We start from the raw sequence: 230686 nt of genomic DNA on the forward strand, positions 1-230686 counted from the left end.
CTTTCCCAAGCCGCCACCGCCGACCAGATCTTGGTGATGGACGGTGGGCGCATCGTCGAACGCGGCACCCATGACGCATTGCTGGAGCACGACGGTCGCTACGCCCGGCTCTGGCGCGCCTGGCGCGCGCACAGCTAGACCGCCCACCCGCCCCGCGGCCATTTCCCGCCCACCCCCCGACCGAGAAGAGGTTTGCCTCGTGACCGCCGAGTCGCTGGACGTCGTCGATCTGCTCGACCAGTGGAACAACCACTCGACGCCCGATCGGCGCACGACCGTGCCCGCGCTGCTCGCGGCGCGGTGGGGACAGACCCCCGACGCCGTGGCGATCGTCGACGGCACCCGGCGGCTGACGTACCGCGAGCTCGAAACCCGGGTCGCTCAGCTGGCGCGCACGCTGATCACTCGCGGCTTCAATACCGAAGACGTTGTCGCGGTGGGCCTCCCGCGGTCAGCGGAGATGGTGGTCGGCGTGCTCGCTGCCATGGTGGCCGGTACCGCGTTCGTCCCCGTCGATCCCGCGTGGCCGGCACATCGCCGGCGGCAGGTGCTGGCCGACGCCGGCGTGCGGTGCGCCCTCATCACGCCCACCGACGCAAGCGACTGGGACGTCGACACCGTCGCGGTCGATCTCGACGAGTGGCGACTGGCCACTGAGCCGGCCACCGTGCCGGAGGTGCAGATACTGCCAGGAGCGCTCGCCTACGTGATCTTCACGTCAGGATCGACGGGCACACCCAAGGGCGCGATGATCCGCCACGAGGCGATCGCCGAGCGGCTGCTCTGGCAACGCGACCATGTCCTCGGCTTCGGCCGTGACGACGCCTCGCTGTTCAAAGCCCCTCTGTCGTTCGACATTTCGGTCAACGAGATCCTGCTGCCGCTGATCAGTGGCGGCCGTGTCGTGATCGCCGCGCCGGACGCCGAGAAGGATCCGGAGTACCTGCTCGGGCTCATCGCCGCTGAGCGGGTCACGTTCGTGTACCTGGTGTCCTCAATGCTGGACACGCTGCTCGAACTCGACCGGATCGCCATCGCCGACGGCGCTCCCGGCGCGTTGGCATCGCTGCGGCACGTGTGGTGCGGCGGCGAGGTTCTGACACCCGGTCTGTTCGCCCGGTTCCGGCGCCAGCTCGACACCACGCTCTATCACGGGTACGGACCGGCCGAGGCGACCATCGGTGTCTCGCATGTGATCTATCGCGAGACCGCCGAGCGGATCGCGACCTCGATCGGGCGGCCCAACCCCCACACCCAGCTCTACGTCCTCGACGACGCGCTGCGACCGGTCCCGCCCGGTGTCGGCGGCGAGCTCTACGCCGCGGGATTCCTGCTGGGCCGCGGTTATGTCAACGCATCCGCGATGACCGCATCCCGCTTCATCGCGAACCCGTTCGATGCCGACGGGACACGCATGTACCGCACCGGAGACCTGGCGCGGTGGACCGAGGACGGCACTCTCGAATTCCTCGGCCGCGCCGACAACCAGGTCAAGATCCGCGGTCGCCGCATCGAACTCGAGGAAATCGAGGCCCACCTCGCCGACCATCCCGCGGTGCGACGCGCCGTCGTCACGGTGCACCGGCAGGGCACCGCGGACCGGCTCGTCGGATATCTGCTCGCCGCACCGGGGGTGGCGAACGACCCGACGCTGCACGACGACATCCGGCGATGGGCGCTGTCCCGGCTCCCCGAGTACATGGTGCCCACCGATTTCGTCGCGCTCGATGCGATCCCGCTGACTGCCAACGGGAAAACCGACCGTGCGGCGCTGCCGGCCCCGCCGGTACCCCAGGGCGTTCAGCAGGGGCGGGCACCCCGGAACACGCGGGAAGAGGTGCTGTGCCGGGCGTTCGCCGAGGCCCTCGAACTCGAGGAAGCTGGAATCGGCATCGACGATGACTTCTTCGGTCTCGGCGGTGACAGCATCGTCGCGATCCGTGTCGTCGGGCGGGTGCGGGCCCTGGGATTCTCGCTGCGACCCCGCGACATGTTCGCCCACCGCACCGTGGCCGCGCTCGCACCCCTTCTCGTCGACGCCGCACCGGTGCCCGCGGACCGGAAGCCGATCGACACGACCGGGCCCGTGCCGGCAACGCCGATCCTGAGGTGGCTCGACGAGATGGCCGCGACCGGCGGTGGATCGACGATGCATGGCTTCTATCAGGGCATGTCGTTGATCGCACCGCCCGATCTGGACGGACCCACGGTGCGGCGGCTGGTCGACGCGGTGGTGGCCCGCCACCCCGTGCTGTGGGCCTCGACACCGGGACCGGCTGCGGAGCTGGAGATCCCGAGCGGGCCGCCCGAGACCCCGCTTCTCACCGGCGCACTGGCCGATGGCGTCTCGGCTATGCGTGACCGCCTGGTCGAGTGCCTCGACCCCGCTGCCGGCATCGTGGTGGCGGTCGGCTGGCTCGTCGCCGACTCTGGTCGGGGTCGGCTCGTCGTGGTCGCACACCACGTCGTCGTCGACGGCATCTCGCTGCGCATTCTGGCCGACGACTTCGCCGCCGCCCACCGTCAACTCGCCGCCGGCGACGAGCCCACCCTGCCGCCGACCCGTACCGCGTTCCGGTCGTGGGCCACGCACCTCGCCGACGCCGCGGCCGAGGGTGTGTTCGACGACGATCGCGCGTACTGGCGCGATGCCGTACGCGCCGAGACACAGTGGTTGGCTGCCTCTCTCGATCCGGTCCGCGACACCGTGTCCACCGAGTCGAGCCTCACGGTCGCGCTGTCGTATGCGGCCACCGAGGCGGTGCTGTCCGCGGTACCCGAACGCATCCACGGCCATGTCAACGACGCCTTGGTGGCCGCGCTGTACCTCGCGGTGCGCGCCTGGCTCGCCGACCGTGGCGTCGACGACCCCGAGGCGCTCACGATTGAGATGGAGGGGCACGGCCGCGAGACCGGCCGAATCGGCGACATCGACCTCTCCGACACCGTCGGTTGGTTCACGACACTGTACCCGGTGGTGCTGCGCGACAACGGAACTGACTGGCGCAGCGCCCTGGCTGGCGGGCCCGCGCTCGGAGCGGCCGTGCGCACGATCAAGGACCAGCTGCGCGCCGTTCCCTCGCATGGCCTGAGCTACGGCGTGCTGCGTCACCTCCGGGGTGCCACCGACCTGGCCACCGCTCCGCAGGTGCTGTTCAACTATCTCGGCCGCTTCGACGCGGCCGACCGGCCATGGGCGTTCGACGGGGCGTTGGAAGGCCGCGACCCCGCGATGCCGTTGCCGCGGCTGCTCGAGATCAACGCCGAGGCCGCCGACACCGGAAGCGGGCCGGTGTTGCGCGCCACCTTCAGCTGGCCGGGCGCCCTCCTCGACACGGCCGACGTGCAGGCTCTTGCCGACCGGTGGATCCGGCTGCTGGAGTTGATCGCGGCGAGCGACGACGTTCGCGGGCACAGCGCTTCGGATTTCGACAAGGTCGCCCTCGGTGACCGCGACGTCGTCGAGCTCGAGCACCGCTATCCCGGTGTCCACGAGGTGCTGCCGCTGACGCCCGTGCAGCAGGGCATCTACTTCCATTCGACGTTCCGCCGGCACGCCGACCCCTACATCGTGACGCAGATCGTCGACATCCACGGTCCGCTCGACGTCGAACGCTTCCAGCGGGCCACCGACATCGTCACCGCGCGCCACCTCGCGCTGTCCGCGGCGTTCGTCACCCTGGCCGACGGCACGCCCGTCGCCGTCCACGCACCTCCTGCCGCACCCGATTTCCGCGTCGTCGACGCCACCGACGCCGCCGAGGCCGACGCTGTTGTCGAACGCTGCGCGGCCGAAGACCGGCACCACGGCTTCGACCTGACCCGCCCGCCATTGACCCGGTACACGCTGGTACGCCGCGGCGCTGAGCGGACCACGATGGTGCAGACCGTGCACCACCTGGTGGCCGACGGCTGGTCGGTGCCCGTGGTGCTCAACGACCTGCTGACCGCCTATAGCGACGATGGGTTCGATTCGCGTGCACTGTCTTTCGCCGACTTCGTTACCTGGCTCGGTGATCGTGACGCCGTCGCCGATCGCGCCGCGTGGGCGCCGGTGCTCGCCGGGATCGACGGTCCGACCCGACTGGCCGCGGCCGACGGCACCGTGGCCGACACCGCCGCCGGGTTCGGCCGCCGCGACCTTACGCTGGGTGATCGGCAATCTGTCGCGGCGGCCGCTGCCGCCGCGGGCGTGACCGTCAGCACGCTGCTGCACACGGCGTGGGCGCTAGCCGTCGGGCGGCTGACCGGGCGCACCGACGTGACGTTCGGGTCGGTGGTGTCGGGGCGCGACGGGGACGTACCCGGGATCGAACAGATGGTGGGACTGCTGGTCAACACCGTCACCGTCCGGGTGCCGTGGGCGCCTGACGAGCCGGCGCGCAGCGTCGCCGCGCGACTCGGCCGGCGCGAGGCGGAGCTACTCGGACATCATCATCTCCCCCTGACCGAGGCGCACCGCCTCTCCGGCCTCGATGAACTCTTCGACTCCCTCGTCGTCATCGAGAATCTCGGCGCCGCAGACATTTCCGTCGGTGATCTCCGGATGGGCGACATCCGGGTCGTCGAAGCCCCGCACTACGCGCTGACCGTCATGATCACCGTCCGCGATCGGCTCTCGCTCACGATCACCAACGCGCGCAGCCACATCTCCGATGCCTTCGCCGACACCGTCGCCGGCGTGTTCGCCGGCGTGCTGGCGGCGATGGCGGCCGATCTCGACGTGCCGTGTGCCCGCATCGCGATCGCCCGTCCCGCCGAGCCGGCGACCGGACTCGAGGCCGGCACCCTGACCGGCCTTCTCGAATTCGCCGCCCGCAGTTATCGCGCCGACGTCGCGCTGCAGACCGCCGACGGCACGACGACATTCGGGGATCTGCGCGAGCGCGCCGGCGCGATCGCCGCCCGCCTGGTCGACGCGGGAATACAGCGCGGTGACGTGGTGGCGCTGGGCATGTCGCGGTCAGCCGATCTCGTCGCGGGCCTGTGGGCGATCACGCTCACCGGCGCGGCCTACCTCCCCGTCGACCTCGGATACCCCGCAGCGCGTATCGCGTTCATGCTGGGCCACGCTCGGCCACGCGTCGCGCTCGTCGACGACGCCGGCCGCGAGGTCATCATCCAAGCGCTGCCCGAGCAGACCGCGCTGGTCGAGGTCGGCACTATCGGTGCGGCCCAGCAGGACATCACCCCCGCGCCTGTCGGCCCGGGCGATGCGGTATCGGTGCTGTACACCTCGGGGTCGACCGGAGAACCCAAGGCTGTGGTCGGCACCCATGGGGCGCTCGCCAATCGGCTGCGGTGGGCGCTGACCGCCTGGCCGGCGCAGCGCCGGCTGGCCAAGAGCTCGCTGTCGTTCATCGACGGCACCACCGAGTTGCTGGCGGGCCTGGCCGCCGGCGCGTGCACCGTGCTCGCCGACGACCGAGCCAGTCGCGACGGACGCGCCCTCGCGGCCCTGATCGCCGACCACGACGTCGAGCAGATGCTCGCCGTGCCATCCCTGGCCGCCGCGCTCGCCGACGAGTACCGCGACGACGTGGCCGGGGTGCGCCGGTGGATCGTCAGCGGTGAGCCGCTGACCCCGGCCGACCTCGCCGCGCTCGGTGACACCGGTGCGATCGTCGTGAACTCCTATGGATCGTCGGAGGTGACCGGCGATGTGCTCGCCGGCGAGCAGCACAACGCCACCGTCACCCTCGGCGCGACGGTCCCCGGCGCGCACATCCGCATCCTCGACCGGCACCTGGGTGACCTGCCCGCCGGAGCGATCGGCGAGATCTTCGTCAGCGGAGCGCAATTGGCGCGCGGATACCTGGACCGGCCGGCGCAGACCGCGGCCCGGTTCGTCGCCGCCCCGGGTGGCGGTCGGATGTTCCGCACCGGCGACCTGGGCGCCTGGCAGCCCGACGGCACCGTCGCCTTCGCCGGCCGCTCGGACGATCAGCTGACGGTCAACGGCCATCGTGTCGAACCCGGCGAGATCGAGACCGCGCTGCTGCGGCAGCCCGGTGTGGCCGACGCGGCGGTGGTCGGCATCGACGCCACCGTGGCGGCGGTGGTCGTGACGGCAGCGCAGGGCCCGAGCCCGGACGACCTGCGGGCGGCGCTGAGCCGCGAGCTGCCCTCCTACCTGGTTCCGGCGACGATCACCGCCGTGCCGTCGATCCCGTTGCTGCCCAACGGCAAACGTGACCACACGGCGATTCGCGCCGCGGTACGGCCGCAGCAGGCGACAGCGAATGTGGCTCCTGCCGACCATCTGCAGCAGGTGATCGCCGAGACCATTGCCGCCGTACTCGGTGCCGAAGCGGAGCTCATCGGAGCGGACACGGACTTCTTCGCCGCCGGCGGTGACAGCATCGGGGCGATCCGGCTGACGAGCAGACTGGCCCGACAGGGTGTCTCGGTCACCGCCGAGGACGTCTTCCGGGGCCGCACGGCGATCGGGATCGCCGCACTGGCAGCGGAGGTGACCGCGGCACAAAAGGATTCCGTGCCGCGGTTCGGCACGGTCCGGCTGTCGCAGGCGACACTGCAGCGGCTCACCGCGGCGGAGTCGCTCGACGACATCTGGGGCCTCTCACCGCTGCAGCACGGTGTGTACTACCAGTGCACGCTCGGTGACACCCCCGCGATCACCTATATCGCGCAGAACGTGTTCACCGTCGATCACCGTATCGACGTCGCTGCGCTGCAGGCGGCGTTCACCGCCCTGCTGGCCCGCCACCCCCAGCTGCGTGCCGGGTTCCGCAGTGTCGACCATGCCGAGCCCGACCCTGCCCCCGACGCCAGCGCGGTCGTCCAGGTCGTGCTGACCGCACCGCCGGCGTCGGTGAGCGTGGTGGATCTCGCGGACCGTGCGGCGCACGATGCCGCCACCGCGCTGCACTCCGTGATCGACGCGGACCGCACCACGCCCTTCGATCTCGGTGCCCCGCCGCTGCTGCGCCTCACCGTGGTCCGGCTCCCGGGCGGCCAGGACCGGATGCTGCTCACCTACCACTTCCTGCTGTTCGACGGCTGGTCCCGCGAACTCGTCCTGCGAGAGCTCTTCGCTCTCTACGAGTCTCGTGGCCGACACGGTGCCATCACGCCGCGTCCCGGGGTGGTCACCGACTACCTGCGCTGGCTCGATCGCACCGGCGAGACCGACGCGATCGCCGCCTGGACGGGCCTTCTCGCCGGGCTCGACGAACCCACCTCGGCAAGCGGACACCGGCCCACCGACGCACCCGTCGACACCGAACCCGGCCGCATCGTCGTCGCGGTCGACGAAGCCGTCACCGCGCGGCTCGACGACACCGCTTCGGCGCTCGGCGTCACGCTCAACGCGGTCGTCACCACCGCCGTGGCCGTCGTGACCGGGTGGTACGCCGGCACCACCGACACCGTCGTCGGAACCACCGTGGCGGGACGCCCGGGCGAGCTCGCCGGGATCGACGAGACGATCGGGTTGTTCCTCAACACGGTGCCTGTGCGCGTCGCGTTGGCACCGGCGATGACGCTGGCCGACGTGGTCACCGCGATCGCCGAGCAGCGGCTGACCATGATGGCCCACGACCACCTCGGACTGGGGCAGATCCAGCGGGCCGCCGGGCAATCCGGTGCGGCGCTGTTCGATTCGCTGGTGGTGCTGCAGAACTTCCTCGCCGACGGCACCTTCACCGATCTGGATGCCGCGCACGGCATCGTCGATGTCGACTACCACGACACCACCCACTTCCCGCTGACCTGGGTACTGACCCCGGGACGTCGCCTGACCGTGAAGCTCGAGCACCGCGTGGTCGGCGACGAGCGCGCCCGCGAGATGGTGGACACCCTGCTGGCCGCGCTCGAGGGACTGGCCGACGCTCCGGCCACGATGCTCGGCGCCGTGCGTGTACCGACTTCGCCGCAGCGCCACGCCGAGCCACGCGCCGTCGAGCCGGTCACCATCGCCGAACTGCTGACGCAGCAGGCGCGCCGGCGCCCCGACGACATCGCGCTCGTGTTCGGCGATGTAGAGCTGACCTACCGCGCGTTCGACGCAAGGGTCAACCAGCTGGCCCGCGTGCTGCGCCGACAGGGCGCGCTACCCGAAACCTGTGTCGCGCTGGCGCTTCCGCGTTCCATCGACATGGTGGTCGCGTTGTTTGCCGTACTGCGCGCCGGTGCCGCATACCTGCCGCTGGAACTCGACCTGCCGCTGGGCCGGCTGCGCACCATCATCGCCGACGCCCGCCCCACGCTGCTGCTCACCACCTCGTCGCAGCCTGAGCTGGCCGACTGCGGCGCCGAGCACGGCGCACACGTCATCGTGCTCGACGACGCGGCCACCCGCGCCGACATCGCCGCCACAGCCGCAGACCCGCTGACCGCCCCCGAGCTCGGCGACTTCGCCGGCGGGGCAGAGCGTCTGCAGCATCCGGCCTACCTGATCTACACCTCGGGGTCCACCGGCACACCCAAGGGCGTCATCACCGGGTACGCCGGGTTGACGAACATGTACTTCAACCACCGCGAGGCGATCTTCGCCCCCACCGTGGACCGCGCGGGCCGGGACCGGCTCGACGTCGCCCACACCGTCTCGTTCTCGTTCGACATGTCGTGGGAGGAGCTGTTCTGGCTCGTCGACGGACACCGCGTGCACATCTGCGACGAGGACCTGCGCCGTGACGCGCCCGCACTGGTCGACTACTGCCGCGAACACGCCATCGACGTCATCAACGTCACGCCCACCTACGCCCACCACCTGATCGATGCCGGGCTACTCGACACCCGCCCCCCGGCGCTGGTGCTGCTGGGCGGCGAGGCGGTCAGCGAACACGTCTGGTCGGTGCTGCGCGAGCATCCCACCACAACGGGCTACAACCTCTACGGCCCGACCGAATACACGATCAACACCCTCGGCGGCGGAACCGACGCCAGCCCGACCCCGACGGTCGGCAGCCCCATCTGGAACACCCGGGCCTACGTCCTGGACCAGGCGATGCGGCCGGTGCCCGACGGCACCGTCGGTGAGCTCTACATCGCCGGAACGGGATTGGCGCGCGGCTACCACCGCCGCGCCGCACTCACCGCCGCGACCATGCCGGCCGACCCGTTCGTGGCCGGCGGCCGGATGTACCGCACCGGCGACCTCGTGCGACGCCGCCCCGACAGCGGACTGCTCGACTACCTGGGCCGCGCCGACGACCAGGTGAAGATCCGTGGTTACCGCATCGAACCGGGCGAGATCGAGGCGGCTCTTGCCACATTGCCGGACGTCTCGCGCTGCGCGGTCGTGGTCCGCACCCGGGCCGGTGATCCGCCGGTGAAAAGTCTGGCGGCGTACGTGATCCCCGTCGACCGGTCGCTTGCCGCCACCGAGATGGCGGGCCGGTTGCACGCGCAGCTCTCGTCGACGCTGCCCGCATACATGGTGCCGACCCGCTACGGCGTGGTCGACGCGCTGCCGCTCACGGTCAACGGCAAATTGGATGTGTCGGCTCTACCGGAGCCCGTCGCCCCGACGCGGCAACAGACCAGGGGTCCCCGCAGCGAGCGGGAAGCTCGGCTGCTCGAGATCGTCTCGGCCGTCCTGGATCTCGACGGGATAGGACCGGACGACGACTTCTTCGCCCTCGGCGGCGACAGCATCTCGTCCATCGCGCTGTGCGGCCGGGCGCGTTCGGCAGGGCTGCACATCACCCCCCGCGACGTGTTCCGGCGCCGCACCGTCGCCGCGCTCGCCGCGCTCGCCGAGGCCGCACCGACGACAGCCGACCCCCTCGGTGGGCTCGACCTCTCGGCCACGGGCGATGTGGCGCAGACCCCGATGCTCGCGGAAACCGTTGCAGCACAGACACCGCTGACGAACTTCTACCAGTCGATGGTCTTCAGCACACCCGCCGCCCTCACCGCGACGGGTCTGCGCGACATGCTTGCCGCACTGCTCGACGGGCACGGCATGTTGCGCGCACGGCTCCGCGACGGCACCGACGGCTGGCAGCTGACCGTTCCCGAGCGGGGGCCGGACCCGGCCGCGATCCTCACCGTGGCAACCGCCGAACTCGACGCGACCACGATCGCCGCGGCGACCGTCGAGGCGGCGTCCCGGCTGTCTCCCGCCGACGGCGTGATGGTGCAGGCGCTCTGGTGGAACGCCCCGCACGGACCGGGCCAACTCTTGGTCGTGATCCACCACCTCGTCGTCGACGGTGTCTCGTGGCGGATCCTGGCCGACGACCTGCGTCGGGCCTGGACCCAGGTGGAATCCGGCACGCAGCCCCGCCTCGAGGCGGAACCCACGCCGTTCCGCACCTGGTCCGAAGCGCTGAGCAGTTGCGGCCGTTTCGGCGATCAAGCCCGGTACTGGGCGGACGTGCTGGCGACGGCGGACCCTGATCTGGGCGCACGCCCCCTTGATCCGTCAGTCGACCTGGCGGACACCGTTGCGACGCATACCTTCTCGCTGTCCCGCGACGTCAGCGCCGCCGTGTTGTCCTCAGTCCCGGCGGCATTCCACGGCAGATCCGACGACGCGCTGCTCGCGACGCTGGCGATGGCGCTGCATCACTGGCGCAGCAGCCGCGACCGCGCGGCCGGTTCGCCGACCGTCGTCAACGTCGAAGGCCACGGTCGCGAAGCTGAGTCGGTCGACCTGCCGCTGGATTTGTCCCGCACCGTCGGCTGGTTCACCTCGATCTACCCGGTCCGCCTGGACCCGGGCGAGCTGACGTGGTCCGACGTGTTGGCTGCCGGGGACCGCCTGGCCGCCGCGGTGAAAACGGTCAAGGAGCAACTGCGGACCGTGCCGGACCGCGGCATCGGCTACGGCGTGCTCCGGCACCTGAGCGCCGACCCGGATCTCGCCGCGCCGGCGCCGCAGATCCTGTTCAACTATCTGGGCCGCTTCGCCGGCGGCAGCGGACGGGACTGGGATCCCGTGCCGAGCATCGGCACGCTACGAGAAGGGGTGGACCCCGCCAATCCCGCGGTGGCGCTGGAGATCACCGCGCTGGCCGAAGAGTCGAGCGACGGCCCGACCCTCGGCATCACGCTCGCCTTCCCTCAGCAGCTTCTCGACCCCGACGCCGTCGGCGAGCTGGCCGACCTCTGGCGCGCCGCGCTGGAGGCGGTCGCGCGCTGCACCTCGCTGGCCGGCCGCACACCGTCGGACTTCCCGCTGGCGCAGCTCAGTCAGACCGATGTCGACACGCTGGAGCGCAACGGTCGGGTCGACGATGTCCTTCCGCTGCTCCCCCTGCAGCAGGGCATGTACTTCCACTCGGTGTTCGGCGGGGGTGCCGACACCTCTGGCAACACCGCCCCGGATACCTATCGCATCCAGCAGATCGCGACACTCTCGGGCCCCGTCGACCCGGATGTGCTGACGCGCGCGATCCGGCGTGTGGTGGACCGTCACCAGGCACTGCGGGCGAGTTTCACCGAACTGGAGGACGGCCGCCTGGCACAGGTGATCTGGTCTGACGTCGAGGTCGAGATCGCCACGGCCACCGGCGATCTGGCCGAGGTGGACGACATCGCCCGCCGGGAACTCGCTCGCCCCTTCGATCTCTCGCACGCACCGCTGGTGCGCTACGTCCTGGTCTCACTTGCCGAGAACGACCACCGGCTGATCCAGACGATGCACCACATCATCGCCGACGGCTGGTCCTATCCGGTGATCTTCGGCGACATCGTGGCCGCGCACAACGCCGCGCTCGGGCGGCGGGCCGGCCTCGACCCGGTGCCGGTGACGCTGCGGGACCACGTCGAATCCGTACTGGCCCGCGACCACGGCGCGGCGATCGACGCGTGGAGCGAGACCCTGCGAGGGGCCACACCCACGCTCTTACACGGCGATCGGGGCGCGACGGCAGACGGCGAGCACCGCAGCAGCACCCGCCGGTTGTCGGCCGAGCTGACCTCCGCGCTGATACGGGTCGGCCGCGACCGCGGTCTGACGATGTCGGCCATCGTGCACGGCGCCTGGGGAATCCTGCTGGGGCGACTGCTCGATCGCCGCGAGGTGGTGTTCGGGTCCACGGTCTCGGGCCGCGACGGTGACCTGGCCGGCATCGAGACCGTGGTCGGGTTGCTGATCAACACGATCCCCGTCGCGATGTCGTGGCAGCCCGACACGTCGCTCGGCGCGGCGTTGACCGATATGGCCGACCGACAGAGCGGTGTGCTGGATGCCCACCATGTCGGCTTGACCGAACTCTCCCGTCTCGCCGGTGCCCGGGAACTGTTCGACACCCTCGTCGTCGTCGAGAACTTCCCCACCATCTCGTCGCAGCATCGTCCGGAGCTGCTGTCGTTCGACGGCTTCGTCGGCACCGACGCCCCGCACTATCCGGTCGCCGTGATCGCCTACCTGGGCGAGGAGCTGGTCATCGAGATCTCCTACGACGCCACGGTCGTCGACCGCCGCCAGGCCGACCGCTACGCCGACCACCTCGAAGTGGTCCTCACCGCACTGGCCACCGACGCCGACACCACCATCGGCGCGCTGGAACTCGGGACCCCCGGTGATACCACCGTCGTGGAACCGACCGGATGGACTCTGGCACAGGCGTTTTCCGACATGGTTGCTCAGCACGGTGACGCTGTCGCGGTCACCGGGGAGAACGGGTCGCTGACCTATGCCGAACTGGATGCGCGGGCCACCCGGGTCGCGGCCACGCTGAGTGATCTCGGAGTGCGCCCCGAATCGCGGGTGGCGGTCGCCGTGCCCCGCTCACTCGATCTGATCGTCGCCCTGATCGGTGTCGTCAAGTCCGGCGGTGCGTACGTTCCACTGGATCCGGACTCCCCGGAGGCGCGGCTGCGCCACATCCTGACCGACGCGGGCCCGGTGTGCGTACTGACCGATCGGCACGACCGGGTGCCCGAGGTGGGTGTACCGGCCGTCGTCCTCGCCGACATCGCTGCGGACCCGGGTCACGACGCATCGCCCGAGGTCCACCCGGAACCGGCGCTGGCCGACCACACGGCCTATGTGATCTACACGTCCGGATCGACCGGGGTCCCCAAGGGGGTGGCGGTCAGCCACCGCAACGTCGCTGCGCTGTTCGCGGCTGCAGCGGAGCGTTTCGACTTCACCGCCGACGACGCCTGGACGATGTTCCATTCCGCGGCGTTCGACTTCTCCGTCTGGGAGATGTGGGGTGCGTTGCTGCACGGCGGACGCCTGGTACTGGTCAGCGGCGCCGACGCGCGGGACCCGGAACGCTTCCTGGGGCTGCTGGCCGCGCAGCGGGTCACCGTGCTGAACCAGACGCCGTCGGCGTTCTACCCGCTCATCGACGCCGAGGACCGCATGCGCCCCGACCTGGCGCTGCGCTACGTGATCTTCGGCGGGGAGGCGCTCGACGCGTCACGGCTCGACGGCTGGCTGCACCGCGGGCCCGCCGGGCCGCAGCTGGTCAACATGTACGGCATCACCGAGACGTGTGTGCACGTCTCCCATCGCCCCCTCACCCCCCGGGATGCCGGCGAGCGTGGGGTGATCGGCGATGCACTGCCGGGCCTCACCGCGCATCTGCTCGACGAGCAGCTGCGGCCCGTTCCCGTGGGCGTCGTGGGCGAGATCTACGTCGCGGGCGATCAGGTCGCCCGCGGCTACATCGGCAAGCCCGGGCTGACCGCGAGCCGATTCGTCGCCGACCCGCACGGAGCCGGTCGCCGGTTGTACCGCAGCGGAGACACCGCAATGGCCACCGCCACCGGCGAACTGGTGTACGTCGGCCGCTCCGACCACCAGGTGAAGATCCGCGGCTACCGCATCGAGCTCGGCGACGTGGAGACCGCGCTGGCCGCCCTGCCCGACGTCCGCAACGCCGCCGCGGCGGTGCACACCGACGAGTCGGGGCGCACCACGCTGATCGGATACCTCGTCACCACCCGGCCGCTGGCCATTGCGGAACTCAAACGCACACTGCAACAACGCATTCCGGACTACATGGTGCCGGCGGCGTTCGTCACCCTGGAGGACCTACCCTTGACGGTCAACGGCAAGCTCGACCGGGCCGCCCTGCCCGCTCCCTACGGCGCCACCACCGTCGCCGAGCCGGCGACGCGCGATGCCGCCGCGCGGATCGCCGAACTGTGCAGCGAGATCCTGCGCGTCCCCGTCGGCGTGAACGACGACTTCTTCACGATGGGTGGCGACAGCATCGTGGCCATCCAGCTCGTCAACCTCGCCCGGCGTGCCGGCATGCGCATCACGCCGCAGCAGGTGTTCGCGGCGCGCACCCCGGCCGCGCTCGCCGACGTGGCCGATGTGACCGCGGCGGATCAGCCCGCGCCGGCCGTCTCCCCGTCGACCGAACCGACCGGCGAGGTTCCTCTCCCGCCGATCGTGCTGCGGCAAGCCGAACTCGGCGGCACCATCACCCGGTTCAACCAGGCCCAGATGCTGCGCACGCCGCCCGGCCTCACCGTCGACGTGCTCGACGCAGCGCTGCGGGCCGTCGTCGAACGCCACGACGCACTCCGGATGCGCTTGCTGCGGCCGGCGCCGACGCTGTGGTCATTGGAGACGGCCGAAGCCGCGGCGGTTCCGCTGACGCGCATCGACGCATCGGCCATGACCAGCGACGAACTGGCCGAGGCGATCGCCGTCGAATCGGATGCCGCGACGGGCCGCCTCGATCCGGAAGCGCAGGCGATGCTGCAGGCGGTGTGGTTCGACCGAGGCCCTGACGCTCAGGGTCGGCTGATCCTGGTCGTCCACCACCTCGCCGTCGACGCGGTGTCCTGGCACATCCTGGTCGACGACCTCGCCGATGCGTGCCGCGACACCGGCAGTCGGGCCCTACCCGCTGTTCCGACGTCGTATCGCGCGTACGCGCGCGCCGTCACCGAGGAGGCGCAGCGCGCCTCCCGGCTCGCGGAGTTCGAGCACTGGTCGGCCACGTTGGCCCCCGGCGGGGAACTCGACCCGGAGGCACTCACCGTGGGCCTCACCGTCGGGGCGACCCGTGACCATCACGTGGTTCTCGACGTGGCCGAGACCGTACCGCTGCTCACCACCGTCCCCGAGCTGGCCAACGCCGACGTGACCGAGACGCTGCTGACCGCTTTGGCCCTCGCGGTGAACCGGTGGCGCCGGGCGGCCGGCCGGGCCACCGACGCAGACCTCGTCGTCGACATCGAACGCCATGGACGTGACCGCTGGGGCGGCGACGTCGACCTGTCCCGCACCGTCGGATGGTTCACCGCCATCTCCCCGGTGCGATTGCGATGCGACGACGCCGATCTGGTGGCGGCCCTGCGCGATGTCAAGGAAGCCGTACGGGCGAGCGCCGACGGCGGCATCGGATTCGGGCTGCTGCGCTACTGCAATCCGCGGACCGCCGGGGCGCTCGGCCGGCTACCGGCGCCGCAGCTGCTGTTCAACTACCTCGGGCGCTGGTCCGCGGGCGACGCCGACTGGCAGCCCGCACCGGAACCGCTGCGCACCGATCCCGACCCCGACCTCGGCACCCCGTACCTGCTGGAGGTCAACGCCCACTGCGACGACACCGCGGACGGCCCGATGCTGCGTGCGGTCTTCACGTACGCCGACGGGGAGTTCTCCGAGCGCGACGCCACCGACATCGCCGGACACTGGGTGAACGTTCTGCAGGAACTCGGCGCAACAGCCGGTTCCGCCGATCGCACACTGACACCGTCGGATCTACCCCTGGTCACCCTCGACCAGGATCAGATCGACACGGTCCTGGCCGCCGTGCCCGTCCCGGTCGAGACGATCTGGCCGCTCTCGCCGCTACAGCAGGGCGTGTACTTCCAGGCACGCTATTCGCCGGCCGCGGTGTACATCGTGCAGAACGTCTTCGACATGGCCGAACCCGTCGACATCGACGCACTGCGGAGTGCCTACGCGCTGGTGATGGCCCGCAATCCCGTTCTCCGGTCGGCCTTCTGGGCGGACGGCACGCCCGAACCGATCGCAGCGATCGCCGCCGATCCCCCGGTGGGCGTCGAGGTGCTCGACATCGCTGAGGCCACCGATGCGGCGGACATCGACGAGGCGCTCGACCGCATCACGCGCGCCGACCGGGAACGCACTTTCGACCTGTCGTCACCGCCGCTCGCGCGTTTCACCGTGGTACGCACCGGGCGGGCCGACCGTCTGATCTTCAGCTACCACTTCCTGCTGCTCGACGGATGGTCGCGCGAACAGCTGCTCAGAGAACTGTTCGCCGCGTATTCCGCTGCCCGCAAGGGTCAATCGGTGGATCTCCCTGAACCCACCGCGGACTTCACCGACTACCTCGCCTGGCTCGCTGGGCGGGACACAGCGGAATCCACGCGCCGATGGGCAGAGGCCCTGACCGGGCTGCCCGGTCCGTCGCTGCTCGTGCCATCAGCGGTCGGCACCGAACCGACACTCGCGCTGCGCCTGGAATTCCTGCTCTCCCCGGATCAGACCAGCGCGCTGCGCGCCAGGGCCCGGGAGTGCGGAGTCACCCTCAACGCGATCATCAGCACGGCGCTGGCGATGGTGATCAGCTATGAAACAGCCAGTGCTGATGTCGTTTTCGGGTTGACAGTGGCCGGCAGACCGACCGAGATCGACGGGATCGCCGACGTCATCGGACTGTTCCTGAACACGGTTCCCACCCGCGTGCGGCTGTCCCCCGAGCGCCGCCTGGACGACACCGTGCGCGCCGTGCAGTCCGACCGACTGGCCATGATGGACCACGAATACCTCGGACTGGGTGAGATCCAGCGCGCACTGGCAGGAACCCACGGTTTCGCTGCGGGGGCACCGCTGTTCGACAGCCTGTTCGTGCTGCAGAACTTCCTCGACGACGACACCTTCACCGACCTCGAAACCGAGCACGGCATCGTCGGTCACGACTCGGTGGACGCGTCGCACTATCCCTTGACGTGGGTCGCATCCCCGGGTCGCCGGCTGTGGGTCAAGCTCGAATACCGCCCCGACGTCGTCGGCCGCGCGCATGCGCAGCGCCTGCTCGACCGGCTGCAGCAGGTGCTGGAGTTCGTCGCGCTCGCGCGCGGCACCGATCCCCTGGGCACGATCCCGCTCGTGCTGGCCGACGAACACCGGCAACTCGCCGCGGCCGAGACCGCGACGGACCGGCCCCTTCCGGCGGCAGCGGTCACCGACCTGCTCGCCGACCGTGCGCAACAGTCACCTGAGTTGACCGCACTGGTGTGCGGAAACCGACGCGTCGACTACGCCGCCCTGCAGACGTCGATCAACCGTCTGGCCTGGCTGCTGCGGGACAACGGCGTCGGCGAGGGCGACACGGTGGCGCTGGCCATGCCGCGCTCGATCGACGCAGTCATCGCCCTGTTCGCCGTACTGCGCGCCGGTGCGGCCTATCTGCCGCTCGAACTGGACTACCCCGACGAGCGGCTACGGGTGATGCTCACCGACGCCGAGCCGGTCCACGTCCTCACCACGAGCGCAGTTGCCGAACGCATCGGGGGGTTTTCGGAGCGTCCTCAGCTGGTTCTCGACGATCCCGCTGTCGCAACGACGTTGGCGGCCGCATCCGCAGACTGGGACGGCTACACGCCGCCGCTCGACGCGCCGGCCTACCTGATCTACACCTCGGGTTCCACCGGCACCCCGAAGGGGGTCTCCACGGCGCACCGGGGCTTGACCAACATGCACCTCAACCACCGCGAGGCGATCTTCGGACCTGCGATCGAGCGTGCGGGCGGGCGCCGCATGCGGATCGCGCACACCGTGTCGTTCTCCTTCGACATGTCATGGGAAGAGTTGCTGTGGCTGATCGAAGGCCACGAGGTGCACATATGCGACGAGCAATTGCGCCGCGACGCCGTGGCTCTGGTGGCGTACTGCCAGGATCACGGGATCGATGTCGTCAACGTGACGCCGACCTACGCCTCACTGCTGTTCGAGCAAGGCCTGCTCGACCCCCCGCATCCACCCGTGCTGGTACTGCTGGGTGGCGAGGCGGTGTCGCCGAGCGTGTGGAATCGGTTGCGCGACAGCGACACCAGCTACGGCTACAACCTCTATGGACCCACCGAGTACACGATCAACACGCTGGGCGCCGGCACCGACGACAGCGCGACACCGACGGTCGGCGCACCGATCTGGAACACCCGGGTCTACGTCCTCGACGCCTGGTTGCGTCCGGTGCCCGACGAAGTGGCCGGTGAGCTGTACATCTCCGGGGCCGGTCTGGCCCACGGGTACCGGGGCCGAGCCGGGCTGACGGCCCAGCGCTTCCTCGCCAACCCGTTCCGGTCCGGCGATCGCATGTACCGGACCGGTGACGTGGTCCGTCGTCGGAGCGATGGCAACATCGACTACCTGGGACGGTCCGACGACCAGGTGAAGATCCGCGGCCACCGGGTGGAACTCGGTGAGATCGAGGCCGTGCTGCACGACCATCCCGCGGTGACGCAGGCCGCGGTGATCGCCGTGCCCGATCCGGCCGGTTCGCACCGGCTGCTGGCCTACGTCGTCGCCACCGGTGACGCCGATCTGCCGGCGCAGCTGCGCAGCCACCTGACCTCAGCGCTGCCCCAGCACATGGTGCCCGCAGCCATCGGCATGGTCGATGCGCTGCCGCTGACCGACAACGGGAAACTCGACATCCGTGCGCTGCCTGATGTCGAGATCGTCGTCGACTCCGGACGCGCGCCGCAGACACAGACCGAGCACGACCTGTGCGGCGTCTTCGCCGACGTCCTCGGGGTCGGGGTCACCGGGGTGGACGCCGACTTCTTTGCGCTGGGCGGGCATTCGTTGTCGAGTATCCGGTTGATCAGCCGGGTGCGGTCGCTGTTCGGTGTGGAGCTGTCTCTGCGTGATGTGTTCGACCACTCCACCGTGGCGGGCTTGGCCGACCTTATCGACAGCGCATCACCGTCGGAGCCGTCGCGCCCCGAGCTCGTCGCCCGCGAGCGACCGGCCGTGATCCCGGTCTCGGCCGCCCAGGAACGCATGCTCATCGTCGACCGGCTCGCCGAGACCGGAACGGTCTACAACTATCCGTTGATCGTCACGGTCGGCGAAGGCTTCGACGTCGCCGCGTTCACCGCGGCGGTCGGTGACGTGGTCGCGCGCCACGAAACCCTGCGCACGGTGTTCACCGAACACGACAGCGGATTCACCCAGACCATCCTGCCCCCCGACACCGCAACCCCCATCGAGATGCTGGACGACCGCCACGGGCCGCTCGAGGAGATCATCGCCCGCACCACCACCCACCGGTTCGACCTGACCCGACAAACACCCCTCCGCATCACGCTCATCAGCCACGCCGACGCAACCACCACCGTCGTGCTGCTGCTGCACCACATCACCACCGACGAATGGTCTGACGCACCCCTGCTGAACGATCTCGAGAACGCCTGCCTCGCCCGCCACGCCGGCCACCCACCCCAATGGGAACCGCTGCCCGTCCAGTACGCCGACTACGCCCTCTGGCAACGGGATCTGCTCGACCAGTCCGCCGACGAACACCTCCAGTTCTGGACCGACACCCTGCACGACGCCCCCGACGAACTCGCCCTGCCCACCGACCGACCCCGCCCCACCACACCCACCGGCACCGGCGGGAGGATCGCCGTGGAGCTGAGCACCGATGCCACCCTCGCTCTGCGGAACCTGGCGGCAACGCATCACGCCAGCATGCTCGCCGTGTTGCATGCCGCGGTGGCGGTTCTGTTACGCCGGCTAGGGGCGGGCACCGACATCGTGGTCGGTACGCCGGTCGCGGGCCGCGACGACGCCGCGCTCGACAACCTGGTCGGGTTGTTCGTCAACACCGTCGTGCTGCGCACCGATGTGTCGGGCGATCCCAGCTTCGCCGAGCTGCTCACCCGCATCCGCACCGACGATCTCGACGCCTTCGCCCACGCCGATCTGCCCTTCGACCGCATCGTCGAAGCTCTCAACCCACCCCGCATCGCAGGCCGCAACCCCCTGTTCAACGTCTTCATCGCCCACTACCGCAGAAGCGACGACGACACCACCGTGTTCGGGCTCCCTGCCCACTGGCCCGAATCCGCCCCCACCGCAGCCATGTTCGACATCGGCATGATGCTGACCGAACATCCCGACGACACCGCGACGCTCACCGTCGAGTACAGCGCGGACCTGTTCGACCGGGAGTCGGCGCTTGCACTCGGTCAGCGACTGAGTCGGGTCTGTGAGGCTGTCGCATCCGACGGGGGGACCCGCGTCGGCGACGTCGACATCCTGACCCCGCAGGAGCGCGAGCGCATCGTCGTCGAACGAAACGACACCAAACATGCTGTGCCGTCGGCAAGTCTGGCGGCGTTGGTGTCGGCTCAGGCAATGCGGACACCGCTTGCGACCGCCCTGTCCTTCGAGGGTGTCGAGGTGAGCTACGCCGAGCTCGACGCGTGGTCGGATCGGTTCGCCGCCCGGCTCCGTGACCGCGGCGCTGCACCAGGTGCGGTTGTGGGCATCCGCCTGCCCCGCAGTCTGGAACTCATCGTCGCTTTGATCGCCACCACCAAAACCGGCGCCGCGTTCCTGCCCCTGGACCCCGACTACCCCGCCGCGCGCCTGGACCACATGATCACCGACGCCGCACCCGCCGTCATCGTCGACGACACCGCCGACATCTCGGCCGCACAACACGATCCACAACCCGCACCCCTGCCACCAGCACACCCCGACTCCGTGGCCTACGTGCTCTACACCTCAGGCACCACCGGCACGCCAAAAGGTGTGGTCATTCCCCACACCGCCATCGTCAATCGCATCGCGTGGCTGCAGCACGCCTACCCACTCTCAGCCGAGGATCGCATGCTGGTCAAGACGCCGATCAGCTTCGACACCTCCGTCTGGGAAGTGTTCTGGCCCTTGATGGCCGGTGCCACCGCCGTGATCGCCCGCCCCGGCGGCCACCGCGACCCCCACTACCTCGCCCACACCATCACCGACCAACGCATCACCGCCATCGACTTCGTCCCCTCCATGCTCGAAGTCTTCCTCGACGAACCCACCGTCAGAAACTGCACCACCCTCACCCGCGTCACCGTCGGCGGCGAAGCCCTCACCACCGACCTCCTGCACCGCTTCCACCACCACCTCCCCCACACCCCCCTCCACAACCTCTACGGACCCACCGAAACCGCCGTCGACATCCTGGCCTGGACCTCCCACAACACCCCCCACGACGGACCCGTCGCCCTGGGCACCCCCGGGTGGAACACCACCACCTACGTCCTCGACGACCACCTCCACCCCGTCCCCGACAACACCCCCGGCGAGCTCTACCTCGCCGGACCCCAACTCGCACACGGATACCTCAACCAACCCCACACCACCGCAACACGATTCGTCGCAAACCCGTTCCAGCCCGGCCACCGCATGTACCGCACCGGCGACCTCGTCCGCTGGCGCAACACCCCGAACGGCACCCCCGTCCTCGACTACCTCGGCCGCACCGACGACCAAATCAAACTCCGCGGCATCCGCATCGAACCCACCGACATCGAAACCACCCTCACCACACACCCCACCATCACCACCACACGCGTCATCGTCCGCAACCAACGACTCATCGCCTACTACGTGCCCAACGGAGCGCCGGCGCAGGAATCACTGCACGACTTCGCCGCACGCCTTCTGCCCTCGCACATGGTGCCGACGGATTTCATTGCCATCGACGCGTTTCCCCTCACCCCGAGCGGGAAGCTCGACCGACGCGCCCTGCCCGATCCGACACCGGTCGCTGTCACAGGACGTGCTCCGATCACCGAGACCCAGCGTCAGCTGTGCGACCTCTTCGCCGCGGTTCTCGGCCGTGAAGTCGCCGACATCGATGCCGATTTCTTTGCTTCCGGCGGGCATTCGTTGTCGAGTATCCGGTTGATCAGCCGGGTGCGGTCGCTGTTCGGTGTGGAGCTGTCTCTGCGTGATGTGTTCGACCACCCCACCGTGGCGGGCTTGGCCGACCTCATCGACAGCGCGTCACCGTCGGGGCCGTCGCGCGCCGAGCTCGTCGCGCGTGAACGACCGGCCGTGATCCCGGTGTCGGCCGCCCAGGAACGCATGCTCATCGTCGATCAGCTGCCCGAAACCGGTGTCGCCTACAACTATCCGTTGGTGTTCACCGCCCCGGCCGCCTTCGACGTCGCCGCGTTCACCGCCGCGGTGGGTGACGTGGTGGCCCGCCACGAAACCCTGCGCACGGTGTTCACCGAACACGACAGCGGTTTCACCCAGACGATCCTGCCCCCCCATACCACGGCCCCCATCGAGATGCTCGACGAGGACGACGCACCTCTGGATGAGCTCATCGCGCAGGCCACCACCCACCGGTTCGACCTGACCCGACAAACACCCCTCCGCATCACGCTCATCAGCCACGCCGACGCAACCACCACCGTCGTGCTGCTGCTGCACCACATCACCACCGACGAATGGTCCGACGCCCCCCTGCTGAACGATCTCGAGAACGCCTACCTCGCCCGCCACGCCGGCCACCCACCCCGGTGGGAACCGCTGCCCGTCCAGTACGCCGATTACGCCCTGTGGCAACGGGATCTGCTCGAGCTGACCGCCGATGAGCACCTGCAGTTCTGGACCGACACCCTGCGCGACGCCCCCGACCAACTCGCCCTGCCCACCGACCGACCCCGCCCTACAACACCAACGGGCACCGGCGGTGCGGTGGAACTGGTACTCGACCCCGGCAGCGTCACAGCGTTGCGCGAGGTGGCCGCCGCAGAGCAGGTCAGCGTGCTGATGGTGCTGCACACCGCTGTCGCGCTCCTGCTGCACCGGCTAGGGGCGGGCACCGACATCGTGGTCGGCACCCCGGTCGCCGGCCGCGACGACGCCACTTTGAGTGACCTGGTCGGCTTGTTCGTCAACACCGTCGTGCTCCGCACCGACGTCTCCGGCAACCCCACCGTCGCCGACCTGCTCGGACGCACCCGCAGCGCCGATCTCGCCGCGTTCGCCCACACCGACCTGCCCTTCGACCGCATCGTAGAAACCCTCAACCCACCGCGAATCCCGGGCCGCAATCCCCTGTTCAACGTTTTCATCGCCCACCACCGCGACACCGACGACGACACCACCCTGTTCGGGCTCCCTGTCCGCTGGCACGAACACACGGCGCAGACCGCCATGTTCGATCTGGGCGTGACGCTGACCGAACAACCCGATGGCACTGCGACGATCGTCGTCGAGTACAGCGCCGACCTGTTCGACGGCGACACGGTGCACACCCTCGGCACCCGGCTGATGTCGGTGGTCGAGCAGATCGCCGGCGACCGCGACCGCCGCGCCGGTGACCTCGTCCTCGTCACGGCGGCCGAACGCCGCGCCCTCGCGACCCGCAACGACACTGCCCACCCGATTCCCGCGGCCACGCTGGGTGACCTCGTCCGCGCGCGCGTCGAGCAGGCACCCGAGGCTGTTGCGTTGTCCTTTGAGGGTGTCGAGGTGAGCTACGGCGAGCTCGACGCGTGGTCGGATCGGTTCGCCGCCCGGCTCCGTGACCGCGGCGCTGCACCAGGTGGGGTCGTGGGCATCCGCCTGCCCCGCAGTCTGGAACTCATCATCGCCCTGGTGGCCACCACCAAAACCGGCGCCGCGTTCCTGCCCCTGGATCCCGACTACCCCGCCGCGCGCCTGGACCAGATGATCACCGACGCCGCACCCGCCGTCATCGTCGACGACACCGCCGACATCTCGGCCGCACAGCGCGATTCGACACCAGGACACCTACCGCCAACCCATCCCCAGGCCGTGGCCTACGTGCTCTACACCTCAGGAACGACCGGAACGCCGAAGGGGATCGCCGTGCCGCACGCCGGCATCGTCAATCGCATCCTGTGGCTACAGCACGCCTACCCGCTCTCAGCCGAGGATCGCATGCTGGTCAAAACCCCCATCAGCTTCGACACCTCCGTCTGGGAAGTGTTCTGGCCCTTGACGGCCGGTGCCACCGCCGTGATCGCCCGACCCGGCGGCCACCGCGACCCCCACTACCTCGCCCACACCATCACCGACCAACGCATCACCGCCATCGACTTCGTCCCCTCCATGCTCGAAGTCTTCCTCGACGAACCCACCGTCAGAAACTGCACCACCCTCACCCGCGTCACCGTCGGCGGCGAAGCCCTCACCACCGACCTCCTGCACCGCTTCCACCACCACTTCCCCCACACCCCCCTCCACAACCTCTACGGACCCACCGAAACCGCCGTCGACGTCCTGGGCTGGACCTCCCACAACACCCCCCACGACGGACCCGTCGCCCTGGGCACCCCGGGGTGGAACACCACCACCTTCGTCCTCGACGACCACCTCCACCCCGTCCCCGACAACACCCCCGGCGAGCTCTACCTCGCCGGACCCCAACTCGCACACGGATACCTCAACCAACCCCACACCACCGCAGCACGATTCGTCGCCAACCCGTTCCAGCCCGGCCACCGCATGTACCGCACCGGCGACCTCGTCCGCTGGCGCAACACCCCGAACGGCACCCCCGTCCTCGACTACCTCGGCCGCACCGACGACCAAATCAAACTCCGCGGCATCCGCATCGAACCCACCGACATCGAAACCACCCTCACCACACACCCCACCATCACCACCACACGCGTCATCGTCCGCAACCAACGACTCATCGCCTACTACCTCAGCGACGCGCCCGAACCCGCCGATGCCGACACACTGCGCGCCTTCGCCGCCCGCGCCCTCCCCAGCCACATGGTGCCCGCGGCATTCATCCGGCTCGATGCGTTCCCCCTCACCCCCAGCGGCAAGCTCGACAAGAACGCACTACCCGAACCGGTTCTCTCCGCGAGCGCAGGGCGTCCCCCGAGCACCGAGCGGCAGCGTCGGCTGTGCGAGCTTTTCACCGACATCCTGGGTACGCCGGTGGACTCGGTCGACGCCGACTTCTTCGAACTGGGCGGACATTCCCTGCTGCTGGTCCGCCTGACGTCGGTCCTGCGCCGCGAGTTCGCCGGCGCTGCGGATCGCGTGTCCGTGGCCGACCTGATGGTCGCCTCCACCGTCGCCGCCGTCGACGACCTGCTGTCCGGGCACTCGGGCGGCGGAGCGCGAAGTTTTGCACCCGCGCTGCCGCTGCGGACCACCGGGACTGCGGCACCGCTGTTCTGCCTGCCGCCGGCCAGCGGCCTCGGTTGGCCCTACGCGGCGCTCAAACATGTTCTGCCGAGCGATGTCCCGCTCTATGCGCTGCAGTCTGCGCTGTTCTCGGGCGGTCAGCTGCCCGACGATCTGGCCTCGCTGGCGTCGGACTATGCCGACATCGTCGAGCAGATCGCTCCCGACGGTCCGGTCCGCCTCCTGGGGTGGTCGTTCGGTGGCGTTCTCGCGCTGTTGGCGGCGCAGGAGCTGCGGCGGCGCGGTCGGCTCATCGGCATGGTCGCCATGCTGGACTCCTACCCGGAGGTGACCGAAGCCGGCCGCGTCCACGATCGAGACGCCGTGCTGGCACGTGTGCTGGCGGAGATGGGTTTCCCTGTCGATCCCGAGGATCGCCTGACCGTCGAGCAGGCCGTCGAGCTGATGAAGGAACAGGGCGATGCCATCACCGTCCTCGACGACCGGCACGTGGCGGTGGCGATCGAGAACTACATCGCCGCAGAGCGTTTCACGGCGAACGCCGACTACGGTCACTACGACGGGAACGTCTTCTTCGTCGACGCCGCAGAAGAGGTCGATCAGTGGGGCACTGCGTCACCAGCGTGGCGTCGCTACATCGGCGGCGAGTTGACGGCGGTGTCGGTGCCGTTCCGGCATTCCGATCTGCTCGACATCGCGGCGCTCGAGGAGTACGGACCGGCACTGGTGGCGATGCTGACGCGCGGGGACGGGTCCTGACACGACGAACCCCGCCGGCATCGCGCCGGCGGGGTGTGTCGAGGTGGATGTCAGGCGTTGGCGAGGTCGGCGACCGGCCGCCCTGCCAGCGCATTGGCCAGCTGCGGGGTGAGCACGTCGAGTGCGTACAACAGTGCCTGAGGGCCGCTGTAGGTGAGCGCACCGCTGAGGTTCGACTCGAAGGTGGTGTAGAGCGTGCGCCCGTCCCGCACCACGCCCAGCCGAGCGAACGCCGGCGACGCCATCATCTGCTCCCGGGTGGCACCGTTGACGAACAAGACGTCTTTGTCGAGCAGGTCGAGCCGTTCCTCGCTGATGTCACCGTCGACGTCCTGCGTCTTCAAGCCCAGGGCGGTGAACAGCGAACGGCGAGGGTCGTTCTCGGGCAGCAGGTAATGACCGCCGCTCTCCGGGCCGAAGTCGACGACCAACGTCTTGCCGTCGAACTCCGGGTGAGCAGCGCGTGCGTCGGCGATCTTGCCCCTCACCTCGGCGACCAGTTTCTCGGCCTGGTCCTTCTTCCCGAGCGCGGTGCCGGTGGTGAGCAGCTGGACGTCCCAGGGTGTCTCCTCGTCGGGGTAGTCGCCGGACTGGATCACCGTGGGCGCAATCGACGACAACCGATCGTAGGTCTGCCGGTCGATGGTCTCGTAGATCGCGAAGATCACGTCGGGCTTCTGTGCGGCGATCGCTTCGAAGTCGATGGTGTCGGCGCCCCAGGTGGTGACACCCTTGCCGTCGGTCGCCGCCTGAACCCACGGGTAGCCGTTGTACTCGGTGAAGAACTCCCGTGTGCTGACGGGGATCACCCCGAAAGGCAGGACGAAGTCCTGATCGGTCCAGCCGACGGTCACCACCCGCTGGGGATCGGCGGGAACCTTCGTCTCGCCGAACTTGTGGGCGATCGTCACGGTCTGCGCCTGCGGCGCCTGGGTCGACGACGATCCACACCCCACCAGCGCGGCGACGAGCAGCAACGCTGCCAGTACGGTCGCGCCGGCGCGCCCTCTGTGACGCTGACGATGTTGCTGCTCGGTCACGCTGGTTTCCCCTTCGTTCGGTATGGCTGGCGCGTGCAGATTAGCTTAGGCTCGGTTAACTTTCTAGCGCCCGCCAGAGCCGATCACGCCGATCACGCCAGTGCTCCACTGTCGCCCTCGTTGGCTACCAACATCTTTGACACGACGGCCGAGGGCGACGTAGAGCTTGCACGACACTAAACATAGGCTAGCCTTATCTATCGGCCAGCGGTGACGGATGGAGGCGGCATGCTGCGCACAATGCTCGGAGGCAAGATCCACAGGGCGACGGTCACCCAGGCCGACCTGCACTACGTGGGATCGATCACGATCGATGCGGATCTGATGTCGGCGGCAGGGATTGTCGACGGCGAACAGGTGCACGTCGTCGACGTCACCTCGGGCGCGCGACTGGTCACCTACGCGATAACCGGCCACGCCGGCTCGGGAGTCATCGGAATCAACGGCGCGGCAGCACATCTGGTTTCACCCGGCAACCTGGTGATCATCATGTCCTTCGTCGGCGTGCCGCAGTCGGACCTGGCGCGTCACCGCAGCGCGGTCGTCCACGTCGACGCCGCCAACCGCATCGTCGGCTTGGGGACGGACCCGTCGGAGCCCGTTCCCGGCGCGCTCGATCAGATGGCAGGAGCATGATGACGACATTCGGCAGACACTCGGGCTCCGAGCAGGTACTCGACCTCGTGGGTGTCGGCTTCGGCCCGTCCAACCTCGCGTTGGCGATCGCCGTGCGCGAGCACAACGACACCTCGACCGCGCCGGTGACGGCCCAGTTCGTGGAGGCCAAATCGGAGTTCGGTTGGCACACCGGCATGTTGATCCCCGGTGCGACCATGCAGATCTCGTTTCTGAAAGATCTCGCCACTCAGCGCAACCCGACCAGTGAGTTCACCTTCTTGAACTACCTGACCGACCGGGGACGTCTGACCGAGTTCATCAACTACAAGACGTTCTTCCCGACGCGCGTCGAGTTCCACGACTACCTGCGCTGGGCGGCAGACAAGGTCGCGGCCCCGGTGTACTACGGCTCACGAGTCACCGGAGTGCGCGATGTCGGCGAGTACTTCGAGATCGAGGTGACGGGCGCCCATGCCGGTACGCTGCGGGCGCGCAACGTGGTGATCGCCGGTGGACTGCAACCCCAACTTCCTCCCGATGTCACCCCGTCGGCACGAAAGATCCACAACCACAACTTCCTCCACGATCTCGACCGCTTGCCGACCAGACGCCACAACCGGTTCGTCGTCGTGGGCGCCGGACAGAGCGCAGCCGAGGTGTGCGCCTACCTCCATGATCTCGACGCCGTCGAGGTGCACGGGGTTTTCGCCAAATACGGCTACAGCCCCGCGGACGACAGCCCGTTCGCCAACCGAGTCTTCGATCCGGACGCCGTCGATGACTTCTACAGCGCCAGTCCGCCCATTCGCCGTCAACTGCTCGACTACCACCGCAGCACCAACTACTCCGCGGTCGACATGCCGCTCATCGAGGATCTCTACGCCCGCGAGTACGCCGAGCGGGTCACCGGCGAACGACGGCTGTACCTGCGGGGCGCGTCCAGCGTGTGCGGAACCGACGAACACGATGACGGCATCTCCGTGGACATCCGCCACCACCCAACCGGCTCGATCCACCGAATCGATTGCGACGCAGTGATCTACGCGACGGGATTCACCCCCGCCGCACTCGGCGCCATCCTCGGCCCGCTGCACGCCGACCTGGTCTACACCGACGGGCGCCCCGCGGTGACGCGGGACTATCGGCTCGTCACCGAGCCGTCCACCGCGGGCGGACTCTACGTGCAGGGGAACACGGAGCACACCCACGGACTGACCTCGTCGCTGCTGTCGAACATCGCGATTCGTAGCGGCGAGATCCTGGCGTCGATCGGCGCGTCCCGGACAGCACCGGCCCACCGACCAACCGTGGAACTGAGCCGCCCCTAACGGTTGAGTTGCCAGATGCGGCTCGACAACGCCGTCGCGAAGGCGCACCACAGAGGGTAGGGGGCGAGCGCCGCCCCGGCCGCCGGCTGCACCGCCGCGGCACGGCGAGTCAGATCGGTGCTGCTGACGGCCAATGCCGCGGCCGCCACCGCGGCGGTGCCGAGCCGGCGCTGATTGAAGAAGATCCAGCTCCACCCGGTGTTGAGCACGAGATTGGCCGCCAGCGCACGGGTGTAGGAGCGCGCTTCGTCATGCCTGCCCTGCTCCTCGAGGGTGTCGATCGTCGACGCCGACACCACCGCGATGTCGGTGTAGAGGATCGGCCACACGATCGGGAACGCCTGAGCCGGGGGTTGAAAGGACGGCTTCTTCAGGCGCGTGTACCACGGCGATTGAGCGGGCCTGCTGGCCAGCCCGCCGACGACAGCGGTGGCGAGCGCAGCACCGGCGGTCTTGGCAAGAGTCTTCGAGGGCATCTCGGTCAATCCTTCCTGGCGGCGGCTACTGCACCCGACGCTACCGAAACCGGCGGCTGCGGCCCGTGACGATTCGGTAGCCGCCGTAGAGCACGGCCGCCGCTGCGGCGTTCACGAAATAGGCGATGTCGGCCCCGTGCCAGGCTGTCGCGATCGGCCCCTGGATCAGCGTGGTGTTCATGAAGGGCACCGCGATCAGATAGGCCAGGAGGAACACGATCAACGCGGCGGCCGCGTCGCGCCGGTTCGTGGACTCCTCGGACGGGTCGACGATGTCGCGCCCAGCCATCCGGATCCGCCAGTCGATCACCAGCACCACGACGAACGCCGGAATCCAGTAGCTGACGAGCAGGAGCACATCGGTGAAGCGTTGCGCGGTATCGGCGGCGTGGAGCCAGAGGATCAGGGCGAAGGCGAGGACGGTGACGATCACCGCGGAAACCGGTCTACGCACCCGGACCCCGACGGTCTGCAGGGCGAGCGACCCGCTGTAATCGTTCATCACCCCGGAGCCGATGGACGCGATCGCGATCACCAGCAGCGCCAGGGCGCCCAGCACGCCACCGCCCATCACCGAGCGCACCCCCACGGCGGTCTGCTCACCCACCAGCTCGGCCGCCGCGATCCCGATGCCCTGTACGAACGAGTACGCCAGCAGCAGACCCGCCGCGGTGAACGCGAACACCTTGGCCCGGGAGACGTCGGCGGGCAGGTAACGACTGAAATCGGCGGCGTAGGTCGCCCAGGACACCGCCAGGCTGAACGCGATCGTCACTTCGAGCACGAAGACCGCGATCAGGTCCGGCCCCGCCGCCGTGGCCGGTGCCACGATGTCATGGCCGCCGATCAGCTTGACGGTGAACACGACGAACGTCACGAACAGCACCACCGTCAGGACGGCTTGCAGTCGGTGGATCAACTCGTAGCCGAACACACCCACCACGCCCTGGACACCCAGCACGATCAGCACCGCGGCCCAGAACGGGATCCCGAGCAGAACCGACAACGCCTCGCCCCCGAACAACCCCACCAGGGCATCCCATGCGATCGACGAGATCCACTGCAGCGCAGCAGGAACCACCACAGTTCCGCCGAAGGCCATGCGGGCGTTGGGCAGCTGACCGGCACCGGTTCGCGGCCCCCAGGTCGACAGGTATCCGACCACCAGGGAGCCGAGGAGGGTGCCGATCAGCATCGCGAGCATGCCCAGCCAGAACCCGAGGCCCAGCGCGATCGCCAACGTGCCGGTGAAGACGGCCGTCATGTTCACCTGCGGTGCGAACCACACCGTGAAGAGGCGGCCGGGACCGCCGTAACGCTGATCGGTCGGAATGGGCGCGATGCCGTGCGTCTCCACCGACAGATCGCCGGCGCCCGTCGGTCGATGGCCGGTGAAGACCGACCCGGTCAGAGCGGCGGATCGGACCTGCGGCGAGCTTCCCTGAGCCATAGCCACATTCGATCACGGACGCCGGCCCCCCACCGGCCCCGGGTTACCGGCCCGGCCGAACGGGAGTCCATAATCGATCGAAATCGAGATGTCCTAACGATCGGAGTGGGCGTGGCACACAGCAGGCCCCGCCTCCTCGTCATCGGCCTCAGCGTCGTGGTCCTCACCGTCGCCGTGCTGCAGACCGCGGTGGTGCCGGTGCTGGGCGTGATCGCCGACCAACTCGATGCATCGACGGTCGCAGTCAGCTGGGTCGTGACCGCCAACCTCCTCGCGGCGGCAGCGGCCACACCGCTGATCGGCCGTCTCGCCGACCTGCACCGCAAGAAGCACGTGCTGTTGGCGGTGCTGGCCGTGGTCCTCGCCGGCTCCCTGCTGGCAGCGACGACGACGTCGCTGCCGCTGCTCGTGCTCGCGCGGGTCCTGCAGGCCGCCTCGTTCGCGCTGTATCCGGTCAGCATCGCGATCCTGCGCGAGGAACTGCCCGAAGCTCGCATCGGCTCTGCGATGGCCGTGCTGTCGGGGACGTTGGGGTTCGGTGGTGGTGCAGGTCTTGTCGTGGTGGGTCTGCTGATGAGCGGGGACGCCGGGTACCACCGGGTGTTCTGGCTGACGACCGGATTCACCGTGGTCGTGCTGGCGATCGTGATCGCTGTCGTGCCGAACCGGCCGCGCTCTGCGGCGGGCAGGATCGATTGGATCGGCGCGCTCGGGCTCGCGACGGGCCTGTCGGCGGTGTTGCTGTCCATCACGCAAGGCCATTCGTGGGGGTGGGCCTCGCCGCGGACCGTCGCCTGCGCGGCGGGCGGTGTGATCGTGCTCATCGGTTGGTGGAGGTGGGAGCGGCGGGTCAGCCAGCCGCTGGTGTCGACGCAGATGCTGGCGCGGCGCTCGATGCTGCTCACCAACGTGGCCACCGTGTTCGTCGGGATGGGTCTCTACTTCGCGTTCCTCGGCCTCACGCAGTTCGTCCAGATGCCGGACGGCCCCGGCGGTTACGGCTTCGGTGCGACCGTGCTGCAGGCCAGCGTCGTGTATCTCCTGCCCGGAGCCGTCACCGGCTTCGTCGTCGCCCTGGTCAGCGGTCGGTTCATCGACCGGTTCGGCGCGCGTCCGGTCCTGGTCGTGGCCGCGGTGGCCGGCATCGTCGGATTCGTCCTGCCCGCCTTCCTGCACTCGGCGCCCTGGCAGGTGATCATCGCCAGCGTGTTGGCCAATGGCTACATCAGCCTGGGCTACGGCGCCCTGCCCGCGCTGGTCGTCGGAGACAGCGCCGCCGGAGAGACCGGCGTTGCGACGGGGATGAACGCGATCGCACGCACCGTGGGCAGCTCGACCGCGGCCGCGGTGGTCGCGGTTCTGCTGGGTCGTACCGATGCGGCCGGCGTCCCGCTGGAGAGCAGCTTCGTCGCGATCTTCACCGCGGGCGCGGCCACCGCGCTGCTGGCGATGGTGCTCATCGCCGCGTCTCGCCCCCGGTCTCCGTCACCCGCAACCAATGCGCGTTACGAGACACAGGCGATGAACCACGAGTGGGGTTAGCCGAGTTCGGCGAGGTTGCACACCGAGCGCTTCACGTCGCCTTTGATCACCCGCGCGACGACGCTTCCGACCGGCGTGTTCAGCAGACCACCCGAGAGGTCGGCCACCACGCGAAACGACGAGCCACGTCCTTCGCCGCCGTCGCGGGGCTCGACCTGAAGGCTCAGCCCGATGCTGACGCCGCCCCGTCCGTTGCCCATGAGTTCGATCTCTTTGGGCTCGTCGTATCGCGTGACGCGCCAGTGGATGATGTTGCGGAATCCTTTGACCTTGATGAGCGAGGACACCTGGGTGTCGACGTCGATCTCGTCGGGCACGGGGCTCTTCCATCCGCCGAAGATGGTCAGCCACTCCTCGAAGCGGCTCAGGTCTGACGCCAGAGTCCAGGCCCGCTCGGGGCTCAGGTCCGAGGTCACGGATACGTCGACTGTGGCCATGAGCCCTCACTACCCCGCCGACTCACCCCGGTAAACGGCGACGAACGCCATACTCGCGCGGCACACTCATACAGATAGCGAAGTCCGCCGATCGAAAGCTCCCGGGTCAGGCGTGGATGCCCCGCGTCCCGTAACCCGAAATCTCGCCGATTCTCGCAACGGATGCCCGGTTCGGCGAAGGATTCCATTGTCGAAATGTAAATTCGTTGCGGAAACGGTTGCCAACGGCGACGCGATCCGCGAAGGTTTATAGCGGCCACGACGGCCGACGTTCGAGGAGGATCCCCGCTGACCGGCACACACACCACCGCTGCAGACCAGACGTCAGGGTCTGCGGGACGCGATGCGACCCGCGCCAAGAGCGGCCCCGTGATCGAGATAGACCACGTCACGAAGCGCTTCGGCGACTACGTCGCTGTCGCTGACGCCGACTTCACGATCGCGCAGGGCGAGTTCTTCTCCATGCTCGGGCCCTCCGGGTGCGGTAAGACGACCACGCTGCGAATGATCGCCGGATTCGAGACCCCGACAGAAGGCGCCATCCGCCTCGAGGGCCGCGACGTCTCGAAGACCCCGCCGAACAAGCGCAACGTCAACACCGTCTTCCAGCACTACGCGCTGTTCCCGCACATGACGGTGTGGGACAACGTCGCCTACGGACCGCGCAGCGCCAAGAAGGACAAGCAGGAAGTCCGCAAGCGCGTCGACGAACTCCTCGAGATAGTGCGGCTGACCGACTTCGCCGAACGCAAACCCGCCCAACTGTCGGGCGGGCAGCAACAGCGCGTCGCACTCGCGCGAGCACTGGTGAACTACCCGAGCGCCCTGCTGCTCGACGAGCCCCTGGGCGCCCTCGACCTCAAACTGCGCCACGCCATGCAGTTCGAGTTGAAGCGAATCCAGCGCGAAGTCGGCATCACCTTCATCTACGTCACCCACGACCAGGAAGAAGCGCTGACGATGAGTGACCGCATCGCGGTCATGAACGCCGGCAACGTCGACCAGATCGGCTCCCCGACCGAGATCTACGACCGCCCCTCGACGGTTTTCGTGGCGAGCTTCATCGGCCAGGCCAACCTGTGGTCGGGCCGCCAGACGGGCCGCGTCAACCGCGACTACGTCGAGATCGACGTCCTCGGCTCCACGCTCAAGGCTCGTCCCGGCGACACCACGATCGAACCCGGTGGCCACGCCACACTGATGGTGCGCCCGGAACGCGTACGGGTCAGCATGGACGCCCCCACCGGCGACGCCGTCGGCGTCCGCGCGACGGTGACCGATCTGACGTTCCAGGGTCCGGTGGTGCGGCTCTCGCTCGCCGCGCCCGACGAATCCACGGTGATCGCCCACGTGGGGCCCGAGCAGGATCTGCCGATGCTGCGCCCCGGCGACGAGGTCTACGTGGGATGGGCACCCGATGCGTCGCTGGTGCTGCCCGGTGCCGGCACCCCGACGACCGAAGATCTCGAGGAGATGCTCGACGACTCCTGATCGTCCCCGCGGCCCGACGCCTGCGTTTCGACCCTCCCCTCTCTGGACCCTCTCTGGACCCGACGAAAGGTACGCCTCGCCATGTCCCCCGAGTTCGATCCCCGCCTGCTTGCCCGACTGACCGCCAACCGCACCTCGCGGCGCCGATTCATCGGTGGCAGTGCGGCCGCTGCCGCCGCCCTGGGCCTGGGCTCCTCCGTGCTGGCCGCCTGCGGTGGATCCGACAGCAACACCGCCAGTTCCGGCAGTCAGGACAGCGGCCCCGCCAGTGGCACGCTGCGCATCTCGAACTGGCCGCTGTACATGGCGGACGGTTTCGTCGCGGCGTTCCAGACCGCCTCGGGCATCACGGTGGATTACAAGGAAGACTTCAACGACAACGAGCAGTGGTTCGCCAAGGTCAAAGAGCCGCTCTCGCGCAAGCAGGACATCGGAGCCGATCTGGCGGTGCCCACGACGTTCATGGCGGTGCGGTTGCACCAACTCGGCTGGCTCAACGACATCAGCGACGAAGGCGTGCCGAACAAGAAGAACATCCGGCCCGATCTCCTCGAGGCCAGTGTCGACCCGGGCCGCAAGTACAGCGCCCCCTACATGTCCGGGCTCGTCGGGTTGGCCTACAACCGCGCCGCCACCGGCCGGGACATCACGTCCATCAACGACCTCTGGGATCCGGCGTTCAAGGGCCGCGTCAGCCTGTTCTCCGATTCGCAGGATGCGCTGGGCATGATCATGCTCTCGCAAGGCAATTCGCCGGAGAACCCGTCCACCGAGACCGTGCAGAAGGCGATCGATCTGGTGCGCGAGCAAAACGACAAGGGACAGATCCGGCGCTTCACCGGAAACGACTACGCCGACGACTTGGCAGCGGGCAACATCGCTGTGGCGCAGGCGTATTCGGGTGATGTGGTGCAGCTGCAGGCCGACAATCCCGACCTGCAGTTCGTCGTTCCCGAGTCCGGGGCGACCACCTTCGTCGACACGATGGTGATCCCCTACACCACGCAGAACCAGAAGGCCGCCGAAGCCTGGATCAACTACATCTACGACCGGGCCAATTACGCCAAGCTGGTCGCATTCGTCCAGTACGTCCCGGTGCTGTCGGACATGACCGAGGAGCTCGAGAAGGTCGACCCCGCGGCGGCGAAGAACCCGTTGATCAACCCGTCCAAGGAGACGCTGGCCAAATCGAAGGGCTGGGCTCCGCTGACCGACGAGCAGACGCAGGAGTACAACACCGCCTACGCCGCCGTCACCGGCGGCTGAGCCGATGGCCGGTGTAGCCAGCAGCAGCAGGCAGCGGAGCAGGATCGCTCCGTATCTCATGGTGTTGCCCGCGCTCGTGTATCTCGCGGTGTTCTTCGTGGTGCCGTTCTTCTCCCTGGCGCGCACGTCGCTGTCGACGACCGGCGGCTCGGTGTTCATGCCGACGCTCGAGTTCGCCTGGAACTTCGGCAATTTCACCGATGCCTTCGTGCTCTACAAGAACCAGATCTTCCGGTCCTTCGGGTACGCCTTCGCGGCCACGATCCTGTGTCTGCTGCTGGCGTTCCCGCTGGCCTACGTCATCGCGTTCAAGGCAGGCCGCTACAAGAACCTGCTGCTGGGCCTGGTGATCCTGCCGTTCTTCGTGACGTTCCTGATTCGGACGATCGCGTGGAAGACGATCCTGGCCGACGAAGGCTGGGTGGTCAGCGCGCTCGGCGCGGTGGGTCTGCTGCCCGACGAAGGACGACTGCTGTCGACGAGTTGGGCGGTGATCGGTGGCCTGACCTACAACTGGATCATCTTCATGATCCTGCCGCTCTACGTCAGCCTGGAGAAGATCGACCCGCGGCTGATCGAGGCGTCGAAGGACTTGTACTCCTCGGCCGGGCGCAGCTTCGGCAAGGTCATCCTGCCGCTGTCGATGCCGGGTGTGCTGGCGGGCAGCATGCTCGTCTTCATCCCCGCAGTCGGTGACTTCATCAACGCCGACTATCTGGGCAGCACGCAGACCACGATGATCGGCAACGTCATCCAGAAACAGTTTCTCGTGGTCAAGGACTACCCGGCGGCGGCGGCACTGAGCCTCGGCCTGATGCTGCTGATCCTGGTCGGCGTATTGCTCTACACCCGGGCGCTGGGGACGGAGGACCTGGTATGACGACCCAGGCCGGCGCCGCGGTCGCCACCGCGGCGCAACAGACTCCCACCGCCAAAAAGGTGAAAGCACGGCGCAACGTCGGCGACCTACTGCTGCGCATCGCGGCCGGTCTGGTGCTGCTGTACCTGTTCCTGCCGATCTTCGTGATCATCCTGTTCTCGTTCAACAAGCCGGCGGGCAAGTTCAACTACAGCTGGGAAGGTTTCACGCTGGAGAACTGGGCGCACCCGTTCAAGTATCCGCCGCTGACCGAAGCGCTCAAGCTGAGTCTGAACGTGGCCGCGGTCTCGACGGCCGTCGCGCTGGTCCTGGGTACGCTCGTCGCGATCGCCCTGGTGCGGCAACGCTGGCGGGGCCAGGGCGCCGTCGACACGTTCCTGGTGCTGCCGCTGACCGCTCCCGAGGTCGTGATGGGCGCGGCGCTGCTGACGCTGTTCCTCGACCTGGGGTGGGCGGCAGGTTACACCACGATCCTGCTGTCGCACATCGCTTTCGAGGTCAGCTTCATCGCGATGACGGTGCGTGCCAGGGTGCGCGGCTTCGACTGGACTCTCGAGGACGCGTCGCTGGATCTGGGCGCGGGCCCTGCCCGCACGTTCTTCAAGGTGACGCTGCCGCTGATCGTGCCCGGCATCGTCGCCGCGGCGATGCTGTCGTTCGCGCTGTCGCTCGACGACTTCATCATCACCTACTTCGTCAGCGGCTCGACGGTCACCTATCCGCTGTATGTCAACGCGGCGGTCAAGGCTGCGGTGCCTCCCCAGATCAATGTGCTGGCCACCGCGATTCTGCTGATCAGTCTTGCGTTGCTGGCGCTCGGCACCCTGTTCCGGCGCAATCGCACGGAGGTCTGAGTTCAGCTCGCGTCGAGCCGCACCCGTACCGTCACGCGGCCACGCTCATCCCGCTGGGCCACCGCGTGACCGGTGCGGTCCGCACCCTCGAATGCGGCCAGCGTGATGGGCCCACCGCCGTCGGTGAAGTTGCGCCACCAGGTCTTCTGGTCGGGCGTCATCACGCGGATGACGACCTCGTCGCCGGAACGCTGGTAGTTGACCGGGGTTTCGAACGTCTGGTGCGAACGCCGCCCGGTGTAGCGGATCACCACCATGCTGCGCCGCACCATCGGACCGATCACCGGCGCGTGGATCAGACGAGCCGCACCGGCGTTGATGAAGCCCACCACGGGTGAGCCGAAGATTCCTCTGCCCATGGCTGACACGGTAATCGCTCAGCCGACCTCCAGAGGAACAGGTTGCGTGCGGGCCCCGGACCGCGCAGCGCCGGCGCCGGCGGCGACCACGAACGCGATGCCGACGACGGCCGGCGGACCCGGCACCTGGTGCAGGATCACCAGCCCGACCAGCATCGCCAATGCCGGCTCCAGGCTCATCAGGGTGCCGAAGGCCGCGGTGGTGAGGCGCCGCAGCGCCAACAACTCGAGGGCGAAGGGCACCACAGGGAGCAGGATGGCCAACCCGAGACCCAGCAGCAGGATGCCGCCATCCATTCTGGGGATCACGGCGGGCCCGACGACTGCGGTGGCGAACAACGCCGCGACCGGCATGGACACCGCCAGGCCCGCGATGCCGGCGACCTCGTCGCCCACCATCTGGGTGAGCACGATGTAGCCGGCCCAGCACACGGCGGAGCCGAGAGCGAACGCGACACCCACCTGATCGACGGTTCCGCTCCAGGGCTCGGTCAGCAGCACGACGCCGACCGCCGCGAGACCAGGCCACAGCACGCGTCCGCGGCCGCGGCCGCGAGCCACCGCGACCGACAGCGGGCCGAGGAATTCGAGCGCGCTGGCCGTCCCGAGTGGGATGCGAGCGACAGCAGCCATGAACAGCAGGGTGATCCCGGCGGTGACGACGCCGAGGATCACGCACATGAGGAAGGACCGGCGAGTGAATGCGGTCCAGCGGGGCCGCACCAGGATGAGCAGGAGCACACCGGCCCACATGAGCCGCAGCCACGCGACACCCTCGACGCCGATGTCGTCGATCAACGTCACGGCGAGCGCCAGGCCCAGCTGCACGCAGGCCATCGCGCCGACCGCCATCATGGCGCCCGTCCGTGCCCGTTCCACTGTCATTCCTGCATTGAACGGGACCTCGACCGTTGCGGTCCACGCGATATTCGCGGACACACCGTTCGGCTTCTCCGGACGGTCTGCGGCATTATCCCCAGAGCCGCATTCATCCCCAGGCGGGCTCGATGGGGCGCCGGGGCCGCCCGTCGATGTCGGAGGGGGCGGGCACTTTGTGGTCATGGCCCCGGTCAGTTCTCTCGCCATCGATGAACGGTTGTCGGTGCTGCATGAGGAGTTGGCGGAGCTGACGGGCCAACGCAACGCGATCGATGCACGAATCGTGGAGATCGCCGCGGAGATAGACCGGGATGAGCTGTGGGCCGCTGCGGGAGCTCGTTCGACGGCGAACTGGGTGGCGTGGAAGGCAGGGGTGTCGCCGTCGCGGGCGCAGGCGATCGCCGCGATCGCCCACCGTTACGACGAATTCCCCTCCTGTATCGAGGGTTTGGCGCAGGGCCGGTTCTCTGTCGATCAGGTCGGGGTGATCGCCCAACACGGCTTGCCCGGCTCGGACGAGCACTTCGCCGTCATGGCCGAGTGCGCGACTGTCACCCAGCTGCGTACGGCGCTGAAAATGCAACCCAAACCCACTCCGGAACCTCAGCCCGATCCTGACGAGGACGAACCTGCGCCCGTCGGGGAACCCGGGCCCCAGGTGTCGATCACCTCGCGCAGCGACGACCAGTACACGTATTGGCAGATCACACTCCCCCACGTCGAGAACGCGGCGTTCGAAGCCGCCCTGGGCTCCCACCGGGACGCGCTCGTGGCGGAGTGGAGTGCCGGCGATCCGGACGGGCGGAAACCGATCCCCGGCGCCGCGGCGGCGTTCCTGCGGTTGATCGACGCGAGCTGGGATGCCGAAGCTGCGGCCCGCCCGCATGGCCAACGAACCACTGTGGTCGTGCACGTCGATGTCGACACCCGCCTGAGTGCCCTGCACCTGGGACCTGTTCTGCCCGACAGTGATCGCCGTTATCTGACTTGCGACGCGACGTGCGAGGTGTGGTTTCACCGCGACGGACAGGTGATCGAAGCGAGCCGATCCACCCGCACGGTGAACCGGCGGCTGCGCCGTGCGCTGGAGCATCGCGATCGCTGCTGTGTGGTGCCCGGGTGCGGGGCCACCCGGGCCCTGCACGCCCATCACCTGGTGCACTGGGAGGACGGCGGCCCCACCGAGCTGTGGAACCTGGCGCTGGTCTGTCCCTATCACCACCGGGCTCACCACCGCGGCCTGATCACGATCACCGGCCCCGCCGACCAACTCGTCGTCACCGACGCCGCCGGCCGCGCCCTGACCTCGGCATCGCTGGCCCGGCCACCCACAGCGCCGCCCCCGCACGTCGCCCCGTGCCTCGGCGCCACGGGAGAGCGCGCGCAGTGGTGGTGGTACCAGCCCTACGAACCCCGACCACCGGGCGAACGGCGGCCGGGCGAATGACGGCGTGTCGAATCTGTCGGTACCCCCACCTAGTGTTTCCGCGTGGGGGCAGACAGAGGAGACGCAATGATCACGCTCGACAGTTCGGCACTGGCTTCGTATCTGGAGGAGGACGGCGGTCCCGTGGTCATGCTGAATCTGTTGCGCTTCAAACCCGACGGGGGCAGGGAGACCTATCTGGAGTACATCGCCCAGTTCGAAAGCACTGGCGTGCAAGCGCGATACGCCGTCGAGGTGCTTTATGCCGGAGCCGGCGGAGTCGCTCTGGCCGCCGAACCGGGCCAGGACTGGGACATGATCCTGCTCGTGCGCTACCCGAGCCGTCAGCACTTCATCGACATGATCAACGACCCCGATTACCAGCGCTTCGAGCATCTACGCGAGGACGCGTTGGTCGAGGCGGTCCTGCAGGCCACCACACCGGTCGCGTAAGCACCGGGAACCCTCGTCACGATGCGGCCCGGGCTCCGCGACCGCGCGCGAGCACGGTCGCCGGCAGCGCGGCGAGCGCGAGCAGCACTCCTGCCGCCGAGACGTACACGTGGACGCCCGTCGCCGTGCTGACCGGGGCACCGGAGACCACTGCATCAGGAATTCGTGTCGCTTCGAGAGCCTCGGCGCCCACGATGGTCACCAGCACCGAGCCCACCGCCACCACGACGGACACCAATCCTGCGACCGTGGCCTTGCTGTCTTCAGCGGCGCTTTTCATGGCCACCGTGTACCCGGCGGCCCCGATCGCACCCGCCGCCACCCCCATCAGCGCACCGCAGACTAGTGCCACAGGCAGTGCCGACACACCCACCGTCATCGCCACGGTCGCCACCGCCCCGACCGCGACGCCGCCCAGCAGCACGAATTCGGAACCGACACGAAGGGCCAGCCATCCGGCGCCCACGCCTCCGACCGCGATTCCGAGGTTCGCGACGGCGAACAGCGCGGCGACCGCCTCCCCGGAACCGAGGCCGTACCCGAGGCCTCGCTCGGCAGGAACGTAAGCGATCACACCCATCAGCTGCAGCATGGATCGGAAGGCCCCGGCTGCCAACAGCAAAACCACGAGGGTGAGCACGAGACGACGGCTCACCACTCGCAGATCGATGATCGGATCAGAGCTCCGCGACGAACGAAAACACCATGCGGCCAACGCAACGCCGCCCGCGACCACCAGCCAGACCATCTCAAGCGACAACTGGCCGGCGTCGGCGCCGACGCTGACCGAGGCCAACACAGCGCTCAGCCCGCCACCGAGAAGAAGCGCCCCGACGACATCGAGGCGAGCTCGGCTGCGTACTGACGATTCCGGGACGAGCACGCGTACGCCCAGTGCGGACACCGCCGCGAGTACTGCTGCGACGACGAAGACGCTGCGAGGACCGAAGTCGTCGATGATCGGTTTCATCACCACCGGCTCGACGATTCCCACCACCGACGAGGCGGACGTCACGATCCCCACCATGACGGTCGCCACCCGCGATGAGCACACCTTCAGCACGAGAGCCACGGACAAGAAGACGACGGCAAATGCGGCGCCCTGCAGAAAACGGCCCATCAGAAACACCCACAGGCTCGTCGCTGCGACACAGATGAGCGCTCCCCCACAAGCCAGCGCGAGGGTGAAGACCAGCACCTTGCGCCTGCCGTGTATGTCGGCAGCCCTCGCCAGCAGCGGCGACCACACGGCGCCGGCCAGCAGCGCGCTTGTGGTCAACCAGGCCGCCTCGTCGGTGTCGAAGCGATCGAGCAGCTGCGGGATGACCATCATCGGCGATCCCACGACGACATCGGCCACCACATTGGCGAGGACCAGGATCACGGCCCACCCGACGATTCGACTCATCGACAAGCGTTGCGCTGCACAGTCTCTGAGCGACAGCGCAGGTCATGGTCGGCCAGCGCGAGGCCCGTCGCCGCCGTGCGCAGCGGCGCTTGGAGCAGCCCCAGCAGACCGAGTCGCTGCAGCCACGGCACGGCCCACAGTTTCACGTTGCGGCGCAGGAGCTGGCCGCGGGTGAGGACCAGAACCGTCCCGTCGGCGCGAAGCGCCAGATCCTGATTGCTCGTCACGTAATCGCGCATGCGGCGCTCGTAAGCGGTGTAGGCGTCCTGCGACCGCTCGTGCGCGCACAGCTCACTGGCCAGCACGTAGGCACCCGCTATCGCGATACTGGTGCCCTGCCCGGACAGGAACGCCGGCGCGTACGCCGCATCTCCGACCAACGCGACTCGGCCTGAGCTCCATCGCGGCATACGTACCTGACTGACCGTGTCGAAGTAGACATCGTCTGCGTGCGCCAGCGTGTCGATGACTTCCGCTGTCCGCCAACGGTCATCGGCGAACGCCTCGCGAAGCGCTGCGATGACCGCGGCGCCGTCGCGCCGATCGACGGTTCCCGGCGCCGGGTGCATGAACGCCGCGAACGCCCGGGCGGGCGTGCCGTCGGCTTGCCGTTCGACGACCACGATACGTCCGGGATGCGAGTAGAGGTAACCGGTCCCGGGGGCGAACATGCCGGGCGGAAGATCCCAGATCGCCGCGTAGGGCCCGAGGTGACGCAGATAGCGTTCCTCGGGACCGAACGCGAGCGCGCGCACGTTCGAATGGATACCGTCCGCACCGATCACCACGTCGACGACCTCCGGTGGACGACGCTCGTAGGCCACTTCCAGCCCTCCGTCGCACTCGCGCAACCCCGTGATCGATTCGGAGAACACGTAATCGACGCGATCGGCCGTCGCACGGTGCAACACAGCGCTGAGGTCACCCCGTGGCAGTTCGACGTCGCCGTCGCCCAACGAGCTCAGCAGGCCGCCGTAGTCGAGCGTGCACAACCGCCGGCCTCGTGGGCTCAGCAAGGTCAGCGGCACGTGCCGATAGCGATGCTCCACGAGCTCCGGATGAAGGCCCATGCGGGTGATCACCTCGACAGCCGTGCCGCGCACGTCGACCGGATAACCGCTGAGGCGCAACCGATCTGCGCGTTCCACGACGGTCACTTGCCAGCCGGCCTCGGCCAACCAGAACGCCAGGACGGGCCCGGCGATGCTCGCACCGGAAATCACAGCTCTACGTGTCATGGATGCCCCACAAAGGTCGAGTGAAATAAGCTACGTTGCTGTTGCTTAATCCAGACATTAGCGGGATGCGTTAAGCTACGCAAGTGTCCTCTAAAGCTGCATCACTGCACCGGCGGCGCGGCGCCGAACTGGACGCCGCGATCCTGGACGCGGGCTGGGAACAGTTGCTCGAGGCGGGCTACACAGGCTTCACCATCGACGCGGTGGCCGCCCGAGCGGCCGCGGCGCGATCGGTGTTGTACCGCCGATGGCCGACGCGCCTGGAACTCCTGGAAGCGGTGATCCGCCGCCGCGGCGAGGTCGACGTGATCCCCGTTCCGGATACCGGGACACTGCGCGGTGACGTCGTGGCGGTGCTCACCGAGTTCAGCGACCGTCGCGCGCGCACAATGGGACTGTTCGCCGCATTGTTCGGCGCGTACTACGACGAGGCGGGCGGCTCACCGGCCACGCTGCGTGCGCTCTTCGTACCCGACGGACCGAGCATCATGGCGCAGATCGCCGAAAGAGCAGTCGCCCGAGGAGAATTGGCGGCCATGCCGGCGCCGCGCATTCTCAACCTGCCCGCCGACCTGCTCCGCCACGAACTGTTCATGACCATGACAGCGGTACCGCAGGACACCATCACCGAGATCGTCGACGACGTCTTCCTGCCGCTGGTGGCCCGGCGGTGAGCTGACTCAGCTGGTCGCCTGCGCGGGCTCGTACGAGCAGATCGCGTCCACCTTCTCGGCCGATGCGCTCTGCGGGTCGAACTCGTAGCCCAGCCAGTCCTTGGCCAGGCGGCGCGCCAGTTCGAGACCGATCACTCGCTGCCCGAAGCACAGCACCTGCGCGTTGTTCGACAGCACGGACCGCTCGACCGAGAAGCTGTCGTGCGCGGTCACCGCGCGGATACCGGGGACCTTGTTGGCGCTGATCGCGACCCCGAGGCCGGTACCGCAGACCAGCAGCGCCCGATCGGCCTTCCCGTCGGCGATCATGCGCGCTGCCGCGACCGCGACGTGCGGATAGGCCGTGCTCTCGTCTGCACCCACCCCCACATCGGTGACCTCGGCGACCCGGTCGTCGGCCTGAAGATCACTCTTGAGCGCTTCCTTGTAGTCGAAGCCGGCGTCGTCGGAGCCGACGACGATACGGAGACCTGCCATTGCTGGTCACTTCCCTTTCGCTGTTGTGCGAGTCGAAATCGTGGCGGCGACGGTGCGCAAGCACATCGCCAGAGACGTCGCGCCCGCATCGGGGGTACCCACGCTGCGCTCGGCCAACGGACGGGCCCGCCCCACCTTGGGTCGCATGTCGACCGTGGCCTGCGCCGCCTCGGCTGCGACCTCGGCCGCTTCGCCCCACGCCTGTTGCCACGGTGTCCCGTCGGTGAGCCGACGCTCGAAGTCGTCGACGAAGGGCAGCAGCGCGTCGAGCATCGTCTTGTCTCCCGGTGCAGCGCCCCCGAGCGACACCAACGCGTCGTACCCGTCTCGCATTCCGCCGGCGACGGTCTCGCCGTCGGGCCGGCCGGTGTCGCCGAGTCGGGCGCCGAGCGCCGACAGCAGCGCACCCCACAGCACACCCGAGGTGCCACCGGCCTTGGCCGCCCACTCTCTTCCTGCCTCGGCGAGCACCGAACCCTGACCACCGCCGGCATCGACCGCCCGCTGCGCTGCCGAGCAGGCCGCGGACGAGCCCTTCACCATGCCGCGGCCGTGATCGCCGTCGCCGGCGACGGCGTCGATGCGGCCCAGCTCGTCCTCGGCCCCGGCGAGCATGTCGGCCATCGCCGCGAGGGCATCCAGTACGACTCGCGCGCCGCGGCGGCCCTCGTCGTCGGCGAGTTCATCCAGTGCCGGCCCTGCCGATTCGGCCTCGAGTTCCTCGGCGCTGCGACGTTCCCCGGTGCTCGCCGTGTCTGTCGGCGCACCCTTGCGGTAGGCGGGCGTGTCGGCAGGGGCGGTCCAGTACCGTTCCAGCTCCTCGTCGAGCCACATCACGGTCAGCGAGCAGCCGGCCATGTCGAGGCTCGTGACCAGTTCGCCCACCTCGGGTTCGACGATCTCGAAGCCGCGGTCACGCAGGAGCCGGGCGACCGTCCCCCATACGACGAACAACTCTTCGTACTTGGTGCGGCCCAGGCCGTTCAGGATCACCGCGAGCCGGGTCGACGTGGCATCGGGACGGTCGGCCAGCACACCGTCGACGAGGGTCTCGGCCAGCGCTTCCGCGGTCGGCATCGGTTCGTCGGCCACGCCCGGCTCTCCGTGGATGCCCAGCCCGACACCCATCGTGCCCTCGGGCACCGTGAACAGCGGATGGTCGGCGCCGGGCATCGTGCAGCCGTCGAAGGCGACCCCCAGCGTGCGGGTCGCGGCGTTCGCAGCCTCGGCGACGCGGACCACACCGGCCAGATCGAGACCCTCCTCGGCCGCGGCACTGGCGCACTTGAAGACGGTGAAATCACCGGCGATGCCACGCCTTTTCGCTTCCTCGCCGCGTGGCGCGCTGGCGATGTCGTCGGTGACGGCGAAGTACTCGGCCTCGATGCCTTCGCCCCGCAGCTGCGTCACCGCGAGGCCGAAGTTCATGACGTCTCCGGCGTAGTTACCGGTGGTCAGCAGTACGCCGGCATCGCCATGGGCGGCCCGTGCCACCGACGCCGCCTCCTCCGCCGATGGCGAGGTGAAGATGTTGCCCACGACGGCACCGTCGGCGAAACCGACACCGACCGTTCCACAGAACGCCGGATAGTGCCCCGATCCGCCGCCGATGACGACGGCGACCTTGCCCGGCCGGGTCCGGTGTGCGCGCACCACACCACCGGGTACGCCGGCGACGTAGCGGGAATTGGCATCGAGGAACCCGACGAGCATGTCCTCGGTGAATCTGGCAGGGTCGTTGTAGAGCTTCGTCATCGCAGTCGCTCCCCGGTCTCGGCGTCGAACAGGTAGACCCGCTCGGCCGGCGCGGTCACCGAGACCCGCTGCTCGGGTTCGTGGCTCTGTTCGGCCGGGGTCTGCACCACGATACCGTCCTCGATGCCCGCCACCGTGGTGGTCGCGAGCCCGAACTCCAGCAGGTGCTCGAAGTAGGCGACGGTCGCCGCGAGCCCCTCGCCGCCCCGTTCGGTCAGGGCGCAGTCCTGCGGACGGATGCCGACCGTGACCGCGGTGCCGTCACCGACCGTCGTCGCTGATGTCGCCAGAGTTCCTGCGCCCGAACCGATCTCGACGTGGACACGGCCGTCGCGGGTTCGCGCGACGCCCGGTAGCACGTTGATCGCGGGCTCACCGACGAAGCCGGCGACGAAGAGATTGGCCGGATCGTCGAACACCTCGTCGGGCGTGCCGAACTGCTGCACCACGCCGCCGTCCATCACGGCCAGCCGATCCGCCAGCGACAACGCCTCCACCTGGTCATGGGTGACCACGATCGTCGTGTAGCCGAATTCGCGCTGCAGCACCTTGAGTTCACGGCGCACCCGGTTGCGCGCAGAGGCATCGAGGTGGCTCAGCGGCTCGTCCAGAAGCAGCACCGGAGGGTTGCGCACCAGTGCGCGGGCCAACGCGACGCGCTGCTTCTGCCCGCTGGACAGGCTGGCCGGCCGCAGCGCGAGCAAATCGTTCATCTCGAGCCGATCGCTGATCGAGGCGACCATCTTCTCGGCCCCCTTGACCTTGCGCGCCTTCAGTCCGTACAGCAGGTTGTCGCGCACCGACAGCGGCGGATACAGCGCGTAACTCTCGAAGCCCACGCCGATTCCGCGCTTGGCGGCGGGCAGCTGCGAGATCTCGCGCTCACCGATCTTGATGGAACCGCTGGTGACCGTTTCCAATCCGGCGATCATGCGCAGTGTGGTGGTCTTGCCACACCCCGACGGGCCGAGCAGCGCCACCAGCTCTCCCGGCCGGATGTCGAGGTTGATGCCCTTGACCGCGGTCACCGCATCACGGCCGCGCGACGAATAGGTCTTCACCAGGTCGCGCAGAGTCAGGCTCTGCGCGCTCTGCTGGGTCGTGTTGTCGGTCGCGACGCTCACTGCACTGCCTCCAGGGTCTGGTCACTGAACCGGCTGGTGTCCCCGTCGCCCGGGGTGAACACGTGCACGTCGGACTCGGCGATGCGCATCGTGACCTCGTCCCCCTCTCCGACCCCGTGGCGACCCGAGGTCAACGCGATCAGCTGCGCTCCGCCCACATCGACGGTCAGCTCGATGTTGCGGCCGAGCCGCTCGGCGAGCAGCACCCGCCCCCGCAGCGATCCCTCTCGGCTCGTCACGTGGATGTCGCAGGGGCGCAGCCCCACTCGCACGCGGGTTCCTCGGTCGCATCGCACGTCCGGCGGAATCGGCACGTCGAGGGAACCGTCACCCAATCGGATGCGGCCGTCGTCGACGACACCGTCGAGCAGGTTGATCTCAGGCTGACCGAGAGCGCGCGCGACGAATGTATCGGCGGGCCTGCGCCAGATCTCCTCAGGGGTACCGATCTGCATGAGCCGGCCGTCGCGCATCACCGCGATCCGGTCGCCCAGCGCCAGGGCCTCCTGGTAGTCGTGCGTGACGTAGATCGTCGTGGTGTTCGACATCGCGCCGAGCTGCTTCAGCTCGGCACGCATGGCCGCACGCAGTTTCGCGTCCAGGTGGCTCAGCGGCTCGTCGAGCAGGTAGACGTCGGCCGGACGGACCAGCACGCGACCGAGCGCCACGCGTTGGCGCTGACCGTTCGACAGCTCCCGGGGCAGCCGGTTCTTCAGGTGGTCGATACCGAGCGTCGTGGTGACCTGGTCAATGCGCTTGGCGCGCTCGGATTCCGTGTACTTGCCGGTGCGACCGGACTTCAGCGGCGAGGCCAGGTTCTCGGCGACGGTCTTCTGCGGGTACAGGGCGTAGCTCTCGAACGCCATCGCGACGTTGCGGTGGTACGGCTCCACCGCGGTCATGTCCACCCCGCCGATCGACACCGAACCGGAGTCGACGTCGACGAGGCCGGCGATCGACTTCAACGTGGTCGTCTTGCCCGCGCCGCTGGGGCCCAGGATCACGAAGAACTCGCCGTCGGCGATGTCGAGCGAGATGCCGTCGACCGCGCGGACGTCCTTGCCGTAGGTCTTGCAGATGTCAGTGATCTTGACCGTGGCCATCAGGCTTTCACCGCCCCGAATGACAGGCCTCGCACCAGGTATCGCTGGATCGTGAGCGCGAGGACGAGTGGTGGCAGCGCGGCGATCAACGCCGCGGCGGCCGTGAGGTTGTAGTACGCCTGGCCGCCGCCCCCGAGGAACTTGGTGATGGCGACGGTGACCGTGCCGGCGTTGCTGTCGGCCAGGATCAACGGGAACACGTAGTTGTTCCAGGCGAAGATGAACGCGAGCAGCGCCGCGGCGGCGATACCGGGACGCACGATGGGCAGCGCGACCATCAGGAACGCGCGGCGACGGGTGTAGCCGTCGAGCAGAGCGGCCTGTTCGAGATCTTCGGGCAGGTCCTGGAAGTAGGAGCGCAGAATCCACACGACCAGCGGCATGGTGACCAACTGAAGCACCCAGATCATCCCGACCTTGGTGTCGAACAGGCCGATCTGGTTGTAGATCACGAACAGCGGCACGATCACCATCAGCTCCGGCGCGAACCGGAAGGACAGCATCTGGAACATCAGGTCATTGCTGCCGCGGTACTGCCAGCGACCGGCCGCGTAGGCAGCCGGGATGCCGATGACCAGCGAGACGATAACCGCGCCACCGCAATTGAGCAGGCTGGTCAACAGCGAGGCCTTGAAGTCGACGCTGGTCATCTGCGTGCCCTTCTCGGACACCACGGTGGCGAAGTTCGACCACGTCGGACTGAACGAGAAGTAGGTGGTGGTCTGCTGTTCGGCGTTCTTGAGGGCCAGCATCAGCATCCAGAAGATCGGGAACAGCGAGAAGATGAACCAGATGACCAGACCGACGTCGGCGGCGACGGCACCGATCGACCAGCGCCGCTGACCGGGCTGCAGTTCGGCTCGAGACAGGTTGAGGGCCATGCTGTTACGACTCCGCTCCGGCAGCGCGGCGCTGCGCCTTTCCGAGCACGCTCACCAGGTAGCGCGCGGTGATGAACACGATGATCCACAGCAGCAGCATGTAGGTGCTGCCGCGGGAGTAGTCCAGGTTGATGATCGAGTCCTCGAAGGCGCCGATCTGCAACGTGCGGGTGGCGACGCCGGGGCCGCCCGCGGTCAGCACGAAGATGTGGTCGAAGACCTTGAGGTTGTCCATGAACCGGAAGATCACCGCGACCAGGATGTAGGGCCACAGCATCGGCAGCATCAGCTTGCGGAACATGTAGAACCAGCTCGCACCGTCGACGTCGGAGGCCTCGAACGGCTCCTTCGGCAGCGAGCGGATACCGGCGAGCACGAGGATCGCCACGAACGGGGTGAAGATCCACACGTCGACCAGGATCACCGAGAACAGTGCATTGCTCGCCGACAGCCAGTCGAACGTGTTACCGAGGCCGAGAACGTGATTGAGGATGCCGAACTGCGGGTTGAACATCAGCTTCCAGATGACGCCGGCGATCACCGGCGCGATCATCAGCGGCAGGATCAGCACCTTCTCGAAGATCTTGCCGATGATGCTGGACCTGTTGAGCAGCAGCGCCAGCCCCACCCCGAGCACCGTCTCGACCGCCGTGGCGGCGATCGCGAAGATCGCGGTGACCTTGACGCTCTGCCAGAACACCCGGTCACCGAGCACCGAGGCGAAGTTGTCGAACCACACGAAGTGCGGATTCGGGTTCACCGCAGCGTAGTTCAGGAACGCGTAGTACGCGCCGACGAAGAACGGGTAGAGGATGCCGATGACGATCACCAGGGCGGGGATCGACAGGAGATAGGGTCGCAGCTTGCGCCGCCATGTCGGCACCTCGGGCAGCGACCGCCCGTCGCCGGCCGAGTCAGGGCGCGGCGACGCCGCAGGCGCCGTGGATGTCTGAGTCGTCATCGATGCCAGAGCTCCTAGAGGTTGACCTTGGACGTGTTGGTCTTGGCGAGGCTGCGCAACCGGGACGCGGCGTCCTCACCGCCATAGATGTCCTGCAGCGCCACCGCCCAGTTCTGCGTGGTGTCGAAGAACTTTTTCTGCGGGGTGAACTGGATCTTGGACTGGCCGATCACCGTCTCGAACGCCTCGAGATAGCCGAACTGATCCGCCGCGACCCGCTTGAAGGTGGTGTCGAACACCGACTTTCGCACCGGATCGGCGTAGGTGCCACCCTCGACGGCCTTGTTCATCGACTCCTTGCCAGGGGCCCACTGGATAAACAACCACGCCGGGAGCTTGTTGCGCGAGTTGGCGCTCATCGCCCAGCTCCACGTCCACAGGTTGGTCTTGTAGTTGCCGTCCGGGCCCGCCGGTCCGGCATACCATGCGATGTTGCCGGCCTCTTTGCTCGCTCCCGGCTTGTTCTTCGGGTACGTGGCACTGTCGGCGTCGTAGACCATCATGGCTTTCCCGTCCCCGAGATCGCCGGTGGCGTTGGGATAGTCGTAGGTGGTCCATGACGTCGGCCCCGCCTCGTGCTGCATCTGAATCCACTTCTTGGTGAAGTCGATCGCCTTGTCGCTGTCCATCTCGGCGATGAGCTCCGAGCCGTTCCAGGTGTAGTCGACAGCACCTTCGCGGGTGTACTGCGTCATGAAGCCGGGGTGGATGGTCGCCCAGGACTTGGAGCCTCGCGTGGAGATGCCGTACCGGTTCTGCGAACGGTCGGTCAGGTCGACGGCCAGCTGGATGAAGTCATCCAGGTTGTCGGGTAGCCGCGTGATGCCCTTCTCGTCGAACACCCGCTTGTTGTAGGCGACGACGTTGTTCTCGAATCCCCACGGGATGGCCCACTGCCCGCCCGTCCCCAACGGCTGGCCCAACTCGAAGTCCCAGCGCGTCGAGGTGCGCAGCCCCTCGAAGATGTCCTCGAAGTCGTACTCGGCGTTGGTGGCCGCACTGTTGGTCAGCCACGGGTTGAGATCCTCGATCCATCCCGGTGGACCGTACTGCCAGATGAAGTACGCACCGAGCATGAACGCGTCGTGCTTGCCGGAGCCGCCGGCCAGTTCGGTGTTCAACTTGGTGAAGTAGTCCGCCTCGGGCACCAGGTCGACGTTGACATTGATGCCGGTCAACTCGGTGAACTCTTTGAGCAGAGGTTGGTAGGACAGCTGGTACGGGTGTGGGGTCTGCAGGATGTTGATGGTCGACCCGGCTGCCTTGCGCCAGTCGAAGCCACCGGTCACCGCGCTCGCGCCGTTGGGCAGGCTCGCCTTGCCGCCGACACCGCACGAACTCAGCACCGGCACACTGGCGGCGGCGGCACCGGCCACACCGAGCGCCGCGAGCATCTTCCGTCGCGAGAACTGCTGGCCCATGGGAGAATTCGAGAACACGCTCATCAATGGTCCTTGTCTCAGGCGGGGATCAGGGAGACCTTGACCGATTCCTTGCCGCTGGCCACGAGCTCGAGGCCCTTCTGGAACTCGGTCAGCGGGAGCTGATGGGTGCAGATCTGATCCATGGGCAGGGTGCCGGATTCGATCATCCTGATCGCCGCGGGCCAGCAGTACGGGCCCAGATGGGCGCCGAGGACGTCGAGTTCCTTGTCGTCGCTGATGATGCTCCAGTCGACGGTCACGTCACTGCCGAAGACGCCGTATTCGACGTAGCGGCCGAGCTTGCGTAACAGGTTGAGCCCCTGCGGGACTGCCGAGGGATGCCCGGTGCCCTCCAGGTACACGTCGGCGCCGTAACCGTCGGTCAGCTCCTTGACGATCGCCACGGCGTCCTGCTCGGCGATGTTGATCGTGATGTCGGCGCCGCAGAGTTTGGCCAGCTCGAGCTTCTCGGGCGCCATGTCGAGGGCGATGACGTGCATGGGGTTCTTCGCGCGGGCGCCGGCGACCATGCCCAACCCGATGGGGCCGCACCCGGCGACGACCACGACGTCTTCGAACAGGATCTGTGCGCGCTCGACCGCGTGCAGGGAGCACGACAGCGGTTCGGCGAAGGCGGCGTGGTGCGGTGCGACGTCGTCAGACACTTTGTGCACCAGCGCTTCTGCCGGGTAGACCATGTAGCTGGCCATTGCGCCCGGGGTGCGCCGCTTGAAGCCGTACAGATCGTGGGGCTGGCACATGTGGTACTGGCCGCGCTTGCAGAACCGGCACTCCCAGCAGGGCACGATCTGCTCGGAGACGACCCGGTCGCCCACGGCGATCCCCCACCGGGACGCGGCTTCGTCGTCGAGATCGACCACGCGGCCGACGAATTCGTGACCGGGGATCACCATGGTCTCGGCCCAGGCGGGCCGGTTCTCGTCGCCCCAGAACTTTGCCGCGCCGTGGTAGCACTTCAGATCGCTGGCGCAGATTCCGACCGCTTCGACTTTGACGAGCGCTTCACCGGGACCGCGCCGGGGAACCGCCACCTCCTCCAACCGATAGTCGTTGGGCCCGTGGCAGACCACCGCCTGCATCTTTTCGGGGATCTTGTGATCGGACACCGTTTGAGCTGACAACGCAGGTTCCTCCCTCTGTGTTCGGAGTCACAGTAGCGAAGGCGTGCACATCTGTCCAGAACATCTGTTCAGTGAACTTCTTTCCAGAGCAGGCGTTCGGTGTCATACTTTGCCCATGCCCAGGCCGTCCGCGCCCGCCACCGCGTCGGCGAAGTCGGATGGTGGCGCGCCCGAGGCCGAGAGCAGCCATTTCCCGGCCACGCTGCTCTACACCGCGGCGCGGCTCTACTACGAGGACGAGGCCACGCAGGCGGAGATCGCCGAGAAGCTGGGTACCAGCCGAGCGACCGTGAGCAGGCTTCTCGCCGAGGCGAAACGCCAGGGCATCGTCCGTATCGAGGTGGTGGCACCAGCCGACGCCCCGCCCACCGAGCTCGCCGATCGGGTGGCCCGTGCGCTGAATCTGAACAGCGTCTACCTGTCCCCGCCCCTGCCCGCGCCCGGTCCGGGCCGCAGCGTGGTCGACATCATGGGCCGGGAGCTCGCGCCGGCGACGGCTCGGGCGCTTTCCGAAGCGGGTTTGCTGCCGGGCGACGTGCTGTTGGTGTCGTCCGGCCGCACGGTCTACGAGTTGGCCCAGCACGAGCTCACCTCGCTGCCCGGCGTGGTGGTGACGCCCACGGTCGGCGGCAACGACCAACCGTACGAGTGGTACCAGACCAACGAGATCACCCGGCTGGTCGCCAACCGCGTCGGCGGGCGCGCCAATTACCTGTTCGCACCCGCACTTCCCGGGCCCGCGCTCTACGACTCCCTGCTCGAGGATCCGAGCATCCAACGCGTGGTGCACCAGTGGCCGCACGCCCGGTGCGCACTGATGGGTGTCGGCGCCCCGCCGCTGACCCGCTCCGACATCCCCCAGTTCGTGCCCACCGGCTCGTCGTCGCTGCGCGCCGCCGTCGGCGACGTCTGCTCGCGGTTCTACGACCGCAACGGCGCACCCGTCGACTTCGACGGTGCGGAACGGCTCATCGCGCTGGAATTGGAGACACTTCGCCACATCCCGGTCACCATTGCGGTGGCGATCGGCAAGGACAAGGTCGACTCCATCACCGCCGGCGCCCGCGGTGGCTACTTCAACCGCTTGGTCACCGATCCCGGGACCGCCGAGGCGCTGCTCGAGGCCACCGATGACCCCGCCGATGGAGACGTAGCACAGGAGGTTTCGTGACGAGCACCGCTGAGCAGAGATACGCCGGGGTGATGCGGCTGCACGGCAAACGCGCGCTTATCACCGGCGCCACCAAGGGCATCGGCGCCGACATCGCCCGTGCGTTCGCCGCTGCCGGCGCCCACCTGGTGCTCAGCGGGCGCGACGAGACCGAACTCGCCCAGGCCCGGCGCTCGCTCGGTGATGAGTACGGCGTCGAGGTACAGGCGGTGGTCGCCGACCTCGCCGCCCCGGACGGCCCGACGGCGTTGAGCGCGAGGGCATCCGAGGCTTTCGGCGGTCTCGACATCCTGGTCAACAACGCCGGCATCTCGCTGCCCGAATCGGTCGTCGCCACCACCGCCGAGAACTTCGACGCGACGATGGCGGTGAACCTGCGCGCTCCGGCGCTGCTGGCCGCCCGGATCGGGGCGCTGATGGTCGACCAGGGCACCGGAGGAGCCATCGTCACCGTCGCCTCCGCGGCAGCGCTGGCCCCACTGCCGGAGCACTACGCCTACTGCGCCTCCAAGGCCGGTCTGGTGATGGCGACCAAGGTGCTCGCCCGCGAACTCGGACCGCACGGCATCCGCGCGAACTCCGTCTGCCCCACGGTGGTACTGACCGAGATGGGTCAGCGGGTATGGGGTGAGGAAGCCAAGGCCGCGCCGATGATCGCTCGAATCCCGTTGGGCCGCTTCGCTGTTCCACACGAGGTATCCGACGCGGTGGTGTGGCTGTGCTCGGACGCCGCCAGCATGATCAACGGCGTCGACCTCCCCGTCGACGGTGGCTACACGATGGGCTGACGCGGCTCAGCCGGCGTCGGCGTCTGCGGCGAGCCGGTGCACCTGCTGCCGCGTGGCGGGATACAGCTGCGCCCAGGTGGCGAAGAGCTCCTCGTAGCGGGCCTGGTTGCGCGGATCGGGCGTGATCTCGCGCTCGATGGTGGCCCAGTCGGTGTCGGGGGGAACGAGCCCCACGCCGATGCCGGCCAGCAGTGCGTCGCCGTAGCTGGCTCCGATGGCCTGCTCGGGTACCAGCTGCGAGCGGCCGGTGACATCGCTGATCGCCTGCGCCCACACCGGGCTCTTCAGCCCGCCCCCCACCGCTACGGTGCGGCTGGCCTCGTGTGCGTCGTCGAACCGGTCGAGTATCTGCCGGATGCCGAACGCGATGCCCTCGTAGGCCGCCCGGAACATGTGTCCGCGCCCGTGGCGCAGAGTGAGTCCGGCGAGCACGCCACGGGCGTTCGGATCGAACACCGGAGTGCGCTCTCCGGCCAGGTACGGCAGCATCAACAGGCCTTCACTGCCCGCGGGTACGGCCATCGCCTCGGCCGTCAGTTGCTCGAAAGATGGCTTGCCCGTGACCGATTGCAGCCAGTTGATCAGCGTGCCCGCAGTCGAGGTGCCTGCCGCGAGTGCCAGCGTGCGCGGGTCGACGCCCGCGGTGGTCCAAAGCGCGGGATCGCTGTGATACTCGTCGATGACCTGGACGAGGAACATCGTCGACCCGTACATCAGCATCTGATCGCCGGGGCGGCGCACCCCGACCGAGAAGGCCTCCGAGTACGCGTCGACGGTGCCCGCGGCGACGGGAACCCCCACCGGCAGACCGGTCTCGCGGGCGGCCGCGGCGCTCACCTGTCCGACAACGTCGCTCGGCCACACCAGCGACGGCAGCGGGAGCGGTCCGCAGATGCGCTCGGCCCATTCCCGGTTCCAGTCGAAATCCCGGGTGGCGTAGAGCGGGTCGCACTGGCTCGCGGTGTGGTGGTCCATCACGTACTCCCCGGTGAGCTTCGCTGCGATGTAGGAGTTGGAGCCGTACCAGCCGGCCGCGGCGTCGAACACGCGCGGTTCGTGGTGGCGCACCCATTCGATCTTGGGGCCGACGGCTTGACTGGACAGCAGCGTCCCGGCCCGTTCGAGGATCTTCGCCTCACCTAATTCCGCTGTGAGAGAGTTGATTTCGGCGTGCGCGCGGGTGTCGATGCCGTACAGGATGGCCGGTCGCAGCGGGCGCAGATCGGCATCGCAGAGGACCAGGCACGGTCCGACCCCGCTGACGCACACACCGGCCAGCGTCGCGCCCGCGGGTTGGCGGGTCATCAGCGCGGTGCTGATGGCGCACACCTCGTGCCACCACACCTTCTCGGCGTCGACTTCGGCCCACCCCGGCCGCGGAAGATCCATGCCGTGGCTGATGGTCTCGGTGGCGAGCACGGTGCCCGAGCTGTCGACGAGAACTCCCTTGGTGCTTCCGGTTCCCATGTCGATGCCGAGCAGCGTGTCCACGAGCCAACCCTACGTGGGAGAGGACAATCACCGGCGTGGACTTCCGCCGACTGCAGCTTCTGCTCGCGCTGTCGCGCCTCGGTTCGATGCGGGCCGTGGCAGACGAGTACCACCTCACCACGTCGACGGTGTCTGCGCAGATCGCCGCGCTCAGCCGGGAAACGGGGGCGCAGCTGATCGAGCCGCAGGGCCGACGGGTGCGTCTGACCCCGGCGGGCCGCCGACTGGCCGATCATGCGGTGACCATCCTCGCCGCGGTGGACCGGGCACTCCTGGACCTCGACGCCGATGCCGATCCGGCCGGCACCGTCCGCGTCGGCGGGTTCGCCACCGGCATCCGGGTCTCGCTGCTCCCGATCGCCGCGCACTTGCGCGAGCGCATGCCGCAGGTGGACTTCATCATCAGCGAGTACGAGCCCGTGGAAGCGTTTCGGCTGTTGACCGCCGACGATCTGGATCTGGCACTGACCTATGACTACAACCTGGCCCCGGCTTCCCCGGGAGCGCTGCTGGAAGCGGTGCCGCTCTGGTCCATCCGGTGGGGCCTCGGGGCGCCGACCGCCACCGCCCGCAGCATGCCCGCGCTGCGCGACTACGCCGACCACGCGTGGATCGTCAACTCCCGCAACACCGCCGACGAGGATGCGGTGCGCACGCTGGCGTCTCTGTCCGGCTTCACCCCGCGCATCGCCCACCAGATCGACAGCCTCGACCTCGTCGAGGAACTCATCACCGCCGGCTACGGGGTGGGACTGTTGCCGATCGAGCGGCCCACCGCCGCGGGAGTCACCGTGCTGCCCCTGACCGATCCCGACGTGGTGCTCACCGCCTACGCCGTCACCCGGGTCGGCCGCGCCGACTGGCCGCCGCTGCGGGCGGTGCTGGACGCGGTGCGACCGCCACCGGGTGCGGCGCTGCCGCGACCGATGTGGCCGCGCCCGGAGGCCGCGCGGCCCACCTGAGCGTCAGCGCAATGTCAGCCGCTCGGCCGTTCTATAGCGATCAAGCACCTCCGGCGTGGGATCCGCCTCGTGCACGGTGGTGTCCGCCAGGGACCACTGCGGCGGATTCTCTCCGCCCGCGAGCGACCAGGCCGCCTGCCGCGCGGCGCCGATCGCGACGTACTCGGCAGGCGCCGGGACATGGACGGGCGCCCCGAGAACCGCCGGCGCCACCTGCCTGACCGCCGCGGAGCGGGCTCCGCCACCGATCAAGATGATGCGGTCGACCGCGACGCCGTGTGCCCGGATCTTGTCGATGCAGTACGCCATGGAGGCCAGCAGACCCTCGACAGAGGCGCGGGCGATGTTGGCGGCGGTGAAGTTTCGCGTGGTGATTCCGTGCAACGCGCCCGCGGCGTCGGGCAGGTTGGGTGAGCGCTCCCCGTCCAGGTACGGCACCAGCGTCAAGCCCTCGGCGCCGACCGCGGCGCTGAGCGCGAGCCGGTCGAACTCGTCGAAGTCGACACCGAGCATGCGAGCCACCGCGGCGAGCACGGGCGCTCCGTTCAGCGTGCAGACGAGGGGCAGTTGCCGACCTGTTGCATCGGCGAATCCCGCGACGATGCCCTCAGGGTCATGGGGCGCCGTCGCACCGACCGCGCTGACCACGCCGGAGGTACCCAGAGACACCACACAGTCGCCCGGTCCGGCACCAAGGCCGAGCGCCGCCGCGGCGTTGTCGCCCGCTCCGGCACCCAGCAGCGCGCCGTGGGCGGTCTGCAACGCCGAGCCGGCGGGGGCGACGACGGTCGGCAGGGCGGGATGACGCCCCCGCAGCGCCAACTCGAGCAACTCGGCGTCGTAGGAATCCGTGGCCGCCGAGAAGTATCCGGTGCCGCTGGCGTCGCTGCGATCCGTGGTCAGCTCGCCGATGTCCGAGGAACCGGACAGCCGCCAGGTCAACCAGTCATGGGGCAGGCAGACCGCAGCGGTGGCGTCGGCGTGCGCCGGTTCGTGGTCGGCCAGCCACCGCAACTTGGTGGCGGTGATGGCCGCGACCGGCACGACACCTGTGCGGCTCGCCCACTCGTCGGGACCACCGAGTTCGTCGACCAGGTCGGCCGCCGCGCCGGCCGAGCGGGTGTCGTTCCACAGCAACGCGTCCCGGACCACGTCGCCGGTGTCGTCGAGGCACACCATGCCGTGCTGCTGCGCGCCCACCGAGACCGCAGCGACGTCGTCGATACCGCCCAGCTCGTCGATGCTCGCCTGCAGCGCTTGCCACCAGTACGCCGGCGCCACCTCGGTGCCGCCCGGGTGGGGACTGGCCGCCGACCGCACGGTCTGGCCGGTCTCGGCATCACAGATCAGTACTTTGCACGACTGGGTGGAGGAGTCGATTCCCGCGACGAGTGGCACGCCTGCGAAGCTACCCCGACGGGACGCCCGGTCGGGTTTGGTCGCCGAACCGCGTGGGAACATGTCCCCCATGTTGATCCGTCGCGTCGCGCGCCCCATGCTGTCCGCCGTGTTCATCTCTCGCGGGATCGAGGCCCTGCGGAGCCCGAAACCCGCAGCCCAGTCCACCCAGAACACGCTTGACGGGCTCAGCAAGCTGCCCGATCCGGTCAGCACCAATCTGCCGTCGGACGCCGAGACGGTGGCCCGGATCAACGCGGCCGTCCAGATCGGCGGCGGCCTGCTGCTGGCGACCGGCAAGCTTCCGCGGTTCGCGTCGGCAGCACTGGCGCTGACCGTCGTGCCGGGATCCCTGAGCGGGCACAATTTCTGGAACCAGACCGATCCTGCGCGCAAGGCCGACGAGCGGCGCGCGTTCGTGACCGACATCAGCCTCATCGGCGGCCTCATCATCGCCGCGGTCGACACCGAGGGGAAGCCGTCGCTGGGCTGGCGCGGCCGTCGCGCGGCACGCAAGGCCGCCGAGGCCGTCACCGCGGCACTCCCGGTCGGCGCGGCCGCGGGCGGCTCGCTGGCCGACAGCGAGTTCGCCGACAAGGTGGGACACGGTCTGCATGTGGGCGCGGAGCGCGGGCGCGAACTCGCGCACATCGCCCGGGAACGCGGCGGAGAGCTGGCGGAGGTCGCGCGGGAGCGCGGCGGTGAGCTCGCCGAGGTGGCTCGCGAACGTGGCGGCGAGCTGGCCGACGTCGCGCGCGAACGCGGTGGTGAGTGGGCGGTGCTGGCCCGGCAACGCGGTGAAGAGATCGCCGACGCCGCCCGTGACCGCGCGCCGGATCTCGCGGACGCCGCTCGCGAACGGGCCCAGCGCTCCGCGGACATCGCGCGTGGGCGGGCCGCAGAACTGGCCGACACCGCAAGCTCCGAAGTCAAGAAGCGCCGCAAGCAGCTGCGCTGACCCCACATCCGAGCGCCAGCCCCCGCGAAGCCCTTTCGCGGGGGCTGACTGCTGGGTACGGTGGGCTCGCAGCCAGCCGCCGTGAGAAGGAGCTCCTCCGATGACCAGCGACTATCCCCCGCGATCCGGCCAGTACGGCTACCCGGGGTCCTATCCGCCGCCCGGCGGCGGCGGCCAGCCCGGTGGCCTCGGAATGCGCTTCGCGGCCCGATTGATCGACGGCCTGATCGTCGGCATCGTGGGCAGCATCATCGTTTTCGCGATCGGCGCGTCGTCGAACATCTGGATCACCGGGCTCTTCACCGGCGCGATGAGCTTCATCTACTACGTGGCGTTCGAGGTGACCCAGGGCTGGACCCCGGGCAAGAAGTTGCTCGGGCTCAGCGTGCGCGGCCCCGGCGGGGCGCCCAAACCGACCGCTACGCAGTCGGCGATCCGTAACTCGTGGACGCTGCTCCCGATCATCCCGTTCATCGGCGGCCTACTCGGGGTGGTGGCGATCGTCGTCATCGCGGTGACGATCAACGGCAGCCCCACCAAGCAGGGCAAGCACGACGAGCTCGCCGGCGGGACCCAGGTGCAGAAGGCCTGAGGCCCCCGCCGGGGATCAGATGACGACCCCCAGCAGCAGTACCAGGATGAGGCCCGTCACCGACAGCACCGTCTCCATCACCGACCAGCTCTTGATGGTCTGCCCGACGCTCATCCCGAAGAACTCCTTGATGAGCCAGAAGCCGGCGTCGTTGACATGGGAGAAGAACAGCGACCCGGCACCCACGGCGAGCACCACCAGCGACACCTCGCCGGTGCTCAGGCCATCCACCAGGCCGAGCATCAGCGACGACGCCGTGATGGTGGCAACGGTCGCAGAACCGGTGGCCAACCGGATCAGCACGGCGATCACCCAGGCCAGCAGGATGACCGACATGTTGGCGCCGCGCGCCCAGTCGGCGAGCAGAGTGCCGATGCCGCTGTCGACGAGCACCTGCTTGAAGCCGCCGCCGGCGGCGACGATCAGGATGATCCCGGCGACCGGCGGCAACGAGGACTCGACACACGTGACGATCTGATCGCGCGTCATCCCTGCTCCCCGACCCAGCGTGAAGATGCCGACGATGACGGCGATCAACAGGGCCACGAGCGGACGACCCAGGATGTCGAACGTCTGGCGGATCAGGTTCGCGTCGTCGTCGATGAAGATGTCGGCCAGCGACTTACCCATCATCAGCGCCACCGGAAGCAGCACGCTGAACAGCGTGATCCCGAACCGCGGCCGGGACCGCTGGTCGACGGTCTGGGTGGCCAGCGAACTGCCCCCCGAGGTGGGTAGCGCGCCGCCGGAATCGGCGTCGGAAACTGCACTGTCGCGCCGCCGCGCGCCGGTGTCGCTGTCGAACCGGTCGGGGATGTCGATGACGACCCAGCGTCCGGCCAGCTTGCCGAACAGGGGACCCGCGACGATGACGGTGGGGATCGCGACGGCGACGCCGAGAGCCAGCGTGACACCCAGATCGGCGCCGAGCAGATCGATCGCCGTGAGCGGGCCGGGGTGCGGGGGCACGAGCCCGTGCATCGCCGAAAGACCTGCCAGAGCGGGGATTCCGATGGTGATCAGGGACTGCCCTGAACGCTTGGCGACGAGGTAGATGACAGGCATCAACAGCACCAGGCCGATCTCGAAGAACATCGGGAGCCCGATGATCGCACCCACCAGTGCCATCGCCCATGGTAGCGCCCGGGGCGAGGACCGCCCCACGATCGTGTCCACGATCTCGTCGGCGCCCCCGGAATCGGCCAGCAGTTTGGCGAACATCGCGCCCAGGGCGATCAGGATGCCGACGCCTGCGGCGGTGCTGCCGAAGCCGTCGGAGAAGGAGTCGAGCACGTCGCCGACGTTCTCCCCCGCCACGATGCCGACCGTCAGCGCGCCGAAGATCAGCGCGAGGAACGGGTGCAGCTTCGCCACGGTGATCAGCACGACGATCAGCGCGATACCGGCCAGCGCGGCCAGCACCAGTTGCCAGCCCGATGCCACCGGTTCGGGTAGCTCTGTGTCCGCCGCGAGGACGGTGAGCATTGACGAGTCCATCACTTCTCCTGTTCGATCGCCGAAGATGTTGTGGTGCAGTAGGTGTCGATGATCGCGTCGATGCTCTGATCGACGTCGATGGTGGTGCCCGGCTCGTCGGCGTCCAGCGGCTCGAGCGTCGCGAACTGCGAGGCCAGAAGTGAGGCCGGCATGAAGTGGCCCGGCCGGCTCGCCTGCCTGCGGGCGATGACGTCCGGGGTACCGCTGAGATGGAGGAACTGCACATCGGGGCAATGGGTGCGCAGTTGATCGCGGTAGCTGCGCTTGAGCGCCGAGCAACTCATCACGCCACCGGTCTCGCAGCGCTGCGCCAGCCAGACGCCAATGGCTTCGAGCCAGGGATGCCGGTCATCGTCGTCGAGGGGATGACCCGCGGTCATCTTCGCGATGTTCTCGGCGGGATGGAAGTCGTCTGCGTCGGCGAACGGCACCCGCAACCGTTGTGCCAGAGCGGCACCGACAGTCGATTTCCCCGAGCCCGATACGCCCATGACCACGACGGGTGACGCCACCTGATCCTCCTACCCTGCTGTGCCTGCCGTCACACACAATGCCTCAATAGGCATACGATTGCAAGACAATCACGGATTTGCATCTGCTTAATCGACATCAGCCCAGCGTATGACAGGATGATTGCGTGACCGAGACGCCGTCCGCAGCCCTGCACGGCAGCGTGCTGAGCGCCTTGGGCACGGCGATCGTGGCCGGCACACATGCTCCGGGCGACGTGTTGACCCTCGACGGCGTGTGCGTGCGGTACCGGGTGTCACGCAGCGTCGCCCGCGAGGCCATCCGCGTTCTCGAGTCCATGGGCATGGTCGCCTCACGGCGCCGCGTGGGCATCACGATCCAACCGGCCGCGACCTGGAACGTCTTCGATCCCCGACTGATCCGGTGGCGCCTCGACTCCGACGATCGCGCGAGGCAGCTCACCTCGCTGTCCGAACTGCGGCGCGGCTTCGAACCGGCAGCCGCCGCGCTGGCCGCGCAGCGCGCCGATCCGCACCAGTGCCGCATCATGGCCGCCGCGGTCTCCGACATGGTCGTACACGGACGCTCCGGTGATCTCGAGTCATACCTGTTGGCCGACAAGGTCTTTCATCGAACCCTGCTGGAGGCCAGCGGTAACGAGATGTTCCGCGCCCTCTACGACGTCGTCGCCGAGGTGCTCGCCGGGCGCACCCATCACGGCATGATGCCCGCGACGCCCAACCCGGCGGCCATCGCGTTGCACGACGAGGTGGCCCGTGCGGTCCGCCTGCGCGACTCCGACGCCGCCGAGAACGCGATGCGGGCGATCATCGACGAGGCGGCCTCCGCGGTCGCCGCCGACGACTGACGTCAGCGCCGCGGCGCGTAGGTGTAGTCGATCCGGGTGCCGTCGACGGCGGTCACTGTCACCGTCAGCTCGGCGCGCTCCGTGCCGGAGACCACCGTGCAGTCGACGGAATTGCCCACCCGGCCCTCCAGGTTGCCACCGCAGACCGCGGAGTCCGGCCGCCGATTCACCCGGCCGGTGAGCTCGTCGAGCAAGGAGGTCTCGAGCTCGGCCTTGGTCAGCAGCGGAACCAGGTCGAACGTCATCGTCAACCCGGTGACGCCGGTGACCGTCGCCGTGCGGCGCACCGGCGGACCACCGACGGACACGTCGCACTGCGCCGATGCCCCCGTGCGGCCGGGCAGCCCCGACAGGCACGCGACCGCATCCGTCGGGCTCGACACCAGCCGCGCCACGGCGCGTTCGAGTTGGGGTCGCGACAGTGCAGGGATCATCTCGTAGAGGATCGAGGCACCGTCGATGTCGGTGACGGTCACGATCGGCTCGAAGCTGTTCGTCGGGCTCAGTACGACGTCACACCGGGCGGACTGCCCGACTTCCCCGACCAGCGGGTCTTTGCAGATGACAGATTCCGGTGTCTCCCCCGCCTTCGCGAGCCGGTCTGCGATGTCGGACTGCAGATCCTCGGGCGCCACGGCAGGGATCGCGTCAGAGCTCACCGGGGAACTGCACGCCAGAAGGGCGCCACAGCCGACAGCCAGCCCGGCGAACCCCCTGATCAGCTTGGCCATCTGCTTGCCCGTCACCCTCGACCCACGGTGGTGGGGACGTTAGCAGACCGGCCACCGCGGGGTGATTGACTGCGAGGGTGGACAACCGCTCTGGCCGCCCGACCACGCTGGCCCGCCGCTTCTTCGACCGGATCGAACCGGTACATGCCGTCACCTACTTCGCGCCCGAGGCCCGGGCAGCCCTCGACGATCTCGGCTATCGCGGGTTCTGGATGGGCTACTTCGCCGCCCGGTCCGCGCCGCTGGGCATCGTGCCGGCCGAGGTCGTCACCGCGGCGTTCTACAACTTCGCCGCGGACAGGGTCGCCAAGACCCTGCCCGCCGCGTGGGACATGGCACCCCCTGCCGAGGCCCTGCGGGCCCGCGAGAGGGGGGCGGTGGCTGCGCTGCGCCGGTGCGGTGTCACCGAGATCCAGGCGCGCTCCGCGGCCGACCTGGCCGCCCGCGCAGCGGCCGGCGGTCAGATCGAGGGTCGGGTGCTCTACGCCGCCAACCGAGCGGTGGCCTGGCCGGACGAACCGGTGGCCCGGCTCTGGCACGCGGCCACCCTGCTCCGCGAACACCGTGGCGACGGCCACGTCGCCGTGCTCACCGCCGAGGGACTGTCCGGCCGCGAGTGCAATGTGCTGCACGCTGCCGCCGGCCGGGTGCCCGAGGAGATGATCAAACGCAGCCGCGACTACGACGACGCGCAGTGGGCCGCGCACCGCGACGCGTTGCGCCGGCGCGGAGTGCTCGACGCCGACGGTGCCATCACCGACCAGGGCCGCGCGCTCAAGCAGCACATCGAGGACCGGACCGACGCGCTCGCGCTGGCCGCCCTCGACGTCCTCGACGACGACGAGGTCGAGGCGTTGTTCGGTGCCCTCACACCGATCACGCGCGCCGTGATCGCGGCCGGCGACGTCCCGGCCGGGACGCCGATGGGACTGAGCCGCGACGACCTCGACGACGACAGCGCCCATCTCGGGTGACCGCTCAGCGCGGGCCGTACATGATGAGCGCGACGCCCAGCAGGGCCACCAGCGCGCCGCACACATCCCATCGATCCGGCCGAAAACCGTCCATCGCCATCCCCCACAGCAGCGAGCCGGCGATGAACACGCCGCCGTAGGCGGCGAGCACCCGGCCGAAGTGTGCGTCGGGCTGGAACGCGGCGACGAATCCGTATGCGCCCAGCGCGATCACGCCGGCCCCCATCCACGCCCAGCCGCGATGCTCACGCACTCCCTGCCACACCAGCCAGGCTCCGCCGATCTCGAGAACCGCCGCGAGCACGAACAAAGCGGCGGATTTGGCGACCACGAGGCTCAGTGGTGCGCGCTGGTGCTCGAGGTGTGACACGCCTGCGGCGGGGTGTCGACGACGTCGAGTGCGGGATTGCGGTCGAAGAAGCCGAAGGGTTTGAGCCAGAACGACACGATGTCGGCCGGCATCACCGGCCAGTCCTCGGGCCGGGTGATGTGGTGGATGCCGAACACGTACCAGAGCACCACATCGGTGTTCTCGATGGGTCGATCGGCCGCGGTCCAGTGCGTCAACCCGGTGTCGCGGACCGACTGGTTCACGAATTCGCCTGCAGGCCAACGCTCATCGGGTCGATTCGGGGTGACCCACAGGGTGTGGGCGATGACCCCGGCGCGCTGCAGCACCGGCGAGGCGGGATCGAACATCGGTGGAATGGCGCCGGTGGGGACCAGCTTGTAGGCGGGGTGGGCGCCGATACCGGTGACCACGTTGGGGTTGACCACTTTCCAGGCGCGCTGCGTGGCGAAATCGACATCCTGGCGGGCCTCGGCCTCCGTGCGCAGTGGCACGTTGCGCGTCACCAGAGACAAGCCGTACGGATTGTCCGGGCCGATCGGCTCGGCGGCGGACTCACTCATGACGACCGTGTTGTCCGTGCCGTCGACGTCCATGTCGAGACGCGCCACCAGAAAATGTTGATGGAACGGCGCATAGGTGCGTTCGTCGACGATCGTGCCGTTCGGACTGGGGGCGCCCGGGGGCAGGGGCGTGGTCACCATGATGCCGGTCGCGCGGACTTCGCACTCGATGCTGCCGTCCTGGTAGAGGCGCCAGTACACGAGGTACTCGTAGTTGGCGACGGTGACGTGGAACGACAGCGTGAGTCGGCGCATGCGGCGCACCTCGGCACCGATGTCGTGGTCCACGTGCTTCCACAGCACGGCGTTGTCCTCTTCGTGTAGGCAGATCGCGTTGGTGATCCGATACGGCTCGCCGGCACTGTCGTGCAGCACGGCATCGAGATAGCGGATCTCCCCCAGACAGTCGCAGCCGAGCTCCAGAGACGTCGTCATGAAGCCGAGGCCCCACTCCCCGATGTCGAAAGCGGTGCGCCGGTAGTGGTCCGGTGACGGGTCGCGGTAGGGCACCACCATCTCCGCGAACGACATCCGGTGAGCGATCGACCGGTCGCGGTCGCCATCGCGGTACCGGACGGTGTGCAGCGTCATGCCCTCGCGGTGGTTGAAACCCACTCGCAGCGACCAGTTCTGCCACGTCACCAGGTTGCCGTCGATCGAGAACGACGGTCCTTCGGGCTGGGTGATGTGCAACGGCTTGAGCTGTTCCCTGCGGCTGCGACCCAGCACGCCGTCGGGGATGTGACGGGGCACGTACTCCCCCATGACCTCCGGTGGTGTCGCGCCGCCGGCCGGTGAGAACGGTCCCACGTCTTCGACGCGCAACAGCTCCATTGCATTGAGGTCGATCACGCAGTGCAGACCACTGAGCATCCGCGCATACGGGTTGGCACCCGGTGCGCCCTTGACCCAGCTGTCCGACCAGCCGATGCGCCGGTCGCGGAACTCGGGCGGCGCGACTGCCTCACCGTAGGTCCAGGTGTCGAAAAACACGAGGTCGATGTCGGTGATTCCACGACCGCGCAGCGCGGCGATGACATCGGGATGGCTGCGCAGAAGTCGGTCGCACTCGGTGAATTCGTCCACGGTGAAGTTGGCCTGAACGCCGGGGACGTGTTCGAAGGACTCCACGCGATCGTCGGTCAGCGAGACCACGCTCTTGTAGGTGGCGTTCGTGCTGCGGTCGAAGCACACCACCGACGCGCGCCGCGTGGGTCGCGTTCCGCCCGCGTCGAAGTCGGCGAGCTCGGCCTTCGACGGCTCGATCAGCTCGATCGAGGCGAACCGCCAGCCCCTGCGCTCCCCCGGCTCACCCGCGGGCGTCGTCCGGACATCGCGGTCGCGTCGCAGCACCGTGGCGACCGCGCGGAACTCGGCCTCGTCGAGTGGATCGAGCGGATGGGCAGTGGATGGGGGCGGCGCATCAGACACCCGTTAACGCAACCACACACCGCAGCGGCGAGCACGCGATTACGCGAACTCGAACGTCTTCCACACCTCACGCCGTTCCGCGTGCGGATCGTGCTCGACCCGGCGGCGCCTGTCGAGCACCATCACCGCCCGTTCGTCGTGGTCGTACTGCGGCCAGTCCTCGCCGGGCATTCCGTCGACCGCGAAGGTCAGCCAACGCCTCTGGATGTCGTCGCTCACTTTGCCGGCAGCGCGCGAATCGAGTCCGGCCGCCAGCAGCTTGCCGTATCGGGACCGGTAGACGTCGAACACCGCGAGCAACTCCATCGCGTGCGTGGCGCCCAGCCCCGTCAGATGCAGCGCCCGCGTCGCGTAGTCGTATCGGTACACATACGTCGGGGCGTGTCGGCTGTGCGCTTCGGCGATCTGCCACATCGCGGAGGCGAAGATGAAATCGCCGCCGAGCCGAACACAGGCCGCCGGCTTCGGGTACTCGGGGTAGGCAGCCAGAATGCGTTCGCGCACACCGGGTTCCGCCTGAGAGAGCAGGCGTTCGATGGCCGGCTCGGTGGTCGGCAACAGTTTGAGGAAGCGGGTGAACAGCCGGCCTTCGTCGGCGTTCGTCCCCACGATCAGCGGGACGCGGTGCGCGCTACCGTCGGCCATCGCGTCGGCGGGGTTGGTCGGCAGGTACTCGGTACCGTAGGTGGGTCCGATCGCGAAGGCGCCCAACATCTCACGCTGCCCCTCGACGATGAGTTGCTCCAACGCCGTCACCAGATCCGCCGGCCGGGTGCGTATCAGCACCTCGGCGGCGTCGGACCCCGTTGCCCCGAGGGAGCGCGCGAACCGCTCTGCGTACTGCTCGGCGATATCGGCGCCGCGGGTCATGCCGCTGCTGGGACTCTGCGCGATCGCACGGGCGAACAAGCCCGCAGCGTCCGGGGTGGCCAGCAGCGTCGCGACCGCGTGGGCGCCTGCGCTCTCCCCGAAGATCGTCACGTTGTCCGGGTCGCCACCGAACGCGGCGACGTTGTCGCGGACCCAGCGCAACGCCATCACCAGATCCCGCAGGAAGAGGTTGTCGTCGATCGGGTGCTCGGGGGTCGACAGCGACGACAACTCCAGACAGCCCAGCGCCCCGAGGCGGTAGTTCACCGACACATAGACGCATCCGCGCCGCGCCAGCGCGGCACCGTCGTAGATGGGCGTCGCCGAGCTGCCGAGCAGGTAGCCGCCACCGTGGATGAACACCATCACCGGCAGTGTCCCGCTCTGGGGTCCGGTGTGCGGCTCGGCCGGCGCCACCACGTTGAGCGTCAGGCAGTCCTCGCTCATCGGCTGGTACTTGCCCGGCCGCAGCAGGGTGTACATGCGCTGCTGCGGTGCGCAGGCGCCGAACCCGTGACAGTGCCGCACGCCGGACCACGGCTGAACCGCAACGGGTGCGCGGAACCGCAGCGGGCCCACGGGCGGCTTGGCGTAGGGGATCGACCGCCAGCGGTGAACGCCGTCGCGGGTGAACCCTTCGACGACGCCGGATGCGGTTCTGACCCGCACGGTGTGCTCGTGCATCTTCCCGACGGTAGCGAACATGCGCCCGGCACGCCGCGCCGACCGTGTCGTGTCGGACGGCTAGCCTGGCGTCATGCGCATGGCCGGCCTGCTCGCGGTGGCGACCCTGGTGGCCGGCTGCGCATCGTCGACCGGCGGCCGGCCGGAGTCGGCAGCACCCGAACCGCCCCGGCCCACGGCCACGACCAGCACCGCCGCCGCGCCGTCGACCACCCAGGCCGCGGCTGCGCCGAGCCAGAGCGCCACGATCGACCAGGTGATCGCGTTCGTCGAAGAGGCCGCTGCGGCGGACGCCGCCACCTTCCATGTCGCGTTCCGCGACGGTGTCACCACCCGCCTGGGCGACGACATCGCCTTCACCGCTCCGTCGGGGGCACCGTCGGGCAACACCCAGTGCATGACCACCGCGGACGGCTTGACGTGTCTGCTGGACCTGACCGCCCCACCGCCGCCTCCCGCGGACGCCGAGGGGATGTGGAAGGCGGGCTGGGTGGTGTTCCCGGGTGCTGACCTGCGCGTCGGCGCGCTGCGCGGTGATCCGGGGCCGTTCATCGCCGGATCAGGGGCGGAACTGCCGACCGGTCGCGCGCTGAGCATCGGCGATACGCGCTGCCGTAGCGCCGACGCAGGCCTGTTCTGCGTGAACTATGCGCACCGGTCCGCCGTGCGGATCAGCGCGGACGGTGTGGTGCCGTTCGGCTGCCTGCAGCCCGTGGCGCCACCACCGGGCGTCGGGGCCGCGTACCGCTGCTGACCACTCACAGGTGCTGCTGCCGCGCCTTCTCGCGAACCCTGCCGGGGTACGCCTGGGTCATGCCGACGGCCCCGACGATCACCACCACCGGAATGACCGCCTTGGTGAGATGCACAGTCGCCGGCGCGGTGGCGGCGAGGTAGCCCAGCACTGCGATCAACGCGAACACCAGCGCCCACATCAGGGTCAGGACCTGATTGGTGCGGCGGAACGCCATCTGCTCCCAGTCCTGCCGGAGCGCCGACGCCGGCGCGTACTGGGCGGTGAAGGGTTCGAACGCCAGGGAGCCCAGCGACATCACCGCGAGCACTCCGCTGGACAGGGTGGTGGCGTAGGTGTCCATCCAGTCGCGATCCTGGGCACCGACGACCAGGCCGACCACGGTCACGCCGGCAAAGAACACGACGGTGACGATGTCGAGCATCCGCACCCCGGCGACGCCGGCCGACACGCCGAGGATCAGAGTGGCGAGCACCGCGCAGACGGCGCCGAACAGCCACGTGCTCGGGCCGTCGGCCACCACCCAGTAGATGATCCACGGGACGAACCCGACGAACGGGCTGCGCTCGAACCATTCGTCCATCGAAGTGTCGGGCGCAGCTCAGCGCCACCCGTCGGCCGCGCGCGCGGCCCGCATCACCGCGTCACACAACTCGCGCAGTTCACTCGGCTCGGCGCCCTCCTCGAGGGCGGTCGCCATGTCCTCGGCGGCGCAGCGCACCTGATACACCCTGTCGGACAGCACCGACGCCTCCTCGGCGCTCAGCACGACCGCGTCTTCGGCCACCGCGGACCCCTTGACCAGGGCACGCTGTTCATAGGCCCGCTGCCGGCAGGACTGCCTGCAGTACTGGCGCCGTCTCCCCAGCCCCGCGTCGGCCACTTCGCGGCCACACCACCGACACATCTGAGGACGTGTACGGGATCTGCGAGGAGGAGCCAGCCGGTCCGGGGAGGCGGTCACGCGCCGACTCTAAACCGAGGAATACTCGGATCCCGGTATCATCGAGGGCCGAGTCGGGAACTCCGTTGATCAGATCTGCGTTGAATACCCCGGACCACATGCGCTGAAGAGGAGTTGACGATGGCTGATCGCGTCTTGAGGGGCAGCCGCCTCGGAGCTGTGAGCTACGAGACTGACCGCAATCACGACCTGGCGCCGCGTCAGGTCGCCCGCTACCGCACCGACAACGGCGAGGAATTCGACGTTCCGTTCGCCGACGATGCCGAGATCCCCGGTACCTGGCTGTGCCGCAACGGCATGGAGGGCACGCTCATCGAAGGTGATGTGCCCGAGCCCAAGAAGGTCAAGCCGCCCCGCACCCACTGGGACATGCTGCTGGAGCGCCGCTCGGTCGAAGAGCTCGAGGAACTGCTCAAGGAGCGCCTCGACATCATCAAGACCCGCCGCAGGGGCTGATCAGCGGGCGGTGCCCCGGGCCCGGTCCAACCGGGCCCGGATGCCCCACTGTGCGACTTTGAGGATGGCTTCGCGGATTGTCGAGCCGTCCATCTTCGAGACCCCGTGCTCGCGTTCGGTGAACGTGATCGGCACTTCGACGACTGTGAACCCGGCGTTGATCGAACGCCAGGTCAGGTCTACCTGGAACCCGTAGCCCTTCGAATCGACGGCAGCCAGGTCGATCTTCTCGAGCACCTCACGTCGGTACGCGCGGTAGCCCGCGGTGATGTCGTGGATGTCCACCCCCAGCAGGATGCGCGAATATCCGTTGGCCGTCTTGGACAGAACCATCCGGCGGCGCGGCCAGTTCCGCACCTCCCCACCGTCGACGTAGCGCGAGCCGATCGCAAGATCCGCGCCGCGATCGACGGCGTCGAGCAGCCGGTACAGCTGCTCGGGGGCATGGCTGCCGTCGGCGTCCATCTCCACCAGCACGGTGTACTGCCTGCTCAGCCCCCACGCGAAACCGGCGAGGTACGCCGCGCCGAGACCGTCTTTGGAGGTGCGGTGCATGACGTGGACGCGGTCGGGATCGGACAGCGCGAGTTCGTCGGCCAGCGCGCCGGTGCCGTCGGGGCTACCGTCGTCGACGACCAACACGTGCACCTGCGGCGCAGCCTCGGTCACCCGGCCGATGATCTTGAGCAGGTTGTCGCGCTCGTTGTAGGTCGGGATGATCACGAGGGTGCGTGCGCTGGGCTTCGCCGCGGCTTCCGGGCCGACTTCCTGGCCACCGGGGCTGCCGGGGACGCTCATGTGGCTCCTTTGCCGTTCTCGGACGTCGACCGCCGACGCCTCAATCTTGCTGGCACGAAGAATCCATTGTGCAGCATGGCCGCCACGATCCCCGCACCGCCGATGGCCACCAGCACCGCCTCGACGTAGGGACCGAACCGGGTCGCCGGGGTCAGCGACGTCCGCAGCCGGATCTGTTGATCCAGGTAGGCAGGCTCGAAGAACTGCGTACGCGCCAGCTCGCGACCTGCCGGGGAGATCACCGCGCTGATCCCGACGGTCCCGGAGACGACGACGTAGCGATCGTGCTCGACCGCTCGCAACCGGGCGAACGCGAGTTGCTGTTCGCTCATAGCCTCGTCGAAGGTCGCGTTGTTGCTGGGGACGGCGAGCAGCTGGGCGCCACTGCGGACGGCTTCGCGGGCGGCGCGGTCGAAGATCACTTCCCAGCACGTGGTGACACCGACGGGGATGCCCGCGGCCCGCACCACGCCGTCACCGTGGCCGGGCACGAAGTAGCCGGCCCGGTCGGCATACGACGAGAGCTTGCTGAAGAAGCCGCGCCACGGCAGATACTCGCCGAACGGCTGGATGATCTGCTTGTCGTGGCGGTCGGCGGGCCCGGTGTCGGGGTCCCAGACGATCACCGAGTTCGTCGACACCGGGTTGTCACGGCGGTAGCCGGGAGCGGCGAGCACGCCGCCCACGAGGATCGGCGCCCGAATCGCTGCAGCGGCCGCGGAGATCTCCTTGGCGGCGTCGGCGTTGGCCAAAGGATCGATGTCCGAGGAGTTCTCCGGCCAGACCACCACCATCGGCTGCGGTGCCCGGCCCGCCCGCACGTCGTCGGCGAGGCGCAGCGTCTCCTTGACGTGGTTGTCGAGCACCGCACGCCGCTGGGCGTTGAACTCCAGCCCCAGCCGCGGCACGTTGCCCTGCACGACGGCGACGGTGACCGGCGGTTCGTCGCCGACGCCGGCACCGGACTTGCGCACATGCGGCCAGGCCAGCGCGGCGGTCAGCAGCACGATGGCCACGCACAGTCCCGGCAACACCACGGCCGGCGGTGCCGCGGCGCGTGCGGCGCGATCGCTGCGCCACCACCTGATCACCTCGATCGTCATCGCCGCGACACCGAAGCCGACCAGCACGACACCGAAAGAGACCAGCGGGGCCCCGCCGAAGTAGGCCAGCGGCAACGCCGGACTCTGGGTTTGCGAGTAGCCGACGACACCCCACGGGAATCCGCCGAACGGCACCGTCGATTTCAGCCACTCCTGCGCCGACCACAGGCCGGCGAACCACAGCGGCCAGCCGGGCACCCTGCGAACGAGGACCGCGACGAGCCCGAACAGCGCCGGGAACAGCGCCTCGACGGCACTGAGCGCGAGCCACGGCACCGGGCCCACGAGTCCACTGATCCAGGGCAGCAGAGGGATGTAGAACGCGAGCCCGAACAGCAGCCCGTAACCGAATCCGCCCTTGATCGTCGTCGACCGCGTGGTCAGCACCCAGCCCAGCGCGGCGAAGGAGGCGATGGCGGCGAACCACCAGCCGAACGGCGGGAAACTCAGGCACAGCATCAGCCCACCCAGTAGGGCGGCCGTCAACTGCGGCAGCCGGTCCACCACGGCCCGACCGATCCGCTGTCGTCGCGACAGGGGCTGGGCGGTGACGGGTTCGGCTTCGGGTTCGCGTTCGGTGGCCTCAGCCATGGAGGATCGCGCCTCGATGCACCGTCTGCCGGCACCGCGGGGCATCACCGTCCAGACGGGGCAGCACCGGGACTCGAGAGCGAGGGTCGGTCGACCAGCGCTGCACCGCATCGGCGGGGGCGCTGACGTCGAACTCGTCGGCGTCCCACACCGCGTAGGAGGCGGGCGCACCCGGCACGAGCGTGCCCGTCACACCGTCGCGGACACCGCCGGCGCGCCAGGCTCCCCGGGTGGCGGCCGCGAAAGCGGCGCGGGCCGACACGGCGCTGCCTGCGCTGCGATGCGAGGTCGCCGCGCGCACCGCAGACCACGGATCCATGTCGGTCACCGGGGCATCGGAACCGAAGGCAAGGGGCACGCCTTGGGATGCTAACAGCGCGAAATTGTTCATCCCCGACGCGCGCGTCGGTCCGACACGCTGGGCATACATGCCGCGCGGACCGCCCCACAGCGCGTCGAACACAGGCTGCATGCTCGCGATCACACCCCAGCGGCCGAGCAGGGCGGCCTGCTCCTCGGTGACCATCTCGAGGTGTTCGAGGCGGTGCCCGCAACGGGCGACGGCCACGCTGCCGAGCTCGTCGACAACGAAACCCAGCGCGTCGACGACCGCGGTGACCGCGGCATCGCCGATGACGTGAAAGCCGGCGGTGATGCCTGCCTCGGTGCAGGCCATCAGGTGCGCGACGATCGCGTCACCGCTGAGATAGGCGGAGCCGTGCGGCGTCGCGCACCCTGGCGCCGCGTCGGCGTACGGCTCGTGCAGCCACGCCGTGCGCGAGCCGAGGGCCCCGTCGACGAACAGGTCACCGGCCAGTCCCTGCGCGCCCGTCTCGGCGATCAGTGCGCGGGCTGCGTCGGCCGAGCCGACCGCCTCACCCCAGTAGCCGACGACGTCCACGACGTGCTCCACCGCGCGCAGTTCCCGCCAATCCTCGAGACCGCCGATCTCGGGCCCGGCACATTCGTGGACGGCGACGACGCCACGCGACGCCGCGAGGTCGAGGGCGGCCCGGCGGGCGTCGCGGCGCTGCGCGGCGGTCAGGTGGTCGCGGGCGACGCGGCGCACCCGGTGGTGATCGTCGGCCGTCAACGGCCCACGGCCCGACACGCCCGCAGCGTCCTGCAGCGCCGTCGAGGCGACCGCGGAATGCACGTCCACCCGGGCCAGATAGGCCATCCGGCCCGGTCCCACGGCGGCGTCGACGTCCTCGACGGTCGGAGGGGCCTGTTCCGGCCAGCCCGATTCGTCCCATCCGTGCGCCCACAGCACCCCGTCGGGATGCGCGCGGGCATGCGCGGCGACCAGGTCCATGCAGTGGTGAAGCGAGGTCGCCGCCCGCAGGTCGAGGCCGGTCAGACTCAGGCCGGTGGCCGTGACGTGAACATGGCTGTCGACGAAGGCCGGTGCGACGAACCCGCCGGCGAGGTCGACGATCTCCGCGTCCGGGAACTGCGCCCGGCCGACGGCGTCACTGCCCAGCCAGGCGATCACCCCGTTTCGGACCGCCATGGCGGTCGCGTCGGGCATGGCAGGGCTGTGGATGCGCCCACCCAGCAGGAGACGGGTGGCGTTCACTCCGGCAGACGACGCGGTTCGGCCTGGGGTTCGGGGGTGGCGGCGGGAGCGTCGACGACATCGATGACCTCGCCGTCGATGTAGTCGCCTCGAGACGGTGGGTGCGCGAACCGCCGTGCGCCGAACCCCGAGGCCGTGCCCGCGCCGACGATCAGCGGCGCCCGCCGGGCGGCCATCGCGGTGACGACGGGACGCGCGACTGCGCGGGTGGGGGGAAGCAACAGAAGTGCGCCGACGACGGAACTGGCCAGCCCGGGAATCACGACGAGCACCGTACCGAGCGCCATCAGAGCGCTGTCGGTGACCACCCCGGCGGCATTGTCCGCGGTGAGCCCGGATTGCAGACGGCGCAGGTGGCGGCGCAGCTGGGACCCGGCCAGCGCGAGGCCGAGCAGGAACGTGCCCGCGACCGCCAGCAAGGTCGCGCCGAAACCGATCGTCGCGGTCAGCGCGACCAGTACGGCCATCTCGACCACCACGTAGAGCGCGAAGAGCCTCATCGCCATGCCCGGTCAACGTCCGGGGCGCGCGTTCGGTTCCTAGCTGCCGGCAGGTGGGGCGGTCACCTCGATGGCGGCGTGCACCTTGTCGATACCGCCGCGCAGGATCGCCTGGGGGATGAAGTACCAGGCGTGGTTCCAGTAGCGCTTGATGATGAGGGTGAACACCCGGCGCGTCTCGGATTTGGGCAGCATCCGGGCGACACCCTCGACGGGCTCACCTTTGACCTTGCCGAGCACGCCGCACTTCTGGATCGTCACGCGCGGAGTGTTGTTGATCCGCTTGGTCTTCCACGACCCGTCGTCGGTGATGATCAGCAGCTTGTCCCCGTCAGGAACACCCCACACCGGGGTGTGCTTCGGTTTGCCGTCCTTGGTGAAGGTGGTCAGCAGGAGGTACTTCTCGCGGTAGACGTCGGCGAAGGTGGGTGCCATCGGTCAGCTCGCCGCCAGCTCGATGGTGACGTTCTTGTCCATGCCGCCGCGCAGCTTGGAGAAGACGTTGAACACCTTGCCGATCAGGCCGTACCGCTTGCCCAGCGCGTCGTAGGTCGCGGCGTTGGCGGACTTGTCGAGGATCCGCGCAGTGACTTCCACCGCCTCGCCCTTGGGCTTGCCGCCTCGGTCACACGGGGCGATGGTCACCCGGGAGGTGTTGCGGATGCGCTTGACCTTCCACGACTTCTCCTGGGTGATGGCGATCAGCTTGTCCCCCGCCGGCGCCGCCCAGATCGCGGTCGGCTTCGGCCTACCGTCCTTGGTGAACGTCGTGAGCAGGATGTACTCGGACTTGGCGACCTCGGCGAACGTCACGGGCATGGCACAAATGTAGCGGGATCAGCCCTCGAGATCGCCCTCGGTCTCCAGCAGCACCTGCCGGAGACCGTCGAGGGTCGCCTGCTCAGGAGCAGCCCACATGCCACGCCCGGCCGCCTCCAGCAGGCGTTCGGCCATCCCGTGCAACGCCCACGGGTTGGACTCGTTCATGAACTTGCGGTTCTCGTCATCGAGGACGTAGCTCGCCGACAGCTGTTCGTACATCCAGTCCGCCATCACACCCGCGGTGGCGTCGTAGCCGAACAGATAGTCCACCGTCGCGGCCATCTCGAACGCACCCTTGTACCCGTGTCGGCGCATCGCGGTCATCCAGCGCGGATTGACGACGCGGGCCCGGAACACGCGGGTGGTCTCCTCCGACAGGGTGCGGGTGCGTACCGCGTCCGGTCGGGTGTTGTCTCCGATGTAGGCCGCCGGCGCGGTACCGGTCAGCGCGCGCACCGTCGCGACCATGCCGCCGTGATACTGGAAGTAGTCGTCGGAGTCGGCGATGTCGTGCTCACGGGTGTCGGTGTTCTTCGCGGCCACGGCGATCCGGCGGTAGGCCCGGTTCATGTCGTCGGTGGCCGGGGCGCCGTCGAGGCCCCGACCGTAGGCGAAGCCGCCCCACGCGGTGTAGACGGCGGCCAGGTCGGCATCGTCGCGCCAGTTGCGACTGTCGATGAGCTGGAGCAGGCCGGCGCCGTAGGTTCCCGGCTTGGAGCCGAAAATCCTTGTCGTCGCTCGTCGTTCGTCACCGTGCTCGGCGAGGTCACCCTGCGCGTGCGCACGCACGAGATTGTCCTCGTCGGACTCGTCGAGACCGGCGACGAGTCGTACCGCGTCGTCGAGCATCGCGACCACATGCGGGAAGGCATCCCGGAAGAACCCGGAGATCCGCACGGTCACGTCGATGCGGGGCCGGCCCAGCTCGGCCAGCGGGATGGCCTCGAGATCGACCACCCGGCGCGACGCCTCGTCCCAGATGGGACGGACCCCGAGCAACGCGAGCACCTCGGCGATGTCGTCACCGGCGGTGCGCATGGCCGACGTGCCCCACACCGAGAGGCCCACCGATTCCGGCCAGCGTCCGTGATCGGCCCGGTACCGCTCGAGGAGCGAATCCGCCATCGCGACACCGGTTTCCCAGGCCAGCCGGGACGGCACCGCCTTCGGATCCACCGAATAGAAGTTGCGTCCGGTCGGCAACACGTTGACCAGTCCGCGCAAGGGTGATCCCGACGGGCCCGACGGGATGAAGTGGCCGTCGAGCGCCCGCAGCACCTGGTCGATCTCCCCGGCGGTCTGCCTCAGCCGCGGCACCACCTCCACGGCCGCGAACCGCAGGATCGCCGCGACCGCGGAGTCGTCGGTCAGAGAGTCGACGACATCGGCGTTCCAGCCACTGTCCTGCAGGGCCGCAACGAGTTCCCGCGCCCTGGTTTCGGCCTCGTCGACTGCCGCGCGGTCGTCATGGCCGTCCTCGGCCAGCCCGAGAGCCTGGCGCAGCCCGGGCACGGTCTGCTCGCCGCCGAAGAGCTGCCGTGCCCGCAGGATCGCCAACACCAGGTCGAGTTCGCTCTCGTCTGCAGGTCGTTGGCCGAGGATGTGCAGACCGTCGCGGATCTGCACGTCCTTGATCTCGCACAGCCATCCGTCGACGTGCAGCAGCATGTCGTCGAAGGAGTCCTCGTCGGGGCGGTCCTCGAGCCCTAGATCGTGGTCCATCTTGGCCGCCCGCATCAGCGTCCAGATCTGCTGACGGATCGCCGGGAGCTTGCCCGGGTCGAGCGCGGAGATCGTGGAGTGCTCGTCGAGGAGCTGTTCCAGACGGGCGATGTCACCGTAGGTCTCGGCACGCGCCATCGGCGGGATCAGGTGGTCGATCAGCGTCGCGTGGGCTCGTCGCTTGGCCTGGGTGCCCTCCCCGGGGTCGTTCACGAGGAAGGGGTAGACGAGCGGGAGGTCTCCCAGCGCGGCGTCGGTGCCGCACGATGACGACATGCCCAGCGTCTTGCCCGGCAGCCACTCGAGATTGCCGTGCTTGCCGAGGTGCACGACGACGTCCGCGCGAAAACTGTTGCCGAACGCCCCGTCCAGCCAGCGGTAGGCGGCCAGGTAGTGGTGACTGGGCGGTAGGTCCGGGTCGTGGTAGATGGCCACCGGGTTCTCGCCGAACCCGCGGGGCGGCTGCACCATTATCACGACATTGCCGGATTGCATTGCGGCGATGACTATTTCACCGTCGGGGTCGCGGCTGCGGTCGACGAACAACTCTCCCGGTGGCGGGCCCCAGTGTTCGACCACCGCGTCGGCGAGCTCGCGGGGCAGCGTGGCGAACCAGGCCCGGTAGTCCTTCGCCGACACCCGGATCGGGTTGCCGGCCAGCTGCGTCTCGGTCAACCAGTCGGGGTCCTGGCCGCCGCGTTCGATCAGCGCGTGGATCAGCGCGTCCCCGTCGCCTGCGTCGAGGCCAGGAACCTCGCCGATGTCGTAGCCCGCCTCGCGCATCGCACCCAGCAACGCGATCGCGCTCGCCGGAGTGTCCAGACCGACTGCGTTGCCGATGCGGGCATGCTTGGTCGGGTAGGCGGAGAACACCAGGCCGACCCGTTTCTCGGCGGGACCGATCGATCGCAGCCGAGCGTGGCGCACGGCCAAACCCGCTACCCTGGCGCACCTTTCGGGATCGGCGACATAGGTGATGAGCCCCTCGTCGTCGATTTCCTTGAACGAGAACGGAACCGTGATGATCCGGCCGTCGAATTCGGGAACGGCGACCTGGGTGGCCACGTCGAGCGGCGACATCCCGTCGTCGTTGGCGTCCCACTGGGCGCGCGACGACGTCAGGCACAGGCCCTGCAGGATCGGGACGTCAAGGGCGGCAAGGTGAGCCACGTTCCAGGTGTCGTCGGCCCCGCCTGCCGTCACCGCCGCCGGAGTCGCGCCACCGGCCGCGAGCACGGTGGTGATCATGGCGTCGGCGGTGCCGAGCAGTTCGATGAGTTCGGGCTCCGGGGTGCGCAGCGAGGCGCAGAACACCGGAAGCGGCACTCCCCCGGCGGAGTCGATGGCCTCACACAGCGCCTCGATGTAGGCGGTGTTGCCCGCCAGCTGCTGCGCCCGATAGAACAGCACCGCGACGACGGGCCCGTCGGTTCGGCCGGCGGGACGCTCCAGAACACCCCAGGCCGGCGTGCTCGCAGGCTCGGCGAAGCCGACGCCCGTCATCAGCAACGTATCGGACAGGAAGGCGTGCAGGTTCGCGAGATTGTCGACGCCGCCCTGCGCCAGATACACGTGCGCCTGCAGTGCGACCCCGGCCGGCGTGGTCGAACGGTTCATCAGGTCGGCGTCGGGCGCCTGCTCGCCGCTGACCACCACGGTCGGCACCCCGCTGGAGACCACCGCGTCGATACCGTCCTCCCACGCGCGGTAACCGCCGAGGATCCGCACCACCGCGACGTCGGCGGCGGCCAGCAGCTCCTCGAGCTCACCGTCGACCAGCCGCGACGGATTGGCCCACCGGTAGCGCGCACCCGAGGCGCGGGCGGTGATCAGATCGGTGTCCGAGGTGGACAGCAGCAGAACGGTCGTCACCCCCCATTCGTACCGGACGGGGGAGAGCTCCGTGACCTCGGCGTCGCCGACGGAACCGAATGAGGGACTTACCGGCCGTCGAGCGTCAGCGGTTCCAGCGGCCGTACCAGGTCTGCCGGTAGGGCGTTCCCGCGGCGATGATGAGCCCGGCGACCACGATGGCGAATCCGATGAGTGCGAACATCGTCGTTCCTTTCCCGCGACCCCGTCGATCACGGGGCGCTCTGAGGCCAGACGGTACCGCCGGTACCGGGTTCTGCGCGGAAATGGTGCGGGACAGAACTATGCCCGGAATTTTGTGACCGTTGTCACACCGTGCTCAGTCCACGGTCACGAAGCCCCGCGACACCATCCAGTCGCGCGCGACCACGCTGGGATCGCGGCCCTCCACGTCGACCTGCTTGTTCAGATCGGTGATCACCTCGTTGGTGATCGCCGCGGTGACCGGCGCGGTCACGTCCGCGATCTCGGGATGGGCCTCGAAGAAGCTGCGCTTCATCGTCACCGACGGGTTGTAGTGCGCGAAGAACTGCTTGTCGTCGACCAGCACGGTGAGGTCCAGCGCGGCGATCCGCCCGTCGGTGGTGAAGACCTCGCCGAAATCGCACTGCGTGCCCTCGGCGGTGGCCTGGTAGATGATGCCGACCTGCAGGATCGGCGTGATCGCCCGGGCCGGGTCGAAGCCGTACGCCGTTGCCATGCCGGGGAATCCGTCTTGACGGGCGCGGAACTCGGTGTCGACGCACGTGCGCGCCGCAGCCGGGTCACGCTTGACCAGTGCGGCGTAATCGGACAGTGTGCGCACGCCGGTGCGCTCCACGGTGCGGGCGCTGGCAGCCAGCGCATAGGTGTCGTCCATCGGCCCGGGCTCCAGCCACACCATGTCGTTGCGGGCGAGATCCTCGTCACGCACCGCCTCGTACTGCTCACGCGTGTCGGGCAGCGGCTTCTCGTGGCCGAGGTAGTTGATCCACGCGTTGCCGGTGAACTCGTAGGCGACGTCGACCTGGCCGGACAGCTGCGCGCCGCGAGTACTGCGACTGCCCACGATGCCGGTCAGATCGCGCACCTGCGCACCTGCCGCCGCGAGGGTGTACTCGAGGATGTAGCCCAGGATGACCTGCTCGGTGTACTCCTTGGAGCCGACCGTGATCTCGACGCCCTCCAGACCGGGCGTCGGCTGGATCGAACCCGGCTCCACCTTCAGCGGTACCGCGCTGCCCGACCCCAGCCCACAACCGGTCGTCACCAGCAGGACCACGGCGGCGAGCGCGGCCAACCGCCCGCGGCCGTTCACCGCAGACCCTTGGGGCCGACGAAGAACTCGGCGAGCCCGCCGAGCCAGTCCACCAGCAGCGCAAGGCACACCGCCAGCACGCTGCCCAGAATCAGCGTCACGTTGTCCTGCAGCTTGTAACCGGTGTCGATGAGGATGCCGAGGCCGCCGGCGTTGACCAGAAACGACAGGGTGGCCGTGCCGACGGCCAGGACCAGCGAGGTCCGCAGCCCGGCCAGGATGAACGGCACCGCCAGCGGGAGTTCGACGCGTGCCAGCAGCGCGGTACGCGACATCCCTTGTCCGAGGCCGGCGTCGATCATGGAACGGTCCACCCGGTCGATACCCAGGATCGTGCTCGACAGCACCGGCAGCAGCGAATACAGCGCGATCGGCAGCACGCCGATCCAGAAGCCGGTGCGGGCGGTCAGCAGGAACAGCAGCACCAGCAGACCGATCGCGGGAGCCGCCTGACCCACATTGGCGATACCGATGACCAACGGCCGCAACAGTTTCGCGCCCGGCCGCGTGACCAGGACACCGAGCGGGACGCCGATCAGCACGACGATCGCGGTGACCGCTGCGGTGATCAGCAGGTGCTGCCAGATCAGCGTCGCGACGTTGCCGGGGTTGATGTTCTCCTGCTGAGTGGCGGTCAGTTCGCGATTGAAGGCCCATAACACCACGGTCGCTGCGACGATGATGACCAGCACGGGCTGGACGAACAGCCGCAACCGCTCCGCGGCGGTGCGCGCCGGTGCGCCGGTCGGCGCGCTCTGGGCGGTGTCGGCCGAGGTCACGAGGGGCCGTCCGCCTCGTTCTCGGTGTCCGCGCTGTCCTCCGCGTCGCGACGAAGCCGGGTGATGGTGTCGATCAGCGTGTCGAGGGTGACGACTCCCTCGTATCGGCCACCGGGTCCCGTCACCACCGCCGACGCGTGCTGCTCGGCCAGGATGGCCTCCAGAGCGTCTTCCAGCGTCGCCTGGGTGCTGACCACGTCCAGGTGTTCTGCGACGTCGGAGAGTGATTCCGCATGCCTGAGCCGGTCGGCACGCACCCAGCTGACCGGACGCTCGCGACCGTCGAGAACCACCGCCCAGTCGCACTCGCTGCCCGCGAGCGTCGCGCGCACCTGGTCGATCGTGTCGTCGTGGTGCACGGAGGGACGCGATTCCAGGGCGACGTCTCCGACACGCAGCAGTCCGAGCTGCCGCAGGGACGCCCCGGAGCCGACGAAGCCGGCCACGGTCTCGTCCGCGGGATTGGCGAGGATGTTCTGCGGGGTGTCGTACTGCAGCACCGCGGACTGCGGGCCCAACACCGCGATGCGGTCGCCGAGTTTGACCGCCTCCCCGAAATCGTGGGTGACGAACACGATCGTCTTGTGCAAGTCGTCTTGCAGGCGCAGCAACTCGTCCTGCAGCGTGCTGCGCGTGATCGGGTCCACCGCGCCGAACGGTTCATCCATCAACAGCACCGGAGGGTCGGCCGCCAGAGCGCGCGCGACACCCACCCGCTGCTGCTGCCCGCCGGACAACTGGCGTGGATAGCGATCGGCGTACTGGCCGGGTTCGAGATCGACCATGTCGAGCAGTTCGTCGACCCGGTCGTCGATGCGCTGACGATCCCACTTGAGCAGGCCCGGAACCAGCCCGACGTTCTGCCGAATCGTCATGTGCGGGAACAAGCCGGCCTGCTGGATCGCATATCCGATCGACCGGCGCAACTCCGTCGGCTTGATCGACAGCGCGTCGTCGTCGCCGATCAGGATCCGTCCGGATGTCGGCTCGCTGAGCCGGTTGATCATGCGCATCGTGGTCGTCTTGCCGCATCCCGAGGGACCGACGAACACGACGATCTCGCCGGCCGGGATGTCGAGTGAGACGTCGTCGACGGCGGGTTCGTCGGCGCCGGGATAGACCTTGGAGACGTGGTCCAGCTCGATCCGAACCCCGGTGACATCGGTTGTCATCGAACACCTTTCGACGTGGTCAGGCGCCCGACGAGGACCAGCAGGGCGTCGAGCGCGAGTGCGAGGATCACGATGAGCAGCGTCGCCGTCAGCGCCATCGGCAGTGCGGTGGGGCTGCCGACGCGGGCCAGCCCCGCAAAGATCAGGTTGCCGAGCCCCGGGCCCTTCACATACGCCGCGATGGCGAGCACGCCCATCGACATCTGGGTGCTCAACCGCATGGCCGACACGATCGCCGGCCACACGAGCCGCAATTCGACGCGCGTCAGTGTGCCCAGCCGGCTCATCCCGATGCCGCGTGCCGCGTCGGTCAGCGCGGGGTCGACGGCGTTGAGGCCGACGATCGTGTTGCGGATGATCGGCAGCAGCGAGTACAGCACCAGGGCGGCCACGCTGGGAATGACGCCCAGTCCGAACAGCGGGATCAGCAGACCGAGCAGAGCGAACGCCGGGACGGTGAGGATGACGCTCGATGTCGCCGTCGCGAGATTTGCCGCCAGGCCGTTGCGGTAGGTCAGCACCCCTATCGCCACGCCGATGACTGTCGCGATGAGCACGCTCTGCACGACGGCGCTGACGTGCTGATACGAGTCGAACATCAGCTGCTCGTAATGCGTGGACACGTACCCCCACACCGTCGTGTTGGAGGTCACCGTTTCACACCCACCGCTCTCTCGATTGCACGCGCCTTTGCTGGCGCGCAACGCGTCCGTTGGGGGTCGCGTTACCCGATCTCGATGGCGGTCAAACGGCACGGGTTGAACTCCCGGTGAATCGAACCCTGGGCGAGCGGCCGGGTCAGGGAGCAGAGTCGCGCGAGAAGACGCGAGGAGGCAGGTCGATGGTTCATGTGGTCAAACTGGGCGCGGTGATCGGCGCACGCATCGAGGGCGTGGACCTGTCCCGCGGCGTCGACGCCGCCACGGCCGCGCACATCAACGATGCCCTCCTCGAACACAAGGTGATCTTCTTCCGGAACCAGCACGATCTCGACGACGACGGCCAGCTGGCGTTCGCACGCGCCCTGGGGACCCCCACCACCGCGCATCCGACCGTGACATCGCGGGGCACCACCGTGCTGCCGATCGACTCGCGCTACGACAAGGCCAACAGCTGGCACACCGACGTCACGTTCGTCGATCGCATCCCCAAGGCGTCACTGCTGCGCGCCGTCACGCTGCCGCCCTACGGCGGGAGCACCACCTGGGCGTCGACCGAGGCAGCGTACGACCGGCTCCCCGAGCCACTGCGCGCACTCGCCGAGAATCTGTGGGCCGTGCACACCAACACCTACGACTACGCCCGCGACATCGACGGCCGGCGAGAAGCGCTGGCCGACACCGAACGTCAGTATCGCGAGGAATTCGTCTCCGACTACTACGAAACCGAACACCCGGTGATCCGGATTCACCCCGAGACCGGGCGACGGGTCCTGCTGCTGGGGAACTTCGTCGCGGGCTTCGTCGGCCTCGGACGCGCCGAATCAGCGGCGTTGTTCGACCTGTTCCAAGCGCGCGTCACCAAGCTGGAGCACACCGTGCGGTGGAACTGGGAGCCCGGCGATGTCGCGGTCTGGGACAACCGTGCCACTCAGCACTACGCCGTCGCCGACTACGACAACCAATTCAGACGGCTCAGCAGGGTGACGCTGGCCGGTGACGTCCCCGTCGACGTGCACGGGCGGCGCAGCCGCGTCATCGCCGGCGACGCATCCGGGTACTCCGACATCGTCGAGCCGGTGCGGCTGGCCAGCTGAGCAGTTCAGAGTCGATCCATCATCCGCGCCATCATCGCGTCCTCGATGAAACTGGGCCGACGGGTGTGGTTGCGCTGCGGACGCGGCCGGCGTCGGGTGGAGAACACGGCGCGCCACCGGGATCGGCGCTGCGAGATACGCACCGCCGGCGCGGCGAGAGCTGCCGCCGACGACAGCAACACCTCGCGTTCGGTGATGAGCACCTCAGGCTCGGCCAGCACGCCGGCCTCACGGTCGGGCTCACGGATGTGGGCGTCAAGGGCCAGTTCGGTCACGGTGGTTCACTCCTGGAATCCTGCGAGTCCGCCGCGCGGCCCCGTCATGAACGAAAGCTAGGTCCCGCGCCGATCATGATCACGGGTAGCGGAGTACTCGAATCCGGCCGTCGGCGAGGCGGATCCCACCTGCACGCGGCGCGGCGACTACCTGGCGCCGCGTACCGTGGTCGGATGGCCAGGACCCGGGACACCGACGCCTGTCCCGGCGCGCTGCAGACCCACCGGGCCGCCGACGGCGACCTCGCTCGCGTCCGGCTGCCGGCAGGCATGCTGAGCGCCGCGCAGATGGAGGCGATCGCCACTGCGGCGCTCGATCTCGCCGCGCCGGCCCTGGAGCTCACCTCCCGGGGCAACATCCAGATCCGCGGTATCCGCGACGCTGAGGAGCTCGCCCGGCGCCTCACCGGAGCCGGCCTCTTGCCGGCGCCGAACCGGGAGAAGATCCGCAACATCGTCGCGTCGCCGCTGTCCGGACGCCAGGGCGGCGTGCTCGATGTCCGCGCGCTGGTCGAGGCGCTCGACGCGGCACTGCAGACCGACCCCGCGCTGGCCGACCTGCCGGGGCGCTTTCTGTTCGGCATCGACGACGGCCGCGGCGACATCGCCGGCCTCGGCGCCGATGCCGCGGTGTGTGCCGTCGACGGGGACACCGTGGCGCTCGTGCTGTCCGGCGCCGACACCGGCGTGCGGGTGCCTGCAGGTGAGGCTGTCGAGAGTCTGCTGGCCGTCGCCCGCCGGTTCGTCGAGGTGCGCGGAAAGGCCTGGCGGATCAAGGAATTGACTGCACCCGAGGTCGTCCTCGGCGCCCTGACACCGACGGCGCCGGCCGGCCGGACGTGGCCCGTCCGCACCCGGCCCCCGGTCGGCTGGCTCCCCCAGGACGACGGCCGGATCGCACTCGGCGCGGCCGTGCCGCTCGGCGTGCTCGACGCCGAGCGGGCCCGCTATCTGGCCGCGGTGGACGCACCCCTGATCATCACCCCCTGGCGATCGGTGGTGATCGCCGATCTCGACGACGGGGTCGCCGACGCGGCGCTGCGGGTGCTCGCCCCGCTGGGTTTCGTGTTCGACGAGAACTCGCCGTGGCTGTCCGTGTCGGCGTGCACCGGACGTCCGGGCTGCACCCACGCGCTGGCCGACGTGCGCGCCGACGCCGCCGCTTCCCTCGACGACGCCGCTTATTTCGACGACGCCGCTTTCGAGGACCGAGACCCGGCACGGCACCGGCACTTCGTCGGCTGCGACCGCGCGTGCGGCAGCCCCGCCGATGCGGACGTGCTGATCGCGACCGGAGACGGCTACCGGCCGCGGCCGGCCCACCCGTAGGGTGATCGCGTGCTCGACTACATCCGCGATGCCGGGGAGATCTACCGGCAGTCGTTCGCGACGATCCGTGCCGAGTCCGATCTGTCCGGGTTCCCCTCCGACGTCGCGCGGGTCGTGGTGCGGCTGATCCACACCTGCGGTCAGACCGACGTGCCCGACCATGTCGCCTACACCCCCGACGTCGTCGTCCGTGCCTACGAGGCGCTGGCTGGCGGCGCCCCGATCCTGTGCGACTCGTCCATGGTGGCCGCAGGCATCACCCGCTCCCGGCTGCCCGCCGACAACGAGGTGGTCTCGCTGGTCGCCGACGAGCGGGCACCGGCGTTCGCGGCGCAGCACGCGACCACCCGCTCGGCGGCGGCAATCGACCTGTGGGCCGACCGGCTGCCCGGCGCGGTGATGGCCATCGGCAACGCGCCCACCGCCCTGTTCCGGCTCCTCGAACTCGTCGACGGGGGCATCGCGCCGCCGGCGGCGGTGCTCGGCGGCCCGGTCGGCTTCGTCGGGTCCGCGCAGTCGAAGCAGGAGCTCATCGACGATCCTCGAGGCATGTCCTATCTGGTGGTGACCGGCCGCCGCGGCGGAAGCGCGATGGCCGCCGCCGCGGTCAACGCGATAGCGACGACCATCGAATGAGCGAACGATGAGTGAGCGCGGCACACTCTGGGGAGTCGGCCTGGGACCGGGCGACCCCGAACTGGTCACGATCAAGGCAGCACGGGTCATCGGCGCCGCCGACGTGGTGGCCTACCACAGCGCCCGGCACGGCCGCAGCATCGCGCGCGGCATCGCCGAGCCGTACCTACGGGCCGGGCAGATCGAGGAACACCTCGTCTATCCGGTCACCACCGAGACCTCCGAGCACCCCGGCGGCTATGCGGGGGCGATGGAGGACTTCTACCGCGAGGCGGCCGCCCGCATCGCCGCACACCTCGACGCCGGGCGTGACGTCGTGCTGCTGGCCGAGGGCGACCCGCTGTTCTACAGCTCGTACATGCACATGCACACGCGGCTCACGCAGCGCTTCGACGCCGTGATCGTGCCGGGGGTCACGTCGGTCAGCGCCGCATCGGCGGCGGTGTCGACACCGCTGGTCCAGGGCGACCAGGTGCTGACCATCCTTCCCGGCACGATGCCGACCGCCGAGCTCGAACGCCGCCTCGCCGACACCGACGCGGCCATCATCATGAAGCTCGGACGCTCGTATCCCGCTGTGCGCCAAGCACTCTCGGCTGCCGGCCGACTCCAGGACACCTACTACGTGGAGCGGGCCAGCACCTCGCGACAACGCGTGCTCCCGGCCGCCGACGTCGAGGACGGGTCGGTGCCCTATTTCGCTCTGACCATGCTTCCCGGGCCGATGCAGGACCCGGATTCGCCCAGCGCCGCCGCCGCATCGGTCACCGGGTCCGTCACGGTCGTCGGGCTGGGGCCCGGCGACGCGGCGTGGATGACCCCGCAGAGCCGGCGCGAGCTCGCCGCCGCCACCGACCTCATCGGCTACGGGCCCTACCTGGACCGCGTCGGGGTGCGCGACGGCCAGCGCCGGCATCCGAGCGACAACACCGACGAGCCGGCCCGCGCCCGCCTGGCCTGCTCGCTGGCCGAACAGGGCCGCTCGGTGGCCGTGGTGTCCTCCGGAGACCCCGGGGTGTTCGCGATGGCCACCGCGGTGCTCGAAGAGGCCAAGCAGTGGCCCGGCGTCGACGTACGGGTGATCCCGGCGATGACGGCCGCGCAGGCGGTGGCCAGCCGGGTCGGGGCCCCACTCGGACACGATTACGCAGTGATCTCGTTGTCGGACCGACTGAAGCCATGGGACGTCATCGCGGCGCGGCTGGAGGCGGCCGCTCGTTCCGACATGGTGCTGGCCATCTACAACCCGGCATCGAAGACGCGCACCTGGCAGGTCGGCGCGATGCGCGACCTGATGCTGGAACATCGCGACGCCGGCACACCAGTGGTCATCGGCCGCGACGTCGCCGGGCCGACCGAGACGGTGCGGGTCGTGCGCCTGGCCGATCTCGATCCCGCCGATGTCGACATGCGGTGCCTGCTGATCGTGGGATCGTCACAGACGCAGTGGTATTCGGCCGAACCGGGCACCGACCGGGTGTTCACCCCGCGGCAGTATCCCTCGCACTGACGAGAAAGGCACGCCCGTGACCATCCCGCGCACGCCGGCCGACATCACCGCGACGTGGTTGAGCTCGGTGCTGGGCACCGCCGTCAGCGAGACCGTGGTGACCCCGATCGGTACCGGACAGACCGGCGCCACCTACCGGGTGACCGCCACCTACGCCGGTCCGGCGACTCCGCCGGCGACATTCGCGGTCAAGCTGCCCGCGCAGGACGACGCCGTACGCGAGCGGGTGGCGCTGGGTTACAAGTCGGAGGTCGAGTTCTACGCCGCGGTCAGCGCCCATGTCGACGTCCCGGTACCGGCCTGTCTGCACAGCGACATCTCGTCGGATGGAACGGATTTCGTCCTCATTCTGGCCGACATGGCGCCAGCCGTTCAGGGGGACCAGCTCGCCGGGTGCACGGCGGAGGAAGCGGCGCTGGCCGTCGATGCGCTCGCGGGTCTGCACGGCCCGAGCTGGTGTCAGCGGCGCTGGTATGACCTGAGCTCGATCATCATGCCCAAGCCGGGCGACGACGCCGCGGCCGCCGGTATGGGCGAGGTGTCGGCGATGGCCGCCACCATCACCCTGGACCGCCTCGGCGAGAGGATCAGCGATACGGACCGCGAGACGCTCGCGACGTCGATGAGCCTGGTGACGCCGTGGTTGTCGGCGGAGCCGGGCCGGTTCGCCCTGCTGCACGGCGACTACCGGCTCGACAACCTGCTGTTCGACCCGCACCGCACACAGGTCACCGTGGTGGACTGGCAGACCGTCGGGCTCGGACTGCCCGCGCGCGACCTCGCGTACTTCACCGCGACCAGCCTGGCACCGGGCACCCGCGCGCAGGTCGAACGCGACCTGGTGACTCGCTACCACACCGCGCTGTGCCGGTACGGCATCACCGACTATGACCTCGAAACCTGTTGGCAGGACTATCGTCTGGGCGCGCTGCAAGCACCGTTCCTGACGGCGCTGGGGTTCGCGTTCTCCACCTCCACCGACCGGGGTGACGAGATGATCCTGGCCATGCTGAGCCGGGGCTGCCGGGCGGTGCGTGAACTCGGCACGATCGAGCTGATCAGGTCGTACGAGGTCTCGTCACCGACCACTGCGTGACCGGCATCGCCGGGCGCCAGCCCGTGAACGCACCGACGGCTTCGCCGCGGTAGTGCTGATACTTCGACAGCACTCCCCCGTGCCGCGAATACCAGTGCACGAGAACCGCTTCCGATTCGGCCGTCACGACGTTGGCGACGAGCCGACAGCCGGCGGGCAACCGCTCCCAACATGCCTCGAGGAGGCCGGGCGCGGTGACGCCGCCGCCGACGAAGATCGCCGCGGGCGTCGGCGCCTGCGTCAGCGACTCGGGGGCGCCACCGCGGACGTCCAGCGCCACACCGAATGTTCGAGCATTGTCGGCGATCCGGCGGCGCCGCTCGTCATCGCGCTCGAAGGCCACTGCGCTACAGCCTGATCCGGTGCGACACCACTCGATCGCGATGCTGCCGGAGCCCGCTCCGACATCCCAGAGCAGCTCTCCCGGCCGCGGCGCCAGCGCCGCCAGCGTGACCGCGCGCATCGACTGCTTGGTGAGCTGCCCGTCGTGGGAGAACAGATCGTCGGGCAGCACCGCGGACACCCGCTCGTCCGGCAGATAGCGCACCGCGACGACGTTGAGGTCGTCGACGTCACCCGGTGGGCGCGCAGCCCATTCCCGTGCCGTCGACGACCGGCGCAGCTCCCGCGGGCCGCCGAGTTGCTCGAGGATCGTCACCTCCGAATCGCCGCGGCCCGTCGCGGCCAGCAGCCGCGCCAACTCGACGGGGCTCGTCCGGTCCCGGGACAACACCACGGCCTGGCCCCCGCGCCGGATCGCGCTGACCGGTTCGGCGGTGACCAGGCTGATCACCTCGGTGTCCTGTACCGACCACCCGACCCGGGAGCACGCCAGCGTCACCGAGGACACGTGGGGCAGCACCGCGACCCGGTCCGCGCCGTGCGCACGGATCAGTGTGCTGCCGATGCCGTGCAGCAGGGGGTCACCGCTGGCGATCACGTGGACGTCGCCGTCCACCCCGTCGAGCAGCGTGTCGATCGCGGGCAGCAGCGGGCTCGGCCATGGCCGCCGGGCCGCGCGCACACTGTCATCGAGCAGCGCCAACTGACGCTGCGAGCCGTGAATGACGGTGGCCCTTGTTAATTCGGCACGCGCCGGCGGCGCGAGGCCGGCCATCCCGTCGGCGCCGATCCCGACGACGACGATCATCTGGGCAACCTCCGCCACACCGGCCGCGGGGTGACGCGAAACGCTGCCGCGAGCGCGACGAGCGTGGCAGGGACCCACACCACGCTGCGACCTCGCCGCAGTGCCGCCACGGTCGCGTCGGCGACCTGCGCGGGGGTGCTGGACAGCGGCGCGGGCGTCATGCCCTCGGTCATCCGGCCGATCACGAAACCCGGCCGCACCAGCAGCAGTCGCACCCCGGTGCCGTGCAGCGCGTCGGTCAACCCGCTGCAGAATGCGTCGAGCCCGGCCTTGGCCGAGCCGTACACGTAGTTCGCCCGCCGCGCCCGCACCCCGGCGACCGACGAGAACGCGACCAGAGTCCCGCGGCCCGCATCCCGCATCGTCTCCGCGAGGACCGTGAGCAGGCTGACCTGTGCGACATAGTCGGTGTGCACGATCGCAGCGGCATGTGCGGCATCACGCTCGGCCCTGGCCTGATCCCCGAGGATGCCGAACGCCAGTACGGCGGTGCCGATCGCCCCGTGACGCGCCACGATGTCGGCGACGAGTCCGCGGTGCGAGCCGAGGTCGTCGGCGTCGAAGTCGCATGTGTGCACCGCGCGGGCGCCCGCGCCGAGCAGCGTCGCGGTCTCGGCCTCGAGATCGTCGGGTCGGCGCGCGGCCAGCACGACGGTCGCGCCGCGGGCCAGTCGCCGCGCCACCTCGACGCCGATCTCGCTGCGGCCGCCGAACACCACGACCAGATCGGTGTCTGCCGCCTCGGCCCGCTCAGCCGTGTCATTCATGGCTGCGATTATGTCCTGCGCTAGCGTGGACGCCGATGGGCAAGGCAACCACGCGGCTGACAGGCGATGCGATCGCATTCCTGACCGAGCGGCATCTGGCGATGCTGACGACGCTGCGGTCCGACAACTCTCCCCACGTGGTCGCCGTCGGATTCACCTTCGACCCGGCCACCCACATCGCCCGCGTGATCACCACCGGGGGCTCGCAGAAGGCCGTCAACGCCGAGCAGCGCGGCGTCGCGGTGCTCAGCCAGGTCGACGGCGCGCGCTGGCTCTCGCTGGAGGGCTCGTCCACGGTGTACACCGAGTCCGACAAGGTGCGCGACGCCGAACGACGTTATGCGCAGCGCTATCGCACGCCGCGGCCGAACCCCAAGCGGGTGGTGATCGAGGTCCGGGTCCAGCGGGTGCTCGGCTCCTCGGGCCTGCTCGACCGGGGCGACGACTAGCTGCCCACCGGCACGACGACCAGGTCGTGCGGTCGGTTGTTGACCGACACCGCGCCGTCGGCGGTGACGATCACGATGTCCTCGATGCGCGCCCCCCACTCACCCGGGAAGTAGATGCCGGGCTCGATGGAGAAGGCCATTCCCTCCTGCAGCGGCAGGTCGTTGCCGGCGACGATGTAGGGCTCCTCATGCACCGACAGGCCGATGCCGTGCCCGGTGCGGTGCACGAAGTACTCGGCCAGCCCCTCGGCGGCCAGGACGTCGCGGGCTGCGGCGTCGACCTGTTCGGCGGTGACCCCGGGGCGGACGGCGGCCACCGCCGCCTGCTGGGCCCGCTGCAGCACCGCGTAGCGGCGGGCCACCTCGGGGTCGGGCTCGCCGAGGCTGTACGTGCGGGTGGAGTCGGAGTTGTAGCCCGGCTCGTAGGGCCCGCCGATGTCGACGACCACGACGTCGCCGACCTGCAGCTCGCGGTCCGAGCATTCGTGGTGCGGATCGGCCCCGTGCGGGCCGGAGCCGACGATGACGAACGCCGCCTCTGAATGCCCCTCGGCGACAATGGCTTCGGCGATGTCAGCGGCGACGTCGGCTTCGGTGCGGCCGGGTACGAGGAAGTCCGGTACCCGGGCGTGCACCCGGTCGATCGCGGCTCCGGCCTTGCCGAGCGCGTCGGCCTCGCTGGCGTCCTTGACCATGCGCAGGGTGCGCAGGACCTCGGTGGCGAGCACCGGCATCTCGCCGAGCAGCCCGGCCAGCGGCAGCAGGTGCAGTGCGGGCATCGCGTCGGTCACCGCGACGCTCACCGGGCCCCCGCCGAGCGCGTCGGCGACCAGCGCATAGGGGTCCTCGCCGTCGACCCAGTCCCGCACCGTCACGTCGAGTTCGGGCACCGCTGATTCCTTCAGCGCCGCCAGCTCCATCCGCGGCACCACGATCGTGGCAGGGCCGTCGGCGGGCAGCACCAGGGCAGTCAGCCGCTCAAAGGTCTGCGCCCGGGAGCCCACCAGGTAGCGCAGGTCGTAGCCGGGGGTGATGACGAGGCCGGCCAGCCCGGCGTCCGCGGCGGCGCGCGCCGCGGCGGCCAGGCGGTGGGCGTACACGTCGGTGCTGAAACGGGACTGTGCGCTCATGCCCACCAGGCTAGTGCCCGCGTTCCTTCGCGCGACCAGACGCGAACTCGAGCGACACGCCGGGCAGAACACTCGAGTTCGCGTCTGGTCGCCGGAGAAACGCGCCTGGCAGGATGGCGGCGTGACTGCTCCCCTGGTGCTCCTCGACGGCGCGAGCATGTGGTTCCGCTCGTATTTCGGTGTGCCGTCGTCGATCACCGCACCCGACGGCCGCCCCGTCAACGCAGTGCGAGGGTTCCTCGACGCGGTGGCCACCGTGATCACCCGCGAGCAGCCACACCGCCTGGTCGTGTGCCGTGACGACGACTGGCGCCCGCAGTGGCGCGTCGACCTGGTGCCGTCGTACAAGGCCCATCGGGTGGTGCAGGAGAACCCCGGCGACGAGCCCGATGTCGAGGAGGTACCCGACGAGTTGACCCCGCAGGTCGACATGATCATGGAGATCCTCGATGCGTTCGGTATCGCGACGGCGGGCGCCCCCGAGCACGAGGCCGACGACGTGCTGGGCACGCTGGCGAGCCGGGAGACCCGGGACCCGGTCGTCGTCGTCAGCGGGGACCGCGACCTGCTGCAGGTCGTGCGCGACGAGCCCACCCCCGTTCGGGTGCTCTACCTGGGCCGCGGCCTGGCGAAGGCCACCAAGTACGGCCCGGGCGAGGTGGCCGAGAACTACGGTGTGCCGATCGACCGCGCCGGACCGGCCTACGCCGAGCTCGCGCTGTTGCGTGGCGACCCGTCCGACGGACTGCCCGGTGTGGCAGGCATCGGCGAGAAGACCGCCTCGACGCTGCTGACCACATACGGGTCGCTGTCCGAGGTGCGCGCCGCAATCGATGACCCGGGCTCGACACTCGCCAAGGCGCAGCGCACCAAGCTGCGTGCGGCTACCGACTACCTGGCTGCCGCCGAGCCCGTGGTGCGCGTCGCGACCGACGCGCCCGTCACGTTCTCCACGCCCGACGACACACTGCCGCTGGCCGCCGCACACCCGCGCACGGTCGCAGAACTCGCCCAACGCTACGGCGTGTCGTCCTCGGTCGGCCGCCTGCAGAAGGCGCTCGACGGGCTGCCCTGACCTACTTGGGCCGGCCCACCTCGTAGGTGCCCTTGTCGTCCTGGAAGGTGACCGTCACCTGGCGCTTGGTGCCGTCGATGCTGACTTCGCAGTTGAAGGTGTCGCCCTTCTTCACCGTGGGGCTGACGCCGTTGTTGCATTTGACGTTGCTGACGTTCTTCGCGCCGTACCCGTTGGTCTGATCGGTCAGGATCTGCTGCACACCGGTCTGTGCGGCGTTGACGTCGAGTTTGGTGGTCACGAAGAAACCCGGCTTCCAGAACCCGAGGACCAGCACGACCGCGACGATGATCGCGGCGACCACACCCACGATGGTGCCGATGACGGCCATCGACTTCTTCGAGCCCTCGTCGGAGCCCGGGGCCTGGTAGTTCGGGTACTGGCCGTACTGACCGGGTTGGCCCGGCTGGCCGTACTGACCGGGTTGACCCGGCTGGCCGTACTGCCCGTACTGCGGCTGCTGACCGTAGGCGCCCGGCGGCCCGTACTGCCCCGGCGGCGGATAACCGGCGGGATTGGCCCCGTACTGCTCGGTCGGCGGGTACTGCTGCGGCGGATAGGTGGGCGGCGCCGTGGGCGGCTGGTACTGCGGGTACTGCTGCGGCGTGTAGGCCGGCGGCTGCCAGGACTGCTGGTCCGGCGCCTGCGGCTGCTGCGACCCTGACGGTGGCTGCCAACCCTGGTTGGCAGCCGACTCGTTCGACGGCTGCTGCTCCGCGCCAGACTCAGGCTGTTGACCCGGCCACTGCTGGTTCGGATCAGATCCCTGCGGTCCGCTCATTTCTCTCCTCGGTCGTGCGCGGCTGTGGCGGTGTAGCTGGCCACACACTACCCGGCATCAACGGCGACGATGCCGCGTCGAACGTCGTCGATGGCGCGTTTCGCGGTCGCCCGCAATGCCTGTGACGGCGCAGTGGTGCGGACCTGATCAGCCAGATCGAGCACCTGACGGCACCATCGCACGAAATCGCCTGCGGGCATCGTGACTCCGGTGCCGGGATCACTGGCGGCCAGCGCCGAGGCGAGATCTCCCGTGCTGGCCCAGCGGTACATGGCGGCGACGAAACCGTCGTCGGGTTCGCGGCTGGGGGCGAGTCGATGCCGCTGCTCGTCGGATCGCAGCTCGGTCCACAGCCGGCGGGTGCGGTTGAGTGCGCGCCGCAGCCGGCCCGTCGGCACGTCGGATCCGTCGGTCGGCCCGTGCGCGTCCCGACGCGATTCGTAGAGCACCGACGACAGGGCGGCGGCGAGTTCCGCGGCGTCGAGGTCCTCCCACACGCCGGTGCGCAGGCATTCGGCGACGAGCAGGTCGGATTCGCTGTAGATGCGGGCCAGCAGGCGGCCGTCGGCGGTGACCGACCGGGTGTCGCCGTCGCCCGCGATGTAACCGCGCTCGGTGAGCAGCACCACGATCCGGTCGAAGGTGTTCGCCAGCGAGTTCGTCGCGGCCGCGATCTTGCGCCGCAACGCCTCGTTGTCGCGCTCCATCTTCAGGTAGCGCTCGGCCAGGCGCACCTTCTCCTCGCGGTCGGGCAGCTGATGGGCCCGGTGGGCCCGCATCCGCTCTCTGAGCGTGGCCAGCTCGGGATCGACGTCGGGTTCGGCGGCCGGACCGCCGCGGCGCGTGCGGACCGACGGGACGTCGAGCCCCGCGGCGGCAGAGGTCAACGCCGATGCGAGATCGCGGCGGGCCCGCGGATTGCGGTGCTCGACGCGTTTGGGAAGGTTCATGCGACCCATCGGGCCGATCGCCCCCGAGTAGTCGGCTGAGGAGATCCGGCCCGCCCAGCGGCCCTCGGTCAGGACCAGCGGGCGCGGATCGTCGTCGTCCCGGGCCGGCTCGAGCACGACGGCCAGCCCGCCACGCCGGCCATGGGTGATCGTGATGATGTCGCCGCGACGCAGCGAGGTCAGCGCGTCGTTGGCGGCTTGCCGGCGCTGCAGCCGGGATGCGCGTGACTGCGCCCGTTCGCGTTCCCCGATCTGCGCCCGCAGCCGCGCGTAGTCGAGGATCGGCGCTCCCCTCCCGCCGAAGTCGGCGGCGAGCTGATCGAGCATCTTCTCCGCCCGTTCGGCCCCGCGCACCAACCCCACCACCGACCGGTCGGCCTGATATTGCGCGAACGACCGCTCGAGCAGCTGATGCGCCTGCTCGGGACCCATCCGGTGCACCAGGTTGATGGTCATGTTGTACGTCGGCGCGAACGAGCTGCGCAGCGGGAACGTGCGCGTCGACGCCAACCCGGCCACTTCGGCAGGGTCGACGTCGGGGTTCCACAGCACCACCGCGTGGCCTTCGACGTCGATGCCGCGCCGGCCTGCCCGACCGGTCAGCTGCGTGTACTCGCCCGGCGTGAGCGGGAGGTGTTGTTCGCCGTTGAACTTCACCAACCGCTCCAGAACCACGGTGCGCGCGGGCATGTTGATGCCGAGCGCCAGTGTCTCCGTGGCGAACACAGCCTTGACCAAACCCGCGGTGAACAGTTCTTCGACGGTGTGCCGGAACACCGGCAGCATGCCCGCGTGATGGGCGGCCAGGCCGCGCAGCAGTCCTTCGCGCCACTCGTGGAAATCCAGGACGATCAGGTCGGAGTCGTTGAGGTCGGCGGTGCGGCGGTCGACGATCTCGGCGATCCGCGCCCGCTCGGAGTCGGTGGTCAGCCGCAGGGACGACCGCAGGCACTGCTTGACCGCCGCATCGCAGCCGGCCCGGGAGAAGATGAACGTGATCGCGGGCAGCAGGTTGCGCTGTTCGAGCACGGTGATCACGTCGGCGCGCCCGGGCGTCCGGTAGATGGTGGGTCGTCCGCCCCGATCTCCTCGGCCTCCGCGGCCCCGGCGCTGCCAGTCGGCGAGGCGGTCGGCTTCGCGGCGATGGGAGATGTGCCGCAACAACTCCGGGTCGACCAGCACGTCGCGGCCGGCGCGCGCAGGCCCCGAGGTCCGGTAGTCGAACAGGTCCATCAGACGTTTGCCGACCATGACGTGCTGCCACAGCGGCACGGGCCGGTGCTCGTCGACGACCACGGTCGTGTCACCGCGCACGGTCTGGATCCAGCCGCCGAATTCCTCGGCGTTGCTCACCGTCGCCGACAGGCTGACCAACCGGACGTCGTCGGGCAGGTGCAGGATCACCTCTTCCCACACGGCGCCGCGCATCCGGTCGGCGAGGAAGTGCACCTCGTCCATGACGACGTGCGAAAGACCGTGCAGAGCGGGCGAATCCGCGTAGAGCATGTTGCGCAGCACCTCGGTGGTCATCACGACCACGTCGGCGTCGCCGTTGATGTTCTGGTCGCCGGTGAGCAGGCCGATGCGCTCGGGGCCGTAGCGGCGCACCAGATCGTTGTGTTTCTGGTTGCTCAGGGCCTTGATCGGTGTGGTGTAGAAGCACTTTCGGCCCGCCGCGAGCGCCAGGTGGACGGCGAATTCGCCGACGACGGTCTTGCCCGCGCCGGTGGGCGCACACACCAGGACCCCGTGGCCGTGGGCCAGCGCGTCGCACGCCCGCCGCTGGAATCCGTCCAGCGCGAACGGGAGCAGTTCGGTGAACGCGGCGACCGAGTCAGCGGTCACCTCAGGTTGCATCGTCGTCGATCGACAGCCGCGACGGCGCGGGCACCGGTGATGGCGCCTCCACCGGTTCCGCCGAGCCGATCGGGGCGGCTTCGTCGTCGCTGATGGTGTCGAGGGCACGACGCGCCTTGCGGCGGTCGTTGATGCGGGCGATCTGGATCGCCACTTCCAGCAGGACGGTCAGTGCCAGCGCCAACGCCAGCATCGAGAACGGGTCAGAGCCGGGAGTGGCGAACGCCGCGAACACGAACAGGCCCATGATCAGCCCGCGCCGCCACGCCTGCAGCCGCACGTAGGTGAGCACGCCGACCAGATTGAGCATCACGATCAGCAGCGGGAACTCGAAGCTGATCCCGAACACGAGCAGCAGGTTGATCAGGAAGCCGAAGTACTGGTCGCCGGACAGAGCCGTCACCTGGACGTCACTGCCGACCGTCAGCAGAAAACCCAGCGCCTTGGACAGCACCACATAGGCCAGCACGGCACCGGTCACGAACAGCCCCGCGCCGATGGTGACGAAGGCGACCGCGAACCGGCGTTCCCGGCTGTAGAGGCCCGGGGTGATGAACCCCCACAGCTGATAGAGCCAGACGGGGCACGCCATCACCAGGCCCGCGGTCAGACCGACCTTGAGCCGCAGCATGAACTGGTCGAACGGCGCTGTGGCGAGGAGCCGGCATTCCCCGTCGGGGGCGATCGAGGCACGCGCCGAGTCCGGCAGTGAACAGTAGGGCCCGCGCAACCAGTCACCGAGGCTGGGCAGTCCGAAGGCGCCATGGCTGTACCAGACGAAGCCGAGGATGGTGGTGAGCAGCACCGCGAGGGCCGAGATGAGCAGCCGGGTGCGCAACTCGGTGAGGTGCTCGACCAACGACATGGTGCCGTCGGGGTTGACCCGCGATCGGCGCCGGCGGGGATCGAGCTTCTTGAAGAGTCCTGGGATCTGCACGACGAAGTGGCCTACCTGTTCGCGGGCACTCCGATCACGACGCGGTCAGCTCCCGCGTCGTGTCGAGGTGACGGTTCAGGCGGGGCGCTTGTCCGACGACGGTTCAGTGTGCCCGACGGGCCGCTCGGCGTCCGACACCCGCTCCGAGGAGATCTGGGTCGGCTGGTCCGACTTGCCGTCGGCCTGCATCTCCTTGATCTCCGACTTGAAGATGCGCATCGACTTGCCCAGTGAGCGCGCTGCGTCCGGCAGCTTCTTGGCACCGAAGAGCAGTACGAACACGGCGATGACGATGACCCAGTGCCAGGGTTGTAGACCACCCAATTTGGTTACCTCCAGACGTCGCGGCCGAGTCTACCCGCCGTCCGGGCCCACCCGATAGGCGTCCAGCGCCGCGACCGCCGCCCGTCGCACCCGTTCGGCCAGCTGGTGCGGCTCGAGAACCCGCACCGCAGAGCCGAAACCGAGCACGAACCGGGCCATCCAGTCGTCCGAGGCGTAGGTCATCGCGGCGTCGCACGATCCGTCGGGGTACTCCTGCAGCACGCGCAGCGGGTAGTAGTCGAACATCCACGACGCCGACCGGTCCACGCGCAGCGTCGCGGTCGGCAGCGACGGGTCCGCAGTGTCCGGGTCGAACAGCGATGTGTCGGGGCCGGCCTGCACCGCAGGCGGCGGCGGAGCGGACGGTTCGTCGAGCACCCGGGCGTCGACGATCCGGTCGAAGCGGAACAGCCGGACCGCCTCGGCGGTGCGGCACCACGCCTCGAGGTAGCTGTGGTCGGCGACGAGCACCACGCGGATCGGATCGACGACCCTGCTGGTGAGCATGTCGTGGGAAGCCGAGTAGTACTCGATGGCCAGGGCCCGGTCGCTGCGTACCGCGGTGCGCACCGCCGCAGCGGCCTCGCTCTCCGCCGGCGCCGGCTCGTCGACCGCGGCGCCGTCGGCCGAGGCACTACCCGCCGCGGACTCGATCTTGGCGATCGCGCTGCGGGCGGCCTCCGGATCGACCATCCCCGGCACGTCGACCAGGGCGCGAAGGGCCACCAGGATGCCGGTGGCCTCGGGCGAGGTGAGCCGCAGCGGGTGGTCGATACCCGCGGTGAAGGTGACCTCGATGGTGTCCCCGGAGAACTCGAAGTCGATCAGGTCGCCGGGCCCGTAGCCGGGCAGGCCGCACATCCACAGCTGATTGAGGTCGTCGCGCAGCTGTTTGACGCTCACCCCCAGGTCGGCGGCCGCCTCGTCATAGGTGATCTTCGGGTTGGCCTGGAAGTACGGCACCATGTTCAGCAGCCGCACCAGCCGGGTGCTCAGCGCGGTCATGCCTTCACCTGCTCGACGCCGGCCTGTGCCTGCAGACGCGCCACGACGTCGTCGCGCAGCGAGGCCGGCTCCAGCACCACCGCGTCGGCGCCGTAGCTCGCGATCTCGCGGGCCAGCCGGTCGAACATCCCGATGTCGAGCGTGATCTCCTGCCCCAGCCGCCCGCCGAGCGTCTTCGCGCCCACGACCGTGGCCTGGCGGCGCAGCGCGGTCGCCCGCCCGTCGGCGACCCAGACGCGGGCCTGCCCGGCGCCGGGCCAGTCCCCCACCACGCGCGCCACGATCTCGCGCAGATTGACATCCGCGGGCCGGACCACTGCGCCGGGTTCGCCGATCGGCGTCACGTCTGCGCCGATGCGGGAGAGCCGGAAGGTGCGCACGGCGTCGCGGTCGCGGTCGTGCCCCACCAGATACCAGCGGCCCCGGTCGGTGACCACACCCCACGGCTCCACGGTGCGCGTGGTGTAGGGCTCGCTGCGGGACGGCCGGTGCGGGAACTGCACCGCTCGGCCGGAATCGATGGCGGACAACAGGATTCCCAGCACGTCCTCGGAGCCGCGCAGCCCGGGCAGCGCCGCCGTCGACGTGATCGTGACGTCGCCGTCGGGTGCGTCGACATCCACGCCGGCGGCGCGCAGCTTCAGCAGTGCGCTCTGCGTCGCGGTGATCAGTTCGGGCGACTCCCACAGCTGGGTGGCCACCGCGACGGCGGCGGCCTCGTCCGCCGTCAGCTCGACGGCGGGCAGCGCGTACGCCTCACGGTTGATCCGGTACCCCTCGGTGGGGTCGGTGGACGACACCCGGCCCGTCTCCAGCGGGATGCCGAGGTCACGCAGTTCGTTCTTGTCGCGCTCGAACATGCGCGAGAACGCCTCGTCACTGGACCCGTCGGAGTAGCCGTAGACGGTGTCCCGGATCCGGTCGGCGGTGATGAACGTGCGCGTCGAGAGCAGCGCGATGACGAGGTTCATCAACCGTTCGACTTTGGAGATCCCCACGGCGTAGAGCTTAGGACGAATCGACGGTGGGCTCGGACGGCTGTCACGGCGCGCCATGGCAGCATGGGCCGATGAGCAGCCGCTGGCAGTCCTCCGACCGACCTCGCGGCGCCGACTACGACGCGCGGTGGGCGCAGCTGGCAGAGGCCGGTGAGAGCGTGCACGGCGAAGCGGACCTGGTGGAATCGCTGCTGCGCGCCTCGGGTGGCACCCGGGTCCTGGACGCCGGCTGCGGCACCGGGCGGGTCGCGATCGAGCTCGCCGGGCGTGGCTTCTCCGTCGTCGGTGTCGACGCCGATCCCGCGATGCTGGCGGTCGCGCGGGACAAGGCCCCCGATCTGCGGTGGGTGCAGGCCGATCTCGTCGACACCGCGACGGTGGTTGCCGGCGAGTTCGACGTAGCGGTGCTGGCGGGCAACGTGATGATCTTCCTCGACCAGGGCACCGAACCGACGGTCGTCTCGCAGCTCACGAGCCGGCTCACCTCCGGCGGCCTGCTCGTGGCGGGCTTCCAGCTGCTCGACGGCAGGCTCTCGCTGCAGCGGTACGACGACATCGCGGCGTCAGCGGGCCTGACGCTCCTGCACCGCTGGGCGACGTGGGAGCGGGCGCCGTTCGACGACGGCGACTACGCGGTCTCGGTGCACCAACTCACCGGGTCATCAACTACATCGACGCGATGAGCCGTTTGACCCGCTCGTCCACCGACCGGAACGGGTCCTTGCACAGCACCGTGCGCTGGGCCTGATCGTTGAGCTTGAGGTGCACCCAGTCGACCGTGAAGTCGCGACCGGCTTCCTGTGCGGCACTGATGAATTCGCCGCGCAGCTTGGCCCGGGTGGTCTGCGGCGGGGTGTTGACCGCGGCCTCGATCTCCTCGTCGGTGGTGATCCGAGTGGCCAGGCCCTTGCGCTGCAGCAGGTCGAAGACGCCGCGGCCCCGCTTGATGTCGTGGTAGGCGAGATCGAGCTGGCTGATCTTGGCGTCGGACAGATCCATGTTGTAGCGATCCTGGTAGCGCTGGAACAGCTTGCGCTTGATCACCCAGTCGATCTCGGTGTCGACCTTGGCGAAGTCCTGGCTCTCGACCGCGTCGAGCTGGCGCCCCCACAGATCGACGACCTGCTCGATCTGGGTGTTGGGTTCGCGGGTCTGCAGATACTCGACGGCGCGTGCGTAGTACTCGCGCTGGATGTCCAAGGCGCTGGCCTGCCTGCCCCCGGCCAGCCGCACGGGCCGGCGGCCGGTCAGGTCGTGGCTGACCTCGCGGATCGCCCGAATGGGGTTGTCCAGCGAGAAGTCCCGGAACGCGACGCCGGCCTCGATCATCTCCAGCACCAGCGACGCCGAGCCCACCTTGAGCATCGTGGTGGCCTCGCACATGTTGGAGTCGCCGACGATGACGTGCAGGCGCCGGTACTTCTCGGCGTCGGCGTGCGGCTCGTCGCGGGTGTTGATGATCGGGCGCGAGCGGGTGGTGGCGCTCGAGACGCCCTCCCAGATGTGCTCGGCGCGCTGCGACAGGCAGAACGTCGCCGCCTTGGGCGTCTGCAGCACCTTGCCGGCGCCGCAGATCAGCTGGCGGGTGACGAGGAACGGCAGCAGCACGTCGGAGATCCGCGAGAACTCGCCGGCACGGACGATCAGATAATTTTCGTGGCAGCCGTAGGAGTTGCCCGCCGAGTCGGTGTTGTTCTTGAACAGGTAGATGTCCCCGCCGATGCCCTCGTCGGCCAGGCGTTGCTCGGCGTCGATGAGCAGATCCTCGAGCACCCGCTCGCCGGCGCGGTCGTGGGTGACGAGCTGGGTGAGGTTGTCACATTCGGCGGTCGCGTATTCGGGATGGCTGCCCACGTCCAGATACAGGCGTGCGCCATTGCGGAGGAAGACGTTGCTGCTGCGGCCCCACGACACCACCCGCCGGAACAGGTAGCGGGCGACCTCGTCCGGGCTGAGCCGGCGATGCCCGTGAAAGGTGCAGGTCACGCCGAATTCGGTCTCGATGCCCATGATCCGTCGCTGCACCTCATCGAGACTACAAGCTGGTCGCCGCATGCGTGGGCGCCCACGCCCAAGACGCCTGTGGATAACCCCCGGTGCGGCGGCGTTCGGATGCCAGCATGAGCCATGGGGGAAATCACGCGGGTCGATGTCGAGCGCCTGATCCAGCTGGCCGATCGCATCGCCGGGATCGCCGACGACATCGAGGAGCTCCGGTGCCCCGTCCTCGATGCCGCCGCCCTGCCCGGTTCGGCCGTCGCCGCCGTGACGGCCACCCCGGCGCTCGCCGACGAGTTCGACGACATGGTCGCCGGGCTGCGGGGGTGGGCGCTGGCCGCGCGCCGGTCGGCCGAGGCATTCGAGCGGGCAGACCGGGACGCCGCCGACCGGGTGGGCGGGTGACGCCGCTGACGGTGCCGCAGGCGCAGACGTGGCGGCCCGAGGCGCTGGCCGACCTCGCCCAGCGCTGGGATGCGACCGCGCGTCGCCTCGACGACGCCGCCGATGACGTCGCAGCACTGACCGAGGCAGGCCGCGAGTACTGGACGGGCCGCTCGGCCGACGCTGCCGCGGACCGCGCGCGCGAGCTCGCCGCGAGGGCCGCCGCCCGGTCGCGGGCGATGATCGCGGCGTCGGTGGCTGCCGGCGATGGCGGCAGCCAGATCGCCACGGTCAGAGGCGATCTGCTCGACATCGTGGACACGGCCCGACGCGACGGCTTCGTCGTCGCCGACGACGGATCGGTGACCCACACCGGCGTCGCCGACCCGACACTGGTCCTGCTGGCCGGCGGCAACGCTGCAGCGGCCGCCGAGATGCTCGAGGTGCGCGCGGCCCATCTGCAGGCGGAGATCATCGCGGGCCTTCGGCGGCTGGGCACCGCCGACGAGGACGCCGCCGCCGACATCACGGCGGCGATGAAGCCCGAGGCCGCGGGCGGCCCGGCGGCGAACGTGCCCGTCGGCGCGGTGAATGAGTGGCCGCGGATGGGGCAGGACGCGATCGCGGCGCAGATCGCGGCGATGACCGCCGAGCAGCGCGACCGACTGGCCGCCGAGTTCCCCCGCGAGGTGGGCAACACCGACGGCGTGCCCTGGTCGCTGCGGATCGCCGCGAACCGGGTCAACATCGCCGAGGCGATCCTCGCCGAATCGGGCGACGACGACGGTTCCCGGCGCCGGCTCACCCTCTACCGGGATCTGCTCGCCGAGGTCGACGATCCGAACCATGCCGGTGATCGCATCCGGCGACAGATCATCGGCTTCGACCCCGCCCGCGCGTCGCTGATCGAACTGCACGGCGACCTGACCTCGGCGCGCAGCGTCGCCGTGCTGGTGCCCGGGGTCAACACCACGATCGAGGGCTCGGCGGCCAACACCGCGACGGCCCGCCGATTCGTGACGGGCTCAGGTGGGGAGGCCGCCGTGATCACCTACCTCGGTGGCCCGTTCCCCCAGGTGCACAACCCGCTGGCCGTGCTGCTCGACGCGGCCGACCCGGACAAGGCGCTGGCCATGGCACCGCGCCTGGTCGCGTTCACCGAGGACGTCGACCGATCGGTCGCCCCCGGTGTGCCCGTGACGGTCATCGGACATTCCTACGGCGGCTCGATCGTCGGCACGGCCGAGACGATGGGCATGACGTCGGACCGCACCCTGTTCCTGGCCGCGGCCGGCGCCGGGGTCGGGGTCGACGACCCGTCCGATTGGCACAACCGCAACCCCGACGTCGTGCGGTTCTCGATGACAGCACCGGGCGACTTCATCGAGGCGGTGCAGGGCATTCCGGGCGGTCCGCACGGCGCGGACCCCGACGAGATGCCCGGGGTGATCCCGCTGGCCGCCGGCCGGTACGACGACGGCAGCCCGGTGGCGGGCTTCGGCGCCCACAGCGGCATGCTGAACCGGCCCTCGGATGCATGGCGCACCATCCTCGCGGTCATCACCGGAGACTGAGCTGGAGGAATCAGGACAAGATCACTCCTGTTGCACCACGGGCGATGACGATCACCCATCCCCCGGTCTTGTGGACTCCGCAGCGTGTCCTGGTCACGAGATCAGCAGCAGAACTGCCCCACGGCGCCGAGATCATCAGCCGGTGCGAGGCCGCCGGTGTGGCCACCATCGAACTGCTCGCCGGCGATCGGCTGCCTTCGCTGCGCGGCGACGACGACCGGTCCACCTACTCATCGGCCAAACAGACGTTGGCGGTCGTCGTGGCACCGCCGTCGAAACGCCTCATGCAGCCGATCCCACCCAGTGCGGACTGGCGCATGGACCTGGCGCAAGGGTGTCCCGGGCACTGCCAGTACTGCTATCTCGCCGGCTCCCTGAGCGGACCGCCGATCACGCGGGTGTACGCCAACCTGCCCGACATCCTGGCCGGTATGGACGAGCACGTGGGCCGCGGCACCGTCACGTCGGTCTCGGCGCGCGCCGAGGAAGGAACCACGTTCGAGGCGTCCTGCTACACCGATCCCCTGGCGCTCGAACACCTGACCGGCTCGCTGTCGGCGGCCATCAGCCACGTCGGCACCCATGACTGGGCCGCACCGGTGGGCCTGCGCTTCACCACCAAGTACGACAACGTCGCCCCGCTGCTCGATCTGCCCCACCGGGGGCGCACCAGGGTGCGGGTGTCGGTCAACGCCCAGGAGGTCGCGGGCCGCTTCGAGGGCGGGACGGCAAGGCTCCCACGGCGGGTGGCGGCGCTGGCCCAGCTCGCCACCGCGGGCTATCCGGTGGGCCTCACGATCGCGCCGATCATGCCGATCCCGGACTGGCGCAACTCCTACGGGGCGCTGATGCGGTCGGTGGCGGACGCGACCGCCGAGATCGCCGATCTGGATCTGACCGTCGAGTGCATCACCCACCGGTTCACCGCGGCCAGCAAGGACGTGCTGACGTCGTGGTATCCCCGCACCAAGCTGGAGATGGACGAATCCGTGCGCACCCGCAAGTACGGCAAGTTCGGCGCGGCCAAGTACGTCTACCCGAAAGAGACCATGGCAGAACTGCATTCATGGTTCGACAGCGAGCTCGCCACGACCTTGCCGTCTGCGCGCGCGCTCTACTGGACCTGACCCGCTACCGGCCCGACAACCCGACGGTGCCGACACGGCGTCGCACGGCGGCGATCTCGCGCAGGCCGTCACCGAGTTGACTGCGATCCAGCGGCGATAGTTCCGAGGACGCGACGATGTCTCCGGGCGCGTGGCCGGCGCTGATCTGTTGGACCTGATGTGCCATTCGCATGCGCTGCAGCATCGTGAACACCTCGGTCAGCGTGCCGGCGTCCCGGTCGGTCAGCGCGCCGGCCTGCGCGGCCGCGGCGAGCCGGGTGGGCGTCGCCGCCGACGTCACCCCCGCCACCAGACCGCCCCAGCGTGCAAGGTTCACGATCGGGGTCACCGCGTGGTTCTTGAGGTCGAACGTGCCTCCGCGCCGCGACAACACGTCGCGCAGCGAGCGGGTACGCATCCGGCCAGACAGCGCGTCGAGCAACTGCAGGCGCAACGCCTCCGGGTACTGCTCGCGGATGCGGTGGTAGGCCGACGGCACCGTGTGCAACCCCGGATCACCCCAGACGACGCGGCCGTCGATCAGCAGCGAGGAGAACATCAACCCCCGCCCCTGCAGCGGTTCGGTCAGCCAGCCCTGCGCGGCGGTGCGCCACTCCGATTCGGAGCGTGAGAATTTCGGCTTGTCGCCGGTGGCGCCGTTGCGATCGGTCGGCAGACCTGCCTGCGCGAGCAGCTCGTGGACGTCGGCGGCGATCTGCCGGAACCGGCCGGCGTCCGCCCCGAGGCCGTCGCGCCACGACACCGCGCTGTCGACGTCCGAGGACGGCATCGCTTCGCGGCGCGCGACACTACCCAGCGTGAGCCAGGCGAAGCCGTCCGGCGGCGGATCGTCCGCGTGCGCCACAACGATTTCCACGGCGCGACGCACGAGGCTGTCCACGACGACCGACAGGATCGCGCTCGTGGCCACCGCCTTGGTGCCGTTGCGGAACAGATCGACAGCGGTACCGGTGACCTGCCGGCCCACCTCGCGCAGCGTGGCGGCGTCGTCGGCCTGCGCGATCGAGCGGCGAAGCAGGAAACTCTGGCGCGCCGACGCCGCCAGCAGGTCGGCGTCTTCGAGGACGCCGAGCACCTCCCCTCGCGGCGTCAGCACAGGCATGTGCCGGAGCCCGCACTCCAGCATCTCCATCAGTACGCTGTCGGCCGTCAGATCCGCGGTGACGGTGCGCGCAGGTGCGCTCATCACCGACGCGATGGGCACGTCGACGGACCGGCCCGCCGCCACCACCCGGGTCCGCAGATCGCGGTCGGTGAAAATCCCCAGACCCCCGTCAGGCAACCGGATCAGCGCGTAGGACACGTGGTGCTCGGTCATCTCGGTCACCACATCGCGCACCGTCTCGTCCGGTGCGACCAGCAGGACCTCGCCGTGGACCAACTCCGACACCGGCCGGGCGTCGGTGGCCGGCGCGATGGTCGCCCGCTCGGCAGCGCGGTTCCATCCCGACGCGGCGAGAAATGCCAGCCCGGTCGGCTTGGCGAACTGCTGCTGCACCAGGGTGCCGGGCAGCCTGATCAACGTGCTGGGTGTGGACGTCCTCGCCTGGAAGTCCATTCCGGCACCGCTGAGCAGAGGCAGGTAGCCGAAGATGCCGCCCGGTCCGACGACATCGATCAACGCGCCGTCCCCACTGCCACGCAGCGTGACGAGCCCGTCGCGCACCATCCACACGGCGTCGGGTACGCGGGAGGCGTAGTCGGCCACGACGACGTCGGCCGGAAACGCCTCGATCGCAGCGCCCTGCGCCAGCGCTCTCAGCTCGTCGTCGGTCGCCGCCTGGAACGGGGTGTGCTCGGCCAGGAACCGGGGCAGCCCCGCGTGCTCAGCCGGCTCGGATGAGGTCGGCACACTTCTCCGCCATCGTCATCACCGTGATGTTCGGGTTCACCGCAGGCAGTTTCGGCATCGCCGACGCGTCCACCACGCGCAGGCCCGTGACGCCCTTGACTCTCAGCGCAGGGTCGAGCACCGCCATCGGATCCGACGCCGCACCCATCCGCGCGGTCGCGGCCGGGTGGTAGACGGTGTTGTGGCACTGATGGATGTAGTCGAGCAGCTCGTCGTCGGTCGTCGCGTCGGGCCCGGGCGCGAGCTCTCGCGCCACCCAGGGCGCCAGCGGCGACTGTTCGGCGATCCGGCGGGCCAGCTTCACCCCGGCGAGCATGATCCGGTCGTCGTAGCCGTCCGGATCGGTGAAGTAGCGAGGGTCGACGCGGGGACGGTCGCGGAAATCGCGGGTGCTCAGTCGGACCGTGCCCCGCGAGTGGCCCTGAGTCACGTTGGGCGTCAAGCAGAACCCGTTGTCGGTGGTCGGGTAGCCGCGGCGCAGCGTGTTCATGTCGAACGGCACGCTGCCGTAGTGCATCATCAGGTCGGGTTGGCGCACGCCCTCGTCGATCGTGGTGAACAGCCCGATCTCCCACCACTGCGTCGAGGTGGTCACCATCGGCTGGGCGGCCTCCCAGAACACCAGGCCCTCGACGTGGTCGTCGAGGTTGGCGCCCACTCCCGGCGAGTCGACGCGGACGTCGATGCCGATCTCGCGCAGATGCGCCGTCGGCCCGATCCCGGAGAGCATCAACAACTTCGGGGTGTCGATGGCGCCGGCGGTGACGATCACCTCACGGCGGGCCGCGACGGTGTCGTAGCCGGTCAGATCCGGCCGCTGGTAGCGCACCCCGGTCGCCCGTAGCGCGTCGTCGAACAAGATCTCCGACACCCAGGTGTCGGTCCGGACCTCCAGGTTCGTGCGCGTGCCCAGAATGGGGTGCAGGAACGCGTGCGAGGTGGAGTTCCGGATGCCGTCATCACCGGCGTTGATCTGGAACCAGCCGGCGCCGTTGCGCACCGTCTCGCCCCGGTTGAACGACACCGTGGGCAGCCCGACCATCGCCGCGGCCTCGAGAACCGCTGCGCCGCAGGGATCGTCGGGTGGAACGTCGCGCAGCGTCACCGTCTGGGTGAGCCGGTCGACCAGTGGGAGCACCTCGGCCGCGCTCCAGCCCGTCGCCCCCAGCGCGGCCCACTCGTCGAGCGCCTCGGCCGGCGGATGGAAGGCGATGCACGAGTTGTGCGAGGAACACCCGCCGAGCACCCTGGCGCGGGCGTGCCGCATGAAGGAGTTGCCCCGCTCCTGGGGTTCGACCGGGTAGTCCCAGTCGTACCCGGAGTCCAGCAGGTGCATCCACTCCGAGAGCACCAGGATCTTGTCGTCGCCGACGTCCGACGGTCCCGCCTCGATCAGACACACGGTGACAGCGGGGTCCTCGGACAACCGGGCGGCGAGCACACAGCCCGCGGTGCCACCCCCGGCGATGACATAGTCGAACACGCCCGTCTCAGCCATCGGCGCGCGCCTCCGCCACGCTCTCGGCGGCGTGGGACTTCAGCGTGCCGATGTGGTTGCGCCCCTTGAGCGCGTACCACAACAGACCCGAGCCGACGATCACACCGATGTAGACGAACGCACCCCAGGTGTTGTACCAGGGGTCGCCGTACACGGCCACGCGTGGCCACGCCAGGTTGAGTGCCATGCTCGCCCCCCACAGGACCGCGAAGATGTTCACGGGCAGGCCCCACTTGCCCATCGTGAAGTAGCCGCCCTCTTTCAGATCGGCAGGCGGCCACTGCCCCTGGAAGCGCTTCTTCAGCATCGGGGCGGTGACCATCAGGTACGCCAGGTAGATCATGATGATCGCGATCGAGGTCAGCACGGTGAAGATCTTGGGCTGACTGATGTTGATCGCCAGGATGATCGCGGCGATGACGCCGATCGTCACGGCCGGCACGATCGGGGTCTGCGTCTTCGGGTTCACCGTGGCCAGCTTCTCCCCGAACGGCAACGCGTTGTCCCGCGCCATCGCGAACGACAGCCGGATCGCCGCGGTGTGCACGGCCAGGGTGCACACCGTCACCGCCACCACGATGCAGACGAGGAACACCTTGCCCAGCGGGCCCCACATCACCTGCTCGACGATGTACTGCAGGCCGCCGCTGCTCTCGCCGATCTGGGGGTCGTTCAGGTCCGGGGCGGACATCACCGCGAACACCAGGATGCCGCCGCCGATCACGAATGAGGCGAGGATCGCGCGGAAGATGGCCTTGGGCGCGGTCTTTCGCGGTTCCACGGTCTCCTCTCCCAGTGAGCTCGCGGTGTCGAAGCCGTACATCACGTAGAGCGAGGCCAGCGACGCGATGAAGAAGGCGCCGAGGTAGCCGAAGCTCTCCCCCGCGCCGTAACCGTTGGTGGAGAAGAAGACGTCGGGCCCGCGCTTGACGTTGATCGCGAGGATGATCACGATCAGCACGGCCGCGATCAGCTCGATGAACACCCCGGCGCTGTTGATCATCGACATCAGCCTGACGCCGAGTGCATTGACAAGCGTGGTGAACACGATGAGCACGGTGCCGAGAACGACGGCGTTGGTGGCGAAGTCGTAGGTGCCGGTGCCGTCGCCGATGATCTGGAATCCGCTCCACAGCCGCGGCAGGTTCAGTTGATACGCGAGCACCACTGCGGAGATCGTGACGATGGATGCGGTCAGCATCAGCCATCCCGACGTCCAGCCGACCAGCCGGCTTCCGAGCTTTTTGCTCCAGTTGTAGACCGAGCCCGCGACGGGGTACTTCGCCGCCAGCTCCATGAAGCACAGCGCGACGGCCATCTGGCCGACGAACACCATCGGCCAGGACCACAGGTACGCGGGCCCGCCCGTACCGAACCCGAAGTAGAACAGCTGGAACGTCCCGGTCAGGATCGAGATGTAGCTGACACCCGCCGCGAAGCTGGCGAACTTCCCGATGCTGCGGTCCAGGGACTCCTTGTAGCCGAAGTCCTCCATGCCGCTGTCGGGGTGAGGCTGTTTGATCACCATGAGAGTGCCCTTCTGCTAGCGGACGGGGTTCGTGAACCAGCCCGCGGGGGCGGGCGCCGTGTTGTGCCAGATGTGTTTGAGCTCTTGGTATTCGGCCAGCCCGGTGGGTCCGAGTTCGCGTCCGTTACCGGAGGCTCCGAACCCGCCCCACTCCGCGCCGGCGGTGTAGTAGCCGAAGTCGTTGAGCCACACGGTGCCGTGCCGCAGCGCGCGTACCACGCGTTCGCCCCGAGCCGAATCCGACGTGCGGACACCGGCGGCCAGCCCGTACCGCGTGTCGTTGCCCAGCGCGATCGCCTCGTCCTCGCCTGTGAAGCGCTCCACGGTCAGGATCGGCCCGAACGTCTCCTCGGCGACGATGCGCATGGACCGGTCGCAGCGGTCGAAGATCGTCGGCAGATAGAAGAACCCGTTCGCCAGGGCGGGGTCGGTGGGCCGCGACCCGCCGCACACCAGCTTCGCTCCTTCTGAGATTCCCAGCGCCACATAGCTTTCGACCTTGGCGCGATGCTGTTCGGAGACCAGGGGCCCGGTCTCACTGGCGGGGTCGAGCCCGTTGCCGACGCGAATCGTGGCCGCTCGTTCGGCTAGCGCGGCGACGAAGTCGTCGGCGATGGACTCCTCGAGGATCACCCGGGTGCCCGCCGAACACACCTGTCCGGAGTGCAGGAACACCCCGGTGAGGACGTGGTCGACGGCGGCGTCCCAGTCCCCGCTGTCGCGGACGTCGGCGAACACGATGTGGGGGTTCTTACCGCCGAGTTCGAGGGCCACCTTGGTGACGTGCGCGGCGGCGGTCGCGGCGATGGTGCGCCCGGTCGACAGGCCGCCGGTGAACGAGATGAAGTCGACGTCCGGATTGTCGGTGAGTGCGGCGCCCAACGTTGCACCGCTACCCTGAACCAGGTTCACCACACCCGGCGGCACGCCCGCCTCGTCGAGCAGATGGACGAACGCGATGGTGCTCAACGGGGTGACTTCGCTGGGTTTGGCGACCATGGTGCAGCCGGCCGCCAACGCCGGAGCCACCTTCCACGACATCTGCAGCAGCGGATAGTTCCACGGCGCGATGAGCACGCACACGCCGATCGGTTCGGCGACCACCCGACTGATCACCGTCGGGTCCCCGACGTCGACGAGCGTACCGGTCTCGACACCGATCAACCGCGCGTAATACCGGAACACCGAGGTGACGTCGTCGATGTCGATGCGACTCTCCGCCAACGTCTTTCCGGTGTCACGTGTCTCCAGCAGCGCGAGGTCTTCTTTGTCGCGCTGCAACAGTTCCGCGACCCGGTGCAGCAGCTCGGACCGCTCGGATGCCGGAGTGGCACGCCAGGATCCGTCGTCGAAAGTGGCGCGGGCCGCCGCAACGGCGGCCACCGCGTCGTCAGGGGTGGCTTCGTCGACCACCGCGGCGACACTGCCGTCGGCGGGGTCGACGATGTCGCGGGTGCCGCCGTCGGAGGCGTGCCGCCATGCACCACCGATACAGAGGTCGGGTTGACCGTCCATGCCGCTGCGGCCTCCTCGCCTGGTGTCTCGACGTCGCCAGCGGGGACACTACCCAGTCAGGACACCATGCGCGCGGAGAACGGGAAGGAGGTCAGCCTCCGGTGCTGTCGGCAGCCGCCGTATCCGTGGCGGGCAGAAGCGCCTCGAGCGCGGCGCCGGTGATGCGGCGGAACGCCCGCCGCGGTCGGTTGGCGTCGAGCACGGCGACCTCGAGGGTGCTCGGGCCCAGTGTGCGCGGCTCGCTGCCGTTGCCGCCGGCGCCCAGCGCGGTCACCGCGATGGACACGGCCTCGCCCAGGCTCAGGTTCTCCTGGTACGACTCGGTCAGCGCTGTCGAGATCGGCTCGGTCGTCCCGCCCATCACCACGAAATGCGGCTCGTCGGCGATCGATCCGTCATAGGTGATCCGATACAGCTCCGGCGGTTTGGTCTCGCCGTAGTGGGCCACCTCGGCCACGCACAGCTCCACCTCGTACGGTTTGGCCTGCTCGGTGAAGATGGTCCCGAGAGTCTGGGCGTAGACGTTGGCCAGCTGGCGGCCGGTGACGTCGCGCCGCGAGTAGGCATAGCCCTGGGTGTCGGCGAAGCGGATACCGCCACTGCGCAGATTGTTGAACTCGTTGAAACGGCCCACGGCGGCGAAGCCGACGCGGTCGTAGAGTTCGCTGACCTTCTGCAGTGAGCGCGACGGATTCTCCGCGACGAACAGCACGCCGTCGGCGTAGGCCAGCGCGATCACACTGCGGCCCCGGGCGATGCCTTTGCGGGCGAGCTCGGAACGCTCGCGCATCGCCTGCTCGGGCGAGATGAAATACGGGAAGCTCACAGCTCGTCACCCCGGACAGGTTCAGCGTCGGGCCCGAAAGTGTCTGCCCGCGAACGGTTGTCGATGATCTCCCGGGCCACCCCGGCGATCTGCTGCTCGGTCACCTCGACCGCGCCGTCTGCCGTGATGACGACTGCGGTCGGGAAGATGCCCCGTACCAGATCGGGGCCACCGGTGGCCGAATCGTCGTCGGCGGCGTCGTAGAGCGCCTCGATCGCCACGCGCAGCGCCGAGTCGGCGTCGCGCACCTGGGAGTAGAGCTTCTTCATCGACGACTTGGCGAAGATCGACCCCGAGCCGACGGACTGGTAGCCCTCCTCTTCGAGGTTGTGGCCGCCCGCGGCGTCGAAGGACACGATGCGCCCGGCCGCCTCGGGGTTCGGATCGTCGAGGTCGTAGCCGGCCAGCAGCGGCAGCGCGATGAAGCCCTGCAACGCGGCCCCCAGATTGCCACGCACCATGGTGGCCAGCCGGTTCACTTTGCCCGGGAACGTCAGCGCGACACCTTCGAGCTTCTCGTAGTGTTCGAGCTCGACGGCGTAGAGGCGGGCGAACTCGACGGCGATGGCCGCGGTGCCCGCGATGCCGGTGACGGTGTAGTCGTCGGTGATGTACACCTTCTGCACGTCACGGCTGGCGATCATGTTGCCCTGGGTGGCGCGACGGTCTCCGGCCATCACCACACCGCCGGGGAACTTCAACGCCACGATCGTGGTGCCGTGCGGCACCACGTCGGTCGGCAGGGCGGCCGGCACCTGACCACCCGAGCCACCCGCGCCCGGGAGCAGATGCGGCGCCTGGTGACGCAGGAAGTCGGAGAACGACGACGGGTTCACGCCACCGTGCGACAGGCCTGCGGGCAAGGCGTCAAAGGCTCCTGGTACGGGGTGGGCAGAGGTCTGATCGCGATGCGGCCAGGTCACTGTCCACCCTTCTGCACATATGCACGCACGAAGTCTTCTGCGTTCTCTTCCAGGACGTCGTCGATCTCGTCGAGCAGATCGTCGGTCTCCTCGGTCAGCTTCTCGCGGCGCTCCTGGCCGGCAGCCGTGCTGCCGGTGAGGTCGTCGTCCTCGCCGCCTCCGCCGCCGCGCTTGGTCTGCTCCTGCGCCATCGCTGCCTCCTGCGTCTCTGTTCGGACAGTGCCGCCACCCTGGGATGTCGGTGTCCGCCGTTCCCCCACACTACCGGTCAGCCGCCATATTGCCGGGGATAGCCCGGTCAGGTGGTGAGTTGTTCGACCAGCTCGACCGCGCTGTCCACCGAGTCCAGAAGCGCACCGACATGGGATTTGCTGCCCCGCAGCGGTTCGAGTGTCGGGATGCGCACAAGCGAGTCGCCGCCGAGATCGAAGATCACCGAATCCCAGCTGGCCGCGGCGATATCGGCGCCGAACCGGCGCAGGCACTCTCCGCGGAAGTACGCCCGGGTGTCGGTGGGCGGGTTGTCCACGGCGTCGAGCACCTGCTGCTCGGTGACCAACCGCTGCATCGAGCCGCGCGCCACGAGCCGGTTGTACAGGCCCTTGTCCAGCCGCACATCCGAGTACTGCAGATCGACCAGGTGCAGGCGCGGAGCGTTCCAGCTCAGGTTCTCCCGGCTGCGGAAGCCCTCGAGCAGACGCAGCTTCGCCGGCCAGTCGAGCAGGTCGGCGCACTCCATCGGGTCGCGCTCGAGCAGGTCCAGCACATGGGCCCACGTCTCGAGGACGTGGTTGGCCCGCGGGTCGGGGTCCTTGCTGTCCACCAGCTTCGCCACCCGGTCGAGGTAGATCCGCTGCAGCGCAAGGCCGGTGAGTTCACGGCCGTCGACCAGCGCCACCGTCGCGCGCAGCGACGGATCCCGGGACAGCACGTGCACGGCGTGCACCGGCCGGGCCAGCGCGAGGTCGCTGAGGTCGATGCCGACGTGCGCCCCCTCCTCGATGACGTCGAGCACCAGAGAGGTGGCGCCGACCTTGAGGTAGGTGGACGTCTCGGCCAGGTTCGCGTCGCCGATGATGACGTGCAGACGACGGTATTTGTCGGCGTCGGCGTGCGGCTCGTCGCGGGTGTTGATGATGCCGCGTTTGAGCGTCGTCTCGAGGCCCACCTCGACCTCGATGTAATCCGAGCGCTGAGACAGCTGAAAGCCCGGCTCGTCGCCCGACGGACCGATACCGACCCGGCCGCTGCCGGTGACCACCTGACGGGACACCAGGAACGGGGTCAGACCGGCGATGACGGCCGAGAACGGCGTCTGCCGCGACATCAGGTAGTTCTCGTGCGTGCCGTACGACGCGCCCTTGCCGTCCACGTTGTTCTTGTAGAGCTGCAGTTTCGCCGCCCCGGGCACGCTCGCGACGTGCCGAGCCGCGGCTTCCATGACCCGCTCGCCGGCCTTGTCCCAGATGACGGCGTCCATCGGGTCGGTGACCTCGGGAGCGGAGTACTCGGGATGGGCGTGGTCGACGTACAGCCGGGCGCCGTTGGTCAGGATCATGTTCGCCGCGCCGACCTCGTCGGCGTCGACGATGGGGGGCGGCCCCGACGAGCGGCTCAGATCGAAACCCCGGGCATCGCGCAGCGGCGATTCCACCTCGTAATCCCAGCGCGTGCGCTTGGCTCGTTGCAGACCGGCGGCCGCGGCATAGGCGAGCACCGCCTGGGTGGACGTCAAGATCGGATTCGCGGTCGGATCGGACGGCGAGGAGATGCCGTACTCGACCTCCGTTCCGATGATCCGTTGCATGCCGTCCAGCCTAGAGGTGCCCGCCGACCGCCCCGCAGCTGCCCGGTCCGCAAATCCGTCGGTGAGCTGGGCGGCGTGGTGAGATGAGAGCGATCATGATCACCCGTTCCGGCGCCGCCGACCTGCGCTCGGCCGCAGAAGAGTGGTTCCTGCGCCGAGGCCTGCCCGCCGTGCTGCGGCCGGGCACGCTGGTTCGTGGGGTGTGGTCCCGGTCGGCCCCCGCACTGGCCGCGTTCGCGGTGAGCATGGCGTTCTCGATCGTGATCGTCGCGGTGACCGGAAAGCACACGATCGACATCGACGGCACCCCCACCCGCACGGAATGGTTCGTCCTGGTGATCGTGGTGTTGGTGGCGCCGACGGCGGTCACCGTGGGCCGCATGGTGTCGCGGATCGCCCACCGCCGGCGGCGGGAAACGGTCTCGGCGGCCGCTGTCGGGGTGGCGGGCCTGTCCGCTGTCTTCGGCGGCCCGAGTGCGCGAATCGTCGTCGACATCGTGGCCGAAGGCGTGGTGATCGCGGTGATCCTGCTGGCCACCGCGACGGGACTGGGGTCGGTGCTGGGCTGGGCCGCGAGCGTGACGCTGCGCAACCTCGCATCGGTGGGCAGCCTGCTGCTGCGGGCGCTGCCGGTGATGTTGTTGACCGTGCTGGTGTTCTTCAACGGCCCGGTGTGGACGATGGCCTCGACGGTGAGCCGGCCCAGATTGTGGCTGGCCCTGCTGTTCCTGTTCGCCATTGCGGCGTCGTTTCTGGTGTCCAGCACCCTCGGCCTGGTCCGCCCCATCCTGACTCCGGAGGCCAAGCGGCCCGAGCATGCCCAGATGCTCGTCGGCACCCCGTTCGAGGCGATGCCCGATCGACCCCGGCGGGTTCCGTTGTCGCGGCCGGAACGGGTGAATGTCGTGTTCGTGCTCGCCCTGTCGCAGATCATCCAGGTGCTGACGGTGGCCGTGGTGACCGGCGCGCTGTTCGGCGTTCTCGGCCTGATCCTCATCAGCCCCGAGCTGCTGGACGCCCTGACCGGCGGCAGTCCGCGCGACGGGCAACTGCTCGGCATGACCCTGCCGATCCCCGCGGCTCTGATCCAACTCACGATGTTCCTGACCGCCCTGACGTTCATGTACCTGTCCGCGCGCGCGGTCACCGACAAGGAGTACCGCCGGCAGTTCGTCGACCCGTCGATCGAGGATCTGTTGCTCACGCTGGTCGCCCGCGATCGCTACCGCACGGCGACGGTGGCGGGCACGTCGGCGCAGGACGGATCCCGGTGAGCGGATCGGCGGTCGAGGCACGCACGATCCACGAGTGGTTCCTGCACCGCGGACTGCCGCTGGTGCTCACCCGGCGGGTTCGGTCCCGGGCGCTGATCGCCCGCGCCGCGCCGGCGGTGGCGGGGGTCGGCGCGCTGACAGCGACAGTCCTGTTGCTGGCCGAATGGACCGGCGGGAACCCCGACGTCGCGGTCTTGCTGCGGCTGGCCGTCATCGCCGTCGTGTTGGCGGCGACGCCGTTCGCGCTGGAGGTCCTGCACCAGCGGTCCACCACCGCGGCGCGGATGGGCCGCCGGACCACCGCCCTGGCGGTGATGGGTGTCGCCGTCCTCGTGATGCCGGTCATGGTGTCCGGCTGGTCGGCCGCGGCGCTGGCAGAGGTGCCGGCTTTCGTGGCGGTGACGCTGCTGACCATATGGCTGACCTACATCGGCCTGGGCTCGATCACGCTGTGGGCCTTCCGGTTCGCGTGGGAGCAGGTGGGGGCTCTCGGCACGTTGATGAGCCGGGCGCTGCCGCTGCTGATGCTCACCGTGGTGGTCTACTTCACCGGCGAACTGTGGCAGCTGTCGGCCCGCATGACCCGCGAAAGGCTCTGGCAGACCATCGGTTTCCTCGCTGCGGTGGCTCTGGTGTTCATGGTGACCACGATCCGTGACGAGGTCGGCGCGCTGCGTCAGGACAGGACCCGGCAGTCCGATCCCGCGGCGCTGCTCGCCGACACCCCACTGGCCGGTCTTCCCGCCGGCGCGGCGACACCGCTGTCGCGGGCCGAGCAGGTCAACGTCGTCGCGGTCATGGTGATCGCTCAGGCGATCCAGGTGGTGCTGTTCACCACCGGCCTGTTCGTGTTCTTCGTCGCCCTGGGCTTCGTCGCCGTCCCCTCCGACGTGCTCGTGCTGTGGTCGGGCGAACAGAGTTGTCCCGTCGGCGTACCGCCCTGCGACGGAACGTGGTTCGGCATCCACGTGCCCGTACCGCAGACCGTGGTGCACATGTCGCTGTTCGTCGCCGTGCTCTCCGGCCTGTACTTCACCGTCAGCACCAGCGTCGACCCGCTCTACCGTCAGCGCTTCTTCGAACCACTGATCTCCGACGTCGCGGTCAGCCTGGCCGGCCGCGACACCTACCTGGCGATGCAACGAGAGGAGTCGAACCCGTGACGAACACCGGATTGCGGGGCAAGCGCTATGGCGAGGTGCTGCTGGTCAGTGCCGGACCGGACGGTCCGCAGGCGACCGTCTACAACACCTACCCACTCAACGACTGTCCCCCCGAGCTGTGGAACACGCTCGACGCCGCAGCGATCGCCACCGAGCACGGGGCGCTCGCCGCTCTGCTCAACGGGCCGCGCTACTGGTTGATGGACGCCATCGAGAAGGACATGGGTCCGGATCGCGAGATCGTCACCTTCGGCGGTCTCGACATGTATCGCCAGGCCACCGTCACGCTGTCGTCGATGAATCCGGCGCCCTACGTGCCCAATACGGTCGCGCGTCACGCTGTGTTCGTCTTCGACGCCGGCGCACCGGTGTTCGAGCTCACCGACGCCGACGGCAGGACATGGGTGATGCAGACGTGGAGTCAGATCGTCGACCCGGCGCTGAGCTTCGACGACCTGCCCGCACTGGCGGAGCGACTGACACTTCCCGAAGGCTGGACCTTCCGCACCCGCACACCGGAGACCGAGCTGCGCGTCGACACCAGCAGTCAGGCCGCCCAGGTGCTCCAGGACGACCTGACCAACAGCTACTCGCTGGTGTCGCGCGGTTAGAGGTACTGCCCGAGGTTGCTCTCGGTGTCGATGGCCCGGCTGGCACTCGACGACTTCCCGGTGACCAGCGTGCGGATGTAGACGATCCGCTCGCCCTTCTTGCCCGAGATACGGGCCCAGTCATCGGGATTCGTCGTGTTCGGCAGATCCTCGTTCTCGGCGAATTCGTCGACGATCGAGTCCAGCAGGTGCTGAATGCGCAGACCCGGCTGGCCGGTCTCCAGCACGGACTTGATCGCGTTCTTCTTCGCCCGGTCCACCACGTTCTGGATCATCGCCCCGGAGTTGAAGTCCTTGAAGTACATGACTTCCTTGTCGCCGTTGGCGTAGGTGACCTCGAGGAACCGGTTGTCGTCGATCTCGGCGTACATCCGCTCGACGACCTTCTCGATCATCGCCTTGATGGTCAGCCTGCGGTCGCCGGTGAACTCGGCGAGGTCGTCGGCGTGGATCGGCAGGTCCTCGGTGAGGTACTTGCTGAAGATGTCCTGCGCCGCCTCGGCATCGGGCCGCTCGATCTTGATCTTGACGTCCAGGCGGCCGGGCCGCAGGATCGCCGGGTCGATCATGTCCTCGCGGTTGGAGGCACCGATCACGATGACGTTCTCCAAGCCCTCGACACCGTCGATCTCGCTGAGCAGCTGCGGCACCACAGTGGTTTCCACATCGGAGCTCACACCGGTACCGCGGGTGCGGAAGATCGAATCCATCTCGTCGAAGAACACGATCACCGGCGTCCCCTCGGACGCTTTCTCGCGTGCCCGCTGGAAGATCAACCGGATGTGCCGCTCGGTCTCGCCGACGAACTTGTTGAGCAGCTCGGGGCCCTTGATGTTGAGGAAGTACGACTTCGCCTCGCGCGAGTCCTCACCGCGCAGCTCGGCCATCTTCTTGGCCAGCGAGTTGGCCACCGCCTTGGCGATCAGCGTCTTACCGCACCCGGGCGGCCCGTAGAGCAGCACACCCTTGGGCGGCCGCAACGCGTATTCGCGGTACAGGTCCTTGTGCAGGAACGGCAGCTCGACCGCGTCGCGGATCTGCTCGATCTGCCGGGTGAGACCGCCGATGTCGCCGTAGCTGACGTCCGGCACCTCCTCGAGCACGAGGTCTTCGACCTCGGCCTTGGGGATGCGCTCGAAGGCGTATCCCGCCTTGGTGTCGACCAGCAGCGAGTCCCCCGGCCGGAGCTTGCGCGGCTGATCGTCGCCGAGGCTCGGATCCTCGACCTCGGGCAGGTGCTCGGCGGCGACGAGCGGCTCGGCCAGCCACACGATGCGCTCTTCGTCGGCATGGCCGACGACGAGGGCGCGGTGACCGTCGGACAGGATCTCGCGCAGGGTGCTGATCTCACCCACGGACTCGTAGTGCCCGGCCTCGACCACGGTGAGCGCCTCGTTCAGGCGAACCGTCTGCCCCTTCTTGAGCACCTTGGTGTCGATGTTCGGCGAGCACGTCAGGCGCATCTTGCGGCCGGAGGTGAACACGTCGACGGTGTCGTCGTCCTGGACCCCCAGCAGAACGCCGTAGCCGCTGGGCGGCTGACCGAGCCGGTCGACCTCCTCGCGCAGCGCCAGCAACTGCTGGCGGGCCTCTTTGAGCGTGTCCATCAGTTTGGCGTTGCGGGCCGCCAGAGAATCGATGCGAGCCTCCAGCTGGTGGACGTCGCGTGCGGCACGCGCGCCGCTCTGCGCGCCCACCGCGCCGTCCAGTTGTTCACGCAGGATCGCCGCTTCCCGACGGAGCTGCTCCAACTCGGCAGCGTCCTCGGCGGACAGCCTTCTCTCGGGGGATGTTCCGGAACGCTCGGACTCACTCATACTGAGCTCCTTCCCCACACCGGGAGTTGGTGCGGTAACAACTTCAACGCTACCGGCGATTCAGCCATTGTGTGTGCTCTAGGAATTCGACACACCAGCAACACTGTTAGCCTCTTTACATCAGTTTGTCCGAACGGAAGGACCGTCGTGACCCTCAAATCCCTCTTTACCAGCGTGACCGCTGGGACCGCAGCAGCCGCACTCGCGGGCGCGGCGGCCGTGGGTGTGACCTCGATTGCAGTCGGCGCCGGTGTGGCGGCCGCCGATCCGATCGTGGTCAATGCGCCGCAGGCGCCGGCGCCCGAACTCGCCGGTCCGCTGCAGCAGACCGTCAACGTCCTCGGCTCGGGTGGGTCGTTCGCCGGCAAGCAGGCCTACGTGCAGGACCTGGGCCGCATCGGTGGAATCGGCGTCTCCGCGAAGTACAACAGCGCGGTGCAGAAGGGCTACCTGCCGCTGACCGCGACCGTCGCCGACGTCGACGTCGACGGCAACGTCGCGACGGCCAACGTCACCGCGACGCTGCCGACCGGTGAGAGCCGGACGATGCCGCTGAGCTTCGTGCAGGGCCCCAGCCCGACCGGCTGGCAGCTCTCGCAGTCGTCGCTGTTCACCCTCGCCGGAATGCTCGGCTGATCGAGGCCCGAATCTCGAGCCGACGGTGATCCTTACCGATCGATGACGCCGGTGCGTCTCCCTCTTCACCGCGGCGCCGCCACGATTGTGGCGGCGTTCGCGTTGGGTGGGTGCGCGCCGGCGCCGTCGCCTCCGGCGGCGACGACCGTCGAGACGTCGCCCACCCCGTCGGCGGGCATCCCGGCTCCCGCGCCGCCCGCACCGGGCGGGCCACCGCTGCCGCAGCCCTCTGCACTGACCGACGTCCTGGCCCGGTTGTCCGATCCCGCCGTGCCGGGTGAGCAGAAGATCTCGCTGATCGAAAACGGCACCCCGAGCGAGGCCGCCGGCCTGGATCGGTTTGCGGCCGCGCTGCGCGACAACGGCGCGCTGCCGCTGGCGTTCGAGGCGCGTGACCTCGGCTGGACCCAGAACGGTTCCGGCGATGTCGTCGCGACCGTGACGATCACACTGGCCAACCCGCCGGGCTCGCAGTTCACCTATCCCATGCAGTTCGCGCCCCAGGCAGGCTCGTGGCAGCTGACCCGCCAGACCGCCGACCAGCTCCTGGCACTCGATGCACCCGCGACGACCGCTGCTCCCCCGCCGCCACCACCACCGTCTCCCGCGCCACCACCGGCACCGCCGTCGCCGCCGCGGTGAGCATGTGGATCGGCTGGTTGGAGTTCGACCTCCTCCTCGGTGACGTGCATTCGCTCAAGCAGAAGCGCTCGGTGGTGCGGCCCCTGATCGCCGAGTTGGCCCGCCGGTTCGCGGTGTCGGCCGCCGAGACAGGGTCGCAGGATCTGCACCGACGGGCCGGCATCGGAGTCGCCGTCGTGTCCGGCGACCGCGCCCACGTGGTGGCGGTGCTCGACGCCGCGGAACGTCTGGTGGCGGCGCGTCCGGAGGTCGAGCTGCTCTCGGCCCGGCGGAGCATGCGGCGCAGTGACGACGACTGAGCGCTAGACGGTCGGACGCTTCTTGCGCAGCGGAACGGGCGCGATCGCGCCGGGTGCGAGCTTGCGCGCGCTGATCAGGAACGCGGTGTGGCCGCGCATCGTGTGCTCGGGCCGGACGGCCAGACCCACGACGTGCCAGCCGCGCTGCATGCTCTCCCAGGCGCGCGGTTCGGTCCAGCACTGCTGTTCGCGCAGCGCCTCGACCGTTTTGGACAGCTGCGTGACGGTGGCGACGTAGATCATCAGCACCCCACCCGCGACGAGCACCTCGGCGACGCGGCCGAGCACCTCCCACGGCGCGAGCATGTCCAGCACCACCCGGTCGACCTCCGGCCCGGGGTAGTCGACCAGGTCGGCGGTGACCAACTCCCAATTGTCCGGCGGCGCACCGAAGAACGTCGTCACGTTGCGCAGCGCGTGCTCGGCGTGATCCTCCCGCAGCTCGTAGGAGGTCACCCGGCCTTCGGGGCCGACCGCACGCAGCAGCGAACACGTCAGCGCGCCGGAACCCGCACCCGCCTCGAGCACCCGCGCGCCGGGAAAGATGTCGCCCTCGTGCACGATCTGTGCCGCGTCCTTGGGGTAGACCACCTGGGCACCGCGCGGCATCGACATCACGTAGTCGACGAGCAGCGGGCGCAGCACCAGGAACTGGTCGCCGTTGGTCGATTTGATGACGCTGCCCTCGGGCAGCCCGACCACCTCGTCGAGCGAGATGATGCCGCGGTGGGTGTGGAACTCCCCGCCCGGCTTGAGCACCATCGTGTAGCGCCTGCCCTTGGCGTCGGTGAGCTGCACGCGGTCACCCACGTCGAACGGACCGGTTCTGCGCACAGCTGATCAGACTGCCAGCCCCGGCGGCACCGGCCACGGCCGGGTTACCCCGATCTGTCGGCGGCCGGTTCTAGGGTGGGCATCGTGGATGAGCAGCCTGAGCGGGAGATGCGCCGGCCCGCGTTGTCCCCGTCGCGGGCCAGCGATTTCAAGCAGTGCCCGCTGCTGTACCGCTTCCGGGCGATCGATCGTCTGCCCGAGCCGTCGTCGACCGCGCAGGTGCGCGGATCCCTGGTGCATGCCGCGCTGGAGCAGCTGTACCTGCTGCCGGCCGCCGATCGGGTCCCGGAGGCGGCGCTCACGCTCGCGGCCCCGGCGTGGGAGCGTGTGCTCGCCGACAAACCCGCCCTGGCCGAGGACATCAGTCCCGAGATGCGCGGCGTCCTGCTCGAGGAGGCCAGGACCCTGCTGGCGGGCTACTACCGACTGGAGGACCCGACCCGGTTCGATCCGCAGGCGTGCGAACAGCGTGTCGAGGTCGAACTCGCCGACGGCACGTTGCTGCGCGGCTTCATCGACCGCATCGACGTCGCACCCACCGGTGAGATGCGGGTGGTCGACTACAAGACCGGGAAGGCGCCGCCCGCGGCGCGGGCGCTGGCCGAGTTCAAGGCGATGTTCCAGATGAAGTTCTACGCGGTGGCGCTCCTGCGTTCTCGTGGCGTCCAGCCGACCCGATTGCGGCTCATCTATCTCGCCGACAGCCAGGTGCTCGACTACAGCCCCGAACTCGACGAGCTCCTGCGGTTCGAGAAGACGTTGATGGCCATCTGGACGGCGATCCAATCCGCCGGCGCCACAGGCGATTTCCGGCCCAATCCGTCGCGACTGTGTGACTGGTGCGCCTACCAGTCACTCTGCCCGGCGTTCGGTGGCACACCGCCGCCCTATCCGGGCTGGCCGCAGGTGCCCGATGACGGCGATCCCGACGCGGTGCTGCACGCCCCCGGGGCCGCGGCGTGATCGACTGTCTGTTCCGCTCGCGTGGCGACGACGGCGGGTTCGACGTGTTCGACTCCACCGACGGCACCCGCAGCAACTGGGACCCGCATATCCAGCACGGCTCGCCACCGCTGGCGCTGCTGACCAGGGCCGTCGAGCGCCTCGCCGACGGCACCGGCATGCGGATCGGTCGGTTGAGCTTGGACATCCTCGGCGCGATCCCGGTGGCGCCGGTGAAGGTGAGAGCCTGGGTGGACCGCCCGGGTGCCCGGATCGCACTGATGGTCGCCGAGATGGTGGTCGACCGCCCCGACGGCACCACCCGCACGGTCGCGCGATTGACCGCCTGGCTGCTGGCGACCAGCGACACCGCCGACGCCGCGGTCGACCGCTATCCGCCGATGGTCGAGGGCGAGACGGCCGGCGCGACGCACGCATGGGAGGGCGCCACCGGCTATCTGGAGACGGTGAGCTGGCGCAGGCAGCGCACCGCGCCCGACGCCGCATTCGAGGCGTGGCTGACTCCGCTTGTGCCGCTCGTGGATTCGGAGCCGACCACCCCGCTGCAACGGCTGGCGATGGTGGTCGACTCGGCGAACGGCACGGGTGCGGTGCTCGATCCCGCGCAGTTCGTGTTCATGAACACCGACACCGTCGTGCACCTGCATCGGCTGCCCGCCGGCCACGATTTCGGGCTGCGCGCGCGGGCGTCGATCGGCCCCGACGGCATCGGCGTGACCACCGCCGAGATCTTCGACCACGCCGGATTCGTGGGGACCTGCGCGCAGACGCTGTTCGTGCAACGCCGGCCGTGAGGCGCCCGCGGGAATAACAGTGATCTGCGGCACTGTTGGGGCTGACCATGAAGGCTTTCTCGGACGAAGAGCGGCAGGAGTTTCTCACCGATCTGCACGTCGGCGTGCTGTCGGTGGCGACGTCGGACGGCCGGCCACCGACGAGCGTCCCGATCTGGTACGACTACGTCGACAGTCTGATCCGTATCAACACCGGATCGTCGTCGCGCAAAGCGCGCCTCATCCGCGAGGCCGGCGCCCTCACGCTGGTGGTCCAGCGTGAGGAGCCGCCGTACCAGTACGTGACCGTCGAGGGCACCGTCGTCGACACCCTCGAGCCGGCACCGCGGGACATCGCGGAGGCCATCGCGATCCGCTACCTCGGCGAGGAGGGCGGAAAGGCCTTCGTCGCCTCGATGGAGGACAGCCCGAGCCTGGTGTTCCTGGTGCGCCCGGACCGGTGGATCACCGCGGACTTCTCCGACGAACTCTAGGCAGACCGTCTAGGCAGAGGCCGCCAGCGCTTTGGCGTCCTCGTCGGCGAAGGTGTCCTCGAGCTGCAGCGGCGAGTAGTCGAGGTCGATTTCGCCCAGCGGGCGGCCGCGCGCGCTGCTGATCGTGCCGAAGCGGCGCATCCCCTTGTCGGCGGCGTAGGCCTGGAACTCGTCCTTCTGCAGGCCGAACGGGACCTCGTCGTAGAGGTCGTAGGCGTCGTCGGTGTTCTTCAGCGCCAGCGGGATCAGCTCGTTCATCCGGCTCTCGAACACCGCCCAGTTGCTGTCGTCGGCCGCGACGTGCCGCCGGCAGGTGAACGTGCCCCATGCCATGTGCCGTCGCTCGTCGTCGCCGATCCTGCGCACGAGTTCCTGCATCCCGGGCAGGATGTTGTTGTCCACGCAAATGCGGTGCCACGCATAGTATCCCGTCAGCGCCATCATGCCCTCGATGACGTGGTTGTAGGTCACCGACGCACGCACCTGAGCGGCCGGCGACGGGTCGGTGACCAATGCGTCGAGGGAGGCGGGCAGTTCCTCGTAGAAGATGGTCCGGTAGGTCGGCAGGTCGTCGAGGAAGACCTGCATGTCGTCGGTGACCCCGACCGCGTCGAGCCAGAGCCGGAACACCTGTGTGTGCTTGGCCTCCTCGAACGCGAACTGGGTCAGATACATCTCGTCGCCGAGGCGGCCCTCCGCACGCATCGCGGCCATGAACGGCTGGATGTCCTGGGTGACCGCTTCCTCGCCGGCGATGAACTGGGCGCACAGCCGGGTGGCCCATTCGCGCTCCAGGTCGGTCAGCGCCTCCCAGTCCGCGCGGTCGCGGGAGAAGTCGATGTCGGCGGGATTCCAGAATTTCGCGTTGCCGCCGGCAAAGAGCTTGAGCGGCAGGCTGTCCCAGTTGAGGCCGCCCGCGGCCAGCGAATCCGAACGGGTCCTAGGTGTGTGGGCCATGTGCGTGTTCTCCTTCGTGCGTTGCGATGGGCTGAGGTTCGGTGGTGGATGCGAAAGCGGTGCTCGATCCAAAAGCGGTGGCGAGCACCGCGACGTAGCGGCGCACGACCAGGGCCGGCTGGTCCGGTGAGATTTCGTCGAGACCGAGGAGCGGATCCATGCCGCGCACATAGGGGGCGAGCGCCAGATGGGGCAGCAGCATGAGCAGCAGCGACAGCAGCGCGTCGACGTCGGCGTCGGGACGCAGGTCCCCGCGTTGCCGCGCGTCCTGCACGAGCGGGCGCAGCACCTCCAGGTAGTGGCGGTGCACGACCGCGCGGATGCTGACCCGGGCATCGGTGTCGACCTCGAAGCTGGCCGCCGCGTGCAGTGCCCGCTCGCGAGGATGCTCGGCGAAGTAGGCCACCCACACGTCGAGCAGGTCGGTGAGGAAGGTGAAGAACGGCCGCGTCGGGTCCAGTTCCCGAATCTGGTCTTCCATGTACGTCCGCACGCGCTGGCTGCCGACGTCGGTGATGTAGGCGTACAGATCCCGCTTGTCGGCGAAGTACTGGAAGAGGCTGCCCTTGGCCACGCCCGCGCGGCGTGCGATGACGTTGAGGCTGCCGCCGGAGAAGCCGTGCGCGGCGAACTCGGATTCGGCCGCGGCCACCACCGCGGCGCGGCGTTCACCGCCGAGACGGGACCAGGTGACCGTGGGCATCGCGCCTCCCCAGGCTTGATATGACCACTGGTCATATTACTGTGACTCAAGCCACAGTCAAGGGGCGCTCACTCCAAGGGGTGCAAATCCTGCAGCAGCGTGGGCACCAGCTCGCTGACCGTCGGGTGGATGTGCATGGTGCGCGATATCGCGGTGTAGGGCAGCTTCGCGGTCATCACGTCGAGGACGTCCTGGATCACCTCGTCGCCGCCGACGCCGAGGATCGCCGCGCCGAGGATCTGCTCGGTCTCCGCGTCGACGACCACCTTCATGAAACCCTGCGTCTCGCCCTTCTCGACGGCGCGTCCCACCCGTGTCATCGGTCGCTTGCCGACCAGGGCCTTGCGTCCCGAACGGCGCACCTCGTCGACGGTCATGCCGGCGCGACCCAGCGGCGGATCGATGTAGAGGGCGTAGGTCGTGACGCGATCGCTGACGCGGCGCGGGTCGTCGTCGAGGAGGTTGGCGGCGACGATCTCGAAGTCGTTGTACGACGTGTGGGTGAAGGCGCCGCGGCCGTTGCAGTCCCCCATCGCCCAGATGTGGGCGACGTTGGTCCGCAATTGATCGTCGACGGTGATGTAGCCACGCTTGTCGGTCACGACACCGGCCGCCTCCAGCCCGAGATCGTCGGTGTTGGGCCGGCGCCCCACCGCGACGAGCAGGTGCGATCCGGCGATCGGATCGGCGCCGGAGCGTGGAGTGACGGTGAACCCGTTCTCCCGCTTGGCAAATGAGATGCCGTCGGCGCCGGTGACCACCCTGATGCCCTCGCCTTCGAGGATCTCCTGGATGGCCGCGGAGACGTCCTCGTCCTCTCGGGACGTCAGCCGCGGCCCCTTCTCGATGACGGTCACCTCGGCGCCGAAGCGCCGGTACATCTGAGCGAATTCCAGCGCGATGTAGCTGCCGCCGATGACCACCAGGTGCTCGGGCACCACGTCGAGGTCGAGGATGCCGACGTTTGTGAGGTAGTCGATGCCGGCGAGTCCCGGCATGTCCGGCGCGACCGCACGGCCGCCGACGTTGAGGAAGATGCGGTCGGCTTCCAGCACCTGGTCGCCGACGCGCAGGGTGTGCGAATCCTCGAAGCGCGCGTGCCCCCGGATCAAGGTGGCGTTCTCCATACCGTCGAGCCAGGACTCGAGGCCTTCCCGGTCGCCGATGCTGATCCGGTCCTTGCGGGCCTTGACCGCGGCCATGTCGACGGTCACGTCCCCGGTTCCGATCCCGAAATCGGCACTGCGCCGGGCGATGTGGGCCGCGTGTGCGCTGGCGACGAGTGTCTTGGTCGGAATGCAGCCGGTGTTGACGCAGGTGCCGCCGACCAGCTTGCGTTCGATCACTGCGACCTTCTGGCCCGCTGCGGTGAGTCGGCCCGCCAGCGGCGGACCCGCCTGCCCCGCGCCGACGATGACCGCGTCGAATTTCTGCGCCATGGCGCTACACCAGGCTCACGAGGAAGACGACGAGCACTCCGCCGGCGACGGCGATCGCGTCCTCACCGAACGCGCCGGGACGGTCATTGCCGCCGCGGGCCGCGGCGACCCGGCTGCGCAGCTCCGCGCCGGCCAGGGTGCCGAGGACGGCGCCGATCATGCCGGCCCCCGTCCCGATGAAGGTGTGGAAGGAGGCGCTGCCGATGACCGCACCGGCGAACCCGCCGGTGAGCAGACGAGCGATGAACTGGGGCGGCACTTTTCGGCTCGGCGTCTTGGGCAGCTGGTCGGTGACCAGTTCGACCACCAGCAGGATCGTCAACAGCGTCACGGTGAGCGGGAGGGCCATCCAGTCAGACCACTTGCCGTCGACGTCTATCCAGCCGAGCATGGCGCCCCACGCGACGACGGCCGGGGCCGTCATGGCCCGTAAGCCCGCGATCACCCCGATCAGCAGCGCGAACACCAGAACAAGGACCTGCGTCATCTCCGACCTCCGTGGTTGGACACCGCGACGCTAACACGCTAGAAGCGACAGAACCGGATGTCCGATGCCAGGATGGCCTTGGCGCCGATGGCGGCGAGTTCGTCCATGATCGCGTTGACGTCCCGGCGCGGCACCAGGGCCCGCACCGCCACCCAGGCGGGATCGGCCAGCGGTGCGATGGTGGGCGATTCCAGGCCCGGCGTCACCTCGGTGGCACGCTCGAGAACGGAACGGGGACAGTCGTAGTCGAGCATCAGGTACTGCTGGCCGAACACCACGCCCTGCACCCGCGCCGCCAACTGGTCCCGCGCCGGATTCGGCGCGGAGTCGTCGCGCTCGATGAGGATCGCCTCCGAATCGCAGAGGGATTCGCCGAACGCGACCAGATTGTGCAGCCCGAGGGTGCGTCCTGATCCGACGATGTCGGCGATGACATCGGCCACCCCGAGCTGGATGGAGATCTCGACGGCTCCGTCGAGTCGGATCACGGTGGCTTCGATGCCCTTGTCGGCCAGATCTTTTCGGACCAGATGGGGGTAGGCCGTCGCAATGCGTTTACCCGCCAGGTCGGACACCGCCCAGTCGCGGCCGGCGGGCGCGGCGTAGCGGAACGTGGAGGCGCCGAAGCCGAGCGCGAGCCGCTCGCGGACCGGGGCGTCGGCGTCGGCGGCCAGGTCACGGCCGGTGATGCCGAGGTCGAGCTGCCCGGAACCCACGTAGATCGCGATGTCCTTGGGCCGCAGGAAGAAGAACTCGACGTTGTTGGCCGGGTCGACGACGGTGAGGTCCTTGGGATCGGTGCGGCGGCGGTAGCCGGCCTCGGAGAGTATCTCCGACGCCGACTCGCTCAGCGCACCTTTGTTGGGAACGGCGACGCGCAGCATGTCACAGCTTCCCGTACACGTCGTCGAGGGTGAGACCACGCGAGAGCATCAGCACCTGCGTCCAGTAGAGGAGCTGGCTGATCTCCTCGGCCAACGCGTCGTCGCTCTCGTGCTCGGCGGCCAACCACACCTCGCCGGCTTCCTCGAGGATCTTCTTACCGATGCCGTGCACCCCGGAGTCCAGCGCGGCGACGGTGCCGCTGCCTGCGGGCCGCGTACGGGCCCGCTCGCTGAGCTCGGCGAACAGGGCGTCGAAGGTCTTCACGTTGGGCGATTCTGTCACGTCGGGCTCGAAATGCCGCGATCGGCTGGTCCCGAACAGTGCCAAGCCCTAGCCGGCGGCGGTCTTGTCCTCGCGCAGGATCTCGCCGTGCATGTCCTCCAGCGACACGCCCTTGGTCTCCATCACCCAGCGCCACACGAACAGCCCCGACAGCACTGCGCAGAGGCCGTAGAAGCCGTAAGCCAGGCCGAGGTGCTCGCGCAGACCGGGGAACGTCACGGTGATCAACCAGTTGGCGGCCCACTGACCGGCCGCGGCCAGGCCGAGCGCGGCGGCGCGGATGCGGTTGGGGAACATCTCGCCGAGCAGCACCCACACCACCGGGCCCCAGGACATACCGAACGCGACGACGAACAGGTTGGCGGCGATCAGCGCGATGATGCCCGATGCTCCGGGCAGACTCGGGTTGCCGTCCGGACCGACGGTGGCGTTGCCGAAGATCACCGCCATCGTGATCAGCGTGACCGCCATCCCCGTCGAGCCGATCAGCAGCAGCGGCTTGCGCCCGATCTTGTCGATCAGCGCGATCGCGATCAGCGTGGTGAGCACGTTGATCACCGAGGTGATCACGGTGTAGATCGCGGACTCATCGGCACTGAACCCGACCGCCTGCCACAGCACGTTGCTGTAGTAGAAGATCACGTTGATGCCGACGAACTGCTGGAAGATCGACAGTCCCAGGCCCACCCAGACGATGCCGTAGATGCCGCCGGTCGGCTTCTTCATGTCCCGCCACGACGGCTTGTCCTCCCGTTCCAGGGTCTCCTGGATGCGAGAGATCGTGATGCCGAGGTTCTTCTGCCCGAGCAGGCGCGTCAAGACCCGGCGCGCCTCCGGGATTTGATGGGTCGCAACCAGATACCGCGGCGATTCGGGAATCGTGAAGGCGAGTACGCCGTACAGCACCGCAGGCACCGCCATCGCCAGGAACATCCACCGCCACGCGTCAAGGCCCAGCCAGAGCGGCTCGTTGGGACCGCCCGCGAGCCACTGCAACAGATAGTTGACCGCGAACGAGGCGAAGATGCCCGACACGATGGCCAGCTGCTGCAGCGAGCCGAGCCGTCCGCGAATGCCCGGTGGTGAGGTCTCGGCGATGTAGGCCGGCGCGATCACCGAGGCGACTCCCACGCCGATGCCGCCGACGATGCGGAACAACACCACCGTCCACACCTCGTGCGCGAAGCCGGTACCGAAGGCGCTGATGAGAAACAGCACGGCCGCGATCTTCATCACGGCGATGCGGCCGATCTTGTCGGCGATCCGGCCCGCGGTCATCGCTCCCGCGGCCGCACCGAGCAGCGCCGAGGCCACCGCGAAGCCCAGCTCGGCGTTGCCGATACCGAAGTCTTCCTGGATGGAGTCCACCGCGCCGTTGATGACCGCGCTGTCGTACCCGAACAACAACCCGCCGAGCGCGGCGACCGACGCGATGCGTACCGCTGTTTTCCCCGAGGAGAAGTCCTCGCCCTCGGCGAAGATCTCGGGGCCTTCCCCGACTGGACCACCCTGACCGGCCATCAGACACCCTTCCGCGTCACTGCGTGATACCCGTCACATTCAATCACTCGTGACCGGCGGTCGGGTGCATTCCCACAAGTGCGGGGGTTTATGCGCTGCGCAGCTCGCGATCGATCTCGACGAAGATCCGCCGCAGATCAGCGGCACCGAGGCCGTTCAACGAATCGGCGTGCCGGCGGCGGATCCCGCCGGGAACGGGGACGTCGTTGGGTACCACCAACACTGCGCAACCGGCTTTCTCCGCCGCCGCGGCGCCGGTCACCGAATCCTCGACCGCCAGGCACTCGGAGGGACGCAGCTCCAACAGCTCGGCTGCACGTAGGTACGGGTCGGGTTCGGGCTTTCCGCTGCGCACCTCGTCTGCGCAGACGGTCACCGAAAAGTAGTGCCGGCCAATGCTGTTCAACGCACGTTCGGTCAGCGCGCGCTGAGTGTTGGTCACCAGTGCCATGGGAACGTCAGCCGCGGCAAGAGAATCGAGCATCTCGCGGGCGCCGTCGCACCACGGCAGCCCTCGATCGAAGAGCTCACCGGTGTAGCTGTGCAACCAGCGGATCGAGTCGGCCATCGCCGCCGCATCGGGCTCAAGGCCCAACTCCGCGTACACCGTGACCATCGTCTCGTGCGCCGACGCGCCGACCAGCGCAGTTCGCGTCTGGCGGCTCATCTCGCCGCCGAACGATTCGTAGAGAGCCGACAGCGAGATGTCCCAGAGCTTTTCGGAGTCGACGAGTGTGCCGTCCATGTCCCACAGCACTGCTTGCACCCCGCGATTGTGTCACGGGTGCAGGCCCACGAGCCAATCTGCGACCCGCACCGAGGCGACGATCACACCGGCCGCAGCCAACACGCGGACTACGGAGTTTCCAGGGTCCGCACCCCCGTCCCCGCGTGCCAGCCTCATGATGCCACCTCACCGGACCAGGAATCGGAGACCGAGATGACCGCCACCCGCATCGTCGTGATCGGCGGCGGTTACGCCGGCGTGCTCGCCGCGAACCGGCTCAGCCGACGAGACGACATCCACGTCACGCTGGTCAATCCGCGGCCGATGTTCGTCGAACGCATTCGCCTGCACCAGCTGGTGGCGGGAAACCATTCCGCGGTAGCCGATTTCACATCGATACTCGCGCCGTCGGTCCGGCTGGTCATCGACACGGCCGAGCGGGTCGACGCCACCGCACACCAGGTCGACCTGGCTTCGGGGGGCTCCCTGGCCTATGACTACCTCGTCTACGCCGTCGGGAGCACCGCACCCGTGCCGGCGGCGGTGTCCGGCGCCGACCGGTTCGCCTACCCGCTCGGTGAATGGGAGCCCGCCCAGCGGCTGACCGCACGGCTGGCCGAGGTGCCGCCGGAGGCCCCGATCGTCGTCGTCGGCGGCGGCCTCACCGGCATCGAAGCAGCCGGCGAACTGGCCGAGGCCGGCCGGCACGTCACCCTGGTCACCGACGTCGTCGGGCCGTCCCTGGCCCGGGGCGGACGCCGATCGGTCACCTCGCGCCTGAGGCGGCTCGGCGTCATGGTCGTCGACGACACCACGGTCGCAGCCGTCGAGAGCGACCGCGTGGTCCTGCGCGACGGCCGGCATCTCCTGAGCGCCGCGACGGTGTGGACGGCCGGGTTCGGGGTGCCGGAGCTGGCCGCTGACAGCGGGCTGCGTACCGACCGGCTCGGCCGATTGCTGACCGACGAGACACTCACCTACGTCGACGACCCCTCGATCGTCGCTGCCGGCGACGCGGCCTGCCCGTCCGGCATGCCGCTGCGTATGAGCTGCCAGCTGGCCATGCCGCTGGCCGCCGATGCCGCGGACACGCTGATCGCCCGGCTCGACGGTGCCGCGCCGCGCACCATCAACCCGGCCTCGGTCGGACAGTGCATCAGTGTGGGCCGCCGCGCCGGCACCATCCAGATGTCCCGGTTCAGCGACGTCGCAGTGCCGCTGTACCTCGGTGGTCGCCTGGCCGCGACGATCAAGGAGGCGGTGTGCGCCGGCACCGTGTCGTTCCTGGCGAAGGAGGCGCGCCGGCCGGGGAGCTACTTCTGGCCCCGAGGTGGCGGGCGCAGCCGCACGATCGCGCGCGCAGCGAGCGAGACACGGGCCCTGCGGTGAGCGACCCTGCCGCGCTCCTCGACGAGGTGCGCGACCTGTTCCTGTTCGAGCACCTGACGGACGCACAGCTCGAGATGCTCTGCCGCGGGGGGCGTATCGGCACCCTGCCGGCGGGTCCGGTGTGCGTCGAGGGCACACCCGCCACCTGTCTCTACGTGCTCCTCGACGGTGAGGTGGTGCTATCCCGGTTCTGCGCAGGAGTGGATGTCGAGACGCACCGCAGCACCCAGCGCGGTGTGTTCTTCGGAGCGTGGTCGGCCCATCTTCCCGACGTCGACCAGTCCTACGAGGTCTCGGCGCGGCTGACGCGCCCGTCCCGGCTGCTGGTGCTCGGCGCGGAGGTGTTCGCACAGTTCATCAGCACGCAGTTCCCCATGGCCATTCACCTCTTCGCAGGCCAACGGGTCCGTCGTGATCGGGAGGAGCGGATTCTCGCGCACCGGGAACGGTTGCTCGCCCTGCGCACGTTGACCGCGGGGCTGACCCACCAACTCAACAATCCGGCGGCCGCCGTGATCCGCGCGGCCGCGAACCTACACGACGACGTCGCCGCGATGCGGCGCGAATTCGCCCGTCTGGCGCAGACCCGGCCGAACGCGGACACAGTGGCGGCACTGACCGCGCTACAGGACGACGTGGTGCACACCGCGTCCCGGCCGGACCGTCCGACCGCCACGGCGCTGGGCGTCGCGGACAGCGAGGACGCCGTCGCTGCCTGGCTCGACGACCACGGCGTCACCGACAGCTGGGACCGCGCCGCCACGTTCGTCGAGGCCGGACTCGACGTCGACTGGTTGTCCGATGTGCGGGCCCGGTTGGCGGGCGCCGACGACGGGCTCGGCCACGCGGTGGCCTGGTTGCAGTCGATCGTCGCGGTCGAACTGCGGATCCGGGAGATCACCGAGGCCGGCCGACGCATCGCCGCGCTCCTCGACGGCGCGAAGACCTACTCGCAACTCGACCGCGGCCCCTACCAGTGCATCGACGTACACGAGATGCTGCGCAACACCATGCTGATGTTCGGCGACCGTATCGCGATGGCGGGCAAGGGCGCAGCCATCACCCTGGTCAAGGACCTCGATCACAGTATCCCCGAGATATGTTGCTATCCCGCTGATCTCAACCAGGTGTGGACCACCATCGTCGACAATGCCATCGATGCGATGAATGGCAGCGGAACCCTCACGGTACGCACCCGCGCCGAGGGCGCGGACAGGATTCGCGTGGAGATCAGCGACGACGGGCCGGGCATCCCGGCCGAAATCATCGGGCGGGTCTTCGACCCGTTCTTCACCACCAAACCCGTCGGCTCCGGGTCGGGGCTCGGGCTGGATCTGGCCTGGGACATCGTCGTGAACCAGCACCGCGGCCACATCGAGGTGCAGTCGGCGCCCGGAGACACCCGCGTCACCGTGTGCCTTCCGCGGTATGCCCCTGCACCCTGACACCCGCCACCACGGATTCGAATCAGAAACCGACGACAACGACAAGAGGCCAGCATGTCCGACCAGGCATCCGATGAGATCCAGAGACTCATGACCGCGATGACGGTCGTGCAGTCCGTCACGCCGCCGCACGTCCCGCAGGACGCCGAGGCGATGACCGCGATCATCGAGTGGGGTCCCGGCGACAGGGGCGCACCGCCGCACCGCCACCCCGGCGGCCCCTGCTTCGGGTACGTCCTCGAGGGTGAGATGTGGTTCGAACTCGAGGGCGAGGCACCGCGCGTCATCACGGCCGGAGAGGCGTTCTGGGAGCCCGGGGGTGACGTCATCCACTACTCGGACGGCAACCACCGCGACGACGTGCCGCTGCGCTTCCTGGTCACGATGCTGTGCCGGCCCGGCGTCGACATGTTCGTGCTGGTCGACGATGCCGAACTCGAGGCCCGCAGGGACCGCCGCGTGCCTGCGGCCGGACAGGAGGCACCATGACCGACTCCCACCTCGACTCCCCGCTCGACCAGATCATCCGTCGCCGGCATTCGACACGAATGTTCCTGCGCGACAAGCCTGTTCCACAGGAGTTGCTGAACGAGGCATTGACCCTGGCGATGCGCGCGCCGTCGAACTCCAACGTGCAGCCATGGCGGCTGTTCCTGGCCACCGGCTCCCGGCGCGACCGCCTCGCCGCCGCGCTCGCGGCCGCGGTGCGGCAGAGCCGGCCGCCCACGATGGGCATACCCGACTCCCACAACCATCTGCGCCGCCAGCTCGGCGCCCTCGTCTACGGCGCGATGGGCGTCGCGCGAGAGGATGCGGAGGGGCGCTGGAACGCGCAGTTGCGCAACTGGGACTTCTTCCGGGCACCCGTCGCCGGAATCGTCTGCATGCACCGAGACCTCGGGATGCCCGACGCCCTCGGCGTCGGCATGTTCCTGCAGACCCTGCTGCTGGCGCTCACCGACCGCGGACTGGACTCCTGCGTGCAGGTCTCCACCGCGCTCTACCCCGACGTGGCCCGCGAGGTCCTCGACATCCCCGAGGAGCTGGCCGTCCTGTGCGGCATCTGCATCGGCTACGGCGACCCGACGTTCGCGGCCAACTTCCTCGACATCCCCCGCAACGCGGTGACCGACAACGTCGTCCTCTACGAGGATTGACGCGGCAGCGGGTGGTCGGGGTCCAGCGCCGGGAGCCCGTCGATGCTGCTCCCGTTGTCGCCGGCGATGCGCCGCGCGAACTTCTGCTCGCTCACCGTCGCGTGGTAGTCGTCGAGAACCGGCCGCTCCCCCACGAGATCGTAGTACGACACCGCGAACCCGCACGCGTCCGCGATGCGCTCGACGTCGATGACGACAGAGGCCCGAACTCCCGGATGCTGCACATCGAAACACGCAGCGACGCGGTCGAACTCGGCATCGTCCGGGCGCACGACCCGGCCCGTTCCGTAGAGCCGCAGGATGCGGGACTGCCGGGTGAACGAACAGAACATCACGGTGATGCGACCGTTGTCCCGCAGGTGGGCGATCGTCTCCGCGCCGCTGCCGAACAGGTCGAGGTACGCCACGGTGTGGTCGTCGAGCACCGTGAACGTGTCGCGATACCCCTTGGGCGACAGGTTGATCCGGCCACCGTCGGACGGCGCCGTGGCCACGAAGAACATCGCCTGGGCGGCGATGAACTCGCGCAGCGACTCGTCGAGTCGGTCGAACACCTTCGCCACCTGATCAGTCCTCCGGGTTGTACCCCAGATTCGGGGCGAGCCAGCGTTCGGCCTCGGGGAGCGTCCAGCCCTTGCGCCGGGCGTAGTCGGCGACCTGATCCTGGGCCAGCCGCCCGATCACGAAGTACTGCGACTGCGGATGCGAGAAGTACCAGCCGCTGACGGCGGCGCCGGGCCACATCGCCATCGACTCGGTCAGCTCGATGCCGGTCCGCTTGGTGACGTCCAGCAGATCGAACAGCGTCACCTTCTCGGTGTGCTCCGGGCACGCCGGATATCCTGGCGCAGGCCGGATTCCGACGTACTTCTCGCCGATCAGCTCCTGGTTGTCCAGATGCTCGTCGGGTTGATAGCCCCAGAACTCCTTGCGGACCCGCTCATGCATCCGTTCGGCGAACGCTTCGGCCAGCCTGTCGGCGAGCGACTCCAGCAGGATCGCGCTGTAGTCGTCGTTGGCTTTCTTGAACTCGGCGATCTTGTCGCCGCTACCGAGCCCGGCGGTGACGGCGAACGCGCCGATGTGGTCGGCCAATCCCGTGTCCTTCGGCGCGATGAAGTCACCGAGCGATCGGTTCGGCACGCCATCGCGGTGCTCGCCCTGCTGGCGCAGGTTGCGCAGCGTGGTCAGCACCTCGTCACGGCTCTCGTCGGTGTAGACCTCGACGTCGTCTCCCACGGCGTTGGCCGGGAAGAAGCCGATGACGCCGTTGGCCGTCAGCCACTTCTCCTTGATCGCGGTGTCGAGCATCTCCTGGGCGTCGTCGTAGAGCTTGCGGGCCGCCTCACCGGAGGCCGGATTGTTCAGGATGTCGGGGAATCGGCCCTTCATCTCCCAGGCGTTGAAGAACGGCTGCCAGTCGATGTACTCGCGCAGCTCGGCCAGGTCGTAATTGCTGAAGTCCCTGATTCCCGCACCGATTGCCGGTACCGGCGGCGTGTACCCGTCCCAGTCGATCGGCGTGCGGTTGGCCCGCGCCTTCTCCAGCGTCAGCATCGGCCGCTCGTTCTTCTGCGCGTGCCGCTCCCGCAGTGAGGCGTAGTCCTTCTCGGTCGCTTCCAGCAACGCCGGGCGCTGCTTGTCGTCGAGCAGCGCAGCGGCCACCGGCACCGAGCGGGACGCGTCCTTGACCCAGACGACCGGCCCGCTTCGCCGCGGCGAGATCTTCACGGCGGTGTGGGCGCGCGAGGTGGTCGCACCGCCGATCAGCAGCGGAATCTCGAGCCCCTCACGCTCCATCTCGACGGCGAAGTTCGACATCTCGTCCAGCGACGGGGTGATGAGCCCGGACAGCCCGATGATGTCGGCATCGTGCTCCTTGGCCGCGTCGAGGATCTTCTGCGCGGGCACCATCACGCCGAGGTCGATGACCTCGTAGTTGTTGCACTGCAGGACGACTCCGACGATGTTCTTGCCGATGTCGTGGACGTCACCCTTGACCGTCGCCATGATGATCGTGCCGTTGGTGTCCTTGCTCTTGGTCGCCGAGGCTTCTTTCTCCGCCTCGATGAACGGCAGCAGGTAGGCGACGGCCTTCTTCATCACGCGCGCCGACTTCACCACCTGGGGCAGGAACATCTTGCCCGAGCCGAACAGGTCGCCGACGACGTTCATGCCGTCCATCAGCGGACCCTCGATGACCTCGATCGGCCGGCCGCCCGCCGCATCGATCTCGGCCCGCAGTTCCTCGGTGTCGTCGTCGACGTGGGCGTCGATGCCTTTGACCAGCGCGTGCGTGATGCGCTCGCGCACGGGCAGCGAGCGCCACTCGGCAGCGCTCGCCTCTTCGGTCTTGTCGTTCTTGTTGAACCGCTCGGCGATCTCCAGCAGCCGTTCCGCGGCGTCCTCGCGCCGATTCAGCACGACGTCTTCGATGCGGTCGCGCAACTCGGGATCGATCGAGTCATACGGCACCAGCGCCCCGGCGTTGACGATGCCCATGTCCAGGCCGGCCTTGATGGCGTGGAACAGGAACACCGCGTGGATGGCCTCGCGGACCGGGTTGTTGCCGCGGAACGAGAACGACACGTTCGAGATGCCGCCGGAGATGTGCACACCCGGCAGGTTCTCCTTGATCCAGGCGCACGCCTCGATGAAGTCGATGCCGTAGGTGGCGTGCTCCTCGATGCCGGTGGCCAGCGCGAAGCAGTTCGGGTCGAAGATGATGTCCTCGGCGGGGAAGCCGACCTCCTCGGTCAGGATTCGGTAGGCCCGGCCGCAGATCTCCTTGCGGCGCTCCAGGTTGTCGGCCTGGCCCTGCTCGTCGAACGCCATCACGACCACGGCGGCGCCGTACTTGCGGCACAGCTGCGCTTCACGGACGAACTTCTCCTCGCCCTCCTTGAGCGAGATCGAGTTCACGATCGGCTTGCCCTGCACGTTCTTCAGGCCCGCCTCGATGACCTCCCACTTGGAGGAGTCGATCATCACCGGCACGCGGCTGATGTCGGGTTCGGCCGCGATCAACTTGGTGAAGCGATCCATCGCGGCGACGCCGTCGATCATGCCCTCGTCCATGTTGATGTCGATGACCTGCGCCCCGACCTCGACCTGCTGCAGCGCCACCGACAGCGCGCTGTCGTAGTCCTCGGCCTTGATCAGGTTGCGGAACCGGGCCGACCCGGTGATGTTGGTGCGCTCACCGATGTTGACGAACAGCGAGTCTTCGGTGATGTTCAGCGGCTCCAGGCCCGACAGGCGGGTCGCGACGGGGATCTCCGGTAGCGCCCGAGGCGGCTTGCCGTCGACCACCTTGGCGATCTCGGCGATGTGCGGAGGTGCCGTGCCGCAGCAGCCGCCGACCAGGTTGACCAGGCCGGCCTCGGCGAACTCGGCGATGTAGGAGGCCTGCCGCTCGGGCGATTCGTCGTATTCGCCGAACGCGTTGGGCAGACCGGCATTCGGATAGCAGGAGACGAAGGTGTCGGCGATGCGGGCCACCTCGGTGATGTAGGGCCGCATCTCGGGTGCACCCAACGCGCAGTTCAGACCCACCGCGAGCGGCCTGGCGTGCCGGATCGCGTTCCAGAACGCCTCGGTGACCTGACCCGAGAGAGTGCGGCCGGACGCGTCGGTGATGGTGCCGGAGATGATCAACGGCCAGCGGCGGCCCCGCTCCTCGAACAGCGTCTCCACGGCGAACACCGCGGCCTTGGCGTTCAGCGAGTCGAAGATCGTCTCGATGATGAGCAGGTCCGAACCACCGTCGACCAGCCCGTTCGCCGCCTCGAGGTACGCGGCGACCAGCTGGTCGTAGGAGACGTTGCGGGCGCCGGGGTCGTTCACGTCCGGCGAGATCGACGCGGTCCGCGTCGTCGGTCCGATCGCGCCGGCGACGTAGCGGGGCTTGTCGGGCGTGCTGTATTCGTCGGCGGCCTTGCGGGCCAGCGCGGCGCCGGCGTAGTTCAGTTCATAGGCGAAATCGGCCATGTCGTAGTCGGCGAGCGAGACCGCGTTCGCGTTGAACGTGTTGGTCTCCAGGATGTCGGCGCCCGCGTCGAGATACTCGCGGTGGATGCCCTCGATGATCTGCGGCTGCGTCAGACTGAGCAGGTCGTTGTTGCCCTGCAGCGCCGTCGGCCATTCGGTGAACCGATCGCCGCGGTAGCCCTCTTCGTCGGGCCGGTCACGCTGGATCGCCGTGCCCATCGCACCGTCGATCACCAGGATGCGTTCGCGCAGCGCGACCCGCAGTTCTTCGGTGCAATCCGGGCGGACGTTCGGCGTGAAGTCAGTTGCTGTAGCAGCAGTCACGTGCACTCCTTCCATGACGGAAGGCGTCCTTGACTCTGCCGAGCGTGGCGGATACCGGCGGAAACGACCGGTACCCGTTGCAACGCCTCTCGACGTGGATGAGTCTACGTCGAGAGCACAACCGACTTCAGGACGCCTGGCGGTGGTGGCTTGCAGGGATCAACCCGCGTGCTGTCGAGCCTATTTCGCAGAACGCCGCCGGTACTGCACCGGGGGGCGGGTCGATGCCCGTCATCTGGCCCCCGGAGGGCTTAGGCTGGATTGGTGACCCACCCGGATTTCGGCGGTCCCAAGCGACCTGACCTACCCGACCTGCGCGACACCATCGTCGTCGCGGCGTTCGAGGGCTGGAACGACGCGGGTGACGCGGCCAGCGATGCCGTCGAGCATCTCGACGCGATCTGGGAGGCCGACACGATCGTCGAGATCGACGACGAGTCCTACTACGACTACCAGGTCAACCGGCCGGTGATCCGGCAGATCGACGGCGTGACCCGCGAGTTGGTGTGGCCCTCGATGCGGATCTCGCACTGCCGACCGCCGGGTGCCGACCGCGACATCGTGCTGATGCACGGTGTGGAACCGAACATGCGGTGGCGCACGTTCTGCGCGGAACTGCTGGCGATCGCCGACAAACTCAATGTGCAGACCGTGGTCATCCTCGGCGCGCTGCTCGCCGACACCCCGCACACCCGCCCGGTGCCGGTGTCGGGTGCGGCCTACTCCTCGGATTCGGCGAAGACGTTCGGCCTCGAGGAGACCCGCTACGAGGGACCGACCGGGATCGCCGGCGTGTTCCAGGACGCCTGTGTCCAGGCCGGCATCCCGGCGGTGACGTTCTGGGCGGCCGTGCCGCATTACGTGTCGCAGCCGCCCAACCCGAAGGCGACCGTGGCGCTGCTGCGCCGCGTCGAGGACGTCCTCGACATCGAGGTGCCGTTGGCCGACCTTCCGGCCCAAGCCGAGGAGTGGGAGCAGGCGGTCAGCGAGATGACCGCCGAGGATGACGAGATCGCCGAGTACGTGCAGTCGCTCGAGGAGCGCGGCGATGCCGAGGTCGACATGAACGAGGCGCTGGGCAAGATCGACGGTGACGCGTTGGCCGCGGAGTTCGAGCGCTACCTGCGCAGGCGCGGCCGGTAGCGCCTACCGGAATCGCGCCAGGTACTCCGCCCAGTCCCAGGTGCTCAGGAACGTCCGGCCGGCCCGTGCGCCGTCGCCGTAGAGGGCCGACTTCGCAGACTCCGACAGGTCGAAATCCAGCACACCGACGTCTTGGGTGTCGATGCGGATGGTTCGGGCACTGACCCACGGCTGATCCAGGTAGGCCTGGTCGCGACCGACCAGGGTCGTGGTGATCACCTGTTCGAGCAGGGTCGGGCCGCCGAACAGATGCACCGGCCGCAACGCGGGGATGACCTGCTCGTTGTCCGCAGGGAGCGTGGGCAGCAGCGTCACCCCGAACGTCGGCCACCGCGGCGGTTGCCCGTCGGTGCGGTCGAGCGAATCGATCGGGAAGTTCGACAGCAGCCCACCGTCGACCAGCGTCGACCTGCGGCCGTCCGCGGCGGTCAGCGTCGCGGGGCGGAAGAAGAACGGAATGGCCGTCGAGGCACGCACCGCATCGGCCACCGGCTGCCGGTCGGGGTCCAGGCCGTAGACCCGTCGGTAGTCCCACGGCAGCCGCACCAGCTGGCCCCGCGTGACGTCGGCGACGGTGACCACCAACCGATAGCGCTGTTCGGGTGGCAGCTGCGGATCGTCGATCGCCAGGTCGGCGAACGTCTCGACGCCGAAGCGGGCCAGTTGCTCACCCACCCAGCGGTGCAGCGCGTCGCCGCGGTAGATCCCGTCGCCGCTGAGCACGCCGGCCACCGGACCCAGCACCGGGATGCGTTCGATCGGCCCCGGGTCCAGGAACCGCCGGTAGTCGATGCTGATCGCGAGGTCGGCGAGCAACGCCGAGGACAGCTCGCCGCGCTGCGCGGCCGCGGCCACCAGGGAACCGACCAGCGCACCGGCCGAGGTACCCGACACCCGCTGCGGTGTGTAACCCGCCTCGACCAGTGCCGCCACGGCCCCGGCCAACGCGATCCCCTTGACTCCGCCACCGGAGAGGACCAGATCGGCCTGCGTCACCGGGGCTTCTCCACGGCCTGGGTGCGGGCCCCCATCGATCGACCGAGAGCCGCGACCTGGGCGTCCATTCGGGGCAGCAGGTCGGGGACGAAACGGAGTACCGGCGCCTCCCCGACCGGGGTCGACAGCAGCGGCTTGAGCAGCCGCAACACCCCGACCCAGCGCGGGCAGTCGATGTGACGTCTGCGGCCCTCGATGCCGGCGGCGAACGCTTCGCCGCACGCTTCGACCGAGGTCGTCTTGTTCAACGGGTAGGGCAGCTTGCTCACCAACTCGCTGAAGGTGGACAAGTCGGCCTTGGTGTCCTGCACCATCGGGGTGTCGATCCACGACATGTGCGCCGATCCGACGGCGACCCCGCGATGGGCCACCTCGAGGCGCAGCGCGTTGGCGAAGTGCTCGACGGCCGCCTTGGAGGCGTTGTAGGCCGCCAGCCCCGGCGCCGCCGCATATGCAGCCAGGGAGGACACGATCAGCACGTAGCCGCGACGGTCCGCGACGGCGGGCATCGTCGCTCTCACGGTGTGGAACACCCCGGTGACGTTGACATCCATCAGCGTGCGGAAGGCGTCCGGGTCGACCTGCAGCACCGACCCGTACGACGCGATACCTGCGTTGGCGACGACGATGTCGATACCGCCGAAGCGCTCGACCGCACGCGCCGCAGCCGCCTCCATCGCCGGGAGATCGCGCACGTCAACGAGCTCGGTGCTCACGCGCCTGGCACCCAGTTCCTCGGCCATCTCCCCGAGCGGGGTCTCGTCGAGATCGGTGAGCACGAGGTTCGCGCCGCGGGCGTGCAGCCGGCGCGCAACCTCCGCACCGACGCCCCGCGCGCCTCCGGTGATGAATGCGGTCTTGCCTGCCACGGATGCCATAGCGGCAACCTACTGCACAGGGTTCAAAGTTCGATGCCCAGCAGCGCGTCGATCGCGGTGGCGACCGTGCTCCCTGCGGCGGCGTCGTGGCCACCGTAGGACAACGCGTCGGTGGCCCAACCATCCAGCGCCGCAAGGGCTTTGGGGGTGTCGAGATCGTCGGCGAGGTACTGCCGGACCCGGGCGACGACGTCCGCGGCGTCCGGCGCCCCGGCCAGCGCGGTGGCGCTGCGCCACCGATGCAGGCGCTGCTGCGCCTCCTGAAGAACCGCGGGACTCCAGTACCGGTCCTCCCGGTAGTGGCCCGCGAACAATCCGAGCCGGATCGCGGCGGGCTCGACGCCGTCGCGGCGTAGCTGGGACACCAGAACCAGGTTGCCGCGGCTCTTGCTCATCTTGTGTCCGTCCCAGCCGATCATGCCGGCGTGCACGTAGTGACGCGCGAATCTCCGCTCGTCCGTGACACATTCGGCGTGGGCGGCGGAGAACTCGTGATGAGGGAAGATCAGATCGCTTCCGCCGCCCTGGATGTCGAGTCCGGTGCCGATCCGGCTCAGTGCGATCGCTGCGCATTCGACGTGCCAGCCCGGCCGGCCCGGTCCGAACGGCGCCGGCCAGCTGGGCTCCCCGGGACGCTGCGCCCGCCACAGCAGGGCGTCGAGCGGATCGGCCTTGCCCGGCCGGTCGGGGTCGCCGCCCCGCTCGGCGAACAGCGTCAGCATGGTGTCGCGGTCATAGCCCGACTCATAGCCGAACTGCACGGTGGCGTCGGCACGGAAGTAGACGTCGGGGTACTGCGCGTCGTCCACCACGTAGGCCGCACCCGAGGCCAGCAGCTTCTCGGTGACCTCGACGACCTCGCTGACGGCTTCGGTGGCGGCCACGTACTCGCGCGGCGGCACCACGCGCATCGCGGCCATGTCCTCGCGGAACAGGTCGATCTCCCGGTCGGCGAGCTCGCGCCAGCCGATGCCGTCCCGCTGCGCGCGTTCGAACAGCGGATCGTCCACGTCGGTGATGTTCTGCACGTAGTGCACGTCGTGTCCGCTGTCCAGCCAGACGCGGTGCACCAGGTCGAACGTCAGGTAGGTGGCCGCGTGGCCCAGATGCGTGGCGTCATACGGGGTGATCCCGCAGACGTACATGCTCGCGGTGGCACCGGCGCTGACCGGCCGCACCTGACGGTCGGCGCTGTCGTAGAGCCGCAACTGCGGGCCCCGACCTGCGAGCACCGGAACACTCGGCGCCGACCACGATTTCATGGCATCGACTCTAGACATCAGGGTCTGCGACAACGCCGCGGGCCGATTCATTCCCCGCCACCGTCAACGTCGGGGCACCGACCGGATGACCTCGAGCAGCGGAGCGGCCACTTCGGGACGGCACATCAGCAGGTCGGGCAGATACGGGTCCCGCCGGTTGTAGATCAGCGGGGACCCGTCGATCCGGGTGGCGTGCAGGCCCGCGGCCCACAGCACGCCGGCGGGTGCCGCGGAGTCCCATTCCCACTGACCGCCCGCATGGATGTAGGCGTCGACGTCGCCGCGCACCACCGCCATCGCCTTTGCGCCTGCCGAACCGATGCGCACCAGCTGGATGTCGAGCTCGTCGCGCATGCGCCACAGCACCGCCGGAGGCCGGCTGGCACTGGCGGTGATGCGGATGGGGCCGTCGGCGCGGGGCGGCGGCGGCGTGACCGTGTCGGTGCGGTACACCTCGCCGCGTGCGGGCAGCGCGACCGCGGCATCGGTGATCGCTCCCCCGCTCTCGTGGGTGCGCTGCCACAGCGCGATGTGCACGGCCCAGTCCGCCCGGCCGGGCATCGAGTACTCGTGCGTGCCGTCGACGGGGTCGACGATCCACACCCGGTCGGCATGGACGCGGGAGACGTCGTCGACGGCCTCCTCGGAGAGCACGGCGTCGCCTGGGCGGGCGCGGTGCAGCCGATCCAGGATCAGCGTGTTGGCGCGCATGTCGCCGGCGTCGCCGAGCTCATAGGGGTCGTAGAACCCGTATTGCGTGCGCATCGACAGCAGCAGCTCGCCGGCCTCGGCGGCCACGGTCGCAGCCAGCGCTGCGTCGGTCGATTCCACGGGATCAGGAGAGCCCATCAGAACGCCGGCCATGGGATCGGCCGGCGCCGATCGGGTGTCGGCATCACCGGATCACGCAGCAGCGCAGCCACTCTGGCGCGCAGCGCGGCGACCTCCCGCGGGGTGATGTGGCAACACAGCTCAGCGCCGAGGTCGCCCCGCAAGGAGTCACCGAGCGCCTCGATGTCGGTCAGCGTCTGATCGTCGACGGGCTTGCCCGCCCACCCCCACAGCACCGTGCGCAACTTGTCCTCGGTGTGCAGCGTGACGCCGTGGTCGACGCCGTACACCCGACCGTCGACACCGCTCAGGACGTGCCCGCCCTTGCGGTCGGCGTTGTTGATCACAACGTCGAACACCGCGAGGCGGCGCAGCCGGTCGTCGTCGGCGTGCACCAGCGTCACCTCGTCGCCGGCATAGTCGTAGGCCTGCAGGATCGGCAGGAAGCCCGGCGGCACCTTGCCCGCAGGCACGAGGTCGATCAGATCGGGACCGGTCGGCTCGGCGGTCTCGTCGCCGTCGTCACCGATCCCGTCACCGGGTTGGTCCACCCAGCGCTGCACCATGCCGGGGCCGGCGGGTCCGTCGCGAACGATGGTGTGGGGCACCAGGTTCCACCCCAACGCCGCGGAGATCAGGTAGGACGCCGCCTCCCGGCCGGCCAGCGTGCCGTCGGGGAAGTCCCACAGTGGAGCCTCTCCGCGCACCGGCTTGTAGACACAGTGGACGACCTCGCCGGCCAGTGTCGCCTCGCACAGAAAGGTCGCGTTGCTCGCGGAGCGGATGCGTCCGAGGACACTCAGTTCGCCGCGTTCGAGGACCTCAGAGATCGTCGTCATCGTCGGACTCGGCCAGCGCGCCGCGCCGGTAGCCGTTGGTGCGGACGCAGATGTGGCCTTCGGGGTCCAAAGGTTCGTCGCACAGCGGGCACGGGGGTCGGCCGGCCGAGATGACCCGGTTCGACCGGGTGGCGAACTGACGCGCGGACTCGGGGGTCAGGAAAACCCGCACCGCGTCGGGTCCGTCCTCCGCATCGTCGAGGACCACCGACGCGTCGAACTCCGTGTCGGAGACCGCGAGCAGCTCCACGACGACCGTCTGCGCCTCCGAATCCCAGCCCAGTCCCATCGTCCCGACTCGGAACTCCGCGTCGACCGGCGTCACCAGCGGGCTCAGATCGTCGACCTCACCGGTGTCGGGTGGGACCGGAGTCCCGAAGCGGCGGTTGATCTCGAGCAGAAGCGCCGCGATCCGTTCGGCCAGCACGGCCACCTGCTGCTTTTCCAAGATCACCGAGATGACGCGGGTGTCGTGCACCGCCTGCAGGTAGAACGTCCGGTTTCCGGGCTCCCCGACGGTCCCGGCCACGAAGCGGTCGGGCGTGCGGAAGACATGGATTTCACGGGACATGACAGGGTCCAAAATACCGTGCGCGGCTCATCCGGCTGAACCGCCGACCACGGCGTCACCACTGGGGACCTCGCCGGTCTTCTCTGCACCGGCGTCCTCCGCCGCCGGCGGGGCCGTCAGCGCGGAGTTCAACGCAGCACCGGTGTGATTGACGTGGATCACGAACGGTCGCACCGCGGTGTAGCGGATCACGCTGACCGACGCCGGATCGGCGTTGATGCGCTGGAAGCTGTCCAGGTGCGTGCCGAGCGCATCGGCCAGCACGGATTTGATGACATCTCCATGGGTGCAGGCGAGCCACAGCACGTCGGCGCCGTGCTCGGCGGCCAGCCGGCGGTCGTGGTCGCGCACGGCGGCCACCGATCGCGCCTGCACCGCCGCGAGGCCCTCCCCGTCGGGAAACACCGCGGCACTGGGTTGTTGCTGCACGACGGCCCACAGCGGCTCCTTGACGAGCTCGCCGATCGAGCGTCCGGTCCAGGACCCGTAGTCGACCTCGACGATCCGCTCGTCGACGACCGGCGCGAGGCCCAGTGCGGCGGCCAGCGGCTCGACGGTGCGTTCGCACCGCAGCAGCGGCGAGCGCACGATCGCCCGGATCGGCAGCGAGCCGAGCCGCTCGACCAACGCCTCGGCCTGTTCGCGGCCGCGGTCGTCGAGGTCCACGCCCTCGGACCGGCCGGCGAGCGTGTGAGCGGTGTTCGACGTCGAGCGCCCGTGCCGCAGGAGGAGAACGGTCATGTCGCCGCGACCACCCCGGTGCCGAGCAGGATCAGCACCACCGTGCCCAGCACCACGCGGTAGCCGACGAACCAGTACATGCTGTGACGGACCAGGAATCGCAGGAACCAGGCCACCGCCGCGAAGCCGACGACGAACGCGATGACGACGGACACCAGCAGCTGCGACCCAGTGGCGCTCATGCCCTCGCTCACCGGCGCGAAGGCGTCGGGCAGCGAGAACAACCCGGAGGCGAACACCGCGGGGATCGCGAGCAGGAACCCGAAACGCGCAGCGAGTTCGCGGTCCATCCCGAGGAACAAGCCGGCGCTGATCGTGGCACCCGAGCGGGATACCCCCGGAACCAGCGCCAGACACTGCGCGAAGCCGACGATGACACTGTCGCGCCACGTGAGCTGCTCCACCCGGCGGGCCTGGCGGCCGTAGTACTCCGCCGCGGCGATCACGACGGAGAACACGATCAGCGCGGTCGCCACGAGCCACAGGTTGCGTGCGCCGGTGCGGATCTGATCCTTGAACAGCAGGCCGACGACGCCGATGGGAAGGGTGCCGATGATCACCCACCAGCCGAGCCAGTAGTCAGCCGTGCGGTGCGCCGCGACGAAGAGGCCGTTGAACCAGGCCTTGAGGATGCGTCCGATATCCCGGGCGAAGTAGAGCAGCACCGCCGCCTCGGTACCGAGCTGGCTCACCGCGGTGAACGACGCACCGGCATCGTCGTCGAAGAACACCCGGGACGCGATGGCCAGATGTCCCGACGACGACACCGGCAGGAATTCGGTCAGGCCCTGCAGGACCGAGAGGACAACGACCTGAAGCCACGACATGGCGGGGACGTCAGTCACGTCGACGACCGTACCGTGGGGCGGTGTCAGCGTCCGTTCCGCGCCACCGGATGCGCAGCGGCGACGGCATCGCGCACGGCTGCCGCCATGCTCCGCTCGTCGGTCAGATCGATGTCGGTGAGCTTGCGGGTGGCCACGGCCACGATGTCCTCGTGCTGCGGGACCAACCCCCGTAGCCGGGGCCGGTAGATCTCGACCACCAGCTCATGGCGTTCGATGTAGAACGAGAAGCTTCGCCCGTCCCCCACCTGGCCGAAGCCGCTGGCATGTACACCGGTGATGATGTCCTCGAGCACGAACCCGTGAAGGCTCGCGCTGCGGTCCATGGCCAGCGTCATGGTATGTACCATACGCCCGCCGGGCCGTTCGCACGGACTGGATAGGGCCGAAAGTCCTCTCCGGACGCAAATTTCTCGACGCCTACACTGGCAGTTCGATCAAGTTCTGAACGCACGACGGAGAGCTACCCAGTGCAGCGCGGTTCAAACCGACTTTCTCAGCCGTTTCGTCACGGATTGGTGACGCTGGCAATCCTGCTGGTAGCAGCGTGTTCCTCGGACAAGGCGGCCACGCCCCCGCCGACCATCTCACCGGCGCACGCCGCTGACTCGCCGCCGGTCACTGGTACGCCTGCGGGAAGCGTTCGCCCGTCCCCCGCCGGGGTGTTCGCGGCGGTCGTCGATCCGTCCACCCGCGCGCTCGTGTTTCTCAGCGCCGAGGGGCCGGACCGCGCGACGCTGACGATCATGGACCCGGATGGCGCTGCGACCGCGGTCCCCCTCGCCGGCGGCGCCACCGCGCTGACAGCCGACGGCCCCGGTCGCGTGGCGGTCGCGATGCGCGGCGGGTACGCCGTGGTCGACGTCGCGACGCGGGCCGTCTCCCGGATGCCGGTGACCGGGCACGAAGACGCGGAGTTCACCGCGATCGCGCGGCGCAGCGACGGGCGGGTGGTGCTCGGCGATGCCGGCGGCACGGTCTACACGCTGTCCGCGGACGACCAGGTCGCCGCGTCGTTGAAGATCTTCGCCCGGGTCGACGGCATCGTCACCCAGGGCGACACCGCGGTGGTGCTCGACCGCGGACAGACATCGGTGACGAGCCTCGACACCGAGGGCACCAGCGCTGATCTGGCGCTGCGCGCCGGCGACGGCGCCACCACGATCGCCGCCGACCCCAATGGTCGGGTCCTGGTCGCCGACACCCGGGGCGGTGAACTGCTCGTCTACGGGGTGAATCCGCTGATGTTGCGTCAGCGCTACCCCGTCCCGGACGCGCCCTACGGGCTGACCGCGTCGGGCGCCGGGAAGAAAACAGGACTCGCCTGGGTTGCCCAGACGGCGACCAACACGGTCGTTGGTTACGATCTGGCGACCGGCATCCCCGTCGAGAAGGTGCGATATCGAACCGTGCGGCAACCGAACACGCTGGCATTCGACGATGGGTCGGACACCCTGTACGTGGTGTCCGGCGCGGGCGACGGTGTCCAGGTGATCCCGAAAGCGACGCCATGAGCGCCGGCTCGCGAGGACGAATGCCCGCGGCGTGGAGCCAAGCGGTCGCCGACGATCCCGGTGAGTACGAGTGGATTCCGCTGCGTCTGCCACCCGACGTGACGCGGGTGAGCGCGTCGGTGCGGCTGTCGATCGAGGCCGAATATCGCGGCTGGGAACTGACCCGCGTGCGGCTCTACACCGACGGCAGCCGACGGGTGTTGCTGCGCCGCAAGAAGCGTGGTGACTCCACGCAGGAACCCGGTCAGCCGGCGCTGTGATGTATGCAGCACTGCGGCGCGCCATGTTCCTGGTGCCGCCCGAGCGGATCCACCACGTCGTGTTCGCCGCTCTCCGCGGCGCCACCACTCCCCGGTTTACACGAGAAGCGTTGGCACGCAAGTACTCTCAGTACGACCCCGCGCTGGCCACCACCGTCTTCGGAGTGCGGTTCCCGGCGCCGCTGGGGCTGGCCGCCGGTTTCGACAAGGACGGACTGGGCGCGAACACGTGGGGCGCGCTGGGATTCGGGCACGCCGAGGTCGGCACCGTGACGCCGCGACCGCAGCCGGGCAACCCCGCGCCGAGACTGTTCCGGCTGCCGGACGATCGGGCGCTGCTCAACCGGATGGGTTTCAACAACCACGGCGCATCCGCGTTGGTGCGCACGCTGGCGCGGTCCAGTCCGGCGGTGCCCATCGGGGTCAACATCGGCAAGAACAAGACCACATCGCCGGAGAAGGCGGTCGACGACTACGCCGACTGCGCGCGGCTGCTCGGACCGCTGTGCAGCTATCTGGTGGTCAACGTCAGCTCACCGAACACTCCTGGGCTGCGCGATCTGCAGTCGGTCGAATCCCTGCGCCCGATTCTCAACGGGGTCGTCGCCGCCACGTCGGCGCCGGTGCTGGTCAAGATCGCACCCGATCTGGCGGACGACGATGTCGACGCCGTCGCCGACCTGGCGGTGGACTGCGGGCTGGCCGGGATCGTCGCCACCAACACCACGATTTCGCGCGACGGGCTGCGCACGCCCGGGGTTGCGGAGTTGGGCGCCGGCGGGGTGAGCGGACCGCCGGTGGCGCGCCGCTCCCTGGAGGTGCTGCGGCGGCTGCACCGGCGGGTCGGCGATTCTCTGGTGCTGATCAGCGTGGGCGGGATCGAGACCGCCGACGATGCGTGGGAACGCATCACCGCCGGCGCGTCCCTGCTGCAGGGGTACACCGGCTTCGTCTACGGTGGCGGCTCCTGGGCCAGATCCGTCAACGAGAGTGTCGCAGAACGCTTGCGGGCCAACGGTTTCACCAGTCTTAGCGAGGCCGTCGGCTCGGCGTGCGATTAGCCCTTGATTTCGTAGGTCCCCGTGATCAGCGCGCGGGCGATCGCGTGACTGAACAGATTGAAGCCCAGGTAGGCCGGTGTGGCATCGGCGGGCACGTCGAGCTTCTCCACATCGACGGCGTGCACGGCGACGATGTAGCGGTGCGGTCCGTGTCCCGGCGGCGGGGCGGCGCCGATGAAGCGCTTGAGCCCGGCGTCGTTGGACAGTGTGACCGCGTCGCCGGGGAAGCCCTGGCTGCTGCCGTCGCCGACACCGGCCGGCAACTCGGTGACCGTGGCCGGCAGGTTGAACACCGCCCAGTGCCAGAACCCCGAACCTGTCGGCGCGTCGGGGTCGTAGACGGTGACCGCGAAGCTGCGGGTCTCTTCCGGGAAGCCCGACCAGCTCAGCTGCGGCGACACGTCCTCACCACCGGCGCCCATGATCCCGCTGACCTGCTCGTTCCCCCAGGCGTCGCCGTCCTCGAATGACTGCGAGGTCACCGTGAATGTGGGCAGGTCGGGGAGGAAGGAATACGGGTCGTAGTCGAACGCCATGGCGAGACAGTCCTTTCAGTCGGTGGTCAGCTGTGCAGGAGAAAGTGTTCGAGCACCTGCGCGCCGAAGGTCAACGCGTCCACGGGTACCCGTTCGTCGACGCCGTGGAACAACGCCGCGAAGTCCAGCTCGGGCGGGAGCCGCAACGGCGCGAACCCGAAACAGCGGATGCCCAGCCGGGCGAAGTGCTTGGCGTCGGTGCCGCCGGAGAGCATGTAGGGCACGGTGCGCGCGTCGGGGTCGGTGGCCAGGATGGCCGCGTTCATCGCCTCGAGCAGCTCACCGTCGAAAGGTGTTTCATACGAGGGTAGTTCGGTGACCCACTCGCGTTTGACGTCGGGACCGATGATCTCGTCGACCTCTTTCTCGAACGCGGCGAGCCGCCCCGGCAACACGCGACAGTCGACCATGGCCTCCGCCGTGGCGGGGATGACGTTGGCCTTATAGCCCGCTTTGAGCATCGTCGGGTTGGCGGTGTCACGCAGCGTGGCGCCGACGATGCGCGCGATGCCGCCGAGCTTGGCGACCGCGCCCTCGATGTCGGGTGACGTGGCGTCGAAGGTGTAGCCGGTCTCCTCGCTGACCGCGGCGAGGAACTGCTCCACCGATTCGGTCAGCACGATCGGGAACTGGTGACGGCCGAGTTTCGCGACGGCCTCGGCGACGGCGGTGACGGCGTTGTCCTCGTGAACCATCGAGCCGTGCCCGGCGCGGCCGCGGGCGGTCAGCCGCATCCACATCATGGCCTTCTCGGCGGTCTCGATGAGGTAGAGGCGCCGGTCACCGCCGTCGCGGCGGGGCACGGTGAGCGAGAAGCCGCCGACCTCGCCGACGGCCTCGGTGACGCCGTCGAACAGGTCGGGGCGATTCTCGACGAGCCACTTGCAGCCGTAATTGCCGCCGGCCTCTTCGTCGGAGACGAACGCGAACACCAGGTCGCGGGGCGGGGTGATGCCGGCACGCTTGAAGTGGCGGGCGACCGCGATGATCATCCCGCACATGTCCTTCATGTCGACCGCGCCACGGCCCCACACGTAGCCGTCCTCGACGGCGCCGGAGAAGGGGTGCACGCTCCAGTCGGACGCCTCGGCGGGGACGACGTCGAGGTGGCCGTGCAGCATCAGGGCACCTCGCGACCGGTCGGCACCCTCCAGGCGGGCGAACACATTGGCTCGGCCAGGTGCGCCGGCCTCGACGTATTCGCAGGTGTAGCCCACTTCTTCGAGCTGAGCGGCGACCCAGCGGGCGCAGTCGGCCTCGCCCTTGGTGGTGGCGAGCTCACCGGTGTTGGAGGTGTCGAAGCGGATCAGGGAACTGACGAGATCGACGACCTCATCGCTGGGAGTCAGGGGACCGCTCACGCCCCCTTTCCTACCACCCGCTCCCGGTTTGGGTCCGAGCCCACCGATCCGTTAACCTAAGCTGCCTTCGAACTGGTCCGAGTGGCGGAATGGCAGACGCGCTAGCTTGAGGTGCTAGTGCCCTATTAACGGGCGTGGGGGTTCAAGTCCCCCCTCGGACACGTCCGGCGACACGACTTAAGTCGGCAGTCGCCGTGACTCGCTGAAGATGCGGGTCGTAGTCGAGGCGCAGGCCCAGGCTTGCGTATACCTGAGCGCGTTCCGCCCCGGTTGCCTCACCAAGCACTGCTGACAGCCCGCCCAATTCCTCAACCAACTCGCTGATTTGTGCGGCAGTCATGACGCGAGGTCGCTCCGCTTGCTCAAGACGGACCTTCAGCTCGTCGCGCTCGGCGGTGCGGCGGCGCAATGCAACAGTCAAATCCTCAACGGCCACACCAGACTCCACGGCGGTAACCAGAGCAGCAACCTTCGCATTCGCCTCGCTGAGCTGGCGCTGCAAGGCCGCGTAGCCAGCCCCTGCTACCGGGTCCGCGTCTTGCCCGCGTGCCAAGTCGGCCGGATCGGCCAGGGTGGCGATCCATTCGTCAAGTCGCGCAGTCACCTCATCTTCACGGAGGTAGACGGTGCGCGGGTGATCACTCAGGTCCGCGGGTACCGAACGCGACTTACCGAGCTCACAACGGTAGAGGATGCGTGTTGTTCGCTTCCCGACGCGGGCAGCGCCCTGCATCCGCCGTCCACATGCGGCACAGAACAGCAGCCCACGCAGTGCATATGGCACTGTTGACTCTCTGCTGCAAACAAGACCGGGACCCCGCCGCGCCTGCATCCGAAGACGGACAGCCTGCGCTAGTTCGTCACGGATCAGCGCTTCATGCGTGCGGCGTTCTGGTGCGATCCAGTCGGCCTCATCACGCCACCGCATACGAGTCTCATACCCCGCAGCGACATCATCGGGGTTGACCAGAACCTCGTATTTCTCCTGCTTGCCCCAAACACGGATACCGCGGTACGCCGGGTTGTCGAGTATCGCGCGGATCGCCGAATGGGACCATCCTCGTGGGTCACGATGCCGATTCCGTGCCGGGTCGTACTGGCTCGGTGACGGTACACCATCGTCGGTGAGCAGTTGCGCGATATAGCGCAGGCCCGCTCCGTCGGCGTACATGCGGTAGATCCGCTCGACGACCGAAGATGTCGCGGGGTCGGGTTCGAGGCGGTGAAGCCGCTGCCCAAGATTGGCCTTGGCAGGGTTTGGATGCGGGCCGGCATCGACGAGCCGGTAACCGTAGGGTGGTCGACCACCGAGATATCTGGCGGTGTCCTGCGCGAGTGCTGACATCGCCGTACGGACGCGCATTTGGATTCGAGCGCGCTCTCCCTTGCTCATGCCGCCGAACAGAGTCATCACCAGGTCGTGTGCCTCGGAGCCGGGATCGACCGCTCCGCCGACCTCGGGTACCCACAGGCCAACTCCGTAGTGCGTGAGGACAGGGAAGGTGAGCGCGAACTGCGGCCCGTAGAACGCACGGGCGGGTTCCCCAATCACTACGGCATCAAAGCTACGGTCCCGACAAGCGACATCAGCAAGCAGACGTGACGCCTCTGGCCTGCGCTTCCACGGCAGTGAACGGCTCTGTCCCACATCGAAGTAGTCGGCGGCGATGAATCCGCCGTGCGGAGTGATCAGGTCCATGGCACGCCGCTTCTGCCAGCTGCGGCTCGCCTCCGGGTCTTGAGCGTCCTCCGTGCTCACTCGGCCATAGAAGGCGAACCTCAGGCTCACGCCACTCCCCTCCCTGATCCAAGCATCCGGTCCCGCACAGCCATTATCACGTGTACCAGCGCGCGGTTGGCCTCGGACGGAAGTCGATATTGGTTGGGCACAACAATTTCAACACCCCCCTCTGACACCGTCGGCGCATCGGGACGAGCGTCACACCCGGAGCGAGCACGTGCTGCTCGGGACCTGTCAGCCATCGCTTCCCCCTGGCGGATCCCATTGTTGATTGCGGGCTTGGCCACGGACTTCGATCAGTCCGATGCGGCGGGTGTGGATGTGTTGGACGGCCGCGGAGTAGATGAGGGTCCGGTCGCCGAGGCTGGTGGGGCCGGCACGATCGAATTCCCATGCCACCAGATCATCGCCATCGGTGGAGTCGAGGCCGAGATCATGTTGGTGCGCAGTGCTTTTTAAACGTTGTTCACGGGTCCAGGCCGCGCGACGTTCGCGCAGCGCGGTCATCGTGGTGGAATAGCGGCGGGATTTGCTGGTGATGTGGCCCCGGTAGCCCAGGGTGTGCAGCCACCGACCGACACCGGCCAGTCCCTTATCGGCGAGTTGGCTGATGGCGGTCAGGATCGCCCGAACGTGGTCGCAGACATCGAGGTCAGCGATGGCCTCGGTGGAGATGCGTCGCGCGCTGATCCCGACGTCAGCTAAGGATTTGGTGACGTATTTCGCGAGGTAGCGAGCTACGCGGCGGCCTGGAAGAACCCCGCCGTGTGGTGAATCCTCCTGCACAGCAGAGCCGTCCGTGCCGGCGTGCCGGTTGTCGATGGGTTGGGTGTCGACTTGTGTGCCGAACCTGATCACCCGTGTCGCTGTATTTGAGGATGAGTCGGTGACCGTCACGGCCACGGTTCGAACGGCCTGTTGGATGATGGTGGCCAGTTCGGTTGCCGCAAGGGGCGCATGCCAGTCATGACCGCCAGAGTCATCGCTGTCGGGCGGGTCGAGGCGGATCAGGGCATGAATGTGCGGGATGAGCCGGGCTTGCAGTTCGACGACTTTGATGAAGCTGACCTGCACCGCATCCGGGTCGGCGCCCGAAGCGCGTAGCTCTCGGCGCAGTGTGCGTCGCAGGGTGATGGTGAAGCGTCGCCACAGTTCGGGCAGGTGCCATGTGAACAGGACATGCCCGGTGTAGTCGTAGCAGTCCGCGCAGATCGGCTGTCCCGCATAGATATCACCTTCGCCGTGGGTTGTGCTGCACCACAGTGGTTTTCCATGCGGGCAACGGCGGTAGCCGCCAGTGTGGTGGTGGTCGCGACACACACGCTGCTTCTTGTCGCCTGCACGCGCGGCGGCGTGAACAGGCCCGTAGCTAGGTGCGGTGAGGGTGACGAACACCTGCGGACGATCGGCCACTGCTGCGGGGATGTTGTGGTGGCCGCCGGCGGTGCCAGCGTGCACGAGCTGCCACGTGTCGCGGGCGTACAGGTCTGAGCACGATGGGCATACCTGAGCGCGGCGGTTGTTGCACCGTGTCCACACCACCCGATCGCGGCCTATCTCGTCGGTACCTCTGAGTTGGATGGGGTGGGCGCAGAAGCCAACAGATTCCGCGCGCCGCCACCACGATTCGAACCCCGTCGAGGACGCGCGGCGCACCATCTGATCCACCACCGCATTGGTGTCGATCGAGCCGGGAACCCCGGGCAACACCAGCGTGGGGGCTGTCGTTGCAGTAGTCACCGTTGACCCCGGGCGGTGTCGGTGCGCCCGCTGTTGGACTGGTTGGTTCGGGTCGCGGCACGAGGTGGCCGGAATCGTGCTGCCAGAGTGGCGATGTCGTGGTCGGCGACGTGAAATGCCCGTACCCGCACCGGTTGGGCCGTGCCATCGATCATCATGTAGCCCACACCGGGAGTGGTGTCGGGGATGTGATCGCAGTCGGCCCCCGCGTCGCGGGCGCCCTGGCCCAAAACCATGGTGGTTTGGGTGGCTTCGGTCAACCGCAACCCGATTCGCACGGTAAACAGCTGCCGCACCGGCAGGGTGTCTTTGGCCGGATCTTGCACCGCTGCCACCACCGAAATGCCGACGGCCCGGCCTTGGGAGAGCAGCAGGCCCAACAGCTGTTCAATTTCGCTGCGCACCTTGCGGTCGGTCACATACGCAGTCAGCGCGGCGATCTCATCGATCACCACCACGAATAACGGCTCAGTCGGAGTCGGGGTGTGCATGCGCGTCTTGCCCCGTAACCGATTGGCGCGGGCGTGCATCACCTCCACTAGTTGCCGCAGCAGGTACAGGGTGGTGCCAGTGGCGTCGTGGGTGAACACCGTGAACATGGGTGCTCCGGCGCCCAGTTCCATGCCGCCTTTCGGGTCGATGACGCAGAGCCGCACTTGTCCGGTTTTCACGGCGGGGGCGAGGCCAGCGATCAGTGACCACAACACTGAACCTTTCCCCGCGCCGGTCGCGCCAGCCACGAGCAGGTGGTGGCCAAGCAGAGGTAGGTGCCACCAGTGGCGGGTTTCGGTGATCCCGACCCGCACCGACCCCACATCCACCGCAGTCGCCGTCGTGGGCATGGGCAGGGCAATCGGGTCGGCCAGCACGTCGCCGCGCATCAGGGTGATGCGTAGCTCTCCGGGCGCGGTCGCGCGGATGGCGATCCGGTCGGCACGCCAGGCGGCGGCTAGCGCCTCCGATTGCTTGTGCCAATCAGCCAGGGAGTGGCCGGTGACCACTCGCAGCGCCAGGACGTCGGTCGTCTTGCCGATGCGCACCGACTGCAAGGTCGGCACCAAGGTGCGTTCGCCAAGTGTGGCGGTCAGGCCGTGCAGGGTGCACACCGATTGCCAGGTGCGGGTGTAGCGCGACCAGGTCAACCAGCGCCGCCGCACCGGCTCGGTGACCCATCCGTGAAACGATCGCGGGTCCAGCCACGCCCAGCCCGCATAAGCGGCAGCGAAAGCAATACCGATGATCAGACCCGCGCGTGAGCCATGGGTAATGGCCATCGCCACGCTGGCGATGATCGGGATGCTGATGGCCGGGAACAGGACCGCCCACCACAGCAGATACCCGGCCGCTTTGAACAGTGAGAGGATGAGGTCGGTGATCCAGTCGTCGTCGTTGGATTGAGAGTTCTTGCTGTTTTTGTAGTTTGATGCCATGACAGGCGTCCCTCTGGTGAGTGAATGGTCGATAGCAGCTCACGTGCTGGGGCGCGACACCCACGAGCGCCGCGCCCCAGCAAATGGGGTTATTTCTGCGCGCGGGACGCTTGATCGCTCGGCGCAGCCGCGGGGTTGGTGGGGGTGATGGCGTCGGCACGGAACGCCACGCCGCTGCGATCACCTTGAGCCCAAGGGATAGCAACCAGACCCGCGACTGAAACAGGTTGGGTGACTGTCACTTTCGGATCCCCGGCGACGGTGACGTTGAGCACTTCACCACCGGTGTCATCCAACGCCAACAGCTGCGCGGCATACAGTGGCACGCCGGTGGCGGTGTCCACTTTTGGGCTGCCGGTCTCGAAGTTCAGCCGCGGCTCGGCCGCTCGGGTGACGATGAACCGTGTGCCTGATGTGTCGATCCTTAAACGCATTGTCCCGCTGTTCCTTTCGTGATCTGTTTGCGCCCGTTGCGGCGCTGGGCTCAGTTCACGTGGACATCGCGGACGTAGCGAGGGACGTTGGCAGGCATTGCCGACACTGCCGCAGACATTTCGGACACGACAGGGACATGCCCGTGGGCATCGGACGGGCATCACCGCCGCGGGGCGGCGGCAGTCGCATGGCAAACTAGGAACCACGCGCTGAGGATGGACAGGGATGACACGGAAAGATGTGCGCTGAGACGATGGGCGATCAGGACGGCGACGCCGAGGCCGCCACGATCCCCAACGATCGCCTCACCCAACGGCTGCACGCCAAGGGACTCTCCCCACAGAGGTTCGCCACTGCGGTGGGCGTGGATATCAAGACGGTGCGCCGCTGGCTGGCCAACATCGACTACAACGTCCGCGAGGACAACGCCCGCCGCGCCGCTAAGCTGCTTGGCTGCACACCGCACAACCTGTGGCCCAACCAGTATCCTGCCCCTACCGCGAGCGCGCTGGCGACGACGTCGCTGGGTGGTCCGTTCACCGCGACGCTGTATGCCAGCCGCACCCAGTTACCGATCACTGCATGGCAGCAGCATTTCGCCGGCGCCACCACCGGCATCGACATCCTCGTCCTGGCGGCGACGTTCCTGTTCGACACCCTCGACGGATTCCTCGACACCCTGCTCGACGCCGCCGCCCGCGGCGTTGCGGTGCGGTTTCTCGTCGGTGACCCCGACACGCCCACCATGATCCTGCGCGGCGAGGAGGAAGGCATCGGCGAAGCCGTCATAGCCCGCTGCCGCACCTCCGTGGAACTACTCGCCCCGCATGCCGGCACACCAGGCCTGGACATTCGCACCCACGACACGATGCTGTACACGTCGATCTTTCGGGTGGATGACGCCATGATCGTCAACTTCCACATCTACGGCTCACCCGGGCGCAACAACCCGGTGCTGGCGCTGTCGCGCCACCACGAACCCCGGCTCTGGGCCACTCTCGAACAGGCCTTTACCCAGGTCTGGGACCACGCCACACCCCTGACCGCGAAAGGCTGACCCTCGATGCGCATCGACTACTACAACGACCCCAACGCTCCGGCACCTAACAGTGTCGTCCCGTCGGCTTCGGCCATCGTCACCGACGAACACGGTCGTATCCTGCTGATCAAACGCCGCGACAATACGCTGTGGGCGCTACCGGGCGGCGGACACGACATCGGCGAAACCATCGCAGACACCGCCGTGCGCGAGATCAAAGAGGAGACCGGTCTCGACGTCGAAGTCACCGGCCTGGTCGGTGTCTACACCAACCCTCACCACGTCGTCGCGTTCACCGACGGTGAAGTCCGCCAACAATTTTCCCTGTGCTTCACCGCCACCGTGCTCGGCGGTGAGCTGGCCATCGACCACGAAAGCACCGACATCGCCTGGACTGCCCCCGACGACATCCCCAACCTGGACATGCATCCGTCGATGCGTCTGCGAATCGAGCACTACCTGCAGCACCGCGACCGCCCCTACCTCGGCTGACCTACGGCTGCTACAGCCAATGGCGTACCCGCCGCACCGCCGCCAGCAGATCCTCGCGGCCCGCACCGACCGCTCGATGCACCGGATCCTCGGGCCCATAGCGCGCCAACACGTCACCCAGTCGATCCTGCGGCGATATCGGCGACCCGTCGGGTCCGGTCGTTAGATCACAATAGTTCAACGCATCCAGAACATCGCTGGGCGGCTCGCCGAACTCCGATAAACCCGACAGGCCCCGCTCGGAGGCTTCCACGCGCGCTCCGGTATGAAACGCCACCAAGGAGGCGACCATCTCCCCAAAGCCGGCCGATCGGACAAACTCCGCGCCATCGAGCGGATGAAACCCACTTTGGCGCACCGATGGTGCGTAGCCGATATCGTGCAGCCACGCCGCCGCCACCAGACAGTCCGCTGTCTGCGCATTGAAACGCCGAGTCAGCCGCTCGGCAGTCGTCGCGACACCCCGCACATGCGCCAGCCGCCGAGGCTGCCCCGCCAGCCGTGCCTCGGCCTCTCGCCGTGCACGCTGCGCCAGCATCCCGCTCACAACCGCCATCCTACGAGTCCCATCGCCATGGCGCGGACCCGCAACTGATGCTCAGCGGAGCCCGGGCCGCCATAGCCCGCGAGGAACCGGCGGCTACCTGCGGGCTTCGCTACGCTCCCTCTGCTCCCGTCCGCTGGCGCTCCCGTCCGCGCCGCTCGCTACGCTTCGCCCTCCGTCCGCCGCCACACAAGCTTGCACACGACGACGAGCGCTGTACATCTCAACGGCCACGGCATCCTGGCACCACGACAAGCCAGGACTCCTCGCTCCTCGCCGCATCGAGACGCCGCGGGCAGCAGGCGCGACCAACGCCCGCCTGACCGCCGCTGGCCTGCGATGTGAGAACTTTCTTTACTGCTATCAAGTCGATGGCGGCACGTTGCCACCAGCTCGACACCGCAGCCGCCCGACTCGAACGCCACGTCGACACCATCACCGCCACCGCCGCACCCGAGCTACAGCGTCGGGCCCGACACCGCTGCCACGCTGCTGACCGCCCTCGGCGACAACCCCGCTCGGATCAGCAGCGACGCCGCTTTCGCCAAACTGTGCGGGGTCAGCCCACTGGAAGCCTCCAGCGGCAAAACGATCCGCCACCGGCTCAATTGGGGAGGCAATCGCGACGCCAACCGTGCCCTGCACGTCATCCTGGTGGTGCGCATGCGCCGTCACCAGCCCACCCGCGACTACTTCGTTCACCGCCTGGCCGAAGGCAAAACCAAGAACGAGATCATGCGCTGCATCAAGCGTTACATCGCCCGCGAGATCTACCATGCCCTCCGCCAACCCAGCAGAAGAACCAACGAACTCATTGCCTGAAGATAGGAGCATCTGGTATCAACTCCCGAAGGGCACCCGATCCGCAATGTCCACCCATTTCGTGGCGATATGGCACCTCTGTAGATGCCATCAATCCTCCTCCCAGGTGAGTAATGTGCAGGTGGCTAATCGTTCAGGGTCATAGGGAACGCGAGATGATTTCCTTCATCACCTCATTTGTGCCGGCGTAGATTTTCTGCACGCGCTGGTCCACCCACAATCTCGAGATGGGATACTCGGTCATGTACCCATATCCGCCGTGGAGCTGCAAACAGTCATCGAGCACCTTCATCGCTCGCTCAGTGGTCCACCATTTCGCCATGGCGACGGTCTGGACGTCGAGTTGGCCCGCGAGGTGTAGGTCGATGCAGTAGTCCAAAAATACTCGTGCGATGCGCGTTTCGGTTGCAGCTTCGGCCAAGATGAATTTCGTGTTCTGAAAGCCGAAGACGGGCCGTCCGAACGCTTCCCGCTCACGGGTGTATTTGAGTGTCTGCTCCACGGCAAGTTCCATCGCCGCGACCGCCCCAACCGCGACGATGAGCCGCTCTTGAGGTAGCTGCGTCATCAGCTGAATGAAACCCTGACCCTCGGTCTCGCCCAGGAGGTGCGAGCGGGGAACTCTTACGTCGTCGAAGAACAACTCGGAGGTGTCTTGTCCGCGTTGGCCGATTTTGTCGAGGACCTTGCCGCGCCGGAATCCGGGTCGATCGGCTTCGGCGACGATCAGCGAGATGCCGGCGGCGCCCTGACTTGGATCTGTCTTGGCGACGACGATGATCAGGTCGGCTTGCTGACCGTTGGTGATGAAGGTCTTTGCGCCGGTGATCACGTACTCGTCACCGTCAAGAATTGCTTTGGTCTTGACACTCTGCAGATCAGAACCGGTCCCTGGCTCCGTCATGGCGATAGCACCGATCATTTCGCCTGAGGCCATCTTGGGCAGCCACTGCCTCCGTAGTTCTTCGGCCGCGTACTGGAGGATGTAGTGCGCGACGATTCCGCTGTGCAGCCCTGCGCCCCATGAGCTGTCCCCGACTCGGGCTTGCTCTTCGAGTACGACGGCTTCGTGCGCGAATGTGCCGCCTCCCCCGCCGTATTCTTCGGGTATGGACATGCAGAGCAGGCCTAGTTCGCCGGCTTTGTGCCACAATTCTCGGTCAACTTGGTGCTGGTCTGCGAAACGTTGCGCATGTGGTGCCAATTCGGTCGAGAAGAACTTCGCGGCAAGGTCACGAAGCTCGAGCAATTCGGCGCTCATCCAGGGAGAAATTGATGCTGTCACAGGATTCCCTCTCGGCTGTTCAATATCAATGGGTTTGATTTCTTAGGACGTTTCGATCTGATACTCGCCGGCGGAGTGACGCGCGCGTATGGCCTTCTTGTCGTATTTTCCGACGCTTGTTCGAGGAATCTCAGACACGAAGCTCCACCGCTTCGGGATCCACCACTTGGCGACCTTGTCCAACAGAAACGCGCGCAGTCGGTCGATGTCGACCTCGGCTCCACGGTGAACCACGACCAGGGCGAGCGGTCTTTCCTGCCATTTGTCGTCGGGAACTGCCACCACCGCAGCCTCGTAGATCGCCGGGTGACCAATCAGCGTGTTTTCCAGCTCGACTGAGGAGATCCATTCTCCACCTGACTTGATGACGTCCTTCCCACGATCGGTCAGCGTGAGATACCCGTCCGGGTCGATCCGGCCGACGTCGCCGGTGCGCAGCCACCCTCCGTCGAACTTGTCCGGATCATCGTCGCCGAAGTAGGCGCCGGTGATCCACGGGCCTCGCGCCTGTATTTCACCCGCTGATCGACCGTCCCACGGCACTGTCTTCTTGTGGTCGTCACGCAACCGGATCTCGACACCGCACATCGGCCGACCCTGGCTTTCGCGCATCTCCCACGCACGGGTCTCGCCTACTCCGTGCGCTGCGCGTGCGACGGTAGCCAGCGGCGAGGTTTCGGTCATGCCCCATGCCTGCACGATAGGCACGTTGTACTTGTCTTCGAATGCCCGCATCAGCGAGACGGGGACTGCCGATCCGCCGCAGGCAACCAGCCGAAGTGAGGAGATGTCCCGGGCGGGATTCGATTCCAGGTATCGATCGACATCGTTCCAGATCGTCGGCACTGCACCGGCGATAGTCGGCTGAGTCTCTTCGATGATCGACACCAGCGGCGCGGCTTGCAGATGGCGATCGGGTAATACCAAGTCCGCACCAGACATCAACGCCGCGTAGATCAGTCCCCACGCATTGGCGTGAAACATCGGGACAATGGCCAGGATACGGTCGGCCTCGCTCACTGCCAGGGCGTTCGACGTGCAGGCGGTCAGTGCATGTAGGTAGGTCGAACGGTGGCTGTAGACAACACCTTTGGGATTTCCAGTAGTCCCGCTGGTGTAGCACATGGCCGCGGCGGAACGCTCATCGATCTCGGGCCAATCGAAAGTCTCCGGTTGCTGCGCCAGGATCTCCTCGTAACGCAACACCGTCTTCCCGCATCGCTGCAGCGGAGCGAGGTCGCCGCCCCCGGTGGCGATGACCGTATGCACCGACTCCATCGCTGGTAGCGCACTAGCCAACAATGGCGCAACCGACGCATCCACCAGGATGATCTGATCGCTGGCATGGTTGGCGATGTACGCGAGTTGCTCTGGAGCCAAACGAATGTTGAGGGTGTGCAGCACCGCGCCCATGGAGGGAACCGCGCAGTAGGCCTCGAGATGTTCTTGGTTACTCCACTGAAAAGTGGCCACCCGTTGATCTGCCGTTATTCCGAGCCCGCGCAACGCATTGGCAAGTCGGCCCGCTCGCCCCAGGACGCTACGGTAGGACATACTTCGGTATCCAATTCCGTCGGGGGTGATCACCTCGCTGTTTCCGTGAATGGAGGCGGCATGGCGGACAATTGCCGAGATTGTGAGCTGGACGTCTTGCATCGTGCTGTGCATTACGCATCGGCCCTTCAGGCGAACAGGTCTGGATGGCGACTCGCATCGCCTATGAGCGTCCCGTAGTGGGTTCTGAGCGCTTGCAGGATCTCTGCCAGCGGTAGATCGTCGAAGGCGCCTCGATCCCTCAGATATTCCATGTGTTGTGTGCCGTCACCGGCGAACCCGTGCAGCAGGGCGTCTGTGCGCCCGTCGAAATCAATTGGCGGGACGCCGAACCGTGCGCATAGCTCGCGATTGAACGCCGGAGTTGCCTTGACCCAGACACCGCAGAGATGCATGAGGCTGTATCCGTGGTAGACGAAGACGTCGGTACCGCCCATCCGCTCACGCAATGTCTCGGTCTGAAGGTGGTTTCGGACATCGGCGAACCCCAGCCGCGCTGGGATGCCTGCTGCTCGGCAGGCCGCCGTCAAGAGCACCGCCTTCGGGACGCAGTAAGCGCGGTCTGCAGTTGCGATGGTGCTGGCGCGATACGCATGCGGGTCATCGGTCACGGTGTAGGGGTCATACCAAATCGAGTCGCGGACCGCAGTGAAGATGGCTATGGCCTTCATGGTGTCGTCGACCGCGCCGCGGGTCGCCGATGCAACGAAGTCGCGTACCGATTCATGTTGCCAATCGAGGAACTCCGTGGGCTCCAGGTAAGGCGAGTTCTCACCGCTCATCGGTGCCGCAACGTCACAGGCAGTCCGTCCACGGGAATGGGCAGCGAGGTGTTGTCCCAACGCACGTGATAGTCGTTTGGGACCGTCCAAGCGTAGGTACGCAACATCTGGTGCAGGATTGCCTTCACCTCGAGTGTGCCGAACTGCATCCCAATGCATTTGTGCGCCCCCCCGCCGAACGGCACCCAGGCGAATCGGTGCTGTTGGTCCTCGCGCCGGGGCTCATCGAAGCGCGACGGATCGAAACGGTCCGGGTCGCTCCATATTCTGCGGTCGAAGTGATTTACGGCGGGTGTGATTGCGCACAAGGTTTCACGGGGGATGTGATAGCCGTCGATGGCGACATCACGGACGGTCTTGCGCATCACCAGCGGAACGGGCGCCAGCAGACGCAGAGCTTCTTTGAGGATCAGATCGAGGACCGCCATCCGCTCCAGTTCGTCGATATCTGGCGAATCGTGACCGAAGGACCGCGCCTCCGCCGCTGCCTTCTCCTGCCACTCAGGATGTTTAGCGAGGAAGTAGGTGACAGCAGTGGTGGTGATCGTGGAGGTGTCATGGGCGGCCATCATGAGAAAGATCATGTGGTTGATCACATCCTCGTCGGAGAACCGTTCACCGTCTTCTGTGGTCGCCTGGCAGAGGGCGGCGAATAGATCGTCGGTCTCGCCTGCACGCGCGGCCGGCAGGTGTCGGGAGAAGTAGTCCTCCAACACGCGCCGCCCATGCACGCCGGCGCGGAACCTGGTGCCCGGGAGTGGAACTCGCACAAAGGAACTCGCCGCGCGAACAGTGGACACGAACGCCTCGTTGACAGCAGCGCTCTCGTCCTTGCCGCGGCCACCCATGAAGACATCCGTGGCAATATCGAGGGTGAGATTCTTCAACAACGGGTAGATCCGGACCGACGGACCGGTCGGCCACGCGGGCACGGCTGCGCGAACGCACGGGGCCACCTGCCCGACATATCCGGTCAGGCGAGGACGCGTGAACGCCTCCTGCATGATGCGCCGGTGCATCAAATGTTCGTCGAAGCTCATGAGCATCAACCCGCGATGGAAGAAAGCATCGATCAGGAAGGACCAGCCATCTTGAGAAAAGGCCTTGGCTTCGCTTGTGAACGCCTCACGCGTTGCGTCTGGACCGGCGATGACCACCATTTTGGTACCGAATGCGCCCATCCACGACACCGAGCCCAAACGTTCGTAACGCTCCCGACTGAATTCTGAACCAAATCGGATGTAGTCGACAGTGTGCCCCAGCAACGGGAGTCCAGCGTCCCCTAGGACGGCTCTCAGCCCAGATCCGGCGGGGGCCGGCGCAAGTTCCCGGACTCTCCAGTCCCGACTCCACTGTCGCCATTTGTCATCGACGACGCGGGGGGCGGGCGCCAACAGGACAGACGTCAACCGCTCCTTGGGGTGACGCGTGATTGCGAGAAGCTGATTAGCCACGATGCCTCCTGGGCGCTCTGCTGCACGGATATCTGGTAGTAGTTTACATAGATGTGCTGAATGTCAATATTCGAACAGTTAACAGTGAAATGTTAGACACCGCCTGCGACCCGGATCATCTGCGCAGCCTCGCGCGGTTCTCACTCGGGCCGTCTAACTGAAGGCGTTCAACGTGCCTGAATAGATAATCGTGACTGCGTGGTTTGCGGGTGAGGATCCGGTAGGCAAATGTAGGCCCAGGCCAGTTCGTCGGGATCGCGCCACTCGAGGTCGTGTACCAGCTCGCGCAAAGCGCCCACACCGACCTTCGCAGCCGCCGGCTCAATCGTGTGTTGTAGCTTTGCTCGATGTCTGGCCTGACGTCGACCGTACGCCCTGGGTCACTCGCCAAAATCTTGATGAGGGCACCGACATAGCGGACCTGAGACTCGATCATGTAAATGATCGACCCGGAACCGACATTCGTGTTCGGGCCATAGAGGAGAAAGAGATTCGGGAACATCGGGACTGTAATGCCCAGGTATGCGTGCGCCTGCGTCCCCCACACCTCGTCCAGAGTCACTCCGCCCCAGCCGCGAACACGCATCGGGGCGAGGAAGTCGGTAGCGCGGAAACCTGTTCCGTAAATGACGACATCCGCGCGATGGAGTACGCCATCGTCGGTCACGACTCCCTTGTCGCAAAGCTTCGCAACCGCGTTGGTCACCAACGAGACTTCACCGTTGGCAATCGCGGGGTAGTAATCATTCGAGAACAACACCCGCTTGCACCCCGGCGCATCTGATGGCGTGAGTTGCCGGCGCAGCATTGGATCGGCAACCTGCCGATGGAGGTGGTAGCGGGCGACCGCGCCGAGAATGCGTGACAAGGGCTTCGCGTCGACCAACGTCACTGCGAGCACTTCAAAAATCAGCCATACCGCGAAACGCTCAAGACGCAGCCACAGCGGCAGAACCTTAATCAGCTGTTGGTGAAGACGTCCGTACCTGCTGTCCCACTTCGGCAAAATCCAAGGCGCCGTGCGCTGATACAGCGTTACGCGCTGTGCCTCGTGTGCGATCCGTGGCACAAACTGTATCGCGCTTGCGCCTGTCCCGATGACGGCTACTTCCTTGCCGCGCAGCGATACCGAATGGTCCCAACGCGCCGAATGAAAACGCGGCCCCTCGAAGGTGTCTTCGCCGGCAATATTCGGCGTATGAGGTCGCGAGAGCTGCCCCACGGCCGAAATCACGACATCGCACCAGATCGTCTCGCTGGATCCGGTCACCAAACGCCAACGGCCGGCCTGTTCATCGAAGGTCATCTCGACGACTTCGGTCCGCGTGCGCAGCTGCAGGTCCATTCCGTCGGCCAGGACGAGTCGGCGAAGATATTGGAGTATCTCGGGCTGTTCTGCATAACGTCTCGACCAACGAGTGTTGGGCTTGTCCGAGAGTGAGTACAACGCTGACGGCACGTCGCAAGCCGCTCCTGGATAGGTGTTGTCGCGCCAGACGCCGCCGATGTCTGCAGCCTGTTCCACCATGGTGAAGTTGGTGAATCCGTCTCTCTTCAGCTGATGGGCCATGGCGATACCCGCGACGCCGGCCCCGATGATCACTATCGACGGATCGTGTCCTCGGGGATCCCTCGCAAAGCCGCCTGTCATGAGACAGCTAAGAAGCAGTTGATGGCGCGGTGGCAGTGGAGCATCCACGGTCCCAACACTTTCACCGGTGGGCCGAAGCTTTCAGGAAGTTTCCAGCGCGGTGGATCGCCTCACGAGCCTCGGGCAGGATTCGGAACATGGCTTGGAACACGTGGATCTGTCCCCGGTACACCTGTATCTCAACGCTTGATCCGGCCGATCGGAGACGGTCGGCAAGATGCCTCGAGTCATCGATCAACATTTCTCTTCCGCCTACCTGAATCAGGATCGGTGGCATGGACCTGAGGTCTGCGTCGAGCACGCTGAGTCGCTCATTGCGGTGATCTGCACCAGCCACGTACAGGTCAAGAGCGCGGGCCGCGGACCGAGCAGAGGCGAAAGGATCACGGCGGCGAAGTTCGCGTGCCCTCGCGAGTTCACATGTCAGATCCAGGACCGGAGACATGAGAAGCATCGAATCCGGCAGCGGCAGTCCGTCACTACGTGCGCCAAGGGCGGTGGCCATCGTGAGCTGGCCGCCCGCCGAGTCCCCGGCCACCGCAACACCGCGTTCGCCGGAAGCCGATGGCTGCCCGGTGACGAGCCAGCGGTATGCGTTCAGTGCATCGTCGGCGGCAGCGGGAAAGGGATAGCGTGGAGCTAGCCGATACCTCACGGCAAAGATGGGCCGACCGCTCGCGGAGGCAAGTTCACCGAGCAGGCCGCGGTGGGTAGCCGGTGAGCACATGGAGTAGGCGCCGCCATGAATGTAGAGCAACGGAACCGCGTGTGGATCGACCGCAGGAGAAGTGATCCAATCCCCGCGTATCTGATTCCCGGCGAACTCGGTATCTATTGTGCGAACCGCCACGCTTCGGCGGGGCCGCGATCCCACAAGCGCCATCCGGAGTACGCGATCCATCACCGCGAGGCCGTGGGCGCTCGACGGGATGAGTTGCGACAGCGGACGCAGTGTGTTTCGCGAAGTCATTGCCACGAAATGACTTGCAAGACTGGGGCGCCGGTCCGCCGCATCAGTGTTGGTCACCGTGCGCCAACGGATTCTGCGCGACGTTCAAATCGGTAATCGGAGAGCCGGAAGGTGCGGCTACGCCAGTAAGTCTCCAGGGTAGTTGACGGACGCAACGGAACATCGCCGTGTTTGTCGAAATAGTAACTGTTGGCATTGGAACAGCTCGGCTGCCAGAAAACCTGTCGATGTCGGCGGCTAATCATGTCACCGAAGTAGCGGTCGTTCGCCTGCTGTCTGACCTCTACGTGATCAGCCTTCAGCGTGCGCGCACGACGAAGACAGCGGACGATATGCCGACTTTGCGCCTCGATGAGTGTGAAGTACGAGGAGCCGTTGTAACCATAGGGGCCGAAGATATTGAAGTGATTCGGGAACCCTGGGACGCTCACACCCTCGAAGGCTTGGAGGCGGTGCTCATCCCACCAAGCAGACTGCTCCACTCCACCGCGTCCCTTCAGCACATAAGTCGGCATATTGCCCGACTCCATCACTTTGAACCCGGTGGCCAAGACCATGACATCGATCGGATAATTCTTGCCATCTTCAGTGTGAACCGAGGCATGGTCGACATGGGTGATGCCGCTGGTCTCGAGCGAAACATTGCGACGGTTGTACGTCGCGAGATAGGAATTGTGGAAACTCGGTCGCTTACAACCCAACGAATAGCGAGGAATGAGTTGGTCTCGAGTCACCGGATCATCGACCGCCCGACGCATATAGCGTTTCGCCGCCTCTTCCATGAGATCCGACACAGGGATCAACGAGTGAAAATGAGCTGCGATGGGAAATGTGAACTCGACGAACACCTGACTCGCAGTGCGCGTCATCAGCTGTGCCCCCGGCACCAACCGCATCACTGTCGCGGCCCAGCTCGGTATGGAGAAATCCGGCTTCGGCAAGCAGTAAATCGGCGTTCGCTGGAATACCGTCAGACTTGATGCGATCTTCGCGACTTCGGGAATCAGCTGCACCGCAGATGCCCCAGTCCCGATCACCGCCACCCGCTTACCGGTGAGATCTTTCGTATGGTCCCATCTGGCCGTATGCAGCGTCACGCCGGCGAAGTCGCGCACTCCTGGAATATCAGGCCACTTCGGCCGACTGAGGACGCCAGAGCAATTTATCACAAAACGCGCGGTCAGATTCTGACCAGAGGAGCAGCTCAGCCGCCATAGTGCTGCGCATTCGTCGAAACAAGCCTCGTCCACAGTCGTGTTGAACCGGATGTAATTTTGGAGTCCGTATTTTTCTACGCACCGCTCTGCATAAGCCTTCAGCTCATTCCCGTGAGCATAAGTTCGTGACCAGGATGTTCGCATCTCATAAGAGAACTGGTAACTATAGGACGGAATATCGACCGCTATTCCCGGATACGTATTCCAGTGCCATGTACCGCCGACGCCATCGGCTTCATCGACTACCAGAAAATCCGTAAATCCGGCCTTCAACAGGCTGATCGCTGTACCAATCCCAGAAAACCCGGCTCCGACTATTGCAATTTCGTAGTGCTGCCCAGACTCAGAACCCATTACTTCCTCACGTGCGCTTCGATGTCCAACCTATATCCGCTGCTTCGGTTCAGCGTGTTTGTGTCAACTTCAGGTCAGCATCGTCACGCCGAGTGATCTCGTAATCGCGCATATCCAGACGGGACAGTTCCCTAATGAACTGAGTCGCAAAGCCGGGATACATCGTGCCGTTATAGCCATCCTCCGTCAAATACCAGCTGTTGCAACCCGAGTTCCATGTGGTGCGCCGTAACCGCCGCTGAATATTGGAGTGGTACGCGTTTTGGCTATTCTCTTTCACATCCAGGGTATGGACTCCGTTGCCTTGGTCGCGCAAGAGCTCGATTGCTTTTACGATGTAATCGATTGCCGCCTCCATATATAGAAGAGCGGAGTTGTGGCCAGGACCGGAATTAGGCCCGAAAGTGAAGAACAAATTCGGATAGCCGGCCACACTCACGCTCTTGTAGGCAAATCTCCCCTCAGACCACTCGTCTTCGAGTTTTCGCCCGTCGCGCCCCCGGATCGGAAATGGCGTACCGCGTTTACACACATCGAAGCCTGTCGCGAATACTATGCAGTCCACCTCATGCTCGATGCCGTCGGCGGTTCGAATTCCGTTCGGAGCCAGTGTGGCGATCGGCCAGCTGACGAGTTTGCAGTTATCGGCCTGGAGCGCAGGGTAATAGTCGCTAGTCATAAGCATGCGTTTGCACCCAGGTCTGAACTGCGGCGTTAGTTGACGTCTCAACCAGGTGTCCTTCACCTGCCGACGCAGATTCGCCTTTGCGACCGCTTGGATGACAGATGTTGCAGCGGTATCCCAAACCATGCCCACGGCCATGACCTCATGCGCCCAAAACCACGCACCTCGTAGGGCCTGTTCGGTTGCCGGCGTGCGCTTGAAAGTCGAACGCGCCCAGGCCGGATGCCGGAAATTGACCCTCGGTAGCACCCAACCGGGCGTCCTCTGAAACACCTTGACCGACGCCGCCAACCCGACTAATTCGGGGATGATCTGCACAGCGCTCGCCCCGGTCCCGATAACCGCCACCCTCTTACCGCTCATGTCATAGGAGTGGTCCCACCGAGCACTGTGAATCTTTTTCCCCTCGTACGACTCGATGCCACGAATATCCGGGAAACTGGCGTCAGCAAGTGGTCCGCTAGCCATCACGACTGAACGGCCCCGATACCGCCTGCCGCCGGTCGTGTCGACAACCCACTCTCCGGCATCCTCGTCGAATTCCAGTGCACTCACGTCCGCACCGAAATGAATGAACCTCCCAAGATCGTATTTCGCGACAATCGCGTCGATATAGGCGAGGATCTCTGCGCTCCCCGAGTATGCGCGAGTCCAGCCTGGGTTCGGCTCGAACGAGTAGGAGTACAGCAATGACGGAATGTCGCAGGCGGCGCCGGGGTAAGTGTTGTCACGCCAGGTGCCCCCGACGCGATGTGATCGCTCCAAGATGACAAAGTCGTTAACGCCCGCTTGAAGCATTCTCATCGCCGTACCGATACCCGCGAAGCCGGCGCCGACGATCAAAGTCGTTACCGTGTCCGTCATTTAGCGACCGGTTCATAGGTCAGTTCATCCGTCCATGAAGGCGGTCGCCCGAGTACTTGCACGGGGAAGATGTCGATCGCATTGCCTAAGCGCTGGGAAACGAAGTGAAGGGGTTGGGACCGCTTGATCGAGGAGGACATGTGGGCCTTCAAGATGTGATATCCAGGCACCCTCCGCGTGTGCTCACTGCGGTCCCCGACATTGCCATATCGCGTCACCGCGTTGTACAGCTTCTCTTCGGATAGCCCCATCGCGTTGAGATTCATCAACATGCGCGTGAGAAGCGGTATATACAGCAACGCGCCAGTGAGAATACGGGGGTCCATCACAGCGCCGACCGTTTGGATTGCATGGATTCGCATGGGACTGGCGCCGAGGTCATTCAGGACTTGAAAACCTACTGCAAGGTGCCGCGATTCGTCGCTGTTGACCTTATTGAATACTTCCCCGCAAATTGGGTCGTCGACCTCATCAAGGAGAAATTTCAGCAGGGCCCCGTCCAGCGCGGTCTCCAGTGCGGGAATCGCGGCGCCGATGACAGTCAGAGGAAGAGCCTCAGCGTACCGATCTAGCCACTCGATCACGAGACGGATGTTCTTATTCGGTACAGGCTTTTCGCCTTCCTCGATCATGCCCCAGCGACGCATCAGAGCAAGTTCGGCGTTGGCGTGACGCTGCTCCTCGGCGTGAAAGTAACGGTAAATGTCTCCGAGCGCTTCGAAGGGCGCCTTCGGGGCCATCGCAGCAAAGGCGCGCGCTCCGACATGCTCAATCCACACCACGTCGGACATGAATTGCTTGAGTTTGGGACGCTGTTCGTCGGTGATCAACTCCGCACCAGGGGCGCCCCAATCGATATCGGCGAGAGCCCATTGCTTGTTCTTGATCGTCTCGAGCATGTCGCTATATGCGAACGCCATTTCACTGCTCCCTCTGTTCGGCTGGATCGTTCCATGAGGCCACGCGCTCCACCAGCCCCAACGCCCGCGTAAACTGACCGGGTAAAGCTCTTTTCAGTTGCCACAAAATTTTCGCGTCCAGTTGGGGCACTACATAGATTTGTCCGCGATCGTGCGCGTTCAAGGTCGTTCGAGCCACTTGATCCGGCGAAATGCCGGTCCACCTCACCAGGTTGGTCGCGAGTTTCGCCGCCGACTCCTCAATCTGAGGATTTTTGGCGATGTTCGTCTTGACGAAGGTGGGGCAAAGCACTGTGACATTGACGTTAGTACCGCTCAGTTCGGCCGCCAAGGTCTCGGACAGAGCGAGCACTCCGGCCTTACTCACGTTGTATGCCCCCATTCGGGGCGCCGAGCCGAAACTCGCGGCGGACGCCACATTGATCACTCCGCCACGGCCGTTGCTCCGGAGCCGGGGAACGAAAGTCTCGCACCCGTAGATAACACCCCAAAGGTTGACAGAAATCGCAGCGTTCCAGTCCTCGACCGACGTAGCGCCGATGCGATTGCCGCCCGCACCGATTCCGGCGTTGTTGATCACCAGGCTCGCCGCCTTGCCAAACCAGTCTTCACTGGCATCAGCGAGGTTACGGACCTGCTCAAGGTCGGTGACGTCGCATACGACGTCGAAACCCTCGCCGCCGGCCTGCCTCACCAACTCGGCCGACTCTTTCGCAGTGATGGGGTCTTTGTCCGCACACACAACACGTCCACCTCGGCGTGCAAGCTCAACGGCGAACGCGCGGCCGATACCGCTCCCTGCGCCTGTGACTACTGCGTGGGCGCGGTGGGTTCTACCTGGTGAACTACCGAACGGCAAGAACCTCATCTGCTTGCCTTTCGGATCGCGACACTGATTTCCGGTGCGGGAGACCATTGATTTGGGGGCATCAGCCACCATTGGTGTCGCATGCCACCAGTTTGGTCGTGAGCCCGACGTTTTGTCAAGATGTTTGATGTGCGGTCGAGAAACACGCGCTGGGGTGGTCGGACCGGTGCTGAGCGTCGAGCAGAGCGACGGCAGCAATTGATCGAGGCTGCGACCGAGATTTGGAGTGAGAGCGGTTGGGCCGCAGTGACTATGCGCGGCGTGTGCGCCCGGACAGGGCTCAACGATCGATACTTCTACGAGGACTTCAAGACGCGCGAGGATCTTCTCGTCGCAGCGTGGGATGGCGTTCGCAATGACATGCTCGGCGAGGTTTCCGCGCTCTTCGACGAGCGTGTGGATCGGCCGCCGATCGAAACCATCACCGCGGCGATCGCCATCGTGGTCGACCGGATCGCACGCGATCCTGGCCGGGCGCACATCCTCCTCGCTCAGCATGTAGGTAGCTCACCGCTGCAAGATCGCCGCGCTGTGGCGCTGCAGGACGCAACGCAGTTGGTCGTCGAGGCAAGCCGGCCACATCTCAGAGAAGACGCCGACGAGACGGCCCTTCGTATGGACACTTTGGTTGCGGTGGGGGGGTTCGTCGAAGTCATCACGGCCTGGCACTCCGGTTTGCTCGCGGTGACCGAAAAGGAAGTGGTCGCGCACACGAGCCGACTGGCTGAAACCTTGGCTCAACGCTACGTCGTCAGCGGCTGAGGCTTAACCTTTCCGTGAGTTTCGAGGCCGACTGCACTTGTCTGTATGACTGTCGCCTTGACCCGCCACCGGGCATCCAATCCGTGACGACAGGCGCGCTGTCGCTTGTTTGGAGGAACGACGCAGAAACAGTGTCTTTCTGCGTCGCCCTCCTCACGCACTTTTGCTACCCCGGCTGAGCGATGACCTTCTGTGAGCCGTCTTGGTCGAACAGTTCCTTGCTCCATCGCTCCAGGACCGCGGTGCTGTCCCAATCATCAGGGTGGAAGCCGGGGCGGTTGTACGAACGGAATCGCTGCAGCGCATCGGCGGTGAACATCGGGGTGCGACTGAAGCGACGTAGGCTACGCACCAACGTGACCGGGTTATACGAGGCCTTGTCAGAGGCCATCGACAGCGCAGTCTGCAGAATGAGTTCGCCGAACAGAATTGCAGAGGCGATCCGCATGCCCCGTACGCGGGTGCGCTCGGTGCCTCCAATCAGCCGATAGGCGTCGAAGGCGACGGCTTTGTGCTCCGACTCCTCGAACGCATGCCACAGCAGAATCGGTCGAACCTCTGTCTGTCCGATGAGCTTCTGCGCGTCATCGCTGGTGAGAATGATTTCAGCGAGCGTCGCGGTGTAGTGCTCCAATGCAGAGGTCATCGACAGCCGCATTTCTGGCGAAAAGCGCCGCTCCAATCGCTTGATCAGGCGTGCGACGTGGCGGTCGATCCGCGCGGTCGGATAACCCATGGCCTGGAGCCGTTCGTTGAGGAGCCGATGCTGGTGTCGGTGTGTGGCCTCTTGCCCGATGAAACCCTTGACCGCTGTCAGCAATTGGGGATCGTCGATGGAACTCTGGAAATACTTGACCGAGCGGATGAAGAAGTCTTCCCCTTCCGGGAAGGTCGCAGAAAGCACCGAGATGAAATGGCTCATCACCAGGTCGCCATCCACGAAGTGTCGCCGCTTCGTGGAGGTGGGCATGGGGAAACGAACGCGCCGGGGTTTTGGCAATACACGGCTCTTGGTCGAGGCTCGATCTTCCGGCATCTTGACGGGGTCCTTCCTCCGTTGCGTGATCTGACTTTAGGCCTTGTCACATGAGACTGCCAGAATGTAGGGCATGAGTCCAGCACGTGTTTATGGCGGGCTGTCCGCAACTCAACGCGATGCGCAGCGCCGCGCACTGCTGATTGACGCCGCGGTCGCGCTCATGGGCAAGCAGGGAGCCGCCGCGTGCACCGTGACCGCTGTGTGTACGGAGTCAGGAGTGACGAGCCGGTACTTCTACCAGCAGTTTCGCGACAGAGACGCGCTCCTGCGTGCGATGTTCACCAAGATCTCCACCACCTTCCAAGCCGTGATCACCAAGGCGATACCGGATGACACCGTTGCTCCTCAAGAACTCGCTTACGCTCCGATAAAGGCCCTGGTTCAGATGATCGAGAACGATCCCAGCATGGCCCGCATATTGTTTGTCGAATCGGGCGCTGAACCCCTGCTTCGGCAGCTGCGAAGCGAACTGATGTCCGAATTTGCGGAGCTCGTCCTCAGAGAGGCCCGCCTGCATCTCGATATACCCAGCGAGGTGATTCAGGTCGCAGATCTCGCCGCTACCTACGGTGTCGGGGGCCTGTTCGAGATTCTCCGTCGCTGGATAGACGGACAACTAAACCTATCGACCGAAGTGCTTATCGAGCATTGTGCGGGTTTTCTCGGCAGTCTTGGCCTGTATACCCTCGGCCAGAAACCTGACCCGGCCGCTTCGCACATCCAGGTCGATATCAACTCCCCGGCGGGCCACAACAGATGAGACCGGCGGTATTTTCGCCGACACGCTGCGGCGTCACGCTACCGAAGGCTGGTACACCACGATGTGGTCGAGTACGCGTTTGCTTAGCAAACCCCCTGTCGGCCCCGGTTCAATCCTGAGCAGCCTGCGCCGGTTGAAAAATGAGCAGATTTACGGGTTGAGTCATCCTTCCCAGGGTGGTCGCGCAGTGCAGCGTATTGACGACGCCTTCTGTATGGAGCTAGTGAAGTGATCCAGCGTGACGACGACGAATAACCCGGACGCGGACGCGACCAGCTGGCCGGTGGCTTCCTCGCGCAATTCTGTCCGCACTTCGAGTTTCCGGCCGGTTCTGGACACGAGCTCCGCGCTGACCTCGTAGGGAACCCCCAGCAATACCGGCGCGAAGAACTCGGTGTCGAGCTTACGGGTGACGGCCATCTCACCGACGACGTAGAGCAGCATGCCCACCGTGTCGTCAAGAACCGTCATGACTGCGCCGCCGTGTGCGATCCCGGGTGCGCCGCGATGTCGGCCGTCGAAGATATGCCTGGCGCCCACCCCGTCGCCACGCCGACGCGCTCGCAGGCGATGACCGTGCGGATTGTCTGTGCCGCAACCAAGGCACCACGGATGGTGCGCATCGAGGTAGTCGCCGTCGGCGGCGATAACACGATTCTGAAAGTTATGCCACCACGCGATGGCCGAATCTTCTTCCGCTTGCTCGTCGATGACGAAATCCTCCTAAATAGGACCACGCAGTGCATGGACCACCATGCGACTGAAGAACTGCGCCGACGTCGGCTGGGCTGATCGCCCGAAGAGTATGTAAAGGACTCGTTAGCCCGCCGAGATCATCGCTGCGGTACACCTTCCAGTTCCGTCACTATCAGCCATTTGGTCCTGCCCCGCAATACGCCCTCGACGCTGTCGCCGCATAGCTCGCCCGATAATGCTCGGGGTCGTCGTCGGTGCTATAGGGGTCATACCAAATCCTGTCCCCCACAGCGGTGACGGTCAACCTCGCCTTCTGCACAAGGGTCACGAACGTCACCGACCGCGTTCTGGGCGAAGCGCTGAACATCGTCATGCTGCCAATCGAGAAACCAGTAGTCTTCAGGAAACTCGATTGATTTGAAGTGCCACTCACGGATAGCCTTTCAGATGAGCTTCGATGCCGGTATCGACAGTGCCAACGGATCGACTGGCCGTTTCGAGGGCTTCGACGAGGCGCGTTTCGGCGTCCGGGATCGTCGCGGCGACTTTGGCCGCAGCTAGACTACGACTCCGTAGCGATGTGCCGGCATCCGTGGCTGCGGCCGCAAGCGTAGACCACGCTTTGGAAGCATGTCGGGCCGCGGCAGCCGCTTCGGCAGTGGCGGCGTCATCTAGGAGATCGGCGATGTTCTGGCAACCGTCTGCCTGCAGCGTACGAAAGAGCCCGCCGCCGGTACCGGCTTTCTCGATGAACGCCCCGAGCCCGAACAATGCCGCGGTCAGGGCATCGTCATCGAACAGCGTTGGCCAATGCCCTACGTCATCGGCGAAGTCCTGCACACCCTTCAAACCGGAAGATTCGACTTCAGCTGCCTCGATGCGCAGTAGCGGCGCACCTACGGCACCGCCGCGCATGAACGCTGCGCTCGCGGCGAGTGCAGCGGCCGCGATCGGCCCAAGGTCTGGCACTCGCTCTGGCCAGTCGACGTGATATGTGGTGTGCCGGGTAGGTGTGGGAAACCCGACCGAGGACCGCGCCCGGCGTAGGTCGTCGTAGGCCACCGTCTGGGTTGTCTCGCGGTCATTATCGACCACATAGGCGACCCGTTGTTCGTCATCGTATCCGGTGATGACAATGTCGTGACGGCTCATGTGCAATCGGACGCGCAGGTAAGGAAGTTCGCCGATGTCAGCCCAGACCATGACGGGTCGACCTTTGTCGATTTCGTCGGTCACAAATGCCCATCCCACGTCCGGGTCATCGGTCGATCGCACGACGAACTTTGCGCCAACCCGGGAGAGGTAATCCTGTTCCAGGTCGCTTCCTCGTCCTACCAGGTACACCTGGGGGAACAACTGCGTAGAGCGGACGTACGAGAAGTCCAAGGCTCCGCCGAGGGTGAAGACCAATCCTTCACTGAGTGCTTCTGTCCCCCATCCGAGTTGGGCCCATTCAGTAAGGTCACGAAGCGCACCGGAACCACAGTGCCCTCCCCTCCTATGGGGATAGGGAATTTGAATCCTCGTCATCGCCGCTTCCTTCCTTGTCAGTAGCACTGTTGAGACTCGTCAAAAGCTACGTTTCATCACGGCTTCCCGGCTGACAGTAGGTGCCAACACCAACACGCGTGACCGCAGCCAACCTCAGCCGCGCATCTCGACCGCCTATGGCGATGGGGCACATTGACTTTCGATCGCTAGTCCTGCATCAACACGTCAACGGTAAGAGCCACAGACGCGCAGCACTCAACCGTTGTACTCAGCTCGCTTGCTCCCGTGGTCGCGCTCCCGCGCTTCGGCTGCTTTATCAGAATCGGATGAGTCCTCGGATGTTGCGGCCCGATCGCATATCCGCGTAGCCTTCGTTGATCTGATCGAGGGTGTACTCACGGGTGATCAGCTCATCCAGCTTGAGGTGTCCGGCGTTGTAGAGCTCGACGAGCCGCGGGATGTCGTGGGCGGCGTTCGACGAACCGTACAGAGCGCCGCGGATCTGCTTTTCATACAGCGTCAATTCCAGCAGTGAACCCGACATCGAGGTGTCTTCGGGGTGCCCGATCGCGGTAACGACCACACGGCCGCGTTTACCGACCAAGGACAGCGCCTCGCCGATGTAGGACCCTTCGGCGACATCGGTGGTCAAGACGCAGACATCGGCGAGTTTGCCGCGGGTGATGTCACTGATCAGTGACCAGGCCTCGTCGATCGTGGCAACGGCATGCGTCGCACCGAAACCGCCGGCTTGTTCACGCTTGAACGCCACCGGATCGACAGCCACGATGTTCAACGCGCCCGCGATGCGGGCACCCTGAATCGCATTCATGCCGATGCCACCGGCTCCGATCACTACCACGGTATCCCCGGCACGCACCTCACCGGTGCGCACCGCCGACCCGTACCCGGTCGTCACACCACACCCGATCAACGCCGCCTTGTCCAGCGGTGTCCCCTGGTCGATTTTGACCAGAGACGCCTTGGGGACCACGGTGTATTCCGAGAACGTGCCCAGCAGGCACATCTGGCCGACGTCCTCACCCCGGGCATGGAAACGGTAAGTGCCGTCGATCTGGGGTCCCATCATGAGCGCGGCACCCAAGTCGCACATGTTCCCCATCCCCCGCGCGCAATAGGAACAGTGCCCACACGACGGCAGGAACGTCAGGATCACCGAATCGCCCTCGGCGACGTTCTCGACACCCGCACCCACTTCGACCACGGTGCCGGCACCCTCGTGGCCACCGACGACGGGCAGCGGAATGGGCAGGTCGCCGGTCACGAGGTGTTCGTCGGAATGGCACAACCCGGTCGCGGTCAGCTGGACGAGCACTTCATCGGGGCCGGGAGGATCCAACTCGATGTCCTCGACTTCCCACTTTTCTCCTAGGCCCCACAGCACTGCAGCACGTGTCTTCATGTGTGTCTCCTTAACGTCAGTGTTTCGGTCGCAGTGGATTGATGATTCACGCCAGCGTCTCGATGATGAGGTCACCGTCGCCGAACTGGCGGCGCAGCTTCTTCTTGTCGAACTTGCCAGTGGAAGTCAGCGGAATGTCGGTGACGAACGCCCACCGTTCCGGTAGCCACCACTTGGCCACCCGCGCACGCAGAAATTCGGTCAGCTCCGCCGCGGTGGCGGTGCGGTCGGCAGCCAGGACGACCACCGCCAGCGGCCGTTCCTGCCACTTGTCGTCGGGCACTCCAATCACCGTGGCGGTGCGCACCGCAGGGTGAGCGGCCAACTCGTTCTCCAATTCCACCGAGGAGATCCATTCGCCCCCGGACTTGATGACATCCTTGGAGCGGTCGGTCAGCGCGATGAACGCGTCCGCGCTGATCGTCCCGACGTCCCCGGTACGCAACCACCCGTCCGGCGACGCCGCCGGACTGTCATTCTCGTAATACGACTGAGTGATCCACGGGCCGCGGACTTGAATCTCCCCCACCGATTTTCCGTCCCACGGTTGTTCTGCACCGCTGTCATCGACGATGCGGGCCTGCACACCGGCCACCACCCGGCCTTGGGTTGCGCGCAGGTGAAGCGACCTCTCCGGGGTATCAGAACTCCGCGGCAGAGCGACCGAGGCCAGCGGGGAAGTCTCAGTCATCCCCCAAGCCTGCACAATGCGGATGCCCAGCTCGTCATAGGCGGTCATCAACGACCGCGGAACCGCCGAACCACCGCAGGCCACCATCTTCAGCGAACTCACGTCATGGCCGGGATTGTCGCGCAGGTAGTGCAGAACATCGGTCCAGATCGTCGGCACCGCCCCCGCCATCGTCGGTCGCACCGCCTCGATCATCTCCACTAGAGGCCCCGCCTGCAGGAAACGGTCAGGCAGCAGAAGCTGCGCGCCGGCCATCATCGCCGCATACGGCAACCCCCACGCGTTGGCGTGGAACATCGGAACGATCGCCAACACCGTGTCGTCATGACCGATGCCCAAGGCATTCGAGGTGCACGCCGCCTGCGAGTGCAACCACGTCGAACGATGGCTGTAGACAACACCTTTCGGGTGCCCGGTGGTACCGCTCGTATAGCACATCGCTGCGGCCGACTGCTCGTCGACGTCGGGCCAGTCGAACGTACTCGACTGGGCGGCCACCACATCGTCGTACCGTAGGACGTCCTTTCCGCACCCCTCGACCGCGGCAAGATCGCCGGTTCCGGTCACTAGCACCGTGCGCACCGAGGTCATCGACGGCAACGCCGCCGCCAAAAGGGCCAGCACCGTACTGTCGACGATGATCACCCGATCCTCGGCATGATTGGCGATCCACGTCAGCTGTTCCGGCGGCAGCCGCAGGTTCAACGTATGCAGCACCGCGCCCATCGACGGCACCGCCGCGTAACAGTCCAGATGCTCCTGGTTGCTCCACTGTAACGTCGCGACACGCTCATCTCCACGGATGCCGATCTGGCGCAGAGCATTTGCCAACCGTGCCGCACGCTCACCCACCTCGCGATAGGACACCCCAGAGATCTGCCGGGGTCCGCGCGCAGTCAGCACCTCGCGATCGCCATGAACTGCCGAAGCATGGGCCACGATCGCGGGCACAGTCAACGCAACGTCCTGCATCGTGCTCCTCATCGCACACCCGCCCTACAGCCCGCGGTGAGGCGAGGGTCACGCATCGATGAGGTCCTGCCGATTCTGGCTCTCCAGCATCAACCGGTACTCGGGGAACAGGTTCTTGGCCTGCGGGATCAACTTGATCAACTTCGGCACCGGACCTTTCGCACGTACCGTTCCCTTGGCCATCGCCATCGTCAAGTTCACCTTCCCCAACCAGAACTTGTTCCCCGTGTCTGCCGACATGAACAACTCCACGTTGGGCACCGCGGTACTGGCCGCTCCGGTCTCCACCACCTTGTTCGGCATGTCCACCGTCACAACCGCATCCGGATCTGTGTAATGCACCCGCAACACCACACCCGAATTCGCGAGCTTGTCCGCCAGACCTTCCTTCTCCAAACCCCGCCGAAAGATCCCGCCCAGGAAGGCATAGACCTCGTCCTCGTCCCTAAATACCGCCACCGTCAACCTCAACTAACCTCATTGTCAGAACAGAACAGAACAGAACAGGCACCGACTTCTGACGCTGCTCCTCCGGATAGAATCGTCATGCTCGTTGGGAAACCCCACTAGGTCCTGATGCGCTGCGCCAAGGCGACCGCCGGGCAGCCGCTAGCGTTCCTTTGCCAGCGGGGCTGGATGGCAATTGTCACTGAAGTACCTCTCCAAGACACGCGTCGCATCCGCCGTCGTCGTTCCCACCGCCTACGCACCGCCGGCACCTCAGTCCGAGCCGGCGAGCACCAGTTCGGCCCGTTCGACGGCGACTTGCTGCGTGATGACCCGCTTGCTGAACATGAAGTCGCGGGGACGGTTGATGCAGTCGGCGGCAATGAGCTCGCCGGCACGGAGGTAGAAGCAGGTGAAGTCGCGGTCCCGGGTCGGGTCGCCGCTGAGGACGACCTCGTCGTACCCGGTGTTGAGACCGGCGATCTGGAGCTTGAGGTCGTATTGATCTGACCAGAACCATGGAAGGGCCGCAATCTTCTTGGACTTCCCACAGACGGTCGCGGCGGCGACCTTGGCCTGCTCGGCCGCGCTCGGCACGGACTCCAGGCGGATGCGACGGCCGTAACGGGCCATGTCGTGGCTGGCGCAGTCCCCGGCGGCCACGATGTCGGGGTCGCTAGTCCGGGCCCGATCGTCGATCACGACGCCGTTGTCGACGACCAGGCCCGCGGTGGCGGCGAGCTCGGTGTTCGGCTCCACGCCGATGCCGACAATGACGAGGTCGGCGGGAATTGATTCGCCACTGGCCAGGATTACTTCGCGGACCCTGCCGTCGCCGGACAGAGCCTCGACCAGCGTGCCCGTCCGGATGTTGACGCCCTCCTCCCGGTGGATCCGGTCGAAGAACTCCGATACCTCCGGGGCGGTGACCCGTTCAAGGACGCGCCCGGTCGCCTCGAGCAGGGTGACCTCCAGACCCAGTGCACGCAACGAGGCGGCTGTCTCCAGTCCGATGTAGCCGCCGCCCACGATCACCGCCCGACGCCCGGGGCCGGCGGCCTCTCGGATCATCTCGCCGTCCGCGGCGGTGCGTAGGTAGAAGACTCCGGCCAGGTCCGCTCCCGGGGTGGGGAGCCGACGAGGCCGGGCGCCAGTGCACAGCGCGAGCTTGTCGTAGGGCAGTGCGTCGCCGGTACTCAGCACGACATGACCAGCCGAGCGGTCGATCGCCGCCACCGTCGCATCCAGGAGTCGGATCCGCTGCTTGGCGTAGAAATCCGAGTTGCGGATCGCGAGTTCGGCCAGTTCGCATTTGTCGGCCAGGTACGACTTGGACAGCGGGGGCCGCTGGTAGGGCAACGCCGACTCATCGCCGACGAGGACGATCTCGCCGTCCCACCCTTCTCGGCGAAGACTGGCGGCGAGCTGGGTGCCCGCGTGGCTGGCCCCCGCGATGACCGCTCGCTGCACGGTCATGCGCCACCTTTCGGGATGAGGCGGACCATCAGCTTACTGATCCCCCTCACGAAGTTGGACTGCACGTACTCGGGCTCACCGACGACCTCGATGTTCTCGAACCGCGGAAGCAGCTCCTCCCACAGGATCCGCAACTGCATCTCGGCCAGCCGGTTACCCATACAGCGGTGCACGCCGAAACCGAAGGAGATGTGGTTACGGGCGTTGGCCCGGTCGATAATCAGGTCATCGGGCCGATCGAACACGCGCTCGTCGCGGTTGCCCGAGGCGTACCACATCAGGACCTTATCGCCCTTGCGGATGAACTGCCCGTTGAGCACAGTGTCGGCCTTGGCGATCCGGCGCATATGCGCGAGCGGGGTTTGCCACCGGATGATCTCCGAGACCATGTTGGGGATCAGCTCGGGGTTCGCCTTCAGCTTCTCAAACTGGTCAGGGAACTCGTTCAGCGCCAGAACACCACCGCTCATGGAATTGCGGGTCGTATCGTTGCCACCCACGATCAGCAATACCAAGTTGCCCAAGAACTCCATCGGGCGATCGATCAGGTCCTTGGTGCTCTCGTCGCTCTGCAACATGGTGATCAGATCGAAGCCGGGCAGCTCTCCGGCAGCTTTCCGGGCTGCCTTGTCCCGCCAGTGAGCGCTGAGACCTCTAGCCATATCGACCATGCCGCGAAATATCTCGTCGTTGTCCGAGGGCCCACCGTTGGCTTGCTCCATGGAGGTGGCGAGATCGGACCATTGGACGAGCTTGCGCCGCTGCTCGTACGGGAAGTCCAGCAGCGTGGCCAGCATGCGCGCGGTTAGCTCGATCGAGACGTGCTGCACCCAGTTGAACGGTTCGCCAAGCGGCAGAGCGTCGAGCACGTCTACCACCCGCTCGCGGATGAGGCCCTCCATCTCACGCAGGTTCTTCGGTGCGACCACACCCTGGACAGCCTGCCGTTGCCGGTCGTGTTTCGGGGGGTCCATCGCGATGAACATCGCAATGTCGAGGAAGCGCGGCGGGCTCCCGATGACGATGAACGGCTCGGAGGAGAAGACCTCGTGGTTCTTGTCGACGGCCACGATGTCGGCATGCCGCGTCACCGACCAGAACGGGCCGAACGCGCTGTGGGCCTGATAGTGCACGGGAGCCTCGTTGCGTAGGCGCTCGTAATAGGACTTCCAGCGACCCTGACGATAGAGGAAAGGATTGCTAAGGTCGATGTCGGTCAGTTCAACCTCGTCAGCCGGCGGGATCGGTCGCTCGATGAAGATTTTTTCACCGTTGGTGCCGGTGACCCAGCGCCGCGTTCTGTCGTAGAGGTGGGCGCCCTGGATTATTCGGTCCATCGGAATTGTTGCCTGAGCCTTGGCAGTGACTGCCTCGCGAATATTGCTCACGTCTCACCTCTCTTTCGTCATCACAGTTGGAACTCGGGCAGATGGACGATCAAACCGTCCCACGCCTCAGAGACCTGCATCTGGCAGGACAGCCGGGAGGTCGGCTGACGCTCGGGGTTCATCGCGAGCATCTCCTCTTCATTGGCCCCGGAGAGGCCGACCCGATCGGACCATTGCGGATCGACGATCACATGGCAGGTGCCGCACGCGGCTTCGCCTCCGCAGTCGCCGTCGATGCCGGGCACCGCATTGTTGGTCGCGACCCGCATCAGTGACTGACCTTCCTCGAGAGGCGCCTCATACTTCTCGCCGCCGTGGGAGACAAATGTGACAACTGCCATAGCCAGGCTCCTTGCGTGTCCTCAGTTACTTGACACAAGTCTTGCGCCAGATGAGCGCTGCGGCTATGTTCGCCGGAGTCAGAAACTTGTGATTTCGGCTCAAAGGGGCCATGGTCAGTGAACCCCAATGACGCGGGTGTGCCCCCACTCGCATTCGTGCAAATGCTCGAGAGCCCGGCGTTTGACCCAGACGCCGTCGCGCGGCTTCGCAACATCATGGCTCGCGAAGGAACCGACGAGGCGACGCTGATTCAGCGTGATGTCCAGGCCCCGTTACGGTGGTTTCGTGAGGCGTACCCCGGTCTAGACATCGATCAGGCAACGCTGCTCGGATTTGCGTTAGCCGAACAGGCACAGTTGACGTCCTTCGGCCCGCTGAGTGTTCCGCTGGTCAGCGCGGGCTCAGTGGCCGAGATCGTAGAGCTGCTGACTTATCTGCCGTTGATCACGACGGCTGTCAAAGCACAGTTTCATCCAGATGACCAAGGCCTCACCGTCGGGCTCTGGGGACACACCAGCGATCGGGCCCTGGACTGCCTCGCCGTCACGTACGCCGGGTTGGCGTTGTTGCGACTGCTGGACATGCTCGTCCGTGCGGCGCCGACCCTCACACTCCACTTGAGTTGGCCAGCGCCCGCCGCCTTGAAAGATCGCGAGGACGACCTTACCGCCGGGCGCCTGTTCTTCGACGCTCCGATGTCCTTCCTCCATGTTCCCGCGGACACGCTCAACGAGGTGTGCCGGTTCTCCGATCCCGTCGCATACCGACTCGCCATCGTCGATCTGCAGCGAACTCTCGACCAGCGGAGCGAAACCACGTCGTTCTCGGAGAAGGTGAGACGGCTGCTGCAGAAGGAGCCCGGACGCCGAAGTAAACATTGGTTCGCACATGAGCTGTCAATGTCCACCAGCACACTCAAGCGGCGCCTCTCCGAAGAGGAGACCACCTTTCGCGAGTTGCGCCAAGCATTCCTGCGCGAGCGCGCGATGCTGCAGCTACTCGACCGATCCCTATCGGTGAGTGAGATAGCCACGGATCTCGGATACAGCGACCTCGCCAACTTCTCACACGCCTTCAAGCGATGGACCGGCCGCTCTCCGAGCGAGTTCCGGCTCTCACCACATTGAGCTGTCCCGGCGGGTCCGGAGATCCGACCTTTGCGGCGTCTTTCTGCAGCGTCGCCTCTCCCCGGGTGTTCGATGGAGGCCCGAGCCTGCGCGCCGGGCAGCAGATTCACCCGGTCACACAAGCCGGCCAGATGCTCGGCCAGCACCGAATCCAATTGGCGGGCATGACCGAAAGTGAACTCCCGCAACAGCGTTCCCATCGTTGACGGGGGATACACCCGGCGGAAAAAGGGATTTATGCCGCCAGCGCGGACCAGGTCGACATCATCGATGTAATCCGCGCCCGCTTACATGCTCGCGATCAGGGTGGCCAGTTTCGGAGCCGGATTGGCCGACCTCGACTTGACCCTGGGAGCTGCGATGTGAATCTTGTTGGCCAACAACTCCGATAGGCCTGCCTGCTCAGCCAGCGCCATCACCGGCACCAGGCCCGCGCACGACACCAGATATCCTCATCGAACACATCGGACCGCGGGGTGAACGTGTGGGACACTCGCGCCGGAAGTGCCGTTCTCGAACTGGACCGATTGTTGCCTGAACAATATCAATCTTCCCAGCTCAGAACGCACTTTCCTTATCCCGACACCCCGACAAACAGTCCATTGTCAGTGGATCGAGGCCAAGACCGCTCAAGTCACAGCTATCTATAGCCAACGCCGAGGTAGCGGAGCGCCACCCGCGAGATCCGCGCACCCGTGGTGGCGATGTCCGCGGAGGGAAGAACGACGTGACTCACGGTGAGCCGCACCAGAACGTCTGCGACCTCCTCGACGTCTTCGGAGTCGAGATCGGCGAAGTGGTCGTGAAACCACGCGACCAAAGCCGCGGAGGAGAGCTGGAGCAGGGACGCCGATGTCGGCAGGAGAGGAAGAACGCCCGTCGTCGGCGCACCGGCGCGATCATCCCCTGAGTGGTTGGACGTCAGCACCGACTTCAGGAGCGGACTGGCTTCTGCTTCACGCAGGGTGAACCGCACCGCTGCGGTGATGCCGCCCTGAACGTCGCCGGTGTGTTCGGCGAGAATGGCGTGGATACCCTCCAGGAAGCGCTGACCCTCGGCCACCACGAGCGCGTCACCAAGTCCCTGCTTATCGCCGAACTCCTTGTATAGCGTCGGTCGGGAGACGCCGACAAGTTCGGCGACCTCACTCACTCGGACTTGTTCCCAGCCCTTCTCAATGGTGAGTTCCCGTGTCGCCCTCAAGACCTGCTCGCGGATATGTCGGCGAAACGACATCCGCGCCGAATCAGTTGGCATACGAGCAGAATAGGTGGCGAACTGGGATCTCCCGCGCAGCCCGACGACTGGCGTCAAACGGTACGGTCGAGAAAGTCGACGACCGCCGTCGAGAATGCGTCGTTGTTGTCGCCAGCAACCATGTGGCCCGCGCCTGACACGTCAACGGTTTGCGCGTGGGGAACCAAGGTGAGGAAATCCTTCACTGTCTCTTCGGAGACTATGTCCGACAGCAGGCCGCGGACCAGCAGCGCCGGCGCGGACACCTGTCGCGCGCCATCGACAAGGAATGCGCTCATCATCTCGAACTCCTCTGCGCCGTCGTCTGAATCACTCTGCAGGAACTGAAAATTCGACGTCGCAAACGCCGGATCCCATCGCCAGGCCCAGCGACCGTCTCCACGTCGGCGGAGGACTTTTTGAAGGCCGTCGACGTTTTCGGGGCGAGGGCGGTGCGGGTTGTAGGCGGCGATCACGTCAGCGGCCGACTCTAGGCTGTCGAAACCTTCGGGATGGGCCGACATGAACGATAGGACTCGGCGGGCGCCGTGCATCTGCATTCGCGGAGTGATGTCAACCAGGACGACGGCCTGCCATAGCTCCGATGGGGCGAGCAAGTGCGTGCCGAGGATGGTCAAACCGCCCAACGATGCCCCGATCGCGGCAACTGGGCGGGCGGAGCCGGCGTACGCGCGCACGGCCAACAGGTCGGACCCCAGCCGTTCGATGTCATAGCGTCCGTCTGGATCCCAGTCGCTGTCACCATGTCCCCTTGCGTCGTAGGCGGCAACGGTGTAGCCCCGCTGATGCAATCGTTGGGCGGTGACATCCCAGGCGTGCCGGCTCTGACCACCGCCGTGAAGGAGCAACACGACCGCCCGCGGTCCGTCACAGCGGTAGAAGTCGACCGCCAGCGAGAGCCCATCCACCGTGGGCACGCGCTCGACGACAGGAGCGGACAAATCATGTGCTCTGTTTGCAGACATCAAGAGATGGCCTTCGGTGCGACGACGGTGACGGTGCCCTGCGCCGCACACACCGCTCTGCCGTCGTTGCAGATGTCGATACGTGCCACACCGCTGGTTCTGCCCAGCGAGATGATCTCAGCCGTGGCTACACAGGTTCCGCTGGAAACTGGACGAAGCAAATTCAGTTTGAACTCCGTCGTCGCGACCCAGGATCCCATCGGAATCACGGGATAAAACACCACTCCAAGGCAATGGTCGACCATGGCCGACAAGCAGCCGCCATGCAAGTTGCCGAAAGGCGTCTTCAGGTCGTCGCGTGCGTCCATCTCCGCGACGAGCCGTCCAGCAGTGAAGTCAGTGTGCCGGAAGCCGAGGTAACCGGCCAACCCGCCCGTGGTTTCTGCTGCGCTCTGCAGTTGTTCAGCGACCTGCTGGTTGAACGTGGTGAACTGCACAGACATGTCCGGCCTCCTACCTCAGCTGTGGTTGAGACATTACGCCTTGTCTGTCACATCGGTCGACAATGGTCGCTCGCCAGGATTGCGGGAAGGAGAAACCTTGAAAGAAATGTCCGGAGCCCGTCACGACTGCGCTCCCGCGGTCCTCGAACAGTCAGCAGGCTCAGTATCGTGCGGAGAACCCACTCGGCGGCGTCGTCGACGGAGACGCCCGGTTCTACGTAACTCCAGTGTCTCCTGAAGATGGGACGGAGAAACTCGGTGACGAGTTCGAAGAGTGACGTCGAGGTCCCCGCCGCGAGGCCAACGCCGGCGAGTTCCTCGTCGCTGCCGAACAACAATCCGATGATCTCTTCGCGGCGCGCGGCCTCAACTGTGTATTCCACGAAATCGACGAGAGCGGAGCCCAGATCGGTGTGCTCCGCGATCCGGGGGTTGATGCGATCGAGATAGCGCTCGGCGGCGCGAATGATGACGCCCGACATCACCGCCTCCCGATTAGGGAAGTAGCGATACACCGTTGCCCTGGAGACACCCGCTGTTCTGCCGATGTCCTCCATGGTCGTGCCTACCACGCCGCAACTCTCTAGGCACCGCTCGGCAGCATCTAGCAATCGGTCGCGAGCGGAACCACGATCTGACGGCGCGGCGGCACCCCATCGCACCAACTTCGTCGACACAACAGCCAGTATGCCGCGGGCGCACACCATTGTGGCTTGACTGCAGATATGACACCATCGCATTCGTGTCTCACAACAGCCCGTGGCCCTGAGCGAGTGATCGATTGTCGGTAGAAGCGCGTACTCCGGTGGTGGTCGGCGTAGGCGAAGTAACCCATCGCGGGGACGACGTCGTCACCGGCCTCGGTTGGTATTCGACGAAACATTCGGTCGGTGTGTGGTCGGCCACCCCTCCACCAACCGGGTGGCGACTGATCGACACGGCAGACGAACAAGCTCAGATCGATTCATCGCGGCTGGCCGTCGCAGGCGTCGACGAGGCGACCGGTCGCGCGACAGTGGACGGGTACACGGTCGAATACGACCGAGACGGGCGACCTCGATGGACACCGATCATCGCGCACCTGTCCGACGGGCGAAGAGTCGTCGCACGCAGCGACGATCCGCAGATTGCCGAGGCGATGGCGGGCGAGATGTACGTTGGCAGAACGGTTTGCCTCCGAAACACAGGGTCGTCCACGGGATTCGAGCTTCCATGATCGCCGAGGCCATGGTGTTGACCGGACCGCGGAATCTGGAGCGGCGCCAGATGACCATCCCCGACGTCGGTGACCGCGGTGCGATCCTGCGAGTTGAAGCATGTGGTCTATGCGGTACAGATCACGAACAATTCACCGGACACCTGCCTGCCGGCTTCTCATTCGTTCCAGGTCACGAAATCGTCGGCATCGTCGAACATGTCGGCAATGCGGCCAGCGAACGCTTGTGCGTCCAGGCCGGCCAGCGCGTGGCCGTCGAGGTGTTCCGGTCCTGCCGAGACTGCCCGGAGTGTCGCCGCGGCGAATACCGGCGATGTGCGGTGAACGGCATCGCCACCATGTTCGGGTTCGTCGACGTGGAGATCGGCGCCGGGTTATGGGGCGGATACGCCACCCATGTGGAGCTTCCGTGGGACGCGATGCTACTCCCGATTGCCGAAGACATGGACCCCGTTCTCGCCACGTTGTTCAACCCTCTCGGGGCCGGTATCCAATGGGGGAAAACTCTTCCCGACACCAAGGCGGGGGGTATCGTAGCGATACTGGGACCGGGCATCCGCGGGATCTGCGCGGCGGTGGCGGCGAAAGAGGCGGGAGCCGCTTTCGTCGCGATGACCGGCATCGGTCCACGCGACGATCAGCGACTGGCCATAGCCAGATCATTCGGTGTCGACCTGCCCATCGACGTATCGCAGGACGATGCAGTGACAGCGCTCCAGCGTGAGACAGGCGGACAGCTTGCCGACGTGGTCGTCGATGTCACCGCCAAAGCACCCTCCGCGTTCGCCGACGCCGTCGCCCTTGCCAGGCCTGGCGGCACGGTCGTGGTTGCCGGCACCCGCGGCGGAGGCGGCGCGCCCGGCTTTGAACCAGACACGCTGGTGTATAAGGAATTACACATCTCCGGTGCACTCGGCGTGGAGTATCCCGCCTACCGGGCAGCCCTCGAGATTCTGGCCACGCGCCGCTGGCCGTTCGACCGGATCACAAGAGAATCAACCGGATTCGCTGGTCTCGCGCCGCTGCTCAGTTCGCTTGCAGATGAAAATGCCAAATCGAGTGCGGCCCTGCACAACGTCTTCGTGCCCACGCCCTCACAGCATGCGGAGCTTCAACAGAGAAAGGTCACGTGACGAGGACGGAACGCGTACCGATGCTCGACCTTGAGCAGGCCCGGCTGCGGGCTGCCGAGTGTGGGCTGCCCGAAGAGATGGCAGAACTGTCAGTATTTCGCGTGGCACTTCACCAGCCGAGCCTCGCAGTGGCCCTGTACGGAATGCTCGAGGCGCTGCTATTTAACGGTGTGCTCGACGCCCGGCTACGCGAATTGATCATCATGCGCATCGGCTGGGTAACGGGGTCGGTATATGAGTGGACACAGCATTGGCGAATCGCGACGCTGCTCGGTGTGGCTTCGGATGACCTTCTGGCGGTGCGTGACTGGCAAAGTTCCAATCGTCTGGGCCATGCCGAGCGTGCAGTCCTGGCGGCGACCGATGATGTGGTACGTGACGGGGTCATTGCCGAGGAAAACTGGGCCGCGTGCCACAAGGCATTCAATGGCGATCACGCGGTTTTGGTCGAACTTGTCGGAGCGATCGCCAATTGGCGGCTCTTTTCGATCCTGCTTCGATCCTTGAATATTCCGCTTGAGTCGGGTACCGACTCCTGGCCGCCCGATGGGCGAGCCCCTCGACGTGACGATTGAGTAAAAACCGGTTGTTCAGCAATCGCACCCAAGTTGAAGCTCGGTTACCCCTTATGTTCCTAGTCAGTTGTGGGCTATTGAATTTCAAACGGGTAGTTGTGATTTCGGTCTCATAGCCACGGTCTCGGGGTAATGCCACCAACTAAACATGTGGAGCCAACTGTTCTGGGACGCCTACACCAGCCGTGATGCCTCAGATCAAGATGCCCGCGAAATCTGATCCATGCCTCAGGTAAGAATGCCCGCGAAACGGCGTTGGGTCAGGAGGCCTTGATCCGGATGCCTTTGCGGGTGTCGGGTAGGGCGGTGGGGATGCTGGCGAGGTAGAGCTGTTCGGTTTTCTCCTTGGCCAGCTGGAGAAGTCGGTTCTGCAGGTCGGCGATCTGGCGTCCCATCGCGGCCGGGTTCAGGCTGTCGCGGTAGGTCAGGAGCTCCGATTCTTGGGCTGGTGAGAGGACGCCGGCCGCCAGTAGCCGGTCCAGTGGGGTCTTGGGCTGGTCGTAGAGACGGCGGCGCCGGCCGTCACCGCTGCTGGCGTAGCCGATGGGTTTGATGGTGGGGGTCAGGTAGTTGAGCCGGTCGTTGACCAGAGGCCAGAGCCGGTTGAGCACCGCACGTTCCTCGTCGGTGTCGTAGCGGTAGTAGAACCCGTACTTGCGGACGAGATGGTTGTTCTTGGACTCGATGGTGGCCTGGTCGTTCTTCTTGTACGGCCGGGAGCGGGTGAAGAAGATCTCCATCTGCCCGGCCCATTTGATGACGGCTTTGTTGAGGAACTCGGTGCCGTTGTCGAAGTCCAAACCAGTTACCTCATACGGTATTTCATGCACACCTGCTTTCAGGGCGGCCAGGATGTGGGTGTGGGCGTTGTTGCGCACGGTCCGCGTGAAAGTCCAGCCGGTGTGCACATCGGTGAGGTTGAGGGTGCGGGCGAACTCGCCCTTCAACGTCGGCCCGCAGTGCGCGACGGTGTCTCCTTCGAAAAAGCCTGGCGCAGCTTCGATTTCGTCGGTGGCCTTGCGAATCTTGACCGACGAGCGCAACAGCGGCGAGGGCTTGGTGGTGGACTTGCCCTTGATCTGGTCTTTGGCTTTCACCGGCGCCAGATAGCGGTCGATTGACGCCGCGCTCATCGCCAACAGCTCCTCGCGCACCGTCGGGCTGTAACGGTCACGGCCAAAGACCAACTCGCCGTGGCGCTCCAACCCGTCGAGCTGCAGGGCCATCGAAGCAGCCAGGTACTTGCCGCACTGCCCACCCGAGGCGGCCCAGACCTTCTGCAGCACCTTACGGGTGTCATAGCTGTACTTCGGCGAGCGCGGTTTGCGCGGCCGTTTTGCGACACTGCGGCCCGCACCCGGCGGGCGCCTGGCCGCTACCGTGAGCCGCCGGCGGGCGTTATCACGCGACCAGCCGGTCACCTCGACCACCTGATCCAGAATCCGGCCCCGGTCCTTCTTCGAAGCCCTCACATACGCCTTGGCGTACCTGGCGGTGACCTCGGCACGAGACGCCATCGACAACCCACTTCCCATGCTCCACGACGATCACCATTTCGCGGGCATTCTTACGTGAGGCACCGAGGGCGTTTCGCGGGCACTTTTCGTGAGTCAAGCCGCCAGCTGAAGCACGCTCCGTCATACGAATACGATCCAAGGCATGTCGAGGTTCTTCGCGACTCAGGCCAACTGTTACTACTGGGAGAGTCGTTCAATCGGGTCGCTGGCAACAGAACGCCAATGAAGGCGATCGCCAGCAGTCACCGCACACAGCACCTCAAGCAGAGAATTCAAGAGCCCGCTGCTGCAAGCTAGACCCGGCGTCCGACACCGAGGCGCTGCCGCCTCCATGCAGCTGACCACGAACGCCAGCTGCGCCGAAGTCCCACCGGGGACGGCAAACACCTTCCGCCGCAACACCTTCGGATGCAGCTTGGACGGAAGGCCACCAGCCACCATGATATCGACCGTCTCGGCGTCGCCAGCACCGCGGACGAATCGGTGTACCGGCCCGTTGCCACCTCGCCTCCGGCTTGCGCAGGTCAATCTCTCAGGTCGTCGTTGCCACACTCAGGAGTGACATGTACAAATCACGGTTCAGCGAGTGTACAGTTCACGGTGTGGAGGTATCCGTGACCGAGTTGCGCGCGCACCTTAGCGATTGGCTCGATCGAGTTCGGGCTGGTGGTGAGGTCGTCATCACCGACCGCGGGATTCCGGTCGCGCGACTCGCTGCGCTGGACAGCGCAGGCACCTTGGAGCGTCTCACGGCCGAAGGCGTGATTGGCAGGGCCACCGCGCAGCGGCCCGTCGCTGCGGGACGGTCCCGGCCCAGGCCGCGGCGGCCGGTGTCTGACCAGGTCAGCGACCAGCGGCGCTGACCGGTGCCGCTCGTCTACTTCGACGCCAGCGCCCTCGTCAAACTTCTCACCACCGAGACAGGGAGCTCGCTGGCGTCCGCGCTATGGGACGGCTGCGACGCCGCATTGTCCAGCCGTCTGGCCTACCCCGAAGTCCGCGCCGCACTCGCTGCAGCAGCCCGCAATCACGACCTAACTGAATCCGAGCTCGCCGCTGCCGAGCGTGACTGGGAGGACTTCTGGGCCGCCACCCGCCCAGTCGAACTCACCGCGACAATTGAACAGCACGCCGGCCGCCTCGCCCGCGCCCATGCCTTGCGCGGAGCCGACGCTGTCCATCTGGCCAGCGCGTTGGCAGTCGGCGACCCCGGCCTGATCGTCGCCGTTTGGGACCGACGCCTGCACGCCGGAGCCCAAGCCGCCGGGTGCCGACTCGCCCCCGCCCAACTCGACCGCTAATCCGACCGCTCGACGTCAGAGGTGGGTCGACCCCGGCATGGATGACGATCAGGTACCGATTCGCCAGGTCAGAACCCGTGTCGTAAGTGGCCAAGTCCCCCCTCGGACACTCTTCAACTCTCGCCGATGCACGATCGGTCGATGAGCACCGCGCCGCAAGGCAGCCGCGGTCGCGATCGAGGACCGGGGGCATCAGTGAGTGTGACCCACGGCGGCTTCACGAGTGATCGCGCTCGCAATGACTTTCTGACGCTCTACGAGCGATTGCGGGCGCTCGGGCCGGCACCCGCCGCCGCGCACGACCTACCCACGGACTTCGGGATGGTCCGGGCTTACCGGTACGGACCCGAGCGTGGCGTGCCCGTCGTCCTGGTCCATGGGTTCTTCATGACCTCGGCGATGTGGTGGGCTCAGACGAGTGATCTGGCAACGGATTTCACCGTGTACACACTGGACATGCCAGGGCAGCCCGGTGCGAGTATGCAGACCGCGAAGATGGGCGGGCCGGCCGAGGCGGCGCGCTGCCTCGATGCCGTCTTGGCGGGCCTGGATCTGCGCGGGGCGCATCTGGTCGGCCACTCCTACGGGGGCTGGCTGGCCACGCACACAGCGGCACTGCGACCCGAGCGCGTGGTGTCGCTGACATTGATCGACCCGGCGCACACGGTGGTTCGCCTGTCAGGAAAGTTCTGGCGAAGCCTCGCCGTCCTGTTGGCGCGTCCCCACTCCACCCGCGCGGAACGCGCCGCGTCCTGGATAACGGGGCATCCCCCGGCGGGTAGCGATATCGATGTGCTGAGGGCGGTGTTCCTCGCCGGATTCGATGCCTTCGCGTTGCCGGTGAACACGCCTCCACTGCGCTTCCCCGTGGACCGAATGCTCCGGTCGGTCGGCGTTCCGACCCAGGTCCTGTTGGCGGGTAGATCAATCCACAACGCCGACAGAGCGATTCGGCATATCCAGGACGTCGCACCGCACTGGCGGGTTCGCCTGTGGCCCGACGCCACGCACGCCTTGCCCGCCGAGAAACCCGGAGAAGTCAACGCGTGCATTCGCCAGTTCGCGCGCACGTCAGCGGCCGGAGACGGCGAACTCTGAACTCCGGCGGTCACGCCACTTCGTCGTCGGGTGGTGCGGGTCCGCCGGGGCGGTCTCCGTCGGGTGGGCGGAGGAGTCGTTCGGGGGTGTGGTGGGTGTTGACTCTTGCCTGGCCGGTGTCGAGGTTCGGGGGTGGGGTCCATTCGACGTCGTGGCGGTCGTTCATCGTGGTGGTCCAGCCACCGTCTTTCACCGCGCGGTTGTCGGGTGGGCAGGCCAGGCCGAGGTCGTCGATGTTGGTGAGCCCGCCGTCGGCCCAATCCTGGGTGACGTGGTGGACCTGGCAGCCGTACGCGCCGACGGGGCAGCCGGGCTTGGTGCAGCCCCCGTCGCGGGCGATCAGCATGACCCGCTGCGCCGCCGAGGCCACTCGTCGTGTGCGGAACAGGTCCAGCGCGGAGCCGGTGGCCCGGTCGAACACCGCCAAATAGTGCGAGGCGTGCGCCCCCATGCGGATCACGTCCTTGATGGGCAGCCGGGTACCGCCACCCGTCGTCCCGATCCCGGCGCGCGATTCCAAATCCTGCAGCGTGGTCCGCACAATGACGGTCACCGGTAACCCGTTCAATTGGCCCAGCTCCCCGCTCATCAGGGCGATCCGCCCAACCGCGACCAGCGCGTCGTGCTGGCGTTGAGCCAGGCTGCGGTGATCACTGTCGATCTGCGCCTGCGTCGGTGTCCCCGACGTGCAGGGTTCGGGGTCGTCGGGGTTGCACATGCCCGGGGCGGCGTATTTGGCGAAGATCGCCTCCCACACCGCCGCCGCTTCTGGGGTCAGGTCGGCCCGCCACGCGGTCATCCCGTCGCGACCCTGCCGCCCTTCGTCAGCGAGCGTTTCCGGGTGCGTTCGATGTCGTCGGGTTCGGGGCCGTCCTGATCGAGCAGAAACAGCTCCAGATCCGCTGCATCGCGAGTCTCTTTCGGCCCGGCCCCAGTGGCGATACGCACCACATCGGCTTCGAACTGCTCCCGAGTTGTCACGTCGACGAAGCCGGGCAGCTTGTCGACGACCTTGCGGATCACCTCGACATGCTCCGGGGTGATCCGCCCCTGCTCCTGCGCGGCCGCGGTCGCCGGCAACGCCGGCGGTAACGGCGTCCCGGTGATCGACTGCCGGGGAGCCAGCAGCGCCGCTTCTGTCAGCCGGCGGTGCGCTTCGGAGCCGCTGATCCGGTATCGGATCGCCAGCACGTCGCGCCAGTTCTTGGCGCCCATCTTCTGCGGGGTGGTCTCGACCTGCAGCCGCGCCAGGGCGCGATGCCCGGCGGCCGGCAATCGGCAGGACGCGGATTGCAGCTCATCGAGCAGCTCGACGACCTCGGCGGCGGTGGACAGGTCCAGATCGGCGGCGAGCACGGCATCGACACCGGCCCGTAACTGCGCCACCGCCTCCGCCACACCCACCGACATACTTCGAACATACATTCGACCACCGACAAATTCGGCCCACCGTGATTGACGGCCGTGACGAGTTCAAGCGGACGACGGAGGTGGCAGATGGTCGGCGTCGATGAGTTTGCGGGCGATGTCGCGGAGCGGGGTGTTGGTCTCTTGCGAGAGTCGCTTGAGCAGTTGGAACGCTGCGACCGCGTCGATGCCGAAGCGCTCCATCACGATCCCCTTGGCTTGGCCGATCGTGTCTCGGGTATCGATGGCACGCCGCAACTGCTCGGTCTCGGCTACCAAAGCCTGTTCCCGCTTGCCACGACGCGTGTTTTCCGCCGTGTTGACCGCTGTCAGTGCGTGCAGCAGCTCGGCCACCGGACACGTGTCGCCGGCGTCGATGGCCCGGGCCATCAACGAAAGCGCACCCCCGACATCGGCGACCTCCTCCACCTGATGAAATACGCCCAGCAACTCGCCGTGATCGATGATCGGCGAATTGGTCGGGCTCCACACCTTCGGCAGAAAACCGTCGGCCACGGCGGGGTCCGGAATGTCGTAGCGCTGAATCCACATGTCGTGCTTGCGACCCGTGCGCATCGCGGTCTCCAGCGACGCCGCGAGATTAGCGGTGCCGGTGGCTTGAGGGTCGCTGGGATCATCCGGAAAGGCGTCGAACATGAACTGCTCGACGAGTTCATCGCTCTCGCGCAGCGTGGCACCCGCGTACGCCGACGTCACCGCCCGGATTCGCAGCTGGGTGTCGAGCACCAACACCGGCCGGGTGGGGAACTGTTCGCCGACCTTCCTGCCGATTGCATCGAATGCCTGCTGATTGCGCATCCCGAAAGCTCTCACGTCTAGTCGTGTGCGTCCACCTGCTCGAACGCCCCACCCTCCAAAAATTCGTTCCAGGCTACGGCGTCGTCACCGAACAGGCCAGACGGCCACCCGAACTTCTCGACGTAGCGTCCCGAAACGCTCAGTACACGTCGCGCACGTAGCGCTTGTCCCCCACCAGCTCCCGCTTGTACGCGTGCGCGGCCTCGTCGTTCATGCCGCCGTGCGTCCGGATGATCGTGGTCAACGCATCATCGACATCGCGCGCCATCCTGGCGGCGTCCCCACAGACGTAGAAGTGCGCACCGTCTTCGAGCCAGCGCCAGACATCCGCGCCGTAGTCGAGCATCTTGTGCTGCACGTAGACGCGCGTCGACTGATCGCGTGAGAACGCCAGATCCAACCGGTTCAGAAATCCGTCGGACACCATGGCCTGCAGGTCTTCTCGATAGTAGAAGTTCTGCGCTCGGTGCTGATCACCGAAGAACAACCAATTGCGGCCGGCGTGTCCGAGAGCTCGTCGCTCCTGAAGGAACGCACGGAACGGTGCGACGCCCGTGCCCGGGCCGACCATGATCATCGGCGTGCGCGGGTCGGCCGGCGGCCGGAAATGCGGCGACCGCTGCAGGAAGACCGGCACCGCTGTCCCGTCGGCCAGATCGGCCAGGTGAGTCGATCCCACGCCACCGCGCACGTCTCCACCAGGACTGCGGTACCGCACCACCGACACGGTCAGCTGCACCTCGTGCGGACTGACCAGCGGGCTGGAGGAAATCGAGTACTGCCGCGGCGTCAACCGCACCAGCACCTCCTGCCACACCTCGAGGTCAGCACGCACCCTGAACTCGGCCACCAGATCGAGGCCGTTGCGATTCGCTCGCCACCGATCCCACTCCCGCCGGTTCGCGTGCATCCGTCGCACAGAGGCCCCGTCCCGGCCATGCTCCGCGACGAAGGCGACAAGATCGGGCGTCACCGTGCACACGTCGTAACGAGTCACCAGAGCGTCACGCAGCGGCATCGCCACGCCGTCGACCACGACGTCTTCGGTGCCGGCGAATCCGGTGGCCTGCAGCCACATCTCGACGGTGGCATCCGAATTCCGCACGTAGACGCCGAGCGAATCCCCCGCAGCGTAGGAGACGTCGTGCGCGCTGATGTCGAACCCGAACTGTCGCACCTCTTTTGCCGCACCCGGTGGCGTCAGCGCCACGTTGCGGCACAGCGGTGCTTCAATCGGATTCGCCCGCGTGAACGCCATCGGTTGGGACGATGTCCGCGTGTCGGTCGGCGCCGCGCCGGTCAGATTCTCGGCCACCGCGTCGGCCCACCGGGCCATCGGCGCCTCGTCGTGAACTTCGCAGTCGGCGCGCTCGAGCATCCTGGTGGCGCCCAGCGCGGTCAGTCGTGCGTCAAGCGCTTTCGCATGACCGCAGAAGTTGCCGTATGAGCGATCGCCCAACCCCAGTACCGAATAGCGCATCCCGCTCAGTGCGGGGGCATCCGTGGCCGTCAAACGCTCCCAGAACGTCGCTCCATTGTCAGGTGGGCCCCCATCGCCGAACGTGCTGGTGACGATCACCACCTCACTCGCGTCGGCCAGCTCCGCCATGTCGATGTCGTCCATGGCCGACAGCCGTGCCCCGCCGAGCCGGCGGCTGACCCGGGCCGCGAACTCCTCGGCGTTCCCGGTCTGGGACGCCCACAGCACCAGCGGTCCATCCGGCGAGCGCGTATCGGACGCACGGGAGTAGCGGCCGGCCAGCATGCCCTCGACGAACCACCGCGTCTGCTTGCTCAGCGGCGCGTCGGCCGGCAGCACAGGGACGCCCGGTCGACCCTGCTCGACGCCGGCGAAAAAGCCTTGCAGATAGAACTTCTCGTGTTCTGCAACGCCCGGCGCGGGGACTGGGGCCAACCGGACGGCACAGACCTTGAACTCCGGCTGCAAGGACGCGGGGTCGACGGCGTCGTTGGTCAGCGCATTGACGGTGAGATCCGTTCCGTGCTCGTCGTTCCAGTGGAACGGCACCCAGGTGCACCCCGGTCTGACCCGATCGGTGACGACGGCGGGCAGCACCGCCCGGCCACGCCGGGACACCACCTCGACCGCGCTCCCATTCGCGATCTGCGTGGCCTCGGCGTCGTCGGGATGGATTTCGATGAACGGTTTCGGATTCAGCTTGTTGAGTTTGGCGACCCTGCCGGTCTTGGTCATCGTGTGCCACTGATGTTGCAGCCGCCCGGTGTTCAGGACCGCGGGATAGTCGCGGTCGGGCCGTTCCGCGGCGTCGACGTGTGGCCGCGCATGGAACACAGCACGGCGCGATGGGGTGGGGAACGCCAGGCGCGGGCGACGACCGTTGGCGTCGACGTACAGGGGTTGCGAGACACCGTCGTTGACGTAGCGAATCGGGTTGCGGTCGGGCGATCCGGCGGCGTCGCCCTCGGGCGGGCATGGCCACTGCACCGGGGCGTCGCGCAGGCGCTCGTAGGTGATGCCGCGCAGGTCGTAGCCGGTGTCCGGGTTGGTGAACCGGCGAATCTCGTCGAAGATCTCCTCGCTGGACTTGAAATCGAAATCGTCGCCGAACCCGAGGTGGCGAGCCACCCCGCAGATCAGCTCCCAGTCCGGCCGGGACTCCCCCAGCGGCGGAATCGACTGAGCCAACAGCGTCATCGTCCGCTCGGAGTTGACCATCACCGCATCCGCCTCGGCCCACAGCGTCGCGGGCAGCATGATGTCGGCATGGCGGGTGGTGGCCGTGTCGGCATACGCATCCTGCACGATCACCAACTCGGCAGCCTGCAGCCCCTCCAGAACCGTCGCACGATTGGCCACGCTGGCAACGGGATTGGTGCAGATGATCCAGATCGCCTTGATCTGCCCGTCGGCCAGCCTTCGGAACGTCTCGATGGTTCCCGGCCCGACATCGGCGCGAATGGTGCCGGGCTCGAGCCCCCACTGCTCCTCGACGAATGCGCGGTCCTGCGCGGCGAGCACGGCCCGCTGGCCCGGCAGACCGGGCCCCATGTAGCCCATTTCGCGCCCGCCCATCGCGTTGGGTTGTCCGGTCAGCGACATCGGCCCGCTGCCCGGCCGGCAGATCGCGCCGGTGGCCAGGTGCAGGTTGCAGATCGCGGTGGTGCTGGCGGTGCCGTGGGTGCTCTGGTTCAGACCCATGGTCCAGCAGGTCATCCACTCCCCCGCCTCGGCGATCATCGTTGCCGCGGTGCGAATGTCGGCTTCGGAAAGGCCGGTGATCTCCGCGACGCGATCGGGCGGGTAGTCGGCGAGCAAGGCCGGCATCGCCTCCCAGCCCTCGGTGTGCTCGGCGATGAACTGTTCGTCGATGGCGCCGTCTGCGACGAGCAGGTGCAGGATGCCGTTGAGCAGGGCGAGATCGGTGCCCGGCCGGATCTGTAAATACAGATCAGCCCGGTCCGCGGTGGTGGTGCGGCGCGGATCGACCACGATGAGCTTCGCGCCGGCCTTGAGGCGGTCGGCCATCCGCAGGAACAGGATCGGATGACAGTCGGCCATGTTCGAGCCGATCACGAAGAACAAGTCGGTGCAATCGAAGTCGCTGTACGACCCCGGTGGCCCGTCGGCGCCCAACGACTGCTTGTAGCCGACACCGGCACTGACCATGCACAACCGCGAGTTTGACTCCAGGTGAATCGTACGCAGGAAGCCCTTGGCGAGTTTGGTTGCCACGTACTGTGATTCGATCGACATCTGCCCGGACACATAGATCGCCACCGCATCGGGGCCGTGCTCGTCGACGATCGCCCGCAATCGACGACCCGCCTCGGCAAGCGCGTCGTCGACGTCGACCGCCACCGGGTCCGCCCCGCGCGAGGGGCGCAGCAACCCCGTCGTCAGGCGACCGTCGGTGGCGGCCATCAATTCGGCATGCGTCGCCCCTTTGGTACACAGCCGGCCGGCGTTGGTGGGGTGCAGGGTGTCACCGGACACCGTCGCGATCACCGGCGCACCGGTCGCCGAGTCGGGTCGGGTCTGGACCGAGATCCCGCATCCGACACCGCAGTACGAACATGCGGTACGGGTCAGGTGGCTCGAGGTCACACGCCGACCTCACCCAACCGGGTGCTCTTCCGGATGTAGAAGAACCACGTCACGATCAGCAGCACGATGAAGAACCCGACGTAGAACTGCAATGCGGGCTGGATGGTGCCGAACGAGGATTTCGACCAGGCGTAGGCCAGCGGCACGATGAACCCGCCGAATGCCCCGACCGAGGAGATGATGCCGAGGGCTCCGGCGGCCTGGCGCCGCATGTGCACCATGGTCTCCGGTGAACCACCAGCGTCTTGCCCCTTGATCAGGAAGATCTTGGAGATCATCCGGTAGGTCGAGCCGTTGCCGATGCCGGTCGCCACGAACAAGAACATGAAGGCGATGAAGAACACCGGGAGGTTGACCGCGCGGACCGACCACAGGGCCGCGGCCGCGCCGACGGCCAGCATCACGAAACTCAGAGCGGTGATGCGCGCGCCGCCGATCCGGTCGGAGAGTTTCCCGCCGAGAGGACGGGCGATCGAACCGATGCCGGCGCCGAGGAATGCCCACGTCAGCGCGATGTCACCGCGGCCGAACACCGCCTTGAGCAGCGTCGGAAATGCGGCCGAGTAGCCGATGAACGAGCCGAAGGTGCCGATGTAGAGCAGCGACATGATCCAGGTGTCCGCGTGGCGAAGCGACTGGAACACCGGTTTCACGTCGGCCTTCGCCTCGGTCAGGTTGTTCATGAACAGGAAGGCACACACCGCCGCGGCCAATGCCAACGGCACGTAGAACAGCCCAGCCCGCGACAGTGCGACGCCGCCACCGGCCACCACGACGATCGGGATGATCTTCTGCGCCACCGCGACACCGATGTTGCCGCCGGCGGCGTTGAGGCCCAGCGCCCAGCCCTTCTCCCGCTCCGGATAGAAGAACGAGATGTTGGCCATGGAGGACGCGAAGTTTCCGCCACCGAATCCCGCAGTGGCCGCGATCAGGCACAGCGCCACAAAGGGGATGTCGGGATTGCTCACCGCCCACGCCATCAGCAGGCACGGGATCAGCAGCAGCATCGCCGAGATGACTGTCCAGTTGCGGCCACCGAACACCGGAACGGCGAAGGTGTAGGGGATGCGCAACAGAGCGCCGACGCCGCTGGGCACCGCCACCAGCCACAGGGCCTGCGACGTCGTCAGCGCGAAGCCGGACGCCGCGGCGGCACCTCCGGGTCCTGCCGTCATCTGCACCACGACGATGCTCCACAGCAGCCATACCGAGAACCCGATGTGCTCGGCGAAGATCGAGAAGATCAGGTTGCGCCGGGCGACCGGTTTACCCACGGTGGACCAGAATTCGGGCTCCTCCGGTCGCCAGTCGTCGATCCAGTGCCTGCCGCGCCGCGGCGGCGCCGGCGGGGCGACGGCCACAGCCTGCGCGGAGTCGCTGTCGGTGACGGTCATGGTTTCTCCTACCGGGGGAAGGGGCGGTTGGGGTTGAACCGAGTGAACTGCCGCGCGATTCCACACCCGTTGCACCTCGATGACGCGGCGGAAAACTCGCCCTCACATCCGTACTGAGCTCACCGTGAGGCCGTCGTCGAGTGAGCGGGGGTATCCACAGGCGCAGCGTCACCGAAACCGGGCGGAAACACGGTGCTTCTAGCTTCGCAGCATGTCCGACGGAAGCAGTCCGCAATTCCTGCAAGGCACTTTCACCTTCACCGGCAATGGCTATGACGCGCCCTTGCCGGTGAACGCCTCGCTCAGATATCAGGTGCCCGCCGGCGCCGTCGCCCAACCGGTGTACTTCCGGGGCGGCAATTCGAGCGACGAGATGATCAGCGTGGTGCTCTACCGGGACGGCGTTCCGATGCGGTACTTCCCGATCGCCGCGAAGGGCGCCACCCATGTGGCGCTGCGGGTGGTCGAAGATCTGCTCGCCGACACCGTGCTGGAGATCTGCGTGGCCGCCCCCGACGGGCTGGCCGGCACGATCGTCGTCGATCTCGGCCTGGTCGAGGTGTAGAGGATGGCGCAGCGGCTCGTCGTCGTCGGCAACGGCATGGCCGGCATTCGCGCGCTCGAGGAGATCCTCGCCCGCGGCGGTGGTGAACAGTTCCAGATCACCGTCTTCGGTGACGAACCCTACGGCAACTACAACCGCATCCTGCTGTCGAACGTGCTGGCCGGGGCGGAAGATCCGACCGACATCTACCTCAACACGCTGGACTGGTACGCCGACAACGACATCGAGTTGCGTGCTGGGGTGCGCGTCGTGCGACTGGACACCTTCGCCCATCTCGTGCACGCCGATGACGGAACCACCCTGCACTACGACAAACTCATCCTCGCGACCGGCAGCCGCTCGTTCTTCCCACCGATGGCCGGGCTGTGGGCCGACGACAAGACGTTGGCCGACGGCGTGTTCGGGTTCCGCACCCTCGACGACACCGCGGCGATGATCGCCGAAGCGGCGCACCGCACCAAAGCGGTCGTCGTCGGCGGCGGCCTGCTCGGTTTGGAAGCCGCACGAGGACTCCAGAAACGCGGCCTCACCGTGGATGTCGTGCACGCCGGTCCCACGCTGATGAACGCTCAGCTCGACGACCCCGCCGGGGCGATCCTGCGGGCGTCGGTGGAATCGCTGGGCATCGGAGTACACACCGAGAAGCGCACCAGCGAGGTCCTGGTGGCCGACGGCAGCCTGACCGGTATCCGGTTCGCCGACGGTTCCCAGTTGGACTGCGACATGCTCGTGATCGCTGCCGGTATCCGGCCGAATGTCGGTCTGGCCCAACGGGCCGGGCTCACGGTCGAACGCGCCGTCGTCACCGACGATCACATGCGGTCGGTGGACGACGACGACGTCTACGTCGTCGGTGAGTGCGCGCAACATCGCGGGCAGGTCTACGGTCTGGTCGCGCCGCTGTGGGAGCAGGCGCGGGTACTGGCCGACCATCTCACCGGTGCGGACGTCACGGCCGCCTACCACGGATCCCGGGTGGCGACGAAGCTCAAGGTCGCCGGCGTCGACGTCGCCGCGATGGGCGTCAAGGCACCCGAACATCCCGACGACGAGTTCGTGCAGTACAGCGAGCCCAAACACGGCGTCTACAAGACGGTGGTGATCCGCGACGGCAAGCTGGTGGGCGCCACGCTCGTCGGTGACGTCTCGAAGGTCTCGTTCCTGACGCAGGCCTTCGACAGTGGGCTGCCGCTCCCCGATGAGCGGGTGGCGTTGATGTTCGACATCGGCACGCCCGACGTCGGCGTTGGGATCGCCGAGCTGGCCGATGACGCGCAAGTCTGCAACTGCAACGGTGTGTCCAAGGGGGCGCTCGTGGCGTGCGTGCGCGACGGCGAGAGTTCGGTCGCGGGCGTGATGGCGAAGACGAAGGCCGGCAAGGGATGTGGCTCCTGCAAGGAGCTGGTCTGTCAGGTCGTGGAGTGGGCCGCCGGTGGCGCCGTCACCGAGGACCCGTCGGCATCCTGGTATGTGCCCTCGCTGCCGTATGACAAGCCGACGCTGATGCACCACATCCGCGAGCTCCGATTGCATTCGGTGTCCTCGGTGTTCGCCGCACTCGCGCCCGACGGCAAGCCCGACGCCGGCTCGAAGATGGCGTTGGCGTCTCTGTTGGACATGATGTGGGCCGACGAATTCGTCGACGAGCGCGACGCCCGGTTCATCAACGATCGGGTGCACGCCAACATCCAGCGCGACGGCACGTTCTCGGTGGTGCCGCAGATGAAGGGCGGGGTGACCAGCGCAGCGCAACTCCGCAAGATCGCCGATGTCGCCGAGAAGTACGACATCCCGATGATCAAGTGCACGGGCGGGCAGCGCATCGACCTGCTCGGGGTGCGTAAGGAGGATCTACCGGCGGTGTGGGCCGATCTGGACATGCCGTCGGGTTACGCCTACGGCAAGAGCTTCCGAACCGTGAAGACCTGTGTGGGCAGTGACTTCTGCCGGTACGGCGTGGGCGATTCGACGGCACTGGGCATCGCGATCGAGGAGCGGTACCAGGGGCTGGCGAGCCCGGCGAAGATGAAGCTGGCCGTCACGGGGTGCCCGCGCAACTGCGCGGAGGCGCTGTGCAAGGACCTCGGGGTGGTCGCGGTGGACGGCGGCCGCTGGGAGATCTATGTCGGCGGGGCGGCCGGGGCGCACATCCGCAAGGGCGACCTGCTGGCGACGGTGGACTCCGCCGACGAGGTGATGACGCTGACGGGCCGGTTCCTGCAGTACTACCGGGAGAACGCGAACTGGCTGGAGCGCACATATAAGTGGGTGCCGCGGTTGGGTATCGACCACATCCGCGCGGTGGTCGTCGAGGACAGCGACGGGTCGGCCGCGGGGCTGGACGAGCGGATGCAGAAGTCGGTGGACGCGTACCGGGATCCGTGGAGTGACGGGCGAGAACCGCAGACCGAGGGTCAATTTCGCACGGCACTGCCGCTGTTACCGCTGCCCCAGGTACCAGTGCGATGACTGTGGAGGTCGGCAGGCTCGACGAGATCCCGGTCGGCGAAGGACGCACGTTCGCGGTCGACGGACGCCAGGTGGCGGTCTTCCGGCTGCGCGACGACTCGCTGCGCGCACTCGACGCCGTGTGTCCGCACCGCGGCGGGCCACTGGCCGACGGACTCACCGACGACTGCGTCGTGGTGTGCCCCCTGCACGGGTACGCCTACGACTTGTCCACGGGCGCCGAGACGTCCGGGACAGATCTCGCGGTCCGCAGCTACCCGGTGCAGGTGTCCGACGGCGCCATCCGGGTCACGCTGTAGCGCCCTACCACAGAGGTCCGACACGAATCGCGCTGCGACACTGCCTTATCCACAGAGTCGGCGTTATCCACAGATGGTCGCGGACGCTGTGGCGAGGTGCAGCGGTACCCGAATAGATTCGACGGTATGTTCGATCGGTTCGTCAGCAGCGCCGCCACCGCGGGTGAGCGGGTGCGGGCGTACGCGCGGATGGAGAACGCCGCTTGCGCGGCGCGGTTGTCGGCGATGGCCGATCTGCTGGAGCAGGCCTACGCCGCGTCGGGGTCGGCCGAACGGGAGCAGTGGCGTTGCGACAATTGGTCCTCGGTGTGTGCGCAGATCGGCGCGGCGCAGATGCTCACCGGCGGAATGGTCAACGCGCTGCTGACCAACGCGGTCATCCTGCGGGATCGCCTCCCCGAGGTCGCTGCGGTCTTCGCCGAGGGGCTGATCACTTACCTGCTGGTGCGCACCGTCTGCGATCGGACCTCGCTGGTGCAGGACCCTGCCGCGCTGCGGACGATCGACGCCGAGTTGGCCGAGCAGCTACGGCACTGGGGTGCGAAGTCATTGAGCCAGACCGAGGCCGACATCGACACCCTCGTGCTGCGCCACGACCCGTACGCGGTACGCCGAGCCGAGGATGCGGCGCGCACGACGGGCGTCACCGTGCACACCGATGGCACCACTGGAGTCGCTCATGTCGACGCGACCGTCACCGCCACCGACGGCGAGGCATTCGACCGGCGCGCCGACCTGCTGGCCCGCACGGTGTGCGAGCGTGATCCACGCACGCTGGATCAGCGCCGCGCGGCAGCGCTGGGAGCGATGGGTTTCGGCTGGGACCGGTTGCCCTGCATGTGCGAGCAGCCGGATTGCGACGCCGCCGCCAGACCGCCTGTCGGCGGGGTCGTCATCCACGTCATCGCCCGTGAGGACGCCGTCGCAGGCTCCGACAACGCAGCGACAGCTGATCGTGCGTCGAACGAGAAGACCGATTGCGCCCCGACGCCCCCAGCAGGCGACCTCACCGCGCAGCGTCGCGCTCTGGCGGGCAGAGGACCGAGGCTGCTGTCGAAACCGTTGCGCGACTACGCCCTCCCCGAGCTCATCAGCGATCTGAACGCGGATGCCGGGGAGTTCGGTTCGGCGTCGCCGGGGATCGTCATCGGGGGTCCGGTACTGCCCGCGGCCGTCGTCGCTCACCTCGCGATGAACGCCACGATCGCGAGGTTGACACATCCGGGCAAGGCTCCACCGGAACCCCGGTACCGACCCTCGAAAGCACTGGCCGACTTCGTCCGATCTCGAGACGTGACCTGCCGCCACCCGGGTTGCACCCGACCGATCGACGACCTCGACCACACGATCCCCTACCCCTGGGGTCCGACGTGCGCGTCGAACCTCGCCGGCTACTGCCGACACCACCACCTGTTGAAGACCTTCTGGCCGGGCTGGGCGACCGTGCAGTGTCCCGACGGGACGATCGTGGTCACCGACCCGGACGGCCAGACTTCGACGAGCTACCCGGGGAGCCGAATGCTGTTTCCCGAGTTGTCCGAGTCCACCGCACCGGTAAGCGGGTGCGGCACCCCACCGCCGAAATCCAGCACAGGCCTCACCATGCCGAAGCGGCGGATCACCCGTGCGGCGGCGCATCGCCAGCGCGTCGACGCAGAGCGACAGCGCAATGCGCCGTGGGCGGAACAGCATCTGCGCGAGTCGATTCCACCGTTCTGAGTCAGTCCTCGGCGGGTTTGACCGCCAGTACCGGCTTGGGGCATTCCAGGATCAGCTTCTGCGCGACGCTGCCGAGCAGCAGCTTGCCAACCGGGCTGCGGTGACGGATGCCCACGACCAGCAGCTGCGCGTCGTCGCGATCCATCGCCGACAAGAGTTCATCCGCGGCGTCGACACCCACCGGCTGCGTCAGTTCAAAGGCCACTCCGCAGTCCTTCAACCACGCTTCGACGTCGTGCACCTGCGCTTCCCCGGCGAACCTCGAATCCACATAGGAATCACCGGATGTCGCATTGATGACGTACAGGTCGGTGTCGCGCAGCTTCGCCTCGGAAATGCCGTGTTCGAGCGCGGCCTGGCCGAACCGGTCAGCGGTGTATCCGACAACGATGGTCACAGCTGGCCCGCCTTTTCCTTCTGATCCTTATCGTCCTCGACCACGAGCAGGGCCTCCTCGCTACGGTGCATCAACCGCAGCACCAGCGGCGCCAGCAGCAGCAACGCCATCAGGACATAGGTGACAATCGCGACCGGCTCGGTGAACAGGTTGCCCCAGTCACCGCCGCCGAGCTGAAGGCTCTGCCGCAGTTGACGTTCGATGCGTGGCCCGAGAATGACGCCGATGATCAACGGGAGCACGGGAAGTCCGAATCGCCGCATCATCAGACCCATCAACCCGAACACCAAAAGCAGAATCAGGTCCAGCGGTTGCAGGTTCACCGAGAACGCGCCGAGCGTGGCGAAGAACAGGATGCCGGCATACAGGTACGGCCGCGGCGTGCGCAGCAGCTTGGCCCACAGCGGCGCCAGCGGCAGGTTCAGCACCAGCAGCAGGAAATTGCCGATGAACAGGCTCGCGATCAACGTCCAGATCAGCAGCGGCTCCTTCTCGAACAGCGTCGGCCCCGGCTGGATGCCATAGGACACGAACGCCGTCAGGATCACCGCGGCGGTGGCATTGGTCGGTAGGCCGAGTGAGAGCATCGGCACCAATGTCCCTGCCGCCGAGGCATTGTTGGCCGCTTCGGGTCCGGCGACGCCTTCGATGGCTCCCTTGCCGAACTCCTCGGGATGTTTGGAGAGCTTCTTCTCGGTGATGTAGCTCAAGAAGGTCGGCAGCTCGGCGCCACCGGCGGGCAACGCACCGAACGGGAACCCGAACGCGGCACCGCGCAGCCACGGCTTCCACGAACGTCCCCAGTCCTGCTTGCTCATCCAGGGCCGCCCCACGGGGATCACATCCGCCGGACGGCGGCGCAGATGCGCGGCCACCCACAATGCCTCCCCGATCGCGAACACGGCCACCGCGATCACGACGATGTCGATTCCGTCGGCGAGCAGCGGGATGCCGAACGTGGCGCGCGGCTGGCCGGTCAGCGAGTCGATGCCCACGATGCCGATCGCCAGGCCCAGCAGAAGCGAGATCAACCCGCGCATCTTCGACGAGCCGAGCACCGCGGTGACCGCGACCAGCGCGAACAGCATGATCGCCAGGTACGACGGCGCGCCGAGCGTGACGGCGAAGCGGGAGATGGTGGGCGCGAACGCGGCCAGCAGCGCGGTACCGATCGACCCCGCGACGAACGATCCGATCGCTGCCGTGGCGAGGGCTTGCGCCGCCCGCCCCGCTTTCGCCATCTTGTTGCCCTCGATCGCCGTGATCACCGACGACGACTCGCCCGGGGTGTTCAACAGGATCGAGGTGGTGGACCCGCCGTACATGCCGCCGTAGAAGATGCCGGCGAACATGATGAACGCCGCGCTGGGGCTGACGTTGTAAGTGATCGGCAGGAGCAGCGCCACGGTCATGGCGGGCCCGATGCCCGGAAGCACGCCGACCGCGGTGCCCAGCAGCACGCCGATCACGGCGTACAGCAGGTTCATCGGAGTGGCGGCCTCGGCGAAGCCCTGGAGCAGCCAGTCGAAGTTTCCCATTTACAGAATCCCATCCAGAATGCCTGCGGGCAGCGGGATTCCGAGCCCGGAGTAAAACCCGTAGAACGTGCCGACGGCCAACACGGCACCGATCGCGACGTTGCGCACGTAATGCTTGCTGCCGAGCACGGTGGCGCACCCGGCGAAGAACAGCGCACCGGCGATCGCCCAACCCAGCGGCTCCACCAGCACGATCAGCAGGATGAAGAGCCCGACCAGCAGGCCGACGGTGCGCCAGTCACTGGGCATGTCGGGATCGATGTCCTCACCTGCATCGGCCTCGCCGCGGGAGCCGCGGGGAATCGCGACGGCCAGCACCACCGCCATCAGCAGCAACCCGATGCCGATGGCGATCGGGAACAACCGGGGCCCCACGGGATCCACCTCGGCGTAACCGCCGGGCATCGTCACCCCGTCGAAGACCAGGAAGGCTCCGACGATCACCATCACCACGCAGACGACGTACTGCGCGTAGTCCGGACGAGCCGGCGCCGAAGTGTCCTGTTTCTCGCTCATACCAGCCCCAGATCCGTCAACGTGGTCTCCACCCGGCGATCCTGCTCTTCGAGAAAGTCCTCGAACGGCGCTCCGGTCATGAAGGCGTCGGTCCACCCGTTCTTCACCAGCGCTTCCTTCCAGGCATCGGTCGCGTGCATTTCCTCCAGCACCTTGATCAGTGCGTCGCGGTCCTCATCCGAAATCCCCGGCGGTGCAAGCACTCCGCGCCAGTTGGTGAACGTCAGGTCGATTCCCGCCTCCTGCAGGGTGGGTGCGTCGACACCGTCGACCCGCTCATCGCCCGAGACCGCGAGCACCCGGACCTGACCGGATTCGATCTGGTCGACGTACTCACCGAGGCCCGAGGTGCCCGCGGCGATCTTGTTGCCGAGCAATGCCGTCAGCAGGTCGCCACCGCCGTCGTAGGACACGTAGTTGACCTTGGTCGGGTCCACACCCGCCGCCTTGGCGGTCTCCATCGGGAACAGGTGATCGGGACCGCCCGGATTCGAGCCACCGCCGACGGTGATCTTGGCCGGGTCCGCCTTCCACGCCGCGATGAAGTCGGCCAGCGTCTTGAACGGCGACGAGGCCGGCACCAGGATGCCCTCCTGCTCCTCCACCATCTTCGCCAGCGCGGTGGCGCTGGAGGCACGGGCCTTCGAACCGTTGGTGAACGTCGCCCCCACCACACCCAGACCCATCATCATCATCAGGTCGCCGTTGCCTTTTTCGTTGATCAGCCGAGCCATCGCGACAGTGCCGCCGGCGCCGATCACGTTGAAGACCTCGACGCGGCCGGTGATCTTCTCGTCTTCCATGATCTTGACCGCAGTGCGGGCGGTCAGGTCGTAACCGCCACCCGGGCTGTTCGGCACCATCATGCGTAACCGGTGCAGCCCGGTGTCCTCGCCACGAGTCACACCGCACGCCGTGAACAGCAGCGCGGCAATCACGGCGAGGACGATGCCGGCGACCGGCGTACGCCGGCCCGATGCGAACATGTCGTCCTCCGTCAGTCGATTGTGATGCTCAGCAATACTGGACCCCGGCAGTGATTCAGGTCACGCATAAGAACGCAAAGGAAATTCTGGTCATTAAGAACATCCCGCTCGCCCGCAGCCTCGCCGCGCAGTTCCTGGCGTTTCAGCTGATGGTGGTCGCGGTCGTGCTGATCGCCGTGGGGGCGGTTTCGGTGGCGCAGTCGACCAGCGAGTTCCGGGAGGCACGGGGGACACGGATGATCGCGGTGGCCGAGAACATGGCCTCCACCCCGATCGTGCGGGAACGCATCGAACGCGCACCCGCCGATCCCTTCGCCGGCCGCATCCTGGCCCCGGAGGTCGACCGGGCGGTCGCGCTGTCGGGCGCGACCCTCGCCGAGATCCTCGCCCCGGACGGCACGGTGTGGGTGTCCTCGGATCCGTCGCGGGTCGGTGCCCGGGTGGACCTCGGGCCCAGCCGCGCCGACGAGGGGCGGGCCTGGTACGGCGATGCGGACGTCGACGGCAGGCACAGTCTCATCGGCCAGGTGCCGATCCTCTCCGCCGACGGGGACGTACTCGCCATCGCGTCGGTCAGCGAGGGTTATCCGTCGGTATGGGACCTGCTGTCGGGCGCAGGCGAGGGGCTGCTGATCTACCTGGGCCTCGGGGCTGCACTCGGCCTCATCGCCTCCTACCTGCTGTCCCGCCGGATCAAGCGGCACACGCGAGGTCTGGAAGTGGCGGAGATCGCCAGCCTCGCAGATCACCGAGAGGCGTTGCTGCACAGCATTCGAGAAGGCGTGATCGCGGTCAACACCGACGGGGAGATCACCGTGCTCAACGACGGCGCACAGGAGTTGCTCGGAGTCGGCGCCGACGCGGTCGGCAAGCGGGTCGATCGGGTGGGGATCGACCCCGCGGTGGTGGCGCTGCTGATTCCGGGCGAGTCGGCCGAGGACACGGTGATCGCAACCAGGACACGGTTGCTCGCACTGAGCCGTCGTGCCGCCACCAGCGGCGGCGAACGCATCGGTACGGTGACCACGATGCGCGACAGCACCGAACTCGCTGCACTGCAGGGCCAGTTGTCGTCGCACAAGAGCGTCACCGACACCCTGCGGGCGCAGACACACGAATTCGCCAACCAGCTGCACACCATCTCGGGCCTGGTGCAGCTCGGCGAGTACGACGCGGTGCGTGACCTGGTCGGCACGTTGACGCGGCGCCGCGCCGAAATCAGTGACGCCGTGACACAACGCATCTCGGACCCGGCAGTGGCCGCACTGTTGATCGCCAAGACCTCGCTGGCTGCGGAGAGCGGCGTCGCGCTCGAGCTGACACCCGAGTCGCACCTGGCGCCATTGGAGCCCGCGCTGGCCACCGACGTGATCACCCTGCTGGGCAATCTGATCGACAACGCCGTCGACGTATCGGGCGGAGCGCCCCGACCCGTGGTGACGGTGGAGATCGACGACAGCGACGGACTGGAGATCATCGTGGCTGACACCGGACCCGGAGTGCCCGAACACCTTCGGGAGGCCATCTTCGCGCGCGGAGTGACGTCGAAACCGGAGGTACCGGGCGGGCGTGGTATCGGGTTGGCTCTGGTGCGACTGGTCACCGCCGCGCACGGGGGCACCGTCGGTGTCCGCAACGTCGCCGACGGCGGCGCCGAGTTCACCGTGCGGCTGCAGGCGGTGCGCACCGATGCGTGACGTGCTCGTCGTCGACGACGACTTCATGGTCGCCGAGATCCATCGCCGATTCGTGGACCGGGTGGACGGATTCCGCGTCGTCGGGGTGGCGCGGACGGGCGGCGAGGCTCTACGCGCAGCGGGCGAACTCCGCCCCGATCTGATCCTGCTCGACGTCTACCTGCCGGACATGACCGGACTCGACGTCCTGCAGCGGTTGCGGGCCGACGGCGACAGGGTGGGGGTCATCATGATCACCGCGGCGCGTGAACTCGACACTGTCAGCGGTGCGCTGGACGGCGGCGCGGCCGACTACTTGATCAAGCCCTTCGAATTCGACCAGTTGCAGACCAAGCTGGTGGCCTTCGCGGCACGGGCCGACGCGCTGGAGTCCGCAAGCGGTGTGGACCAGTCGCTGATCGACTCGCTGTTCGGCGGCCCGACGGTGACACCCGCCGCCAAGGTGCTGCCGAAGGGACTCGGCGCCGAGACCGGGGAGCTGGTGTTGGCCGCGGTGCGCGATGCCGGCGAGGTGTCGGCCGCCGAATGCGCTGAGCTGGTGGGCATCTCACGCGTCAGCGCACGACGCTACCTCGAGCACTACCTGAGTACCGGCACGGTGGAACTGCGTCTGCAGTACGGCGTGGGGCGCCCGGAGCGACGGTACCGGCTGGTGCGGTAGAGCTCACAGCACCGCGCGGTCGGTCACGACGCCGACCCCGACGCCATCGCCGATCAAGGCACCGGTCGGGCTCGACAACGTCACCAGAAAGTTCTCCGTGCCTTCGAGGAGGGTATCGCCGAACACCACGACGGTCACCGTCTTGATGGTCTCCCCCGGCTGAAAAGTCACCAGACCTGTGGCGGCGCCGTAGTCGTCGCCGGCCCGGGCCGTTCCGTCGGAGGTGGCGTAGCGCACGGTCACCGGCTGCGTCGACGGCGCGGTGAGCGACACCGTGAAGCGAGCGAGCACCCCGGGCCTGCCCTCGGCGAAATCGAACTGGATGGCGGACAAATAGGCCATTTTGGCGTCGTTGACCGTCTTCCAGTCATCGGCCAGCACGCCGCCGGTGTCGCTGGAATTCGGGTTCCAGGACCAGAAGGTCCAGGACATGTCCTGCGTTCCTGCCGGGATGTCGATGGTGCCGTCGTTGTCGAAATCGCCCGACAGATAGGACGTGATGGCCTCGTACCAGATGACGTCCTTCGGATCGGTGAGCCGAGTGCCGAACTCGCCCAGATACACCGGGGCGATGTTCTGCTCGTAGAGGTAGCCCCACATCTGGTCGAACTTGTCCGGCAGTGCCGCGCCGAAGTTCGGCGCCGTGAACCACGGCTGGTTGTAGACCGAGTTGGGGTAATCGTGCGGCGAGTACACGACCCGGTCAGCCACGTTCAGCACGATCGGGCGGTCTTTCACGCCCATCAAATTGCCACCCCACCAATAGGATTGACCTTGATAAGTGGCCACGCCCTCGACGAAGATCAGCCACTTCGGGTTCACGGCCAAGATCGCGTTACCCGCCCGCTCGGCGGCTGCGGCCCAGTCGTTGGCGCCGCCGCCACCCCAGGTGCCGTTGTAGGGCTCGTTGTGCAGATCGGCACCGATCACCGTCGGGTTGCCCGCGTAGCGCTGGGCCAGCATCTGCCAGTCGGCGATCCAGGACGCCTCGGAGTACTGGCTGTTGTACCAGAGCCCGTTCTCACTGGTGCCCGCGCCGGCTGTGCTGCGGTGGTGGTCGAGGATCACCCGCATCCCGATGTCCCCGGCATAGGCGACGATCTTGTCCATCACCTGTAGCGATGTCAGACCGGCGAGATCGGGGTTCTTGGCGAGGTCGATTCCCGTTGGGGCCGCGGTGCTGTGCAGCATCGCGCTGGAGTACGGCAGCCTGATGGTGTTGAAGCCCAGATCTGCCATCTGGTCCATCATGTCCTTGTAGTTGCGCGTCCACAGGCCGTGTGGCGCACGGATGTCACTCTCGAAACCGAACCAGTTGACCCCGGCGATCTGCACCGACGTGCCCGCCGCATCGACGATCTGGTTGCCGGAGGTCGAGAAGTACCCGGTGCCCACGGCGCCGCCGGGGGCGCCCTCGGTGACCGCGGCGTCGGAGATGCTCAGCGAAACCGGAGGCGGGGCGGCGACGTCGTCATTGGCGATGGTGCCGACCGCGGTGCCGTCGGCGATCGTGGCACCGCCCGGGTTGGACAGGGTGAGGGTGAAGGTCTCGTTCGGTTCGATCGCCGTGTCGCCGAGGACGGACACTCGAATCTGTTGGGTGAGCACGCCGGGAGCGAAGGTCACCGTTCCCGATGAGGCGGTGTAGTCGGCGCCCGCGGTCGCGGTGCCGTTCGACGTGGAATAGCCGACGGTGACCGGACCGGCCGATGCCTTCGACAGAGTCACCACGAACGTCATCGACGTTGTGCCGCTGTTGGTTTCCGTCACCGCCGCGTCGGCCACCGAGAGGGCCGGTGGCTGCGCGGTGGCCTGCCCGTTGACGGCGAGGTTGGCCACGGTTGCCGCGGCCCCGCCCGGGGAGGCTTGGAAGCCGAAGCTGACCGTCTTGCCCGCTGCGACGGTCGGATTCCACGTCGCGTTGCGAACCACGTAGTGATCACCGGTATGGCTGACGATCTCGGCGTTCCAGATGTTGCTGATCTGCGCCGGGGTGTCGAACTCGACCGTCCAGCCGGCCAGGCCGGACGGGCCCGCTGTCACCGTGACGGCCCCTGTGAACCCCGACCCCCAGTTGTCGGTGACGGCGAAGGACGCCGAGGAGTTGCCCGACCCCGGTGTGGCGACATCGTCATTGGTGATGGTGCCGATCGCCGAGCCGTCGGCGATCGTGGCCCCGGTGGGGTTCGACAAGGTGAGCGTGAACGTCTCGTTCTGTTCGACCGTGGTGTCGCCGATGACCGGGACGCTGATCTGCTGACTGGTCACCCCCGCGGCGAAGGTCAGGGTGCCGGAGCGCGCCGTGAAGTCCGTTCCTGCGGTGGCGGTTCCCTGGGCCGTCGCGTAGGAGACGGTGACCGGTGTGGTCGAGGGCTTGTCGAGAGTGACCGTGAAGACGAGATTCTTGGTGCCGCTGTTGGACTCGACGACAGCTGCGTCGGCGACCGACAGCCTGGGCGGTACCGCGGTCGGATTCTGACCGATGGGGGTGCCGTTGACGACGAAATTCGTCGCGGTGGCCGAGCTGCCGCCCGGCGAGGCCTGGAAACCGAATTCCACGGTCTGGCCCGCCCCGACCTTGGCGTTGTAGGCGGCGTTGCGCACCACATAGTGATCGCCCACCCGGCTGACGATCTCAGCGTTCCAGATGTTGCCGATCCGCGCCGGTGAGTCGAATTCAACTGTCCAGCCGGTCAATCCGGCGGAGCCGGCTGACACCGACACCGTGGCGGTGAAACCGGAGCCCCAGTCGTCGTTGACGGTGTACGTCACCGAGGTGTTGCCGCTGGGCGTTCCCGTGGTGGCGTCATCATCGGTGATCGTGCCGATCGCGGTACCGTCAGCGATCGTGGCCCCGGTCGCGTTCGACAACGTTACGGTGAAGGTCTCGGCCGATTCGGCGGCGGTGTCACCGACGACGTCGACGTGCACGGTCTGGGACGTCACGCCGGGCGCGAACTCGATGATGCCCGTCGTGCCGGTGTAGTCGGCACCGGCGACCGCGGTGCCGTTCGACGTCGCGTACCGCACCGTCACCGTCTGGGTGGACGGCTTGTCCAACGTGACCACGAACAGGAAGTGCGAGTGGTCGCCGTTGCCTTCGGTCAGTGTCATGTCGGCGATCGAGATCGCCGGCGGTGGACCGGAGATGGGGTTGACCGTCCCGAAGTCGTCGAACACTGCGCTGAAGCCACCGGCCGGCGTGTTCGTGCCCGAGGCGTTCGTCGTCGCTTGTCCGAGACTGCCGGGGTAGTCACGGTTGAGCGACCACATGGACAGCATGCCGAGGCCATTGACACGGGCGAAGTTCTCCAACGTCTGCGCGTCGGCGACGGTGAACACCTCGGTCAGCACATCGTTGACACCGATCATCGGCGTGACACCCAGCTGGTTCCAGCCGAAGCTCTGCCCGTAGGTCGAGAACAACGCGGTCAACTGCGCGTGGGTGGACTGCGCGGCCGCAACGGCCCACGCCCCCATTGTCTTTGCGTTCGGCCCGCTGGTGGGCGCGGCCGACTCACCGTAGTCCATTGCCATGATGTTCACGCCGTCGAGCTTGACCCCCGCGGCGAGAGCGGTCCGCACGACGTTCACGCCGTCGGCGGTCAGTCCGGTGGGCAAGACCGGAAGGGTGTACCAGATCTCGAGATCCGGCATGCGTTGCTGCAGCAGCTTCAGCGCCTGGGCGTTGAGCAGGATCGACGCGGGATCGGCCACTGCCGCGCCCTCGATGTCGAAGTCGATGCGGTTGAGGCGATAGGTGGTGACGATGCCGGCGTACGCGTCGGCCAGCGCCGCAGCGCTCAGTCCGCGGGCGGCGTACCACTGCGCCAGGCTCGTACCGGACGCCCCGCCGAGCGAGATCATCACGTCGCCGCCGGCAGCCTGCAGCGCCGCGATCGACTGGTTGATCGCGGTGGCCTGCTCGAGCGTCGAATCGGGGGTCAGCGCCGACAGGCCGGCCCAGCCCGGCTTGCCGTCCGGCGTCGCCTGCAGGAAGCCCAATGTGAACAGTGAGACGCCGCACTGCTGGGCCAGCGCCACCAGGTTGGGTACCGGCCAGGCGCCCATGTCGACGTAGGCCGCGAAAAACGCCTCGCCCCACAGGGCGTCGCCGGGGTTGCCGGAATTGAGGCCGCCGGTCCCCGGCGTGACGCCCGCGTCGTCGTCGGTGATCGTGCCGACCGCTGTGCCGTCACCGATCGTCGCGCCGGTGGGGTTCGACAACGTCACGGTGAACGCCTCGGTGGACTCGTGGAGGCTGTCGCCCACGATGTCGACGTGCACCATCTGCGTCGTCACGCCCGGCGCGAACGTCACGGTGCCCGCCGTCGCGACGAAATCTGTTCCGGCAGTGGCGGTGCCATTCCCGGTGGTGTAGCGCACCGTCACCGTGTCGGTCGAGGCCTTGTCCAGGGTCACCACGAACATGAAGTGGCTGTGCTCGCCGTTGCCCTCCACGACGGTCAGGTCCGCGATCGAGACCGCGGGCGGCGTCGCGGGGGCCTGGTCGACGTCGTCGTTACCGATGGTGCCGATCCCGGTGCCGTCGGCGATCGTGGCGTTGACCGGGGCCGAGAGGATCAGCGTGAACTGCTCGTCGAGTTCGACGAGCGTGTCACCGTTGACGGTGACCAGCACCGTCTTGGACGTTTCTCCCGGCGCGAAGACGAGCGTGCCGACCGCGGGGACGTAGTCGTTGCCCGCGGCGGTCGCAGTGCCGTTACTCGTCGTGTAGCCGACCGACACCGTGTCGGTCGTGGCTTTCGACAGCGAGACGGTGAACGCCAGAGCGCTGGTGCCTGCCTGCCCTTCGGCGGCGGCGGCGTCGCTGACCGACAGCGCCGGCCGCGGGGCCGTGGGTGCCGCTTGATAGATCAGGTTCTGCCACTTGGCCAGTGCGCCGCTGTCGAGGGCGATGATGTTGCTCGGCGTGAGGTCGCCGAGGGCGACGCCGGCCAGCGTGTAGCTCTGGTTGTTGGCGGTGATGGCGATCCGCGTGGAGCCGTTGACCTGTGACACGTCGAACTCGGGTGCCTTGAACCAGCCGAAGTCCAGCCGGTCCACGGCGGGGTCGAATTCGAGCACGGTGTGTGCACCGTAGTTCCACGCGATCTTCGTGGTGGTCCCGGTCTGCCCGGCCGGCGGCTGGCCGTTGCCGGCGGCCGTGGGCCACACAGTGGTTCCCGCCACCGGGACGCCCTGCGGCCGGATCTGGGCATCCGGAACCGTTCCGATGCCGAGTTGGAGGTGCAGGCGGTCCTCCCGGACCTGGGCGCTGTGGAAGACGAAGTTGCGCGCCGTGAGCTGGCTAGTGGTGACGCCTTGCAGGATCAGCGCCTGTCCCGTGCCGGCATTGGAGATGACCACACCCTCGGGGGTGTCGCGCATGTACACCTGTTCCCGCGTGCCGTAGTAGCGGAAATCGACCACGTCGCTGGCCGGATCGAACGTCACGCGGTCGATCTGGCCGACCTCGTGGGAGCGGGCGTAGACGGTGTGGGGCTGGGCCGCCACGCCGTGCTCCCACGCCAACGCACCCGAGAGATCCTGTCGCAGATGGTCGTTGACGATCGGGGCGAAGCTGTCGACGGTGAGCTGGCCTAGCGAGACGCCCCGGATGACGGCGGTCTCCCCGGACCACGGGTTGCGGAAGCCGACTCCGTCGGGGGTGTCGACGACGATGAAGTTGTGCACGGAGACGTCGCCGAGGTCGAGTTTGTCCCTGGCGGGGTCGAATCCGACGATGTCCGGCCCTGCCGTCGTGACGGGATGCACCGAACCGGTGGCGCTCGCCGTCGCGGCCACGGTGGCCGCCCCCGCGTCGGCACCGTTGAGCCTCACCGTCACCGGCACCCGGGTACCGCGTGCGGAAAGCCCGGCGTCGGCGCGCCGGACCCTGACCACGAACGAGTCACGCCCGCCGATGCCGCTCAGGCGCGACCCGGCGATGTAAGTGAAGTGTCCGGTGTCGTCGACCGCCACCTCACCGCGGCGCGGTTGGCGAATCACTCTGTACGACAGTCTTTCTGCATCAGGATCGACGGCATTCAACGCGCCGGTGACGATGCCCGGTTCGAGCGGCTCGGACATGGTGGGGACCGCGGTGGGCCGGTGACCGACGGACCTCTTACCGGTCTCACGCCGCAGCGTCCCGAGAACCGCGGTGACGCCCTCGAACGACGGCAGCGGCGCCGGGTCGTCATCTGGCGCGGAGGGCCCGATGACGCGGACCGACATCGATTGATCCTCACGGTCGAGTCGACTCCGCCGAGTCGGGCGGCTGTGCTTGGAAGTCCGCGGCTTCTCGTCGGCCCCGAACCGCTTCTGCCTTGTGACCTGTGACCGCACGGACGGGCCGGCGTCCGCCGTGGCGCCCGCAGCGGGGCCCTCGTCGGCGGGATCGGCTGCCGCGATGGCGGGCACCGCCATCCCGATGCCCAGCGCTACAGCTAACCCACCGACTCGGCCAACATATCGTGCGTAACCCATCAGCAACTCACCTCGACGTCGTAGAGAGAATTTCGCACGAGCGCTGGCACGAAATCCACCGAACCGCAAAACGAAATTAACGAGTGTGAAAAGCACTACAACACGCACATCGACGCCGCGTCAAGATCGTTCGGTGAACTCGCCGATGTCGGATGTATCGAAATCTTAAGCAAATCTGACAAAAGCGGCCTGTGTGCTGAATACACAGTTCACGGCTCAGGAGTCGACAACGTCGCAAACTCCGATGCCAATCGAACAGACAGCATGGCGGCGCGGGGTTCCGTCGTCGCTGTGCCACCCAGGCATCCCGCGGGCCGACGAGCAGAAGATGGACAGCGCAATGTCGAAATCGTGTACACCGCTGGCTGTGACATGGCAGCCAGCAAATTACATTTCCTTGACCCGTTGTAGATCAGCTAACTTTCGGACTCAGACGAGCCCCGTGGATGCTCGACCTGCGCCGCGGTCGGAGATAATGGCCGGCGTGGCACCCACGGTTCTGTTCCTGCGTAACGAGCACATGGCCACCGAGGCACTGCTCGGTGAGGCGTTCGCCGAGGCGGGATTCGATGTCGAGCACTTCCAGGTGGTCCCACCCGAGCAGGTGGACTCCCCCGCCGTCGACGTCACGTTCCCCGACCCGACCCACTACGACGTGATCGTGCCGCTCGGCGCGCGGTGGCCGGTCTACGATCCGGCACTGCGCGACACCTGGGTCGGCGCGGAGATGGCGCTGCTGCGGAATGCCGCCGACGCCGGTGTCGCGCTGTTGGGCGTGTGCTTCGGCGGTCAATTGCTGGCCCAGACATTCGGCGGCACGGTGGCGCGTTCGCCGCGCCCGGAGATCGGTTGGTACGACGTCCTCAGCGACCGCTCCGACATCGTGCCCGGCGGGCAATGGTTCCAGTGGCATTTCGACCGATGGACGCTGCCCCCCGGCGCGACCGAACTCGCCAGGACCCCTAACGCTTCGCAGGCGTTCCTCCTCGGCCGCGCCCTCGGTCTACAGTTCCATCCCGAGATCGACACCGAGCTGCTGCGGGCGTGGCTGGCCGACGACCGCGACGGCGACGTCGCGGCGGCAGGCCTCGATCACGAACAATTGCTCACTCGCACAGCCGATCTCGCCGCTGACGTCGCACCACGAATCCGGGCGTTGGTGTCCGGCTTCGTCACTCACGTGGTGGGAAGCTCGCGCCCCAGCTGATGGGCCAACACCTCGGCGACGCGGCTGTGCCGGAACGGATGCCCGGCAGCCAGGAGTTTCGCCGGCAACACGCGCTGGCTCGCCTCGGCGAGTTCACGGGCGCCCTGCGCGCCCAGCAGCACCCGGGGACCCAGGCTCGGAACCGGCAGTAACGCCGGCCGATGCAGCACGCGCGCAAGCTCTTTGGTGTACTCCGTGTTGCGCACCGGCTCGGGTGCCACCGCGTTGACCGGGCCGTGCAGCTCCGTATCGTAGAGCGCACGGTGGTAGACGTCGACGAGATCGTCCAAGCCGATCCAGGACAGCCACTGCGTGCCGTCGCCGACCCGCCCGCCCAGGCCCGCCGCGAACAGCGGACGCAGAAGCTTCAGCGTGCCACCCGCCGCGGCCTGTACGATCCCGGTGCGTACGAGGACAACCCGCAACCCCGCGTCCGCGGCGGGCACAGTCGCGGCCTCCCAGTCGGTGACCACCTCGGCCAGGAAACCGTCGCCGCGAGAACCATCCTCGGTCAACGTGACATCGCCCCGGTCGTAGCCGTAGTAGCCGATCGCCGACGCGCAGATGAACGCCGACGGACCGTCCTCCGTCGCGGCGGCCACCGCCGCGAGCCGACGGGTCGGCTCGATTCGGCTGTCGCGGATGGCTTTTCGGTGCGCATCGGTGAAGCGACCGGCGATCGATTCGCCGGCGAGGTGGATGACGGCGTCGACGCCGCGCAGCAGATCCGCGGCGGGGGCGGCCGGGTCCCAGTGGCGCTCGTCGGCGCTCTCGGCAGGTCGCCGCACGAGTCGGATCACCCGGTGCTTGCCGGTGGTCAGGAACGCGCACAGCGCGGCGCCGACCAGTCCGGAAGAACCGGTGACGGCAACGGTGAGGCGCTGGGTGCCCGCCAGTTCGGCGCGCTGATGCGCCGCCAGATCGCCGATGAGCTGCCGGTGCCGGTAGGCGAACATCGGTCGCAGCAACGCTGCCGGCACCGCCGCCTCGACCCGGTCGTGGATGCGGGTGCCGGGATCGGCGTCGTCGAACGTATGGGTGTGCCGCCAGCGCCCGGCCAGACGGGGCGGCCAGGACGTCGGACCGTCCGACGACAACTCGTCGACGAAACGGTGGCCCTCGACGTAGGCGTCGGGCTGGTGGCGCGCAACCCAGCGCAGCCCGCCCGGCAGACCGAGCACCGCCACCCCGTCGGCCAGCGACTGCGCCTCGGACACCACGGTCATCGGTTGCCACGGGGGCACCAGCCGCCGCATGGCGCCCGGTCGCGTATGCCACTCCCACACGTCACGCAGCGGGTGCTCCACCACGCTGTCGTAGTCGATGCCCATGACCCTCCCTGCCTCGTCGTCGATCAGTCATTCGTCACCGTCGCGGGCCCGGATTGCCCGCTCGACTGCGCAACGGGATACCCGAGCGCGATACTCTTCGCATCGAGGTGTGACTTGACTACTCCCGAGACCCGTTCCGCGCCACCCTTTCGCGACCGTCGCGAGGCCGGCGAGGTGCTCGCGCGGAGTCTCGCCCGTTACCGCGACCGTCCTGACACCACGGTGCTCGGACTCGCCCGGGGCGGGGTACCGGTCGGTCGGGAAGTCGCAGCCGTGCTGCATGCGCCGCTGGATGTGTGCGTAGTACGCAAGCTCGGCAGCCCGCAGCAACCCGAACTCGCCGTGGGTGCAGTGGCAACCGGCGGCCCCGCCGTGCTGAACGAGGACCTGATCGGCAGCCTCGGACTGAGCGACCCCCAGGTGCGCGAGGTCATGCACCGCGAGACGGCCGAAGTGCACCGCCGCGAACGCGCGTATCGCGGGGACCGCGCGCCGCTCGAGCTCACCGGCCGCACCGTGATCCTCGTCGACGACGGCATTGCGACCGGAGCCAGCATGGTGGCCGCGGTCCGCTGGGTGCGACGCGCCGGCGCGGTGCGTGTGATCGTGGCGGCGCCGGTCGGGCCGCGGTCAACGTGCCGTGCCCTGACCTCCGAGGCCGACGACGTGGTGTGCTCCCTGACGCCCGCCGATTTCCGCGCCGTGGGGCAGGTCTACGCCGACTTCCATCAGATGACCGATGACGAGGTCCGCGAGGCGCTGACCACAGCCCCGACGTGAGTTGTTCGGGGACAACGCGATTCAGCTCTTGGCCGGGTCCTCGTCGGATCGCTCGGCGGCTGGGACGGGCTCATCGGCGGGATAGTCCTCGGCCTCGGATGCGATGGGGGCCTCGTCGGGATAGTCCTCCACCGCAGGCTCACCGCCCGCGTCGTCGACCCGGTCGTCCTCGGTGGCGGCCTCGTCGGCGGCGCTCTTCGAGCGATCACGTAGCGCGTCGACGATCAGCAGGATCACGCCGATCACGCTGGCCGCGATGCAGACCCAGGCGATCAGAGCGTTGCTGGTGACGACCGCGAGCACCAGGGCTGCGAGGCCGATGACGGCGAGTACGAGCGCGACGATGAGCATGGGGTGAGGCTAGTTGTTACCCCGATTGAACTGGTTGAATCCGCCGTCGCTGTTCGCACCGGAATCGACCGGGGCGGCCGAACCACGCTGGCCGAGCTCCTCGAGCTGCGATTCCAGGTAGGTCTTCAGACGGGTGCGGTATTCACGTTCGAAGGTGCGCAGTTGCTCCAACCGGCCCTCGAGCACGGTGCGCTGCTGGTTGATCGTGCCCATGATCTCGGAGTGCTTGCGCTCGGCGTCGGCCTGCAGGGCGTCGGCCTTCTCCTGGGCCTGCCGCAGCTGCGCCTCCGAGCGGCTCTGCGCATCGGCGAGCATCGCGTCGGCGCGCTGACGCGCCTCGGTGACGGTGGTCTCCGCGGTCTGCCGGGCCTCGGCGACCATCGCGTCGGCTTGCGCGCGCGCATCGGAGAGCATCTTCTCGGATTCGGCCTTCGCGCCGTCCGTCAGGCGGTCCGCGGTGTCCTGTGCCAGGCTGAGAATCTTCGCCGCCCGTAGGTGCTGATCCTCGGAGGCAGGAGCAGACTGCTGCGCGGCGGGCGCCTCGTACACGGGTTGCGGAGCCGGCTCCGGCTCCGGCTCGGGCTCCGGCTCCGGCTCGTACACCGGCAGCGTCTGGGTCGGCTGGGCGGCCGAGGCGGCCCCGCCGGAACGCGCGGAGGCGAGTTCGGAGTCGAGCTCCGACACCCGCTGACGCAGGTCGGAGTTCTCTTCGATCAGGCGGGACAGCTCGTTCTCGACGAGATCGAGGAACGCGTCGACCTCGTCCTCGTTGTAGCCGCGCTTGCCGATGGGTGGCTTGCTGAATGCAACGTTGTGCACGTCGGCAGGAGTGAGCGGCATCGTCTGCCCCCTTGAGTCTGGATCGTCAAAACGATCTCACAGTGTAAAGCCTGACTTGAAGGTAACTGGCGTCCATCCTGTCACACCAGACCCTGCGGTTGCAGTCGAGGGCGATAATTACATCGAATCTCCACCTGCATCGCGCCGCACATCTTGCCCGCAGCCGGGCCAGACTCCACAAACGCCCTGCTCCGGGCGGTGTCAGACCGCCGCGTCGAACGCCAGCCGCATGCCGATGAACGCGAGCAGCAACAGCACCATGATCGACAGGTCGAAGCGCACCGCACCGATGGTCAGTTGCGGGATGATGCGCCGCAACAGCCTCACCGGCGGATCGGTCAGCGTCATGATGACCTCGAGCACCACCACGGTCGCCCCGCGGGGATGCCAGTCCCGGCTGAACGAACGGATGAACTCGACCACGACCCGGGCGATCAGCAGCAGCCAGAACACGAACAGCGCGAAACCCAGGATTTCGAAGAAGAGCCCCACCGGAAGGTGACCTCACTCCCAACAGTTGTGACGGGGAAGCCGGCGCGAGAACCGCACCGGCGACGCCAGCCTACCTGTGCAAAGTGATGCTCGACCGCCCGCACTACTGGTACGCGTAGAACCCCGCCTCGGCGATGCGGCGGCGCTGCTCGGCGGTGACGTCCACGTCGGCCGGCGACAGGAGGAACACCTTGGTGGCCACCTTGTCGAACGAGCCGCGCAGCGCGAACGCCAGCCCGGCGGCGAAGTCGACCAGCCGCTTGGCGTCGGCGTTGTCCATCGACACCAGATCCATGATTACCGGGGTGCCGTCGCGGAACCGCTCGCCGATCGTGCGGGCTTCGCTGTAATCCTTGGGCCGCAGCGTGGTGATCTTGGCCAGCGGGCTGCCCGCTTCGAACAACTCGGCCATACCCCGCGGGTCCATCGCCAGCGCACCCCGGGTCGATCCGCGCATCGCACCGAAACGCGGTGGTGTGCGGTCGAATTCGCGCGGTGACCGCATGCGGGGCTCGAACCGGCCGTCATCGAAGCCGGCAGGCATCCCACCCCGGTAGGCGGCGGGCTCGTCGTACTCGCGGCGGCGACCCTCGGGCAGGTCGTCGTACCCGCGCGAGTAGCCCTCGTCGTCGAAGCGATCCTCCCGGGGACGGCGGTAGCTGCGGGCGGGGCCGCGCTCGTCGTCCTCGTAGTAGTCGTCCTCGTAGTCGTCCATGGGGGCCATACCGAAGTAGGCCTTGACCTTGTGCAGTGTGCTCATTGTGAGGACCCCTCGTGCGGTGATGACCTATGGCCGGGCTTTGTTGTCTGTGATGAAGGTGTGACTCGTGTGACTTCTGGTGGTGACGTTAGCGGGCGGGCGCCCAACAGCGCGGTACCGACACGCATACACGTCGATCCGTGTCGCACGGCCGCTTCGAGGTCGCCGGACATGCCCGCGGACAGCTCGAGCGGCCGTCCACACCACTGCTGCACCCGCTCGCGTTCCCGTGCCAGTCGCGCGAACGCAGCATCGGCGTCGGCGTCCAGCGGCGGAATTGCCATGAGACCGGCGAGCGTCAGTGCGGACGCCTCCTCGACCGCGGCGCACAGCGCGTCGAGCCGCTCCGGTGCGTCGACATCGACACCGCCCCGGCTCTCGTCGCCGTCGAGGCTGACCTGCACGAACACCTGCAGCGGTGCGCTGCGCACCGCAGTCTGCAGCGCCTCTTCTGCAGAGCGAGCAAGCGCAGCAACAACTTTCGGACTGTCCACGGAGTGCGCCGCATAGGCCCAGGTGCCGATCGAGCGGGCCTTGTTGCGCTGGATGCGCCCGATCATGTGCCAGCGGACGTCCCCCGCGAGCTCCGAGAGCTCGGCGACCTTGCGGGTGGCTTCCTGATCGCGCGATTCGCCGAACGACCGGCAGCCCAGGCGATACAGCGCAGCGATGTCGGAAGCCGGGAAGAACTTGGTCACCGGCAGCAGCTCGATCTCGTCGGCGGCGCGGCCCGCCGCCTCGGCCGCCTGCGCGAGCCGCTCGCGCAGCCGCGCGAGGTTGTCGCCCAATTCCTGCTCACGTTCGGCGGTCACGATGCCGGCTCCAGCCAGATCAGTGACGCCAGCCGACCTGTCGGCGCGCCCCGGCGGTGGCTGAACAGGTTCGGATCGGCGTAGGTGCAGCGGGGGTCGACATCGATGGCCGTGATCCCGAGCGAACGAAGCTGCGTGGCGATCCCGGCACGCAGGTCCAGCCCCGGCGTACCGCGTGGGGTGCGGCTGCGGCTCCCTGGCAGCAGACGTTCCACCTCGTCGGCCATCTCGGCGGGCACCTCGTAGTTCGGTCCGCTGACGGCCGGGCCCAGCAGCACCGAGATGTCGGCCACCTGCGCCCCGGCGTCGACCATGGCTTCCACCGCCCGCGGCACGATGCCCCCGGCGGCGCCCACGCGGCCGGCGTGCACGGCCGCGATCACTCCGCGCCGCGCATCGGCCATCAACGCCGGCACACAGTCGGCGGTCACCACCGCGAGCCCCAGCGACGGCGTCGTCGTCACCAGGCCGTCGGTGTCATCGATGGTCTGACCGCCGTGATCCACCACCGCCACGCGGGTGCTGTGCGTCTGGTTCATCCACACCACACCGTCGGCACCCAGGCCGGTCGCCGTGGCGAGCCGACGTCGGTTCGCCGCCACCGCAGCGGGATCGTCGCCGACGTGATCACCCAGGTTGAACGTCGCGAAGGGAGGTTTGGACACCCCACCGGCACGGGTGGTGGTGACACGGCGCACACGGAACATCACGTGCGACGAGTATGCCGCGTCAGTGACGCATGAACGGCGGCACGTCGACGTCGTCGTCGGAGATGCCATCATCACCGCCGCCGATGCGCACCGTGGCTCCGTTGGTGTGCGCGGCGGGCACGCTCGCCGGATCGGCCGACTCGAACAGCGACGAGCCCACCCGGCCCGCCTTGCCCGGGGCGATGGACTGCGCCGAGGCCGCGGCGGGAGCCTCGCCCGTCACGGGCTTGCGGCCCGGTCCGGCGGCGTCGAAGCCCGCGGCGATCACCGTCACGCGCACCTCGTCACCGAGGGAGTCGTCGATCACGGTGCCGAAGATGATGTTGGCGTCGGGATGGGCGGCGTCCTGCACCAGCGAGGCGGCCTCGTTGATCTCGAACAGGCCCAGATCGCTACCACCGGCGACGGACAGCAGCACGCCCTGGGCGCCTTCCATCGAGGCCTCCAGCAGCGGCGAGTTGATGGCGATCTCGGCGGCCTTGAGCGCGCGGCCGTCGCCGCGGGCCGAGCCGATGCCCATCAGCGCGGTGCCCGCAGAGCTCATCACGCCCTTCACGTCGGCGAAGTCGACGTTGATCAGGCCCGGAGTGGTGATCAGGTCGGTGATGCCCTGCACACCGTTGAGGAGGACCTCGTCGGCGCTGCGGAACGCGTCCATCAGCGACACCGCGGCGTCACCCATCTGCAGCAGCCGGTCGTTGGGGATCACGATCAGCGTGTCGCAGCTCTCGCGCAGCGACTGGATGCCGTTCTCGGCCTGGTTGCTGCGCCGCTTGCCCTCGAAGGAGAACGGGCGCGTCACCACGCCGACGGTCAGTGCGCCGAGCTTGCGGGCGATCGAGGCCACCACCGGGGCGCCGCCGGTGCCGGTGCCGCCACCCTCGCCCGCGGTGACGAACACCATGTCGGCGCCGCGCAGCAGCTCCTCGATGTCGTCCTTGGCGTCCTCGGCGGCCTTACGGCCGACCTCGGGGTCCGCCCCCGCGCCCAGGCCGCGCGTCGAATCGCGCCCGACGTCGAGTTTGACGTCGGCATCGCTCATCAACAGCGCCTGTGCGTCTGTGTTGATCGCAATGAACTCGACGCCTTTGAGACCCTGCTCGATCATCCGGTTGACGGCGTTGACGCCGCCGCCGCCGATGCCGACCACCTTGATCACTGCGAGGTAGTTATGCGGGGGGGTCATCGCATCGCCCTTTCCTGCCCTGGTTGCCTGTCCTGACACGGATAACCGCTGCGACAAACCCTCAATCTCAACTAGAGGCTTAGAGTTATGTCAAGTTCTTCCGTACATGCAGAACGGTAGGGCCGGGTCACGCACATGCCGGGCAGGCGCGCCGCGTGTCGGAACGAATTTTCGCCGGTTACTTGACCGTCGGCAGATCGGGAGACGACACGTCGTACGTCTTCCCCGGCTGGGTGAGCAACGCGCCGAGCTTGAGCGCCTTCTCCTCGGTGCGATCGGTGGTCCCCCACACCACGGTGCGACCGTCGATCAACGTCAGCGTGATCGCCGCGACCGACGGCGCCGACACCCGGCCCACCTGCGACGCCACCTCCGGACGCAGCGACGTCACCACCTCGAGCGCGGCCTTGGTGGCCGGATCGTCGGGCCCGGGATTCTCCACGTCCAGATACGGGATGCCCGGCGGCGGCGGTCCGGTCGCGAAGTCGACGCCGTCCTTGTCGAACAGATGCACCCCGTCGGGATAGTCGCGGACGACGACGGGCACCCGCTCGACCACGGTGATCCGCAGCGTCGACGGATACTCCCGCTGCACGCGCACGCTCGCGACCCGGCGGATGCCGGCGATCCTCTCGGCCACCGCATCGGTGTCGACCTGGAGCAGCGGCTCTCCGGGCGGCACCCCCGCGACCGCCACCACCTCGTCCTGCGTCACCGCGCCCAGCCCGACCACCACGACGGTGCGCGCCGACATGATCGGCGTGAAATAC

Annotated in this window: 193 protein-coding genes, 1 tRNA gene and 5 pseudogenes (2 of these 199 only partly in view); 71 read left to right on the forward strand and 128 right to left on the reverse strand. The window is 67.5% G+C overall.

The window, feature by feature from the left end:
• Positions 1 to 138, forward strand: the end of a protein-coding gene (locus ACXYX3_RS14595; protein WP_458608014.1) for an ABC transporter ATP-binding protein. Its footprint begins 1635 nt before the window's first position; 138 of the gene's 1773 nt are visible here — the last part of the coding sequence; its start codon lies off the left edge, out of view; it ends in the stop codon at positions 136 to 138.
• 91 nt (positions 139 to 229) lie between these two features.
• Positions 230 to 25831 (forward strand): annotated as a pseudogene (locus ACXYX3_RS14600) (non-ribosomal peptide synthetase); the annotation flags it as partial.
• Positions 25832 to 25881: 50 nt separating this feature from the next.
• On the opposite strand, the gene ACXYX3_RS14605 reads toward ACXYX3_RS14600, so the two are convergent.
• The gene (locus ACXYX3_RS14605) at positions 25882 to 26871 is read right to left on the reverse strand and encodes an ABC transporter substrate-binding protein (protein ID WP_458608015.1); all 990 of its coding nucleotides are present in this window, start codon (positions 26869 to 26871) and stop codon (positions 25882 to 25884) included.
• 228 nt (positions 26872 to 27099) lie between these two features.
• Between ACXYX3_RS14605 and panD the strand changes: the two genes are divergently transcribed.
• The gene (gene panD, locus ACXYX3_RS14610; RefSeq protein ID WP_458608016.1) at positions 27100 to 27507 is read left to right on the forward strand and encodes an aspartate 1-decarboxylase; all 408 of its coding nucleotides are present in this window, start codon (positions 27100 to 27102) and stop codon (positions 27505 to 27507) included.
• Positions 27504 to 28817 (forward strand): lysine N(6)-hydroxylase/L-ornithine N(5)-oxygenase family protein, encoded by a 1314-nt coding sequence (locus ACXYX3_RS14615; RefSeq protein WP_458608017.1) that lies wholly within the window; start codon positions 27504 to 27506, stop codon positions 28815 to 28817. The genes panD and ACXYX3_RS14615 overlap by 4 nt, the downstream gene beginning before the upstream one ends.
• Here the strand turns inward: ACXYX3_RS14615 and ACXYX3_RS14620 are convergent.
• A complete protein-coding gene (locus ACXYX3_RS14620) occupies positions 28814 to 29293 on the reverse strand; it encodes a TspO/MBR family protein (protein ID WP_458608018.1) in 480 nt (159 codons plus the stop codon). The two genes, ACXYX3_RS14615 and ACXYX3_RS14620, sit on opposite strands and share 4 nt — an antisense overlap.
• Positions 29294 to 29333: 40 nt before the next feature.
• Entirely contained in the window at positions 29334 to 30743 is a 1410-nt protein-coding gene (locus tag ACXYX3_RS14625; protein ID WP_458608019.1) for a purine-cytosine permease family protein, read from the reverse strand.
• A 111-nt stretch (positions 30744 to 30854) separates the two neighbouring features.
• On the opposite strand from ACXYX3_RS14625, the gene ACXYX3_RS14630 reads away from it, so the two are divergent.
• Positions 30855 to 32285 carry an MFS transporter gene (locus ACXYX3_RS14630; RefSeq protein WP_458608020.1) on the forward strand — a complete coding sequence of 477 codons (1431 nt, stop codon included), beginning with the start codon at positions 30855 to 30857 and terminating at the stop codon, positions 32283 to 32285.
• Here the strand turns inward: ACXYX3_RS14630 and ACXYX3_RS14635 are convergent.
• Positions 32282 to 32722, reverse strand: a complete 441-nt coding sequence (locus ACXYX3_RS14635) for a type II toxin-antitoxin system Rv0910 family toxin (protein ID WP_241206166.1) — start codon at positions 32720 to 32722, stop codon at positions 32282 to 32284. The two genes, ACXYX3_RS14630 and ACXYX3_RS14635, sit on opposite strands and share 4 nt — an antisense overlap.
• 369 nt (positions 32723 to 33091) lie before the next feature.
• Here ACXYX3_RS14635 and ACXYX3_RS14640 point away from each other — a divergent pair, with 369 nt between their 5' ends.
• The 4 genes from ACXYX3_RS14640 (at position 33092) to ACXYX3_RS14655 (ending at position 37213) form a co-directional block, all read left to right on the forward strand.
• Positions 33092 to 34213 carry an ABC transporter ATP-binding protein gene (locus ACXYX3_RS14640; protein ID WP_458608021.1) on the forward strand — a complete coding sequence of 374 codons (1122 nt, stop codon included), beginning with the start codon at positions 33092 to 33094 and terminating at the stop codon, positions 34211 to 34213.
• A gap of 81 nt (positions 34214 to 34294) precedes the next feature.
• The gene (locus ACXYX3_RS14645; protein WP_458608022.1) at positions 34295 to 35479 is read left to right on the forward strand and encodes a polyamine ABC transporter substrate-binding protein; all 1185 of its coding nucleotides are present in this window, start codon (positions 34295 to 34297) and stop codon (positions 35477 to 35479) included.
• A gap of 4 nt (positions 35480 to 35483) precedes the next feature.
• Positions 35484 to 36359, forward strand: a complete 876-nt coding sequence (locus tag ACXYX3_RS14650; RefSeq protein WP_458608023.1) for an ABC transporter permease — start codon at positions 35484 to 35486, stop codon at positions 36357 to 36359.
• On the forward strand, positions 36356 to 37213 hold the full coding sequence (locus ACXYX3_RS14655; RefSeq protein ID WP_458608024.1) for an ABC transporter permease: 858 nt from the start codon (positions 36356 to 36358) through the stop codon (positions 37211 to 37213). The genes ACXYX3_RS14650 and ACXYX3_RS14655 overlap by 4 nt, the downstream gene beginning before the upstream one ends.
• A gap of 2 nt (positions 37214 to 37215) precedes the next feature.
• Here the strand turns inward: ACXYX3_RS14655 and ACXYX3_RS14660 are convergent, their stop codons facing one another.
• A complete protein-coding gene (locus ACXYX3_RS14660) occupies positions 37216 to 37572 on the reverse strand; it encodes a hypothetical protein (RefSeq protein WP_458608025.1) in 357 nt (118 codons plus the stop codon).
• Positions 37573 to 37590: 18 nt separating this feature from the next.
• Positions 37591 to 38457, reverse strand: a complete 867-nt coding sequence (locus tag ACXYX3_RS14665) for an EamA family transporter (RefSeq protein WP_241206160.1) — start codon at positions 38455 to 38457, stop codon at positions 37591 to 37593.
• Between the two features lie 175 nt (positions 38458 to 38632).
• On the opposite strand from ACXYX3_RS14665, the gene ACXYX3_RS14670 reads away from it, so the two are divergent.
• Both ACXYX3_RS14670 and ACXYX3_RS14675 read left to right on the forward strand, forming a co-directional pair.
• On the forward strand, positions 38633 to 39898 hold the full coding sequence (locus ACXYX3_RS14670; protein WP_458608026.1) for an HNH endonuclease signature motif containing protein: 1266 nt from the start codon (positions 38633 to 38635) through the stop codon (positions 39896 to 39898).
• Between the two features lie 66 nt (positions 39899 to 39964).
• Positions 39965 to 40330 (forward strand): DUF1330 domain-containing protein, encoded by a 366-nt coding sequence (locus ACXYX3_RS14675; RefSeq protein ID WP_458608027.1) that lies wholly within the window; start codon positions 39965 to 39967, stop codon positions 40328 to 40330.
• A 16-nt stretch (positions 40331 to 40346) separates the two neighbouring features.
• Here ACXYX3_RS14675 and ACXYX3_RS14680 read toward each other — a convergent pair whose 3' ends face one another.
• Both ACXYX3_RS14680 and ACXYX3_RS14685 read right to left on the reverse strand, forming a co-directional pair.
• The gene (locus ACXYX3_RS14680) at positions 40347 to 41738 is read right to left on the reverse strand and encodes an MFS transporter (protein ID WP_458608028.1); all 1392 of its coding nucleotides are present in this window, start codon (positions 41736 to 41738) and stop codon (positions 40347 to 40349) included.
• On the reverse strand, positions 41735 to 42976 hold the full coding sequence (locus tag ACXYX3_RS14685) for an FAD-dependent monooxygenase (protein WP_458608029.1): 1242 nt from the start codon (positions 42974 to 42976) through the stop codon (positions 41735 to 41737). The genes ACXYX3_RS14680 and ACXYX3_RS14685 overlap by 4 nt, the downstream gene beginning before the upstream one ends.
• A gap of 83 nt (positions 42977 to 43059) precedes the next feature.
• Here ACXYX3_RS14685 and ACXYX3_RS14690 point away from each other — a divergent pair, with 83 nt between their 5' ends.
• Complete coding sequence (locus tag ACXYX3_RS14690) at positions 43060 to 43650, forward strand: TetR-like C-terminal domain-containing protein (protein WP_458608030.1); 591 nt, start codon at positions 43060 to 43062, stop codon at positions 43648 to 43650.
• Between the two features lie 6 nt (positions 43651 to 43656).
• On the opposite strand, the gene ACXYX3_RS14695 is transcribed toward ACXYX3_RS14690, so the two are convergent.
• From ACXYX3_RS14695 to eltD, 8 genes are all read right to left on the reverse strand, one after another.
• A complete protein-coding gene (locus ACXYX3_RS14695; RefSeq protein ID WP_241206154.1) occupies positions 43657 to 44127 on the reverse strand; it encodes a ribose-5-phosphate isomerase in 471 nt (156 codons plus the stop codon).
• A 6-nt stretch (positions 44128 to 44133) separates the two neighbouring features.
• Positions 44134 to 45882 (reverse strand): D-erythrulose 4-kinase, encoded by a 1749-nt coding sequence (gene derK, locus ACXYX3_RS14700; protein ID WP_458608031.1) that lies wholly within the window; start codon positions 45880 to 45882, stop codon positions 44134 to 44136.
• Complete coding sequence (locus ACXYX3_RS14705) at positions 45879 to 47006, reverse strand: ABC transporter ATP-binding protein (protein ID WP_241206152.1); 1128 nt, start codon at positions 47004 to 47006, stop codon at positions 45879 to 45881. Before ACXYX3_RS14705 ends, derK begins: the two co-directional genes overlap by 4 nt.
• Entirely contained in the window at positions 47003 to 48109 is a 1107-nt protein-coding gene (locus ACXYX3_RS14710) for an ABC transporter ATP-binding protein (RefSeq protein WP_241206151.1), read from the reverse strand. Before ACXYX3_RS14710 ends, ACXYX3_RS14705 begins: the two co-directional genes overlap by 4 nt.
• Positions 48109 to 48990 carry a carbohydrate ABC transporter permease gene (locus tag ACXYX3_RS14715; RefSeq protein WP_241206150.1) on the reverse strand — a complete coding sequence of 294 codons (882 nt, stop codon included), beginning with the start codon at positions 48988 to 48990 and terminating at the stop codon, positions 48109 to 48111. The genes ACXYX3_RS14710 and ACXYX3_RS14715 overlap by 1 nt, the downstream gene beginning before the upstream one ends.
• A gap of 4 nt (positions 48991 to 48994) precedes the next feature.
• Entirely contained in the window at positions 48995 to 49951 is a 957-nt protein-coding gene (locus ACXYX3_RS14720) for a carbohydrate ABC transporter permease (protein ID WP_241206149.1), read from the reverse strand.
• A 14-nt stretch (positions 49952 to 49965) separates the two neighbouring features.
• Positions 49966 to 51345, reverse strand: a complete 1380-nt coding sequence (locus ACXYX3_RS14725) for an extracellular solute-binding protein (RefSeq protein ID WP_458612094.1) — start codon at positions 51343 to 51345, stop codon at positions 49966 to 49968.
• Positions 51346 to 51410: 65 nt separating this feature from the next.
• On the reverse strand, positions 51411 to 52475 hold the full coding sequence (eltD, locus tag ACXYX3_RS14730; protein ID WP_458612095.1) for an erythritol/L-threitol dehyrogenase: 1065 nt from the start codon (positions 52473 to 52475) through the stop codon (positions 51411 to 51413).
• Positions 52476 to 52632: 157 nt separating this feature from the next.
• Here eltD and ACXYX3_RS14735 point away from each other — a divergent pair, with 157 nt between their 5' ends.
• Positions 52633 to 53688, forward strand: coding sequence for a sugar-binding transcriptional regulator (locus tag ACXYX3_RS14735; protein ID WP_458608032.1), 1056 nt, complete (start codon positions 52633 to 52635; stop codon positions 53686 to 53688).
• Between the two features lie 32 nt (positions 53689 to 53720).
• Positions 53721 to 54476, forward strand: a complete 756-nt coding sequence (locus ACXYX3_RS14740) for an SDR family NAD(P)-dependent oxidoreductase (RefSeq protein WP_255730663.1) — start codon at positions 53721 to 53723, stop codon at positions 54474 to 54476.
• A 6-nt stretch (positions 54477 to 54482) separates the two neighbouring features.
• On the opposite strand, the gene ACXYX3_RS14745 is transcribed toward ACXYX3_RS14740, so the two are convergent.
• Complete coding sequence (locus tag ACXYX3_RS14745) at positions 54483 to 55967, reverse strand: FGGY-family carbohydrate kinase (RefSeq protein WP_458608033.1); 1485 nt, start codon at positions 55965 to 55967, stop codon at positions 54483 to 54485.
• 35 nt (positions 55968 to 56002) lie between these two features.
• Between ACXYX3_RS14745 and ACXYX3_RS14750 the strand changes: the two genes are divergently transcribed.
• On the forward strand, positions 56003 to 56929 hold the full coding sequence (locus ACXYX3_RS14750) for a LysR family transcriptional regulator (protein ID WP_458608034.1): 927 nt from the start codon (positions 56003 to 56005) through the stop codon (positions 56927 to 56929).
• 3 nt (positions 56930 to 56932) lie between these two features.
• Here ACXYX3_RS14750 and xylB read toward each other — a convergent pair whose 3' ends face one another.
• On the reverse strand, positions 56933 to 58327 hold the full coding sequence (gene xylB, locus ACXYX3_RS14755; protein WP_458608035.1) for a xylulokinase: 1395 nt from the start codon (positions 58325 to 58327) through the stop codon (positions 56933 to 56935).
• 70 nt (positions 58328 to 58397) lie between these two features.
• Here xylB and ACXYX3_RS14760 point away from each other — a divergent pair, with 70 nt between their 5' ends.
• Positions 58398 to 59285, forward strand: coding sequence for a DoxX family protein (locus ACXYX3_RS14760; protein ID WP_241206142.1), 888 nt, complete (start codon positions 58398 to 58400; stop codon positions 59283 to 59285).
• A gap of 100 nt (positions 59286 to 59385) precedes the next feature.
• Entirely contained in the window at positions 59386 to 59877 is a 492-nt protein-coding gene (locus ACXYX3_RS14765; RefSeq protein ID WP_458608036.1) for an RDD family protein, read from the forward strand.
• A 15-nt stretch (positions 59878 to 59892) separates the two neighbouring features.
• Here the strand turns inward: ACXYX3_RS14765 and ACXYX3_RS14770 are convergent, their stop codons facing one another.
• Positions 59893 to 61374: a GntP family permease gene (locus ACXYX3_RS14770; protein ID WP_458608037.1), complete on the reverse strand. Its 1482-nt coding sequence runs from the start codon at positions 61372 to 61374 to the stop codon at positions 59893 to 59895.
• Positions 61374 to 61886, reverse strand: a complete 513-nt coding sequence (locus tag ACXYX3_RS14775; protein ID WP_458608038.1) for a gluconokinase — start codon at positions 61884 to 61886, stop codon at positions 61374 to 61376. The genes ACXYX3_RS14770 and ACXYX3_RS14775 overlap by 1 nt, the downstream gene beginning before the upstream one ends.
• A 125-nt stretch (positions 61887 to 62011) precedes the next feature.
• Between ACXYX3_RS14775 and ACXYX3_RS14780 the strand changes: the two genes are divergently transcribed.
• Positions 62012 to 62713 (forward strand): FadR/GntR family transcriptional regulator, encoded by a 702-nt coding sequence (locus ACXYX3_RS14780; protein ID WP_241206138.1) that lies wholly within the window; start codon positions 62012 to 62014, stop codon positions 62711 to 62713.
• A 2-nt stretch (positions 62714 to 62715) separates the two neighbouring features.
• Here ACXYX3_RS14780 and ACXYX3_RS14785 read toward each other — a convergent pair whose 3' ends face one another.
• The gene (locus tag ACXYX3_RS14785) at positions 62716 to 63459 is read right to left on the reverse strand and encodes a DUF4333 domain-containing protein (protein WP_458608039.1); all 744 of its coding nucleotides are present in this window, start codon (positions 63457 to 63459) and stop codon (positions 62716 to 62718) included.
• A 62-nt stretch (positions 63460 to 63521) separates the two neighbouring features.
• On the opposite strand from ACXYX3_RS14785, the gene ACXYX3_RS14790 reads away from it, so the two are divergent.
• The gene (locus tag ACXYX3_RS14790; RefSeq protein ID WP_458608040.1) at positions 63522 to 64418 is read left to right on the forward strand and encodes an SCO6745 family protein; all 897 of its coding nucleotides are present in this window, start codon (positions 63522 to 63524) and stop codon (positions 64416 to 64418) included.
• A gap of 4 nt (positions 64419 to 64422) precedes the next feature.
• Here the strand turns inward: ACXYX3_RS14790 and ACXYX3_RS14795 are convergent, their stop codons facing one another.
• From ACXYX3_RS14795 to ACXYX3_RS14805, 3 genes are read right to left on the reverse strand one after another with little or no spacing between them, the layout of a single operon-like run.
• Entirely contained in the window at positions 64423 to 64749 is a 327-nt protein-coding gene (locus ACXYX3_RS14795; RefSeq protein WP_458608041.1) for a YnfA family protein, read from the reverse strand.
• 5 nt (positions 64750 to 64754) lie between these two features.
• Positions 64755 to 66761: a primary-amine oxidase gene (locus ACXYX3_RS14800; protein ID WP_458608042.1), complete on the reverse strand. Its 2007-nt coding sequence runs from the start codon at positions 66759 to 66761 to the stop codon at positions 64755 to 64757.
• A gap of 39 nt (positions 66762 to 66800) precedes the next feature.
• A complete protein-coding gene (locus ACXYX3_RS14805) occupies positions 66801 to 68315 on the reverse strand; it encodes a carboxylesterase/lipase family protein (protein WP_458608043.1) in 1515 nt (504 codons plus the stop codon).
• A 73-nt stretch (positions 68316 to 68388) separates the two neighbouring features.
• Between ACXYX3_RS14805 and ACXYX3_RS14810 the strand changes: the two genes are divergently transcribed.
• A complete protein-coding gene (locus ACXYX3_RS14810) occupies positions 68389 to 69069 on the forward strand; it encodes a hypothetical protein (RefSeq protein ID WP_458608044.1) in 681 nt (226 codons plus the stop codon).
• A gap of 4 nt (positions 69070 to 69073) precedes the next feature.
• Here ACXYX3_RS14810 and ACXYX3_RS14815 read toward each other — a convergent pair whose 3' ends face one another.
• Together ACXYX3_RS14815 and ACXYX3_RS14820 are read right to left on the reverse strand one after the other, a co-directional pair.
• Positions 69074 to 69652, reverse strand: a complete 579-nt coding sequence (locus ACXYX3_RS14815; protein WP_458608045.1) for a hypothetical protein — start codon at positions 69650 to 69652, stop codon at positions 69074 to 69076.
• 18 nt (positions 69653 to 69670) lie between these two features.
• Positions 69671 to 69976 carry a hypothetical protein gene (locus ACXYX3_RS14820; RefSeq protein WP_458612096.1) on the reverse strand — a complete coding sequence of 102 codons (306 nt, stop codon included), beginning with the start codon at positions 69974 to 69976 and terminating at the stop codon, positions 69671 to 69673.
• Between the two features lie 177 nt (positions 69977 to 70153).
• On the opposite strand from ACXYX3_RS14820, the gene rbpA reads away from it, so the two are divergent.
• A complete protein-coding gene (gene rbpA, locus ACXYX3_RS14825; RefSeq protein ID WP_046365694.1) occupies positions 70154 to 70489 on the forward strand; it encodes an RNA polymerase-binding protein RbpA in 336 nt (111 codons plus the stop codon).
• Here rbpA and ACXYX3_RS14830 read toward each other — a convergent pair whose 3' ends face one another.
• The 11 genes from ACXYX3_RS14830 to ACXYX3_RS14880 all read right to left on the reverse strand — a co-directional run bounded on the left by ACXYX3_RS14830 (position 70490) and on the right by ACXYX3_RS14880 (position 83323).
• On the reverse strand, positions 70490 to 71287 hold the full coding sequence (locus ACXYX3_RS14830) for a polyprenol monophosphomannose synthase (RefSeq protein ID WP_458608046.1): 798 nt from the start codon (positions 71285 to 71287) through the stop codon (positions 70490 to 70492).
• Entirely contained in the window at positions 71284 to 72981 is a 1698-nt protein-coding gene (lnt, locus tag ACXYX3_RS14835) for an apolipoprotein N-acyltransferase (protein ID WP_458608047.1), read from the reverse strand. The genes ACXYX3_RS14830 and lnt overlap by 4 nt, the downstream gene beginning before the upstream one ends.
• The gene (locus ACXYX3_RS14840) at positions 72974 to 74512 is read right to left on the reverse strand and encodes an amidohydrolase (protein WP_458612097.1); all 1539 of its coding nucleotides are present in this window, start codon (positions 74510 to 74512) and stop codon (positions 72974 to 72976) included. The genes lnt and ACXYX3_RS14840 overlap by 8 nt, the downstream gene beginning before the upstream one ends.
• 44 nt (positions 74513 to 74556) lie before the next feature.
• Positions 74557 to 75066, reverse strand: coding sequence for an FxsA family protein (locus ACXYX3_RS14845; protein WP_458608048.1), 510 nt, complete (start codon positions 75064 to 75066; stop codon positions 74557 to 74559).
• Between the two features lie 33 nt (positions 75067 to 75099).
• Positions 75100 to 75495, reverse strand: coding sequence for a PPOX class F420-dependent oxidoreductase (locus ACXYX3_RS14850; RefSeq protein ID WP_458608049.1), 396 nt, complete (start codon positions 75493 to 75495; stop codon positions 75100 to 75102).
• A gap of 3 nt (positions 75496 to 75498) precedes the next feature.
• Complete coding sequence (locus tag ACXYX3_RS14855) at positions 75499 to 75879, reverse strand: PPOX class F420-dependent oxidoreductase (protein WP_458608050.1); 381 nt, start codon at positions 75877 to 75879, stop codon at positions 75499 to 75501.
• A gap of 18 nt (positions 75880 to 75897) precedes the next feature.
• Positions 75898 to 79476 (reverse strand): cobaltochelatase subunit CobN, encoded by a 3579-nt coding sequence (gene cobN / locus ACXYX3_RS14860; protein ID WP_458608051.1) that lies wholly within the window; start codon positions 79474 to 79476, stop codon positions 75898 to 75900.
• A gap of 319 nt (positions 79477 to 79795) precedes the next feature.
• Positions 79796 to 80773: a glycine betaine ABC transporter substrate-binding protein gene (locus ACXYX3_RS14865; protein ID WP_241206124.1), complete on the reverse strand. Its 978-nt coding sequence runs from the start codon at positions 80771 to 80773 to the stop codon at positions 79796 to 79798.
• Positions 80770 to 81552: an ABC transporter permease gene (locus tag ACXYX3_RS14870; protein ID WP_458608052.1), complete on the reverse strand. Its 783-nt coding sequence runs from the start codon at positions 81550 to 81552 to the stop codon at positions 80770 to 80772. Before ACXYX3_RS14870 ends, ACXYX3_RS14865 begins: the two co-directional genes overlap by 4 nt.
• Positions 81549 to 82724 (reverse strand): ABC transporter ATP-binding protein, encoded by a 1176-nt coding sequence (locus ACXYX3_RS14875; RefSeq protein WP_458608053.1) that lies wholly within the window; start codon positions 82722 to 82724, stop codon positions 81549 to 81551. The genes ACXYX3_RS14870 and ACXYX3_RS14875 overlap by 4 nt, the downstream gene beginning before the upstream one ends.
• Positions 82721 to 83323: an ABC transporter permease gene (locus tag ACXYX3_RS14880; RefSeq protein WP_241206177.1), complete on the reverse strand. Its 603-nt coding sequence runs from the start codon at positions 83321 to 83323 to the stop codon at positions 82721 to 82723. The genes ACXYX3_RS14875 and ACXYX3_RS14880 overlap by 4 nt, the downstream gene beginning before the upstream one ends.
• A 242-nt stretch (positions 83324 to 83565) precedes the next feature.
• Between ACXYX3_RS14880 and ACXYX3_RS14885 the strand changes: the two genes are divergently transcribed.
• Complete coding sequence (locus tag ACXYX3_RS14885) at positions 83566 to 84480, forward strand: TauD/TfdA dioxygenase family protein (RefSeq protein WP_458608054.1); 915 nt, start codon at positions 83566 to 83568, stop codon at positions 84478 to 84480.
• Positions 84481 to 84485: 5 nt separating this feature from the next.
• Here ACXYX3_RS14885 and ACXYX3_RS14890 read toward each other — a convergent pair whose 3' ends face one another.
• Positions 84486 to 84755 (reverse strand): hypothetical protein, encoded by a 270-nt coding sequence (locus tag ACXYX3_RS14890; RefSeq protein WP_458608055.1) that lies wholly within the window; start codon positions 84753 to 84755, stop codon positions 84486 to 84488.
• Positions 84756 to 84929: 174 nt separating this feature from the next.
• Here ACXYX3_RS14890 and cobG point away from each other — a divergent pair, with 174 nt between their 5' ends.
• The 4 genes from cobG to ACXYX3_RS14910 are packed head-to-tail and all read left to right on the forward strand — an operon-like array spanning position 84930 to position 89326.
• Positions 84930 to 86084: a precorrin-3B synthase gene (gene cobG, locus ACXYX3_RS14895; RefSeq protein WP_458608056.1), complete on the forward strand. Its 1155-nt coding sequence runs from the start codon at positions 84930 to 84932 to the stop codon at positions 86082 to 86084.
• 9 nt (positions 86085 to 86093) lie between these two features.
• The gene (locus ACXYX3_RS14900; RefSeq protein ID WP_458608057.1) at positions 86094 to 86720 is read left to right on the forward strand and encodes a precorrin-8X methylmutase; all 627 of its coding nucleotides are present in this window, start codon (positions 86094 to 86096) and stop codon (positions 86718 to 86720) included.
• 7 nt (positions 86721 to 86727) lie between these two features.
• Entirely contained in the window at positions 86728 to 88230 is a 1503-nt protein-coding gene (locus tag ACXYX3_RS14905) for a precorrin-2 C(20)-methyltransferase (RefSeq protein WP_458608058.1), read from the forward strand.
• Between the two features lie 16 nt (positions 88231 to 88246).
• Positions 88247 to 89326, forward strand: a complete 1080-nt coding sequence (locus tag ACXYX3_RS14910) for a phosphotransferase family protein (RefSeq protein WP_458608059.1) — start codon at positions 88247 to 88249, stop codon at positions 89324 to 89326.
• On the opposite strand, the gene cbiE is transcribed toward ACXYX3_RS14910, so the two are convergent.
• Together cbiE and ACXYX3_RS14920 are read right to left on the reverse strand one after the other, a co-directional pair.
• On the reverse strand, positions 89289 to 90476 hold the full coding sequence (gene cbiE, locus ACXYX3_RS14915; protein WP_458608060.1) for a precorrin-6y C5,15-methyltransferase (decarboxylating) subunit CbiE: 1188 nt from the start codon (positions 90474 to 90476) through the stop codon (positions 89289 to 89291). The two genes, ACXYX3_RS14910 and cbiE, sit on opposite strands and share 38 nt — an antisense overlap.
• Entirely contained in the window at positions 90473 to 91243 is a 771-nt protein-coding gene (locus tag ACXYX3_RS14920) for an SDR family NAD(P)-dependent oxidoreductase (protein ID WP_458608061.1), read from the reverse strand. The genes cbiE and ACXYX3_RS14920 overlap by 4 nt, the downstream gene beginning before the upstream one ends.
• Before the next feature lie 35 nt (positions 91244 to 91278).
• Between ACXYX3_RS14920 and ACXYX3_RS14925 the strand changes: the two genes are divergently transcribed.
• Positions 91279 to 91692, forward strand: coding sequence for a PPOX class F420-dependent oxidoreductase (locus ACXYX3_RS14925; protein WP_458608062.1), 414 nt, complete (start codon positions 91279 to 91281; stop codon positions 91690 to 91692).
• On the opposite strand, the gene ACXYX3_RS14930 is transcribed toward ACXYX3_RS14925, so the two are convergent.
• Positions 91689 to 92822 (reverse strand): M24 family metallopeptidase, encoded by a 1134-nt coding sequence (locus ACXYX3_RS14930; RefSeq protein WP_458608063.1) that lies wholly within the window; start codon positions 92820 to 92822, stop codon positions 91689 to 91691. The genes ACXYX3_RS14925 and ACXYX3_RS14930 overlap by 4 nt on opposite strands.
• 121 nt (positions 92823 to 92943) lie before the next feature.
• On the opposite strand from ACXYX3_RS14930, the gene ACXYX3_RS14935 reads away from it, so the two are divergent.
• A complete protein-coding gene (locus ACXYX3_RS14935) occupies positions 92944 to 93897 on the forward strand; it encodes a 5'-3' exonuclease (protein ID WP_458608064.1) in 954 nt (317 codons plus the stop codon).
• 1 nt (position 93898) lies between these two features.
• On the opposite strand, the gene ACXYX3_RS14940 is transcribed toward ACXYX3_RS14935, so the two are convergent.
• The 6 genes from ACXYX3_RS14940 to ACXYX3_RS14965 all read right to left on the reverse strand — a co-directional run bounded on the left by ACXYX3_RS14940 (position 93899) and on the right by ACXYX3_RS14965 (position 100749).
• The gene (locus ACXYX3_RS14940) at positions 93899 to 94678 is read right to left on the reverse strand and encodes a DUF4333 domain-containing protein (RefSeq protein ID WP_241206110.1); all 780 of its coding nucleotides are present in this window, start codon (positions 94676 to 94678) and stop codon (positions 93899 to 93901) included.
• Positions 94679 to 94725: 47 nt separating this feature from the next.
• Positions 94726 to 97485 carry a DEAD/DEAH box helicase gene (locus tag ACXYX3_RS14945; protein ID WP_458608065.1) on the reverse strand — a complete coding sequence of 920 codons (2760 nt, stop codon included), beginning with the start codon at positions 97483 to 97485 and terminating at the stop codon, positions 94726 to 94728.
• The gene (tatC, locus tag ACXYX3_RS14950; protein ID WP_241206108.1) at positions 97475 to 98422 is read right to left on the reverse strand and encodes a twin-arginine translocase subunit TatC; all 948 of its coding nucleotides are present in this window, start codon (positions 98420 to 98422) and stop codon (positions 97475 to 97477) included. Before tatC ends, ACXYX3_RS14945 begins: the two co-directional genes overlap by 11 nt.
• A 75-nt stretch (positions 98423 to 98497) precedes the next feature.
• A complete protein-coding gene (gene tatA, locus ACXYX3_RS14955; protein WP_241206107.1) occupies positions 98498 to 98746 on the reverse strand; it encodes a Sec-independent protein translocase subunit TatA in 249 nt (82 codons plus the stop codon).
• Positions 98747 to 98776: 30 nt separating this feature from the next.
• Positions 98777 to 99751, reverse strand: coding sequence for a helix-turn-helix transcriptional regulator (locus ACXYX3_RS14960; RefSeq protein WP_458608066.1), 975 nt, complete (start codon positions 99749 to 99751; stop codon positions 98777 to 98779).
• Positions 99748 to 100749: a helix-turn-helix transcriptional regulator gene (locus ACXYX3_RS14965; protein ID WP_241206105.1), complete on the reverse strand. Its 1002-nt coding sequence runs from the start codon at positions 100747 to 100749 to the stop codon at positions 99748 to 99750. The genes ACXYX3_RS14960 and ACXYX3_RS14965 overlap by 4 nt, the downstream gene beginning before the upstream one ends.
• A gap of 71 nt (positions 100750 to 100820) precedes the next feature.
• On the opposite strand from ACXYX3_RS14965, the gene ACXYX3_RS14970 reads away from it, so the two are divergent.
• A complete protein-coding gene (locus ACXYX3_RS14970) occupies positions 100821 to 101432 on the forward strand; it encodes a class I SAM-dependent DNA methyltransferase (protein ID WP_458608067.1) in 612 nt (203 codons plus the stop codon).
• Here the strand turns inward: ACXYX3_RS14970 and pafA are convergent.
• Positions 101416 to 102774, reverse strand: coding sequence for a Pup--protein ligase (gene pafA, locus ACXYX3_RS14975; protein ID WP_458608068.1), 1359 nt, complete (start codon positions 102772 to 102774; stop codon positions 101416 to 101418). The genes ACXYX3_RS14970 and pafA overlap by 17 nt on opposite strands.
• A gap of 102 nt (positions 102775 to 102876) precedes the next feature.
• Here pafA and ACXYX3_RS14980 point away from each other — a divergent pair, with 102 nt between their 5' ends.
• The 3 genes from ACXYX3_RS14980 to ACXYX3_RS14990 are packed head-to-tail and all read left to right on the forward strand — an operon-like array spanning position 102877 to position 105832.
• The gene (locus ACXYX3_RS14980) at positions 102877 to 103152 is read left to right on the forward strand and encodes a DUF7162 family protein (protein WP_458608069.1); all 276 of its coding nucleotides are present in this window, start codon (positions 102877 to 102879) and stop codon (positions 103150 to 103152) included.
• Complete coding sequence (locus ACXYX3_RS14985) at positions 103149 to 104705, forward strand: alpha/beta hydrolase (RefSeq protein ID WP_458608070.1); 1557 nt, start codon at positions 103149 to 103151, stop codon at positions 104703 to 104705. Before ACXYX3_RS14980 ends, ACXYX3_RS14985 begins: the two co-directional genes overlap by 4 nt.
• A 44-nt stretch (positions 104706 to 104749) precedes the next feature.
• Positions 104750 to 105832 (forward strand): spore photoproduct lyase family protein, encoded by a 1083-nt coding sequence (locus ACXYX3_RS14990; protein ID WP_458608071.1) that lies wholly within the window; start codon positions 104750 to 104752, stop codon positions 105830 to 105832.
• 4 nt (positions 105833 to 105836) lie between these two features.
• On the opposite strand, the gene ACXYX3_RS14995 is transcribed toward ACXYX3_RS14990, so the two are convergent.
• The 8 genes from ACXYX3_RS14995 to dop form a co-directional block, all read right to left on the reverse strand.
• Positions 105837 to 107684 (reverse strand): putative nucleotidyltransferase substrate binding domain-containing protein, encoded by a 1848-nt coding sequence (locus ACXYX3_RS14995; protein ID WP_458608072.1) that lies wholly within the window; start codon positions 107682 to 107684, stop codon positions 105837 to 105839.
• On the reverse strand, positions 107659 to 109182 hold the full coding sequence (locus ACXYX3_RS15000; RefSeq protein ID WP_458608073.1) for a GMC family oxidoreductase: 1524 nt from the start codon (positions 109180 to 109182) through the stop codon (positions 107659 to 107661). Before ACXYX3_RS15000 ends, ACXYX3_RS14995 begins: the two co-directional genes overlap by 26 nt.
• Positions 109175 to 110710, reverse strand: a complete 1536-nt coding sequence (locus tag ACXYX3_RS15005; protein ID WP_458608074.1) for an APC family permease — start codon at positions 110708 to 110710, stop codon at positions 109175 to 109177. The genes ACXYX3_RS15000 and ACXYX3_RS15005 overlap by 8 nt, the downstream gene beginning before the upstream one ends.
• Before the next feature lie 15 nt (positions 110711 to 110725).
• Positions 110726 to 112225, reverse strand: coding sequence for an aldehyde dehydrogenase family protein (locus ACXYX3_RS15010; protein ID WP_458608075.1), 1500 nt, complete (start codon positions 112223 to 112225; stop codon positions 110726 to 110728).
• 91 nt (positions 112226 to 112316) lie between these two features.
• Positions 112317 to 113051 (reverse strand): proteasome subunit alpha, encoded by a 735-nt coding sequence (prcA, locus tag ACXYX3_RS15015; RefSeq protein ID WP_458608076.1) that lies wholly within the window; start codon positions 113049 to 113051, stop codon positions 112317 to 112319.
• Positions 113048 to 113974 carry a proteasome subunit beta gene (gene prcB / locus ACXYX3_RS15020; protein WP_458608077.1) on the reverse strand — a complete coding sequence of 309 codons (927 nt, stop codon included), beginning with the start codon at positions 113972 to 113974 and terminating at the stop codon, positions 113048 to 113050. The genes prcA and prcB overlap by 4 nt, the downstream gene beginning before the upstream one ends.
• Positions 113971 to 114165, reverse strand: a complete 195-nt coding sequence (locus tag ACXYX3_RS15025; protein WP_046365221.1) for a ubiquitin-like protein Pup — start codon at positions 114163 to 114165, stop codon at positions 113971 to 113973. The genes prcB and ACXYX3_RS15025 overlap by 4 nt, the downstream gene beginning before the upstream one ends.
• Positions 114166 to 114272: 107 nt before the next feature.
• Positions 114273 to 115781, reverse strand: a complete 1509-nt coding sequence (dop, locus tag ACXYX3_RS15030) for a depupylase/deamidase Dop (RefSeq protein WP_458608078.1) — start codon at positions 115779 to 115781, stop codon at positions 114273 to 114275.
• A gap of 95 nt (positions 115782 to 115876) precedes the next feature.
• Between dop and ACXYX3_RS15035 the strand changes: the two genes are divergently transcribed.
• From ACXYX3_RS15035 to ACXYX3_RS15045, 3 genes are read left to right on the forward strand one after another with little or no spacing between them, the layout of a single operon-like run.
• Complete coding sequence (locus ACXYX3_RS15035) at positions 115877 to 117055, forward strand: hypothetical protein (protein ID WP_458608079.1); 1179 nt, start codon at positions 115877 to 115879, stop codon at positions 117053 to 117055.
• On the forward strand, positions 117046 to 118218 hold the full coding sequence (locus ACXYX3_RS15040; protein ID WP_458612098.1) for a hypothetical protein: 1173 nt from the start codon (positions 117046 to 117048) through the stop codon (positions 118216 to 118218). The genes ACXYX3_RS15035 and ACXYX3_RS15040 overlap by 10 nt, the downstream gene beginning before the upstream one ends.
• Positions 118215 to 118829: a hypothetical protein gene (locus tag ACXYX3_RS15045; RefSeq protein ID WP_458608080.1), complete on the forward strand. Its 615-nt coding sequence runs from the start codon at positions 118215 to 118217 to the stop codon at positions 118827 to 118829. The genes ACXYX3_RS15040 and ACXYX3_RS15045 overlap by 4 nt, the downstream gene beginning before the upstream one ends.
• On the opposite strand, the gene arc is transcribed toward ACXYX3_RS15045, so the two are convergent.
• A complete protein-coding gene (arc, locus tag ACXYX3_RS15050; RefSeq protein WP_241206089.1) occupies positions 118826 to 120646 on the reverse strand; it encodes a proteasome ATPase in 1821 nt (606 codons plus the stop codon). The genes ACXYX3_RS15045 and arc overlap by 4 nt on opposite strands.
• A 147-nt stretch (positions 120647 to 120793) precedes the next feature.
• On the opposite strand from arc, the gene ACXYX3_RS15055 reads away from it, so the two are divergent.
• Genes ACXYX3_RS15055 through ACXYX3_RS15065 form a run of 3 tightly spaced genes read left to right on the forward strand, consistent with a single transcriptional unit; the run spans position 120794 to position 122223 of the window.
• On the forward strand, positions 120794 to 121282 hold the full coding sequence (locus tag ACXYX3_RS15055) for an MTB12 family secreted protein (RefSeq protein ID WP_458608081.1): 489 nt from the start codon (positions 120794 to 120796) through the stop codon (positions 121280 to 121282).
• Positions 121283 to 121333: 51 nt separating this feature from the next.
• Positions 121334 to 121924: a lipoprotein LppK gene (gene lppK / locus ACXYX3_RS15060; protein ID WP_472853169.1), complete on the forward strand. Its 591-nt coding sequence runs from the start codon at positions 121334 to 121336 to the stop codon at positions 121922 to 121924.
• A gap of 2 nt (positions 121925 to 121926) precedes the next feature.
• Complete coding sequence (locus tag ACXYX3_RS15065) at positions 121927 to 122223, forward strand: DUF503 domain-containing protein (RefSeq protein ID WP_458612099.1); 297 nt, start codon at positions 121927 to 121929, stop codon at positions 122221 to 122223.
• A gap of 3 nt (positions 122224 to 122226) precedes the next feature.
• On the opposite strand, the gene ACXYX3_RS15070 is transcribed toward ACXYX3_RS15065, so the two are convergent.
• Positions 122227 to 123057 carry a tRNA (adenine-N1)-methyltransferase gene (locus tag ACXYX3_RS15070; protein WP_241206086.1) on the reverse strand — a complete coding sequence of 277 codons (831 nt, stop codon included), beginning with the start codon at positions 123055 to 123057 and terminating at the stop codon, positions 122227 to 122229.
• A gap of 108 nt (positions 123058 to 123165) precedes the next feature.
• On the opposite strand from ACXYX3_RS15070, the gene ACXYX3_RS15075 reads away from it, so the two are divergent.
• Genes ACXYX3_RS15075 through ACXYX3_RS15085 form a run of 3 tightly spaced genes read left to right on the forward strand, consistent with a single transcriptional unit; the run spans position 123166 to position 125287 of the window.
• A complete protein-coding gene (locus ACXYX3_RS15075) occupies positions 123166 to 124020 on the forward strand; it encodes a RecB family exonuclease (RefSeq protein WP_458612100.1) in 855 nt (284 codons plus the stop codon).
• Positions 124017 to 124814: a thioesterase family protein gene (locus ACXYX3_RS15080; protein WP_458608083.1), complete on the forward strand. Its 798-nt coding sequence runs from the start codon at positions 124017 to 124019 to the stop codon at positions 124812 to 124814. The genes ACXYX3_RS15075 and ACXYX3_RS15080 overlap by 4 nt, the downstream gene beginning before the upstream one ends.
• A gap of 47 nt (positions 124815 to 124861) precedes the next feature.
• Positions 124862 to 125287 (forward strand): pyridoxamine 5'-phosphate oxidase family protein, encoded by a 426-nt coding sequence (locus ACXYX3_RS15085; RefSeq protein ID WP_458608084.1) that lies wholly within the window; start codon positions 124862 to 124864, stop codon positions 125285 to 125287.
• 9 nt (positions 125288 to 125296) lie between these two features.
• Here ACXYX3_RS15085 and ACXYX3_RS15090 read toward each other — a convergent pair whose 3' ends face one another.
• The 9 genes from ACXYX3_RS15090 to ACXYX3_RS15130 all read right to left on the reverse strand — a co-directional run bounded on the left by ACXYX3_RS15090 (position 125297) and on the right by ACXYX3_RS15130 (position 132465).
• Positions 125297 to 126244 (reverse strand): R2-like ligand-binding oxidase, encoded by a 948-nt coding sequence (locus ACXYX3_RS15090; RefSeq protein WP_458608085.1) that lies wholly within the window; start codon positions 126242 to 126244, stop codon positions 125297 to 125299.
• Complete coding sequence (locus ACXYX3_RS15095) at positions 126228 to 126947, reverse strand: TetR/AcrR family transcriptional regulator (protein ID WP_458608086.1); 720 nt, start codon at positions 126945 to 126947, stop codon at positions 126228 to 126230. The genes ACXYX3_RS15090 and ACXYX3_RS15095 overlap by 17 nt, the downstream gene beginning before the upstream one ends.
• Positions 126948 to 127015: 68 nt before the next feature.
• Positions 127016 to 128386 (reverse strand): FAD-containing oxidoreductase, encoded by a 1371-nt coding sequence (locus tag ACXYX3_RS15100; protein WP_458608087.1) that lies wholly within the window; start codon positions 128384 to 128386, stop codon positions 127016 to 127018.
• Between the two features lie 4 nt (positions 128387 to 128390).
• Positions 128391 to 128873 (reverse strand): DUF4126 family protein, encoded by a 483-nt coding sequence (locus ACXYX3_RS15105; protein WP_241206079.1) that lies wholly within the window; start codon positions 128871 to 128873, stop codon positions 128391 to 128393.
• Between the two features lie 38 nt (positions 128874 to 128911).
• Entirely contained in the window at positions 128912 to 129757 is an 846-nt protein-coding gene (gene hisG / locus ACXYX3_RS15110; RefSeq protein WP_458608088.1) for an ATP phosphoribosyltransferase, read from the reverse strand.
• A 1-nt stretch (position 129758) separates the two neighbouring features.
• Positions 129759 to 130040 carry a phosphoribosyl-ATP diphosphatase gene (locus ACXYX3_RS15115; RefSeq protein WP_241206077.1) on the reverse strand — a complete coding sequence of 94 codons (282 nt, stop codon included), beginning with the start codon at positions 130038 to 130040 and terminating at the stop codon, positions 129759 to 129761.
• A gap of 48 nt (positions 130041 to 130088) precedes the next feature.
• Complete coding sequence (locus ACXYX3_RS15120) at positions 130089 to 131561, reverse strand: sugar porter family MFS transporter (protein WP_458608089.1); 1473 nt, start codon at positions 131559 to 131561, stop codon at positions 130089 to 130091.
• Between the two features lie 88 nt (positions 131562 to 131649).
• On the reverse strand, positions 131650 to 132327 hold the full coding sequence (locus tag ACXYX3_RS15125; protein ID WP_458608090.1) for an HAD family hydrolase: 678 nt from the start codon (positions 132325 to 132327) through the stop codon (positions 131650 to 131652).
• Positions 132328 to 132339: 12 nt separating this feature from the next.
• On the reverse strand, positions 132340 to 132465 hold the full coding sequence (locus ACXYX3_RS15130) for a hypothetical protein (RefSeq protein ID WP_255730634.1): 126 nt from the start codon (positions 132463 to 132465) through the stop codon (positions 132340 to 132342).
• 36 nt (positions 132466 to 132501) lie between these two features.
• Here ACXYX3_RS15130 and ACXYX3_RS15135 point away from each other — a divergent pair, with 36 nt between their 5' ends.
• Genes ACXYX3_RS15135 through ACXYX3_RS15150 form a run of 4 tightly spaced genes read left to right on the forward strand, consistent with a single transcriptional unit; the run spans position 132502 to position 136279 of the window.
• Positions 132502 to 133677 carry an NAD(P)/FAD-dependent oxidoreductase gene (locus ACXYX3_RS15135; RefSeq protein WP_458608091.1) on the forward strand — a complete coding sequence of 392 codons (1176 nt, stop codon included), beginning with the start codon at positions 132502 to 132504 and terminating at the stop codon, positions 133675 to 133677.
• The gene (locus ACXYX3_RS15140; protein ID WP_458608092.1) at positions 133674 to 135122 is read left to right on the forward strand and encodes an ATP-binding protein; all 1449 of its coding nucleotides are present in this window, start codon (positions 133674 to 133676) and stop codon (positions 135120 to 135122) included. Before ACXYX3_RS15135 ends, ACXYX3_RS15140 begins: the two co-directional genes overlap by 4 nt.
• Before the next feature lie 54 nt (positions 135123 to 135176).
• On the forward strand, positions 135177 to 135611 hold the full coding sequence (locus ACXYX3_RS15145) for a cupin domain-containing protein (RefSeq protein ID WP_458608093.1): 435 nt from the start codon (positions 135177 to 135179) through the stop codon (positions 135609 to 135611).
• Positions 135608 to 136279, forward strand: coding sequence for a nitroreductase (locus ACXYX3_RS15150; protein WP_458608094.1), 672 nt, complete (start codon positions 135608 to 135610; stop codon positions 136277 to 136279). Before ACXYX3_RS15145 ends, ACXYX3_RS15150 begins: the two co-directional genes overlap by 4 nt.
• Here the strand turns inward: ACXYX3_RS15150 and ACXYX3_RS15155 are convergent.
• Both ACXYX3_RS15155 and metH read right to left on the reverse strand, forming a co-directional pair.
• Positions 136267 to 136842 (reverse strand): pyridoxamine 5'-phosphate oxidase family protein, encoded by a 576-nt coding sequence (locus tag ACXYX3_RS15155; RefSeq protein WP_458608095.1) that lies wholly within the window; start codon positions 136840 to 136842, stop codon positions 136267 to 136269. The genes ACXYX3_RS15150 and ACXYX3_RS15155 overlap by 13 nt on opposite strands.
• A gap of 4 nt (positions 136843 to 136846) precedes the next feature.
• Complete coding sequence (metH, locus tag ACXYX3_RS15160; RefSeq protein ID WP_458608096.1) at positions 136847 to 140608, reverse strand: methionine synthase; 3762 nt, start codon at positions 140606 to 140608, stop codon at positions 136847 to 136849.
• 249 nt (positions 140609 to 140857) lie between these two features.
• Here metH and ACXYX3_RS15165 point away from each other — a divergent pair, with 249 nt between their 5' ends.
• Positions 140858 to 141736 carry a PAC2 family protein gene (locus ACXYX3_RS15165; RefSeq protein WP_241206065.1) on the forward strand — a complete coding sequence of 293 codons (879 nt, stop codon included), beginning with the start codon at positions 140858 to 140860 and terminating at the stop codon, positions 141734 to 141736.
• Between the two features lie 3 nt (positions 141737 to 141739).
• Here the strand turns inward: ACXYX3_RS15165 and ACXYX3_RS15170 are convergent, their stop codons facing one another.
• The 9 genes from ACXYX3_RS15170 to ACXYX3_RS15210 form a co-directional block, all read right to left on the reverse strand.
• Positions 141740 to 142732 (reverse strand): patatin-like phospholipase family protein, encoded by a 993-nt coding sequence (locus ACXYX3_RS15170; RefSeq protein WP_458608097.1) that lies wholly within the window; start codon positions 142730 to 142732, stop codon positions 141740 to 141742.
• Positions 142729 to 143610 carry an SDR family oxidoreductase gene (locus ACXYX3_RS15175; RefSeq protein WP_458608098.1) on the reverse strand — a complete coding sequence of 294 codons (882 nt, stop codon included), beginning with the start codon at positions 143608 to 143610 and terminating at the stop codon, positions 142729 to 142731. The genes ACXYX3_RS15170 and ACXYX3_RS15175 overlap by 4 nt, the downstream gene beginning before the upstream one ends.
• 23 nt (positions 143611 to 143633) lie before the next feature.
• Positions 143634 to 144872 (reverse strand): cysteine--1-D-myo-inosityl 2-amino-2-deoxy-alpha-D-glucopyranoside ligase, encoded by a 1239-nt coding sequence (gene mshC / locus ACXYX3_RS15180; RefSeq protein ID WP_458608099.1) that lies wholly within the window; start codon positions 144870 to 144872, stop codon positions 143634 to 143636.
• A 63-nt stretch (positions 144873 to 144935) separates the two neighbouring features.
• A complete protein-coding gene (locus tag ACXYX3_RS15185) occupies positions 144936 to 145736 on the reverse strand; it encodes a 3'(2'),5'-bisphosphate nucleotidase CysQ (protein WP_458608100.1) in 801 nt (266 codons plus the stop codon).
• Entirely contained in the window at positions 145721 to 146542 is an 822-nt protein-coding gene (locus tag ACXYX3_RS15190) for an SCO1664 family protein (protein ID WP_458608101.1), read from the reverse strand. Before ACXYX3_RS15190 ends, ACXYX3_RS15185 begins: the two co-directional genes overlap by 16 nt.
• Entirely contained in the window at positions 146526 to 147113 is a 588-nt protein-coding gene (locus tag ACXYX3_RS15195; RefSeq protein WP_241206059.1) for a DUF3090 domain-containing protein, read from the reverse strand. The genes ACXYX3_RS15190 and ACXYX3_RS15195 overlap by 17 nt, the downstream gene beginning before the upstream one ends.
• Positions 147114 to 147140: 27 nt before the next feature.
• Positions 147141 to 147854: a histidine phosphatase family protein gene (locus tag ACXYX3_RS15200; protein ID WP_458608102.1), complete on the reverse strand. Its 714-nt coding sequence runs from the start codon at positions 147852 to 147854 to the stop codon at positions 147141 to 147143.
• A complete protein-coding gene (locus ACXYX3_RS15205) occupies positions 147851 to 148681 on the reverse strand; it encodes an undecaprenyl-diphosphate phosphatase (protein WP_241206175.1) in 831 nt (276 codons plus the stop codon). Before ACXYX3_RS15205 ends, ACXYX3_RS15200 begins: the two co-directional genes overlap by 4 nt.
• Before the next feature lie 44 nt (positions 148682 to 148725).
• Positions 148726 to 149037, reverse strand: coding sequence for a hypothetical protein (locus ACXYX3_RS15210; protein WP_241206057.1), 312 nt, complete (start codon positions 149035 to 149037; stop codon positions 148726 to 148728).
• 180 nt (positions 149038 to 149217) lie between these two features.
• Here ACXYX3_RS15210 and ACXYX3_RS15215 point away from each other — a divergent pair, with 180 nt between their 5' ends.
• Genes ACXYX3_RS15215 through ACXYX3_RS15225 form a run of 3 tightly spaced genes read left to right on the forward strand, consistent with a single transcriptional unit; the run spans position 149218 to position 151534 of the window.
• On the forward strand, positions 149218 to 150213 hold the full coding sequence (locus tag ACXYX3_RS15215) for an NHL repeat-containing protein (protein WP_458608103.1): 996 nt from the start codon (positions 149218 to 149220) through the stop codon (positions 150211 to 150213).
• Positions 150210 to 150473, forward strand: coding sequence for a DUF5703 family protein (locus ACXYX3_RS15220; RefSeq protein ID WP_458608104.1), 264 nt, complete (start codon positions 150210 to 150212; stop codon positions 150471 to 150473). The genes ACXYX3_RS15215 and ACXYX3_RS15220 overlap by 4 nt, the downstream gene beginning before the upstream one ends.
• Positions 150473 to 151534, forward strand: a complete 1062-nt coding sequence (locus tag ACXYX3_RS15225; protein WP_458608105.1) for a quinone-dependent dihydroorotate dehydrogenase — start codon at positions 150473 to 150475, stop codon at positions 151532 to 151534. The genes ACXYX3_RS15220 and ACXYX3_RS15225 overlap by 1 nt, the downstream gene beginning before the upstream one ends.
• Here the strand turns inward: ACXYX3_RS15225 and ACXYX3_RS15230 are convergent.
• Both ACXYX3_RS15230 and ACXYX3_RS15235 read right to left on the reverse strand, forming a co-directional pair.
• Positions 151531 to 152070 (reverse strand): YbhB/YbcL family Raf kinase inhibitor-like protein, encoded by a 540-nt coding sequence (locus ACXYX3_RS15230; RefSeq protein ID WP_458608106.1) that lies wholly within the window; start codon positions 152068 to 152070, stop codon positions 151531 to 151533. The genes ACXYX3_RS15225 and ACXYX3_RS15230 overlap by 4 nt on opposite strands.
• Before the next feature lie 26 nt (positions 152071 to 152096).
• Positions 152097 to 153431 carry a M20/M25/M40 family metallo-hydrolase gene (locus tag ACXYX3_RS15235; protein WP_458608107.1) on the reverse strand — a complete coding sequence of 445 codons (1335 nt, stop codon included), beginning with the start codon at positions 153429 to 153431 and terminating at the stop codon, positions 152097 to 152099.
• A 75-nt stretch (positions 153432 to 153506) separates the two neighbouring features.
• On the opposite strand from ACXYX3_RS15235, the gene ACXYX3_RS15240 reads away from it, so the two are divergent.
• Positions 153507 to 153592: transfer RNA gene (locus ACXYX3_RS15240), tRNA-Leu, on the forward strand.
• Here the strand turns inward: ACXYX3_RS15240 and ACXYX3_RS15245 are convergent.
• The 4 genes from ACXYX3_RS15245 to ACXYX3_RS15260 all read right to left on the reverse strand — a co-directional run bounded on the left by ACXYX3_RS15245 (position 153574) and on the right by ACXYX3_RS15260 (position 158776).
• Positions 153574 to 155220, reverse strand: coding sequence for a recombinase family protein (locus tag ACXYX3_RS15245; protein ID WP_082698416.1), 1647 nt, complete (start codon positions 155218 to 155220; stop codon positions 153574 to 153576). The genes ACXYX3_RS15240 and ACXYX3_RS15245 overlap by 19 nt on opposite strands.
• 186 nt (positions 155221 to 155406) lie before the next feature.
• On the reverse strand, positions 155407 to 156912 hold the full coding sequence (locus ACXYX3_RS15250; RefSeq protein ID WP_012394804.1) for a replication initiator: 1506 nt from the start codon (positions 156910 to 156912) through the stop codon (positions 155407 to 155409).
• Positions 156909 to 158342, reverse strand: a complete 1434-nt coding sequence (locus tag ACXYX3_RS15255) for an FtsK/SpoIIIE domain-containing protein (RefSeq protein WP_012394805.1) — start codon at positions 158340 to 158342, stop codon at positions 156909 to 156911. The genes ACXYX3_RS15250 and ACXYX3_RS15255 overlap by 4 nt, the downstream gene beginning before the upstream one ends.
• Before the next feature lie 89 nt (positions 158343 to 158431).
• Positions 158432 to 158776: an SCO3933 family regulatory protein gene (locus tag ACXYX3_RS15260; protein ID WP_011893911.1), complete on the reverse strand. Its 345-nt coding sequence runs from the start codon at positions 158774 to 158776 to the stop codon at positions 158432 to 158434.
• A gap of 254 nt (positions 158777 to 159030) precedes the next feature.
• Here ACXYX3_RS15260 and ACXYX3_RS15265 point away from each other — a divergent pair, with 254 nt between their 5' ends.
• Together ACXYX3_RS15265 and ACXYX3_RS15270 are read left to right on the forward strand one after the other, a co-directional pair.
• Positions 159031 to 159834, forward strand: a complete 804-nt coding sequence (locus tag ACXYX3_RS15265; protein WP_046190480.1) for an XRE family transcriptional regulator — start codon at positions 159031 to 159033, stop codon at positions 159832 to 159834.
• Between the two features lie 6 nt (positions 159835 to 159840).
• On the forward strand, positions 159841 to 160308 hold the full coding sequence (locus ACXYX3_RS15270; protein WP_046190479.1) for an NUDIX hydrolase: 468 nt from the start codon (positions 159841 to 159843) through the stop codon (positions 160306 to 160308).
• 10 nt (positions 160309 to 160318) lie between these two features.
• Here the strand turns inward: ACXYX3_RS15270 and ACXYX3_RS15275 are convergent, their stop codons facing one another.
• On the reverse strand, positions 160319 to 160855 hold the full coding sequence (locus tag ACXYX3_RS15275; protein ID WP_046190487.1) for an HD domain-containing protein: 537 nt from the start codon (positions 160853 to 160855) through the stop codon (positions 160319 to 160321).
• 519 nt (positions 160856 to 161374) lie between these two features.
• On the opposite strand from ACXYX3_RS15275, the gene ACXYX3_RS15280 reads away from it, so the two are divergent.
• Positions 161375 to 161674 carry a transposase gene (locus ACXYX3_RS15280; protein WP_231743115.1) on the forward strand — a complete coding sequence of 100 codons (300 nt, stop codon included), beginning with the start codon at positions 161375 to 161377 and terminating at the stop codon, positions 161672 to 161674.
• Positions 161675 to 161813: 139 nt separating this feature from the next.
• Here ACXYX3_RS15280 and ACXYX3_RS15285 read toward each other — a convergent pair whose 3' ends face one another.
• The 10 genes from ACXYX3_RS15285 to ACXYX3_RS15330 form a co-directional block, all read right to left on the reverse strand.
• Positions 161814 to 162935 (reverse strand): acyl-CoA dehydrogenase family protein, encoded by a 1122-nt coding sequence (locus tag ACXYX3_RS15285; protein WP_016889182.1) that lies wholly within the window; start codon positions 162933 to 162935, stop codon positions 161814 to 161816.
• Positions 162936 to 163001: 66 nt separating this feature from the next.
• A complete protein-coding gene (locus ACXYX3_RS15290; RefSeq protein WP_046190478.1) occupies positions 163002 to 164627 on the reverse strand; it encodes a fatty acid--CoA ligase in 1626 nt (541 codons plus the stop codon).
• A gap of 14 nt (positions 164628 to 164641) precedes the next feature.
• On the reverse strand, positions 164642 to 165295 hold the full coding sequence (locus ACXYX3_RS15295) for a transglutaminase-like domain-containing protein (RefSeq protein ID WP_046190477.1): 654 nt from the start codon (positions 165293 to 165295) through the stop codon (positions 164642 to 164644).
• The gene (locus tag ACXYX3_RS15300; protein ID WP_458608108.1) at positions 165292 to 166749 is read right to left on the reverse strand and encodes a cytochrome P450; all 1458 of its coding nucleotides are present in this window, start codon (positions 166747 to 166749) and stop codon (positions 165292 to 165294) included. The genes ACXYX3_RS15295 and ACXYX3_RS15300 overlap by 4 nt, the downstream gene beginning before the upstream one ends.
• 115 nt (positions 166750 to 166864) lie before the next feature.
• Positions 166865 to 168400, reverse strand: a complete 1536-nt coding sequence (locus ACXYX3_RS15305) for a flavin-containing monooxygenase (protein ID WP_046190475.1) — start codon at positions 168398 to 168400, stop codon at positions 166865 to 166867.
• A 61-nt stretch (positions 168401 to 168461) separates the two neighbouring features.
• On the reverse strand, positions 168462 to 169427 hold the full coding sequence (locus ACXYX3_RS15310; RefSeq protein WP_083070860.1) for an alpha/beta hydrolase: 966 nt from the start codon (positions 169425 to 169427) through the stop codon (positions 168462 to 168464).
• A complete protein-coding gene (locus ACXYX3_RS15315; protein WP_046189499.1) occupies positions 169424 to 170941 on the reverse strand; it encodes a flavin-containing monooxygenase in 1518 nt (505 codons plus the stop codon). The genes ACXYX3_RS15310 and ACXYX3_RS15315 overlap by 4 nt, the downstream gene beginning before the upstream one ends.
• A 49-nt stretch (positions 170942 to 170990) precedes the next feature.
• The gene (locus ACXYX3_RS15320; protein ID WP_046189498.1) at positions 170991 to 172490 is read right to left on the reverse strand and encodes a flavin-containing monooxygenase; all 1500 of its coding nucleotides are present in this window, start codon (positions 172488 to 172490) and stop codon (positions 170991 to 170993) included.
• Positions 172487 to 173410, reverse strand: a complete 924-nt coding sequence (locus ACXYX3_RS15325) for a hypothetical protein (protein ID WP_012394817.1) — start codon at positions 173408 to 173410, stop codon at positions 172487 to 172489. Before ACXYX3_RS15325 ends, ACXYX3_RS15320 begins: the two co-directional genes overlap by 4 nt.
• Position 173411: 1 nt before the next feature.
• On the reverse strand, positions 173412 to 174278 hold the full coding sequence (locus ACXYX3_RS15330) for an SDR family NAD(P)-dependent oxidoreductase (protein WP_458612101.1): 867 nt from the start codon (positions 174276 to 174278) through the stop codon (positions 173412 to 173414).
• A gap of 129 nt (positions 174279 to 174407) precedes the next feature.
• Here ACXYX3_RS15330 and ACXYX3_RS15335 point away from each other — a divergent pair, with 129 nt between their 5' ends.
• On the forward strand, positions 174408 to 175040 hold the full coding sequence (locus tag ACXYX3_RS15335) for a TetR/AcrR family transcriptional regulator (protein WP_109370774.1): 633 nt from the start codon (positions 174408 to 174410) through the stop codon (positions 175038 to 175040).
• Between the two features lie 166 nt (positions 175041 to 175206).
• On the opposite strand, the gene ACXYX3_RS15340 is transcribed toward ACXYX3_RS15335, so the two are convergent.
• Positions 175207 to 176010, reverse strand: a complete 804-nt coding sequence (locus ACXYX3_RS15340; protein WP_016889186.1) for a metal-dependent hydrolase — start codon at positions 176008 to 176010, stop codon at positions 175207 to 175209.
• Between the two features lie 139 nt (positions 176011 to 176149).
• On the opposite strand from ACXYX3_RS15340, the gene ACXYX3_RS15345 reads away from it, so the two are divergent.
• Positions 176150 to 176839: a TetR/AcrR family transcriptional regulator gene (locus ACXYX3_RS15345; RefSeq protein ID WP_012394821.1), complete on the forward strand. Its 690-nt coding sequence runs from the start codon at positions 176150 to 176152 to the stop codon at positions 176837 to 176839.
• Between the two features lie 162 nt (positions 176840 to 177001).
• On the opposite strand, the gene ACXYX3_RS15350 is transcribed toward ACXYX3_RS15345, so the two are convergent.
• Entirely contained in the window at positions 177002 to 177310 is a 309-nt protein-coding gene (locus ACXYX3_RS15350) for a PaaI family thioesterase (RefSeq protein ID WP_012394822.1), read from the reverse strand.
• 36 nt (positions 177311 to 177346) lie between these two features.
• Between ACXYX3_RS15350 and ACXYX3_RS15355 the strand changes: the two genes are divergently transcribed.
• On the forward strand, positions 177347 to 177631 hold the full coding sequence (locus ACXYX3_RS15355; RefSeq protein WP_012394823.1) for a hypothetical protein: 285 nt from the start codon (positions 177347 to 177349) through the stop codon (positions 177629 to 177631).
• A 333-nt stretch (positions 177632 to 177964) separates the two neighbouring features.
• Here the strand turns inward: ACXYX3_RS15355 and ACXYX3_RS15360 are convergent, their stop codons facing one another.
• The 7 genes from ACXYX3_RS15360 to ACXYX3_RS15390 all read right to left on the reverse strand — a co-directional run bounded on the left by ACXYX3_RS15360 (position 177965) and on the right by ACXYX3_RS15390 (position 185764).
• A complete protein-coding gene (locus tag ACXYX3_RS15360; protein ID WP_046188921.1) occupies positions 177965 to 179065 on the reverse strand; it encodes a BtrH N-terminal domain-containing protein in 1101 nt (366 codons plus the stop codon).
• 277 nt (positions 179066 to 179342) lie between these two features.
• A complete protein-coding gene (locus ACXYX3_RS15365) occupies positions 179343 to 180449 on the reverse strand; it encodes an NDMA-dependent alcohol dehydrogenase (RefSeq protein WP_046188899.1) in 1107 nt (368 codons plus the stop codon).
• A 46-nt stretch (positions 180450 to 180495) separates the two neighbouring features.
• Complete coding sequence (locus ACXYX3_RS15370) at positions 180496 to 182112, reverse strand: fatty acid--CoA ligase (protein WP_081288818.1); 1617 nt, start codon at positions 182110 to 182112, stop codon at positions 180496 to 180498.
• A gap of 48 nt (positions 182113 to 182160) precedes the next feature.
• Entirely contained in the window at positions 182161 to 182571 is a 411-nt protein-coding gene (locus ACXYX3_RS15375) for an SCP2 sterol-binding domain-containing protein (protein ID WP_016889191.1), read from the reverse strand.
• A 261-nt stretch (positions 182572 to 182832) separates the two neighbouring features.
• On the reverse strand, positions 182833 to 184035 hold the full coding sequence (locus tag ACXYX3_RS15380; protein ID WP_046285459.1) for an NAD(P)/FAD-dependent oxidoreductase: 1203 nt from the start codon (positions 184033 to 184035) through the stop codon (positions 182833 to 182835).
• A complete protein-coding gene (locus ACXYX3_RS15385; RefSeq protein ID WP_046285458.1) occupies positions 184032 to 185372 on the reverse strand; it encodes a cytochrome P450 in 1341 nt (446 codons plus the stop codon). The genes ACXYX3_RS15380 and ACXYX3_RS15385 overlap by 4 nt, the downstream gene beginning before the upstream one ends.
• Before the next feature lie 71 nt (positions 185373 to 185443).
• Positions 185444 to 185764: a 2Fe-2S iron-sulfur cluster-binding protein gene (locus tag ACXYX3_RS15390; RefSeq protein ID WP_012394830.1), complete on the reverse strand. Its 321-nt coding sequence runs from the start codon at positions 185762 to 185764 to the stop codon at positions 185444 to 185446.
• Positions 185765 to 185926: 162 nt separating this feature from the next.
• Here ACXYX3_RS15390 and ACXYX3_RS15395 point away from each other — a divergent pair, with 162 nt between their 5' ends.
• Positions 185927 to 186892: a helix-turn-helix transcriptional regulator gene (locus tag ACXYX3_RS15395; protein WP_059087303.1), complete on the forward strand. Its 966-nt coding sequence runs from the start codon at positions 185927 to 185929 to the stop codon at positions 186890 to 186892.
• 68 nt (positions 186893 to 186960) lie between these two features.
• On the opposite strand, the pseudogene ACXYX3_RS15400 reads toward ACXYX3_RS15395, so the two are convergent.
• From ACXYX3_RS15400 to ACXYX3_RS15420, 5 genes and pseudogenes are all read right to left on the reverse strand, one after another.
• Positions 186961 to 187385, reverse strand: a pseudogene (locus tag ACXYX3_RS15400) (IS1380 family transposase); the annotation flags it as partial.
• A 147-nt stretch (positions 187386 to 187532) separates the two neighbouring features.
• A complete protein-coding gene (locus ACXYX3_RS15405) occupies positions 187533 to 188111 on the reverse strand; it encodes a TetR/AcrR family transcriptional regulator (RefSeq protein WP_174682934.1) in 579 nt (192 codons plus the stop codon).
• Positions 188112 to 188203: 92 nt separating this feature from the next.
• Positions 188204 to 189115 carry an alpha/beta fold hydrolase gene (locus ACXYX3_RS15410; protein ID WP_046286740.1) on the reverse strand — a complete coding sequence of 304 codons (912 nt, stop codon included), beginning with the start codon at positions 189113 to 189115 and terminating at the stop codon, positions 188204 to 188206.
• Positions 189115 to 189552, reverse strand: a complete 438-nt coding sequence (locus tag ACXYX3_RS15415) for a PaaI family thioesterase (RefSeq protein ID WP_046286743.1) — start codon at positions 189550 to 189552, stop codon at positions 189115 to 189117. The genes ACXYX3_RS15410 and ACXYX3_RS15415 overlap by 1 nt, the downstream gene beginning before the upstream one ends.
• A 53-nt stretch (positions 189553 to 189605) precedes the next feature.
• On the reverse strand, positions 189606 to 190130 hold the full coding sequence (locus ACXYX3_RS15420) for a TetR/AcrR family transcriptional regulator (RefSeq protein ID WP_008256180.1): 525 nt from the start codon (positions 190128 to 190130) through the stop codon (positions 189606 to 189608).
• 275 nt (positions 190131 to 190405) lie between these two features.
• Between ACXYX3_RS15420 and ACXYX3_RS15425 the strand changes: the two are divergent.
• The 3 genes and pseudogenes from ACXYX3_RS15425 to ACXYX3_RS15435 form a co-directional block, all read left to right on the forward strand.
• Positions 190406 to 190774, forward strand: a pseudogene (locus tag ACXYX3_RS15425) (acetyl-CoA acetyltransferase); the annotation flags it as partial.
• Entirely contained in the window at positions 190771 to 191907 is a 1137-nt protein-coding gene (locus ACXYX3_RS15430) for a zinc-dependent alcohol dehydrogenase (RefSeq protein WP_046286738.1), read from the forward strand. The pseudogene ACXYX3_RS15425 and the gene ACXYX3_RS15430, both read left to right, overlap by 4 nt.
• The gene (locus ACXYX3_RS15435; RefSeq protein ID WP_036428816.1) at positions 191904 to 192482 is read left to right on the forward strand and encodes a carboxymuconolactone decarboxylase family protein; all 579 of its coding nucleotides are present in this window, start codon (positions 191904 to 191906) and stop codon (positions 192480 to 192482) included. The genes ACXYX3_RS15430 and ACXYX3_RS15435 overlap by 4 nt, the downstream gene beginning before the upstream one ends.
• A 260-nt stretch (positions 192483 to 192742) precedes the next feature.
• Here the strand turns inward: ACXYX3_RS15435 and ACXYX3_RS15440 are convergent, their stop codons facing one another.
• On the reverse strand, positions 192743 to 193999 hold the full coding sequence (locus ACXYX3_RS15440; protein WP_176215952.1) for an integrase catalytic domain-containing protein: 1257 nt from the start codon (positions 193997 to 193999) through the stop codon (positions 192743 to 192745).
• 408 nt (positions 194000 to 194407) lie between these two features.
• Between ACXYX3_RS15440 and ACXYX3_RS15445 the strand changes: the two are divergent.
• The 3 genes and pseudogenes from ACXYX3_RS15445 (at position 194408) to ACXYX3_RS15455 (ending at position 196398) form a co-directional block, all read left to right on the forward strand.
• Positions 194408 to 194862, forward strand: a pseudogene (locus ACXYX3_RS15445) (type II toxin-antitoxin system Phd/YefM family antitoxin).
• 3 nt (positions 194863 to 194865) lie between these two features.
• Positions 194866 to 195300 carry a type II toxin-antitoxin system VapC family toxin gene (locus ACXYX3_RS15450; RefSeq protein WP_059087301.1) on the forward strand — a complete coding sequence of 145 codons (435 nt, stop codon included), beginning with the start codon at positions 194866 to 194868 and terminating at the stop codon, positions 195298 to 195300.
• A 195-nt stretch (positions 195301 to 195495) separates the two neighbouring features.
• Complete coding sequence (locus tag ACXYX3_RS15455; protein ID WP_458608110.1) at positions 195496 to 196398, forward strand: alpha/beta fold hydrolase; 903 nt, start codon at positions 195496 to 195498, stop codon at positions 196396 to 196398.
• A 10-nt stretch (positions 196399 to 196408) separates the two neighbouring features.
• On the opposite strand, the pseudogene ACXYX3_RS15460 reads toward ACXYX3_RS15455, so the two are convergent.
• From ACXYX3_RS15460 to ACXYX3_RS15475, 4 genes and pseudogenes are all read right to left on the reverse strand, one after another.
• Positions 196409 to 197823 (reverse strand): annotated as a pseudogene (locus ACXYX3_RS15460) (HNH endonuclease signature motif containing protein).
• Positions 197824 to 197871: 48 nt separating this feature from the next.
• Positions 197872 to 198639, reverse strand: a complete 768-nt coding sequence (locus ACXYX3_RS15465; RefSeq protein WP_458608111.1) for an ANTAR domain-containing protein — start codon at positions 198637 to 198639, stop codon at positions 197872 to 197874.
• A 124-nt stretch (positions 198640 to 198763) separates the two neighbouring features.
• Entirely contained in the window at positions 198764 to 202696 is a 3933-nt protein-coding gene (locus ACXYX3_RS15470; protein WP_458612102.1) for a molybdopterin-dependent oxidoreductase, read from the reverse strand.
• 11 nt (positions 202697 to 202707) lie between these two features.
• Complete coding sequence (locus ACXYX3_RS15475; RefSeq protein ID WP_458608112.1) at positions 202708 to 204108, reverse strand: NarK family nitrate/nitrite MFS transporter; 1401 nt, start codon at positions 204106 to 204108, stop codon at positions 202708 to 202710.
• A 211-nt stretch (positions 204109 to 204319) separates the two neighbouring features.
• On the opposite strand from ACXYX3_RS15475, the gene ACXYX3_RS15480 reads away from it, so the two are divergent.
• The 4 genes from ACXYX3_RS15480 to ACXYX3_RS15495 all read left to right on the forward strand — a co-directional run bounded on the left by ACXYX3_RS15480 (position 204320) and on the right by ACXYX3_RS15495 (position 209160).
• Positions 204320 to 204673 (forward strand): molybdopterin oxidoreductase, encoded by a 354-nt coding sequence (locus ACXYX3_RS15480; RefSeq protein ID WP_458608113.1) that lies wholly within the window; start codon positions 204320 to 204322, stop codon positions 204671 to 204673.
• A gap of 3 nt (positions 204674 to 204676) precedes the next feature.
• Entirely contained in the window at positions 204677 to 207142 is a 2466-nt protein-coding gene (gene nirB / locus ACXYX3_RS15485; RefSeq protein WP_458608114.1) for a nitrite reductase large subunit NirB, read from the forward strand.
• The gene (nirD, locus tag ACXYX3_RS15490; protein WP_458608115.1) at positions 207139 to 207441 is read left to right on the forward strand and encodes a nitrite reductase small subunit NirD; all 303 of its coding nucleotides are present in this window, start codon (positions 207139 to 207141) and stop codon (positions 207439 to 207441) included. Before nirB ends, nirD begins: the two co-directional genes overlap by 4 nt.
• 126 nt (positions 207442 to 207567) lie before the next feature.
• On the forward strand, positions 207568 to 209160 hold the full coding sequence (locus tag ACXYX3_RS15495; RefSeq protein WP_458608116.1) for an HNH endonuclease signature motif containing protein: 1593 nt from the start codon (positions 207568 to 207570) through the stop codon (positions 209158 to 209160).
• Between the two features lies 1 nt (position 209161).
• Here ACXYX3_RS15495 and ACXYX3_RS15500 read toward each other — a convergent pair whose 3' ends face one another.
• The 4 genes from ACXYX3_RS15500 to ACXYX3_RS15515 are packed head-to-tail and all read right to left on the reverse strand — an operon-like array spanning position 209162 to position 212597.
• The gene (locus ACXYX3_RS15500; protein WP_458608117.1) at positions 209162 to 209557 is read right to left on the reverse strand and encodes a universal stress protein; all 396 of its coding nucleotides are present in this window, start codon (positions 209555 to 209557) and stop codon (positions 209162 to 209164) included.
• Entirely contained in the window at positions 209554 to 211095 is a 1542-nt protein-coding gene (locus ACXYX3_RS15505; RefSeq protein WP_458608118.1) for a tripartite tricarboxylate transporter permease, read from the reverse strand. The genes ACXYX3_RS15500 and ACXYX3_RS15505 overlap by 4 nt, the downstream gene beginning before the upstream one ends.
• A complete protein-coding gene (locus ACXYX3_RS15510; protein ID WP_458608119.1) occupies positions 211096 to 211611 on the reverse strand; it encodes a tripartite tricarboxylate transporter TctB family protein in 516 nt (171 codons plus the stop codon).
• Entirely contained in the window at positions 211608 to 212597 is a 990-nt protein-coding gene (locus ACXYX3_RS15515) for a Bug family tripartite tricarboxylate transporter substrate binding protein (RefSeq protein WP_241207682.1), read from the reverse strand. Before ACXYX3_RS15515 ends, ACXYX3_RS15510 begins: the two co-directional genes overlap by 4 nt.
• A 149-nt stretch (positions 212598 to 212746) precedes the next feature.
• Between ACXYX3_RS15515 and ACXYX3_RS15520 the strand changes: the two genes are divergently transcribed.
• Together ACXYX3_RS15520 and ACXYX3_RS15525 are read left to right on the forward strand one after the other, a co-directional pair.
• Positions 212747 to 214294 (forward strand): sensor histidine kinase, encoded by a 1548-nt coding sequence (locus tag ACXYX3_RS15520; protein WP_458612103.1) that lies wholly within the window; start codon positions 212747 to 212749, stop codon positions 214292 to 214294.
• Positions 214287 to 214955, forward strand: a complete 669-nt coding sequence (locus ACXYX3_RS15525) for a response regulator (protein ID WP_458608120.1) — start codon at positions 214287 to 214289, stop codon at positions 214953 to 214955. The genes ACXYX3_RS15520 and ACXYX3_RS15525 overlap by 8 nt, the downstream gene beginning before the upstream one ends.
• Before the next feature lie 3 nt (positions 214956 to 214958).
• Here ACXYX3_RS15525 and ACXYX3_RS15530 read toward each other — a convergent pair whose 3' ends face one another.
• Positions 214959 to 221543, reverse strand: a complete 6585-nt coding sequence (locus ACXYX3_RS15530) for a Calx-beta domain-containing protein (RefSeq protein ID WP_458608121.1) — start codon at positions 221541 to 221543, stop codon at positions 214959 to 214961.
• Positions 221544 to 221922: 379 nt separating this feature from the next.
• On the opposite strand from ACXYX3_RS15530, the gene ACXYX3_RS15535 reads away from it, so the two are divergent.
• Positions 221923 to 222654 carry a type 1 glutamine amidotransferase gene (locus tag ACXYX3_RS15535; RefSeq protein ID WP_458608122.1) on the forward strand — a complete coding sequence of 244 codons (732 nt, stop codon included), beginning with the start codon at positions 221923 to 221925 and terminating at the stop codon, positions 222652 to 222654.
• Here the strand turns inward: ACXYX3_RS15535 and ACXYX3_RS15540 are convergent.
• On the reverse strand, positions 222624 to 223985 hold the full coding sequence (locus ACXYX3_RS15540) for a TIGR01777 family oxidoreductase (protein WP_458608123.1): 1362 nt from the start codon (positions 223983 to 223985) through the stop codon (positions 222624 to 222626). The genes ACXYX3_RS15535 and ACXYX3_RS15540 overlap by 31 nt on opposite strands.
• Positions 223986 to 224099: 114 nt before the next feature.
• Between ACXYX3_RS15540 and ACXYX3_RS15545 the strand changes: the two genes are divergently transcribed.
• Complete coding sequence (locus ACXYX3_RS15545) at positions 224100 to 224765, forward strand: phosphoribosyltransferase (protein ID WP_458608124.1); 666 nt, start codon at positions 224100 to 224102, stop codon at positions 224763 to 224765.
• A 21-nt stretch (positions 224766 to 224786) separates the two neighbouring features.
• On the opposite strand, the gene ACXYX3_RS15550 is transcribed toward ACXYX3_RS15545, so the two are convergent.
• The 8 genes from ACXYX3_RS15550 to ACXYX3_RS15585 form a co-directional block, all read right to left on the reverse strand.
• A complete protein-coding gene (locus tag ACXYX3_RS15550) occupies positions 224787 to 225116 on the reverse strand; it encodes a DUF308 domain-containing protein (RefSeq protein WP_241207677.1) in 330 nt (109 codons plus the stop codon).
• A 9-nt stretch (positions 225117 to 225125) separates the two neighbouring features.
• A complete protein-coding gene (wag31, locus tag ACXYX3_RS15555; protein ID WP_458608125.1) occupies positions 225126 to 225956 on the reverse strand; it encodes a DivIVA-like cell division protein Wag31 in 831 nt (276 codons plus the stop codon).
• A gap of 201 nt (positions 225957 to 226157) precedes the next feature.
• A complete protein-coding gene (locus ACXYX3_RS15560) occupies positions 226158 to 226448 on the reverse strand; it encodes a YggT family protein (protein WP_241207675.1) in 291 nt (96 codons plus the stop codon).
• A 103-nt stretch (positions 226449 to 226551) separates the two neighbouring features.
• Complete coding sequence (locus ACXYX3_RS15565; protein ID WP_241207674.1) at positions 226552 to 227208, reverse strand: cell division protein SepF; 657 nt, start codon at positions 227206 to 227208, stop codon at positions 226552 to 226554.
• A complete protein-coding gene (locus ACXYX3_RS15570; RefSeq protein ID WP_458608126.1) occupies positions 227205 to 228020 on the reverse strand; it encodes a YggS family pyridoxal phosphate-dependent enzyme in 816 nt (271 codons plus the stop codon). The genes ACXYX3_RS15565 and ACXYX3_RS15570 overlap by 4 nt, the downstream gene beginning before the upstream one ends.
• On the reverse strand, positions 228017 to 228730 hold the full coding sequence (pgeF, locus tag ACXYX3_RS15575; RefSeq protein WP_458608127.1) for a peptidoglycan editing factor PgeF: 714 nt from the start codon (positions 228728 to 228730) through the stop codon (positions 228017 to 228019). The genes ACXYX3_RS15570 and pgeF overlap by 4 nt, the downstream gene beginning before the upstream one ends.
• 19 nt (positions 228731 to 228749) lie before the next feature.
• A complete protein-coding gene (gene ftsZ, locus ACXYX3_RS15580) occupies positions 228750 to 229916 on the reverse strand; it encodes a cell division protein FtsZ (protein ID WP_458608128.1) in 1167 nt (388 codons plus the stop codon).
• Between the two features lie 178 nt (positions 229917 to 230094).
• Positions 230095 to 230686: the 3' portion of a cell division protein FtsQ/DivIB gene (locus ACXYX3_RS15585; protein WP_458608129.1), read on the reverse strand. The gene runs 284 nt beyond the window's last position; only the last 592 of its 876 coding nucleotides appear in the window; its start codon lies off the right edge, out of view; it ends in the stop codon at positions 230095 to 230097.

Source organism: Mycobacterium sp. Panama NTM2, assembly GCF_054355555.1.

Coding starts and splice junctions, on each gene's coding strand:
- panD (WP_458608016.1), top strand. CDS start 27,100: ATGCTGCGCACAATGCTCGGAGGCAAGATCCACAGGGCGACGGTCACC.
- ACXYX3_RS14615 (WP_458608017.1), top strand. CDS start 27,504: ATGATGACGACATTCGGCAGACACTCGGGCTCCGAGCAGGTACTCGAC.
- ACXYX3_RS14620 (WP_458608018.1), bottom strand. CDS start 29,293: ATGCCCTCGAAGACTCTTGCCAAGACCGCCGGTGCTGCGCTCGCCACC.
- ACXYX3_RS14625 (WP_458608019.1), bottom strand. CDS start 30,743: ATGGCTCAGGGAAGCTCGCCGCAGGTCCGATCCGCCGCTCTGACCGGG.
- ACXYX3_RS14635 (WP_241206166.1), bottom strand. CDS start 32,722: ATGGCCACAGTCGACGTATCCGTGACCTCGGACCTGAGCCCCGAGCGG.
- ACXYX3_RS14645 (WP_458608022.1), top strand. CDS start 34,295: ATGTCCCCCGAGTTCGATCCCCGCCTGCTTGCCCGACTGACCGCCAAC.
- ACXYX3_RS14650 (WP_458608023.1), top strand. CDS start 35,484: ATGGCCGGTGTAGCCAGCAGCAGCAGGCAGCGGAGCAGGATCGCTCCG.
- ACXYX3_RS14655 (WP_458608024.1), top strand. CDS start 36,356: ATGACGACCCAGGCCGGCGCCGCGGTCGCCACCGCGGCGCAACAGACT.
- ACXYX3_RS14660 (WP_458608025.1), bottom strand. CDS start 37,572: ATGGGCAGAGGAATCTTCGGCTCACCCGTGGTGGGCTTCATCAACGCC.
- ACXYX3_RS14665 (WP_241206160.1), bottom strand. CDS start 38,457: ATGACAGTGGAACGGGCACGGACGGGCGCCATGATGGCGGTCGGCGCG.
- ACXYX3_RS14670 (WP_458608026.1), top strand. CDS start 38,633: ATGGCCCCGGTCAGTTCTCTCGCCATCGATGAACGGTTGTCGGTGCTG.
- ACXYX3_RS14675 (WP_458608027.1), top strand. CDS start 39,965: ATGATCACGCTCGACAGTTCGGCACTGGCTTCGTATCTGGAGGAGGAC.
- ACXYX3_RS14680 (WP_458608028.1), bottom strand. CDS start 41,738: ATGAGTCGAATCGTCGGGTGGGCCGTGATCCTGGTCCTCGCCAATGTG.
- ACXYX3_RS14685 (WP_458608029.1), bottom strand. CDS start 42,976: ATGACACGTAGAGCTGTGATTTCCGGTGCGAGCATCGCCGGGCCCGTC.
- ACXYX3_RS14695 (WP_241206154.1), bottom strand. CDS start 44,127: ATGGCAGGTCTCCGTATCGTCGTCGGCTCCGACGACGCCGGCTTCGAC.
- derK (WP_458608031.1), bottom strand. CDS start 45,882: ATGACGAAGCTCTACAACGACCCTGCCAGATTCACCGAGGACATGCTC.
- ACXYX3_RS14710 (WP_241206151.1), bottom strand. CDS start 48,109: ATGGCCACGGTCAAGATCACTGACATCTGCAAGACCTACGGCAAGGAC.
- ACXYX3_RS14715 (WP_241206150.1), bottom strand. CDS start 48,990: ATGGCCCTCAACCTGTCTCGAGCCGAACTGCAGCCCGGTCAGCGGCGC.
- ACXYX3_RS14720 (WP_241206149.1), bottom strand. CDS start 49,951: ATGACGACTCAGACATCCACGGCGCCTGCGGCGTCGCCGCGCCCTGAC.
- ACXYX3_RS14725 (WP_458612094.1), bottom strand. CDS start 51,345: ATGCTCGCGGCGCTCGGTGTGGCCGGTGCCGCCGCCGCCAGTGTGCCG.
- eltD (WP_458612095.1), bottom strand. CDS start 52,475: ATGCAGGCGGTGGTCTGCCACGGGCCCAACGACTATCGGTTGGAGGAG.
- ACXYX3_RS14735 (WP_458608032.1), top strand. CDS start 52,633: ATGCCCAGGCCGTCCGCGCCCGCCACCGCGTCGGCGAAGTCGGATGGT.
- ACXYX3_RS14740 (WP_255730663.1), top strand. CDS start 53,721: ATGCGGCTGCACGGCAAACGCGCGCTTATCACCGGCGCCACCAAGGGC.
- ACXYX3_RS14760 (WP_241206142.1), top strand. CDS start 58,398: ATGTTGATCCGTCGCGTCGCGCGCCCCATGCTGTCCGCCGTGTTCATC.
- ACXYX3_RS14765 (WP_458608036.1), top strand. CDS start 59,386: ATGACCAGCGACTATCCCCCGCGATCCGGCCAGTACGGCTACCCGGGG.
- ACXYX3_RS14770 (WP_458608037.1), bottom strand. CDS start 61,374: ATGGACTCGTCAATGCTCACCGTCCTCGCGGCGGACACAGAGCTACCC.
- ACXYX3_RS14805 (WP_458608043.1), bottom strand. CDS start 68,315: ATGCACGAGCACACCGTGCGGGTCAGAACCGCATCCGGCGTCGTCGAA.
- ACXYX3_RS14810 (WP_458608044.1), top strand. CDS start 68,389: ATGCGCATGGCCGGCCTGCTCGCGGTGGCGACCCTGGTGGCCGGCTGC.
- ACXYX3_RS14815 (WP_458608045.1), bottom strand. CDS start 69,652: ATGGACGAATGGTTCGAGCGCAGCCCGTTCGTCGGGTTCGTCCCGTGG.
- ACXYX3_RS14820 (WP_458612096.1), bottom strand. CDS start 69,976: ATGTGTCGGTGGTGTGGCCGCGAAGTGGCCGACGCGGGGCTGGGGAGA.
- rbpA (WP_046365694.1), top strand. CDS start 70,154: ATGGCTGATCGCGTCTTGAGGGGCAGCCGCCTCGGAGCTGTGAGCTAC.
- ACXYX3_RS14830 (WP_458608046.1), bottom strand. CDS start 71,287: ATGAGCGTCCCCGGCAGCCCCGGTGGCCAGGAAGTCGGCCCGGAAGCC.
- lnt (WP_458608047.1), bottom strand. CDS start 72,981: ATGGCTGAGGCCACCGAACGCGAACCCGAAGCCGAACCCGTCACCGCC.
- ACXYX3_RS14840 (WP_458612097.1), bottom strand. CDS start 74,512: ATGCCCGACGCGACCGCCATGGCGGTCCGAAACGGGGTGATCGCCTGG.
- ACXYX3_RS14845 (WP_458608048.1), bottom strand. CDS start 75,066: ATGGCGATGAGGCTCTTCGCGCTCTACGTGGTGGTCGAGATGGCCGTA.
- ACXYX3_RS14850 (WP_458608049.1), bottom strand. CDS start 75,495: ATGGCACCCACCTTCGCCGACGTCTACCGCGAGAAGTACCTCCTGCTG.
- ACXYX3_RS14855 (WP_458608050.1), bottom strand. CDS start 75,879: ATGCCCGTGACGTTCGCCGAGGTCGCCAAGTCCGAGTACATCCTGCTC.
- ACXYX3_RS14875 (WP_458608053.1), bottom strand. CDS start 82,724: ATGACAACCGATGTCACCGGGGTTCGGATCGAGCTGGACCACGTCTCC.
- ACXYX3_RS14880 (WP_241206177.1), bottom strand. CDS start 83,323: ATGTTCGACTCGTATCAGCACGTCAGCGCCGTCGTGCAGAGCGTGCTC.
- ACXYX3_RS14885 (WP_458608054.1), top strand. CDS start 83,566: ATGGTTCATGTGGTCAAACTGGGCGCGGTGATCGGCGCACGCATCGAG.
- cobG (WP_458608056.1), top strand. CDS start 84,930: ATGGCCAGGACCCGGGACACCGACGCCTGTCCCGGCGCGCTGCAGACC.
- ACXYX3_RS14905 (WP_458608058.1), top strand. CDS start 86,728: ATGAGTGAGCGCGGCACACTCTGGGGAGTCGGCCTGGGACCGGGCGAC.
- cbiE (WP_458608060.1), bottom strand. CDS start 90,476: ATGATCGTCGTCGTCGGGATCGGCGCCGACGGGATGGCCGGCCTCGCG.
- ACXYX3_RS14920 (WP_458608061.1), bottom strand. CDS start 91,243: ATGAATGACACGGCTGAGCGGGCCGAGGCGGCAGACACCGATCTGGTC.
- ACXYX3_RS14925 (WP_458608062.1), top strand. CDS start 91,279: ATGGGCAAGGCAACCACGCGGCTGACAGGCGATGCGATCGCATTCCTG.
- ACXYX3_RS14930 (WP_458608063.1), bottom strand. CDS start 92,822: ATGAGCGCACAGTCCCGTTTCAGCACCGACGTGTACGCCCACCGCCTG.
- ACXYX3_RS14940 (WP_241206110.1), bottom strand. CDS start 94,678: ATGAGCGGACCGCAGGGATCTGATCCGAACCAGCAGTGGCCGGGTCAA.
- ACXYX3_RS14945 (WP_458608065.1), bottom strand. CDS start 97,485: ATGCAACCTGAGGTGACCGCTGACTCGGTCGCCGCGTTCACCGAACTG.
- ACXYX3_RS14960 (WP_458608066.1), bottom strand. CDS start 99,751: ATGACCGCGCTGAGCACCCGGCTGGTGCGGCTGCTGAACATGGTGCCG.
- ACXYX3_RS14970 (WP_458608067.1), top strand. CDS start 100,821: ATGAGCAGCCGCTGGCAGTCCTCCGACCGACCTCGCGGCGCCGACTAC.
- ACXYX3_RS14980 (WP_458608069.1), top strand. CDS start 102,877: ATGGGGGAAATCACGCGGGTCGATGTCGAGCGCCTGATCCAGCTGGCC.
- ACXYX3_RS14990 (WP_458608071.1), top strand. CDS start 104,750: ATGACGATCACCCATCCCCCGGTCTTGTGGACTCCGCAGCGTGTCCTG.
- ACXYX3_RS15000 (WP_458608073.1), bottom strand. CDS start 109,182: ATGGCTGAGACGGGCGTGTTCGACTATGTCATCGCCGGGGGTGGCACC.
- ACXYX3_RS15005 (WP_458608074.1), bottom strand. CDS start 110,710: ATGGTGATCAAACAGCCTCACCCCGACAGCGGCATGGAGGACTTCGGC.
- ACXYX3_RS15010 (WP_458608075.1), bottom strand. CDS start 112,225: ATGGACGGTCAACCCGACCTCTGTATCGGTGGTGCATGGCGGCACGCC.
- ACXYX3_RS15025 (WP_046365221.1), bottom strand. CDS start 114,165: ATGGCGCAGGAGCAGACCAAGCGCGGCGGCGGAGGCGGCGAGGACGAC.
- dop (WP_458608078.1), bottom strand. CDS start 115,781: ATGCAACGGATCATCGGAACGGAGGTCGAGTACGGCATCTCCTCGCCG.
- ACXYX3_RS15035 (WP_458608079.1), top strand. CDS start 115,877: ATGATCACCCGTTCCGGCGCCGCCGACCTGCGCTCGGCCGCAGAAGAG.
- arc (WP_241206089.1), bottom strand. CDS start 120,646: ATGAGTGAGTCCGAGCGTTCCGGAACATCCCCCGAGAGAAGGCTGTCC.
- ACXYX3_RS15065 (WP_458612099.1), top strand. CDS start 121,927: ATGTGGATCGGCTGGTTGGAGTTCGACCTCCTCCTCGGTGACGTGCAT.
- ACXYX3_RS15075 (WP_458612100.1), top strand. CDS start 123,166: ATGCGCCGGCCCGCGTTGTCCCCGTCGCGGGCCAGCGATTTCAAGCAG.
- ACXYX3_RS15085 (WP_458608084.1), top strand. CDS start 124,862: ATGAAGGCTTTCTCGGACGAAGAGCGGCAGGAGTTTCTCACCGATCTG.
- ACXYX3_RS15090 (WP_458608085.1), bottom strand. CDS start 126,244: ATGGCCCACACACCTAGGACCCGTTCGGATTCGCTGGCCGCGGGCGGC.
- ACXYX3_RS15095 (WP_458608086.1), bottom strand. CDS start 126,947: ATGCCCACGGTCACCTGGTCCCGTCTCGGCGGTGAACGCCGCGCCGCG.
- ACXYX3_RS15100 (WP_458608087.1), bottom strand. CDS start 128,386: ATGGCGCAGAAATTCGACGCGGTCATCGTCGGCGCGGGGCAGGCGGGT.
- ACXYX3_RS15105 (WP_241206079.1), bottom strand. CDS start 128,873: ATGACGCAGGTCCTTGTTCTGGTGTTCGCGCTGCTGATCGGGGTGATC.
- hisG (WP_458608088.1), bottom strand. CDS start 129,757: ATGCTGCGCGTCGCCGTTCCCAACAAAGGTGCGCTGAGCGAGTCGGCG.
- ACXYX3_RS15120 (WP_458608089.1), bottom strand. CDS start 131,561: ATGGCCGGTCAGGGTGGTCCAGTCGGGGAAGGCCCCGAGATCTTCGCC.
- ACXYX3_RS15130 (WP_255730634.1), bottom strand. CDS start 132,465: ATGAGGCTGGCACGCGGGGACGGGGGTGCGGACCCTGGAAACTCCGTA.
- ACXYX3_RS15135 (WP_458608091.1), top strand. CDS start 132,502: ATGACCGCCACCCGCATCGTCGTGATCGGCGGCGGTTACGCCGGCGTG.
- ACXYX3_RS15145 (WP_458608093.1), top strand. CDS start 135,177: ATGTCCGACCAGGCATCCGATGAGATCCAGAGACTCATGACCGCGATG.
- ACXYX3_RS15150 (WP_458608094.1), top strand. CDS start 135,608: ATGACCGACTCCCACCTCGACTCCCCGCTCGACCAGATCATCCGTCGC.
- metH (WP_458608096.1), bottom strand. CDS start 140,608: ATGGAAGGAGTGCACGTGACTGCTGCTACAGCAACTGACTTCACGCCG.
- ACXYX3_RS15175 (WP_458608098.1), bottom strand. CDS start 143,610: ATGGCATCCGTGGCAGGCAAGACCGCATTCATCACCGGAGGCGCGCGG.
- mshC (WP_458608099.1), bottom strand. CDS start 144,872: ATGAAATCGTGGTCGGCGCCGAGTGTTCCGGTGCTCGCAGGTCGGGGC.
- ACXYX3_RS15185 (WP_458608100.1), bottom strand. CDS start 145,736: ATGGCCGGCGTTCTGATGGGCTCTCCTGATCCCGTGGAATCGACCGAC.
- ACXYX3_RS15190 (WP_458608101.1), bottom strand. CDS start 146,542: ATGACGACGATCTCTGAGGTCCTCGAACGCGGCGAACTGAGTGTCCTC.
- ACXYX3_RS15195 (WP_241206059.1), bottom strand. CDS start 147,113: ATGTCCCGTGAAATCCATGTCTTCCGCACGCCCGACCGCTTCGTGGCC.
- ACXYX3_RS15200 (WP_458608102.1), bottom strand. CDS start 147,854: ATGACCGTTCTCCTCCTGCGGCACGGGCGCTCGACGTCGAACACCGCT.
- ACXYX3_RS15205 (WP_241206175.1), bottom strand. CDS start 148,681: ATGTCGTGGCTTCAGGTCGTTGTCCTCTCGGTCCTGCAGGGCCTGACC.
- ACXYX3_RS15210 (WP_241206057.1), bottom strand. CDS start 149,037: ATGACGCTGGCCATGGACCGCAGCGCGAGCCTTCACGGGTTCGTGCTC.
- ACXYX3_RS15220 (WP_458608104.1), top strand. CDS start 150,210: ATGAGCGCCGGCTCGCGAGGACGAATGCCCGCGGCGTGGAGCCAAGCG.
- ACXYX3_RS15225 (WP_458608105.1), top strand. CDS start 150,473: ATGTATGCAGCACTGCGGCGCGCCATGTTCCTGGTGCCGCCCGAGCGG.
- ACXYX3_RS15230 (WP_458608106.1), bottom strand. CDS start 152,070: ATGGCGTTCGACTACGACCCGTATTCCTTCCTCCCCGACCTGCCCACA.
- ACXYX3_RS15255 (WP_012394805.1), bottom strand. CDS start 158,342: ATGGCATCAAACTACAAAAACAGCAAGAACTCTCAATCCAACGACGAC.
- ACXYX3_RS15260 (WP_011893911.1), bottom strand. CDS start 158,776: ATGCGTTTAAGGATCGACACATCAGGCACACGGTTCATCGTCACCCGA.
- ACXYX3_RS15265 (WP_046190480.1), top strand. CDS start 159,031: ATGGGCGATCAGGACGGCGACGCCGAGGCCGCCACGATCCCCAACGAT.
- ACXYX3_RS15270 (WP_046190479.1), top strand. CDS start 159,841: ATGCGCATCGACTACTACAACGACCCCAACGCTCCGGCACCTAACAGT.
- ACXYX3_RS15285 (WP_016889182.1), bottom strand. CDS start 162,935: ATGAGCGCCGAATTGCTCGAGCTTCGTGACCTTGCCGCGAAGTTCTTC.
- ACXYX3_RS15290 (WP_046190478.1), bottom strand. CDS start 164,627: ATGCACAGCACGATGCAAGACGTCCAGCTCACAATCTCGGCAATTGTC.
- ACXYX3_RS15295 (WP_046190477.1), bottom strand. CDS start 165,295: ATGAGCGGTGAGAACTCGCCTTACCTGGAGCCCACGGAGTTCCTCGAT.
- ACXYX3_RS15305 (WP_046190475.1), bottom strand. CDS start 168,400: ATGACAGGCGGCTTTGCGAGGGATCCCCGAGGACACGATCCGTCGATA.
- ACXYX3_RS15315 (WP_046189499.1), bottom strand. CDS start 170,941: ATGGGTTCTGAGTCTGGGCAGCACTACGAAATTGCAATAGTCGGAGCC.
- ACXYX3_RS15320 (WP_046189498.1), bottom strand. CDS start 172,490: ATGACGGACACGGTAACGACTTTGATCGTCGGCGCCGGCTTCGCGGGT.
- ACXYX3_RS15325 (WP_012394817.1), bottom strand. CDS start 173,410: ATGGCGTTCGCATATAGCGACATGCTCGAGACGATCAAGAACAAGCAA.
- ACXYX3_RS15330 (WP_458612101.1), bottom strand. CDS start 174,278: ATGAGGTTCTTGCCGTTCGGTAGTTCACCAGGTAGAACCCACCGCGCC.
- ACXYX3_RS15340 (WP_016889186.1), bottom strand. CDS start 176,010: ATGCCCACCTCCACGAAGCGGCGACACTTCGTGGATGGCGACCTGGTG.
- ACXYX3_RS15345 (WP_012394821.1), top strand. CDS start 176,150: ATGAGTCCAGCACGTGTTTATGGCGGGCTGTCCGCAACTCAACGCGAT.
- ACXYX3_RS15350 (WP_012394822.1), bottom strand. CDS start 177,310: ATGACGGTTCTTGACGACACGGTGGGCATGCTGCTCTACGTCGTCGGT.
- ACXYX3_RS15355 (WP_012394823.1), top strand. CDS start 177,347: ATGTCGGCCGTCGAAGATATGCCTGGCGCCCACCCCGTCGCCACGCCG.
- ACXYX3_RS15360 (WP_046188921.1), bottom strand. CDS start 179,065: ATGACGAGGATTCAAATTCCCTATCCCCATAGGAGGGGAGGGCACTGT.
- ACXYX3_RS15365 (WP_046188899.1), bottom strand. CDS start 180,449: ATGAAGACACGTGCTGCAGTGCTGTGGGGCCTAGGAGAAAAGTGGGAA.
- ACXYX3_RS15370 (WP_081288818.1), bottom strand. CDS start 182,112: ATGCAGGACGTTGCGTTGACTGTGCCCGCGATCGTGGCCCATGCTTCG.
- ACXYX3_RS15380 (WP_046285459.1), bottom strand. CDS start 184,035: ATGACCGTGCAGCGAGCGGTCATCGCGGGGGCCAGCCACGCGGGCACC.
- ACXYX3_RS15385 (WP_046285458.1), bottom strand. CDS start 185,372: ATGGACCGAATAATCCAGGGCGCCCACCTCTACGACAGAACGCGGCGC.
- ACXYX3_RS15390 (WP_012394830.1), bottom strand. CDS start 185,764: ATGGCAGTTGTCACATTTGTCTCCCACGGCGGCGAGAAGTATGAGGCG.
- ACXYX3_RS15395 (WP_059087303.1), top strand. CDS start 185,927: ATGCTCGAGAGCCCGGCGTTTGACCCAGACGCCGTCGCGCGGCTTCGC.
- ACXYX3_RS15410 (WP_046286740.1), bottom strand. CDS start 189,115: ATGTCTGCAAACAGAGCACATGATTTGTCCGCTCCTGTCGTCGAGCGC.
- ACXYX3_RS15430 (WP_046286738.1), top strand. CDS start 190,771: ATGATCGCCGAGGCCATGGTGTTGACCGGACCGCGGAATCTGGAGCGG.
- ACXYX3_RS15440 (WP_176215952.1), bottom strand. CDS start 193,999: ATGGCGTCTCGTGCCGAGGTCACCGCCAGGTACGCCAAGGCGTATGTG.
- ACXYX3_RS15475 (WP_458608112.1), bottom strand. CDS start 204,108: ATGACCGTCACCGACAGCGACTCCGCGCAGGCTGTGGCCGTCGCCCCG.
- ACXYX3_RS15480 (WP_458608113.1), top strand. CDS start 204,320: ATGTCCGACGGAAGCAGTCCGCAATTCCTGCAAGGCACTTTCACCTTC.
- nirB (WP_458608114.1), top strand. CDS start 204,677: ATGGCGCAGCGGCTCGTCGTCGTCGGCAACGGCATGGCCGGCATTCGC.
- nirD (WP_458608115.1), top strand. CDS start 207,139: ATGACTGTGGAGGTCGGCAGGCTCGACGAGATCCCGGTCGGCGAAGGA.
- ACXYX3_RS15495 (WP_458608116.1), top strand. CDS start 207,568: ATGTTCGATCGGTTCGTCAGCAGCGCCGCCACCGCGGGTGAGCGGGTG.
- ACXYX3_RS15505 (WP_458608118.1), bottom strand. CDS start 211,095: ATGGGAAACTTCGACTGGCTGCTCCAGGGCTTCGCCGAGGCCGCCACT.
- ACXYX3_RS15510 (WP_458608119.1), bottom strand. CDS start 211,611: ATGAGCGAGAAACAGGACACTTCGGCGCCGGCTCGTCCGGACTACGCG.
- ACXYX3_RS15515 (WP_241207682.1), bottom strand. CDS start 212,597: ATGTTCGCATCGGGCCGGCGTACGCCGGTCGCCGGCATCGTCCTCGCC.
- ACXYX3_RS15520 (WP_458612103.1), top strand. CDS start 212,747: ATGGTGGTCGCGGTCGTGCTGATCGCCGTGGGGGCGGTTTCGGTGGCG.
- ACXYX3_RS15525 (WP_458608120.1), top strand. CDS start 214,287: ATGCGTGACGTGCTCGTCGTCGACGACGACTTCATGGTCGCCGAGATC.
- ACXYX3_RS15535 (WP_458608122.1), top strand. CDS start 221,923: ATGGCCGGCGTGGCACCCACGGTTCTGTTCCTGCGTAACGAGCACATG.
- ACXYX3_RS15540 (WP_458608123.1), bottom strand. CDS start 223,985: ATGGGCATCGACTACGACAGCGTGGTGGAGCACCCGCTGCGTGACGTG.
- ACXYX3_RS15550 (WP_241207677.1), bottom strand. CDS start 225,116: ATGCTCATCGTCGCGCTCGTACTCGCCGTCATCGGCCTCGCAGCCCTG.
- wag31 (WP_458608125.1), bottom strand. CDS start 225,956: ATGCCGCTCACTCCTGCCGACGTGCACAACGTTGCATTCAGCAAGCCA.
- ACXYX3_RS15565 (WP_241207674.1), bottom strand. CDS start 227,208: ATGAGCACACTGCACAAGGTCAAGGCCTACTTCGGTATGGCCCCCATG.
- ftsZ (WP_458608128.1), bottom strand. CDS start 229,916: ATGACCCCCCCGCATAACTACCTCGCAGTGATCAAGGTGGTCGGCATC.